This window comes from Streptomyces sp. NPDC005374 (assembly GCF_042872225.1).
Classification (GTDB): domain Bacteria; phylum Actinomycetota; class Actinomycetes; order Streptomycetales; family Streptomycetaceae; genus Streptomyces.
Genome location: NZ_JBIAKA010000014.1, coordinates 1 through 226948, shown reverse-complemented (window position 1 = coordinate 226948; position 226948 = coordinate 1). Strand labels below are relative to the sequence as shown.

The window sequence follows — 226948 nt, the reverse complement described above, 5'->3', positions numbered from 1 at the left end:
CCACTACCGCAACGACGCCTGGGGCGAGATGCGCACCCGCTGGGACTTCACCGTCGGCGAGGACGGCAGGATCTCCCGCTTCGAGACCGGGCAGGCCTGAGACCCGAGACCGGGCGCGTGAAATCCCCAGAAACCCCTTGCCCTGAAGCGCACTCCAACTCCTAGCGTTCTCAGGCATGGAGATCACACGCACTCTCGGCCGCTCCGGCATCGAGGTCAGCGCAGTCGGCTTCGGCTGCTGGGCGATCGGCGGGGAATGGCAGGACGCCGACGGACAACCCCTCGGCTGGGGCAGGGTCGACGACGAGGAGTCCGTACGGGCGGTCCGGCGCGCCCTCGACCTGGGCGTCACCTTCTTCGACACGGCGGACACCTACGGCGCCGGGCACAGCGAGCGGGTGCTGGGACGGGCCCTGGGCAAGCGGCGGGACGACGTCGTCCTGGCCACCAAGTGGGGCAACGTCTTCGACGAGGACACCCGCACCCTCACCGGCAGCGACGACACCCCCGCCTACGCCCGCCGCGCGCTCACCGCGTCCCTCGCCCGTCTCGGCACCGATCACATCGACCTCTACCAGCTGCACCTGTCCGACCTGGACCCGGTACGCGCCGCCGAACTCCGGGACGCCTGCGAGGAGTTCGTGGGCGAGGGGCTCATCCGGGCGTACGCCTGGAGCACCGACGACCCGGCCCGCGCCGCGGTGTTCGCCGAGGGGGAGCACTGTGCGGCCGTACAGCACGCGCTGAACGTGCTCCAGGATGCGCCCGACATGCTGTCCCTGGCGGAGGAACTGGACCTCGCCAGCATCAACCGCAGCCCGCTCGCGATGGGGTTGCTGGCCGGGAAGCGCCAAGGGCCGCGGGACGCCGGCGACATCCGCAGCAAACCCCCGGCCTGGCTCCAGGGTTTCGGGGACGGCTCCCGGGCCGACCCGGAGTGGCTGGCCAGGATCGACGCGCTCAAGGAGATCCTCACGAGCAACGGCCGTACCCTCGCCCAGGGTTCACTCGCCTGGCTGTGGGCCCGCAGCCCCCGCACGGTCCCGATCCCGGGCTTCCGGTCGGTGGCCCAGGCCGAGCAGAACGCGGGCGCGATTGCGAAAGGGCCGCTCACCGCCGAGCAGTTGACCGAGATCAACGTGCTTCTGGAACGGTGAGCGGCCCGACTCGGACTCAGCCTGGACGAACGACCGCTAACCCTGCGCGAGCGGCTGCCGAGGCTGCTGCGGCTCCTGTTCGGTCAAGGTGATCTGCCCCGCCTTGATCGTCGCGAGCCGCGGTGCCCGGCGGGCGATCGACGAGTCGTGGGTGACCAGGATGAAGGTCAGCCCGTACTCGTGCCACAGCCCTTCCAGCAGTGCCATGATCTCGTCGCGCATCGACTCGTCGAGGTTGCCGGTCGGCTCGTCGGCGAGCAGTACCTTCGGCTTCTTGACCAGCGCACGGGCGATGGCCACCCGCTGCTGCTGCCCGCCGGACAGCTCGGCGGGCGCGTGGGTGAGCCGTTCACCGAGGCCGACCGAGCGCAGCGCCTCGGCGGCCCGCTCACGCCGTTCCGTCCCCTTCACCCCCAGCGGGACCAGTGCCGTCTCGACGTTCTCCTGCGCGGTCAGCGTCGGGATCAGGTTGAACGACTGGAAGATGATGCCGATCTTCTCGGCGCGCAGCCGGGTCAGCTTGGCCTCGCTGATCTTCGCGAGGTCGACGCCGTCCAGCTCGACGCTGCCCTCGGTCGGCCGGTCCAGGCCGCCGATCATCTGGAGGAGCGTCGACTTGCCGCCGCCCGTCGGGCCCTGGATGACGAGCTGGTCGCCGTCCTCGATGGTGAGGTCGACACCGCGCAGTGCCTCCACCGTCTCCTTGCCGCGCGTGTAGCGCTTGGTGACGCCGGTGAGTCTGTACATGAGAGCTCCGTAGAAGAGTCCGTAGAAGGATCCGTAGAAGAAGAGGGGTGCTACGAGACGCTGCGGAGCGCGTCGGCGGGCCGCATCCGGGAGGCGCGCCAGCCGCCCATCGCGCCGGCGATCAGACCGCCGGTCACCGCGAGGCCGACCGCGAGCGCGATGGTGGTCATCGAGACCGGCGCGGTCAGCGCGATCTCCATGGTGCTCTGGGTGGACTGCCGGCCGGGGCCGCCACCGCCCGGGCCGCCCGCACCGCCGCCGCCGGTGTTGCCGAGCTGAGCGGTCAGCTTGGGGCTGACCATGGTCACGGCGTACGCGGCCGCGAGGCCCAGGCCGATGCCGAGGGCGCCGCCGAGCAGGCCGTTCACCATGGACTCGCCGACGACCTGCCGGGTCACCCGGCGGCTGGGCCAGCCGAGCGCCTTCAGGGTGCCGAACTCACGCACCCGGCGGGAGACCGCCGAGGAGGTCAGCAGCGCGGCCACCAGGAAGGCGGCGACGAGCACGGCGACGGAGAGCCACTTGCCGACGCTGGTCGCCAGGTTGGAGGCGGTGGACAGGGAGCCGGACACGGTCTCCGCGAGGTCGGCGGAGGTCGTGACGGTCGTACCGGAGATGTTCTTCTGGATCGCCGTCTTGACCGCGTCGATCTGCTGGGAGTCGGTCGCCTTGACGTAGATCGTGGTGACCTGGTTCTTGGCGTCGGCCAGCGTCTGAGCCTGCTTCAGCGGCAGGTAGACGTCGGTCGTGGACTCGCTGCTGTCGGGTGTCGCGATGCCGATGACCGTGTACTTGGTGCCGGAGATCGTCAGGGTCTTGCCGACCTTGAGGGAGTTCTCCTTGGCGTACGCCTTGCTGACGACCGCGACCTTCGCGTCGGTCTGCGCGGCCGTGAAGGTCTTGCCGGTGGTGATCTTGGAGCCGGCCAGCGGGCCGAGCGTCTGGTCGGAGACGTCCACGCCGGCGACCGAGTAGGAGTTGACGTCGAAGTTGGCGCCGCCGCCCTCGACCCTGGGCGCGGCGGTGCTGCCGCTGTTGCCGCCGGGACCGCCCTGGCCGCTGTTCCCGGTGTTTCCGCCGGAACTCTGCGCCTTGCCCTGGGTGAAGGAGCCGTCGACCTTGGTGACGTTCAGGGTCAGCGCGCCCACCGCGCTCGCCACGCCGCTCTGCTTGGCGACCTTGGTGACCACGCTGGACGCCAGGGCCTGACCGCCCTGGGTCATCACGCGGTCGGAGCTCTGTGTGTCGTCGCTGTCGTTGGAGCCGGCGTCGAACTGGAAGTTCGGTCTGCCCGAACTCCCGGACGTGGGGGCCGTCCTGGTCTTGGTCACGGTCATGTCGGTGCCGAGGCCGTAGAGCGACTTCAGGACCTTGTCCTGAGCCTGTGTCATACCGGCCGACACCGAGTTGACGGTGATGACCAGCGCGATACCGAGCGCCAGACCCAGAGCGATGACGAGGGCCGCCTTCTTGCGTCGGCCCAGCTCGCGCTTGAGATAGATGCCAAACATCCCGTTCCTCGAAGGTTCTTGGCGCCCGCTGTGGGCGCGCCCTCAAGGTAGGGACGAAGGATTGCGTAGCCGTGAGTAAGGCTTGTGCGCCGACTGAGAAGGGTTGTGTGTGAGCTGAGAATGTGCGGCGGCCGTCCACGGACCGGTGTGCATCCCGGGGTCCCACCCGAGATCCACCCCCACCCGGTCCATGGACGGCCGCCGCCTCCCCCCTCGGGCGGTAGGCGGAATGCGATCCCTCCATATGTGTAGCTCTTATGGAGAAGATGCGATGAGCATAGGCCTCCGACCGGCCTCGGAGGGGCCGGAGGGACAGATTCCGCTTGTGGAAATTGGCTATCCGGCCGCGTTCCCCCGGTTCAGCCCCGCCCGACGTACGGCATCGCCGTCGCCAGTACGGTCGCGAACTGCACGTTCGCCTCCAGCGGCAGCTCCGCCATGTGCCGCACGGTGCGTGCCACGTCGGCCACGTCCATGACCGGTTCCGGTACGACCTCCCCGTTGGCCTGGAGCGCCCCGGCCCCCATGCCCGCGGTCATGTCGGTCGCCGCGTTGCCGATGTCGATCTGCCCGACCGCGATGCCGTACGGCCGCCCGTCCAGCGACAGCGCCTTGGTGAGGCCGGTCAGCGCGTGCTTGGTCGCGGTGTAGGCGACGGAGTGCGGCCGGGGCGTGTGTGCCGAGATCGACCCGTTGTTGATGATCCGGCCGCCCCGCGGGTCCTGTTCCTTCATCTGCCGGTAGGCGGCCTGCGCGCACAGGAACGCCCCGTTGAGGTTGGTGTCCACCACGTGCCGCCAGGCGTCGTACGGCAGCTCCTCCACCGGCACCCCGCCGGGACCGAACGTCCCCGCGTTGTTGAACAGCAGGTCCACCCGCCCGAACCGTTCCACGGTGGCGGCGAACAGCGCGGCCACCTCGTCGGACCGCGAGACGTCCGTGCGGACGGCGAGGCAGGCGCCCTCGGGGACCAGTGCCGCCGTCTCCTCCAGCGTCCCGGTCCGCCGCCCGGCCAGCGCCACCGACCAGCCCGTGCGCAGCAGCTCCACGGCCACCGCGCGGCCGATCCCGGAGCCCGCGCCGGTCACGACGGCGGTCTTCGCGTTCTTGGCGTCCAGGGGCTTCTCGTTGGGCTTCTCGTTGGTCATGGGCCCGCAGCGTAGTGAGTCTTCACAATTCGGAAGTCCCTGTCCGCCATCCGGGTGCTCACACCCCCGTGAGCGTGTGTCGTCGCCGGGTCCGCGCCCCTCTCCTCCCTCAACTGTGACGGGAGGAAAAGAATGACCATCACATCAGGCTGGTCGCAGGGGCACACCCGTGAACTGCGCGCCGCCGCCCGCTCCATCGGCCGCCGCCGTTTTCTGGGCCTCACCACCGCGGCCGCCGCGCTCGCCTTCGCCGTCGACCTGCCCGCGACCGGCACGGCCGCCGCGGCCGAACTCGACGCGGCACGCATCGACGACTTCCCCTTCACCCTCGGCGTCGCCTCCGGAGACCCGCAGCCCACCTCGGTGGTCCTGTGGACCCGGCTCGCCCCCGCCCCCTACCAGCCCGACGGCGGACTGCCCGCCGAACGCGTCGACGTCGACTGGGAGGTGGCCGAGGACGAGACGTTCGCGACGGTCGTCGCCAAGGGCACCGCCGTCGCGCACCCGGAGTTCCACCACACCGTGCACGTCGAGGCCGAGGGCCTGGACCCCGGCCGCGTCTTCTTCTACCGCTTCCGCGCGGGCACCTGGCTCAGCGAGACCGGCCGCACCCGCACCGCGCCCGCCGCCGACAGCCCCGTCCCCTCGATGACCCTGGCCGCCGTCTCCTGCCAGGCCTACCACGACGGCTACTTCACCGCGTACCGCCACCTCGCCGAGGACGACGTCGACCTGGTCCTGCACCTCGGCGACTACCTCTACGAGTACGCCGTCGACGCGGTGGGCGGCGCCCGCCAGTACACCGACCGCGTCCTGCCCAGGCTGTTCGACCACGAGACCGGCACGCTGGAGGACTACCGGCTGCGCTACGCCCTCTACAAGACCGACCCCGACCTGAGGGCCGCGCACGCCAGGCACCCCTTCGTGGTCACCTTCGACGACCACGAGACCGAGAACAACTACGCCGGTTCGATCCCCGAGAACGCGGTCCCGCCGGAGCAGTTCCTGCTGCGCCGTGCCGCCGCCTACCGCGCCTACTGGGAGAACCAGCCACTGCGCCCGCCGCAGCTGCCCGTCGGCCCCGACATGCAGCTCTACCGGCGCCTCCAATGGGGCTCACTGGCCCAGTTCGACATCCTCGACACCCGCCAGTACCGCTCCGACCAGGCCTACGCCGGCGCGCAGCACGTGCCAGGACCCGACTCCGAGGACCCGGCACGGACCCTGACCGGCGCGGACCAGGAGCGCTGGCTGCTGGACGGCTGGAGCGACTCCCGGGCCCTGTGGAACGTGCTGGCCCAGCAGGTCTGCTTCTCCGGCCGCAAACTCGACCTCGAACCCGTCGCCAAGGTCTCGATGGACGCCTGGGACGGCTACCCCGCCTCCCGCCGCCGCGTCCTCGACGGCGTCAAGGCCGCCGGGATCGAGAACCTGATGGTGCTCACCGGCGACCTCCACCGCGGGTACGCCTTCGACATCAAGGACGACTTCGACGACCCGGCCTCCCGCACCCTCGGCACCGAGATCGTCGCCACGTCCGTCACCAGCGGCAAGGACGGCAGTGAGCGGCCCTCGAACTGGACCACCTACATGACCGCCAACCCCCACCTGAAGTTCTACGACGGCAGACGCGGTTACACGACGGTCGCCCTCGGCCGGACCGAGGCCCGCGCCGACTTCAGGACCCTGCCGTACGTCACCACTCCCGGGGCGCCCGTCACCACGGCCGCCTCCTTCGTCACGGAGGTGGGAAACCAGGGGCTCACGCGCGCGTGAGCGCCTCCCCAACGGCCTCCCCACCGGCCTCTCCCGGGTAGCGGACGCCGATCCGGTCCCGTACCGCGTCCAGCGTCCGCATCACCGCGAGGGTGCCCTCCAACGGCACCAGCGGCGACTGCCTCTCACCGGCCCGCAGCGCCCGCATCACCTCACGGGCCTCGTGCCTGAGGCTGTTGCGGGGCCCGTCGGCCGGGTCGGCGACGAACTCCTCGGGGTCGCGCCCGTCGCGGTGCAGGACGAAACGGTCCGGGTGGAAGAAGCCGTTCGGGATGTCGATCCGGCCCAGCGAGCCGGTGACCGAGGCGGTCGTGCCCGTACCGCCGGTCAGGGAACAGTGCAGCGACGCGAGCGCCCCGTCGTCCCAGGACAGCAGGGCACCCGTCTGCAGGTCGACGCCCTCCTCGGACAGCACCGCCTTCGCCGTGACGTCGGAGGGCTCCCCGAGCAGCAGGTGCGCGAACGACACCGGGTACACCCCGAGGTCGAGGAGCGCGCCGCCGCCCTGCGCCGGGTCCCGCAGCCGGTGCGAGGCCGGGAAGGGCCCGGCGAGCCCGAAGTCGGCCTGCACGGTGCGTACTTCACCGATCGCACCGTCGTCGACGAGGGCCTTGAGCCGCCGGATCAGCGGGTTGCAGTACATCCACATGGCCTCCATGAGGAAGCGGTCGTGGTCCTTCGCCAGCGTGACGAGTTCCCCGGCCTCCCGGGCGTTGAGCGTGAACGCCTTCTCGCACAGGACGTTCCGTCCGGCTTCGAGGCACAGCCCCGCGGCCGCGCGATGTGCCGAGTGCGGGGTGGCGACGTACACGACATCGATGTCCGCGTCCTCGGCGAGGGCACCCCAGTCGCCGTACGCCCGCTCGATCCCGAACCGCTCCGCGAACGCCTTCGCGGAGACCTCGGAGCGCGAGGCCACCGCGACCACCTCCGCGTCCGGAAGGTCCACCAGGTCCGCGGTGAAGGCGGCCGCTATCCCGCCCGTCGCCAGAATCCCCCAGCGCACGCTCTGTTCCGTCATGCCCTGCTCCACCCTCGCTCACGTGACCCTCGCCACCTTGTACGAGCTGAGAGCATAGGTGGCGGATCCGACGAAGAGGGAGGGCACATGCCCGAGCAGGGCGCACCGACACCGCACCTGGAACAGCAGACGGACGCGAGACCGGACCCGGGCCCGGAGACGTCCGCCGTCGCCGTACGCCGCACCGGCCTGTTCGTCACCCTGCTCCTCGGCGGTCTCACCGCCACGCCACCGCTGGCGATGGACATGTACCTCCCCTCGCTCCCGGAGGTCACCGGCGCCCTGCACGCGCCCGCCGCCACCGTCCAGCTCACCCTCACCGCCTGTCTGCTCGGCATGGCGCTCGGACAGCTGGTGGTCGGCCCGATGAGCGACCGCTGGGGCCGCCGCCGCCCGCTGCTGGCCGGTCTCGTCGTGTACGTCGTCGCCACCGCACTGTGCGCGGTCGCGCCGACGGTGGAGTTCCTGGTCGGCTTCCGGCTGGCGCAGGGTCTCGCGGGCGCTGCGGGCATAGTCATCGCCCGGGCCGTGGTCCGAGACCTGTACGACGGCGTGGCGATGGCCCGCTTCTTCTCCACCCTCATGCTGATCGGCGGGGTCGCGCCGGTCGTGGCGCCGCTGATCGGCGGGCAGATCCTGCGGGTGACGGACTGGCGGGGCGTGTTCGTCGTGCTGACGGCCATCGGCGCGCTCCTGGCCGTACTGGTCTGGGTACGGCTGCCGGAGACCCTGCCCCCGGCCGAGCGCCACACGGGCGGCGTCGGCGAGGCCCTGCACTCGATGCGCCGACTCCTCTCCGACCTGCCCTTCACCGGCTACCTGCTCACCGGCGGCTTCGCCTTCGCCGCGCTCTTCGCCTACATCTCGGCGTCGCCGTTCGTGATCCAGGAGATCTACGGCGCCTCCCCGCAGACGTTCAGCCTGCTGTTCGGCGTGAACTCGGTCGGGCTCGTCGTGGTCGGTCAGATCAACGGCAAGGTGCTGGTGGGGCGGGTCGGCCTGGACCGGGTCCTGGGCGTGGGCCTGCTGATCGTGACCGCCGCGGCCACCGCTCTGCTGCTGATGTCGACCGGAGTGTTCGGCGAGGTGGGCCTGGTCCCCGTCGCCGCCGCGCTGTTCGTCCTCATGTCCGCGATGGGTGTCGCCCTGCCCAACGCCCAGACCCTCGCCCTGATGCGCACCAAGCACTCCGCCGGCTCCGCGTCCGCCCTGCTCGGCACGTCCTCCTTCCTCATCGGCGCGATCGCCTCCCCGCTGGTCGGGATGGCCGGAGAGGACACGGCGGTCCCGATGGCGGTCGTCCAACTGGCGGCGGCACTGGTGGCACTCACCTGTTTCATGGCAATGTGCCGTCCTTGGAACAAGCGTGCGACCGCGGAGGATGGGGGTCTCCCCGTTCGAGCGGATTCGAGAATGGGGGAGGAGAGCTGAGCGCACCGAGACTGCGCACCGACACACCGGAACGGGCCGGGCTGGACCCCGGCGAACTCCGGCGACTCGTCCAGGAGTTCCACACCCTCACCACCGGTGAACGCCCCTGGGCCGCGGGCGCCGTCCTGGCCGCCGGGCGCGGCCCGGTGATCGCCGTGGAGGAGGCATCGGGCTGGGCCGTCCGCTACTCGTCGTACGACCCCGGGACCGACGCGGGCGTGGAACTGCCCCCGGAGGCACGCGTCCCGGTGCGGGTGGACACGCCCTTCGACCTGGCGTCCCTCACCAAACTGTTCACGGCCGTGGCGGCGGTGCAGCAGATCGAGCGGGGCACCCTGGGCATAGACGCCCGGGTGGGCGCCTACCTGCCGGACTTCACGGCGGCGGTCACCCACGGAATCACCGTCCGCGAACTGCTCACCCACACCTCGGGCCTGCGCCCCGAACTCCCCTTCCACGACTGCGCCGACGACGAGGAACGCCTGAACCTCCTCCGCGCCGAGCCGCCCATCGGAGTCCCCGGCACCTACACCTACTCCGACCTCAACCCGCTCCTCCTCCAGCACGTCCTCGAACGCATCACCGCCCGGCCCCTCGACGTCCTCGTCCACGAGGGCATCACCCGGCCCCTCGGCATGACGTCCACCCGTTTCGGCCCGTGCCCCGGGGCGGCGGCCACGGAGGACCAGCGCCGGCCGTGGGCCAAGGCGGACCGCGGGATGCTGCGGGGCGTGGTCCACGATGAGAACGCCTGGTCCCTGGGCGGGGTGGCAGGCCACGCGGGCCTCTTCTCGACGGCCCGGGATCTGGCGATCTTCGCCCGGACCCTGCTGGCGGGCGGCGCGTACGGCCCCGCCCGCATCCTCGGCCCCGACTTCGTGGAACTCCTCCTCACCTCGCCGGGCCTGGGCTTCGCGATCGACCAGAAGTGGTTCATGGGCGACCTCGCAGGCAAGGGAGCGGCAGGCCACACGGGCTTCACCGGCACGTCCCTGGTCCTGGACCCGGCCACGGACACGTTCGTCGTGCTCCTCGCCAACACGGTCCACCCGAGAAGACGCCCCCCGGACAACCGACCGAGGGCGGAGGCGGCGACGAGGATGGCGAGAGCGGTGAGGGGGGCGTGAGCCTCTCAGCCCGTCCGGCGTTTGAGGACGAGGCCCTTCGGGCCGAAAGGGGGGTCTGGGGGCACAGCCCCCAGGAACGGGACGGGAAGGGGCGGCGGGGGCGAGAAAAACCCCTCAGTGCCCGCCCATAGAATCACCGGGTGACCGCCCCCGCACCCCAGGCCGAAACCCTCCGCACCACCCTCGCCACCCTCCTCGACGGCCTCCCCCCGAAGCAGGCGGCCCAGGCGGTGGACCGCCTGATCGCGACCTACCGCGGAGCCACCCCCACCGACGCCCCGATCCTCCGCGATCGCGCCGACGTGGCCGCCTACGCCGCCTACCGCATGCCCGCGACCTTCGAGGCGGTGCACGCGGCGCTGGAAGCGTTCGCCGACGCCACCGAGGGCTGGACTCCCACCGGTCACACCGACGTCGGCGGCGGCACCGGCGCCGCCACCTGGGCCGTCACCGCCACCTGGGAGGGCGAGCGCACGGTCACCGTCCTCGACTGGTCCGACCCCGCCCTCGCCCTCGGCCGGGAGATCGCCGCCGCCAACCCGGCCCTGAAGGACGCCCGTTGGCAACGCGCCAGGATCGGCAAGGACCTCACCCTGGCCCCCACCGACCTGGTCACCGTCTCCTACGTCCTCAACGAACTCACCCCGGCCGACCGCACCGCCCTCGTGGACACCGCGGCGGCCTCGGCACAGGCGGTCGTGATCGTCGAGGCCGGTACGCCGGCCGGCTACGCCCGTGTCATCGAGGCCCGCGACCGCCTGCTCGCCGCCGGTTTCCGCATCGCCGCCCCCTGCCCGCACAGCGCCGCCTGTCCGATCGCCCCCGGCGAGGACTGGTGCCACTTCTCGGCGAGGGTCAGCCGCTCCTCCCTGCACCGCAAGGTCAAGGGCGGCTCACTGCCGTACGAGGACGAGAAGTTCAGCTACGTGGCGGCCACCCGCCTCCCGGTCACCCCGGCCACCGCCCGGGTGATCCGACGCCCCCAGATCCGCAAGGGCCAGGTCCTCCTCGACCTCTGCGAACCCGACGAACACCTGACCCGCCGCACGGTCACCAAACGCCACGGCGAGCTGTACAAGGCGGCGAGGGACGCGGCCTGGGGCGACCCCTGGCCCCTGCCGTGACGGCGCTCCCTCCCCGGCACATGACGAGACGTCCCGTCTCATCCCCCTGCTACCGTCGCCCCATGGTCAAGCAGCCCGCCCCCGACACCGCCCGCCGCAGCGAGAGGTCCCGCCGCGCGATCTACGACGCCGCCCTCGCCCTCGTCGGCGAGCTCGGCTACCCGAGGACCACGATCGAGGGCATCGCGGCCCGCGCCGGCGTCGGCAAGCAGACGATCTACCGCTGGTGGTCCTCGAAGGCGGAGGTGCTCCTTGAGGCCTTCCTCGACCTGAGCGAACAGGCGGCACGGGAGGCCGGCCCCGACGACGCGTACACCATCCCGGACACCGGCGACCTCGCCGCGGACCTCAAGGCCGTACTGCGGCTCACCGTCGACCAGCTCAAGGACCCCCGCTTCGAAGCACCGTCCCGCGCCCTGGCGGCCGAGGGCGTCGTCGACGAACAGCTCGGCCGGGTCTTCGTCGCCAAGCTGCTCGCCCCGTCGCTGCAGCTGTACGTCGACCGGATCCGCTCCGCACAGGAGGCCGGCCAGGTCCGCCCCGAGATCGACCCGCGTATCGCCCTCGAACTCTGGGTCTCCCCCCTCGCCCAGCGCTGGCTCCAGCACACCGGCCCGATCACCTACGACTACACCGACACCCTCGTCGACTACGCCCTGCACGGCCTCGCGCCCCGTTGAGGCGTCCCGGCGCGTCCCCTTGATGCCGGTTCCGTACCCCCGGAGCAGAGGAAGGTGGGACCATAGGGCATGCTGTTCCGCACGACAGCTAGGCGAGGGTGGTATATGAGCGCGGAGTCGGGGGGCCGGACCGGCCTGCGGGGCAAACTCTCCCACTGGCTGCGCGGAAGCGGGCCGAGAGAGGCCGCCGGGGACGCCGGTGGCCGTGAGGCCCTGCTGCTGGCCGCCGCCGCAGCGGGCCTGCCGCTCGCACCCGCCGCGCATCCCGCCGCCGGATACCGGTGTTCCTGTGACCGCGTGGGCTGTCCCACTCCGGCCCGCCACCCCGTGTCGTTCGCCTGGCAGACCCAGTCGACCACCGACCGCGCGCAGATCGAGCGCTGGGCCCGGCACCAGCCGCAGGCCAACTTCATCACCGCGACCGGCATGGTCCACGACGTCCTGGACGTCCCCCTGGAGGTCGGCCGGGAGGCACTGCAGCGGCTGCTCGCCGACGGCATCGAGGTCGGCCCGGTCGCCGAGAGCGACGACGGCCGCCTCCTCTTCTTCACCCTCACCCGCGGGACCCCCGAGGACGAGGACGAGTGGTGGCCGTGCGAGCTGGACTGCCACCCCGAGACGGCGGACGAACACCCCGGCCTGCGCTGGCACTGCCGCGGCTCCTACGTCCTCATACCGCCCGCCCGGCTGCCCGGTGACCAGGCCGTGTACTGGGTACGCGGCCTCGAACACCCGCTGCCCGACCCGCTGAGCCTCCTGGAAGTCCTCACCGACGCCGGCGCCCGCCACGCAGGCGAGGAGCCGGACCACACGAGCGAGGCCTGGCCCCTGCGCCGGTAGCTCCGGTTCCTACGAACCCTCCGCGGACGTCAGCCCCTGGATCCGCCCGAGCACGTCGACCCGCTGGTCGCCCGCGCCCTTCGCCGGGTCGAGGGCCGCCTCGTTGGAGACGAACTCCATCGTGAGCGACTGCTTGATCTCGCCGGTCGTCAGCGCGAGCACCGCGGCACCGGGAGCGGGGATCGACGCACCGGAGTGAGCGGTCTGCTTCTCGTAGTGGTGCGTGGCGAAGAACACCAGCGCCCCGCCGTCCTTCGTGCGCAGCGCCAGCGGCGTGTAACTGCCGTTGGCCATCGGTTCGTCGATGTACTGGGTGGCCAGGCCCGGCCTGATGGCGTCCTTCGCCCGCTCCGAACGCCACACGCTGGTGTGCGTGCCGTCCGCGAAGACGTCCCCGCCGCTCTTCAGATAGCCCGCGTAGTCCTTGCTCAGGTCCCCGGGCACGGCGGCCAGATCGGTCGTGTTCGCCGGGACCGCCTCGGCCCAGCCGTCCGCGTCCTTCTTGAACTCCGGCACCTTGCCCTGGGTCACCAGGGTCAGATAGGCCACCTGGAACGGCTCGTTCAGACCGTTGCGGGTGAACACGAGGAGCCAGCGCGCGGTGCCGCCCTTGTTGCCGGCGGCGTCGGCGACGAACCAGCGCGGCCAGCCCGCCTTCTTCGGGATGGTGTACGTCACGTCCGACAGCTTCAACGGGGTGTGCGAGGCGTTGCCGCCCGGGCTGTTCGCCTTGCCTGCCTTCAGCCGCGCCGCGTCGATGGCGGCGAGCGCGCCGGTGACATGGGCGGCGTCCAGCGAGCTGTCGTACGCCTTGTCCGCCGCGTTGTACGCGGTGGTGAACTGCTCGAGTGCCTTGGCGGCCTCCGCCCTGGTCGTCGCGGGCAGTACCTCCCGCTCGCCGTGCACGACCATGCAACCGCTCGCCGTCAACGACAAAGCGGTCACAGAGGCTGCTGTCAGTGCGCTCCGGTCAAGCCTGCGGAGCCTTCGAGGGCCGCGATCCCTGCTCATCAGGTGCCTTCACCTTCCCCTTCCCGGAGGCGAACCCTACCGGGGCGAGGAACAGCGCGAGCGCCGGGATCAAGTACAGCAGCCACACCGTGACCTGAAGGACCGTCGGGTCGGGCTGGAAGTTGAACACGCCCTTGAGGAGGGTGCCGTACCAGCTGTCCGGGGGGATGGTGTCGCTGATGTCGAAGGCCTTGTTGTTCAGGCCCGGCAGCCAGTCCGCCTCCTGGAGATCGTGGAAGCCGTACGCCAGCACGCCCGCCGCGACGACGACCAGCATGCCGCCGGTCCAGGTGAAGAACTTGGCGAGGTTGATGCGCAGGGCGCCGCGGTAGAACAGCCAGCCCAGGACGACCGCCGTCAGGATGCCGAGAGCCACCCCGACCAGCGGGCGCGGGGTGCCGTCACCGGCCGCGCGGACCGACGCCCACACGAACAGGGCGGTCTCCAGGCCCTCCCGGCCGACCGCGAGGAACGCGGTGGCGACCAGGGCGCCCGTGCCCATCGCGAGGGCCGCGTCCAGCTTGCCGTGCAGTTCGGACTTCAGATGCCGGGCGGTGCGCCGCATCCAGAACACCATCCACGTCACCAGGCCGACCGCGAGGACCGACAGGGAGCCGCCGAGGGCCTCCTGCGCCTCGAACGTCAGCTCCTGGGAGCCGAATTCGAGCGCGCACCCGAAACCGAGGGCGAGCGCGACCGCGACGCCGATGCCGATCCAGATGGGCTTCAGCGCGTCCCGGCGGTCCGTCTTGACCAGGTAGGCGATGAGGATGCAGACGACGAGGCTGGCCTCGAGACCCTCGCGCAGACCGATCAGGTAGTTGGAGAACACGGGCTACGCCTCCTTGGAGAACAGCGTGCTGCCCCACCAGTCGTCCTTGTCGCGGACGCCGGGCGGAACGGCGAAGACCGCCGAACCCACGTGCTGGATGTACTCGTTGAGCGCGTCCGTGGCCAGATGGCGCTGGATCCGGATGAAGCCCTCGCGGACGTCCTTCTGGTACGCCAGGAAGAACAGGCCCGCCTCCAGCCGGCCGAGGCCGTCCGTGCCGTCGGTGAAGGAGTAGCCGCGGCGCAGGATCGTCGCCCCGTGGTTGGAGTCGGGGTGCGCGAGCCGGACGTGCGCGTCGGGCTTCATCGCCGGCAGGAACGGCTTGTCGCGCTCCTTGGCCCGGCCGACCGGGGCGCCCTCGCCCTTGTCCCGGCCGATGATGTCCTCCTGCTCCTGCAGGGAGGTGCGGTCCCAGGGCTCGATGTGCATACGGATCCGGCGGGCGACGAGATACGAGCCGCCGGTCATCCAGCCCGAGTTCTTGGCGTCCGCCCACACGAACTTCTCCAGGCGGTCTGTCTCCGTCCCCGCGATGTTGCGGGTGCCGTCCTTGAAGCCCAGCAGGTTGCGCGGGGTCTGCGCGTCGGGCGTCGTCGACGACGTCTTGCCGAAGCCGAGCTGCGACCAGCGGATGACGACCTTGCCGAAGCCGATCCGCGCGAGGTTGCGGATCGCGTGCACGGCGACCTGCGGGTCGTCCGCGCAGGCCTGGACGCACAGGTCGCCACCGCTGCGGTTCTTGTCGAGGTTGTCCCCGGCGAACTGCGGGAGGTCGACGAGCGCCTCGGGCCGCTGGTCGGCCAGGTCGAACTTCTCGAAGAGGGACGGCCCGAAGCCGATCGTCAGCGTCAGCCGCGACGGCTTGAGCCCCAGCGCCTCACCGGTGTCGTCCGGCGGGGCCTCGGCGAGACCGCCGTAGGCCCCCTCGCCGACCGCCTTGCCCGCGGTCATCCGCCGGGCCGCGGCCGTCCAGTCCTTCAGCATCTGCACGAACTCGGCGCGGTCCTCGGTCGTCACGTCGAACGCGGCGAAGTGCAGCCGGTCCTGCACGGGCGTGGCGATGCCCGCCTGGTGGGCGCCGTGGAACTCGACCGCGGCACCGGCCTCGGCGGCGGTCGGTTCGATGTCGTCGCCGGTGCGGGTCATCGCGACCGCGCCCCCGGCCGCGGCGGCGCCGAGCGCGAGCCCGGCCCCGCCCCAGCCGATCAGCGCACGGCGTGAGGGAGTCGTGTCCGTCATGGCCCCTGCCTCAGGAAGACTTGGTGACGACGGCGGCGGCGAGCTTGGACAGCGGCTCCGCGAGCGCGTTCACACCGTCCGACAGCTTCTTGCGACCGTCCTCGTCGACCGTGTCGTACGAGACGAAACCGTCGGACGTCTTGTCGGTCCGGTACGTGTCGAGCAGCGTGTTCAGCGCGGCGAACTGCTTGTCGAGCTCGGTGACCAGGGGTGCGTCGTTCTCCTTGGCGACCGGCTTAAGGAGCTCGTACGCCTTCTGCGCGCCCTCGACGTTGGCCTTGAAGTCGCTCAGGTCGGTGTGCGAGTAGCGGTCCTCCTCACCGGTGACCTTGCCGGTGGCGACCTCGTCGAGGAGCTCCTTGGCGCCGTTGGCCATGGACGTCGGGGTGATGTCGGCCTTGCCGACCCGCTGCTGCCAGCCCTTCAGGTCGGTGACCAGCTGGGCCGCGAGGGTCTTCTGCTCGGCGCCGATCTTCTTGTCCTGCCAGAGGGCCTTCTCCAGCACGTGCCAGCCGGTCCACTTCTGGCCCTTCTCCAGGCCGTCGGCGCGCGTGTCCGTCTTGGGGTCGATGTTCCCGAAGGACTCGGCGATCGGCTCGGTGCGCTCCCAGCCGACACGGGAGGGGGCGTAGGCCTTCTTGGCCGCGTCGAGGTCACCGGCCTTGATGGCCGCGGCGAACGTCTCCACCCTCGGGATCGTCTCGTCGGCCTGCTCCTGCGCGTACTTGCGGTACGCGGCGACGGCCGCGTCGAGCCGCGGATCGCGCTTGGCGACGGTCCCGCCCGTGGCCTTCACGTCCTGGCGGATGCCGTCGCCCTTCATGCCGGGCTTGCACGCGATCGTGTAGTCGCCGGCCTTCACCTCGGCGGTGACCCGCTGCTTGGTGCCGGGGCCGATGTTCTCCCGCTCGCTGACGATCCGGTCGTCCGGGAAGAGGAGGTAGACCTCGGTGACCTTGGAGCCCTTGTTCTCGATGGCGAGCTCCACGTGACCGGCCGGGAACTCCTTCTTCGAGATCTCGCACTTGCTGTCGGTGGCGGTCACGTCGATCACGCGGCCGCTGTCGCCGGAGCTTCCCTTCTCCGTGCACCCCGTGACGGCGGTGAGAGCCGCCAGGGCGGTGACGGTGACGAGAGGCAGTCTGACGGCGTGCATACGAGCTCCTGAGGGTTGGTGAGGCTCGCCTAACTTATCTGAGCCTTACCTGAAAATGGCTCAAAATAACCGTCAAGTAAAGGTCAAAGGAGATTCAAAGGTTCCGCCTCGGAGTCACGAGAAGCGACCCGTCCCGAGGATGTGGAAGTACCTCTACGGCCTGGTCACAGGCCTGCGACAGCAGCCGCTCGTCGAACACCTCGGCCAGCGGTCCGTCGGCCGCGACATGACCGGCGCACAGGATCGCGACCCGGTGCGCGTAGGCGGCGGCCGAGCCCCGGATCGTGCAACACCACGACCACCGCGTCACCGGCGTGCGCCCTTTCATCAGCCACCGTTCTCGTAGGTGCTGCCCTCTGCCGCATCCGTCGGGCCCGGTCACGGGAAGCGCCGGTCGACCGCACCCGCCGGGCATCCGGGCCGGGCACTCCCGCCGCAGTGCTTCAATCTCCCCGTGACTGATTACGACGTGCTGCGCGTCTTCTGCGCGCCGAACGGCGGCTACGGCAATGAGCTGGGCGTCGTCCGCGAGGGGTCCGTGATGCCGGACCGGGACGAGCGGCAGACGTTCGCCGCGAAACTCGGGTTCAGCGAGACCGTGTTCGTGGACGACCCCGAGCGCGGTGTCATCGACATCTACACACCTTCCGTGCGGCTGGCGTTCGCCGGGTATCCGTGCGTCGGGGCGGCCTGGCTGCTCGACGTGCCCGAACTCGTCACGCTCGCCGGAGTCGTCGGCACCCGGCTGGACGGCGAGTTCAGCTGGATCGAGGCCCGGGCGGAGTGGCCCGCGCCGCGGACCTTCCGGCAGTACGGCACCGCCGCCGAGGTCGACGACCTGACCGTCCCGCCGCCGGGCGAGTGGATCTACGCCTGGGCGTGGGAGGACGAGGCCGCCGGACGGGTCCGCGCCCGGGGATTCCCCGGCCGGGGCGACGGGGTCGAGGAGGACGAGGCCACGGGCGCCGCCGCCCTCCAGCTCACCGCCGAACTGGGCCGCGCCCTGAACATCGTCCAGGGAGCTGGTTCCCAGATCCTCACCGCCCCGCAGCCGGGCGGATGGGTGGAAGTCGGAGGGCGGGTCTTCCTGGAGCGCTGACGCTCACGCCGACAGCGGGAACTCCTCGCCCAGCGCCCGGAAGACGTTCGTGTTCAGCGCGAACGCCCGCTTGCACTCGGCCACGACCCGCTGCTTCTCCAGGTCGTCCGCCCGCACCGCGTCCAGGAGTTCGCGGTAACCCCGCTTGAAGGCGGCGGGGTTGGAGATCTCCTCGAAGACGTAGAAGCGGACGCCGTCGCCCTTCTTCTCGAAGCCCCAGGTCTGCTCCGCCCGGGCGCGGATGATCTGGCCGCCGGAGAGATCGCCGAGGTAGCGCGTGTAGTGGTGCGCGACGTAACCGGCGGGCCAGGACTCCGCGCACTCGCGCACCCCGTCCGCGTACGCGCGCGTGGCCGGGAGCGCCGTCACCTCGGCGCGCCACCGCGGGCCCCGCAGATGCGCCAGGTCCCGCTCCAGCGCCCGCAGCCGGAACAGCTCAGGCCGGATGAAGCCGCCCGCCACCGGGTCCGACGCCAGCTTCCCGGCACCGGCCTCCAACGCCTCGTAGACGAACCACAGTTGCTCGGTGTAGCGCGCGTACGCGTCGACGCCGAGCCTGCCGCCCAGCAGGTCGCTCATGAACGTCGAGGTCTCCGCCTCCACGTGCTGCTCGTGGGACGCGGTGCGGATGAGTGTCGAGAACGAGTCCATGGGCAGATTTTCTATGGTTAGGCTTACCTAAGTCAATGCGTTTACCGACGGGTTGTCGGTAAAAACGCACAGGAAAAGACCCGCCCCTCGGGGGACGGGTCCAGGACCTGCTGACCTGCTGATCCACCGACCTGCTACGGCAGCGTCAGGATCTCCGCCCCCGTCTCCGTCACCACCAGCGTGTGCTCGAACTGCGCCGTACGCCTGCGGTCCTTCGTGACGACCGTCCAGCCGTCGTCCCACATGTCGTACTCGTGCGTCCCCAGCGTCAGCATCGGCTCGATCGTGAACGTCATACCGGGCTGCATGACCGTCGTCGCGTGCGGGCTGTCGTAGTGCGGGATGATCAGGCCCGAGTGGAAGGACGAGTTGATGCCGTGACCGGTGAAGTCACGCACCACGCCGTAGCCGAAGCGCTTGGCGTACGACTCGATGACCCGGCCGATGATGTTGATCTGGCGGCCGGGCCTGACCGCCTTGATCGCGCGGTTCAGGGACTCCCTGGTGCGCTCCACCAGCAGCCGGCTCTCCTCGTCGACCTCGCCCACCAGGTACGTCGCGTTGTTGTCGCCGTGCACCCCGCCGATGTACGCCGTCACGTCCAGGTTGACGATGTCGCCGTCCCGGAGCACGGTCGAGTCCGGAATGCCGTGGCAGATCACCTCGTTGAGGCTGGTGCACAGGGACTTCGGGTAGCCCCGGTAACCGAGCGTCGACGGGTAGGCGCCGTGGTCGCACATGTACTCGTGCGCCACCTTGTCCAGTTCGTCGGTGGTCACCCCGGGGGCGATGATCTTCGCCGCCTCCTCCATCGCCCGCGCGGCGATGCGCCCGGCGACCCGCATCGCCTCGACGGTCGCCGGAGTCTGCACCTCCGGTCCGGTGTACGGCGTCGGCGCGGGCTTGCCGACGTACTCGGGGCGACGGATGTTTCCGGGCACGGAACGGATGGGAGACAGCTCCCCGGGCACGAGCAACGACTGGCCAGACATGCCGACGAGTCTATCCAGCGCCGATGGGGGAACATGTCGGTGGCGAGAGGAGCAGGTCATGCCCTTGTTCAAGAAGCGCACGGTCGGCAAACCGGGCGAGTGGTACTACTGCCTGCAGCACAAGAAGGTCGAGGAAGGGCCGGACTGTCCGGCCAAGGACCGCTTCGGGCCGTACGCGAGCCGCAAGGAGGCCGAGCAGGCCATGGCGACGGCCCGCGAGCGCAACGTGGAGTGGGAGAACGACCCCAAGTGGCACGACGCCCCCACCAGCGCCGAGGACAGCTGAGCGTGCCGCGGTGGGACCCGGCGTGACTGCTTCGCGGCTGATCACGCCTGCGTGGGCGTCGGCGCGGCTGCCTGGCGCTGCTTCCGCAGCCGCGTCGCGTGCTCGTTCGTACGGACGTCGTACGACATCAGCTTCGGCAGGCAGAGGGCCAGCAGGCCCACCGCTCCCGCACACAGCAAACCGCCCGACCAGACCGACGTCCGCACACCCCACCACGCGGCGAAACCGCCCGACCTGACCTGGCCGACGGTCGGCCCGACGGAGTACGACAGCAACTCGATCCCGGCGAGCCGCCCGCGCAGCTCGTCCGGGATCGTCTGGTTCCACATGGCCCCGCGGAAGATCCCGCTGACCATGTCGCAGCCCCCGGCCACGGTCAGGAACAGCAGCACCAGCCATACGTCGCCCACACTGCCTGCGGCCGCGATCGCCAGGCCCCACAGCGCGGCCGAGAGCACCACCATCCGGCCGTGGCGGTGGACCCGCGAGGTCCAGCCGCTGGTCAGGCTCACCAGCAGGGATCCCAAGGGGACGCTCGCGTACATCAGACCCAGCGACCACTCGGCGTTCAGCTCGTCCGCGAGGAACGGCAGCAGGGCCAGCGGCATCGCCAGGAACATCGCGGCCAGGTCGACGGCGTAGGTGCCGAGGAGTTCCTTGCGGCTCCAGGCGTACCTCGCTCCCTGCGCGATGGCCTGGAGCGACGGTTTCGCCGCCTCGTGGGAGGCGGGGGAGGCCGCGATACGGACGACGAGGACGACCGAGACGACGAACGTCAGCAGATCGGCGCCGTACGCCCAGCCGAGGCCCGCGTAGGCCACCACCACGCCCGCCAGCGCCGGACCCGCGACCCCGCCGACCGTCCAGCGCAAGGAGTTCAAGGAGGCCGCCGCCGGGAGGTGGTCGTGCGCCACGATCCGGGGCCAGAGGGAGTCGAGCGCGGGGCGCTGCACGGAGACCAGGGCGGAGGAGAGGGCGGCGACGACGTACAGCGGCCAGACGGTGGGGTGCGGGAGGAGGGCGTTGACCAGCAGGCCGACGCTCAGGATGCCCTGTCCGGCCTCCGTCCACACGATCAGCTTCCGCTTGTCCCACGCGTCCGCGAGCGCGCCGCCGTACAGCCCGAAGACGAGGAGGGGCACGAGTTCCACGGCCCCGATCGCACCCACCGCCGCGGCCGAGCCGGTCAGCTCCTTCAGCTGCACCGGCAGTGCGACGAACGTGAGGAAGCTCCCGAAGTTCGAGATCAGCCCCGAGTACCACAGCCGCCGGAAGTCCCGGGAGGCCCGCCAGGGGGCGAGGTCGGGGAGCATCGCGCGAAGGCCGGAAGGGCCGGAAGGGGGGTCGGGGGCGTCGTCGGTCACGAAGGGTCATGGTCGGGGAGGGGAGGGAGGCGGGCAAACGCTTTTTGGACGGGGATGTTGTTTGCGTCGCTGCGGGTTGGTGGGTTGGTGGGTTGGTGGGTGAGCCACTGTGTGGCTCACCGGTCGATTGGCTCACTGGCTGGTTGGCTCACTGGCTGATTGGCTCAGCCACCCCGCGACCGCCGCCCCCGTGTCACCAGCCGGCCGGCGGTGGCGCCGTCAGGTGGTCGGTCAGCCTCGACAGGCGGTCCCGGAACCGTCGTTGGCCCCGGGGCACCGGCACGGCGTTCTCCCCGGCCGCCGCACTCACCAGGTGCTGCACGGTGTCCAGATCGAGGTCCGTGGCCTCCGGCACGGCCAGCGACTCGTGGGCCATCGCGGCGAGTTCGCCCTCGCCCGGCCCGAGGGAGAGGATCGTCGCCCCGGCCCGACGGGCGTCGTGGACGTGTTCCAGCAGCGGAGCGCCCGGCCCGGCCGGGGACACCACCAGCAGGGTCTCCCCGCGCCGGGCCGCCGCGAGCCGGCCCGGGCCGACCGACAGGTGCGCGGGGTCGGAGGGGCGGGCGTCGTGCCGTACGAGGGTCGGGGCCAGTTCCGGAGTGCCCGACCAGGCCGCCTCGTCGACGAGGTGGGCCGCCAGGTGCCACGGTTCGTAGTCCGGTGTGCCGACCAGCAGCAGGCCGCCACCGTGTGAGACCACCGAGCCGCGCAGTACGCCCCCGAAGCGCCGGGTGGCTTCCAACCACTCGGTCCCGGCGAGCACTTCGCGCAGCAGCGCGACCCGTACGGCGTCCATGAGGTCGCATCCTGCCGCAAACAACCCTTTACGGCCCGTGGTTCACTCCGGATTCGCCCGAACCGGGCAGGGCGACGACCCGCCCCCGTGCAGCCCCGCGCCGGCCCGTGCCCGCTGGCTGCGAGCGGATCGCGCTCCGAGGTCCCCGTGACGCGGCTCACCTGAGCGGTCGGGTCCGGCGGGGCGCACGTAAAGTCGGCCCATGACCTCTACCGACAGTGCACAGAAGGCCCCCGCCAAGGACCCGTGGGACCTCCCCGACGTGTCCGGACTCGTCGTCGGCGTGCTCGGCGGGACCGGCCCGCAGGGCAAGGGCCTGGCCTACCGGCTCGCCCGCGCGGGCCAGAAGGTGATCATCGGCTCGCGGGCCGCCGACCGCGCCCAGGCCGCCGCCGACGAACTCGGCCACGGTGTCGAGGGCGCCGACAACGCCGAGACCGCGCGCCGCAGTGACATCGTGATCGTCGCCGTTCCCTGGGACGGCCACGGCAAGACCCTTGAGTCCCTGCGCGAGGAACTCACGGGCAAGCTGGTCGTCGACTGCGTCAACCCGCTCGGCTTCGACAAGAAGGGCGCCTACGCGCTGAAGCCGGAGGAGGGCAGCGCCGCCGAGCAGGCCGCCGCCCTGCTGCCGGACTCGCGGGTGGCCGCCGCCTTCCACCACCTGTCGGCCGTGCTGCTCCAGGACCCGGAGATCGAGGAGATCGACACCGACGTGATGGTGCTGGGGGAGGAGCGGGCGGACGTGGAGATCGTGCAGGCGCTCGCCGGCCGTATCCCCGGCATGCGCGGCGTGTTCGCGGGCCGGCTGCGCAACGCCCACCAGGTCGAGTCGCTGGTCGCCAACCTGATCTCGGTGAACCGCCGCTACAAGGCGCACGCGGGGCTGCGGGTCACGGACGTGTGAGCCGATGGGGGACACTGGTCGTCGTAGCGCAACAGTGTCCCCCTGACAGGAGCCCGTGGAAATGCCCCGCCTCGCCCTCTACGCCCTCGCCGTCTGCCTCCTCGCCGTCGCCGCGGCGGTCGTGTCCTTCGTGCAGGGCAGCTGGCTGGGGGTCGTGTGGGTGCTGCTGGCGGGGCTGTCGTCCAACATGTGCTGGTACTACGCGAAGCGCGAGAAGATCCGCCGGTCGGTCACTGGCTGACCTGGCAGAACTGGTTCGTGTCCTCCCAGAACCGGTACAGGTTCTGACCGCAGTACGTGTCGAGGTCGTTGATCCCGAGGCTCTTGAGGATCGCGTCGATGATGTCGAAGAAGGTGCTGTTGACCGACGGCACCCACAGCAGCGCGAACACGAACAGCAGGCCGAACGGCGCGAAGGGCTCCACCTGGCGCTTGACGCCGTACGACAGCCAGGGCTCGATGACGCCGTAGCCGTCCAGGCCCGGAACCGGCAGGAAGTTCAGCAGCGCGGCCGTGACCTGGAGCAGCGCGAGGAACGCGAGGGCGAACCGGAAGTCGCGGGGGACCCCGTCGAGGGCGTCCAACCAGAACGGCGCCGTGCACACGACGGCGAACAGGACGTTGGTCAGCGGGCCCGCCGCCGAGATCAGACTGTGCCGCCAGCGGCCCTGAATCCGGTTGCGCTCGATGAACACCGCACCGCCGGGCAGACCGATGCCGCCCATGATCACGAAGACGACGGGGAGCACGATGCTGAGCAGGGCGTGGGTGTACTTCAACGGGTTCAGGGTCAGGTAGCCCTTGGAGCCGACCGTGATGTCGCCGCTGTGCAGGGCGGTACGCGCGTGTGCGTACTCGTGCAGGCACAGTGAGACGATCCACGCGGCCGTCACGAACAGGAAGACGGCCACACCCGGCTTCTCGGCGAAGCCGCTCCACGTGGCCCAGCCCGTCACCGCCGTCACGGCGACGATCCCGATGAAGACGGGGCTGATCCGCCGTTCGCTGTGGCGGGTTGTGGCGGTGGTCATGGGGCTCCCTGGACTGAACATGCACGCGGTGGGACTGCCCGACGGTACCGGGCACAGGTGAAAACGTCTCGCGGTGGGGCGGGGGTTCCATGGAAGAGTGGACGATCCACCGGACCACAGCCGCCCGACGTCCCCGACCTCCCGACGGCCCCGACCGCCGGCAGCGCGCTGTCCGCTGCCGACACCCCACTCCCGGAACCCCGTGACCGGCCCCGGCCTCACCAGAGACAATGGATCCCGTGCGCTATCGCATCCTCGGCACCACGCAGGCACTCCGCTCCGACGGTACGTCCGTCCCGGTCGGCGGGGCACGGCTGCGTGCGCTGCTGACCGTTCTCGCGCTGCGGCCCGGCCGTACCGTCCCGGTGAGCGTTCTGGTGGGCGAGGTGTGGGACGGCGACCCGCCCGCCGACGCGACGGGCGCGGTGCAGGCGCTGGTGGGGCGGCTCAGGCGGGCGCTCGGGGCGGAGTCGGTGGCCTCGGCGGAGGGCGGGTACCGGCTGACCGCGACGCCGGACGACATCGATCTGCACCGCTTCGAGCGGCTCGCCGGTGACGGCACGCGGGCGCTGGCCGACGGTGACGCGGCGAAGGCGGCCGTGGTCCTGGACGACGCCCTCGCCCTGTGGCGCGGCCCGGCGCTCGCCGACCTGCCCGACCGTACGGCCGAGGCGGCCCGCGCCGAGGCCCGCCGGCTGGACGCCCTCCGCGCCCGCCACACCGCCGCGCTCGCCCTCGGCCAGGCCGACCACTCCCTGCCCGAACTCACCGCCCTGTGCGACACCCACCCCCTCGACGAGCCCCTCCAGTCCCTGCGTCTGCGCGCCCTGCGCGACACGGGCCGCACCGCGGAGGCGCTGGCGGCGTACGAGTCCGTACGGCAGCTCCTCGCGGACCGGCTCGGCGCCGACCCGGGGCCGGAACTGCGGTCGCTGCACGGGGAGTTGCTGCGCGCCCCGGCCGCCGCCACCGACGCCGCGACGACCTCCGTGTCCGCCGCACCGCCCGCCTCCTCGTCGAGCCGAAGCGCCCTCACCCCCGCCGAGCCCCCCGGCAACCTCCGTGCCCGTCTCACCTCCTTCGTCGGCCGGGAAGCCGACATCGAGGCGATCCGGGGTGACCTCGCGGCCGCGCGGCTCGTCACCCTGCTCGGGCCGGGCGGGGCCGGGAAGACCCGGTTGTCGCAGGAGGCCGCCGAGACCCTGGGGCACGCGACGCGGGACGGGGTGTGGCTGGCCGAGCTCGCGCCGGTCGACGACCCGGACGCGGTGCCGGAGGCCGTGCTCACCGCGGTCGGCGCCCGCGAGACCGTGCTGTACGGCGCCGGTGCCGAGGCGATGCGGGCGGCCGGCAGCGAGCGGCACGACGATCCCGTGGAGAGGCTCGCCGAGCACTGCGGCAGGCGCCGCATGCTGTTGATCCTCGACAACTGCGAGCACGTCGTCGACGCGGCCGCCCGTCTCGCCGAGACCCTCCTGGAGCGCTGCCCGGGCCTGACGGTACTGGCCACCAGTCGTGAACCCCTCGGTGTGCCGGGGGAGTTGCTGCGTCCCGTGGAGCCGCTGCCGGAGCCGGTCGCGCTACGGCTGCTCGCCGACCGGGGTGCCGCGGCCAGGGCGGGGTTCCGCGTCGACGACGACGCCGAGGCGTGCGCCGAGATCTGCCGCCGTCTCGACGGTCTGCCGCTGGGCATCGAGCTCGCCGCAGCCCGGCTGCGGATGTTGACGCCCCGTCAGATCGCCGACCGGCTCGACGACCGCTTCCGGCTGCTCACCTCCGGCAGCCGTACCGTGCTGCCCCGGCAGCAGACGCTGCGGGCCGTGGTCGACTGGTCGTGGGACCTGCTCGACGAGGAGGAGCGGGACGTGCTGCGGCGCCTGTCCGTCTTCGCCGGCGGCTGCGACCTCGCCGCCGCCGAGGCCGTGTGCGGCCCCGCCGCCCTGGAGTCGCTGGGCTCGCTCGTCGACAAGTCCCTTGTCGTGGCGGCCCCTTCGGGCGACGGCGAGATGCGCTACCGGCTCCTGGAGACCGTCGCCGAGTACGCGGGGGAGCGCCTCGACGAGTCGGCGGGCTCGCGCACCGACGCGGAGCGCGCGCATCTGACGCACTACCGCGAACTCGCCCGCACCACCGACCCGTTGCTGCGGGGCTCCCGTCAACTCGCCGCCATCCAGTGCCTGGAGCGCGAGTACGAGAACCTGCGCACCGCTCTGCGCCGGGCCGTCGCCGACCGCGACGAGCAGGAAGGGCTGTGTCTGATCCTGTCGTTGGCCTGGTACTGGCAGATGCGCGATCTGCGTATCGAGGCCCGCAACTGGTCCCGCGAGGTCCAGGCCCTCGGCCCCGACCCCTTCACCGAGCCGGTCCGCCCCGCAGCACCGGTGTGGGAGCGCTGCACGGACACCCCGCCGCCGTGGTCCGGCGAGATCCTGGAGGAGGCCCGGCGCGGCATCCACCTCGTCCATCTCGCCTGCATGGACACCGAGTTGGACGCCTGGCAGAACCAGCACGCGCAGTCGAAGCTGCGCTCCATCGCCGCCACCTACGAGCCGGGCATGGCGCAGACCTGCCGGATGCCGGGTTCCCTCTGGTTCTTCGCCATCATGCTCACCGGAAACATGGAACAGCTGCGGGACGTCATCAATGCGACCGTCGATACCTGCCGGGCCACCCCGGGCTACGAGTGGGAGCTCGCCGCCGCCCTCCAGTGGCGGGCCAACCTGCTCGCCAACCGCTCCGACTGGGCCGGTGACGCCATCCAGGACGCCGAGGAGGCGCTGGAGATCTACGAGCGGCTCGGCGAGATGTGGGGCACCGCCGAAGCGCTCTCCGCGCGCGCCGAGGCCCATGAGCGCAAGGGCGAGTGGCGCGCGGCCGCCACCGACTACGAGAGGGCGATCGAGCGGGCCGAACAGCTCGGTGCCCGCGCCCAGAGGTCCGTGCTCAACGCCCGCCTGGGCAGCACACTGCTGGAGGCAGGAGAGGCCGAGCGCGGCGAACTCCTGCTGCGCGAGGTGATCGCCGACCAGGAGGGCGCCCGCAACGAGGCGATGCCCGCCGCCCGGATGTTCCTCGCCGGTTGGCTCGGCCTGACCGGCCGCATCTCCGAGGCGCGCGAGCAACTCCGGTTGCTGCGTGAGCAGTTCGGTATCGCCCACTTCGTCATCTTCGACGCCTTCATCCTCGGTTCGGAGGCCTGGCTGGAGGCCGTGGACGGCTGCTACGAGGAGTGTCTGGCACTCACCCGCCGGGCGCTGGAGAAGTCCGAGGACCAGCTGGCCCTGAACATCGCCCCGCACATGCGCACCATGTACCTGCACACGGCCGGGCTCGCCCTCGCCGGGGCCGACGGCGGTGCCCGCGCCCGCGACGGCGCCCGCTGCCTCGGTGCCGCGGACGTGCTGCTGCCGCCCAGTCACGTCCCGACGACCATCGAGCGCTCCGTGCGGGGCACGGCCGAGCGGGAGTTGCGCGCGGTACTGGGCGACGCGGCCTACGAGTCGGCGTACGCGGAGGGCGGCGGCCTCTCCCCGAGGGAGGCCGCCGCCCTGGTGTGACGCGCACCGGACCCGAAGGTCAGTTCTTCGTACGGAACTTGTGGATCGCGTACGGTGCCGCGACCGCGGTGATGGCGGCCGACCAGCCGAGGGTCACCCACAGATCGTGCGCGACCGGGCCGCCCACCATCAGCCCGCGGGCCGCGTCCGCGAGGGTGGACAGCGGGTTGTAGTCGGTGAAGTGCTGGAGCCAGCCCGGCATGGACTTCGTCGGCGCGAAGATCGACGAGCCGAACTGCAGCGGGAACAGCACCAGGAAGCCCATCGCCTGCACGGACTGCGCGTTCTTCAGGACCACGCCCAGGGTGAGGAACACCCACATGATCGACGAGGCGAACACGGCGGACAGACCGACCGCCGCGAACAGGCCGGCCCAGTGGTGGATGTCGAAGCCGACCAGGACGGCGACGATCATCAGCACGGTGGTCGCGAACAGCATCCGCAGCAGTTCCACGGAGATCTTCGCGAACAGCACCGAGCCGCGGCCGATCGGCAGGGACCGGAAGCGGTCCATGACACCGGAGTTGAAGTCCTGGCTGAAGCCGGTGCCGACGCCCTGGGACAGCGTCATGCTCATCATCGCGATCATGCCGGGGATGACGTACTGGACGTATCCGTCCTGTCCGCCGCCCGTGGCCTGTCCGATCGAGCCGCCGAAGACGTACACGAACAGCAGGGTGAAGACGACCGGCATCAGGATCGCGTCGAACATCGACTCCGGGTCCTGCCTGATCCACAGCAGGTTGCGGCGGACGAGAGCACCGGTGTGACGCAGATGACCGCTCAGCGGGATCCGGGCGTCGGTGTCGATGGTGACCGGGGTGGCGGTTGCGGCGCTCATACGGCGACCTCCTCGCGGGTGTCGGTGGGGACGGTGTCCTGCGGGGCACTGGCGCGGTGGCCGGTGAGGGACAGGAACACCTCGTCCAGGCTGGGCAGTTCGGTGCTGATGGAGGAGAGGGTGATGCCGCGCGCGGTGACGGCGCCGACCACGGCGGTCAGCTGCTCGTCGCTGAGGATCGGGACGACAAGAGTGCCGCTCGCGGTGTCCACGGTGGAGGTCGCGAGCCCGGTGATGCCGAGCTCGTCGATCCAGCCGGCGAGCGGTTGCAGCTGCAGCGGATCCAGCGGCCGTACCCGCAGCGAGCGGCCTCCGACCTTCGCCTTGAGTTCCTCGATGGCGCCGTCGGCGATGACCTTGCCGTGGTCCACGACGGTCAGTTCGGAGGCGAGCTGCTCGGCCTCCTCCATGTACTGGGTGGTCAGCAGGACGGTGACGCCGTCCGCGACCATCCGCTTGACCTCGTCCCACACCTCGTTGCGGGTGCGCGGGTCGAGGCCGGTGGTGGGCTCGTCCAGGAAGAGCACCTGGGGCCGGCCGATCATCGAGGCGGCGAGGTCGAGCCGTCGCCGCATACCGCCGGAGTAGGTGCTCGCGGGCCGCTTCGCGGCGTCCGTCAGCGAGAACCGCTCCAGCAGCTCGTCGGCCCGGGTGCGGGCCTCCTTGCGGGGCAGGTCGAGCAGCCGCCCGATCATGTACAGGTTCTCCCAGCCGGGCAGCTTCTCGTCCACCGAGGCGTACTGCCCGGTGAGTCCGATCACCCGCCGCAGCTGCCGGGGCTGCCGTACGACGTCGTAGCCGGCGACGGTCGCCGCCCCGGAGTCGGGGGCGAGGAGAGTGGAGAGAATGCGTACGAGGGTGGTCTTCCCGGCACCGTTCGGCCCGAGCACACCCCGCACGGTGCCCTCGCGCACGTCCAGGTCGACGCCGTCCAGCGCCTTGGTCTCGCCGTAGTGCTTGACCAGCCCCCGTACGGATACGGCGGCGTTTCCGCCCTTGGGGTTCTTGTCGATTCGCGTCATACCGAGGACGGTGCCAGCCCCGGCCGACAAACCACCGACAGGTCGCCTACAGGTGCCTACAGACCGCCGACAGGCCGACAGCGGAAAGGGGCGCCCGGGTTGCCGGGCGCCCCTTCGTCGTACGACCGCTCAGTGGTGCACGGCCTGCGCGTGCTCCGGCAGATGGGCCGCGACCACGCGTTCCCGGCCGGTGGACACGGCCCCGCGGCGGCGGTCCACAGCCGTGGCGACGCCCGCGACCGCGAGGCCGAGGACGGCCAGGGCCGCGCCGGTGACCGCGGGGGACGTGACGCCGAGGCCCGCGGCCAGGGCGAGGCCGCCGATCCAGGCGCCGCCGGCGTTGGCCAGGTTGAAGGCGGCCTGGTTGGCGGAGGAGGCCAGCGAGGGGGCCGCCGACGCCTTCTCCATGACCATGAGCTGGAGCGGGGAGCCGGTGACGAAGGCCGCCGTGCCCAGGAGGATCACCGCCAGCGCGGCGCTCCACTGCGCGGACATCAGTACCGGGAACAGGGCGAGGACCACGACCAGGGAGGTCAGACCGCCGAACAGGGTGCCCCGCAGCGAGTGGTCGGCCAGCCGTCCGCCGAGCAGGTTGCCCGCCGTCGCGCCCACGCCGAACAGGGCGAGGAGCAGCGTCACGCGGGAGTCGGCGTATCCGGCGGAGTCCGTGAGCATCGGCGTGATGTAGCTGTACGCGGAGAACAGCGCGCCGAAGCCGGCGACCGTCGTGCCGAGCGCCAGCCAGACCGGCACGGACTTCAGGGCGGCCATCTCGCCGCGCAGGCCCACCCGGGGCGCGTGGGCGTGGTCGTGCGGGATCAGCAGGGCCAGCGACGCTATCGCCGCCAGGCCGATCGCGCTGACGCCGAGGAAGGTCGCCCGCCAGCCCAGGTGCTGCCCCATGAGGGTGGCGACGGGCACGCCCGCGATGTTGGCGAGGGTCAGGCCGAGGAACATCAGGGACACCGAGCGGGCCTTGCGTTCCGGCGCCACCATGCCGGTGGCGACGACCGCGCCGACACCGAAGAAGGCGCCGTGCGGCAGTCCGCTGACGAACCGCGCGGCCAGCAGCCATCCTTCGCCGGGGGCGAAGGCGGAGGCCGCGTTGCCGGCCACGAACAGTCCCATCAGACCGATGAGGACCGTACGGCGGGACATGCGGGCGGTGACCGCGGCGAGCAGCGGGGCGCCGATCACCACGCCCAGCGCGTACGCGGAGACCAGGTGGCCTGCGGTGGGGATCGAGATGTCCAGGTCGTCGGCGACGTCGGGCAGCAGGCCCATCATCACGAATTCGGTGGTGCCGAGACCAAAAGCGCCGACGGCCAGTGCGAGCAGGGCCAAGGGCATAGAAGAGCCGAGCCTTTCAGGGGAGAGCGGAGTTCCGTACAGTTTATGTTCAAGTACGGAACAAAGCCTCCCCGGCCCACTATTCCAACGGGGTCCCGGCAGGTTATGAGGACGTGGCGATGTTCACACGCGCGGCCACCGGCAGATGGTCGCTCCCCGTCCGCGGCAGCGTCCACGAGCTCACCGGCTCCACGCCCTGCACCATGATCTGGTCGATCCGCGCCATCGGGAACGACGCCGGCCAGCTGAACCCGAAGCCGCTGCCCGCCGCGCCCTGGGTGGAGCGCATCTGCGAGGTGACGGCGTTGAGCGCGCGGTCGTTCATCGTGCCGTTGAGATCGCCCAGCAGGATCTTCCGGGGAAGCTTCTCGTCCGCGATGGCCTCACCGAGCGCGTTGGCGCTCTTGTCGCGCTGGCGGGCGGTGAACCCGGCCGCCAACTTCACCCGTACGGACGGCATATGGGCGACGTACACCGCGATCCGTCCGTCCGGCGCGGTCACCGTGGCACGCATCGCCCGGGTCCATCCCAGCTTGATGTCGACGGCCTTCACACCGGTCACCGGGTACTTGCTCCACAGCCCGACGGTGCCCTCGACCGCGCGGTACTTGTACGTCGCCGCCAGCGCCTTCTCGTACACCGGTACGGCCGTCGCGGTCAGCTCCTCCAGGGCCACCACGTCCGCGCCGGAGGCGGCGACGTCCCGGGCGGTACCGGCCGGGTCGGGGTTGTCGGCGTTGACGTTGTGCGTGGCCACCGTGAGATCGCCGCCGGTGGCGGACTTGTCGGAGAGCAGCCCGCCGAAGAGGTTCAGCCACACGACCGCCGGAAGCAGCACCGCGATCAGCGCGGTGGCGGACTTCCTGACGAGGCCGAGCACCAGCAGCACCGGGACGAACACGCCCAGCCAGGGCAGGAAGGTCTCGGTGAGGCTGCCGAGGTTGCCGACCGCGTTCGGGATCTGCGCGTGCAGCAGCATCACCAGCGCCACGATCACCGCGAGTCCGGCCAGGACCAGCCCACGGCGCCAGATCCGCCGGTCACCTCGCCAGCCGGAGACCGTACGGCCGAGCAGGCGCCGGAACCGGTCTCTTTGGCGCTCGGGTCCCGAGCCGCCGTCCGCCGTCTCCGTCACGTATGCCTGCTGCGCCATACCGTCGCCTCACTACCTGCCGTGCATTCCGTTCACCCCGTTGCCGTGGGGTGTCGGGCACCCCGTACGACCCTAGGGGATGATCGGCTTTCATCTCGTCGTCCCATGACGACCGAACGGGGGCGATGACGTACAAGTCGGCTTCCCGGGTTCCGGGTTCCCGAAGGGAAAGCGCCCTCTGTGACGAAACGCGCACACTCGGGCCGCCGGGGCCGGGAGGCGACACCGGGAGCAGGAACCGGCCCTGGGGCTAGGAACTGACGGGGCGTAGCCCTTCCAGCACGGTGTCGACGATCTGCTCCGAGAGGCCCTCCGGCAGGTCGGCGTCGGGCTGCATGATCGTGCGGAACAGCATGGGGCCGACGAACATGTCGTTCATCAGCTCGACGTCCACGTCCGTGCGCAGCTCGCCGTTCTCCTGACCGCGCCGCAGGATCTCGATCTGGAGCCGGCGCCGGGGCGCGACGACGATCGCGTGGTACGCGGACCAGACCTTCGGGCTGCTCTTCATCTGGGCGTGGACGTTGTGCAGGAGGGCGGAGGAGCGCCTCAACAGCCCGCGCCGGCGCAGCTGTTCGAGAAGGGCCACGAGGTCGTCGCGCATGGACGTGCCGGGGAGTTCGACGTCCGGCGGTTCGGCCGCGCGCACGACGTCGACGAAGAGCTCCTCCTTGCCGCTCCACCGGCGGTAGATGGCGGCCTTGCCGACGCCGGCGGTACGGGCGATCCGCTCGATGGACAGCTCCGACAGCGGCATGCCGTCCTCCAGGAGCGTCACCACTCCCTCGAGGATGGCCCGCTCCACGGCCTCACTCCGGGGCCGGCCTCTGACCGACCCGGGCGCCCCGACCGGCCCGGCCGGCACGTCGGAACTCGGCGGAACACCGGCGAGGCTGCTCACGTCACTCCCGTCCTCTCACTTCTCTGGGCTGAGGTGATTCTCCCCCGCGAATGATCCCGCCGACGCCCCGCGCGCCCGCGCCCCCCGCCCCCGGGTCCGCCTCACTCCGTGACGGTCACCAACTCCTGCTCGTCCGAACCCTTCTGAGGCTCCGCCGGCCGGCCGGGCAGGAACAGCGCCACGACCAGGGCGCCGACCAGAGCCACGCCCGCTCCGCACAGCGCGGTGACGTGCATCGCGTGCAGGAAGGCGTCGTTGGCCGAACCGACCAGGGCGTCGCCCCGCGGGCCGAGCTTCTCGGCGACGCCGAGGGTGGCCTCGATGGACTCGCCCGCGGTGTGCCGTACGCCTGCCGGAACCACCCCGAGCTTGTCCTCGATGCCGTTGCGGTAGGCCGTGGAGAGCACCGAGCCGAGCACGGCGATGCCGAGCGCGCCGCCGACCTGGCGGAAGGTGTTGCTGAGCGCGGACGCGGAACCGGCCTTCTCGCGCGGCAGGGCCTGCATGATGACGACGCTGGTCGGCGTCATGATGTGCGCCATGCCGGTGCCCATCAGGAAGAAGATCACCTCGAGGAGCCAGATCGGCGTGTCCGCCTCCAGCGTGGCGAACGCCATCAGCATCGCGGCGATCAGCAGCATGCCGCCCGTGGTCGTGGCCCGGTTCCCGAAGCGGTCGACGACCAGCCGGGCCCGCGGTGCGAAGACCAGCTGTGCCACGGCCAGCGGCAGCATCAGCAGTCCGGTCTGCAGCGGCGAGTAGCCCCGCACGCTCTGGGTGTAGAAGACCGAGAAGAAGGTCACGCCCATCAGCGCGAAGAAGACGAGGCCGATGGCGCTGATCGCGGCGGAGAAGACCTTGTTCTTGAAGTACGTGACGTCGATCGACGGGTGGTCGCTGCGCTTCTCGAACACCACGAAGGCGACGAGTACGGCGAGACCGGCACCGATGGTGGCCAGGACGGTCGCGTCCGTGAAGTCGGCGAGCTGGCCGCCCTTGATGATGCCGTAGACGAGCAGGACCAGGCCGATGACCGACAGCACGACGCCGACGGGGTCGATACGGCCGGGGTTGGGGTCGCGGGAGTCGGGCACCAGCCACAGCATCAGGCCGAGGGCGAGCACCACGATCGGCACGTTGATGAGGAAGACGGAGCCCCACCAGAAGTGGTCGAGGAGCACACCGCCGGTGATCGGTCCGATGGCGATGGCGAGTCCGACACCGCCCGCCCAGATGCCGATGGCCTTGGGCTGCTCGTCGCGCTCGAAGACGTTCATGAGGACGGCGAGGGTGGCGGGCATCACGAAGGCGGCACCGAGACCCATCAGCGCGCGGAAGGTGATCAGCTCGCCCGGGGAACCCGAGGAGGCCGCGAGGGCGGAGCCGACGCCGAACACGACCAGCCCGCCGAGCAGGACCTTCTTGCGGCCGAGCCGGTCGCCGAGCAGTCCCGCGGTGAACAGGAGACCGGCGAAGACCAGGGTGTAGGCGTTGATCGCCCACTCCAGCTCGCTCTGGGTGGCGCCGAGGCCCGTCGGCGCGGGGGTCGAGATCGTCTTGATGGCGACGTTCAGGATCGAGTTGTCGAGCACCACGATCAACAGGCTCAGCATCAGCACGCCGAGGATCGCCCAGCGGCGCCGGTGCACCGCTTCCGGTATGCGGGAATCAGGGACTGCGGTAGTCATAGGGGCGAGCGTAGCCCCATTACGATACGGCACCGTCTCGTATCGTAAATCCTTTGCCGAGACCTTACGTGCCTGAACGGTCACACCGACCACCCCTGGCCCTCCCTGGCACGAGGTGCCACCATGGAGGTGATCCGGGGACGCCGTGAGGGTGCCTCGAGATGACGTAAGGAGCCGTTGCAATGACGCAGCTTTCGGCTGTCCACAGCAAGCCCTCCGACGGCAGCAAGGCGCTGTACGGGGGGAAGGGCACTCGCCGTATCACCGTCCGGGACATCGCCCTCGCCAAGGAACACGGCGAGAAGTGGCCCATGCTCACCGCCTACGACGCGATGACCGCGTCCGTCTTCGACGAGGCCGGCATCCCGGTCATGCTCGTCGGCGACTCGGCGGGCAACTGCCATCTCGGCTACGAGACCACCGTGCCCGTCACGATGGACCAGATGACCATGCTGTCGGCGGCCGTCGTACGGGGCACCTCGCGCGCCCTGATCGTCGGCGACCTGCCCTTCGGCTCCTACCAGGAGGGCCCGGTGCAGGCGCTGCGCTCGGCGACCCGGCTGGTCAAGGAGGCGGGCGTCGGCGCCGTGAAGCTGGAGGGCGGCGAGCGCTCGCACGAACAGATCCGGCTGCTGGTCGAGTCCGGCATCCCGGTCATGGCCCACATCGGCCTGACCCCCCAGTCCGTCAACTCCATGGGCTACCGCGTCCAGGGCCGCGGCGAGGAGGCGGCCCAGCAGTTGCTGCGCGACGCCAAGGCCGTCCAGGACGCGGGCGCGTTCGCCGTGGTCCTGGAGCTTGTCCCGGCGGAACTCGCCGCCGAGGTCACCCGGGTCCTGCACATCCCGACGGTCGGGATCGGCGCCGGTCCGGAGACCGACGCGCAGGTCCTCGTCTGGACCGACATGCTCGGCCTCACCGAGGGCCGGGTCCCGAAGTTCGTCAAGCAGTACGCCAACCTGCGCGAGGTCATGACCGGCGCGGTGAAGGCCTTCGCGGAGGACGTCGTCGGCGGGACGTTCCCGCTGGAGGAGCACTCCGTCCACTAGGGCCGACAGGCCCTTGGGCCGACGGCCCGTCAGAGCCACAGTGGCACCACGCGCCCCGCCGATCTTCCCCCGTCGGCGGGGCGCCCTCCATTTAGGACGGGAACCGGCCTATTGGGCGCCTAGCGTCGTCCTCGACAACCATGCATGGGAAGAGGCCGACATGTCCGAGCAGACCAGCGCCGCACCGGCGGGCTACACCTCTGTCGCCCCCTGGGTCGTCACCGACGACACGGGAGCCTTCCTCGACTTCGTCACCGAGGTGTTCGGGGGCGAGGAGCTCGGCAGGGTGGCCACCGAGTCCGGGGCGATCGGGCACGGCGAGATCCGGATCGGCGACACGGTCGTCCTCGCCTTCGACCGGGGCGCCGACTGGCCGGTGATGCCGAGCCTGCTGCGGGTGTTCGTCGAGAACGCGGACGACACGTTCGCCCGGGCCCTCGCGGCCGGCGCCCGGACCGTCACGTCCCTGTCGGACAGCGCCTTCGGACAGCGCGGCGGCCGGATCAGGGACCCCTTCGGCAACATCTGGTGGGTGGTCGCCCACGTCGAGGACGTCCCAGAGGAGGAGATGTGGAGGCGCCTGCGGATGCCGGTCTACGCGGACGCGATGCGGGTCGCCCAGGAGACGTTCGACGCGGAGATGACGGGACGGCAGAAGGGCCGCAGCAGCGCACCGGTCGCCCCGACCAGCCCGTCCGGGGGCGCAGCCCCCAGGGATGCGCGCCCACCGGCCTAGTCGAAACGCTCCAGATCCCGCAACCAAGCCCTCGCAGAGCTGTCCGACGGCGCACGCCAGTCACCGCGCGGTGAGAGCGACCCGCCCGCCGAGACCTTCGGTCCGTTCGGCATGGCCGAGCGCTTGAACTGCGCGAACGCGAAGAAGCGCTTGCAGAACACCTCCAGCCACCGCCGGATCTCCGGCAGGTCGTACGCGCCGCGCTTGGCCTCGGGGAAGCCCGGAGGCCAGGCACCGGCCTCGACGTCGTGCCAGGCGTGCCAGGCCAGGAAGGCGATCTTCGACGGCCGGAAGCCGTACCGCAGTACGTGGAAGAGCGTGAAGTCGTGCAGCGCGTACGGCCCGATCTTGGACTCGGTGGACTGCATCTCCTCGCCCGGTACGAGCTCCGGGCTGATCTCGGTGTCGAGGATCGCGGTGAGGATGTCACCGGTCTCCTCCTCGAACTGTCCGCTGCCGACGACCCAGCGGATCAGATGCTGGATGAACGTCTTCGGCACGCCCGAGTTGACGTTGTAGTGGCTCATCTGGTCGCCCACGCCGTACGTGGACCAGCCGAGCGCCAGCTCGGAGAGGTCACCGGTGCCGAGGACGATGCCGCCGCGCTGGTTGGCGAGCCGGAACAGGTAGTCGGTGCGCAGCCCGGCCTGGACGTTCTCGAAGGTGACGTCGTACACGGGCTCGCCGGCGGCGAACGGGTGGTCCATCTCCTTCAGCATCAGTCGTGCGGTCGGTGTGATGTCCAGCTCGGCCGCGGTGACGCCGAGCGCGGCCATCAGCTTGTGGGCGTTGCCCTTGGTGTGGTCGCTGGTGGCGAAGCCGGGCAGCGTCCAGGCCAGGATGTCGCTGCGGGGTCGGCCCGCGCGGTCCATCGCCCGGGCGGCGACGATCAGCGCGTGCGTGGAGTCGAGGCCGCCGGACACCCCGATGACCACCTTCGGGCCCCCGATCGCCGCGAGCCGCTGCTGCAGCCCGGCGACCTGGATGTTGTAGGCCTCGTAGCAGTCCTGGGCGAGCCGCTCGGCGTCGGCCGGCACGAACGGGTAGCGCTCCAGACGGCGCTTGAGGCCCAGGTCGCCCGACGGCGGGTCGAGCTCGAACGACACCGTCCGGAAGTCCCCGGTGCGCGCCTGGTGGGTGCGCCGGTTGTCGTCGAACGTGCCCATCCGCATCCGCTCCTGCCGCAGCAGGTCCAGGTCCACGTCGGCCACCGCGTACTCGTCACCGAGCGGGAACCGTTCCGTCTCGGCCAGCAGCACGCCGTTCTCGTAGACCATGGCCTGCCCGTCCCAGGACAGGTCGGTGGTCGACTCGCCGAGACCGGCCGCCGCGTAGACGTACGCGGCGAGACAGCGCGAGGACGCCGAGCGGCACAGCAGCTTGCGGTCCTCGGCCCGCCCCACGGTGATCGGGCTGCCGGAGAGGTTGACCAGGACGGTGGCACCGGCGAGGGCCGCCTCCGCGCTGGGCGGCACCGGCACCCACATGTCCTCGCAGATCTCCGCGTGCAGCACGAGACCGGGGACGTCGGCGGCTTCGAACAGCAGGTCCACGCCGAAGGGCACGTCCGAGCCGCCCACGCGGATCGACCCGCCGCGCTCGTCGGCGCCGTCGCCGATCTGCCGACGTTCGTAGAACTCGCGGTAGTTGGGCGGGTACGACTTCGGCACGACACCGAGAACCCGCCCGCGGTGCACGATCACCGCGCAGTTGTAGACCCGGTTGCGGTGGCGCAGCGGGGCGCCGACGACCAGCACGGGCAACAGCTCGGCCGATCCCGCCACCACCTCCGCGAGGGCCTGCTCGACCTCGTCGAGCAACGCGTCCTGGAGCAGCAGGTCCTCGATGGAGTAGCCGCACAGTCCCATCTCCGGGAAGACGGCGACCGCGACCCCCTCCTCGCCGCACCGGCGCGCGTGGCGCAGTACCGCTTCGGCGTTGGCGGGCGGGTCCGCGATGACGGTGTGACCCGTACACGCGGCGACGCGTGCGAACCCGTGCTGATAGATCGACCAGAAGTTCAAGGCAGGCACACGATCAGTGTAATCGTCAGAGCGACACGATGTGCACGGGGCCGGACGGTTACCGGGGCCATCAGTGCTTGAAGGTCGGGTAAGGATCCGCCGACACCCATTGCCGTATTGTCATGAACTTGTCTTGAATAAAGGCATGAATCATGATGATGCGGGCCGAACGGCCCGTGGCGCACGGTGGGGCTGGTTCCTGGGCTGGGCCCTCGTGGGGGCGTGCGGCGGCATCGGTCTGGCCGCGATCCTGACCGTGGGGGCGGCCCTCCTCGCACTCGCCGCGGCGGCCGCGGTGTTCCTGCTCCGCAAAGGGCCCCGCCGCGCCGTGGCGGGAGCCGTCTCAGGGGTGGCCCTGCCGCTCTTCTACCTCGCCTACCTGAACCGGGGCGGCCCGGGAGACGTGTGCCGGACGGTGTCCGGCGGGCAGACCTGCACCGAGGAGTACACCCCGGTGCCCTTCCTCGTCGCCGGGGCCCTGCTGCTGGTCGCCGGCCTCGTGATCCACGTCATGGCCGGCCGGGGCGGGGAGGGCGACCGCGTGGCGGAACGGTAAGACACCGGCACACATCAGGGGCCCGTCCCCGGAGGCTGGAACCTCCGGGGACGGGCCCCCGCGCGTGATGCCGGCTCAGTGCTTGCGGTACGACGAGACGTAGTCCGAGGCAGGCGTGCCCACGCCCGTCACGTCGTCGTAGCCCTTGACCGCGGACAGCGAGCTGTCCTTGCCGAGGGAACGGACCGAGGTGGCCAGGCCGTCGGTCGCGTCGTAGCCGTTCACGAAGTCGATGCGAGCCTCGGCGAGACCGGACCCCGTGGGGTTGTCGGTGACGTCGTGGAACGCCTTCGACCCGTACTTGGCGTAGATCGACGGGTTGGCGAAGCCGATTGCCCTGCCGCCGCGCGCCTCCTGGGCCAGCGCCTGCACGGCCGCGATCACCGGCGAGGCCAGCGAGGTGCCGCCGATCCGGTACTGGCTGTACTGCTCCGACCCGTCCGGGAACGCCTGGGTCTGACCGACCAGGAAACCGGTGTTCGGGTCGGCGACCGCGGAGATGTCCGGAACCACGCGGTTGCCGGCGGCGTTGTTGGCCGTGGCGAGCGCGTTCGGGACGACACCCTTCTGGTAGAAGGGCTCGGCGACCGTCTTGCTGGTGCCGCCGCCCGCACCCGAGGTGAAGGCGCCCGGGAAGTTCGTCCAGCTCTTGCCGTCCGTGGACAGCGTGGCCTTCTCGGTGCCCCAGCCGGTCTCCCACTGGTACTTGTCGCCCTTGCCGACGGCGAGCGAGGTACCGCCGACCGCCGTCACCCACGCCGAGTTGGCCGGGGTGTCGACCTGCTTCGTACCGGTGTTGGCGACCTCGTCGCCGTTGTCGCCGGAGGAGAAGTAGAAGCCGATGCCCTCGACCGCGCCCAGCTGGAACACCTGGTCGTAGGCGGCCGCGAGGTCCGGCGTCTGGTTGGCCTCGATGTCGCCCCAGGAGTTGGAGACGATGTCGGCCAGGTGCTTGTCGACGATCTTGCCGAGCGAGTCGAGCAGGTCGTCGTCCATGCAGGACGCGGCGCCCACGTACGTGATGTTCGCGTCCGGCGCGACCGCGTGCACGGCCTCGACGTCGAGGGTCTCCTCGCCGTACCAGCCGGACGCGTCGCACTCGTCGGCGCCGGTGTTCGTGTAGGTGTCGGGCAGGACCTGGCGCAGCTGGCCGGTCTTGTACGCCGCGTCACCGTTCTTCTTCGCGTAGGTGGCCGCGTCGAAGGCGATGGTCGGGGAGGCGAACGCGTCGGTGATGGCGACCCGCACCCCCTTGCCCGTGTACTTGCCGGCACCGTACGCGGCACGCAGCTGCTTGCCCGTGTAGCCCTGGATCGCGTACGGGATCTTCGCGCCGTACGCACTGGGCAGCGTGCTCGCGATGTTCGAGCCGTAGTACGAGGAGAACGGCCCGGAGTTCTTGAACACGGCACCCGGACCGGGCAGCTGGTCCTTGGAGCTCGCCTTGTGCGGCGCGTTGTCCAGGCCGGTCACCGTCAGGACGGCGCCGGCGAGGGCGGCCGGGGCGGAGGCGGTCTTCACCGGGGCGCGGTAGGTCTTGGAGCCCTTGGTGTAGTTGTGCAGCTGGGTCCCGAAGGCCTTCTCGACGGAGGCCACGTCACCGCTGACGGCGACGTAGTGCGCCGTCACGCCGGTGACCTTCAGGCCCGCCGACGTCAGCCAGGACTTCACCGCGGCGACCTGAGCCTTGGTCGCGCCGAAGCGGGCCTGGGTCTGCGCGGCGGTCAGGTACTTGCCGTACGACGCCGAGGCCGGGTCGGCCACGGCCTTCGCGTAGGCGGCGAGGCCGGCGGCGTCCTTGCCTGCGAGGTAGACCCGGGCGGAGACGTGGGCGCTGTCCGAGGTGGCGCCCTTGTCGGCCTTGGCCGTGGCCCATGCGGGCTTCGTCCCGGCCAGCGTGTCGCGGTTCGGGCTGTCCGCGGCGTGGGCCGCGGGTATGCCCAGCGCCAGCGCGCCCGCGAGCATCGGCAGTGTCGCTGCCAGGCTCACTCCGGCGCGCACCGTGGCGCGATTGGATCTCATGGAACCCCCTGTGCGGTTCGTCGCGAGTGATCACTCGAGGGTCGCCACTCTTTCGATGAACCGTTCATGCCAGGGGAATGCCAGTGTCAAGACAAGACCAATTAACCTAATGGCAAAGCCATTTGAGGATTAAAACGCCGCGAATACCGAGGGTTAACCCTCTGCGACCCTCTATGAAGGCGCTTTCGCCCCCCGCTCCTTCAGCATCCCCGCCATCAGGTCGATCTCCGACTGCTGCGCGTCGACCATCCCCTGCGCGAGCCGCTTCTCCACCTTGACCGTGCACTTCTCGACACAGCCCTTCGCCATGTGGATGCCGCCCTTGTGATGCTCCGTCATCAACTGCAGATAGAAGATCTCCGCCTGCTTGCCGCCCAGGGTGCCCAGCTTCTTCATCTCGCTGTTCGTCGCCATGCCCGGCATCAGCGAACCTTCCCCGGCGGAGGGCATGTCACCCATGTCCATCCACGTCATCGGCGGATCCGCCGACACCTTCGGCAGCCCCCACAGATCCAGCCAGCCCAGCAGCATGCCGCGCTGGTTGGCCTGCGTCTGCGCGATGTCGTAGGCGAGACGGCGCACCTCGACGTCCTTGGTGCGGTCGCGCACGATGTACGACATCTCGACGGCCTGCTGGTGGTGCACGGCCATGTCGCGCGCGAAGCCCGCGTCCGCCGACGCGGCGGTCGGACCGTCGGCCGAGCCGCCGTCCTCGGCCACCGCATAGGTGATCGCGCCGGCCGCGACCAGCACGCCCGCCACGGCCACGGCCACCCCCGCGGACCTCACTGCGACAGACCGCTCGTGCACGCCGCGCCCGGCTCGGGCGTCTGCTCGCCCTGCACGAACTTCTCGAAGAACTTGTCGACGTTCGGGTCCTTCGCCCCCGTCACCGTCCGCTGGTGCCCCCAGGCCGACAGCATGATCGGGTCCTTCTGGTTGTCGTCCGGGCTCATCAGCGTGTACGGCGTCTTCTTCACCTTCGCCGCCAGCGCCTCGACGTCGGCCTTCGGGGCCTTGCTCGTGTACGTCACCCAGACGGCCCCGTGCTCCAGGGAGTGCACGGCGTTCATGTTGTTGAGCGCCTTGGCGTAGACGTCGCCGTTGCAGTTCATCCACACCTGGTTGTGGTCACCGCCGACCGGGGGCTCCATCGGGTACTTCACGGTCTTGGCGACGTGGGTGCGGCCCAGCGTGCCCTTCCAGGTCTTCACCCCGTCCGAGCCCGTGACGAAGTGCCCCGCCCCCTTGGAGTCGGCCGCCGTGTCCGCGTCGTCGGACTGCGACTGCACCAGCACGACGGCGCCGGCGACCAGACCGGCCACGACCACCACACTGGCGGCGACGACGAGGATCCGGTTGCGACGCTCCCGGGACTGCTCGGCGCGCCGCATCTCCTCTATGCGCGCCTTGCGTGCCGCGCTGGTGCTCTTCTTGGCGGAACCCATGAGGTGTGTCCTTCTGGGGGAAAGGGGCTGGACGGATGGTGACGATCGGTCCGCTGATCGTAGTGGGGCGGGGGCGGCGGTTCGCAGGGAGCCCACAGGAAACCCGCAACGCGCGGTGAGACGGGGAGGGCCGGGCATTACGTATGTCAGTCCGAGCAGGCAAGATGGGCGGCGGAGCAGTACATCAGCCGGACGTGAGGCGTTCACTCCTGGGTCGCCCGGACGATCAAGGTCGGCAACGCGCATGAAATGGTGTTGTGGTGTGATGCTCAGGTGCCCGACCGCCTCCTGCGGGACACGGAGACAGGCGGCCTGACCAGCAAGGATGGGGAAGCGCAAGATGGACAAGCAGCAGGAGTTCGTGCTCCGGACGTTGGAGGAGCGCGACATCCGGTTCGTACGCCTGTGGTTCACGGACGTGCTGGGCTTCCTCAAGTCCGTCGCCGTGGCCCCGGCCGAGCTTGAGCAGGCCTTCGACGAGGGCATCGGATTCGACGGCTCCGCGATCGAGGGATTCGCTCGCGTATACGAGTCCGACATGATCGCCAAGCCGGACCCCTCGACCTTCCAGGTTCTGCCCTGGCGCGCCGAGGCCCCCGGCACGGCCCGGATGTTCTGCGACATCCTCATGCCGGACGGCTCCCCGTCCTTCGCGGACCCGAGGTACGTCCTCAAGCGGGCCCTGGCCCGCACCTCCGACCTCGGGTTCACCTTCTACACCCACCCGGAGATCGAGTTCTTCCTCCTGAAGGACCGGCCCCTGGACGGCTCGCGCCCCACCCCGGCCGACAACTCCGGCTACTTCGACCACACCCCGCAGAACATCGGCATGGACTTCCGCCGCCAGGCGATCACCATGCTTGAGTCGATGGGCATCTCGGTCGAGTTCTCCCACCACGAGGGCGCCCCGGGCCAGCAGGAGATCGACCTCCGCTACGCGGACGCGCTCTCCACCGCGGACAACATCATGACGTTCCGCCTGGTCATGAAGCAGGTGGCGCTGGAGCAGGGCGTCCAGGCGACGTTCATGCCGAAGCCGTTCTCGGAGCACCCCGGCTCGGGCATGCACACCCACCTCTCCCTCTTCGAGGGCGACCGCAACGCGTTCTACGAGTCCGGCTCGGAGTACCAGCTCTCCAAGGTCGGCCGCTCCTTCATCGCGGGCCTGCTGAAGCACGCCGCGGAGATCTCCGCGGTCACCAACCAGTGGGTCAACTCCTACAAGCGCATCTGGGGCGGCTCCGAGCGCACCGCCGGCGCCGGCGGCGAGGCCCCCTCCTACATCTGCTGGGGCCACAACAACCGCTCCGCCCTGGTCCGCGTCCCGATGTACAAGCCCGGCAAGACCGGCTCGGCCCGCATCGAGGTCCGCTCCATCGACTCCGGTGCCAACCCGTACCTGGCGTACGCCATGCTCCTGGCCGCCGGCCTCAAGGGCGTCGAGGAGGGCTACGAGCTCCCTCCGGGCGCCGAGGACGACGTCTGGGCCCTCTCCGACGCCGAGCGCCGCGCGATGGGCATCGAGCCCCTGCCCCAGAACCTGGGCGAGGCCCTGACCCTCATGGAACGCAGCGACCTGGTCGCCGAGACCCTGGGCGAGCACGTCTTCGACTTCTTCCTGCGCAACAAGCGCCAGGAGTGGGAGGAGTACCGCAGCGAGGTCACGGCCTTCGAGCTGCGGAAGAACCTGCCGGTGCTGTAGGGGTTCCTGCCGAAGGGGGCGCGGAGAGTGAAACCGCGCCCCCTTCGGCGTCTACTCCGCCGCCTGCTGTGCCAGTACCTGGTGCAGCGGCTCGGTCTCCCTGCGCTTGTACTCCTGGATCGCCCAGCCGTTGCCGTCCGGGTCCTTGAAGTACATGAAGGTGGCGCCGTCCTGCGGGGCGAACTGGACCGGTTCGCTCACGTCCAGGCCGCGGGAGGTCAGTTCCTCGTAGGCCGCCTTGGCGTCCGTGACGCAGAGTTGCATGCCGTGGTACGTGCCGGGCTGGGGGGCTCCCGTCGGGACCTGGAGACCGTCCACCAGGGCGATCGAACAGCCCGATCCGGGCGGGGTCAGCTGACAGATCCGGACGCCCTCCATCACCTCGCCGTCCAGGTCCACGTGGAAGCCGACCTTGTCGCGGTAGAACTCCTTGGCCCGGTCCACGTCCGTGACCGGCAGCAGGATCACTTCGAGGCTCATGTCCATGGCGTGACTCCCTTGTCGACGTCAGTACAGAGGGCCGTTCTCAGAAGCGCCACCGCGTCTGGCTGAACGGCTGTCCCTTACCGAAACCGAAAACGGTCCGCGGCGCCACCGCGTAGACGACCGCGTGTCCCGGGCCGTGGTGGAAATACCCCTCCCGCACCTCGAAGCGCCAGAAGTCCCCGTACTTCGCCTCCCACGCGGCGGCCAGCTCCCGCAGACGCGTGTCGTCGGACACCCGCACCGCCTCGCCCTCCACCACCAGGTCGTAGCCCTTGTCCCAGATGTTGGTGCCGGTCGTCAGCGTGACGTGCGGGTTGTGCGCGAGGTTCTTCGCCTTGCGTTCCTCGGGACCGGTGCAGAAGTGCAGCGCGCCATGGGCCCACACCCCGGGCAGCGGCGTGACGTGCGGGCGCCCGTCCGGTCGTACCGTCGAGATCCAGAACAGTTCGGCGGCGGCCAGCAGCGACTCGGCGTCCGCCCAGGAGTGTGCCGTCGCATCGGGGTCGCTGTAGCGCGGGTCGAGGTGGGTCTCGGGTTCCTTCTCGGTCATCACAGAGCCTCCGGCTCGGGGAACACCCGGGCCACCGCGGCGGTCCGGCTCGACACTCCCAGTCTGCCGAAGGCGTTCTCCAGATGCTTGCGAACGGTGCTGGGGGAGACGACGAGCTGTTCCGCGATCTGCGGGGTGCTCATGCCGAGGGCCACGCAGCGCAGGACGTCGAGTTCGCGGTGGGTGAGGCGGACGGGGCGCCTGTGGTGACGGGCGGCGTCCTTGTAGAGGTCGTACAGGTGCGGGGCCATCATGCGCAGGGTGGTCATCTCGTGCTCGGTGAAGGCCCTGCCGTCCTCGCGGAAGAACTGGAAGACCCGGGTGCGGTTGGGCGCGGTGGGCAGGGCGACGGCCGCGATGGTCGGGTGTGGGGTCAGGAACTCCGTGTAGATGGGCAGGTTCCGCAGTTCGCGGACCGAGCGGAAGTCCGCCATCTGCGTCGCCTCGGGGACGTCGTGCGGTCGGCAGACCCGGGCGCACTGGGTGTGCTGGTGGCGCCAGCGCCAGTACCCGGCCATCTCCTCCTCCACGGCCGCGTCGCCCACCGGCGGCGTGACGTCCTCGACCGCTCCGCTCTCGTCGTCGAGCTCCTGCACGTGGAGAATCCGCCTCGTCGGGATGTCCATTTCGCAGAAGCTCGCCGTGTCGCACGGGATGAGTCGCAGCAGCCCCTGCAGCAGACACTCCGGGGGCACACCGCCGCCCGCGAGACCCTGCCGGGCCTGCTCCAGTACGTCCGCCATGCTGCGCAGATGGGCCTCGGCGGTGGTGTGGGGCGGGGTCATCTCGGCCTCCCCGGGCCGGTGTTGGTGCCTGGTCTCGACGCTACGCCCCGCCCGTGCGCGTCGCCGTGGGATTCGCCAAATGACGAATGGGCCACGGCCGTCGGAGCGAGCACGCTCGTCTGCGGGCGACCGGCCCGGTCACCCGCAGACACGGAGACAGCCCATGCGTTCACATCCACGTCCACCACGTCCACCACGTCCACCCCGTCCACCCCGTCCACCCCGCCCGAAGCGTCCGCACCGGCCCGCGGCCCTGCTCGCGTGCACCGTCCCCCTGGCCCTCACCCTGCTGGCCACCGGCTGCGACACGTCGTCCGCTCCGACCGCCGCCGACGCACAGGCCGCCGACGGCACGTTCTCGTCCGTACGGTTCTCGGCGAGCCCCCGCGGTGACATCCAGGTCACCGGCGCCTCCCGTACGGCGGTCACCCCCGCCGGGGACCGCCCGGTGACCGGGGGCCGCGCCCACCCCTTCGACCGGCCCTCGGGAAAGCTGCTGGTGGTGCTGCGCCACTGGCCCAAGCAGGAGCGTGCCGCACGTGACGTGGTGCGGTTGCTGCCGCCGCCGGACGACGTGGCGATCGAGAGCGCGTACCTCGTCGACACCGGCGACTGGGCGCTGGCCGAGCTCGACGGTCACCCCGTGCAGTGGCTGCGCCGCGACACCATCCGCGTCGACGCCACGAAGGCCGGCCCCGCCGCGCGCACCCACCTCACCCTGTCCGGGCCGCGCGGGAGTCGCCCCGGACAGGTCACCCCGCCGCCGGACGACCACGCGTGCGCGGGCCTCGACCCCGCGGTGAACCGGTACGTCGTCCTCCCCGAGGTCGCGACGGGCGCCGCCGTCCCCGACGTACTCGCACGGCTGCGCGAGCGGTGTCTCGACGTCCAGTACGCCTCCGTGCCCGGAGGTGCGCCCCGCGGCACTGTCCGGCGGATCGAGATCCCGGTCGCCGGCCATATGGCGCCGGTGGCCGAACTGCCACCCACCGAGGACCCCGGCCGGGGCGACCCGGCCCAGGGCCGCCGACCGGGCGACAGCGTCCTCACGGACCCGTCCCGGCCGACGACGGTCGTGGTGATCCGCTGAGCCGCACCCACGAGCCCCGCCAGAAGGGAAACCATCCACCCGCGCCCAGGCGCTCATCCCCAGCTCTCCGGTTAGGCTCGATCGACACGACCTTGATCGGACGGGAGGCCCGGGATGACGGCGGCGCCGGGGCGCAGGAGCAGTACCTTCACGCGGCTGCTGCGGCACGGTTTCACCGACCCGTCGGCCTCCGAGCGGCTGTTGGAGAGCGCGGAACTGAGCGCCCTGCGCAACGACCCGGTGCTGCTGGAGGCGCTCGGCGCGACCGCCGATCCCGACCTCGCGCTGCTCGGTCTCGTACGGCTCCTGGAGGCGCAGCCCGACCGGGAACTGCTTGACACGGTGATAGCGGCGAAGCCGTTGCGGGACCGGCTGCTCGGGGTGCTCGGGGCGTCCGCCGCGCTGGCCGAGCATCTCGCCCGGCACCCCAGCGACTGGCACGCGCTCGTCACCTACGAGCCCCGCGACCTCCACCCCGGCGTCGAGGAGTTCGAACGCGGGCTGGCCGAGGCCACCGACCCCGTCGCCCTGCGCGTCGCCTACCGGCGCTGCCTGCTGTCCATCGCCGCCCGGGACGTGTGCGGCACCACCGACCTCGCCGAGACGGCCGCCGAACTCGCCGACCTCGCCACCGCGACCCTGCGCTCCGCGCTCGCCATGGCGCGGGCCGCCGCCCCTGACGACGCGGCCCTGTGCCGGCTCGCGGTGATCGCGATGGGCAAGTGCGGTGGGCACGAGCTGAACTACGTCTCCGACGTCGATGTGATCTTCGTGGGGGAGGCCGTCGACGGGGCCGACGAGGGCAAGGCCCTGCGGGCCGCCACCAAGCTCGCCTCGCACATGATGCGGGTGTGCTCCGAGACCACCGTCGAGGGGTCGATCTGGCCCGTCGACGCCAATCTGCGCCCCGAGGGGCGCAACGGCCCCCTCGTGCGGACCCTCGCCAGCCATCTCGCCTACTACCAGCGCTGGGCCAAGACCTGGGAGTTCCAGGCACTCCTCAAGGCCCGCCCGGTCGCCGGTGACATCGAGCTGGGCGAGCAGTACGTCGCGGCTCTCGAACCCCTCGTCTGGAAGGCCGCCGAGCGCGAGAACTTCGTCACCGACGTGCAGAAGATGCGGCGCCGGGTCGTCGAGACCATCCCCGTGGGCGAAGTGGACCGGCAGCTGAAGCTCGGTCCCGGCGGCCTGCGGGACGTCGAGTTCGCCGTACAGCTCCTCCAGTTGGTGCACGGCCGTGAGGACGGCTCGCTGCGCAGCGGCACCACCCTCGACGCGCTCCAGGCGCTCGCCGCCGGCGGTTACGTTGGCCGCGCCGACGCCGCCCAGCTCGACGACGCCTACCGCTTCCTGCGCTCCATGGAGCACCGCATCCAGCTCTACCGGCTGCGCCGCACCCACCTCGTCCCCGAGGACGAAACGGACCTGCGGCGCCTCGGCCGCTCGCTCGGTCTGCGCGCCGACCCGGTGACCGAGCTGACCCGCGAGTGGAAGCGGCACGCCTCCGTCGTGCGACGGCTGCACGAGAAGCTGTTCTACCGGCCGCTGCTGGACGCCGTGGCCCAACTCGGGCCCGGCGAGGCACGGTTGAGCCCCGTGGCGGCCCGCGAACGGCTGGTCGCGCTCGGGTACGCCGACCCGGCGTCCGCCCTGCGTCACCTGGAGGCACTCGCCTCCGGTGTCACCCGTAAGGCCGCGATCCAGCGAACTCTCCTTCCGGTGCTGCTGGGTTGGTTCGCCGACTCCGCCGACCCGGACGCCGGACTGCTCAACTTCCGCAAGGTCTCGGACGCGTTGGGCAAGACCCCCTGGTACCTGCGGCTGCTCCGGGACGAGGGTGCCGCCGCCGAGAACCTCGCCCGGGTGCTGTCCGCCGGACGCCTCGCGCCCGACCTGCTGATGCGCGCCCCGGAAGCGGTGGCACTCCTCGGGGACGGCGACGGCGGCGGCCTCGACCCGCGCGGACGGGCCGGTCTCGAACAGGAGATCCTCGCCGCGGTCGGCCGCGCCGGCGGAGCCGTCCAGGCGGTCACGGCGGCCCGCGGGGTCCGCCGCCGCGAACTCTTCCGTACGGCCGCCGCGGACATCGTCGGCTCCTACGGCACCGAGACCCAGCCCGCCGAACCGGACCAGGGCGCCCTGGTGGACCGCGTCGGCGCCGCCGTGTCCGACCTGACCGCCGCGACCCTCGCCGGCACCCTGCGCGCGGTCGTCCGGGAAGGCTGGGGCGACACCCTGCCGACCCGGTTCGCCGTGATCGGCATGGGCCGCTTCGGCGGTCACGAACTCGGCTACGGCTCCGACGCGGACGTCCTGTTCGTCCACGAGCCCCGCGACGGCGTCGACGAGCGGGAGGCCTCCCAGGCCGCCAACAAGGTGGTCTCCGAGATGCGCCGCCTGCTTCAGATCCCGAGCGCCGACCCACCGCTGCTCATCGACGCCGACCTGCGCCCGGAGGGCAAGTCCGGGCCGTTGGTACGGACGTTGACCTCGTACGCGGCCTACTACCGCCGCTGGTCGCTGAGCTGGGAGTCGCAGGCGCTGCTGCGGGCCGAACCGGTCGCGGGGGACGAAGAGTTGGGCCGCCGCTTCATCGAGCTGGTCGATCCGCTGCGGTACCCGGAGGCGGGGCTCGGCGACGACGCCGTACGCGAGATCCGGCGGCTCAAGGCACGGATGGAGTCCGAGCGGATGCCGCGCGGCGCCGACCCCAAGCTGCACACCAAGCTCGGGCCGGGCGGCCTGTCCGACGTCGAGTGGACGGTCCAGCTGCTTCAGATGCGGCACGGCTGCGGTGAGGCGGGACTGCGTACCACCCGGACGCGGGCCGCGCTCGCCGCCGCGGAGGGTGCCGGGTTCATCTCGGCGGAGGATGCCGCGATTCTCGACGAGGCCTGGGTGTTGGCCACCCGGGTGCGCAACGCCGTGATGCTGGTGCGGGGGAGGGCCGGGGACACGTTTCCGTCCGGGGTGCGCGAACTGGCCGCGGTGGGGCGGTACCTGGGGTACGGGCCGGGGCATGTGGGGGACATGCTGGACGACTACAGGCGCACGGCCCGTCGGGCCCGGGGCGTCGTGGATGAGTTGTTCTACGGGGCGTAGGGGGCGTAGGGGCGGAAGGGGCGTGGCGGCTCAGGTCCTCGGCTGCGGCGCCGTCGCGGCCGCCCCGGCCCCCGCCCCGCCGCGGAGCCGTACGTCGCTTCGGTTCCGCGCTCCCAGCTGGGTCAGCGCGACCCCCGTCAGCACGACGGCCATGCCTGCCAGCACCCTCAGCCCCACCCGTTCGTCCAGGACCACCGCTCCCAACGCCACCGACACCACCGGGAGCAGATAGCCGACCGTCGCGGCCATGACGGGGCCCTCGTCCGCTATCAGGCGGTAGTTGAGGTAGAAGGTCACACCGGTGCCCAGGATGCCCAGGGCCGTCACCGCCGCCAGCGCGGTGAGGTCGGCGTCCACGGGGCCCGCGGCCGGCAGGGACAGGGTGGTCCACGCCGTCGCCATGAGGAGTTGGGCCGCGGAGTAGGCCAACGGCGCCTGCCCGGAGGTGAGTTTGCGGGCCATGTACGCGAAGGCCACGGCATAGCTCGCGGCGGCCGCCAGCAGCGCGAGCGCGCCCCAGGTCAGCAGACCCGACCGGTGCCAGGGGGCGAAGATCAGCACGGTGCCGGCGAAGCCGAGGAGCAGGCCGGCCAGCCGCGGGGGACGCAGCGCGCGGTCGGTGCCGAGCAGCACGCCGATCAGCAGTGACCACAGCGGGGTCGTCGCGTTCAGGACGCCCGCGAGGCCGGAGTCCACGGTCTGCTCGCCCACCGCGAACAGGGCGAAGGGGATGGCGTTGCAGAACAGCGCGGCCACGGTCAGCCGACCCCAGGTCGCGCGGGAGCGGGGCAGCCGCTGGCCCGCGCCGTGGGCGAGGACGAGCAGGGTCGCCGTGCCCAGGGCGCACCGCGCGATCGTGATCTGGGCGGGGGAGAGGCCGTGGTCGAGGGCGAGCTTGATCCAGAGGAAACCCGAGCCCCAGAGGAGCGCGAGGACGGCCATGCGGACTGTGGAGGCGGGGGACATGACTCCACCGTCCCCGACCGAATGCGTAAGGACAAGTGAAAGATATTGCAGGTACCGTTAAGGTGGAGTAATGCTTGATGTGCGACGGATGCAGATGCTGGCGGCCGTGGTGAGCAGCGGTTCCGTCACCGGGGCGGCGGCCCGCCTCGGCTACACGCCCTCCGCGATCAGTCAGCAGGTGGCCGCGCTGGAGAAGGAGGCCGGTACCGAGCTCCTCGAACGCGTCGGTCGCGGAGTGCGGCCCACGGCCGCGGGACTGGTGCTCACGGAGTACGCGGACGCGATCACCCGCCAGGTCGCGGAGGCGGAGACCGCGCTCGGCGACCTGCTCGCGGGCCGCACGGGCCGGCTCTCGGTGCGTTACTTCGCCACGGCCGGGGCCCGTCTGGTGGCTCCGGCCGTGGCGCGACTCAGGGTCGAACAACCGGGCGTGCAGGTCGAGTTGAGGCTGGCCGGCCTCGACCCGATGCCGGACGTGAGGGAGGGGCGGACGGACCTGGCGCTGGTCGTCGGAGCGGGGGACCACGAGGGCGTGAGCCTGCTGCATCTGCTGGACGACCCGTATCTGGCCGTACTGCCGAAGGGGCACCCGCTCGCGACCCGCCGCACCCTGCGTCTGACCGACCTGGCCGACGAACCCTGGGTCGGCAGCGAGTGGCCCGGCCCCTGTCTCGAGGCCCAGCTCACCGCCTGTGCGGCGGCGGGCTTCCAGCCGCGATTCGTCGTCGACAGCGAGGACTACGCCACGGCCCAGGGCTTCGTGGCGGCGGGACTCGGGGTCACGATGATCCCGCGGCTGGGCCTGGGCGGACGGCATCCCGACGTCGTCGTACGCCCGCTGCGGGGCCCGGAACCGACCCGCGCGATCCACGCGGCCGTACGGGAGACGGCGTTGCCGCAACCGGCTCTGGAGGCGTTCGTCGCGGCGCTGCGGGAGGCGGCCGGGGGCCGGCCGGCGCCGTGACCGGAGTGGTTCACCGGCTCCCCTTCCGGGTCACCGCAAGGGCTCTGGCGGACAGCAGGGTGCCCCTGTCCGGTACCGCCCTCGGCAGCGCGTACGGCAGTGCCCCGTACCAGAGCCTCGCCACCGTGAAGCCGAACATCAGGCACAGGACGCCGCCCACCGCGTCGAGCCAGAAGTGGTTGGCGGTGGAGACGATCACCAGGAGGGTCGTCGCCGGGTAGAGCAGGCCCAGGACACGCACCCACGGAACCGACGCCAGCGCGAAGATCGTCAGCCCGCACCACAGGGACCAGCCGATGTGCATGGACGGCATCGCGGCGTACTGGTTGGACATGTGCTTGAGGTCGCCGGAGGCCATCGAGCCCCAGGTCTGGTGAACCGTGACGGTGTCGACGAAGTGGCCGCCGTTCATCAGCCGCGGGGGCGCCAGCGGATACAGGTAGTAGCCGACGAGGGCCACGCCCGTCGTCGCGAAGAGCACCAGACGGGCCGCCGCGTAACGGCCGGGGTGGCTGCGGAAGAGCCACACCAGGACGCTCAGCGTCACGATGAAGTGCAGCGTCGCGTAGTAGTAGTTCATCCCGACGACGAGCCAAGTCACCGAGTTCACCGTGTGGTTGACGGACTCCTCGACCGCGATGCCCAGATGGTGCTCCATCCGCCAGATCCAGTCGGCGTTGCGCAGGGCCTGCGCCCTCTGCTCCGGAACCGCGTTGCGGATCAGCGAGTACGTCCAGTAACTCACCGCGATCAACAGGATCTCGAACCAGAGGCGCGGCCGGCTCGGAGAGCGCAGCCGGCGCAGCGGACCCGGTCTGTGCGGGGCCGTGACAGAGCCGGGAACAGCCGCCTCCGCACGGTCTTCCAGACTGGTCACGGTCGAATCACCCATAGACGCAAAGTCTGCCAGAAATGCCCTACCCGACAGATCATCCTCCGGTCGGGTTCGGGTCGCATGTCCTACTGCGGGAAGACCGTCCCGTTCTCCTACCGGCGCACGGGGAGCGACCCGGTCTCTCCGTCCTACGGACGACCGCGTTCCCCAGGGGCCGACGCCGTCGAACCGCGCACCACCAGCTCCGGCATGAACACGAACTCGCTGTGCGGCGCGGGCGTTCCGCCGATCTCCTCCAGCAGCGTCCGTACCGCCGCCTGTCCCATCGCCGGGACGGGCTTGCGGATCGTCGTCAGCGGCGGGTCGGTGAAGGCGATCAGGGGGGAGTCGTCGAAGCCCACGACCGAGACGTCCCGCGGCACTTCCAGGCCCCGCTGCCGGGCCGCCCGTATCGCGCCCAGCGCCATCATGTCGCTCGCGCACACCACCGCCGTGCAGTGGCGGTCGATGAGCGCCGACGCGGCCGCCTGGCCGCCCTCCAGGGTGTAGAGGGAGTGCTGGACGAGGTCCTCCTCGACGGCCGCCGCGGCCAGGCCGAGCTGGTCCTGCATGGCCCGGATGAAGCCCTCGATCTTGCGCTGGACCGGCACGAAGCGCTTCGGCCCCAGTGCCAGGCCGATCCTCGTGTGCCCCAGCGACACCAGGTGTGTCACCGCGAGGGACATCGCCGCGCGGTCGTCGGGGGAGATGAACGGCGCCTGCACCTTGGGGGAGAACCCGTCCACCAGCACGTACGGCACGCCCTGCGCCCGCAGCTGCTCGTAGCGCTGCATGTCCGCGGTGGTGTCGGCGTGCAGGCCGGAGACGTAGATGATGCCGGCCACGCCCCGGTCGACGAGCATCTCGGTGAGTTCGTCTTCCGTGGAGCCGCCCGGGGTCTGGGTGGCGAGGACCGGTGTGTAGCCCTGCCTGGTCAGCGCCTGGCCGATCACCTGGGCCAGGGCCGGGAAGATCGGGTTCTCCAGCTCCGGGGTGATCAGGCCCACCAGGCCCTCGCTGCGCTGCCGCAGCCGGACAGGACGCTCGTAGCCCAGCACGTCGAGTGCGGCGAGCACGGACTGGCGGGTGGTGGCGGCGACGCCCGGCTTGCCGTTGAGGACGCGGCTGACGGTCGCTTCGCTCACCCCCGCCTGAGCAGCGATGTCGGCAAGCCGTGTGGTCACGGCACCGGACACTACCGGCCGTTTCGTCATCGCGGTCCCTCTGTTCTGGTCGGCGCCCCTTGTCCCGCAAGGGGATGATTCCCGTACGGAGCTGGGATGGCAAGGGCTTGCAGAGTCTTGCACAACCGCTTCTGCACAGCTCCGGCCTGGTAGAGGAGCGTCTCATGGGAGTCGCCGACAGGTCACGCCCGGATAACTTCAGTGTGCTCTTGCAGTTTTTTGCTGCAAGGTCTTTCGTACCTCTTACATCGCTGTTACGTTCGGCCACGCCCGGCGGAGACGGTGGACGGGACTTCCGCACCACACGGGCTTTCACCCTCAAGGAGAACTCATGCGGCGTGGCATAGCGGCCACCGCGCTGGTGGCGTCTTTCGCCCTCGCGGCGACGGCCTGCGGCGGAAGCGACAGCGGCGACAAGGCCGACGGTCCGGTCACCATCACCTGGTGGGACACCTCCAACGCCACCAACGAGGCGCCGACTTACCAGGCCCTGATCAAGGACTTCGAGGCCGCGAACAAGGACGTCAAGGTCAAGTACGTCAACGTGCCGTTCGACCAGGCGCAGAACAAGTTCGACACCGCGGCCGGTGCCTCCGGCGCCCCCGACGTGCTGCGCTCCGACGTCGGCTGGACCCCGGCCTTCGCCAAGAAGGGCTTCTTCCTGCCCCTCGACGGCACCGAGGCCCTCGCCGACCAGGCCAAGTTCAAGCCGAACCTGATCGAGCAGGCCAAGTACGACGGCAAGATCTACGGCGTGCCCTTCGTCACCGACACCCTCGCCCTGGTCTACAACAAGCAGCTCTTCGCGAAGGCCGGCGTCGAGGCCCCCAGGACCTGGGACGACCTGAAGACCGCCGCCGCCACCATCAAGGCGAAGACCGGCGTCGACGGCTACTGGGGCTCCACCGCGGCCTACTACGCCCAGCCGTTCCTCTTCGGCGAGGGCACCGACACCGTCGACGCCTCCGCCAAGAAGATCACCGTCGCCTCGGCCCCCGCCAAGAAGGGCTACGGCACCTGGCTGAGCCTCTTCTCCGGCAAGGGCCTGCACAAGGCCGACACCACCGCCGACGCCTACGCCCACATCCAGGACGCGTTCGTCAACGGCAAGGTCGCCGCGATCATCCAGGGCCCGTGGGAGATCACCAACTTCTACAAGGGCTCCGCGTTCACGGACAAGGCCAACCTCGGCATCGCCACCGTCCCGGCCGGCGGAGCCGGCAAGGCGGGCGCCCCGACCGGCGGCCACAACCTCTCCGTCTACGCAGGCTCGGACTCCGCCCACCAGAAGGCGGCCGAGAAGTTCGTGGGCTTCATGACCTCCGCGAAGTCCCAGACGCAGATCGCGCTGAAGAACTCCACGCTGCCCACCCGCGACGACGCCTACACCGCCGAGGTCAAGGCCGACCCGGGCATCGCCGGCTACCAGACGGTCCTCGCCTCCGCCCGGCCGCGGCTGGCCCTGCCCGAGTACAGCTCCCTGCTGACCCCGCTCGACACCGAGCTGAACAGCATCGCCGGCGGCAAGGAGTCCCTCGACAAGGGTCTGAGCAACGCCGAGATCGCCATCGCCAAGCTGGTGCCCGACTTCAGCAAGTGAGCCCGCGTGGCCGCCGGATCCCCCGAGCACCCGGGGGAGGGATCCGGCGGCCACCGGCCTGTGCCCGGCCGGCCGTTTCGCCCAGCCACTTCTCAGAGCCGTAGAACTTCCAGAAGGTGTCGAACATGACAGTCGCCATCGACCGCGCCACCGGCAAACGCCACGGTGACCGCGCGCCGCGGCCCGGGCTGGGCCAACGCCTCAGACACGGCTACCAGAAACACTGGTACGCCTACGCCATGATCGCCCCCGTGGCGGTCGTCCTCGGCGCTCTCGTCCTCTACCCCCTGGTGTACGGCGTCTACCTCACCCTCACCGACGCCAACAGCCTCAACACGGCCCGCACGATCGGCGTCAACCACATCGACGCCACCTACAAGTTCATCGGCCTCGACAACTACGCCGACATCCTGTGGGGCCCGACGGCCTACGACCGCTTCTGGTCGCACTTCATCTGGACGATCGCCTGGACGGCCCTGTGCGTCGCCCTGCACTACTGCATCGGGCTCGGCCTCGCGCTGCTGCTCAACCAGAAGCTGCGCGGCCGCACCCTGTACCGGCTGATCCTGGTGCTGCCCTGGGCCGTGCCGACCTTCGTCACCGTCTTCGGCTGGCGTTTCATGCTCGCCGACGGCGGCGTCATCAACCTCGCCCTGGACGCACTCCATCTGCCCTCGCCGTCCTGGCTGGAGGACACCTTCTGGCAGCGGACCGCCGCGATCATGGTCAACACCTGGTGCGGTGTGCCGTTCATGATGGTCTCGCTCCTCGGCGGCCTGCAGTCCATCGACGCCTCCCTGTACGAGGCCGCCGAGATGGACGGCGCGAGCGCCTGGCAGCGCTTCAGGTACGTCACCCTGCCGGGGCTCAGAAGCGTCAGCTCCACCGTCGTACTCCTCGGCATCATCTGGACGTTCAACCAGTTCGCCGTGATCTTCCTGCTGTTCGGCAACACCGCGCCGGACGCGCAGATCCTCGTCACCTGGGCCTACTACCTGGGCTTCGGACAGCAACCGCGTGACTTCGCCCAGTCGGCCGCGTACGGCATCCTGCTGCTGGCCATCCTGATCGTCTTCACCTCCTTCTACCGCCGCTGGCTGAACCGCAATGACCAGCAGCTCGCGATCTGAGGCAGGAGTCCCCATGAGTACGACCGCAGTCGAGACCCCCGCCCAGGCCGCCGAGCCGGGCCCCGAGGCCCCGCGCCGGGTGCGCCGCCGCGGCGAGAACAGCCCGGCCGGCTCCCTCGTCTCGCACGGCATCCTGATCGTCGCGAGCCTGATCGCGCTGTTCCCGATCGTCTGGCTGGTCTTCCTGTCCCTCGGCCCGGACAAGGACGACTACCTTCACCCGGGCGGCATCTGGAAGAAGATGACGTTCGACAACTACTCGTTCGTCCTCCAGCACACGGCCTTCTTCGACTGGCTGAAGAGCTCCCTGATCGTCTCGCTCGGCACCACCGTGATCGGTGTGCTGATCGCCGCGACCACGGGGTACGCCGTCTCCCGTATGCGCTTTCCGGGCTACCGCAAGTTCATGTGGGTGCTCCTGGTCACACAGATGTTCCCGGTAGCCGTACTCATGGTGCCCATGTACCAGATGCTGTCGGACCTCCGGCTCATCGACAGCTACCTTGGACTCGTCCTCGTCTACTGCTCGACCGCGGTGCCGTACTGCGCCTGGCTGTTGAAGGGGTACTTCGACACCATCCCGTTCGAGATCGACGAGGCCGGACGCGTCGACGGGCTGACCCCCTTCGGCACGTTCGCGCGGCTGATCCTGCCGCTCGCCAAGCCGGGGCTCGCCGTCGCCGCGTTCTACAGCTTCCTCACGGCGTTCGGCGAGGTCGCGTTCGCTTCGACGTTCATGCTGTCCGACACCAAGTACACGTTCGCGGTGGGACTGCAGAGCTTCGTGAGCGAGCACGACGCCCAGCGGAACCTGATGGCGGCTACGGCGGTGCTGATCGCGATACCGGTGTCCGTGTTCTTCTACCTGGTGCAGAAGAACCTGGTGACCGGGCTTACCGCGGGCGGCACGAAGGGCTGACGCAGGTTCCCGGCAACGCCCTTTCTTTCAAGGGGCGCGGGGAACTGCGCGACCAGCCACGACGGCGCCGCACGATACTCACGACCCCCACCACCCCAAACCCGAGGTGGCCGCTGTGGCCATCCGACCCCGCTGTCACCGCGGCCGCCTCGTCACCCTCAGACCTTTGACCCGATGACTCCGTTACGTATCAAGGACGCCATGAGCCAGCAGCACTCCGCCACTGACCCGGCATCGACCTCCCCCCTCGCCACCGCCCCGCGCAGGGACTGGTGGCGGGACGCGGTGATCTACCAGGTCTATCCGCGCAGTTTCGCCGACAGCAACGGTGACGGCATGGGTGACCTGGAGGGCATCCGTTCCCGTCTGCCGTATCTGCGCGACCTCGGCGTGGACGCCGTGTGGCTCAGCCCCTTCTACGCCTCCCCGCAGGCCGACGCCGGCTACGACGTCGCCGACTACCGGGCCGTGGACCCCATGTTCGGCACCCTCCTGGACGCCGACGCAATGATCCGCGAAGCCCGCGCGCTGGGTCTCAGGACCATCGTCGACCTGGTGCCCAACCACTCCTCCGACCAGCACGAGTGGTTCAAGCGGGCCATCGCCGAGGGTCCCGGGTCGCCGCTCAGGGACCGCTACCACTTCCGCCCCGGCAAGGGCGAGAACGGTGAACTGCCGCCCAACGACTGGGAGTCGATCTTCGGCGGCCCGGCGTGGACGCGGGTCGCGGACGGGGAGTGGTACCTCCACCTCTTCGCCCCCGAGCAGCCCGACTTCAACTGGGACCACCCGGCCGTCGGCGACGAGTTCCGCTCCATCCTGCGCTTCTGGCTGGACATGGGCGTGGACGGCTTCCGCATCGACGTGGCCCACGGCCTGGTCAAGGCGGAGGGTCTGCCCGATCTCGGCTCCCACGATCAGGTCAAGCTGCTGGGCAACGATGTCATGCCGTTCTTCGACCAGGACGGCGTGCACGAGATCTACCGCCAGTGGCGTCTGATCCTCGACGAGTACTCCGGCGAGCGCATCTTCGTCGCCGAAGCGTGGACCCCGACCATCGAGCGCACGGCGAACTACGTCCGTCCCGACGAACTCCACCAGGCCTTCAACTTCCAGTACCTGAGCACCGAATGGGACGCCGGGCAGCTGCGCGGGGTCATCGACCGCACCCTGGAGGCGATGCGTCCGGTGGGCGCCCCGGCCACCTGGGTCCTGTCGAACCACGACGTCACCCGCCACGCCACCCGCTTCGCCAACCCGCCCGGCCTCGGCACCCAGATCCGCACGGCCGGCGACCGGGAACTGGGACTCAGGAGGGCCCGCGCGGCCACCCTGCTGATGCTCGCCCTGCCCGGCTCGGCCTACGTCTACCAGGGCGAGGAGCTCGGCCTCCCGGACGTCGTCGACCTCCCCGACGAGGTCCGCCAGGACCCGGCGTACTTCCGGGGCGCCGGCCAGGACGGCTTCCGCGACGGCTGCCGGGTGCCGATCCCGTGGACGCGCACGGGATCGTCGTACGGCTTCGGCGCGGGCGGCAGCTGGCTGCCCCAGCCGTCGGCCTGGGGCGAGCTGAGCGTGGAGGCGCAGACCGGCGATCCCGACTCCACCCTGGAGCTGTACCGCTCGGCCCTGGCCGTGCGCCGCGCCCAGCCCGACCTGGGCGCGGGCAACGCGGTGGAGTGGCTCCGGGCGCCCGAGGGCGTTCTCGCCTTCCGGCGCGGCGAGTTCGTCTGCGTCGCGAACACCAGCGGTGAATCGGTGACGACTCCCGCGTACGGCCGCCTGCTCCTCGCGAGCGGGGACGTGGCCGAGGCCGACGGGGACGCGAAGGTGCAGGCCGACACCACCGTGTGGTGGACGACGGCCTGAGCGCGGACGCGGATCACCGGGTTCCTGCGGGGGCCCGGTGATTTCTTCGTCCGGCGTGTCGATCGGCGGGGCCCGCGTTCGACGCTTGGGTGGAAGGGCGAACAGCGCCCGACACCCCGAGGAGAGATCATGCAGATCCGCGCCCGACTGAGCATGAGTGCCGACGGCTATGTGACCACGCCCAGCGGCTGGCCCGCGCTGACCGCCGATCCCGCTTTCGTCTCCGGGCAGAGCCACGGCATCCGGGAGTTCCTGGCCGACTGCGAGGCCGCGCTCATGGGCCGTACGACCTTCGAGCCCGCGCTGACCAACAGCCGCTGGCCGTGGCCCGACCTGGACGTGTTCGTGCTCGGCTCGCACCGCCCGGAGGGCACCCCGGACCACGTCACCACCGACAGCGACCCGGTGCGGCTGCTGGAGAAGCTCCGCGCGGCCAACCGGGGCGGCGACGTCCACCTCATCGGCGGCCCGCGCACGATCGGCACCTTCCATGCCCTCGGCGCACTGGACCGCCTCGAACTGGTCGTCCTGCCCCTGCTGTTCGGCGGCGGGACACAGCTGACCCCCGCGCTGAGCCCCGAGGCCGGACTGGTGTTCCAGAGCCAGCGGGCGCTGCCCGGAGGGGCGGTGGAGATCGTCTACTCCTGTGAGGGCAGCCGCAGCGACCTTCCGGGCAAGCCGGCCAGTCAGCGCTGAGGCCCTCGCGTGTGAAAATTCTTGCTCGGTCTTTCAGAGCCCTTGCTGTAAACATTTCAACAGCGGTACGTTCTCGCCGGCGCCAGGCAAAGACGCCTGGCCGTCAGGCAAGGAGAACCCCCACGTGATATCGAGATGGTCCACCGCCGCGTCCGCCGCCGCCCTCGCCGCCTCGGTCGCCGTCCTGACCCCCACCACGGCCCAGGCCTCCCCGCCCGGCACCAAGGACGTCACCGCCGTCCTCTTCGAGTGGAACTTCGCCTCTGTCGCCAAGGAGTGCACCAACACCCTCGGCCCCGCCGGATACGGGTACGTCCAGGTCTCACCGCCCGCCGAGCACATCCAGGGCTCGCAGTGGTGGACGTCGTACCAGCCGGTCAGCTACCGGATCGCCGGCCGGCTCGGGGACGCCACCGCCTTCCGGAACATGGTGAACACCTGCCACGCGGCGGGCGTCAAGGTCGTCGTCGACACCGTCATCAACCACATGTCCGCGGGCAGCGGCACCGGTACCGGCGGCTCGTCGTACTCGAAGTACAACTACCCCGGCCTCTACTCGTCGTACGACATGGACGACTGCACGTCCGCGATCACCGACTACACCAACCGCGCCAACGTCCAGAACTGCGAACTCGTCAACCTCGCCGACCTGGACACCGGCGAGGAGTACGTCCGCGCCACCATCGCCGGGTACATGAACTCCCTGCTCGGGTACGGCGTCGACGGTTTCCGCATCGACGCGGCCAAGCACATCCCGGCGACCGACCTCGCTGCCATCAAGTCCCGGCTGAGCAACCCGTCGGCGTACTGGAAGCAGGAGGTCATCTACGGCAGCGGAGAGGCCGTCCAGCCCACCGAGTACACGGGCAACGGGGACGTCCAGGAGTTCCGCTACGCCTTCGACCTCAAGCGCGTCTTCAACAACGAGAACCTCGCCTACCTGAAGAACTACGGCGAGGGCTGGGGCTACCTGAACGACTCGGTCGCCGCCGTCTTCGTCGACAACCACGACACCGAGCGCAACGGCTCCACGCTCAGCTACAAGGACAACGCCACCTACACCCTCGCCAACGTCTTCATGCTGGCCTACCCGTACGGTGCCCCGGACATCAACTCCGGCTACGAGTGGTCGGACAAGGACGCGGGCCCGCCCAACAACGGTTCGGTGAGCGCCTGTTGGCAGGACGGCTGGAAGTGCCAGCACGCCTGGCCGGAGATCCTCCGCATGGTCGCCTTCCGCAACGCGACCCGCGGCGAGTCGCTGACCAACTGGTGGGACAACGGCGGTGACGCGATCGCCTTCGGGCGGGGCGCCAAGGGGTACGTCGCCATCAACCACGAGTCGGGCAGCCTGAGTCGGACCTACCAGACGTCCCTCGCGGCGGGCACGTACTGTGACGTGCAGAACAACACGAGCGTGACGGTGGACTTCAGCGGCCGGTTCACGGCCACCCTCGGCTCCAACACGGCGCTCGCGATCTACGCGGGCAAGTCGAGCTGCTGAGCCGGCCGACGCATGGGTGGCCTGCCGAGGACCTCGATGTACACGATCCGGCCGGCCACCACGTCGAGGATCAGATCGCCAGTCGAGGGCAGCAGCGGTACACAGCGGTGGTCCGGGCCGTACGGCTGCCCGTCCGGGTGATCCGCCGTCCGGATGCTCTGGCAGAAGTCGTCACCGCAGCCGCACTCGCCCACCATCCGGACATCCCGCACGGTGATGGACAGATCGCGTTCCCCTTCAGCTTCCAGGAGGGCGACCAGTTCGTCGATCAGCTCCGGGAAGACCTCGCGCACGAGGGGAGGTTCCTGCTCCATGCGGGCACGGTAGCCGCGTGACCGCGGGTGCGGCGACCGATTATGCGCGATACGCGACGATCCGGTACTGCAAGTTCTTTCCTGATGTTTCACGACTCTTGCTGTAAGGCTTACGGCGGCGATACGGTCGCGCGGGGTCGGACCCACAGAGCCGTCATCGCAAGGAGTCCACGCAGTGATACCGAGATGGCCGGTGCCGTCGAGGCGCCGCACCGCGCACGCCGGACGGGTCGCCGCGGTCACCGTGACCGCGCTGGCCGCAGCGCTCGTCCAGCCGCTGTCCGCCCGGGCGGACACCCCGCCCCCGCCGCCCTCCGACGCGAAGCTCGCCGCGGAACCGGCCCGGCACGACGACACCCGTGAGCAGTTCTACTTCGTCCTGCCGGACCGTTTCGCCAACGGCGACAGCTCCAACGACCGGGGCAGGCTCACCGGTTCACGGCTGAGCACCGGCTACGACCCCACCGACAAGGGCTTCTACCAGGGCGGGGATCTGAAGGGCCTGACGAAGAAGCTCGACTACATCAAGGGCCTCGGCACCACCTCCATCTGGATGGCCCCGATCTTCAAGAACCGGCCCGTGCAGGGCACGGGAGCCAACGCCTCGGCCGGATACCACGGCTACTGGATAACGGACTTCACCCAGGTCGACCCGCACTTCGGTACCAACAAGGACCTGGAGACCCTCATCGCCAAGGCACACGCCAAGGGCATGAAGGTCTTCTTCGACGTCATCACCAACCACACGGCCGACGTCGTCGACTACGAGGAGAAGTCCTACGACTACCTCTCCAAGGGCGCCTTCCCGTACCTGACGAAGGACGGTGAGCCGTTCGACGACGCGGACTACGCGGCCAAGGGGGACTTCCCCGCGGTGGACGCCGACTCCTTCCCGCGTACACCGACGGTCACCAGCAGCAGCGCCAAGGTCCCCTCCTGGCTCAACGACCCCACGATGTACCACAACCGCGGCGACTCGACCTACGCCGGTGAGTCCACGACCTACGGCGACTTCTCCGGCCTCGACGACCTGTGGACCGAGCGTCCCGAGGTCGTCAGCGGCATGGAGAGGATCTACCAGCGCTGGGTCAGGGACTTCGACATCGACGGCTTCCGGATCGACACCGTGAAGCACGTGAACATGGAGTTCTGGACCCAGTGGGCCACGGCCCTCGACGCCTACGCGGCAAAGCAGGGCCGCAAGGACTTCTTCATGTTCGGCGAGGTCTACTCCGCCGACACGGCGGTCACGTCGCCGTACGTCACCCAGGGCCGTCTCGACGCCACGCTCGACTTCCCCTTCCAGGAGGCCGCACGGCAGTACGCCTCCCAGAGCGGCAGTGCGCAGTCCCTTGCGAAGGTCTTCGGCGACGACTACAAGTACACGACCGACAAGGCCAACGCCTACGAGCAGGTCACCTTCCTCGGCAACCACGACATGGGCCGCATCGGGTACTTCCTGAACCAGGACAACCCGAGGGCCGACGACGCCGAACTCCTCGCCAAGGACCGGCTCGCCAACGAGCTGATGTTCCTCAGCCGAGGCAACCCCGTCGTCTACTACGGCGACGAACAGGGCTTCACCGGCTCCGGCGGCGACAAGGACGCCCGCCAGACGATGTTCGCGTCGAAGACCGCCGACTACCTCGACGACGACGAGATCGGCACCGACCGCACCCACGCCAGCGACGCCTACGACCGCAACGCGCCGCTGTACCGGCAGATCAGTGCGCTGTCCAAGCTCCGCAAAGCCAATCCGGCGCTGACGGACGGCGTCCAGCAGGAGCGGTACGCGGCGGACGGGTCCGGGATCTACGCCTTCTCCCGCACCGACGCGAAGACGGGCCAGGAGTACGTCGTCGCCTTCAACAACGCGGGCGAGGCCAAGTCGGCCTCCTTCGCGACCGGTTCGGCGAACATGTCCTTCAAGGGGATCTACGGCACCGACGTCACGACGAAGACGGACGCCGACAAGAAGATCACCGTCACCGTCCCGACCGGTTCCGCGATCGTCCTCAAGGCGGCCGGCAGGCTCGCCGAGCCCGCCACCAAGCCCACGATCACCCTCAAGGCCCCGGCCACCGGCGCAACCGGCACGGTCGAGCTCACCGCCGACGTGGACGGGGGACAGCTCAACCGGGTCGTCTTCGCCGCACAGGTGGGCGACGGGAAATGGCGGACCCTCGGCTCGGCCGACCACGCCCCGTACAGGGTCACCCAGACCGTCGGCAAGGACGTACCGGCCGGAACAGCCCTGCGCTACAAGGCGGTTGTCGTCGACTCGACCGGGCGCACGGCCTCGGCCACGGCCGCGTCCGTGACCGGCACCCCGCCCGCCGAGGAGCCACCCACCGCCTCCTCCCGCGACTACGCCGTCGTCCACTACAAGCGCGCCGACGGCGACTACACCGACTGGGGCCTGTACGCCTGGGGCGACCTCGCCGACGGCGAGTCCACCACCTGGCCCGCCAGCCATCCCTTCGCCGGCCGGGACGCCTACGGCGCCTTCGCCTACGTCAAGCTGAAGCCCGGCGCCTCGAACGTCGGGTTCCTCGTCATCGACAAGGACGGCGACAAGGACGTCTCCGCCGACCGCACGATCGACGTGACGCAGACCGGCGAGGTGTGGATCGAGCAGGGCAAGGACGCCGTACGGACCGAACGGCCCGACTATCCGGCACAGGACAAGTCCAAGGCGGTCCTCCACTACCACCGTGCCGACGGGAACTACGACGGCTGGGGCCTGCATGTCTGGACGGGCGCCGCGAACCCCACCGACTGGTCGAAGCCGCTGGAGCCGGTGCGGACCGACACCTATGGCGCGGTCTTCGAAGTACCGCTGAACACCGGGGCCACGAACCTGAGTTACATCCTCCACAAGGGCGACGAGAAGGATCTGCCCACCGACCAGTCCCTGGACCTCACGGCGAACAGCCATGAGGTGTGGCTGTTGAACGGCCAGGAGAAGTACCTGCTCCCGCAGCCCGCCGGGTCCGCCGCCGCGCTCGACCCGACCACCTCCAAGGCGGTCTGGATCGACCGGAACACGGTCGCCTGGAACGGTTCCGAGGCCGCCGCCTCCACCCAGCTGCTGTACTCCCACGACGGTTCCATCGCTGTCGACGGCGGTGCGCTGACCAGTGACGACGAGCGGTGGCTACGGCTCGCCAAGACCACGCTCACCGACGCCCAGAAGGCGAAGTTCCCGCATCTGAAGGACTACACGGCCTGGTCGGTCGACCCGCGTGACCGGGACCGCGTCAAGGGAGCCCTCAGCGGACAGCTCGTCGCATCCCAACGAGCCGCGAACGGTGCCGTGTTGACGGCAACAGGAGTCCAGATCGCGGGCGTTCTCGACGACCTGTACCCGAAGGCGACGAAAGCCGGACTCGGACCGACGTTCAGCAAGGGACGTCCGACGCTCGCCGTCTGGGCGCCGACCGCGCAGTCGGTGAAGCTCGAACTCGACGGTTCCACGGTCGCCATGAAGCGTGACGCCACCACCGGCGTCTGGTCCGTCACCGGCCCCAAGTCCTGGAAGGGCAAGGCCTATCGGTACGTGGTGAAGGTCTGGGCGCCCAGTGTCCGCAAGGTCGTCACCAACACGGTCACCGACCCCTACTCGGTCGCCCTCACCACCGACTCCGAGCGCAGCCTCGTCGTCGACCTGGACGACAGGTCCCTGGCCCCGGGCGGCTGGTCGACGTACCGGAAGCCGGCCGCCGTACCGCTGCGGGACGCCGAGATCCAGGAGCTGCACATCCGGGACTTCTCGGTGGCGGACAAGACCGTGCCCGCCAAGGATCAGGGCACCTACCTCGCCTTCACCGACAAGAACAGCGACGGCTCCAGGCACCTGCGCGAGCTCGCGAAGGCGGGCACGTCGTACGTGCACCTGCTGCCCGCCTTCGACATCGCGACCATCCCCGAACGCCGGAAGGACCAGGCGACCCCCGACTGCGACCTCGCCTCCTACCCGGCCGACTCCGACGCACAGCAGGAGTGCGTCGCGAAGACCGCCGCGAAGGACGCCTACAACTGGGGCTACGACCCGTACCACTACACGGTTCCCGAGGGCTCGTACGCCACCGACCCGGACGGCACCGGCCGCACGGTCGAGTTCCGGAAGATGGTCAAGTCCCTGAACGAGGACGGCCTGCGGGTCGTCATGGACGTCGTCTACAACCACACCGCGGCGAGCGGACAGGCCCCCACGAGCGTGCTCGACCGGATCGTGCCCGGCTACTACCAGCGGCTCCTCGCCGACGGCTCGGTCGCGAACAGCACCTGCTGCGCCAACACCGCGACCGAAAACGCCATGATGGGCAAACTGGTCGTCGACTCGGTCGTCACCTGGGCCAGGGAGTACAAGGTCGACGGTTTCCGCTTCGACCTCATGGGCCATCACCCCAAGGCCAACATCCTGGCCGTCAGGAAGGCCCTGGACGCGCTGACCCTCGCAAAGGACGGCGTCGACGGCAGGAAGATCATCCTCTACGGCGAGGGCTGGAACTTCGGTGAGGTCGCCGACGACGCCCGCTTCGTGCAGGCCACGCAGAAGAACATGGCCGGCACGGGCATCGCGACCTTCTCCGACCGCGCCCGTGACGCCGTCCGCGGCGGCGGCCCCTTCGACGAGGACCCCGGCGTCCAGGGCTTCGCGTCCGGGCTGTACACCGACCCCAACACCTCGACGGCCAACGGAACTTCGCAGGAGCAGAAGGCCCGCCTGCTGCACTACCAGGACCTGATCAAGGTGGGTCTCTCCGGCAGCCTCGCCCGGTACCGGTTCACCGGCACCGACGGCAAGGAGGTCACCGGCGCCCAGGTCGACTACAACGGGCAGCCCGCCGGCTACGCGGACGCGCCCGGCGACGCCCTCGCCTACGCCGACGCCCACGACAACGAGTCACTGTTCGACGCGCTCGCGTACAAGCTGCCCGTCGGCACCGGTGCCGACGACCGGGCCCGGATGCAGGTCCTCGCCATGGCCACGGCCGCCCTCTCGCAGGGCCCGGCGCTCTCCCAGGCGGGCACCGACCTGCTGCGCTCCAAGTCCCTGGACCGCAACTCCTTCGACAGCGGCGACTGGTTCAACGCCGTCCACTGGAACTGCGAGGACGGCAACGGTTTCGGCCGCGGACTGCCCATGGCGGCCGACAACGCCTCCAAGTGGCCGTACGCCAAGCCCCTGTTGGGCTCGGTGACGGTGGGCTGCGCGCAGATCGAGGGGGCCTCGGCCGCCTACCGGGACCTGCTGAGGATCCGTACGACAGAGAAGGCGTTCTCGCTCGGCACGGCGGACCGGGTGCAGTCGCAGCTGTCCTTCCCGCTGTCCGGGAAGGACGAGACGCCCGGGGTGATCACGATGGAACTCGGCGACCTGGTCGTCGTGTTCAACGCGACGCCGAAGGCGCAGACACAGCGCGTCGGCACCCTTGCCGGAAGCACTTACCGGCTGCATCCCGTGCAGATAGCAGGGGCGGACTCTACCGTCAAGGGAGCGTCGTACGAGAGGAAATCGGGCAGCTTCGCCGTTCCGGGGAGAACTGTGGCCGTTTTTCTTCGTCATCCCTAGCTCAACGCATTACCTTGGTGGAGCAGGCCCCGAACCCCGGTCTGCTCCACCGGTGTTGCCCGAGGGGTGACAGATGGAAGCAAAAGGCAAGCTGACAGGCACGACCGTGATGGTCGTGGACGACGTGGAGGCCAGCCGGTACGCCATGGGCACCGTGCTGAGCCGAGCCGGTCACCGGGTCGTCCCGGTGGCGACCGGCGGCGAGGCCCTCGCCGAACTCGACGTACGGCTGCGCAAGGGCACCCTTCCCGACGTGGCGCTCCTCGACGTGGGGCTGCCCGACATGAGCGGCTTCGACCTGTGCCGCATGTTCAAGGAGCGGCCGCACACCGCGGGCATCCCCGTGGTGCACTTCTCGGCCGCCGCCGTACCCCCGGCCGTGCACTGCGCGGGCATGGACACGGGCGTCGAGGCCTATCTGAAGGTGCCCGCCGAGCCGCTGGAGATCGAGGCGGTGGTCCGGGCCGCCGTACGCAACGCCCAACTGCGGGCCGGGGACCAGGCGTTGGTGCGACGGCTCACCCTGCTGTCGGAGACGATCGTCACCATCCAGGCGGCCCGCACCCTCCAGGAACTCTCCGACGCGGCCGCCGAGGGCGTCTCACGGCTCACCGGCACCCCCGCGGCCGTCTTCGTCCTCGACCAGGACGACCAGCTCTACCGCGGCCTGTCCCGGGACCGCATCCGCGTGGCCCTGCCGGACGAGAACGCCGACCGTGCCGTGGCCGGCCTGCTGCGCCGGCTCACCCGGGGGCAGGCCGGAGTGCAGCTCACCACCGTGCCCGCGCCGCTGTGGCCCGCCGGGTTCTTCCGGCCCGGCGTCGAGCACGACGCCCGCCTCGCGCTCGTCGCCACCGAGGACGGCCGGACACCGGTGTGCCTGGCCGCGCCCGCGCGCGGAATGCGCCGGATGGGACTGGAGGGCGAGACCCTGCTCGCCCAGCTGGCCCAGGCCACCGCGCTCGCCGCCCAGCCACTGCTCATGTACAAGGTCGAGCGGCATGTCGCGCTCACCCTCCAGCACAGCTTCCTGCCCCAGCCGCACAAGCTGCCCGAGCTGCCCGGCCTCGACGTCGTGGTCCGTTACGTCCCCGCCTCCCGGCAGACCGAGATCGGCGGCGACTTCTACGCGGCGCTCCGCGTGGACGAGGGCGTGCTCACCGCGGTCGGTGACGTCGTCGGGCACTCGCTGGACGCGGCGACCGTCATGGTCGAGCTCCGGCACGCGCTGCGCGCCTACGCCGTGGACGAGAGCGACCCGGCCGTCCTCGCCGAGCGCCTCGACCGGACGCTCCAGCGCTACCACCCCGACACCACGGCCACCGTCTGTCTGGCCCTGGTCGACCCGGAGACCGGGCGCACCCGGATCGCCAACGCCGGTCACATCCCGCCACTGATCGTCCGCGACACCGGCACCGCCGACTACGCGAAGGCGGCCGGGCCGCTGCTCGGCGTGGGCCTGCACCATCCGCCGGCCACCGAGCTGTTCCTCGAGCCCACCGACCGGCTCCTCATGGTCACCGACGGCCTCATCGAGACCCGCGGAACCGACCTCACGGCCTCCCTGGAACACCTGCGCGCGGCCGCCTCCGGTGCCCTGCCCGGTCTGGACGCCCTGTGCGACACCCTGCTGGGCACCTTCGGTCACGACCGGGAGGACGACATCGCGATGCTGGCACTGCGGCTACGCTGACCAGTGTCGTCGTAGAACAGGAGTGCCCATGCCGCAGATCACCGTCGACCACTCGCGCTTCGTCCCGCTCGACCGGGAGGCCTTCGCGCGGGACCTGCACACCGCCGTCGTCGAGATCGCGGCCGCCAAGCCGGAGGCGTGCAAGACACAGTTCCGGGTGAGCGAGGTCACCGCGTTCGGGTACGAGGACCCGGGGGAGCACGGACACGCCGTCGTGCACGTCACGCTGGGCCTGCTCGCCGGGCGCACCGAGGAGACCAAGGCCAGGCTCACCGAGGCCGTCCTGGAACTGCTGAAGAAGCACGTGGAGGACGACAGCTCAGCGGTGCTGCACGCCTCGGCGGAGGTCCGGGACCTCGACGCCTCGTACCGGAAGTTCGAGCGCTAGGTCCCGTCAGGACGCCAGCGAGATCAGCCGCGCGGCCAGGTCGGTGAACGGGCCGTCGTTCGGCTCGTCCTTCAGCATGTGGCGCAGCAGCGCGGTCATCTCCTCGTCGAAGGCCGCGCTCACCGCGGCCAGCGCCGCGAAGTCGTGCACGAGCTTCAACTCCAGCTCGGCGCGCGGGATGCGGCGGCCGTCCAGCCAGATCAGGGCCGTCGACTCGACGAGCGAGATCCAGGAGCGGACGACCAGTTCCAGTCGCGCGGGCGGGGCGTCCACACGCAGATGCGACAGGATCTGTTCGTACGCGATCTGCCGGACCGAGTCGACGAGGGCGTTGGTCGTCGAGGAGCCCACCGCGGGGCCGCCCCGCATCAACGCCGAGAAGCCGGGCCCGTGTTGGTCGACGAAGTCGAAGAACCGGCGCATCACCCGCAGCAGCCGCCCACCCAGCGAGCCCTCGTGCGGCTCGTCGAAGCGGCTCGCCAGATCCTCCGCCGCCCGCTTCAACGCGGCTTCGTACAGGCTGAGTTTGCCGGGGAAGTAGTGGTAGACCAACGGCCGCGAGATACCGGCCGCCGACGCTATCTCGTCGATGGAGACCTCGTCGGGCGAGCGACGGGCGAACAGTTCGAGGGCGACGCCGATCAACTGCTGACGCCGTTCCTCGACTCCCATTCTTCGACGGACCCCGGTAGTCATACGAACACCTTACCGATCGAATCCGGCCCCGAACGGGCCGGTCCGGCCAGGGGTGTTCACATTTCTACCGGAGCCCACTGACCACCCGCCCGTCCTCCAGGGCCCCCTTCAGCTCCGCCTGCGCCCCCTGCTTCACGCGCGCGGCCAGCAGCGGTCCGTTCGCCGTCGCCCGGACCCCGCCCGTCGCACTGATCGACGACGTCCCCCGGCTGCCCGCCGCCAGCAGGTACCAGGAACCCGCCGCCGACTTCCACAGCACCCCGGCCAGCACCTGCGGGTCCTTCGCCCCGCACGACGGCACGTTCTGGGCCTTCGCCGCGACCGCCCCGTACATCCCGCCCGGCGTGTGGAACTGGGCCAGCACCAGTTCGCCGCCGCCCTGCCAGGTCTCGGCCCGGGTGCACACCCAGTTCGCCGTCCCGGTCGCGTCGGGCAGCCGCTGGGCCGCGTACGCCCAGGCGTTCACACTGTTCACGCCCGCGGAACGCATCGCACCGAGCGAGCAGGCGTACGGCGCCCAGGCGCGCAGCGCCCCCGCTCCGGAGGCGTCCTTCACGGACCCGGGGCGGCCGGTGGTGAGGCGGGCCGGCACCAGCTCACCGAGGTCGGTGAAGAGCCGGGTGCCGGAGGCGTCCGTCAGCTGGAGCACGTTCCAGGAGGTGCAGGCGCCGCTCTGCGCGGGACCGGCCATGGGTGCGGCGGTGCCGCCGGACAGCGTGAGGTCCATGGCACCGGAGCCCGGCTTCAGCAGGTCACGCTCGGCGGCCTTCGTCACCCAAGGAGCCGTCAGATAACGGATGTTGCCGTCGGACCGGCCCAGGACGACCGCGCTCGCCCCGGCCCGGTCCGCGCCGTCGACCCGGGCGAAGTCGAGGGCGGCACCCTTGGTGCTGTCCCTCAACTCGGCGTAGCGGACGATGCGCAGACCGTCGTAGAGGATCACCACGCGCGCGTTGTCGACGGTCCCGGCATACAGGAGCTGCGGCGGACCGGACGGGCCGCCCGACGGGGTGCCGGGGGTCGCGGAGACCTGGACGGTCTCGCCGGGACGGGCCCAGACGGCGAGGGCGCGGCGCAGCAGGGACGAATCGCCGGTGAGGTCGCCGCGCGCGGGCCACACAGAGAAGTCGGTGCGGGCCGAGGACTCCCAGGCGGCGGCCGGGACCCTGAGCAGCAGGGCCGGGTCCAGGGCGGCCTGGGCGGCCGGGTTCTGCGCGTAGGCGGGCGCGGCGGCGCCGTCGGGGCCCCAGCCGTCGCCGGGCATGCCGAGCAGCGCCCCGCACACGGCGACGGCCGCGGCGGCGGCGAGCGCGGCCTTCGTGTGCTGCCGGCGCCGCATCAGGTCGGTGGGCCGGGCCTGGAGCGAGCACGGATCGAACTCGGGGGAGTCCAGCAGGGCGTACTGCGCGGTGACCTCGTCGGCCTCGTCGAGCGCCGCGTCCACGTCCACGACGCTCGCCGCCGTCAGGACCTGCCGTACGTCGCCGTCGGGGAGCTTCTCCAGGCCGCGCAGCACATACGCGGCGCGGGCCGGGCCGGACAGGGCCGACAGGCTCTGGTCCAGGGCGAGTTCGTCGGCGCCGCCGGAGCGCGGGAAGAGCCGCAGACCCCAGACCTGGGGGAGCAGCGGCGGCAGCTGGGAGCGCTTGGGCCACGCCCTGCGCTTCAGCGGCAGGCCCGCCTCCAGCGCCGTACGCACCACCTGGAGGCGGACGAAGGTGTAGCCGGCATCGCCCTCGCGGCCGGCCGGCTGGGCGGGGATGACGGGCGTGGCGGTCCGGCCCCGGGGCAGGGCACGCTGGGTGAGGGCGTGCGCGGTCAGGACCCGCCGGTTGCGGCCCAGGCCCGGCGGCAGCACCAGATAGGCGAGCCGGACCAGCCGGGGATAGTGCTCGACGAGCGCCGCCTCGGCCTGTTCGACGTCGACGACGGGGTCGGAGGCGGAGCCTGAGGCGGGTGCGGGGCGCGGGGCGACATCCTGTGACTGCACGTTCAGCAGAACGAGCGAATCGTCGGATGGTCACCGCCACCCCGGCGGATCAGCCCTCCGGCTCGACCAATGCGCGCGCGTAGTTGGCCATCGAGCGCTGGTAGCGCGGCAGATGGGGTGCGAGGGCGCCCAGGACCAGCGAAAGCCCCTCGCGGTCACGGCCGAGGCTGGACAGGCACAGCGCGAGACAGGCCCGTACGGCATCGTCCAACTCGTCGGAGGGGCCGTCCAGTTCGGGCGTGAGCAGCTTGACGCCCTCCGCCGCCTGGCCGATGTTCCGCAGCGAACTCGACAGTTGGATCCTGGCCCGCCGCCCCTTGTAACCGCTCAGCCCCTTCGCGAGCGCCTCCCGGTACAGCGGGGCCGCCTTGTCCGAGTGCCCCGTCGAGTCCCAGGCACAGGCCCGCTCGAAGGGGCCGTCCGGGCTGCCGTCCGGCAGCTCGGCCACGAGCACCTCGATCACGGCCCGGAAATCGCCCGCCCGCTCCTCCGGAAAGTCGTCGAAGGTGTCCCACGCGGCGGTCACTCGCTTTTCCCAGTCCTCGTTCACCGGCCCACTTTCGCACAGCCGTACCATCGGCGACACCCGGATTTGAGCGTCCCGCGCCTCCCAGCCGTATGGGAGGAGACGGGCCCCCGCCGGGGTCCGTCGGACGTGACCGGACCGGAGGAACAGATGAGGTTGACCCGACCGATGCTCGCGCTGACCGGCGCGGCCGCCGCGCTGGCGCTGGCGGGCTGCGGAACCGGCGGTGACGCGAAGGCCGCCGCGGTACCCTCCGCGGCCACCGGCAGCCTGGAGCACCTGGCCGCAGAGGTGAAGTGCACGCCCAACATCCAGATCGACGCCGACGAGCTGCGCCAGGCCGTGTGCAAGAAGGCGGCGAACTCCCCCGGCAAGTTCATCCTCGCCACCTTCGCCACCGACCGCGGACAGCGCGAGTGGATCAACGGGGCCAAGGACTACGGCGGTCACTACCTCGTCGGCCGCAAGTGGGTCGCGGTGGGCGAGACCACCAAGACGGTGACCACGCTGCGCGCCACGCTCGGCGGGGACATCGAGGAGGGCACGGACCACTCGGCCCACACCGGGTAGCACCGAATCCATCCGGAGACGGACACGGACATCCGGACACGGACACAAGGAAGCCGGCGGTGGGAATCCCACCGCCGGCTTCCTCATGGGCTAGCCCTGGGTCACTGGCACTTCTTGCCGGTGTTGATGCAGTTGACCATCTGGTTCATCGTGTTCTGGGAGAAGAAGTTGATGAAGTCGTTGTGGTCGGTGATCGGCTTGTGCAGGTTCTCCGGGAAGGTGTCCACCGCGTAGGGGTTGACGACCGTGCCGTTCTGCAGCTTCGGGGCCGGGACGTTGTAGACGAGCCGGACCTGGAGCTGCGGGATCGCCTTGAAGCCGTTGGCGCAGCTGCCGTCCGCCGCGGCGAACGCCACGTGGGTGCGGTGGTTGGCGCTGTCGATGTTCTGACCGTCCCAGCAGCTCTGGAAGTCGGTCGTGCGCACCACCTGGCTGCCCTGCGGGCAGATCGGGTACTTGTCGTGCAGCTGCACCTTGTTCTCGAAGCCGGTGCAGGACCAGTTCACGTTGGCGTTGGCGTTGCCGTTGACGAAGGCCTTGGCGTCACCGGTGATGATGCGAAGGGCGGTCGGCATCGCGACGACGTTGCCCTTCTTGTTGCCGACGAACTTGATCTGCGCCTGGGAGGCCTGCAGGATCTTGCCGACGTTGCCTTCCTTGCCACCGCCGTCCGCGTTCTGGTCGAAGTCCTGCGTGCCGTTCTGCAGGCGCAGCACCGGCCAGAAGTACGAGGACTTGTCGCCCTGGTTCTGGCAGGTGGTCTGGGCCGCCGCCAGTTCCTGGTCGCTCGCGAACGCGTCGTTGCTCTGGTTGCCGACGTAGTCGTGCAGGTGGTGGGCACCGTTGGCGACACCGGGAGCCACGATCACGTTGTCCGTGTTGTGGTTCTTGTTCGCGTTGGTGCCGCACTTGGTGGTGAAGCTGCCTCGCGAACCCGAGTTGCCGTTCGCGGGGAGGCCGTTCGCGCCCACACCGAGCTGGGCGCTGCCGCCCTGGACCTTGGTGATGTCCACGAAGTCGGCCGCGACCGGGCCGTTGCCGCCCTGTCCGCCGTTGCCCTGCTGCTGGCCGCCGTTGTTCTGGCCGCCGTTCTGCTGACCACCTTGCTGCTGGCCGCCGTTCTGCTGCTGGCCACCGTTCTGCTGGCCGCCCTGCTGCTGACCGCCGTTCTGCTGCTGGCCGCCGTTGTTCTGCTGACCGCCCGCGTTACCGGCGTTGGTCTGCGCGTTCTGCGTGGTGCAGGCCGCCAACTGGCTCAGCGAGCTGTTGAACTGGCCGCCGACACGCTGGATGTCGATGCGGATCCGGTCGATCGTGGCCGCCCGCTTCTCCTTCAGGGGGCCGACGATGGCGTTCTGGACGAAGCCCGGGTCACCCGCCTGGGCCTGTCGCGTCGACGCGAGCCTGGCGTAGGCCTCGGTGATCTGCTTGTCCAGGTTGGCCACTTCGGTGGCCACCCCCTGACGCGCGTTCTGAGGCACGTTCGTCAGCTTCTGGCCGACATCGGGGCACGAGATGGTCGCCACCTGCGCGGCGGCGGCCTTGGTCTGGTTCTGGGACCAGCCGTTGCTGTTGGACTCGTGCGCCGAAGCGTAGAAGTTCGCCCAGATCAGCCCGCCCCCGCCGAGCGCTAGGGCCGCCGACGCGGCTATGGCCTTGCCGGCCATCGACGAGCGGCGTTTACGTGTATTGCGTCCCATGGAACTCCTCTGACTTCCTTTTTCGGGGCTATCGAGGCGCCCGACAGGAGTGAAGCGGCGCCATCCCATACGCAGGGCGTCCCATGGGTGTTCAGCCGCCCCACAAACAAATCAGAGGTTTGCCGGGCCCTCGGGCGGCAACAGCTCCCTGAGCAGCAGGAGTTACAGAGAATGAAGGTCTGCTCACCGGCCTCGGTCGAGAAACGCGAGCACCGCCAGAACGCGGCGATTGTCGTCGTCCGACACCTCAAGTCCCAGTTTGGCGAAGATGTTGGCGGTGTGCTTGGCGATCGCCCGTTCCGTCACCACGAGCTTGCCCGCGATCGCCGCGTTCGTCCGCCCCTGCGCCATGAGTTCCAGTACCTCCCGCTCCCGGGGCGTGATGCGGGCGAGCGGCTGGTCGTCGGCCGCCCGTCGGCTCAGCAGCTGCTGGATCACCTGCGGGTCCATCGCCGTACCGCCCGCCGCCACCCGCCGTACCGCCTCCACGAACTGCTCCGCGTCGAACACCCGGTCCTTGAGCAGGTAGCCCACCCCGCCGCTGCCGTCGGCGAGCAGCTCGCGCGCGTACAGCTGCTCCACGTGCTGCGAGAGCACCAGGACGGGCAGCCCGGGTCTGTCCCGGCGGGCGTTCAGCGCGCACTGGAGGCCCTCGTCGGTGTGCGTCGGCGGCAGCCGTACGTCGACGACGGCGACGTCCGGCTCCAGCTCGGCCAGCGCCCGGGCCAGTTCGGGCCCGCTCTCGACGGCCGCGGCGATCTCGAAGTCGTGGGCCTCCAGGAGGCGTACGAGACCGTCGCGCAGCAGGAAGAGGTCTTCGGCCAGGACTACGCGCAAGGGATCTCCAGGGTGACCATGGTGGGGCCGCCCGCGGGTGAGCTGACGGCCAGGACGCCGTCGAATGTACCCAGCCGGCGCTCCACCCCGGCCAGCCCCGAACCGGCCTCGATCACCGCGCCGCCCCGGCCGTTGTCGGTGACGGAGATCCGCAGCATCCCCTCCGAGTGATGCAGGTCGATCCAGATCCGGTCGGCGCCGGAGTGCTTGACGGCGTTGGTGAGGACCTCGCTGACGGCGAAGTAGGCGGCCGACTCCACGGGCGCGTCCGGTCGGCCGTCGAGCTCCACCGTCACCTCGGTCGCCACCGGCAGCCGCAGCGCCAACGCCCGTACCGCGTCGCCCAGTCCGCGCTCGGCCAGCACCGGCGGATGGATGCCGCGCACCAGGTCGCGCAGCTCGGTGAGCGCTTCCACGGAGGACTGACGGGCCTGCGCGAGGAGCCGCTTGGCCTGCGCGGGATCCTTGTCGAGGAGCGTCTCGATGGTGCCGAGGTCCATGCCCATGGCGACCAGACGGGCCTGCGCGCCGTCGTGCAGATCCCGTTCGATGCGGCGCAGTTCGGCCGCGGAGGTGTCCACGGCGTCCCGCCGCGTCTCGGTCAACACCTTCACCCGCTCGGCCAGTTCGGTCTGGCTCGGGGCGAGGACGGCCCGGGTGAGCGCGAAGTGGGCGTGCAGCAGGCGGGTGGTGAAGAAGTGCGCGGGGACGAGGAGGACGAGGGCCAGGGCGCCGGCGGCCAGCGCGGAGGTCTGGTCGGCGACGCGCACGAAGCCGTACCAGTAGCCGCCCGTCTCCGCGAGGGGCCGCCACAGCCCGGCCGCGACCGCGAACCCCTCCAACGGGTAGAAGACCAGCACCGCGGGCAGCAGTGCCGTCACGAACCCCGCCGTCATGTCCACCTGGAGCCACCGCAGGTCCCGCCAGGTCGCCGGGTCCCGGAGCATCGCGTAGGTCCGCGTCCAGGGGTTGGCGTCCTCGGGCACCGGCCGGTACGCGGACGGGATCCGCACCCCGCCCCACTCGGCCGCCAGGACTCGCCGCCAGTTCGCGAAGGCCCGCACGCCCGTCAGTACCCAGGGGGTCGTGAACACCCCGATCCCGACCGGCACGAGCACGATGGACACCAGGCTGAGCGTGAAACCGAGCACCGCCCCCGGCAGCGACACCAGCGCCAGCGCGAGCCCCCGCACGGCCGCGAGTCCGATGCCCCGCGCCCTCGTACCCATGCCGCTGTTCCGCGTCTCGATGGTCATGCCGTCAGTCTGGTCGAGGGGGAGGCGGGGGTCACTGGGCCTGGCCGCCCGGTCCGGGAGTGGTGCCAGGTACACCCTTTGCATACGAGGCACCCGTACCGGCCGCGCACCGGCCGCCGATGCCGTGTCTCCGTATCGACTTTCCGGGCCGCCGCCCACCCTCACACCGTGAATCGCACCACAGCACCACCAGGTAACACGGGGTTCACATTCGAGCAATGACCGGGAAATCGCCTGTTGACAGGCTCGCGGGCATACGAGAAGCGGCGTTTCAGTGCCGCAGCGCCGCCGCACCCGCAAGTGCGCCCAGACATACCCCCGAAGGATGTGGCCCGTGAGCTTCAAGGCTGAGTACATCTGGATCGACGGCACCGAGCCGACGGCCAAGCTGCGTTCGAAGACCAAGATCCTGGCCGACGACGCCAAGGGTGCTGAGCTGGGAATCTGGGGCTTCGACGGGTCGTCCACGAACCAGGCCGAGGGGCACTCCTCGGACCGCGTGCTCAAGCCGGTCTTCTCCTGTCCTGACCCGATCCGCGGCGGCGACGACATCCTCGTCCTGTGCGAGGTCCTCAACATCGACATGACGCCGCACGAGTCCAACACCCGTGCCGCGCTGACCGAGGTCGCGGAGAAGTTCGCCTCCCAGGAGCCGATCTTCGGCATCGAGCAGGAGTACACGTTCTTCAAGGACGGCTACCCGCTCGGCTTTCCCAAGGGCGGCTTCCCGGCCCCGCAGGGCGGCTACTACTGCGGTGTCGGCGCCGACGAGATCTTCGGCCGTGACGTCGTCGAGGCGCACCTGGACAACTGCCTGAAGGCGGGCCTCGCGATCTCCGGCATCAACGCCGAGGTCATGCCCGGCCAGTGGGAGTTCCAGGTCGGCCCGGTCTCCCCGCTGGAGGTCTCCGACCACCTGTGGATCGCCCGCTGGCTGCTCTACCGCACCGCCGAGGACTTCGGCGTCTCCGCGACCCTCGACCCCAAGCCGGTCAAGGGCGACTGGAACGGCGCCGGCGCGCACACCAACTTCTCCACCAAGGCGATGCGCGAGGGCTACGAGGCCATCATCACCGCGTGCGAGTCCCTCGGTGAGGGCTCCAAGCCCCTCGACCACGTCAAGCACTACGGCGCCGGCATCGACGACCGCCTGACCGGTCTGCACGAGACCGCCCCGTGGAACGAGTACTCCTACGGCGTCTCCAACCGCGGCGCCTCGGTCCGTATCCCGTGGCAGGTCGAGAAGGACGGCAAGGGCTACATCGAGGACCGCCGTCCCAACGCCAACGTCGACCCGTACCTGGTGACGCGGCTGATCGTCGACACCTGCTGCACCGCGCTGGAGAAGGCCGGCCAGATCTGATCCCCGCTGCTTCAGGAGGGGCGTCCACCGGTCACGGTGGGCGCCCCTCGGCGCGTTGTCAGTGGCGTCTGTCATCGTGAGAGGTATGGAGATCAACGGGGGCCTGGCCGTCAAGGCCTGGACGGAACACGGACAGAAGTACACCGGCCTGTCGGCCGAGGAGCTGCGGGAGGCGGTGACCGGCCTCGGCCGCGCGGGCAACCGCTTCCTCGTCGCCCAGCGCATCCCGGACCTGCCGGACGTGTTCGCGCAGGTGTGGCACGAGGAGGGCGGCGACTACCAGCTGGAACACCGCCTGAGCCGCGACGACTTCTTCGGCACGCGCCTGACCGACCCTGGCCGGGTGGCCGACCTGCTGACCGGCTGGGCCCGGCAGGAGGACGGCTGGGACGCGGGCGTGGCGTGGGACCCGGTGGACCTCGGCCCGGCCGAGGAGATCCCCGCCCTGCCGGACGGAATCCGCGAACAGGTCGAGGAACGCATACGACTGCTGCTGCGGTGCGGGTACGACGACCGGGCCCGGCTCACCGAGGCCGCCGAGGACCTGCTCGTCGACGGTGAGCTGAGGCCGGTGTCGCGGGCGCAGGCCGGGGACCTGGTGGACCGGCTCTGGATGGAGCGGCTGGCCGAGCAGAGGCGCTGGGAGGGCGTCACCGACCCCGAACTGCTGGGCAGGGCCTTCGAGGCGCTCAACGCGAGCGGCATCACCGCCCGGGAGAACTTCGCCTGCTGCCGCAACTGCGGCACGACGGAGATCGGCGCGGAGCGCGCGGAGGGCGACCGGGGCTTCGTCTACTTCCACACGCAGTGCACCGAGAGCGCCGCCGCCGGACAGGGACTGACGTTGCTCTACGGCGGTTTCGACGGCACAGCCGACACCACCACCGCCGTGGGCCGCGAGGTCGTGGCCGCTCTGGCGAGTGCCGGCCTGTCCGCACAGTGGGACGGTATTCCGGACAAGGCGATCGAGGTCACCCCCCTGACCTGGCGCAAACGCCTGGTGGGGTGAGGCACACCAGGTCGGTTTCACGTCAAAGAAGCGTCCAAGCAGTGAGAGGAGGCTCCTGTTGCGGGCCTGTGTCTGCTTCAATGAGCGCATGGCCAGCTTCCAGAAGTACACCGCGACGGGTCGCCACGACCTCGAGCCCTTCTGGCCCTCCCGTCAGCACCACGACTTCGACCGGGTGTGTTGCCGCGCGATGAACGCGCCGGCCCTCTAAAGCCGTACACCCGGCCTTCGGCCAGCGCGCAGTCGACGTACGTCTCCTGACGACCTTCTCGCGCGAAAGAGCTGACTTCTCATGGCGACCACCCGTTCTCTCTCCACCGCCCCCCTCACCGACGCGTCCGGCAGCGGCGCACGACACCGGCTCCGGTCCGTCGGCCCGGACGAAGTGCTGCACGTCGCGGACTTCCTGCCGCCAGGCGCCACCTGGCTGCCCGCTCCCCAGCACACCGTGCCCGCCCTCCCCGGCCAGCCGCCGATGATCGGGTACCTGGTGCTGGTCCCGGCCGACCAGCGTCCCCCATTCCTGCCGGAGCTGCCGCAGTCGCTGCCGGAACCGCGGGTCGACGGCACCGGCGCCCCGCTCGTCCGCATCGACACCGTGCAGCGCACCGCCGAGGTGAACGGCGCGGAACTCGACCTCACCTACCTGGAGTTCGAGCTCCTCGCCCACCTGGTCCAGCACCCGCACCGGGTGCACACCCGGGACCAGTTGGTCACCACGGTCTGGGGCTACGGCCACGTGGGCGACGGCCGCACCGTCGACGTCCACATCGCCCGCCTCCGCCGCAAGCTGGGCGCCGACTTCCGGGGCGCGATCCAGACCGTGCGGCGGGTCGGCTACAAGTACACCCCGCCGACCGGCCACTGATCCTCTGCCGAGAGCAGATGCGGGTTCCCCCGCCGGTCTCCGGCGGGCACAGTCACCGGCATGAGACTTCTCCTGCTGGGTGGCACCGAGTTCGTCGGCCGGGCCGTCGCCGAGACGGCCCTCGGGCACGGCTGGGACGTGACCGTCTTCCACCGGGGTCGGCACGCACCCGTGGCCGGGGTGCGGTCGCTGCACGGTGACCGCACCGCCCCCGACGGACTCACCGCCCTGGCCGAAGGGGGCACGTGGGACCTGGTCGTCGACACCTGGTCGGCGGCGCCCCGCGCGGTCCGGGACGCGGCACGACTGCTGCGGGGCCGCGCCGAGCGGTACACGTATGTGTCGAGCTCCTCGGTGTACGTCTGGCCCCAGCCCGCCGGGTACACCGAGGACGCCCCCGTGGTCGAGGGTGCTGCCGCCGACGCGGAGCAGACCGACTACGCCCGGGACAAGCGGGGCGGTGAACTCGCCGCACTCGACGCCTTCGGCGCGGACCGTTCCCTGTTCGTACGGGCCGGCCTGATCCTCGGCCCGTACGAGAACATCGGCCGGCTGCCCTGGTGGCTGGGCCGCATCGCCCGCGGCGGGCCGGTCCTCGCGCCCGGACCACGGGACCTTCCTCTCCAGTACATCGACGTCCGCGATCTGGCGGAATGGGTGCTGGGGGCGGCCGTGGCCGGTCTGAACGGGCCCTACAACCTGGTCAGCCCGCGCGGTCATACGACGACGGGTGAACTCCTCGACGCCTGCGTGGCCGTGACCGGCTCCACCGCCGAACTCCGTTGGACCGACCCGGACATCGTCCTCGACGCGGGCATCGGCCCATGGACCGAGCTCCCGATCTGGGTTCCGCCCGCCACGGACCTCCACGACACCCTCCACGGGGCGGACACCTCCCGGGCCGCTGCGGCCGGCCTGCGGTGCCGCCCGGTCACCGAGACCGTGACCGACACCTGGCACTGGCTCCTGGGTCTCGGCGGGGTGGCTCCGCAGCGGCCGGACCGTCCGGTGCTGGGTGTCCGTCCGGACAAGGAGGCGAGTGTGCTGGAGCTGAGGGAGCGGCGGGTTCCGTAGGGCGTCGGGCGGTCGCGGGTCGGGCGGCTGCGGGTCGGTGGGGGCTGGTCGCGCAGTTCCCCGCGCCCCTGGGGGGTTGGGGGCGACGCTGGTCACCATGCGCCGCCAGCCGCCAGCCGCCAGCCGCCAGCCGCCAGCCGCCAGCCGGCGGTCCTGCTGTTCGTGGTTGCGAACAGCAGGGCCGTCAGCCGCCGAGCGTGGCCGTTGTCAGCCCACCTTCTCGATCACGGCCCGGCGGATCAGGAACTTGCCGGGCTCCCGTACCTGTTCGAAGGCCGCGTTGTTGAGCAGGGCGCAGCTGCCGGAGACCGAAGTGACCTCCACCGTCGTGGACTTGTTGTTGTCCAGGTTGGTCACCTTCAGCTTGGTGCCGGCCGGGAACTGGTTGCTGGACGCGGCGGGCGCACCGCCTTCCCCGGACAGCGTGACGGTCGAGCCGTTGCACACCTGCTGCCCGGAGGCGGCGTTCCCGGTGGAGGGGGCCGCCTGGGACGCGGGCGCCGAGGCGGAGGCCGCCTGCGAGGGCTGCTGCTGCGTGGCCTGGGAGCCCTGAGCCGACTCCCCGACCACGCAACCTGACGCCTTCTGCTGGACCTCGATCTGGGCGATCACCGCTTCCCGGTTGGTGATCCGGGCCGCCGACTGCGCGTCGGGAGTGGCCCGTTGCCCCTCGATGAACCGCTCGTTGTTGCCGAGCGCGGTGGCGAGCCCCTGGCAGACCGTCGACTCCGCGGCCGTCTGCGGACTCTGCGCGGCGTTCGAGGTACTGGCCATCACGAAGGCCCCACCGCCCGCCACCGCCGCCGCGCTCACCAGCAGCGCGACCTTCTTCTTCGTACCGAGTGTTCTCCTGCGCGACATCCGCGCCTCCTGAGAGATAGGGGAGCGTACGCCGCTATGTACGAGATACCGAACGAGGTGACTCAGTGGTCACAGGAGCCGTGTGACGTAACCTGCGTCACACTCCGCTATTTCCTGGCCAGGGCGTCCCGTACGGCGTCGTCGGTGCGGGCGACCAGTGCCGAGCCGTCGTCCGCGGTGATGATCGGGCGCTGGATGAGCTTGGGGTGTGCGGCGAGCGCCTCGATCCAGCGGTCGCGCGAACCGTCGTCCCGGGCCCACTCCTTGAGGCCGAGCTCCTTGGCGGCGGCCTCCTGGGTGCGGGTGATGTCCCACGGTTCGAGGCCGAGCCGGTCGAGCACCTCACGGATCTCGTCCTGGCTCGGGACGTCCTCCAGGTAACGGCGGACGGTGTACTCGGCACCTTCCGCATCGAGCACACCGATCGCGCTGCGGCACTTCGAACAGGCCGGATTGATCCAGATCTCCATGCCCCTCACGGTACGCGAAAACCCGTCCTCCACCTGCGTCACAGCACCCCCGAAAGCCCTTGTGGCCAGGGGCTTTTGTCAGTGGCGGACGGTAGAATAGAAGCAGTGTTCGAGGGTGTCGCCGGATCCCCGGCGGTCGCCCTTACCGCGACAGGAGGATGCCTGTGCCCGCTGCCGCACTGAAGCAGAAGCCGTTTCCGACCCAGTCCACCGCGAAGCACCCCGTGCTGCTCGACCTTCCGTACACCCCCGTGGAGAAGCGCCCGTTGCCGCCGGGCCGGCCCCGCGAGTGGTACGTCACCCACAACCGCCGCCTCAAGGCGATGCGGCTCGCGATCGCCCTGCTCGACTCCGGTGTCTTCGTGCCGAACCAGGCACGCAACGAGACGATCCGGGACACGGCCGAGACGATCGGCGTCCACCCGCCGTCGGACACCACGTGCCACATGGTGCGGGCGCTGATGCGTTACTCACGGTGAGCCATGGCGCCGGGCGCCCCACTGTCGTGGGGCGCCCGGTGTTCCGGTCAGCCGGCGGATTCGGCCAGTTCCTTGTCCAGGGGGTTCCGGAAGCGCGGTGTCACCCGGGTCGAACCGACCCACCCGCGCAGCCGGTCCGCCTCCACCGCGATGGCCGCCTTCTCCTCACGCCCCATTCCCTCCGGATCCAGCAGACGCCAGACGATCTCCCCGTCGGGCCGCTGGGCCCAACCTCCCACCACCCGCCCGTTCCACCACACCGTCGGTCCCACGTTGCCGCTCCGGTCGAACAGGGCGGGCCGCATGGACGGGGCCAGATACCAGTCGCGCTGCTGCCAGCCCATCGCCGTCGGGTCGAGGCCGGGCAGCAGCGCGACCCAGGGCTCGGCGGGGTCCGCGACCGGACCCGCATCGCCCTCGACGACGTAGGCCGGACCCTCGTCGACGGACACCGGCACCGCGCGGATCGCCGTGAGGGCGCGGCGGACGTCGGTCACCTTCCAGCCCGTCCACCACTTCAGGTCGGCCTCGGTGGCGGGGCCGCACACGCTGAGCCAGCGCCGCAGCAACTCCGCCTGCGCCTCGGCCACGTCCAGTTCGGGATGCGGCGGTGCCACCGCCCAGCGGAACTGTGTGGACGTCCAGGAGCCGAGCGGGCGGCCGCGGACCACCTTGCCCTCCACGCCGAGCACCTTCAGCAGCCGGGTCGAGACACTGTGGACGCCCTCGTAGCTCTTCCCGGCCGCGTACACGAACTGCTCCCGCAGCCGCGGCTCGTCCACGGTGAGCTCCGAGGCCGTCGCCTGCCCGCGCCGGGCGAGCGCGGCCAGCAACGACTCCTCGACCTCCTTCAGCCAGGTCGCGTCCGGGGCACCCGCCTTCGCCATGTCCTTGAGGAGCCCGGCCCGTTCGCGGGCGGCCACCGTGAGACCGGTGGAGGCGTGCACGACCGCGGTCAGCTCGGTGGGGAACGCGAACACCGTGTGCCGCATGCCGTGCATCCGTACCAGCGACCGGTCCTCGTACAGCGCCCGCTCGGTCTCGGCGACGGTCCCGGCGGGTTCCGTGAGCCGCGCGCCGATCGCCAGGTACACGGTCGCGGGGTCCGACCCGTGCAACGCGACGAGGGCCCCGGCCACCTCCTCGGGACTCCCCACGCGAGCCGTCCCGGCCAGCTGCTGTCGCAGCGCCAGACGCCCCCGCCGCTCATCCACCCCGATGTACCGCACTCCCTCACTCACACCCATACGGCCCATCTTGGCCCAGGGCACTGACAACGCACCTCTCCGCCACCGTCACCCGATCGCCGTACCCGGCATGCGTACCTCCCCGGACCGGCCCTTCACTGCGATCAGGAGGTGCAGGCCACACCGGGTCCAGGAGGCGGGCGTGACGCAGAGGCAGGGCGCATGAACACACCCGGCACCCCCGCCGCCCGAGCGGAGCGCGGACGCACGGCCCGCAAACGCGTGAGCCGTTCCGCGCACGCGCTGTGGATCCCGTCCGTCGACCGCCGGGACCCCGTCGCCGTACTCGAACGACAGGGCCGCGACCGCCTGCCGGAACTGCTGCCGATCCGGTACGGCAGGATGTCGGCCTCACCGTTCGCCTTCCTGCGCGGCGCCGCCGCGGTGATGGCCGCCGACCTCGCCGCCCAGCCGCACACCGGCCTCACCGTGCAGCTCTGCGGCGACGCCCACCTGCTCAACTTCGGCCTGTACGCCTCCCCGGAACGCGCCCGCCCCCTCTTGTTCGACCTCAACGACTTCGACGAGACGTTCCCCGGCCCCTTCGAGTGGGACGTCAAGCGGCTCGCCGCGAGCATCGCCGTGGCCGCCCGGGAGAACGGGCACAGCGAGGCCAAGGCCCACCGGGCCGCCCGGGAGGCGACCGCCGCGTACCGCACGGCCATGCGCCGACTGGCCCGTATGGGAGAGCTGGCGGTCTGGTACGAGAGCGTCGACGCCGACAGCCTGCTGCCCCTCGTCCGCTCCGACCGGCACCGCAGGCGCGTCGAGTCCAGCCTCACCCGGGCCCGCCGCCGCACCAGCCTCCAGGCCCTCGGCAAGCTGACCGAGATCGTCGACGGCCGCCACCGCATCATCACCGACCCGCCGCTCCTCGAACCCGCCGGCGCCCCCGACACGGCCGGCCTGCGCAAGATCTTCAGCGACTACCGCTCCACGCTCTCCGAGGAACGCCGGCTGCTCCTGGACCGCTACCGCTTCGTCGACGCGGCCCGCAAGGTCGTCGGTGTCGGCAGCGTCGGCACCCGCTGCTTCATCGTGCTGCTGGCCGGACGGGACGCCGACGACCCGCTGTTCCTCCAGATCAAGGAGGCGCGGGCGTCCGTACTGGAGGAACACCTCCCGCACGGCCCGTACGTCCATCCCGGGCGCCGTGTGGTCGCGGGGCAGCGCCTGCTCCAGGCGGCGAGCGACATCTTCCTGGGCTGGATGAGCGGGCCCCAGGGGCGCGCCTTCTACTGGCGTCAGCTGCGCGACATGAAGGGCTCCGCGGACGTGGCCGGCATGCCCGCGGCCGACCTCACGGCCTACGCCCGCCTGTGCGGCACCACCCTGGCCCGCGCCCACGCCCGTTCCGGTGACCGCATCGCCATCGCCGCGTACCTGGGCAGCGCCGAGACCTTCGACCACGCGATCGCCGACTTCGCCCTCACCTACGCCACCCAGACGACCGTGGACCACACGGCCCTGGCCGCGGCCATCGCGGCGGGAGTCGTCAGGGCGGCACCGGGCGAATAGGCACGCAGGGGGCGGCCCGTCGGGTGCGGCCGCGCACTCCGCAGCCATGATCCCAACCGGTGCTCCGCTTCGGGTAGTTCGAAGCGCGTGAACCGGGACCGGAAGGCCCGCGCCTTCTGCACGGCCCCGGTCACCTCCGCTTGCCGTAGTACCAGCGGCCCGTCCGCCGCGGCATGCGCGTCGATCGCGGCGACCGCCTGTCCGAACCTCCTGCGCGGGCTCAACTCCTCGCCGTACAGGCACTCGTCGGCGTGTTCCTGTGTGAAGGGCTCGGGCATTCCGGGCACTCCAGGGTGCTGGGAAAGAGCTCGCGCAGGGCGGGCATCACGTTGCCGCTCCGGGGCTACTCTTCTACACCACACCCACGTACACGAAAGGCCCGTCATGGGCACCATGGTCATTTCCGGGACCGTCGTCCTGGTCGTCCTGGGCTTCGGGAACCACACCTGGTGGCTCGTCGCCGTAGCCGTGCTCTTCCTTTACACGCAGTACGGCCGTGGCGGCCGCGGCGCCTCCGCGTCCTCGCCTGGCGGTTCGGCCGGGGCCGCCTCGGGCACGACGCCCGGCAGTTACCGCGCCTACCGCGACCGCCGGGACAAGCAGGCCAGGTGGGAACGCCGTTACCGCCGCGAGCACCCCCTGGAGGCCCGCCGACAGGCGCGCGAGAGAAAGGGCTAGGAGCTCAGAGACCGGGGGCGCCCCACACCGGGAACCAGCGGTTCAGGTCCTGCTCGATCCGCAGGTCGTTCGTGAGCGCGGCCTTCACCCGCAGTTCCAGCGGGTTGTCGCGGCGCTGTCCGTCACCGGGCAGCGGGGCGAAGGGGAAGAACGTACCGCGCTTGTAGAGGTAGACGAGCGCTAGCGACCTGCCCTCGGCGTCGTGGAACCCGGCGAGCGAGCACAGCAGTTGCGGCCCGAAGCCGTTGACCTCCATCGAACTGTTCACCGCGTGCAGGTCGTTGACCAACTGCGGCAGCTGGTCCGGGGCGCGCTCGGAGACCAGCCAGGAGTAGCCGAAGTCGTCCCGCCGCAGCTCCACCGGCGGGCCGTCGCGGTCGGCGTCCGCGTCGAGCAGGGCCTGGACCTCCCGGTGCGTCTGCTCGAAGGCGGCCCCCTCGACCGTGGCGAAGCACACCGCTCCGCGCCCGGTCGGCGTGAGGGAGACCGCCGCCTCCAGCGTCACGGCCGCCGACGGCAGCGCGAAGAGCTGGTCGAGATCGGGCGCGACGGGCTTCGTGCGCCCGAGCAGGATGTCCAGCAGCCCCATCCTCAGCCCGCCTTCCCGGGCTCCGCAGCCTCGCCCAACTCCGTGGAGATCCGCCCCAGTTGGTCCAGTCGCTGTTCCAGGGACGGGTGGGTCGAGAAGTACCGCTCGATGCCGGGCTCCTTGCCGGTGGCCGGGGTGAAGTAGAAGGCGTTGAAGGCCTGGGCCGTACGCAGGTCCTTGGTGGGGATCCGGGCCAGCTCCCCGGAGACCTTGGTGAGCGCGGAGGCCAGCGCCGAGGGCCGGCCGGTGAGGTGGGCCGCGGCCCGGTCCGCCGCCAGTTCCCGGTACCGGGACAGCGCCCTGATGAGCAGGAAGCTGAGGGCGTACACGGCCGCCGAGACGCCCATCACGGCAGCGAAGATCACGGCGGTGTTCTGGTCCTTCCGCCCGCCGAACACCTGGCTGTAGAAGGCGAACCGGACGATCAGCCCGGCGATCACCCCGAGGAAGGACGCGATGGTGATCACAGCGACGTCCTTGTGCGCCACATGCGACAGCTCGTGTGCCAGGACGCCCTCCAGCTCGGCCGGGTCCAGCCGCCTGAGCAGCCCGGTGGTCACGCAGACCACGGCGTTGTCGGGATTGCGGCCGGTGGCGAAGGCGTTGGGCATGTCCATCGTGGACACCGCGATCACGGGCTTGGGCATGTCGGCGATGGCACACAACCGGTCGACGACGGCGTGCAGTTCGGGATACTCCTCCCGCTCCACGACCCGCCCGCGCATGGCGAACATCGCGATCCTGTCGGAGAACCAGAACTGCGCCACGAACATCACGGCGATCAGTCCCACGACCAGCAGCCAGGACTTCAGCAACACGATCAACGCGGCGAAGAAGGCCACGTACAGCAGTCCGAGCAGGAACATCGTGACCGTCATCCGCACGGTCAGCCGCCGGTCGCTCCGGAAACGGCTCTGCATCTGCATCACCCCGCAGTCAGGCACTCGTCCCAAGCTCCAGTGTGCACCCGGCCCCGCCCATGAAGCGGTCGCGATCAGCCCTGGGGCGGGCAAAGGCTCAGGCCCTGAGACCGGCTTCCCACATACGCCTCTTGAGCACGTGGTCACTGAACAGATGCCGCGCCCGCTCGAACAGCTCACCCACCTCGACCGTCCCGGGCGTCACATCCGCCGTCGGGTGCCAGCGCTGCACGGACTGCCGGGCCCAGTGCCGCAGCTTGTCGTCCGGATCGTCGACCAGTGCGACGGCGGCCCGCAGCCGTACGATCCCGCCCTGTGCGGTGAGCAGCCGGAACGCGGAGACCCGCGTCTCCCGGGCCCGTTCCACCGCCAGCCGCTCGAGCAGCCACCCGTCGTCCACCATCCGCGCGGACGGCACCAGCGCCAGGGTCGCCTCCCGCACCACAGCGGGCGCCGGATCGTCGAGCAGCGCCCGCAGCCGCCGTACGTCCAGCACGTCCAGCGTCCGCAACCCGCTTACGGCGCGCGCCCTGACCACCGGATCAGGATGCGAGGTCAACGCCCACAGCACCGCCGCGTCAGTCCGGTCCCCGCACTCCGCCAGCCCGCTCACCACCCCCGCCGACACCGCGACGGCGTCGGCACAGCGCCCCCGGTACCACTCCACCGGGTCGCCCCCCAACTGCCGTACGACATACCGCGCACAGGCCCGCACCACCCCGGCCCGGTCCCCGAGGAACCCGACGGCCCGCTCGCCCTGCCCGTCCCGCCGCAGCGCGGTCACCCCGGCCGACCGCACCCGCGGATTGCGGGCGCCGAGCAGGGTTTCCCGTACGGTCTCGTCCGCGGCGCCTTTCGCCAGGGCGGCCAGGGCTGCCTCCGCGCAGAGGCCCTGGACGACCGTGTCGGAGTCCTGGGCGGCGCTGCGGGCCAGCTCGGCGGGGGAGAGGAAGCCCTCCTCGACGGCGAGCCGGTGGGCGAAGCGGCGCACGGTGCGGTCCGCGTGGGTGAGCAGCGGCAGCAGTGCCTCGCGGTCCGCGGAGCGCAGCGCCCGGTCGACCAGGCCGACGGCGAAGTCCCCTCGGTGTCGGACGCCGATCCGCAGGGCGAGCGGCGCCAGCGCGACCGCGGTCTCCACGGTGACCGCCTCCGCCCACCGCAGCCGGGCCCGGTCCCGCACCGGTTCGGCCCAGTCCGCGCAGCGCAGCACGACCAGCGGCAGCAGTTCCGGACGCCCCTCGGTCCTGGCCAGCGCCCGCTTGCGGATCCGCCCGTCCTGGTGGCACAGGGCGAGCGCGAGCTGCGGGTCGGTGAGCGCATCGCCCCGTCGCACGGCGTCGGCCAGGGTCCGCCCGCGCTCGGTCCGCTGCCAGGCCGGCAGCCAGGTACCGTCGGCCGAGGACCGGACACTGCGCCGTATGCCGGTGTCCAGCTCGAGCCAGCAGGCGGGGTCGGCCGCGTCGAACACGGACTCCCGCAGTGCGGCCCCTTCAGCGAGGCGTTCCGCCGCCCGCGGTCCGTTCCAGATGCTGCTGCGCACGCTCACTCACTCCAAGCCTCGGCATGTCCGGCGATCCTAGGCGGCCGGATTCCGTCGAGGCGCGGGATTTACCTGCTCAGCCCGCTAGTACGGCTGGGAGCCCGTGTAACCCAGCACCAGGATGAGCAGCGCCACGCTCCCGAGGACGATCGCCGTCGACCGCCAGGACGAACGGCGCGGTGTCCTCGGCCCGGGGTCGGCGCGGAAGGGCTGGGGCTTCGGCGGGTTCTCCTTCCAGCGGGCGGCGAGCATCCGGGCCCGCGCGGAGGGCTCCTTGAGCTCGGCCCCGTCGGCCCACCTGATGTCGAACTCCCGCTCGCCGTCGTCGTCCTGTGCCGACATCGCCGTATCCCCCGTAGTCCCCTGTCGAACAGCTGTGCAGGAAACGATACGACGGCGCCCCCGTCCCGGGAAACCGGAACGGGGGCGCCGTAGGACTACGTGCCGATCACGCGTCGAAGAAGTGATGATGCGACGGCGCCACCTTGGAGTCTTGCTCACGGAGCCGCTCTGACCAGCAGGAGCATCGTCGTTGTCTGTCGTTGTCGGTGGTTGTCGACCACCCTCGGACGGCCCAGAGACGGCCCGGCCATTGCTCACCCCCGGCAAATTATGCGGGGCCCAACTCCTCGTATGGTCTGTGGTGTTCCATGTATCCGCCTCCCGCTGCCGATGGACGCCCTTGAGAATGGATGTTAGGAAAACCTGCCTGCGCACAATTCTGTAACGCTCGGGCGAGCACCGCTCCGGTAGAAGGCTGGGTTTCACGCCTTTGAACTGGCGTCGCTGTCCGGGATTGGAATGCTCAGTAGAGAAATAGGAGAAACCCCGAGAAACATAGACAGTGCATAAGTTAGTTGCGCCGAGGTGTTGACTAGGCCGGACACGAGTGGCGTTATGTCTGCATCGTCGGCGATGATGCGATTGATTAGTTTGCCTACATGATCGGGTTCCTGCGGATTGATAAAAGCGGAAAGCACTGCGTTAGCGCGCTTATTGGCTTGCAGGGTCTCCGATGTGACGACGGGCGGCTGAACCTTCCTTGAAAAGATCTCGGAAACTGGGTCGTCTGACTGCACAGCTGCTTCGATGGTCGTGAGAGCTTGCAGTGTAGGGAGCGGCTGGAGACTGAAATTTCCCCCGTTGTCGCCAGCTGGCATTATGAATGCTGCCAGATTTTCTCCGTTCTTTATATTCTTGTAATCCTCGCCTTGGATTTCGCCGATTACCGCCGCGCAATCTTCGATTAGCATTCCAAGGATATTTTGCTCCACATCCGCGTATCCAGCCATCGCGTCATCCATGAGGGGGATTATCTCGATCTTCTCGGGCCAGCTTTCAAGTAGCGATTTGGCGTGTCGACTCCATTTGAATCTCGCCGACAGCAATTCTGATCGGTTTAGGTGTAGCTGCGTGACCCTCTCCTTCTCTTGGTTCAAGGATACGGTGACCCCTGACGAAGGGATGCCGCAATGTTGTGTGTAGTCCCGTAGATTGTAAAGGAAGCGATACCCCTCTCGCGTGTCGAATGCGGTGGAAGTTGATTCCTTGAAGCTTTGATATTGCGAACTTTCTTCACCGAATCTGGACATCATGAAATCGCGTTCACTCTCTAGGTAAAGGCGACTGGCGGCAAGCCAGGTGGCGAAGCGTTCCATGAGAAATCCACCAGCCTGCCGCCAGTTGATTGTCCGAAAGCTTCCGCCGATATTCTCGATGTTTACGTAAGCTGAGAAGGTGGATTTCAGCTCGCCAGACGACCGCTCGAGGAATTGGAAAGTCTTCCTCTCTTGAAGGATTACGAATTTACTACTTACGATCTTGTATCGCTCGTACTCTGCCTTCGAAATATCTCGCAAGACGGAGACGGTCATACCCTTTTGTCCTGGTGCTTGCGCCCAGGTGCCTACGGCGTAGTTCTCTTCCATTAACGATCCCTCTCAAGCAATGTCACGTACTGGCTGAGTGGTTGAAGGTGTAGGAGACGGCCGGCGTATGGGATGAGGTCGCTCGGTCTCTGACCTCAAGGCGGATTAGATGCGCTAGGACTGCACGAAGTAGGGCGAACGGCAGAGGTTTCGAAGGGGAGGTGCGGCCGATAAGACCTACGGCTTCCTGGGTAAGGGTTGTAGCTTTCTTCCCTTGGTGCACGAAACCCGAACGAGCGTCGTATGTTTTCCTTAGTGAGGCTCGCAGTGTTTCTCGCGTATCGGGTAGGAAATACCGAATCTTCTTGGCCTCTGCCCACTGTCCGCCGGTCGCTATTCCGTCAGGCATCGATATCGAGGGAACGTAGTCTGTCCATGTTTCGTCGAAGAATTTCTCTTCCACGCGTGTGGAGGCGTAGTCTGTGAACTTTGCCTTCAAGCGAATGTGCGCCCCATCGAGTAGCTTATACTTCAAGGATTTCGCTTGAGATTCATTGAGGCCGTGCACTCTGATGAACTTTTCCCACCGTGGGGCCTGGTCCCAATCGTCCCAAGAGGTCGAGGCATCATAAAAGCACTGCGATAGTGTTTCCACTCCAGCTACCAGCAACGTGTAAGCTGCTGTAAGATCTCGCCCGAAAAGTAGGCAAGCGCCGTAATGCAGATCTACCGCTGAACTGATGGCGGCATACTCGGTTTGTTGTAGACTGCGCGCTTTGCCTAGAAAATCTCGAATTTCATCGTCGACTGCAAGGCTGGGCTCAATAGGGCCTATCAGGCTCCTATCTGGTAGATCGCCCACCGGCAAGTAGGTGATGCGGTTAGGGCGATCCTGCATGCTGATCGGCTGTTCGTTAAATGCCTCGATGCGGCGGCCGGTGATTAGGGTAAGGACTGCTGCCAGTTCTCTGGATATATCACCAAAAGAGGGTGTGGTCACCTGGTGGTCGCCGTCTTCTATCCAACCCACACTCGCGAGAAATCCAGGAGTGGAGCCAAGCTGATTAACCGGACCCACGGGCTCGAATCTGAAGAGGCCTTCGGCTTTCAGGGGTGTGGAACCTGGCAGAAGGATGCGGTGATGAACGTAACTGATGGTGCCGGTGCCGCGTTCTACGAGCTGATCGAGGCGTTGCATCCAGGAATACAAATTCTGCATCTCAACATGATGCCTCGTGCACTGATGGAACGCCATCGGTTTAGAGTTGGAACTTCAACTCGAGGGGTGGCACGGTCGGTGGCCTGTCCATTCTGCTCGTGAAGGCCTGGAGGCTCCAGAGCTGGACAGCGGTCTTACAGGGGTCACTGCCGCTCTGCGGTGTCTGTCACAAGTCGGCTCGTGAATCCGGCGTCGCGCAGGCGCTCGTACGCTGCGGCTACGTCATCGGGAATGTGCTGCTCGATCATGAATCCGTGCTTCGGGTAGATCATGAGCCGCTGTTGCGAGCCAGCCAACATGTCGATCACCAGGCGTGCGTCTCCGATCGAGTCGACGTAGTCAGCCAGGGTCATGGGTGTGGACGCGCTGACCCACTTGGCTTCGGGCCACAGCTTGCGTGCAGTCGCGTAGGCCCGTCGTTCCTCGTATGGCTTGCTGACCAGCAGGACGGACGACACGACGACCCCGTAGTCGTCGAGCAGTGTCCGAGAGAAGCGGATGTTCTCTCCTGTGTTCCGAGCCCGCGGCTCAACGAGGATGGCATCGCCCGGCACACCCAGTTCCATCGCTCGCTCGCGGTAGTGCTCAGCCTCGCCGCGCGGCATACGGTCACGTGTGGTGCGGCTGGTGGCCCCGGTGAAGACGATCAGAGGCATCATGCCCCGGTGGTAGAGATCAGCGGTTGCGTCCGCGACTCCGAGGTCATGACTTCCGAGTCCAATCGCGACAGAGCATGGACGCGGGTGATGGCCCATCTGCTGAAAGTCCCAGAGTCGTTGAGCGTCGGCCCAGGCCTGCGCTGAGATCACTTGTTCTCGCCCTCCGCTTTCGCCGAGTCAGGGACCTTGAAGTCATACGTCCAGGCGAAGCGCGTCGCTGCGTGAACGCCGATCGCGAACTCCACCACGGTGCCGTCGGCCGTGTAGGTCGTCCGGTGCAGCTCTACCACCCATTCCCCAGGGGCGAGCTGGAGGAGCTGAACTTCGTCCGCCGTGGGAATACGCGCGAACAGCGTCTCCTGCATGTGGTCAATCTCGTATCCGGCGTCGTACAGAACACGGAAGCCACCGCCCCGGCCGGCGGGCCCCGGCGTCGGGTCGACGATGCGCGTCCCTTCCACGTGTTCAGGACGGTAGTAGCTCGTCAGTGTGTGCGTCGGCTGTGAGCCCTCCTTGACCACACGCGCACGTGCGTAGACCTCCGCACCTTCGAGCAGGCCGTGCGCCTGCGCGACAGCGGCCGGTGCCGTCACACGGCTGACGGTCTGAGTCTGTTCGTTGCGCTTGTAGGTGCGTCCGGACGCCACACGGTCCGCGATGAACGCCACTTCATCGCCGTCCCGCCACTTGGCTTTGTCGTACCGCGCAATGCCGAGTCGTTTGAGCGGGGCCCGCTCGCGGACGACCGTGCCGTGCCCGCGCGACGACGTGACCAGCCCTTCGGCTTCCAACGCCTTGTAGGCCGCATGGACCGTGGACTTCGAGCCCTCGCCTGCTTCCACCAGGTCCCTGATCTGCGGCAACTGGGCACCAGGCACGTAATCGCCGTTCCTGATCTGTTCGGCCAGTCGGTCCGCTAGCTCCCGCCACTTGGGCGCCATATAGCACTCCTCTCGACACCGACCAGTGAAGCACAGTCCCAGGACTGTTGATAGTCCTGGGACTGTGCGGCATGGTCTTACTTGACGGCGCGCAGTCCTAGGACAGCGGGTCCGGAGCGTCCCTATGTGGCTGCTCCTATGTCGCCCGGAGGGCTCCGTGAAACGGGCTCGAAGGAAGCGCAGGCACCTTGACAACTACACACAGGGAACTGCCGGTAACCCGTGGTCCGCCTGCCCGAAGGGGTTGGAAACAAGGCGGAGAAGACCGGCGTGCCTCGTACGGCAACCTGATCGGTTCGAGACCGGTCCGGGGCACTTCGGCCACTGCTCAGTGGCCGCGCCGCGTGTGATGCGCGGCTTTCTCTAGCAACGGCGCGCACCCCCGGAGGGGCTACTCCGGGGGTGCTTTTCGGGCCGTTCCACCTGCGAGGGAGAACACGACCCAATGGACCACATCGTTACTGTTCAGGAAGCTGTTACCGCCTTCGCCGACGACATCGAGCCGACGGATGCGGAGCTGGACGCGATCGAGCGGGAGATGCCGCTGATTCTGGCGCGCGTCGACCTGCTCGACGCGCAGATCATCACCCTCGACCGGACCCCGACCGAACTGGACACCCGCCGTATCCGCCGCGCGCGGCGCCGGGTGCTGGTCGAGGGTCTGGCCCTGGTCAACCGCACCGCCGGCATCACGCTGTCCGGGGGTGCCGCATGAGCGCCCCGACCCAGAACTTGACGGCCGCGCACGCTGAGGTGAAGGCGGAGATCGCGCGGACCGACAACAAGACGGCGCTGTTGCTGGCGTTCATCGGCGCGGTGCTGGCGGGAGCCTGGACGATCGCTGCCGACCTGCCCCGGACCTGGCCCGCCATCGTCACGGGCGGACTCGGTATGACGCTGCTGATCGCGGCGGTCGGCCTGCTGCTGCGCTCCGTGCGCCCCAACCTATCCGGCCGGCACGGCTTCCCGCTGTGGGCCACCCTCACCCCCGAGCAGATCACCGACGCTGTCGCCGGCGACCTGGCCGCCGACATCGCGGGTCTGTCCCGGCTCGCGGTGGTCAAGTTCACCGGCCTGCGCCGCGCTGTCGACCTGACCCTGACCGGCGGCGCCCTGCTCGTTCTGGCCCTCCTGCTCACCGCCGGAGGTGCCCTGTGAACCGCACCGAGCTGACGAAGGTGCAGATCGGCGTGCTGACCGCCGCGTTCGTGCCGATGCTCGCCACCGGCGTCATCGGCGGTATCGGCACCTACAGCAACATCGGCCACGCCTACGGCCGCGGCACTGCCCTCGGAGCGCTCGGAGCCGGTGAGGGCGCCACCGCCGTGCTCGCCCTGGTCCTGCTCGGCTTGACCATGCTGGGCCAGTCCTCGCCGCGCGTTGTACGAGCCGGACTGTGGGCGCTGCCCGCTGCCGCGTCCGTGATGGGCGCCATGGCCGCACCCGACCCCGCCCGCACCGTCATCTACGCCCTGACCCCGATGGGCATGTCCGTCTCGGCCGAGGGCATGGCGTTCCTCGCCCGGCGGATCGTGGTGCACACCGACGGCCGCGACGCTGAACACGAGCGGCACACCGCCGATCTCGTGCAGGCCCTCGCCTACCACCGCGCCCGCGCCGCTCAACACCCGAGCAACCGGGTGCAGTGGTGGTCGGAGCGAAAGTCGTGGCGCCTGGCCCGCAAGATCGGGGTCGGCGACACGGCGCTCGGGTCGAGGCTGCTCGACGTCCAGCGCGATCGAGTCACTGAAGGTGCCGATGCCGCCCTCGCGTCGATGTTCGCCACCCCGGCCCCGGCCCTCACCGCATCCACGAATGCGGAGGAATCTACCGAGACCATCAGGAAACGGTCTATGGCTGAGCTGGGGAAATCGACCCCTGCCCCGGCCGTGACACTGCCCCGGCTGTCGATGCCGGAACCGGTCGCGGTCGATGCGGGCAAGTCGATTCTTCCGCTCAAGTCGATGCCCGCCATCCCTGCCCCGACCGTGCGGAGCGTGGCAGCGGGATCGACTCCGCCGCGTGGGGTGACCGGTCGGGTTCCCGACGCGGCCCGATCGCCCCGCCCCAAGCGCACCCCGGATCAGTTGCTCGCTGAGGCACGGTCGGCGACGTCCGGTCTCGCCGACGCGAAGGTGACTGCTGAGGGCATCCGTCGCGCGATCCACACCTCACCGGCCAACGCCCGCAAGCTGCGTGATGCCCTGCTCGCCGAACGCGCCGCTACCGCTGTTGGAACGCCGTGATGTCCGGCGTCTACGGCAAGTGCTTCGACCCCACCGGGGCCCGCCACGGGATACCGACCTACCCGTGGCGCCTGGCCCCGGACGGGTTGGCCACCCGCCGGCAGTTACGCGCTCAGGGATTGCGTCCGGGCGGTCAGCCGATCGCCGCGCAGGCCATGCACATCAACCGCCGTGCTGGCACGCCGCGCGTCGCTTACCTCTACCGCGTCGACTGCGCGTTGCCGGTTCGGCCGATGACGTCGCGCAAGTGGGGCGCCCTCGCGCTGGCGATGCTCGCCCGCCAGACCTGCCCGTCCTGCCGGATCACCTACAGCTACTGCATTTCCCGCCGGCACGGCATGTGCGGGATCTGCATCGACGACAACCAGACCTCCCGGAAGGGGAGTTGACATGAGTAGGCCCAACACCCGTCACCTGGACCGTGAGATCGCCCTGACGGAGCGCAAGTTGGAGGCGGTCCGCAACGAGGAGCTGTGGCCGCTGACCGGCTCCGAGCGCCGCCAGGTCCTGGGGGCGCTGGCTTCCGGCTCCTACCGCACGCTGCGCAGCAAGAGCACCGGACGGGCGGAGCGGACCCTGGACAGGGTGCGGGAGTCGGTGCTGAACCGGCTGAACGCCGAACTGGCCGCGTTCCAGAAGGAGCGGGGCCGGCTCGTCGCCGAGGCCGCCACCGCCAAGGCCGTCAAGAAGTCGTCGAGCTGGTGGTGACCATGGCTGCGACGCAGACGCCTCCGGGTGAGTGCCCGCAGTGCTGGGAGCACGCCTACAACAAGCGCATCCACCGCCCGCTCCGGCCGCGCCAGGACTGCCCGCAGTGCGTGGACCACATGGCCCACGGCTGCCCCTACCTCACACCCAAGAAGGAATCCCGCTGGTGGTGACCACGCCCACCACGCCCCTGCATCCTCCTGTCTTTTCCAACTCCCGCCCTGCTCGGGGCAGTTCGGAGTCATCCCGTCATGTCTGAACCCGCCACCAACGACACCCCCGTGGGCACCGTCCACAACCTCGACGACCATCGCACCGCCCGCACGACCCCGGTCGTCGACCTCGCCAAGGCACCCACCGCCCCCGCTCCTGCCCCCGCGGCGGACGTGGACGAGACGCCGGCCGGTGAGGCGGTCGACCGGCCCGACAACCCCCTGGTCGACTGGCTCGCCCTCCCGGACGCCGACGTTCTGCCGGCGTGGGCACGCTCGCGTGCCTCGGTCGTCGCCAACGTGCAGGCGTTCGCCCGGCTCACCTGGTGGCACACCCGCTATCACGGCCTGCGCACCCCCAAGTACCTGGTCAAAACCGTCCTGCTGGCCGCCCGCGGCTTCTTCCGTGCCGCGGCCGGTCTGTGGCCGACGCTCTCGGCACAGGACCACACGGCGGCGGTCAAGGCGCTGCGGGCGCAGGTCAAGGCCCGGCCCGAGGACGTCGAGCTGGCGGTCCGGTTGCAGATGGCCCACTACACCCGCACGCAGTCCCGGCGTTGGCGTTTCGGGGCCGCCGCCGCGGCGGTCACCGCCGCCGCCATCGGCATCATCCTCGCCCCGCCGCTCCTGCAACTCGGCATAGCGGGCGCCGTCACCACCCCCCTCGCCTACCTCGGTCGGGGCAAGGAGACCCGGCTGTTGGACCAGGCGGCGCCGCCGCTGCGGGTGGACATGTCCGCCCAGCAGCTCAACGAGGCACTGCGGGCCGCCGGCCTCCTCAAAAGCGGCAGCGTCAAGGACGAAAGCGACCTTCCGAAGGTGTCATGCACCATGGGCCCGGTCCGCGACGGTCGCGGCTGGGCCGTGATCTTCGACATGCCGCGCGGTGGCGGCAAGACCGCCTCCGACGTCCTGGCCAAGCGGGAGGTGATCGCGCAGGAACTCGGGGTCGATGAGATCCAGGTCATCATGTCCCGGGTCCGCGCGGCCAAGGGCGGCAACGCCGGCCGCGTCTCGATGTGGGTCGCCGACGACGACCCCTACCTGGGCCCGCTCAACCCCTCCCCGCTGGAGAAGGTGGAGAAGTTCTCCATCTGGGACGCGGTCCCCTTCGGGCAGGACGCGCGCGGCAACCGCGTGGCGATCCCGGTCATGTGGCAGTCGATGTTCTTCGGCGGCCTGCCGCGGCGGGGCAAGACGTTCTCCCAGCGGCTGCTCACCGCGGCCGGTCTGCTCGATGCCTACGTGCGCCACTACGTCGCCGACGGCAAGGGCGGCGCCGACTGGAAGGGCATGAAAGCCGTCGCCCACCGCCTCATCATGGGCGCCGAGGACGACGCCATCGAAGCCCTGAAAGCGATGTTGCAGGAGCTGCTGGCGGAGATGGAGCGCCGTTTCGCGCTGCTGCGGGACCTTCCCACCTCCGTGTGCCCGGAAGGCAAGCTGACCCCGGAGATCATGGTCAAGTACAACCTGCCGGTCATCTTCGTCACCATCGACGAGCTGCAGGAGTACTTCACCGCGATGGAGCGCGAGGACCGCGAGCAGGTCATCAACGACCTGTGCCGCGTCGCCCGCCGAGGACCTGCCGCGGGGTTCGTGTCCAACTTCGCCTCGCAGCGGCCGGATGCGGAGTCGGTGCCGCCGAAGCTGCGGGAGATCATCACCATCCGCTACTCGACGCAGGTCGTCGACCGCACCAGCTCCGACATGGTCCTGGGTAAGGGCAAGGCCGCCCAGGGCGCCGACGCTTCCGTGCTGTCCGAGGACCACCGGGGTGTGGGGGTGCTGGTGACCGGTCCGGCGTCGTTCGTGACCGTGCGGGCCGACTACCTTGACGGCACCGGCTTCGCCGCCCTGTGCGCCAAGGGCCGCGCCCTGCGCGAGGCTGCCGGACAGCTCACCGGGGATGCCGCGGGCGACGTCACCGCCGCCGCGGATGCGGCCGGCCTGACCGTGACCGCGATCGTCTCCGACGCCCTGGAGGTCATGCGGCACTCCCCGCGCATGTTCACCACCGACCTCCTCGCCGGCCTCGCCAACCTCGACGAGGACGAGTACGGCGACCTCAACGCCGAACGCCTCGCCGCCGACCTGGAAGCAGCCGGCGTCAAGCGCACCAGCAAGCAGGTCAAGATCTCGGGCGCCAACGGGGCCGGCTACCAGCGCCGCGACATCGAGGCCGCCGTGCCTGCCGAGATCCTCCTCAGCACCGGCAGGTAAAGCCCCCCGGCTCTACCCGGGCCCCTACCGAGACCCCCTCTGCGCCGCCGTTCGCGGTCATCGGTGAGCGGCCCGGAGTAGAGGGGGCTCTTTACCCCGGTAGCGGGGCCGGTAGAGGCCCCTGACCTGCAAGGTAAGGCCGGTAAAGGGGGCTGAAGGGCCCCCGCCGCAACCCCTCCACAGCCCTCTTTCGAGGGTGTGCCCTGCCCGCTCCGCCGAGTCCCGGAAGGGAACCCGCATGCACTCCGAGACCACCCCGTCCGACGTCGTGATGACCGACGAGCAGGCATCCGCCGAGGCCGCCCGGATCATCGCTGACGCCTATCGGCCCACCGCCTACCGCGACGACACCCCGCCGCCCGCCTACGGCTCCACCCCGCCTGTCGCCCAGCCCGGACGGCCGCCGATGAGTCAGGGCGCCACCGACGCGAGCGCGCTCATGCTCGCCGGGGGCCTCACCACCGCCATGGTCGGTGGCACGGCCGCGGTGCTCATGTACGTGTCCCAGTTCGCCGACCCGCTCGTGTGCGGCCTCGTCTTCAGCGCCCCCACCGCCCTCGTGCTCGCTCTCGCCCGCCTCGTCGCCAGGGCCAAGCCCGCCCCGGACGTCCACCACCACTACGAGGGCCCCGTCTACCAGGACCGGCGCAACATCCACACCCGCACCACCGGCGTATGGGCCAAAACCAACAACAACCAGTAGCGACGCCAAGGGCGACCCCCGCATCTCGCCAAAGAACCGGGGCCGCCCTTGTCACCCAGCACCCTCAACAGGACTGGAGACATCCAGCATGACCGAACCGACCGACATCCGGCGAGCACCGGTCGTGTCCCGGCCCCTCAGGGTCGTGGACGCGTCCTCGACCCTGAGGGTGACCGGAGCAGGTAGCCGCGTGATCCCCGACGACATCGTCGAACTGTTCCGTGGACCTGGTGGCTGGGCCGAGGGCCTGCGCATGCTCGGCCTGACCGACATCGGCTTGGAGTGGGACACGGCGGCGTGCAAGACCGCGCACGCCGCCGGCCACGCCACCATCCAGTCCGACGTGGCCGCCTACCCGACCGACCCCTTCGAGCGCGTCACCGGGCTCATCGCGTCGCCGCCGTGCCAGGCCTGGTCCCGCGCCGGCAAGCGCGGCGGGCTCGCCGATCAGGCGCTCGTGCACCAGGCCGTCGACGACCTCGCCCACGGCCGCGACACCCGCGCCCACCTCCTCGCCCGATGCAAGGACGCGCGGTCCCTGCTCGCCGCGGAGCCGATGCGCTGGCTGTACGACCTGCGCCCCGAGTGGGCGTGCCTGGAGGAAGTCCCCGACGTCCTGCCGCTGTTCCAGCAGTACGCCGGCATCCTGCGCGGCTGGGGCTACAGCGTGTGGGTCGGCGTCCTCAACGCTGCCGACTACGGCGTGCCGCAGACCCGGAAGCGGGCGATTCTCCTGGCCTCCCGCATCCGTCGTGTGAGCGCGCCCGATCCGACGCACGCCAAGAGCCCGGCGATCGATCTGTTCGGCGGGCGCCTGGCGCCCTGGGTGTCCATGGCCGACGCGTTGGGTCTGCCGTGCGGTGTCACCGTCAACACGCGCGGCGACCGTCCCACGAACAGGCGAGGGCGGGCGGCCGGTGGCAACGAGTTCTCGGCCGACGGCCCGAGCAACGCGCTGACCGGCCGGGCGCGCTCCTGGAAGCTGCGCAGCGGGCAGGGCTGGAAGTTGCCCTCCGGCGACGTCGAACGCTACGAGCGCGCGCTGAGCGAACCCTCCTTCACCATCACCAGCACCGCGAACCGCTGCAAGTGGGTGGGAGACGGCGTCGAGGAACGCAACCTGACGCTCGCGGAAGCGGCGATCCTCCAATCGTTCCCCGCCGATCACCCCTTCCACGGGACCCGAACCAAGCAGTTCGAGCAGGTCGGCAACGCCGTGCCCCCACTGCTCGCCGCCCACATCGCCTCCGTGGCCACCGGCATCCCGGTCCGATCCACCGTGGAGGCGGCCGCATGAGCGAGCATCTGCGTACAGCCCTCGCCCTCGCAGCGGCCGGCGTGCCGCCGCTGCCGCTGCGGGCTGGGAAGGTGCCGTTCGGCAACTGCCGCACCTGCGCCCGGAACACGTGCGGCGGCCGGCCGAACATGAAGACCCCGGGCCCCTGCACCTGCCCGCGTCCGTGCCACGCCTGGGCCGCCGCCACCACCGACCCCGCCATCCTGCGCTCCCGAGAATGGGCGAGGGCGTGGCGCGAAGCGGCAGCGGTTGCTTACCACCCTGGCGGCGCCGGGCTGACCGTCCTCGACCTCGACAACACAGAAGCCCTCATCTGGGCCCGCGCGACCCTGCCCGCGACCCGCACTGTGAAGACGACGCGCGGTGAGCACTGGATCTACCAGGACGTCATGCAGTCTGCCAACGCGGTCCGGCCCGGCGTCGACGTCAAGTCCCTTATGGGATACGCCCGTTGGCTCGGTCCCGGCACCGGGGTCATGGCCGCTCTCCCGGACGCTGTACGCGCACTGGCGGTAAGGGAGCCGTCCCCTGCCCGCAGGGCGCCACAGACGCCCACAGTGCCTCTCAGGAGCGGACAGGGGGCGTGCCGCCACCGCACGCCCACATATCTGGATCGTGGGATCGCCATGGCGGAGCAGCGCATCACCGAGGTTCGCAGCGGCGTGCACGCCACCGTCTATCGCACGTTCCTCGCCGTGCTGTCCGCCCACGGCGGGTGCGGCTGCCTCACCGACACCCACGTCGCGCGGCTGTTCACCGCCGCGCAGGCCAAGGGCGAGTCAGCGAGGCACTGCACCGATGCGTGGACCAACGCCCTGACCAGGTTGGGACTGTGAGCATGTCCGACGACGAGAAGAACCCGGCACGCCAGGTCATCACCGACTACGCGCAATCCCATTTCCGGTACTTCCGCACCGCTGACGGCACCGTGTACGCGCAGAAGAACGGCCACCCCGTGGCACGTCCGATCCGCTCCCAGGGCACCACCGGCAGCCACCGCCAGGAACTCATGGTCGGCCTGTTCCGGGACGGGGTTGGGGTGTTCAACGGGACCGCGCTCAAGGAGGCGTTGGACTTGATCGAAGCCCTCGCGCTGGTCGAGGACGTACAGCCCGTGCACATCCGCGTCGCCCCCGGATACGACGGAGCGACGTGGCTGGACCTCGGGCGTAACGACGGACAGTCCGTCCGTATCCACCCCACCGGCTGGGACATCACCGTCCCCGACCCGCGGGAAGTCTGCTGGCGGCGCACCCAGCTCACCGGCGAACTGCCCCTGCCCGCCAAGGACACCGACGGCAAGGGCATCGATCTCCTGATGCGGCTGTGCAACTTCGCCAACGCGGAAACCGAATGCCTGGCCATCGCCTGGCTGATCGGCTGCCTCGGACCGTCCGTGCCCGTCCCCGCACCGTTCCTCACCGGTCCCCAGGGCGCGGGGAAATCCACCGGAGGGCGGATGCTCGTACGCATCATCGAGGGCATGAGCGGCGACCTGCGCCGCGCCCCGAAGGATGAGGAGAACCTGATCGCGGCGGTTGCGGCCGGCTGGGTCACCGCCCTGGACAACCTCTCCCACATGACACCGGACCTGTCCGACGCCATGTGCTGCATCGTCACCGGCGCCGAAAGCGTCAAACGGGCCCTGTTCACCGACGGGGACGTGTTCCGCGTCGGCTACCGCCGCCCCCTGCTGTTGACCGGTATCGACGTGGGCGTCATCCGGCCCGACCTCGCCGAACGGCTCCTGCCGTTGCGTTTGGAGCGGCCTCGGGTGCGACGCACCGAGGCGGAACTGTGGGCGGACTACGCGGAAGTCTTGCCCGTGGTGCTGGGATCGCTCCTGGACCTCACGGTCAAGGTCCGCGCGGTCGACACGGAGACCCCCACGGACCTGCGGATGGCGGACTTCGCGCACCTGTGCGCGCAGCTCGACGCGGCGACCGGCCTCGGGGCGCTCACCGCCTACCGGGCCAGTCTCGACGACCTCAACGACGACGTCATTGAGGGCGATCTCCTCGCGCAGACCGTTCTCAGGCACGCCGCGGACGTCGAGCCGGGCATTGAGCAGCGGATGACGTCCACGGAGTGGCTGCACTGCCTCACCCGCCTCTACGCCGGCGAGGACTTCCGTCCCCTGCCCAAGGGGTGGCCGACCACAGGCAAAGTCCTCTCCGACCGGCTCAAGCGACTTCAACCCACCCTTGCCGCCCGGGGCGTGCTCATCGACTCGGGCCGCACCAGGGAGGGCCGCTACATCGAGTTGACCCGCTCGCCCGTCCAGCCTCCGCACGAGCAGCAGGCGTTCTGACCGGCATCGCTTCCGACCGTACGAGCAAGAGGAGCACCACCGGCCAGGCGTGCTCCTCTTGCTGTTCGGCGGCGCCGCCGCCCTGCTCAGGACGTGCCGCGTAGCGGGCTCCTTCTTCACGTCCTGAGGCGCACCGCACCACCACAGACACCCCCTCTTTTTTCCTAAGTAGGAAGCGCTGCGTCACCTGCGTCACGGCCACCCTGAAAACAGCTGGTGACCTGCGCATACAGGCGTGACGCAGACGGCCGCTCGCTGCGTCACGCCGCGTCACCCGCGTCACGCGCGACGGAGAGCCTGCGTCACAGGTGACGCACCCCCACCCCGCTGCGTCACCCCAAACCCGCAGGTCAGAAGCCTGAATGACGCACGTGACGCTGTGACGCAGAAATCCGCACCTCGGACAGACGCGCCAAGTCCCCCTGGAGTCCATATGGCAAAGCCGACGGCCCCCGGCCCCCTCGCCTCTCTCCGAGGCGGCCTCCCCGACCGGTACCTCACCCCCGACGACGTCGCCGAGATGTTCGGTGTACCGCTCGAAACCGTCTACCAGTGGCGCAGGAAGCGCACCGGCCCCCTCGGCTTCCGTATCGGTAAGCACCTCCGCTACGACCCCGCCGACGTGCGCGCCTACGTCGTTCAGCGCAAGAGCGCCTGCCAGGGCGCTGCGTAGCCAACCACCCCCAGACAGCAGGGAGAGCCGCCGCGAGCGGCTCTCCCTGCTGCATGTCGAGAGGACCGCCGCCGTATGGCCGGCCACATCCAAGACCGTTGGTACAAGACCGAGACGGCACTCAATGGCAAGACGGTCAGGTCAAAGACCGACCGATACGGGACGGGCATGCGCTACCGGGCCCGCTACGTTGCCCCAGATGGGAGCGAACGCAGCAAGTCCTTCCCGGACAAGCAGAAGCGACTCGCAGAGGCGTGGCTGACGCAGATCGCGGCTGACATGACCCGCGGCCAGTACGTCGACCCGTCGGCCGGCAAGGAGACGTTCAGGGAGTTCGCCACTCGGTGGTTGGCATCCCAGACCACGGACCCTTCCACCATCGTGAACATGGAGCTGAGGTTCCGGCTGCACGCCTTCCCCTACATCGGCTCTCGCTCCCTGAGCGCATTCCAGCCCGCCCATATCCGTACGTGGGCACGCGCCCTTGCGGATTCCGGGATGGCAGCGTCGTATCAGCGGACCGTCTTCGCCAACGTCTCCGCCGTGTTCGGTGCCGCCGTGGACGACGGAATTCTGACCCGGAACCCCTGCCGTGCAGGTTCCGTGCGGGCCCCCAAGCTGGATCGGCGGACACTCAAGCCGTGGACACGGGATCGGGTGGTCGCGGTCCGAGGCGGACTTCCGAGTCAGTACGCGACGGTCGTCGACCTCGGTGCCGGATGCGGCTTGCGGCAAGGGGAGATCTTCGGGCTCGCGGTCGACGAGGTCGACTTCGTCGGGGGAGCGGTGCACGTCATGCGGCAGGTCAAGCTGATCGGGCCGCAGATGGTGTTTGCCCCGCCCAAGGGCGGCAAGCTGCGGGACGTGCCGCTGCCCGACGTGGTGTCGGATGCGCTGGCCGCGCATGTCACCCACCGGCCGCCTATCGACGTCACTCTGCCGTGGAAGACCCCGGACGGCCCGCCGGTCACAGCGAAGCTGCTGTTCTACTCGCGGGAGCGTAAGGCGCTGAACAGGAACTACTTCAACATGTACCTGTGGAAGCCCGCGCTGATTGCTGCCGGCGTCATCCCGGAACGGGTGCCGGGGGAGCGGTTCAAACCGTCACGTGAGCACGGCATGCACGCATTGCGGCACTACTACGCGTCGGTGCTGCTGGATTCGGGGGAGAACATCAAGGCCCTGGCCGAGTACCTCGGTCACTCCGACCCGGGATTCACGCTCCGGACGTACACACACCTCATGCCGAACAGTCGTGACCGTGCCCGTAGGGCCATCGACGTCGCGTTCGGCGTACCGGATGCGGTCACCGGCCCCGGCGAAGCCGATGCGCTGACCTGAGCGGTAGCGGGCCGTAGCGCTCGACCTTCGGTCGCGCTGCTGAGTCCCAAAACGACCCGTCGGCCGTGCCCTTCCGGCGAGGAAGAACACGGCCGACGGCCCACACACGGCCCAGGGGAGCGGAAACCCGCTCTGACCTGGGGCGATATCACACGTCGAAGTACAGCTCGAACTCGTGCGGGTGCGGACGCAGCTGGAGCGGGGCGATCTCGTTGGTGCGCTTGAAGTCGATCCACGTCTCGATCAGGTCCGGCGTGAAGACGTCGCCCTGGAGGAGGAACTCGTGGTCGGCCTCGAGGGAGTTGAGGACGGCCGGGAGGGAGGTCGGGACCTGCGCCACGTTCGCGTGCTCCTCGGGAGCCAGCTCGTAGAGGTCCTTGTCGATCGGCTCGGCCGGCTCGATCTTGTTCTTGATGCCGTCGAGGCCCGCGAGGAGGAGGGCCGAGAAGGCGAGGTACGGGTTGCCGGAGGAGTCGGGCGCGCGGAACTCGACGCGCTTGGCCTTCGGGTTGGAGCCCGTGATCGGGATACGCATGGCCGCGGAGCGGTTGCGCTGCGAGTACACCAGGTTGATCGGCGCCTCGAAGCCCGGCACCAGTCGGTGGTACGAGTTCACCGTCGGGTTGGTGAAGGCCAGCAGCGACGGGGCGTGCTTGAGGATGCCGCCGATGTAGTAGCGGGCGATGTCCGACAGGCCCGCGTAACCGGCCTCGTCGTAGAAGAGCGGGGAGCCGCCGGTCCACAGGGACTGGTGGACGTGCATGCCCGAGCCGTTGTCACCGAAGATCGGCTTCGGCATGAAGGTCGCGGTCTTGCCGTTGCGCCAGGCCACGTTCTTCACGATGTACTTGAAGAGCTGGAGGTCGTCGGCCGCGGCGAGCAGCGTGTTGAACTTGTAGTTGATCTCGGCCTGGCCGGCGGTGCCCACCTCGTGGTGCTGGCGCTCGACCTGGAGGCCCGACTTGGCCAGCTCCAGGGAGATCTCGGCACGCAGGTCGGCGAAGTGGTCGACCGGCGGGGTCGGGAAGTAACCGCCCTTGTAGCGGACCTTGTAGCCGCGGTTGTTGTCGACCGCACCGGTGTTCCAGGCGCCCGCCTCGGAGTCGATGTGGTAGAAGGACTCGTTCGCGCTGGTGGCGAAGCGCACGCTGTCGAACACGTAGAACTCGGCCTCGGGGCCGAAGTACGCGGTGTCGGCGATGCCGGTGGAGGCGAGGTAGGCCTCGGCCTTCTTCGCCACGTTCCGCGGGTCACGGCTGTACTGCTCGCCGGTGATCGGGTCGTGGATGAAGAAGTTGATGTTCAGCGTCTTGTCACGGCGGAAGGAGTCGACCCGGGCGGTCGACAGGTCCGCGCGCAGCGCCATGTCGGACTCGTGGATGGCCTGGAAGCCGCGGATCGACGAACCGTCGAACGCGAGCTCCTCGTCCGGGTCGAACGCCTCGACGGGCAGCGTGAAGTGCTGCATCACGCCCGGCAGGTCGCAGAAACGGACGTCGACGAACTTGACGTCCTCGTCCGCGATGAACTTCTTGGCCTCGTCGGCGTTCTGGAACATCCAGCTCCTCCTACTCCCGACCGTTCCTGGACCGGGGTGGTAGTTCGTTCGTGCGGCCAGTGCGGTGGCACACGCTGTCCACGACCCTAGGGACGGGTGGTTTCTCGGGCGTGACCCATTTGTTTCGCACAAGTTAACCGGACATCGTCGGCCCCGCCCCACCTGTCCGTATCCCGAAACGCGCGCAGTACCGTGGACGCGTGGACAACAGGGATGCAATCGGATCGTGGCTCTCCGGGCCTCGCGCGGCCGCGGAGGAAGCCGGTGTCGACTTCGGATACCGCGGACAGCAGCTCGGCCTGCCGGAGCAGGGGCCGGGTTCGATCGCCCGACCCGGCCGGCGCCTGGGCGCACTCGCCGTGGACTGGGCGATGGGCGTCCTGATTGCATCCCGCCTGATCACGCAGAGCTACAGCGGCCAGGCGACCTCCAACTGGGCGCTGCTGGTCTTCTTCGTGATGGGCGTCCTCACGGTCGGCACCATCGGTTTCACCCCGGGCAAGCGCCTCTTCGGCCTGCGTGTGGTCGCCCTCGACACCGGCCGGGTCAACCCCCTGCGCGCCCTGCTGCGCACGCTCCTGCTCTGCCTCGCCCTCCCGGCCCTGATCTGGGACCGCGACGGCAGGGGCCTGCACGACCGGCTGGCGAAGACCGTCGAAGTGCGGATCTGACGACATCCGGCGCGTTACGACGATGGGGGCGCCCGGAGTGATCCGGGCGCCCCCATCGTCGTACGGGAAGACTCAGCGGGCCTTGCCGCCGCCCTTCGGAAGCTTCATGCCCTTGGGCATCGGGCCCTTCGGCAACGGCATGTTGCTCATCAGGTCGCCCATCGCCCGCAGCCGGTCGTTGGTGGCGGTCACCTGGGGGCCGGTCAGCACGCGCGGCAGCTTGAGCATCGTGGTGCGGACCTTCTTGAGCTCGACCCTGCCCTCGCCCGTGCCGACGAGGATGTCGTGCACCGGCACGTCCGCCACGATGCGGTTCATCTTCTTCTTCTCGGCGGCCAGCAGGCTCTTGACGCGGTTCGGGTTGCCCTCGGCGACCAGCACGATGCCGGCCTTGCCGACGGCCCGGTGCACCACGTCCTGGCTGCGGTTCATCGCCACCGCGGGGGTTGTCGTCCAGCCCCGGCCGATGTTGTCCAGCACGGCGGCCGCCGCTCCCGGCTGGCCCTCCATCTGCCCGAACGCCGCTCGCTCGGCCCGGCGCCCGAAGATGACCGCCGTCCCGAGGAAGGCGAGCAGGACGCCCAGGATGCCGAGATAGACCGGGTGGCCGATCAGGAAACCGATCGCGAGAAAGACACCGAGGATGAGGATGAAGACGCCCGCGAGAACCAGGCCGATCTTCTTGTCGGCCTTCCGGGTCATCTTGTACGTCAGGGCGATCTGCTTCAGTCGCCCGGGGTTCGCGGCATCCGCCGCACTGTCACTTCTCGCCATGCCCCGAAGTCTACGTGGCCCCGGAGGCGCCGACGACGGCAGTGCCCGCCCTCCTGGGGGGAGGGATCAGGAGCGGGCGCTGTACGTGTCGGTGAGCGTCTTGGTGAGCGTCTGCTCCAGGATGTGCTGCGCCTCGACCCTGTCCTTGGCGCGGCGGCGGTCCTCCAGGACGGACGTCCAGGCGTTGCGGCGGGCGGTGCGCTGACCGCTGCTCAGGAGCAGCGACTCGACGGCACGGAGTGCATCGGTGAACGACGGGATGGCGGTGGCGCGAACCGGCGCGGCCTGCATGATGGAGGTCCCCCCTCGGGATGGCGGCTCTGGTGAGTGGTGCACGGGGTGTACAGACAGGGTCACTGAATGGTGTTACCAGGGCGTGACCGACCGGTCAAACGCCGATGAAGCCTGGATGCGCTGCCCGAAAACACCGACGCGGCCCTGTAGGCCCCCTATCTGCGGGGACGTCCAGAACCGCGCCAATCAACCGCTACCGTGCGGTAGTTGCTTGTGCTGGGATTCACACGTGCAGGGTGGCACTCCGTGCCATCAGACGGCCTGCGAGGCGACGTACGACCCCCGCTTTTCGACGGCCATCTGGTAGAGCCGACCCGCCCGATAGGAGGACCGGACCAGCGGCCCGGACATCACGCCGGAGAAGCCGATCTGGTCGGCCTCGTCCTTCAGCTCCACGAACTCGTGCGGCTTCACCCAGCGCTCCACCGGGTGGTGGCGCACGCTCGGCCGCAGGTACTGCGTGATGGTGACGAGCTCGCAGCCGGCGTCGTGCAGCTGCTTGAGCGCCTCGCTGACCTCCTCGCGGGTCTCGCCCATGCCGAGGATCAGGTTGGACTTGGTCACCAGGCCGAAGTCGCGGGCCTCGGTGATGACCTGCAGGGAGCGCTCGTAGCGGAAACCGGGGCGGATGCGCTTGAAGATCCGGGGCACCGTCTCGACGTTGTGCGCGAAGACCTCGGGGCGGGACTCGAAGACCTGCTGGAGCAGCTCCGGCACCGCGTTGAAGTCGGGGGCGAGCAGCTCGACCTTGGTGCGGCCGGCCTCGCGGCCCGCGGTCTGCTCGTGGATCTGGCGGACCGTCTCGGCGTACAGCCAGGCGCCGCCGTCCTCCAGATCGTCGCGTGCGACGCCGGTGATGGTGGCGTAGTTCAGGTCCATGGTGACCACGGACTCGCCGACGCGCCGGGGCTCGTCGCGGTCCAGTGCCTCGGGCTTGCCGGTGTCGATCTGGCAGAAGTCGCAGCGCCGGGTGCACTGGTCGCCGCCGATGAGGAAGGTCGCCTCGCGGTCCTCCCAGCACTCGTAGATGTTGGGACAGCCGGCTTCCTGGCAGACCGTGTGCAGACCCTCGCTCTTCACGAGCTTCTGCATCGCGGTGTACTCGGGACCCATTTTCGCCCGGGTCTTGATCCACTCGGGCTTGCGCTCGATGGGGGTCTGGCTGTTGCGGACCTCCAGGCGCAGCATCTTGCGTCCGTCGGGGGCGACTGCGGACACGACCGGCTCCCTAGCGTTTGATTCTTCGGCGTTGTTCAGGGTACGCCCGTAGATTTGAAAGTCTGCGGCGGTGTTCAGGCTGCCGGTGTCTTCTCGATCACCCTCGGCTTGAGCTCCGCGTTCTCCAGTACGTCCCTCAGGTGCCGTTCGGCGACGGGCAGCACCTCGTCGATCGTCACGTCCCGGCCGAGCTCGCCGGCCAGGGAGGCGACGCCCGCGTCACGGATGCCGCAGGGGATGATCCGGTCGAACCACTTGTTGTCCGGGTTCACGTTCAGTGAGAAGCCGTGCATCGTCACGCCCTTGGCGACGCGGATGCCGATCGCCGCGATCTTGCGGTCCTCGCGGCGCTGCCCGGCGTTGGAGGGGGCGTACTCCGGACCGTTCATCCGCGGGTCGAACTCGTCGTCCGTGAGCCGGGGATCGAGGTCCAGGGAGAGCCCGCCGATCGCCGGACGCGTCCCGACCGGATCGCCGAGCACCCACACGCCGCTGCGGCCCTCGACCCGGGTGGTCTCCAGGCCGAACTCCGCGCAGGTGCGGATCATGGCCTCCTCCAGGCGTCGTACGTGCGCCACCACGTCCACCGGGCGCGGCAGCTTCTGGATCGGGTAGCCCACCAGCTGGCCCGGGCCGTGCCAGGTGATCTTGCCGCCGCGGTCCACGTCGATCACCGGGGTGCCGTCGAGGGGGCGCTCGCTGTCCGCGGTGCGCCGGCCCGCCGTGTACACGGGAGGGTGTTCGAGCAGCAGGACCGTGTCGGCGACCTCGTCCTCGAACCGCGCCGCGTGCACCCGGCGCTGCTCGTCCCACGCCACCTGGTACTCGACCGCGTCCGCACCGAACCCCATGCGGACGAACCGCAACCCACTCACGGCAAGCGCCTCCCTAGAAGGTCGTAAGGCACGAAAGGTGCCTACGCCACTGTACGTCCGGCCTGCGGGCGTCAGCCCCGGGGGCAATCCTCACACGATCGGATGAACGAACGTCGAAGTGTGCGATCGTCTGCTCACTCTCCGCTACATTCGCGCCGTTCACAGAGGGCAATAAGGGCTGCTCACAGGCAATCCGGGCACCACGTGACCACGTGACGGCCCGAAAGGCAGGAGACCGCACCGCAGATGACGGAACGACCCGCGCAGCGCACACCCAACCGACAGCTCGCCGCGCTCATCGCAGAAGCGGGGTTCTCCAACGCGGGTCTCGCCCGGCGCGTGGACCAGCTCGGACTCGAACACGGGCTGGATCTCAGATACGACAAGACATCGGTGACCCGGTGGCTGCGCGGTCAGCAGCCCCGGGGCACCACGCCCGCCCTCATCGCCGAGGTCTTCACCCGCAGACTCGGGCGCCGGCTCTCCGCGCAGGACATGGGCCTCGACGCCTGCGCCCCCGTCTACGCGGGGCTGGAGTTCGCCGCGGGCCCCGAGGAGGCCGTCGACATCGTCAGCGGGCTGTGGCGCAAGGACTCCGGCAGCCACGTCGAACTGCGCAAGATCGCCTTCACCCCGGCCGGCCTGGTCGTCCCGAGCCGCGACTGGCTGATCGGCCGCCCCGACGACAGGGTCGCCCGCGGGGAGCCCGCGATCCGGGTCCCGGCCCAGGGGCGTCCGGTGGTCCCCCGGCAGCGCGGCCAGGCCGAGCGCGGGCCCGGCCAGAAGGTCACCGGGGGCGACATCGCCGCGCTCGGCTCGGTCGGCGACCTCTTCCGCACCCTCGACGACCAGTACGGCGGCGGGCACGCCCGGCAGGCCCTGGTGCGCTACCTGGAGCACGAGTGCGAGCCGATGCTGCGCGGCACCTACGGCGAGACGACCGGCCGCAGACTCTTCGCCGCGGCGGCGGACCTGACCCGGCTCGCGGGCTGGACGTCGTACGACATCGCCGCGCACGGTCTCGCGCAGCGGTACTTCGTGCAGGCGCTGCGGCTCGCGCAGGCGGCCGGGGACCGGGCGTACGGGGCGTATGTGCTGGTCACGATGAGCAGGCAGGCCGTGTATCTGGGGCACGGCCGGGAGGCGATTCAGCTGGCGCGGGTGGCCCAGCAGGGAGTCGGCACGAACGCGCCGCCGGTCGTGCAGGCGCTGCTGCACTCGGCCGAGGCGCGGGGCCACGGGGTGCTGGGGGAGGTGCGGGCCTGCACGGGGTCGCTGGTCCGCGCCGAACGGGCCCTGGAGGCGGCGCGTCCGGCCGACGAGGTCCCGCACTGGGCGCGGTTCTTCGACGAGGCGCAGCTGGCGGACGAGTTCGGCCACTGCCACCGGGATCTGCAGCAGTTCCGGGCGGCGGCGCAACACGCTGAGCGCTCGCTGCAGTTGAGGGCGCCGGCGTATGCGCGGAGCCGGCTGTTCTGCCGGGTGGTGCTGGCCTCTGCGAGGCTGGGGCTGGGGGAGTTGGACCAGGCCTGTGCGTTGGCGGCGGAGGCGGCGGGGCAGGCGGCGGAGATGCGGTCCGTTCGGGCTGTGGAGTATGTGCGGGACTTCGAACGGCGGTTGGAGCCCTATAAGGATGCGGCGCCGGTTCGGAGTTATCGGGACAAGGTGGCTGCGCTGGGGTGAGGGCCGCCTCGTCGTGACTCCGCACCGTTGTATGCCGACCGCGACTGCGTCGTGGCTTGTCGCGCAGTTCCCCGCGCCCCTGAGGGGCGCGGGTGAACCGTCAGGCTGCCTGAGCTGTTGGGGTCGGGTCTGCTCGGTGCATCGAGCCCGCCGCGCCGAGGTCCGTCAGGATCGCCTGCGAAGCCCTGTGTGCCGAATGCAGCGCCCCCTGGACCGTGCTGGTGTCGCGGTGGTCGCCGCAGACGTACAGGCCGGCCAGCAGGCGTACCGGGCGGCGCAGGTCGTGCGGGGGGCGCATCGCCGGGACCGCCTCGGCGGTGTGATGGACCGCCAACGTCTCCCAGCGGTGCGTCGCGGTGCCGTAGAGGCGGGCCAGGTGGGTGCGCACGGCCGTCTCCAGGTCCGGGGGAGGGGTGCCCAGGACCGTCGAGGAGATCAGGGCCCGGCCCGCGGGGGCCCGGCTCGGGTCGACCTCGCTGATCACCGACGTGTGCGCGACGGGTCCGCCCCGGTCGGCGTCGAGCAGCAGCGCGGAGCCCGTGCGGGGCGGTTCGTCCGTCGTGTGGTGGAGGACCGTCACCGGGTGGAACTCCGGCACCCGCAACCCCGGCAGCAACCCCGCCGCGGCCCGTGCGTCCGTCGCCAACAGCACCGCCCGGCACCGGATCTCTCCGTGTCCGGCCGTGGTCACCGCGGTCGTCGCGACGGACGTGACCCGCACGCCCGTGTGCACGGTCCCCGCGGGCAAGGTCTGCGCGAGCAGCTCCGGAAGCGTCTCGGCGCCCCCCTCCGGCACGCACAACCGGCCGGCCGCGAAGGCCCGCAGCGCGAGGTCCGCGCACCGGCTGGACGTCGTCAGGGCGGGGTCGCAGAGCAGCGCGGCGAGCAGCGGACGCAGGAAGCCGTCGATCGTACGGGCGGGCAGCCCGCGCGCCGCGAGCGCCTGTCCTGCGCGCTGTTCGGGACGGGCCAGGAGCCGTTCCACGGGCGTGTTCGCGAGCCGGCTCAGCGCGGCCCCGAGCCGTGCCTGATCGACCGCGCCACCGAGCGGCGCGACCCCACGGGTGCCCCTGACCACGAGCCCGGCCGCCGAGGCCGGTCCCGGCACCCCGACCGCCCCCCGAGGGGCGCTCGCCAGGGCGCGCACCGCGTGCAGTGCGCCCCTCGCGCTCCCGGCGCCCGCCGGAGCGTCCACGCGGTGGTGACGCCCGTCGCAGTGCAGCAGGACCCCGGGTGCGAAGGGGCGCAGCACGAGCCCATCGAGCCCGGGTGTCAGCCGTAGTTCGGGATACGCGGTGGACAGCAGCTGCCCGATCCGGTCGAGCCGGAAGCCGTCGACCTTCTCGGTCGACATGCGGCCGCCCGCCCACGGGGCGGCCTCCAACACCGCGACGGTCACTCCTGCGCTGGTCAGCCGATGCGCCGCGGAGAGTCCGGCGACCCCGGCTCCCACGATCACGACGTCTGCCTGGTACGCGGGCTCAAGCACGTGCCCCTCCTCGAGGTTGCGCGGCCGGTGGGGGCGTGATGCCCACAACAGGCTCCGGGGATACCCGAGTTCGGGTTGAGGGTAGGGCCGGGAACGGTCAGGAACAGTCGCGCATCAGCAGAGCACGGTCGCACACCGGTCGCATGTCGTCACAGACGGTCGCCGACGTCGTACGGCACCACGCGCGGCCTTCGCCGGCCTGAAGCCGCGCTCGCATGCCGGGCTCTCATGCCGCGCACTTAAGTCGCGCACTCAAGTCGCGCTTTCGTACAGTGCTCTCAAGCCGCCGCCCGGATCGCCGCGTCGATCTCCGGGAACGCGAACGTGAACCCCGACTCCAGCAGCCGCGTCGGCCGTACCCGCGCGCTGCCCAGCACGTCCCCGGCCATCTCGCCGAGCACGGTCCGCAGTACCGGCGCGGGTACGGTGAAGAGCGTCGGCCGGTGCAGGACACGGCCCATCGCCTCGGTGATCTCACGGTTCGTCAGGGGCTGCGGCGCGGTGAGGTTGAACGGCCCGGACAGCCCGTCGGTCTCCAGGAGATGGCGGATCGCGGCCACCTCGTCGTGCAGCGCGATGAACGACCAGTACTGCCGGCCGTCGCCCATCCGTCCGCCGAGCCCCGCTTGGAACAGCGGGAACAGCCTGCCCCAGGCCCCGCCCCCGCGGCCCACCACCAGGCCGGTGCGGGTGAACACGGTCCGTACACCGGCCTGTTGGGCGGGCGCCGCCGCCGCCTCCCACTCCACGCACAGTTCGGGCAGGAAGCCCTCCCCGGCGGGCGAGTCCTCGTCCACGATCCGGTCGCCCGTCTCGCCGTAGTACCCCATCGCGCTGCCGTTCACGAAGACCCGCGGCGGCTCGTCCAGCGAGGCGACGGCCTTCGCGAGGGCGCTCGTGCCGTTCACCCGGCTGTCGTGGATCCGGGTCTTGTACGCCTCGGTCCAGCGTCGTGAACCGACACCCGCGCCGGCGAGGTTGACCACGGCGTCGCACCCGGCGAGCCCCGCCGTGTCCACCCGCCCCGCCTCGGCGTCCCACCGCACCTCGTCCTCGCCCCGGGGCTCCCGGCGCACCAGCCGCACCACCTCGTGCCCGTCCGCGGTCAGGGACCGCACCAGGGCCGAGCCGATCAGACCGGACGCCCCGGCCACCGCGATTCTTGAAAGTTGCATGATTTCATCCTGCCTGGTGGGTGCGTAAAAGCGATGTCTGGCTCCGGTACCTCCGTCATAGGGTGGCGCTCATGTCCCAGCTGTCCATACGCCTCGCCCTGCCCGACGACGACGAGGAACTGGCCCGCCTCGACCAGGCCGAATGGTCGCCCCTGCACTCGGTCCAGCCCCGACCGAAGCCGCCCTACCGGCCGTTCTTCGACGAACGCCACCTCCCCGGCGACTGCATGGTCGCCGAGGCCGACCGCCGCATCCTGGGATACGTCCGCCTCGGCCTGCCGACCGGGCTCGACGCCAACGCCCATGTGCGCCAGATCCAGGGCTTCGCCGTCAGCTCCGCCGCCCGCGGCCGTGGCGTCGGCCGGGCCCTGATCCGCGCGATCACGGAGGAGGCCCGCCGTCGCGGCGCCCGACGCCTCACCCTGCGGGTCCTCGGCCACAACGCGCCCGCCCGCGCGCTCTACGAGTCCGAGGGCTTCGCGGTCGAGGGAATCCTGCCCGAGGAGTTCCTGCTGGCGGGGGAGTACGTCGACGACGTGTTCATGGGGCGCCGTCTCTGACCACCTGGTCGGCCGCGGCGGTCGTACGGCGTCTGCGCACCACCAGGCAGAGCGCGAGCCCCGCCACGAGCAGCGAGATCAGGAAGAACACGGGCACAGGAGCCTCCGGGGTGCCATGCGGGACCGTGGCCCCATCATCCGGGAGGCGACCGCGCTAGGACGTGACCAGTTCGCCCGTGTCCACCGCTGACGTGGCGTCCGCCGCGCGCTCGGCGTCGGTGGCGACCTCGTCGGCCGTCAGGACGTAGCCCGTCTCGTCGTCGGAGGTCGAGCGGGCGAACACCACGCCGAACACCTTGCCGGACGTGGTCAGCAGCGGGCCGCCCGAGTTGCCGGGGCGGACGGTCGAGCGGATCGCGTAGATCTCCCGGGTGACCAGGGAATTGCTGTAGATGTTCTGCCCGTTCGCCTTCACCCGGTTGGCCACCGTGGCCGCCTGGAGGTTCAGGTCGCCGTCCTGCGGATAGCCCGCGACCACCGCGGAGTCGCCCCGCGAGGCGGTGTTGTCGAAGCGCAGGACCGGCGCCCGCAGATCCGGGACGTACAGCACGGCCACGTCCTTGTCCGGGTCGAACATCACCACCCGTGCCTCGTACGGCTGCCCGACCCCGCCGATCCGCACGCTCGGCCGGTCGATGCCGGCCACCACGTGGGCGTTGGTCATCACGTGCCGCGGCGCGTACACGAACCCGCTGCCCTCGCGGCCCTGGGTGCCCGAGGAGCCCTCGATCTTGACGGTGCTGAGCTTGGCGGCGTTCGTGGCGGCGGCCGTGACGCTGTCGCCGGTCGGCTTGGCGACCTCGGCCGTCGACTCGTTCTCGAACGGGTTGAAGACCTGCGGGAAGCCCGCCTCGGTGAGCGCGGAGGTGGCCCGGGAGAACCAGGAGGGAGTGGTGTCCGGCATGGAATCCTGGACGGCACCGAGCAGGGCGGAGTCCCGGATGGCCGTGGTGACCAGCGGGGACGAGGACGCGCCCAGGACACTCGCGGCGACCCACGCCACGAGCAGCACCGCCACCGAGTTGGCGGCGGCCCCGCCCACTCCGTCGGCCACCCGCAGCGGCCCCTGGTCCAGCTCCCGGCGCAGCCTGAGCGCCAGCCGGCCCGCCAGCTCGTGACCCACCGCGGCCGGGACCAGCACGGTCAGCACCGCGGTCACCGTCGCCGCCGTGCTCCCCGGCGTCACCAGGTCCATCATCCACGGCAGCACCCACACGCCCACGACCGCGCCGCCCACGAAGCCGGCGAGCGAGACGCAGCCGGCCACGAGGCCGCGCCGGTAGCCGGAGGCCGCGTAGGCGGTGATCACCAGCAACAGCAGGATGTCGAGCAGGTCCACGTGGCCGCCTTTCTCTCAGATCCTTTAGTACGCGGGCGAAGGGCTCAGTGATCAGTCACGGGCGCGCGTGACGCGCGGAACCGGCCAAGTGTGCGTGCACCTGGGGAAACGTCCCGGACCAGGACGATGGTTCCACCGGGTGGCACAGCACACATCGCGGACGGAGGGGATCCGGCCGAGAGTGGGACCATGCGTGTCCGAAGACCGCGGGGGATGCGAAGACGCCGGGCGACCCGAATACGCCACGCGGCGCGAATACGTCACGCGGTCCGCATAAGGCTCACGCGACGACACCGCTCCGCGCCCCCTGCAGAACCCACGCCCCCTCCCGGCCCGCCGGCCTCCGCCGAGCGCCCGGCTTCGGTTCGCACCGAGCTCCCGACGTGTGCCGAGCAGGCGGCTTGCGCCGAGCTGCCGGTTTCGGCTTGCGCCGGGTCTTCGGCGTGTGATGAGCACGCGGCTTGTGCCGGGCGGCCGGTTTCGGCCTGCGCCGAGCTCCCGGCTTCCGCGAGCCCCGCCCACCCCGCGAGCCCCGCCCGACCCGCGGTCTCCCACCGGCCCGCCGTCTTCCGCAGACTCGCTGCTCGGTGGCCGTGGCCGTGGCCGTGGCCGTGGCCGGGGCCGGGACCGGGGTTCCGGGTGTCTCGTCGGGTTCTCCTGTTGTTCGCCTGCGTGCCCGCGCTCACCGCCGCTCTCGTTCTGCTGTGCGCCGACGGCGTCGAGCGGGCGGCCCCCGCACGGCCCGCGGGGACGGTCGCGGGGGCCCGGCACGGGCTCGTCGCGCACACCGCGGCCAGGCCGCACATCGTGCCGAGGTCGGTGTGGGCGGACGGCACGGGCGAGGCGAACACCGTCGCCCGCACTCCGCCGGTCCCGCACTACGACGACAAGGTGCTCGCGGTCTTCGTGCACCACACGGACTCGCCCAACGACTACGACTGTTCCGACGCGCCCCGCATCATTCGCTACCTCGCCGCAGGCCAGACCGGCGCCCGGGACTGGGACGACATCGGCTACAACTTCCTCGTCGACCGCTGCGGCACCATCTACGAGGGCCGTGCCGGCGGCGTGGACCGTCCTGTCACCGGCGCCCACACCCTGGGCTTCAACCACCGCACGGCGGGCATCGCCGCCCTCGGCACCTTCACGGCCGGTGCCCCTGTCCCGCGGGCGATGACCGACGCGATCGCCGCCCTGATCGCCTGGAAACTCGGCCTGACCGGAACGGACCCCCGCGCCACCGTCCGACTGACCTCCAGCAACAGCCTCAGCCGGTACGCCGCCGGTACCACCGCCGAGCTGCCCGCCCTCGCAGGCCACAACGACGGTTACATGACGAGCTGCCCGGGCGCCGCCCTCAGGGCCCGGTTGCCGGAGATCAGGGAACGGGCCGCCCGGCTCCAGGGCAGGACATGACGCACCGAGCAGACCCGAGCCGCGCACCGGTCCGCCGGGCCCCCTCACCTGCGCCCGAGATAGACCCGCAGCGCCCGCTGCAGCACCCGGCCCTGGATGCCCACCGGACGTTCCCACTCCCCGAAGTACTCCACGACCCGGCCGCCCGCCCCCGTCTTGAAGCTGAGCCGGCCCAGCAGGCGGTCCCCGGTGAGGGAGGGGGTGACGGACCGCAGGTCGTAGGTCTCGGCGCCCGCCGCCCGCGCGTCGCACAGCATGCGCCACAACAGCGCGCTGCTGGGCCGTACTTCCCGTCCCCGACGGCCGGACGCGGCGTAGGAGTGCCAGACCCGGGAGCCGACGTTGATCATCAGCGCGGCGGACAGCACCTCGCCGTCGTACTCGGCGAGATAGAGCCGCAGCCGGTCGGAGTCCTCGGCGTTCAGCGCCTCCCACATGCGCCGGAAGTACTCCGGAGGCCGGGCCCGGAAGCCGTCGCGGGCAGCGGTCGCGGCGTACAGGCGGTAGAAGTCGGGCAGGTCGGCGGCGGTGCCCCAGGAGACGCGGACGCCCGCCGACTCGGCCGTGCGCAGGGACTGCTCGAAGTGGGGTGCGAGAGCCTCCCGCAAGTCGTCCACAGAGCGGCCCGTGAGCGGTATGTGACAGCCGTAACGGGGCTGGCCGGGACCGAGGCCGCTGTCCTCGTTCTCCGCGCACCGCCGCCAGCCGAGCCGCCGCAGCCGTTCCCCGGCGTCCAGCGCGAAGCCGTCGACACCGGCCGTCGGCAGTTCGCGCAGGTGACGGACGCCGGGGTCGGCGATGCCCGCCGTCACGGTGTCGGCGTCCCAGTGGCGGACGACGACCGGCGGCCCGATCCGGACCGAGAACGCCCCGCGCTTCTCCAGATGGGCGATCAGAGGGTCCAGCAGGCGTTCCGGACGCGGGTCGCGCCAGTCGATCGCGGGTCCGTCGGGGAGGTAGGCGAGACAGCGCCGGGTGCCCGGCAGCGGCCGGTACAGCACGAGTGCCGTCGCGACCAGTGCCTCGGCGTCGAACCAGCCGACGCTCTCCGCCAGCCAGTCGGGCTTCACGTCGGCCCACTCGGGGATCTGGAGATGGCTCGCTTCGGGATGCAGCCGCAGGTGGGCGAGATGGTCCTCGCGCGTGATCTCGCGCACGTACGGGCTGGTCATGGGCGGGGTGCTCCTGTTCGGGGCGGCCACGGTAAGCCGGGAGTCACGGCGGTGGTCAAGAGCCCGAGGTCTCACAGGTTCCTCGCAGGCGACTCAGGGTTCACGCCGAAACAGCCGCCCTATCGTCATGCACACGCACTGACTGGAGGTGGGGAAGAAATGAACAGCAGTCACGAGACCACGGAGAAGACCGGCAGTTGGACCGGGAGCGCCCGCGGCCCCTGGGCGGTCGTCTGCGCCGTGGCGGCCGTGCTCCTGGGCCCGGCGGCCGTCACCGCGAACGCGCTCGACCAGGCCAACGCGGCCCCGATGCACCACGCGGTGAAGGTCGAGCAGGCGCAGGCGTACATCCCCGCGGACACGACCCGGCGCCGGGCGACGGCGGGAGCCTGAGCACCGGAATCCGGGGCGGCCCGGCCGGGGTTCAGGCCCTGAACCGCTCCCACAGCTTGGGATACCGCTCCGCCAGCACCTGGTCGTTCTCCAGGTCCACGGGCGTGCCGAGCGGCTCGGGGGCCGCGGGCGGGATACCGAGGTCGGGAGCGACGGTCCCGGTGAGCTGTTCGTACGCCTCGTCGGCCGCGTAGCCCAGTTCCTCGCCGTCGCCGTCGATCTCCTCGTCGAAGTCGTCCAGGAACCCGGCGAGCGAGTCGGGGTCGTGCACGGCACCCTCGTACACCTCGCGCCCCTGGCCGATCAGCCAGCAGCGGAAGAAGTCGAAGGCGTCGTCGCTCGCCCCGTCCAGCAGGATCCAGGCGGCGCCCCAGAGATCCCAGGTGTACGCGCGGTTGTAGCGGGCCTCGAAGTGACGGGCGAAGTCGAGGACCATCTCGGGGTCCAGGGTCAGAAGCCGGTCCACGAGCAGGTCGGCCTGCTCCTCGGGGTCGCCCTCGGCGGCCTCGCGGGTGCCGTCCACCAGCTCCCAGAACTCCGTCTCGTCCATCACGGGTCCAGCATCGGTCCTGAAGGGGTGGGGCGCACGTGGAGTGCGGCGGATTGTTATGTCCCGAACAGAGACCTTCACGTCCCGTACAGCCCCGCCAGGCGTACGGCGTCACTCGCGAACCGTGCCCGCAGGCTCTCAGGCGCCAGCACCTCGGCCTCCGGCCCCAGCGAGGCGAGCTGCGAGTGGGCCACCTCCTCGGACTCCACCGGGAGGGTCACCGTCACCCACCCGTCGTCGTCCGGCGCCCCGGCGGCGGCCGCCAGTGCCTCCCGGGCCGTGCCGGGACCGACGGCGTGGGGCAGCCGGCGCGCCCCGTCCGCGGACAGCCGTACGACGACCTCGGCGCGCAGGATCGACCGCGCGAACTGCTGCGCCCGCTCCTCCCAGAAGCCGGGCAGGTCGAACTCCTCGTCCCGCCCGAACCGCTCCCCGCCCGCGGTCACCGCGGTGAACCGGTCGATCCGGTACACCCGGAAGTCGCCGTCCCCCGGGATCCGCGCGCACAGGTACCAGACCCCGGCCTTGAGCACGAGCCCGTACGGCTCCAGCTCCCGCTCCACCTCGGCCGCCCGGCTCCGGTAGCGCGCGGTGACCCGCCGGTCGTCCCACACCGCGTCCGCGACGGCGGGCAGCAGCTCAGGCGACTTGGGCTCGGCGAACCAGTTGGGCGCGTCGAGATGGAACCGCTGGGCGGCCGTACGGGAGGCGTCGCCGAGGGAGGGCAGGAGGGCGGCGGACACCTTCAGCCGGGCGGCGGAGGCGGCGTCCTCCAGGCCCATCTCGCGCAGTGCCCCCGGCACACCGGAGAGGAACAGCGCCTCGGCCTCGCCGCGGGCCAGCCCGGTCAGCCGGGTCCGGTACCCGCCGATCAGCCGGTACCCGCCGGCCCGCCCCCGGTCGGCGTACACCGGGACACCCGCCTCCGACAACGCCTGCGCGTCCCGTGTCACGGTCCGCTCCGACACCTCCAGCTCCCGCGCGAGCTCTGCGGCGGTCATGGAGGACCGGGACTGGAGAAGGAGCACCATCTTGATGAGCCGGGCAGCACGCATGCCGCCATGATGCCGGTGGTGCGTCGTCGGGTGCGGGTCCGATGTGGCTGGTCGCGCAGTTCCCCGCGCCCCCAAAAAGACAGGTCCGCCGTAGCCGGCCTGCTTTCATGACGTTCCCCGCGCCCCTGAAAGCAACAGGCCCGCCGTAGCCGGCCTGCTTTTAAGGGGCGCGGGGAACTGCGCGACCAGCCCCCACGCACCCGCGGCCGAATTACAACCCGTACCGCTCCCGCGCTTCCTTCACAGCCGTCGCCTTGACCTCGCCGCGCCGCGCCAGCTGGGCCAGCGCCGCCACGACCACGGACTCGGCGTCGACGCCGAAGTGCCGCCGCGCGCCCTCACGGGTGTCCGACAGACCGAAGCCGTCCGCACCGAGCGAGGACCAGTCCTGCTCGACCCACTGCGCGATCTGGTCGGGAACCTGGCGCATGTAGTCGGAGACCGCGAGGACGGGTCCCTCCGCGCCGTTCAGCGCCTGCCGGACATACGGCACCCGCTCCTCGCCGCGCAGCAGGGCCGCGTCGGCGTCCAGGGCGTCGCGGCGGAGTTCCGTCCAGGAGGTGGCGGACCAGACGTCGGCCGCGACACCCCACTCCTCGGCGAGCAGCCGCTGCGCCTCGAGGACCCAGTGGATCGCCGTACCGGAGCCGAGGAGCTGGATGCGCGGGGCGTTGGCCGCGGCCACGCTGATGCCCGCCGACTCGGCCGTGTTGAAGCGGTACAGGCCCTTGACGATGCCCTCGTCGATGCCGGGCGCGGACGGCTTGGCCGGCTGCGGGATCGGCTCGTTGTAGACCGTCAGGTAGTAGAAGACGTTCTGGTCCTCGCCCGGGGCGGCCTCGCCGTACATGCGGCGCAGACCGTCCTTGACGATCGTGGCGACCTCGTACGCGAACGCCGGGTCGTACGACAGCGCCGCCGGGTTCGTCGCCGCGATCACCGGCGAGTGACCGTCCGCGTGCTGCAGGCCCTCGCCCGTCAGCGTCGTACGGCCCGCCGTGGCGCCGACCAGGAAGCCGCGGCCCAGCTGGTCGCCGAGCTGCCACATCTGGTCGGCCGTGCGCTGCCAGCCGAACATCGAGTAGAAGATGTAGAACGGGATCATCGTCTCGCCGTGCGTGGAGTACGCGGTGGACGCGGCGATGAAGTCGGCCATCGAACCGGCCTCGGTGATCCCCTCGTTGAGGATCTGGCCGTTCTTGGCCTCCTTGTAGTACATCAGCTGGTCGCGGTCGACCGGCTCGTACGTCTGGCCCTTGGGGGAGTAGATGCCCAGGGACGGGAAGAGGCTCTCCATACCGAAGGTGCGCGCCTCGTCGGGGACGATCGGCACCCAGCGCTTGCCGGTCTCCTTGTCGCGGACCAGGTCCTTGACGAGGCGGACGAAGGCCATGGTGGTGGCGACGTTCTGCGTGCCCGAGCCCTTGTCGAAGGAGGTGAAGGCCTTCTCCGCCGGGGCGGGCAGCGGGGCGAGCGGGTGCGTACGGCGGGCCGGGGCCGGGCCGCCGAGGGCCGCGCGGCGCTCCTGGAGGTAGCGGACCTCGGGGGAGTCGGCGCCCGGGTGGCCGTAGGGCACCACACCGTCGACGAAGTCGCTGTCCTTGATGGGGAGTTCGAGCAGGTCACGCATCGTCTTGAACTCGTCCACCGAGAGCTTCTTCATCTGGTGGTTGGCGTTCTTCGACGCGAAGCCCTCGCCGAGGGTGTGACCCTTGACGGTCTGGGCCAGGATCACGGTCGGCGCGCCCTTGAACTCGACGGCTGCCTTGTAGGCGGCGTACACCTTGCGGGCCTCGTGGCCACCGCGGGAGAGGTGGAAACACTCCAGGATCTTGTCGTCGGTCAGCAGCTTCGCCATCTCGACGAGCGCCGGGTCCTTGCCGAAGAAGTCCTGGCGGATGTAGGCGGCGTCGCGCGTCTGGTACGTCTGCACCTGCGCGTCGGGTACCTCGCGCAGCCGCCGTACGAGCGCGCCCGTGGTGTCGAGCTGGAACAGCTCGTCCCAGGCGTTGCCCCACAGCGACTTGACGACGTTCCAGCCGGCGCCGCGGAACTGGGCCTCCAGCTCCTGCACGATCTTGAAGTTCGCGCGGACCGGGCCGTCGAGGCGCTGCAGGTTGCAGTTGATGACGAAGGTCAGGTTGTCGAGACCCTCGCGGGAGGCGAGCGCGAGAGCCGCCGTCGACTCGGGCTCGTCCATCTCGCCGTCACCGAGGAACGCCCACACGTGGGACGCAGAGACGTCCTTGATGTCGCGGTTGGTGAGGTAGCGGTTGAAGCGCGCCTGGTAGATCGCGGAGAGCGGGCCGAGGCCCATCGACACCGTCGGGAACTCCCACAGCCAGGGCAGGCGGCGGGGGTGCGGGTACGACGGGAGGCCGTCGCCGCCCGACTCGCGGCGGAAGTGGTCGAGCTGCTGCTCGTTCAGCCGGCCGTCGAGGAAGGCGCGGGCGTAGATGCCGGGGGAGGCGTGGCCCTGGATGTAGAGCTGGTCGCCGGACCCGTCGGCCTCCTTGCCCTTGAAGAAGTGGTTGAACCCGGTCTCGTAGAGCCAGGCCGCGGAGGCGAAGGTGGCGATGTGGCCGCCGACGCCGTACTTGGAGCCGCGGGTGACCATCGCGGCCGCGTTCCAGCGGTTCCACGCGGTGATGCGGGCCTCCATCTGCGGGTCACCGGGCAGGCCCGGCTCCGCGGAGGTGGGGATGGTGTTGACGTAGTCCGTCTCGAGGAGCTTCGGCAGCGCGATGCCGTTGCCCTCCGCCCTCTCCAGCGTGCGGCGCATCAGGTACGCGGCACGGTGCGGGCCGGCCGCCTTGGCGACCGCGTCCAGGGAGGCCTGCCATTCGGCGGTCTCCTCGGGGTCCCGGTCGGGGAGCTGGTCGAGCTCGCTCGGCTGGATGGCGTTGGGGTCGGTCATGTCGCCGCCTTCCTCAGTCGAAGGGGGGTTGCCCTTGGTCTTTGGCAGGACAGGGCAGTGGGGCTCCGGTAGAAGCCCGTCGGCGACTCTAACTCCCTGATCGATGATCGATCAAAGGGTTGAGGGTAAAACTTCTCGATAACGAGAAAGTCGGCACGGGGTGCCTTCGGCGATGGCACCGGGTGACTGTCGGAACCCGGGTTTTTGCAGGTCGGGGGCCGTTTGAGCGAGGGGATGCTCGGGTGTTCGGCTTGTTCGGCGACCTCTCAAAGGCGCCGGTCCCGTCTTCTCCGCCGCGACGGTGCTCAGTCGCGACGGCGCTGTCCGGCGGTGCCGGACCTCCTTCGCCCGCGGCCGTCAAGGCCTCGGCGCGCACCCCAGCACATGGGCCTTCACGATGTCGGCGATCCGCGGGTCCCGGCGCTTGAACGCGGCCACCAGCTCCTCGTGTTCCTCCGCGTACGACTGCTGGACCGTGCCCAGCCAGCGGATCGACAGGGCGGTGAACACCTCGATGCCCAGGCCCTCCCAGGTGTGCAGCAGCACCGAGTTGCCGGCCGCGCGCACCAGTTCCCGGTGGAAACCCACCGTGTGCCGCACCTGCCCGGTGCCGTCCGCCTCCCGGTCGGCCTCGTACAGGGCGGCGACATGCGGTTCCAGCGCCGAGCAGTCCTCCGCCAGCCCGGCGGCCGCCAGTTCCGCGGCGATCGCCTCCAGACCGGCCCGGACCGGGTAACTCTCCTCCAGGTCCGCCGCCGTCAGGTTCCGCACCCGTACGCCCTTGTTCGGCGCGGACTCGATCAGCCGCAGCGACTCCAGCTCGCGCAGCGCCTCGCGCACCGGCGTCTGGCTGACCTCCAGCTCGGTCGCGATACGGCGCTCCACGATCCGCTCGCCCGGCTGCCAGCGCCCGCTGACGATCCCCTCCACGATGTGCTCGCGGATCTGTTCGCGCAGCGAGTGGACGACGGGCGCGGTCATGAGAGCTCCTTAAGGGCGTTTGACGTTTAGACAATAAGGCCGGGCAGCCGTTCCTGAGGGGCGCGCGGGGGCGCTCCCCCGCAGGTGAGACGAGGCTTACACGCTCCCAGCCGCACGGCTTCTGTCAAGTCACGGAACCTTCCGTCCTCCAGGAGTGTCGGGTTCGGCAGGGGTTCCCACACGGGGCACCCCTTCGCACCACAGGGGGACGGTATGGGCATCGGGGGACGGCGGGGGATGGCGGTCGTGGCCGTGATCGGAGCGCTCGTCGGCGTGGCGGGCTGCGGACAGTCGGCCGCACAGGCGACCGCGGAGACCACGCCGAGCAGCACGGAAGCGATCACGGGGATGGCGGGCGCGGCCCCGAGCAGGGGCGCCGCCTGCGTGTTCATCAAGCCCGACGGGGCACAGAAGTTCGGCCACGTCGGCTGGGGCTTCAAGGTCCCGGGCACCGGCCGCTGGGTCTACGGCGCCGTCGAGAACCCCAGCGCGAAGCTGTACACCCCGCCGGGCGGCGACATCGGAGCCTGGCACGCGGAGGGGTCGTACGACCGCATGCTCAGCGAGATGTCCACGGACGCGCACTATCCCGGGAGGTCGGAACACCCGTACAGCCGCTACCGCTGCACGAAGTCGTCCGCCCACGCCGTGAACCGTGCCCGGGCCATGATCCGTACGGTCGAGGCGCGCGGCTTCCTCGTCGGCGTCGACCCGAGGACCGGCAGGCTCACCTCCCGGGACTGCCTCGACGCCACCTACGACGTGCTGAAGGCGTACCGCACGCAGCACCTCACGCGCGCGCCGAAGCTCTCGATCCCGAACGTGTGGGTGGAGGAGCTGTGGGGCTGGTCGGACAAGCCGCTGACACCCCGGTGAGACGACGGTGCCCCCGTCCGGGAATCCGGACGGGGGCACCGCGACGCACAGCGGGCGGCCTACAGACCGAGCTCGACCTCGAACTCGCCGGCCTCCAGGATCGCCTTGACCGCGGTCAGGTAACGGGCCGCGTCGGCGCCGTCCACCAGACGGTGGTCGTAGGAGAGGGTCAGGTAGGTCATGTCGCGGATGCCGATGACCGTGCCCTCCTCGGTCTCGATGACCGCCGGGCGCTTGACCGTGGCACCGATACCGAGGATCGCGACCTGGCCCGGCGGCACGATGATCGTGTCGAAGAGCGCACCGCGCGAACCGGTGTTGGAGATGGTGAAGGTCGCGCCGGACAGCTCGTCCGGGGTGATCTTGTTCGCCCGGACCTTGCCCGCGAGCTCGGCGGTGGCCTTGGCGATACCGGCGATGTTGAGGTCGCCCGCGTGCTTGATGACCGGGGTCATCAGGCCCTTCTCGGAGTCCACCGCGATACCGATGCTCTCGGTGTCGAAGTAGGTGATCGTGCCCTCGTCCACGTTGATCCGGGCGTTGACGGGCGCGTGCGCCTTCAGTGCCTGGGCCGCGGCCTTCACGAAGAACGGCATCGGGGAGAGCTTGACGCCCTCACGGGCCGCGAAGGAGTCCTTCGCCCGGGCACGCAGCTTCATCAGACGCGTGACGTCGACCTCGACGACCGACGACAGCTGCGCCTGCTCGTGCAGCGCCTTGACCATGTTGTCGCCGATGACCTTGCGGATGCGCGGCATCTTGACGGTCTGGCCACGGAGCGGGGAGGCCTCCAGGCTCGGCGCCTTCTTGGCGGCGGCGGCCGGGGCGGCGGCCGGAGCCGGAGCCGGAGCGGCGGCCTTCGCGGCCTCGGCGGCGGCCATGACGTCCTGCTTGCGGATACGACCGCCGACGCCGGAGCCCTTGACGGAGCCGAGGTCGACGCCGTGCTCGGCGGCGAGCTTGCGCACCAGCGGGGTCACGTAGGCGCCGTCGTCACCGGAGGTCGCGGCGGGCGCCGCGGCCGGGGTGACCGGGGCGGGAGCGACCGGCGCGGGCGCCGGTGCGGCCGGAGCCGGGGCAGCGGCCTGGACCGGAGCCGGGGCGGGCGCGGGGGCCGGAGCGGGTGCCGGAGCCGGGGCCGCGGGGGCGGGTGCCGGTGCGGCAGCCGGGGCCGGTGCGGCGGGGGCCGGGGCAGCGGCCGGAGCCGCACCCGGGGCGCCGATGACGGCGAGCTTCGCGCCGACCTCGGCGGTCTCGTCCTCGCCGACCACGATCTCCAGCAGGACACCGGCGACCGGCGCCGGGATCTCGGTGTCGACCTTGTCCGTGGAGACCTCGAGCAGGGGCTCGTCCTCCGCGACCTCCTCGCCGACCTCCTTCAGCCAGCGGGTGACGGTGCCCTCGGTGACGGACTCGCCCAGCGCGGGCAGGACGACGTCCGTGCCCTCGGCGGAGCCGCCGCCGGACGCGGCCTCGGCGGTGGGAGCGGGCGCCGGAGCGGCCTGCTCGGTGGACGGCGCGGCCGCGGCCGGCTCGGGAGCGGGCTCGGCGACCGGCTCAGCGGCCGGCGCCGGGGCAGCGGCGGGAGCACCGGTGCCGTCGTCGATGACGGCCAGCTCGGCGCCGACCTCGACCGTCTCGTCCTCGGCGACCTTGATGGACGCCAGGACACCGGCTGCGGGGGAGGGGATCTCGGTGTCGACCTTGTCGGTCGACACCTCGAGCAGCGGCTCGTCGGCCTCTACGCGCTCACCCTCGGCCTTCAGCCAGCGGGTGACAGTGCCCTCGGTGACGCTCTCGCCGAGCGCCGGAAGGGTTACGGAAACCGCCATGGTTTCGGTTGCTCCTTACGAATTGCGGAAGTCTGGGTTCGAAGCGCAGTCGCTTCGTCGACCGAGGGATCAGTCGTGCGAGTGCAGGGGCTTGCCCGCGAGGGCCAGGTGGGCCTCGCCGAGCGCCTCGCTCTGCGTCGGGTGGGCGTGGATGAGCTGCGCGACCTCGGCGGGCAGCGCCTCCCAGTTGTAGATCAGCTGGGCTTCGCCGACCTGCTCGCCCATACGGTCGCCGACCATGTGGACGCCGACCACGGCACCGTCCTTGACCTGGACGAGCTTGATCTCGCCCGAGGTGTTCAGGATCTTGCTCTTGCCGTTGCCCGCGAGGTTGTACTTCAGAGCGACGACCTTGTCCGCGCCGTAGATCTCCTTGGCCTTGGCCTCGGTGATACCCACGGAGGCGACTTCCGGGTGGCAGTACGTCACCCGCGGAACGCCGTCGTAGTCGATCGGAACGGTCTTCAGACCGGCCAGACGCTCCGCCACCAGGATGCCCTCGGCGAAGCCGACGTGCGCGAGCTGGAGCGTGGGGACCAGGTCACCGACCGCGGAGATGGTCGGGACGTTGGTGCGCATGTACTCGTCGACCAGGACGTAACCGCGGTCCATCGCGACGCCCTGCTCCTCGTAACCGAGACCGGCGGAGACCGGGCCGCGGCCCACGGCGACCAGCAGGAGCTCGGCCTCGAACTCCTTGCCGTCGGCGAGGGTGACCTTGACACCGTCCTGGGTGTACTCGGCCTTCGAGAAGAAGGTGCCCAGGTTGAACTTGATGCCGCGCTTGCGGAACGCGCGCTCAAGAAGCTTGGAGGAGTTCTCGTCCTCGAGAGGGGCGAGGTGCTTCAGCCCCTCGATGATCGTGATGTCCGTACCGAAGGACTTCCACGCGGAGGCGAACTCGACGCCGATGACACCGCCGCCGAGGACGATCGCCGACTTCGGCACGCGGTCCAGGACGAGGGCGTGGTCCGAGGAGATGATCCGGTTGCCGTCGATCTCCAGGCCCGGCAGCGACTTCGGCACGGAGCCGGTCGCCAGCAGGACGTGACGGCCCTCGACGCGGCGGCCGTTCACATCGACGGAGGTCGGGGAGGAGAGCCGCCCCTCGCCCTCGATGTACGTCACCTTCCGGGAGGCGACGAGTCCCTGGAGGCCCTTGTACAGACCGGCGATCACGCCGTCCTTGTACTTGTGGACCCCGGCGATGTCGATGCCCTCGAAGGTGGTCTTCACACCGAACTGCTCGCTCTCGCGGGCCTGGTCGGCGATCTCACCCGCGTGCAGCAGGGCCTTGGTGGGGATGCACCCTCGGTGCAGGCAGGTACCGCCGACCTTGTCCTTCTCGATCAGGGCGACGTCAAGCCCCAGCTGCGCCCCGCGCAGGGCCGCGGCGTAACCGCCACTACCACCGCCGAGGATCACTAGGTCGAAAACGGTGCTGGCGTCGTTCGCCACGTCACGTCCTCCATGCATGTGCGCCGTACGCCGGTCTCCAGTGACCGCGCGGCGGCTGGTGTCCGGCCGCTCTTTCTCGGCCCTGTGGTGGGGGCCCTGTCCTGCCGAGCCCCATCTTCGCACTTGTCGGCACTGAACGAGACGCCGGGCCGGGGTGTGAGACACCACACGCTCACATGTGAAAGCAAGACTTTCGATCAGCGCAGCGGCGACCCACCCGGGCGCACGGCCGCCCGCCGCGTCCACAGGCGGGCACGCCAGCTAGGGCCGCGACGACCCACCCAGGGGCGCGGGGCTGTATCGATACGCGGGCTCCGCCGCGCGGGCGCGACCGCCCACCTCGTTCACCGGCGAACAAGGGCCGCCGTAACCCACTCAGGGGCGCGGGGAACTGCGCGACAAGCCACAACCGGCCCGCAGCCGCCCACGCCCCTCGGGGACCGAGCTAATAGGCGAACGTCACCCCAGGTCACCCGCGCCGACGAGCTCCGCCAGCCGCACCAGCGTGCGCACGGCGGACCCCGTCCCACCCTTCGGCGTGTACCCGAACGGCCCGCCGTCGTTGAACGCGGGCCCCGCGATGTCGAGGTGCGCCCAGGTGATCCCCTCGCCGACGAACTCCCGCAGGAAGAGCCCGGCGACAAGGCCGCCACCCATCCGCTCACCCATGTTCGCGATGTCGGCGGTGGGAGAGTCCATCCCCTTGCGCAGGTGCTCCGGCAGCGGCATCGGCCACGCCGGCTCCCCGACCTCCTCCGCGGCTTCGTGCACCGCCGTACGGAACGCGTCGTCGTTGGACATGATCCCGAACGTCCGGCTGCCCAGCGCCAGCATCATCGCGCCGGTCAGCGTCGCCACGTCCACGATCGCGTCCGGCTTCTCCGCCGACGCGGCCCACAGGGCGTCCGCCAGCACGAGACGGCCCTCGGCGTCGGTGTTGAGCACCTCGACCGTCTTGCCGCTGTACATCCGCAGCACGTCACCGGGCCGCGTGGCGGATCCCGACGGCATGTTCTCGGCCAGCGCCAGCCACCCGGTCACGTTGACCTCGAGGCCCAGACGCGCGGCGGAGACGACGGCCGCGAACACCGCCGCCGCCCCGCTCATGTCGCACTTCATCGTCTCGTTGTGGCCCGCCGGCTTCAGCGAGATGCCGCCCGAGTCGTACGTGATCCCCTTGCCGACCAGCGCGAGGTGCTTCTGCGCCTTGGACGAGGTGTACGACAGCTTCACCAGCCGCGGCCCCGACGCCGAACCCGCGCCGACGCCGAGGATGCCGCCGTAGCCGCCCTTCTCCAGGGCCTTCACGTCGAGCACCTGCACCTTGAGGCCGTGCTCCTTGCCCGCGGCCTGCACGATCGAGGCGAAGACCTCGGGGTTCAGGTCGTTGGGCGGCATGTTGATCAGGTCGCGCGCGCGGTTGAGCTCCTCCGCGACGGCGGTGGCCCGGGCGAGCGCCGCCTTGTACGCGGCGTCCCGCGGCTTGCCGCCCAGCAGCGCGGCCTCGGCGAGCGGGCCCTTGCCGTTCCTGGCCTTGGCACCGCTCGCGTTGTTCTCCTTGTAGGTGTCGAAGGAGTACGCCCCGAGCAGCACGCCCTCGGCGACCGCGCCGACATCGCCGGCATCGCCCAGCGGCAGCACGAACGCGGCCTTCTTCGCGCCGGTCAGGGCGCGGGCGGCGACGCCGGCGGCCTTGCGCAGCGTCTCCGGGGCGAAGGAGGAGTCCTTCTCGGGCTCCGCGCCCAGGCCCACCGCCACCACGAGCGGGGCCTTGAGGCCGGCGGGCGCCGGCAGCTTCGTCACCTCGCCCTCGGCGCCCGAGGCACCGAGGGTTTCCAGGACGCCGGCGAGGCGGCCGTCGTAGGCCTTGTCCACGGCCTCGGCGCCCGGGGCGGGGACCGGGCCCTTCGCGCCCTTGGCGACACCGATCACGATCGCGTCGGCCCGCAGGCCGGCCGCCGCGGCGGTGCTGAGAGTGAGAGCAGTCACGGTGGTGAATTCTCGCTTCCGATGTGAAGTTGCTGTGGTCGAACGGGTGGGTCGACCGGGCCCGACAGCCGACCCTAGTTCTCGTCCGAAAATCGTCGGAGCGCGGGTCCCGATCGGGGCCTTCACCCCTGTCGGCGACCACCCGGGACGAGCCTACGCTCGGGACGGCGGCCGATCGTTCCTGCGGTCCGGCTCCCCGCCCCAGGTGAGGTGGGTCACACTCGCCTGATTCCGGCGAGCGTACCGCTCACCGCCCGCATCATTTCCACGGTCCTGGAGCACCCCCTTTGAAACGCCCTCTCCTGTTCGTCGCCCTGCTCCTCCTGGTGGCGGGATGCTCGGCCGCCCCCGACTCCGAGCCCGGTGCGTCCCACTGGCGGCCCCGCCCCGGCACCGCCTGGCAGTGGCAGCTGACCGGCCGGGTCGACACCTCCGTCGACGTGCCGGTCTACGACATCGACGGCTTCGACCAGTCCGCGGCCGTGGTGTCCGCCCTGCACCGCAAGGACCGCAAGGTCATCTGCTACCTCTCCACCGGCGCGTGGGAGGACTGGCGGCCCGACGCGAAGAGGTTCCCCGAGGCGGTGATCGGCCGCGGCAACGGCTGGGAGGGCGAGCGCTGGCTCGACATCCGCCGCACGGACGTGCTGGAGCCCTTGATGGCCGCCCGCTTCGACATGTGCCGGAAGAAGGGCTTCGACGCGATCGAGCCCGACAACATGGACGGCTACAAGAACCGCACGGGCTTCGGGCTGAAGGCGGCGGATCAGCTCCGCTACAACCGGCTGATCTCGAAACTGGCCCACGACCGTGGCATGTCGGTCGGCCTGAAGAACGACCTCGACCAGATCCCGGACCTGGTCGACGACTTCGACTTCGCCGTCAACGAACAGTGCGCGCAGTACGGCGAGTGCGGGGACATGAAGCCGTTCATCGCGTCGGACAAGGCGGTCTTCCACGTCGAGTACGAACTCCCGACGACCCGCTTCTGCGCGGACTCCCGCCGTCTGAAGCTCAGCTCGATGCTGAAGAAGTACGAGCTGGGGGCGTGGCGCAAACCCTGCTAGAGGCCTGCTGGAGGGCTGTCAGAGGCTCATCGACAGGATCACCAGCGCCGTCGTCGCCGCCGTCTCCGCCAGCCCCCCGAACACGTCCCCGGTCACCCCGCCGAAACGGCGCGTGCAGTGACGCAGGAGGAGCTCGGCCACCCCCAGCGCGGCGGCGACCGCCACAACCGTACGGACGAGGTCGTACGGTCCGAAGAGCGCCCCCGCTCCGGCCGCCCCCAGCGTCACCGCGGCGGCCACCGGCACCGCGGCCCGGAGCGGGACGACCCCCGCCACCGCCGCCCCGAGCCCCTCCGGACGCGCCGCCGGCACCCCGGCACGCGCCGCCAGGGTCAGCGCCAGGCGCGCGGTCGTCGCCGAGACCACCGCCGCCACCGCACCCCGGACCCACGAGTCGCCGTACGACTGCGACAGCGCGGCCACCTGGGCGAACAGTACGAAGACGAGGGTGATCACACCGAACGGGCCGATGTCCGACTGCTTCATGATCCGCAGCGCGTCCTCGGCGGGCTTGCCGCTGCCCAGACCGTCCGCCGTGTCCGCGAGGCCGTCGAGGTGCAGGCCCCGGGTGAGGACCGCGGGTACGGCCACCGTGGCGACCGCGGCGAGCAGCGCCGAGGCGCCCAGGAACAGGAGCACGAGACCCACCGCGGCCGACAGAGCGCCCAGCACCACCCCGACCAGCGGAGCGCACAGCATGCCGCCGCGTGCCGCCTCCCGGTCCCAGCGGGTCACCTTCACGGGGAGCACGCTGAGCGTGCCGAAGGCGAAGCGGAGACCGTCGAGCGGAAGAGGGGGCATGGACACGTCCGCAGGGTAGCCCGGACGCCGGATCCGCCGGGCGGCCCACCCCCGGCCCCGGGAGACTGGGGGCCATGGGCCACTGGCTGCACCGCAACATCGTCGAACCCGGCAAGCTGCCGCTCCTGCTCGCCCTGACCGCGTTCGTGCTCACCTTCCTGATCACCCGGGTCATCACCCGCCTCATCCGCGCAGGCAAGGGGCCCTTCGGCAACGTCAGCAGCGGCGGAGTACACATCCACCACGTGGTGCCCGGTGTCGTGCTCACTGTCGTCGGCGGCTTCGGCGCGGTCGCCAGCGGACGGCACGGCTTCGGGGCCGCGGTGTGCGCGGTCGTGTTCGGGATGGGCGCGGGCCTGGTACTGGACGAGTTCGCGCTGATCCTGCACCTCGACGACGTCTACTGGAGCGAGGAGGGCCGCAAGAGCGTCGAGGTCGTCGTCCTCACCGCGGCCCTGGTCGGCCTGGTGCTCGCGGGCTTCTCGCCGTTCGGCGTCAACGACGTGACGCAGGCGGAGGCGCAGGACCGCGGCGGCGTCATCACCAGCGTGGTGGTCAACTTCCTCTTCGCGATGCTCGTCCTGCTCAAGGGCAAGACCCGGATGGCGATCTTCAGCGTGATCGTCCCGCTGGTCGGACTCATCGGCCTGGTCCGGCTGGCCCGCCCCGGCTCGCCCTGGGCCCGCCGCTTCTACGGCCGCCGGCCGCGCGCCCGTGCCCGGGCCACCCTGCGCGCCTACCACCGAGACAGGCGCTGGTCCGGCCCCCGCAGAAGATTCCAGGACCTGATCGGCGGCAAACCGAACCCGGTGCCGGCCCCGCCTCTGGAACACCGCTGACTGTCCCCGCCCTGGTCGCCGTCGGCGCGCTCGGGAGAGGCTGTCGGTCTCCGATGGTGCCGGGGCCCGTCCCGGCCGCTGTCGTTGCCGTCGACGGAGTACGAGGCGCGGGCGCCGGGTCTTGATCGGTGACGGCTGCTGTGATCAGGCCCCTCTCCGGGGCGGGGCGCCACTCACGCGGTGCCGGTGTCCGGCCGCCGTCCTCAGCGCCGTCGGCCGGGTCCGGGCCGTAGGCGTCGGTCCCTGACCGGCGACGGACCGGACCCGGCGCCCTTACGGTCCCCCGACCTGCCCTCGGACCCGTCCTCGGACCCGTCCCTGAAGCCGCCGTTGGACTCGTCCTGCGAACCGCTTCCGGACCTGTCCCTGGAACCGGCCCCGGACGCGCCCCCGCACCCGTCTCTGGAACCGGCCCCGGGCCTGTCCTCGGAACCGTCGCGGAAGCCGCCGCTGGACTCGTCCCGGGAACCGCCCCTGGACCCGTCCCTGGAACCGGCCCCGGGCCTGTCCTCGGACTCGTCCCGGGAATCGTCCTCGGACCTGTCCCCGGACCCGGCCCGGAAGCCGCCGCTGGACTCGTCCCCGGACCCGTCCCCGGACCCGTCCCCAGACCGCCTCCGGCGTCCCGCCGAGATCCCGCACAGTACGAACATCGCCGCGATCGCCGCCAGGTGTTCCTTGCCGGCGAGGTTTCCCTTGACCAGGACCTCGACCACCATGGCGCCGACCACGACACCCGTGGTGACCCGGGCGCCGTAGCGCCGGCCCAGGAAGACGGCGAGGCCCACCACGGCCGCCGACGGGCCGGTGTCGACGACGTGCGCGTCCGAGGCGTGCAGGCCGAACGGGCTGTCGGGGCCCAGCCAGATGCCCACGCGCGCGTACAGCGTTCCGGCGAGCGTGGCCGCGTAGGCCAGCGTGAGCGTCCGCCACCGGCCCAGACAGATCTCGGCGATCCCGAACACGAACAGGATCTGCGCCAGCGCACCCCACACCGGCAGGTCCAGGGCGGGCACGAACAGGGAGAGGGGAGTGCGGAGCAGGGCCAGCCACAGCGGGTCCGCGGCGCGCACGGCACCCACGTCCTGGACGAAGCCGTAGCCCCACGACTGGTTGTGCACGACGTGCAGGCCCGCCGTCAGACACACCGCGGCCAGAGCCAGGGGGACCGCCCGCCACCTCCGCCGGAGCAGGGCCTCGCGCACGGTGACGTACAGCGACCCCCACTCCGCGCGTGCCCAGCGGGCGAGCCTCTTCATCCCATGGTCCTCATCTGTGCGTACTCAGGTGCTCCCGACGCCGTAGCCACCGCGGCAGCCCCGGCACCTCCAGGAACCCCTCCGCGCGGGCCGAGGCGAGGCCGATGCGGGGCAGGTCCGCGCTCTTCTCGAAGAGCAGGAAGCGCGGCTCCCAGATGGGCCGGTACTTGGCGTTGGCCCGGTACAGCGACTCGATCTGCCACCAGCGGGAGAAGAAGCTGAGCAGCGACCGCCACAGCCGCAGCACCGGTCCGGCGCCAAGACGTGCGCCACGTTCGAAGACCGAACGGAACATGGCGAAGTTGAGTGAGACCTGGGTGATCTCAATCTCCCGGGCCCGGTTCAGGAGCTCGATGACCATGAACTCCATGAGCCCGTTGTCCGAGTCCCGGTCCCGGCGCATCAGGTCGAGGGACAGCCCGTGCGGCCCCCACGGCACGAAGGAGAGCACCGCCTTCAGCTCACCCTCCGCGTCGCTGCACTCCAGCGCCACGCACCGCCCGTCCTCCGGGTCCCCGAGCCGCCCCAGCGCCATGCTGAACCCGCGTTCGGTGGCCCCGTCCCGCCAGTCGTCGGCCCGTCGTACGAGAGCCTCCATCTCGTCGGCGGGGATGTCCTCGTGGCGCCGGATCCGTACCGTGTACCCGGCCCGCCTGACCCGGTTGTAGGCCTGTCGGACGGTCCGCATCGCCCGTCCCTCCAGGGTGAACTCGGCGACCTCGACGATCGCCTCGTCGCCCAGCTCCAGGGCGTCCAGGCCGTGCCGCGCGTACACCGTCCCGGCGTCCTCGCCCGCGCCCATCACCGCCGGCAGCCACCCGTGCGCCCGCGCCTCGGCCAGCCACGGTTCGATCGCGCCCGGCCAGGCCTCCGGGTCGCCGATCGGATCGCCGGAGGCCAGCGAGACCCCGCCGACGACCCGGTAGGTGACGGCCGCCTTGCCCGTCGGCGACCACACCACGCTCTTCTCCCTGCGCAGCGCGAAGTACCCGAGCGAGTCCCGCTCGCCGTGCCTCTCCAGCAGCCCCCGCAGGCGCCGCTCGTCGTCCTCGGTGAGCGGGTCGACGGCACGCCGGGAGCGGAAGGCGGCGTAGAAGACGGCCAGCACGAGGACCGTGCTGAGCACGTTGATGACGACGTTGACCCAGTTCGGCGTGAGGATCCCGTCGAAGCGGGAGTCGTCGGCGGCGACGGAGACCAGCCGCAGCGTGCCGTACCACCAGCGTTCGGTGAAGCTCGACGACCTGGACGCCTGGTTGGTGACGGTCACCAGCAGCGCGGCGAGCAGCGAGGACACCAGCAGTCCGCCGACGGCGACCGCGGCGGCGAGCCGCGGGTTGGACCGGTCACCCTTGGCGTAGAACTCCCGCCGCCCCACCAGCAGCGCGACGACGAACGCGGCGGTGAGGCCCAGCGAGATCCAGTTCTGCGCGTACCGCCGGATCTCCGGGAACGCCATCGCGAGCACGAACAGCGCGAGGAACGCCCCGGACAGCACCAGGTTCAGGATCCACGCCGCACGCTTGCGCCGCCGCATGGTGATGGCGAGGAAGGCCGTGAAGACCCCGGAGGCGAAGCCCGCCGTCAGCAGATACGGCGTGAAGTAGTCCTCCTGGTTGTGCCGCCGCACGTCCTGTCCCAGCGAAACCCACACCGCGCTGAGGAAGTTGACGAACGCGACGACCCGCAGGTACCAGACGGCGAACCCGGCCGCCCGCCGAGAGGCCGTGGTGGAGGGCCGTCGGACACCGGGAGGCCGTGACGGTTCGGCCGGCGGTTCGGCGGGCTGGTCCTGGTTCGCGGCATTTCGGGCGTCTCCCATAATGGGCGATCATGCCCGGTGTGCCCGCTCTGGCGTAGCCGCGGCACTCGCCTGCCGCGCTTTTCCGCCGCGAGGGCGCCCGGCCGGGACGCCTGCCCCCTACTCGTCCTTCTTCTCCTCCACGGCCTCTACGGCCTCTACGGCCTCTACGGCCTCTACGGCCTCTACGGCATCCACGTCGTCCCCGGCTTCCAGCCCGGCTTCCAGGGATTCCGCCGCATCGTCCGTCTCCGGCTGGTCCTCGGCGGGCGAGGGCTTCTCGGGCAGCTCGGCGGCCAGCGCCGCGGCGGCCTGCACCAGGGGCAGCGCCAACAGCGCGCCCGCGCCCTCGCCGACCGTCACGCCGTGGTCGAGCAGCGGCTCCAGGGCCATCCGGTCCAGTGCCTTCGACTGTCCCGGTTCCCCGCTGTTCTGCCCGGCCAGCCACCAGTCCGGTGCCCGGAACGCGATCCGCTGCGCCACCAGCGCACAGGCGGCCACGACCACCCCGTCCAGCACCACGGGCAGTTTCCGCACCGCGCTCTGGAGCAGGAAGCCCGTGATGGCGGCGAGGTCGGCCCCGCCCACCGTCGCCAGCAGCTGCAGCTGCTCCCCGAGCACCGGCCGCGCCCGCCGCAGCGCGTCCCGGATCGCCGCGCACTTGCGCATCCAGGCCAGGTCGTCGATCCCGGTCCCGCCCCGCCCGGTCACGACGGACGCGTCGGTCCCGCACAGCGCGGCGACCAGTACCCCGGCCGCCGTGGTGCCGCCCACGCTCACATCGCCGAGCACCACGAGATCGGTCCCGGAGTCGGCCTCCTCGTCGGCCACCGCGACCCCGGCCCGGAAGGCGGCCTCCGCCTCCTCGGGGGTCAGCGCGTCCTCGACGTCGATACGGCCGCTCCCGCGCCGCACCCGATGCCGTACGACATCCTCGGGCAGCTCGGCCGGATCGCAGTCCAGCGCCATGTCGACGACCCGCACCGGCACGCCCAGCCGGCGCGCGAGGACCGACACCGGGCGGCCGCCCTCCAGGACCTCCCGTACCAGCTCCGAGGCGCTGCCCGCGGGCCGCCCGGAGACGCCCTGGCCGGCGATCCCGTGGTCACCGGCGAACAGGACGACCCGCGGCCGTTCGATCGGCCGTACCGGAACGGCCGACTGTGCCGCGGCCAGCCACTCACCCAGTTCGTCGAGGCGGCCCAGCGCCCCGGGCGGCACGATCTGACGCTCCCGGCGCGCCTCGGCGTCGCGACGCACCCCGCCGTCGGGGCGCTCGATCAGATCGGAGAAGTCGTCGAGATTAAGCGAGCTCATTCGCCGAACAGTACCGGCCCTGATCGAACACGGGGGCGCCACGTGGACATGGCGTCGTTGCACCCGGGATCGTGATCCCATACGTTCCGTTTTGTAGGGAATTGCCGTACGTCTCCGGGAGGCCTCATGCCGGCATCAACCGCCCCTTCCGTACGGCGTCTTCGCTCCACCGCCCGCGCGATGCTGCCGTTCCCCGAACCGGAGAGCTGGCTGGACGTGGGGACGGGGGACGCGGACTTCCCCGAGGCGGCGAGAACGTTCTTCCCCTACACGGCCTTCGACGGCCTGGACCCCGCACCCCGCGTGGTGCACGCCCAGGTCGTCGAGCGCCTCGAGGAGGCCCACCTGGGCGGGCTGACGGACGCGCACATCACCACCCGGCTCCGGGCCCGTTATGACGTGGTCAGCCTGCTGGACCAGAGCCCGGGGCCCGATGAACTGCGAGCCGCCCTCTTCGTCCTGCGCCCCGGCGGTCACCTCCTCGTGGAGTCCCCGGACGACCCCCGCGCCGAACTGGAGTCCCAGGGCTGCACGATCGTCACCACCGCCCGCAGATCCGCGCACGTCCCGGACCGCGTGACGACCCGTCTGGCCCGGATCCTGCCCCCGTGGGCGACCGGACCGCTGATCCCGGCCGCGAGGGTGCTGGACCACACCCTGGCCCTCCTCCTCGCCGGCACCCGTTACGCGAGGACGTACCGGGTGATCGCCCGCAAGAACGCGGACGCCGCGACAAGGGAGGCCCGCAGCCCGGACGCAGGACCCGCCGAGGCGCACAGCGCGGACGCCTCAGCCCCGTAGCACCAGCGCCTGTCCCGCCACCACCAGCACCACCTGCTCGCACTCGCCCGCGAACGCCGCGTTCAGCCGCCCCAGCTCGTCCCGGTACCGGCGCCCGGACGCGGTGGCCGGCACGATCCCCGAGCCCACTTCGTTCGACACGGCGACCACGGTCCGTTGGGTGCCCCGCACGGCCTCCGTCAACTCCCGTACCCGCGCTCGCAGTTCCCGCTCCCCGCCGTCGGCCCACTCGGCGTCGTCCCACGCCCCCACGGCGTCCATGGCGTCCGTCAGCCACAGCGACAGACAGTCGATCAGCAGCGCCGCCCCGTCGTCCTTCAGCAGCGGCACCAGGTCGCAGGTCTCGGTCGTACGCCACGACCCCGGCCGCCGCTCCCGGTGGGCGGAGACCCGGGACGCCCACTCGGTGTCCCCGTTCCGGGACCCGCCGGTCGCGACATACAGCACATCGGGAAAGGCCTCGAGCCGCCGCTCGGCCTCCACCGACTTCCCGGACCGCGCCCCGCCCAGCACCAGCGTCCGCCGCGGCACATCCGGTACGTCCTCGTAGACCCCGACCGCCAGCGTCGTCCCGTCGGGCACGGCCCGCGCCCCGGCGGCGGCCAGCCTCCGCCGCGCCTCGGCACCGGGAGGCACGTCGTGATCGAGGTGGACGGCGACGACGTCGGTCGTGGGCCCGACCGCCCCCACGGCCCGCAGCCGGGCCAGCGCGTCCGGCCGCCGTACGACGTCGGCGAGCACCGTGTCGTACGCCTCGACGGCCCTCTCCTGCAGCCCGGCGGGCGCACCCCCGGGCGGCAGATACAGCACCCGCTGCCCGTCGGGCCCGGTGACGGCGTACCCGGTCCCCGGCGCGTCCATGGCGACGGCCCGCACCCGGTGCCCCGTCAGCAACGCCAACTCCCGTCCGTCCGGCACCCGCCCCGGCTGCGGAAGTCCGGCGGGCACCTCGACGGCGGGCCCGTCGTGGGGGTGCGACAGCAGCACCTGCCGTACTCCCGCGAGTGAATGCCCCGCGCGGGCTGCGGCGAAGACGGCACCGGGGGTCAGATCGAGCAGCAGGGCTCCGTCGACGAGCACGGAGGTGGCGGCCCGCGCGTCGTCACCGAGAGCGCCGGCGCAGGCGGCGCAGGGGCAGAAGGGCCGGGGGAGACCGGCGGGGGCACCGGTCCCGAGCAGAGTCAGTTCCACGGAACCGATTCTCGCCGGTCCCTGTTGATCTTGCGCGCCCAGTGGTGCCCCTCACGAACTGTGGCGATCTTGTTCCGCCCACCCCAGCGGAACGCATAGGCTCGACCACGGAACGTGCCCATACGAGGGAGGCCTGCATGGCGACATGGATCTGGCGATTCGAGAAGGCCGACGGCGCGGAGACCCAGCCCGCGGTGGAGCCCGAGGAGTTCACCACCCAGGGAGACGCGGAGTCCTGGCTCGGTGAGTACTGGAAGGACCTGCTCGCGGGCGGCGCCGAACAGGTGCGGCTGTTCGAGGACGCCACGGAGATCTACGGCCCGATGAGCCTGCGCGCGGCCGAGGAGGCGTGACACGGACGGGCGAGGGCTGCCGCACGCCCTCGCCCGCCTCCGCCGCCTCCGCTCGCCCGGCGTCACGTCCACGGTCCTGGCGCCGCCGTCGCGCGTGAAGGCCACGGCTGTTCGATCCCGGTGACGCCGCCGACCGCCCCGCCGGTGACCCGAAGCGCTGCCCTTGCCGTTCCCGGCGATGTGACCGGCGACCGTCACACCGGACGACCACCCGAGCGGCGATCCCACGGTGAGGCCGATCCGCCTGACCCGGCCTCGACCTCGGTGAAGTCCCCGAAGGCCGCCCTCGGCTCGGTCGGCAACCCGTCCAGCCGGCCATCGTGGGCGAACCTCCGGGCCCGCGCGGTTCGCCCGAACCGGTTCAGCCCCGCACGCCGCACAGGTGCAGCAACGCGGCGACCCCCCGATACGGATCCGTCCGCCCCGCCCGCTCCTCGCAGGCCAGCAGTGTCTCCACCTCGGCCGGCACCTCCGCGTCGTCCGTGGCGGTGTCCGTGAACACCCGCACGCCGTACCAGGCCTGGAGCGGCGCCCCGATGCCCGCGAGCGTCGCCGTCAGCGTGCTCAGCCGGTCGGCGCGTACGTCGAGACCCAGCCGGTTCCGGTACGCCACCGAGTCGAAGGCGCCCCACGTGCCGGCCCAGTCCCCGGCCAGTCCCGGCCGCATCGCCAGCGCGTCCGCGTTCCGCACGAGCAGCGACAGCAGGCCGCCCGGCGCCAGCATCCGCGCCAGCCCCGCCAGCAGCGGATCCGGCTCCTCGACGTACATGAGCACACCGTGGCAGAGCACGACGTCGAAGCTGCCCGGCAGGAAGTGCACACCGGTGTCCCGGCCGTCGCCCTCGATGATCCGCATCCGGTCCTGGATGCCCTCGGGCTCGGCGGACAGGCACTGCCGGGCCGCGGCGACCATCGTGGCGTCCTTCTCGAGCCCGGTCACCTGATGCCCGGCCCGGGCCAGCCGCAGCGCCTGCGTGCCCTGGCCCATCCCGACGTCGAGCACCCGCAGCCGCTGTCCGACCGGGTACCGCCCGACTATCTGCTCGTCGAGCTGCCGGGCCATCAGCTCCTGTCGTACGACATTCCGCAGCCCGCCCAGCTTGTCCAGCCAGGCATCCGCCGCGCCCCCGGAGAAAGACGTCGTACTCAGGGCCGCTCTCCGCGCTTGACCTGAGGCTTCGGCAGCCGGAGGCGACGCATCTGGAGGGAGCGCATGAGGGCGTAGGCGACTGCGCCCTTCCGGTTCTGGTCCGGGAAGCGCTCGGCGAGCCGCTTCTTCAGACGGAAACCGTTGAGGATGGCGTCGAGCACGATGAGCACGATCACGACGAGCCACAGCAGCAGCGCGATGCTCTGCAGCGAGCCCACCTGCACCAGGCTCAGCACGAGGATGACCACGGCCATGGGGAGGAAGAACTCCGCCACGTTGAACCGGGAGTCGATGAAGTCGCGGGCGTACTTGCGCACCGGGCCCTTGTCCCGCGCGGGCAGGTACCGCTCGTCGCCGCCGGCCAGCGCCTGGCGCTGCCTCTCCAGCGCGGCACGCCGGTCGTCACGCTGGCGCTTGGAGGCCTCCTTGCGCGTCGACGGCGTGTTGGCGACGCTGCGGCGCTGGGACTGGGCCTCACTCCGCTTGGGCGTGGGCCTGCCCTTGGGGGCCTGCGGGTCACGGATCTGCTTGGAGTCGGTCAGCTGCGCCTTGTCGGCGACGGCGGCCTTCTCTTCCTTGGTGGCACGGCTACGGAACACAAAACCCAAGGGTAAGGGGTGTCCGGGGTTGGACCCCAGTCCGGTGGGGAACGATCCGGCAACGCCAGTCGTCATCCAGGGGGACGGAGGGGACGCCCGGTGACCGGAACGCAGAGCCGTGCGGGCCCGTGCGGATCCGTGCGGACCCTGAAGGTCACCTACTCCTCACGCCGGAGCAGGGGGTCGGTCAGTCGTCCTTGGGGATGACCGCATCCGTCCCGGAACAGTGCGTCAATGGATGCAGGGCCCGTACTGTGGGTTCTGTCGCAGAGCTGGTGCTGGAAGTCCGTCAGAAGGGGGCGCGCGAAGCCCATGAGCGGTGTCATGAAGCGTATGGGGATGATCTTCCGCGCGAAGGCGAACAAGGCCCTTGACCGGGCCGAGGATCCGCGCGAGACCCTCGACTACTCGTACCAGAAGCAGCTGGAGCTGCTTCAGAAGGTGCGCCGGGGCGTGGCCGACGTGGCCACCTCCCGCAAGCGTCTGGAGCTCCAGCTCAACCAGCTGCAGTCGCAGTCCTCGAAGCTGGAGGACCAGGGCCGCAAGGCCCTCGCGCTCGGCCGGGAGGACCTCGCCCGCGAGGCACTGTCCCGTCGTGCCGCGCTCCAGCAGCAGGTGACGGACCTCGAGACGCAGCACTCCACGCTCCAGGGCGAGGAGGAGAAGCTCACTCTTGCGGCCCAGCGCCTCCAGGCCAAGGTGGACGCCTTCCGTACGAAGAAGGAGACCATCAAGGCCACGTACACGGCGGCCCAGGCGCAGACCCGGATCGGCGAGGCCTTCTCGGGCATCTCCGAGGAGATGGGCGACGTGGGCCTGGCCATCCAGCGGGCCGAGGACAAGACGGCCCAGCTGCAGGCCCGGGCCGGCGCGATCGACGAACTGCTGGCCTCCGGTGTCCTGGACGACCAGTCCGGCATGCACAAGGACGACATCCAGGCCGAGCTGGACCGGCTCTCCGGTGGTACGGATGTAGAGCTGGAACTCCAGCGCATGAAGGCGGAGCTGGCGGGAGGTTCCTCCTCGTCGCAGCAGGCGATCGAGGGCGGCACCGGACAGGCGCAGTCCCAGCAGCAGCCGCAGGACACCCCCCGCTTCGACAAGCAGTAGGGGCCACGCCGAGGAGGGCGACATGATCGTACGGATCATGGGGGAGGGTCAGGTGAGGCTGGCCGACAGCCACCTCGCCGACCTGAACAAGCTGGACGACGACCTGTTGGCCGAGATGGAGAACGGCGACGGTCCGGGCTTCCGCCGCACCCTGAAAGCCCTCCTCGCCAAGGTCCGCGAACTGGGCGAGCCCCTCCCGGACGACTCCCTGGAGCCCTCGGAGCTGATCCTCCCCTCCGAGGACGCGACCCTGGAAGAGGTCCGGGACCTCCTGAGCGACGACGGCCTGATCCCGGGGTGACCGCAGCCGCCCCGGGCCACGGCCACCACCGGTTCCGGGGTGGACAGGCGCCCTCCACCGTTCAGACGTGAGCAGCACACTCGACCGCGTCCACAAGCAGCTCAAGGCCCACCCCTTGGCACTGGACGCGATACTCGCGGCGGGCGTCCTCGCCTGCATGGTGGCCGGCTCCTTCGTCGCGCCCCATCAGAACGACGCCGTCAGCTGGAGCATCCGCACCCCGGCCCCGCTCAGCCTCGTCCTCATGGCCCTCGGCGCCGCCGCCCTGGTCTTCCGCCGCCGCGCCCCCCTCACGGTCCTCGCCCTCACCGGCACCGTCTCCCTGGTCGAGTCCGTCACCGGTGACCCCCGCGCTCCCGTCGCCATGTCCGCGGTCATCGCCCTGTTCACCGTCGCCTCCCGCACCGACCGCCCCACCACCTGGCGGGTCGGCCTGCTCACCATGACCGTGCTCACCGGCGCCGCGATGCTCGCGGGCCCGCTGCCCTGGTACGCCCAGGAGAACCTCGGCATCTTCGCCTGGACCGGCATCGGCGCCACCGCGGGCGACGCCGTCCGCAGCCGCCGTGCCTTCGTCCAGGCCATCAGGGAGCGCGCCGAGAAGGCCGAACGCACCCGCGAGGAAGAGGCACGGCGAAGGGTCGCCGAGGAACGCCTGCGCATCGCCCGCGACCTGCACGACGTCGTCGCCCACCACATCGCCCTGGTCAACGTCCAGGCCGGAGTCGCCGCCCATGTGATGGACAAGCGCCCCGACCAGGCCAAGGAAGCCCTCGCCCACGTACGCGAGGCCAGCCGCTCCGCCCTCAACGAACTGCGCGCCACCGTCGGCCTGTTGAGACAGTCCGGTGACCCCGAGGCGCCCACCGAACCCGCCCCCGGGCTCGCCCGCCTCGACGAACTCGTCGGCACCTTCCGCAACGCGGGGCTGCGTGTCGAGGTCGCCCGCACCGACCACGGCACCGCGCTCCCCGCCGCCGTCGACCTGGCCGCCTACCGGGTCATCCAGGAAGCCCTCACCAACGTCCAGAAGCACGCCGGTACGGAGGCGAAGGCCGAGGTCAGCGTCGTACGCGTCGGCCCGAACGTGGAGATCACGGTCCTCGACAACGGCCCCGGCGAGGAGGACCACCCCGAGGACGGCGGCGGCCACGGCCTCCTCGGCATGCGCGAGCGGGTGACCGCCCTGCGCGGCACCCTCACCACCGGCCCCCGCTACGGGGGCGGTTTCCGCGTCCACGCGATCCTGCCGGTCAAGACCCGAACCGCAGCCAGGCACCAACCGGGAGAACCCGTATGACGATCCGCGTCCTGCTCGCCGACGACCAGGCGCTGCTGCGCAGTGCCTTCCGGGTGCTCGTCGACTCGGAGCCGGACATGGAGGTGGTCGGCGAGGCGTCCGACGGCGCCGAGGCCGTACGGCTGGCCGGGCAGGAGCGCGCCGACGTCGTCCTCATGGACATCCGGATGCCCGGCACGGACGGTCTCGCGGCCACCCGCATGATCAGTGCCGACCCGTCCCTCGCGCATGTCCGGGTGGTCATCCTGACGACCTTCGAGGTCGACGACTACGTCGTGCAGTCCCTGCGCGCCGGCGCCTCCGGCTTCCTCGGCAAGGGCAGTGAACCCGAGGAACTCCTGGCCGCCATCCGTGTCGCGGCCGGCGGGGAGGCCCTGCTGTCGCCGGCCGCGACCAAGGGCCTGATCGCCCGCTTCCTCGCCCAGCGCGACGTGGACGACGAGCACGACCCCGTCCGCTCCGAACGCCTCGCCGCCCTCACCCACCGAGAGCGCGAGGTCCTCGTCCAGGTCGCCGGCGGCCATCCCAACGACGAGATCGCCGAGCGCCTGGAGGTCAGCCCGCTCACCGTGAAGACCCACGTCAACCGGACTATGGCCAAGCTCGGCGCCCGGGACCGGGCCCAGCTCGTGGTGATCGCGTACGAATCAGGGCTGGTACGTCCGAGGGCGGAGTGAGCCCAGGGCCGCACCGACCGACCCGAGGGGCCGAAAAAAAGAATTCTCGTGACGATGTCGAGAACCCGTGACCCGCTCCGTCCCCGTGGTGAAGGCGACCACAACGGGTCGCACCGGTACCAAGGAGAGACACCATGGCCAAGTACCTGCTGCTGAAGCACTACCGTGGCGCCCCGGCCCCGGCCAACGACGTGCCCATGGAGAAGTGGACGCCGGAGGAGATCTCGGCGCACGTGCAGTACATGCGTGACTTCGCGACCCGGCTGGAGGGTACCGGGGAGTACGTCGACGGGCAGGCGCTCGCCCCCGAGGGGGAGTGGGTCCGGTACGACGGTGAGGGGCGCCCTCCGGTCACCGACGGGCCGTTCGCCGAGACCAAGGACCTCATCGCCGGCTGGATGATCATCGACGTCGACAGCCACGAGCGGGCCGTGGAACTGGCCGGGGAACTGTCGGCCGCCCCCGGAGCGGGCGGGAAGCCGATCCACGAGTGGCTGGAGCTGCGTCCGTTCCTCGCCGCGGAGCCCAACGTCGCGGACTGCCACGCCGGTGGATGAGGCCCTTCTCAGGAGCCTCACACCGAGTGTCCTCACCGTCCTCGTCCGCCGTGGAGCCGACTTCGCGGCGGCCGAGGACGCCGTGCAGGACGCGCTCGTCGAGGCGGTCCGCGTCTGGCCCGCCGACCCGCCGCGGGACGCCAAGGGCTGGCTGGTCACCGTGGCCTGGCGGAAGTTCCTCGACGCGACCCGGTCGGACTCCGCCCGCCGCCGCCGTGAGGACCGTATCGACGAGGAACCGGCACCCGGGCCCGCCCCCGACGTGGACGACACGCTCCAGCTCTACTTCCTGTGCGCCCACCCGTCGCTGACCCCGTCCTCCGCCGTCGCCCTCACCCTGCGCGCCGTCGGTGGGCTCACCACCCGCCAGATCGCCCAGGCCTACCTGGTGCCCGAGGCCACCATGGCGCAGCGGATCAGCCGGGCCAAGCGCACCGTCTCCGAGGTGCGCTTCGACCGGCCCGGTGACGTGGCCACCGTGCTGCGCGTCCTCTACCTGGTCTTCAACGAGGGGTACTCCGGCGACGTCGACCTCGCCGCCGAGGCCATCCGCCTCACCCGGCAGCTCGCCGTCGCCATCGACCATCCCGAGGTCGCGGGACTGCTCGCCCTCATGCTGCTCCACCACGCCCGGCGCGCCTCCCGCACCGCCGCCGACGGCAGCCTGGTGGCGCTCGCCGAGCAGGACCGCACCCGGTGGGACACCTCGGCGATCGCCGAGGGCGTCGCGATCCTCCAGGGGGCCCTGGCCCGCGACCGGCTGGGCGAGTTCCAGGCCCAGGCCGCCGTCGCCGCCCTCCACGCCGACGCGCCCACCGCCGAGGAGACCGACTGGGTGCAGATCGTCGAGTGGTACGACGAGCTCGCCCGACTGACCGACAACCCCGTCGTCCGCCTCAACCGCGCGGTCGCCGTCGGCGAGGCCGACGGACCCCGGGCGGGCCTCGCCGCCCTCGCCGCGCTGGACGACACCCTGCCCCGCCACACGGCGGTCGCCGCCTACCTCCACGAACGCGACGGCGACCTGACGACGGCGGCACGGCTGTACGCCGAGGCGGCCCACAAGGCGCCGAACCTGGCCGAACGCGACTATCTGACCCGCCGGGCCGCCCGGCTCAACACCCGCGGCAGCCACTGAGGGCACCCTCCGCTCCCGTTACATATGCTGTGCCCTCGAACGACCGTACGCGGAAGGGGATTCGGGCGTGCCGCTGCACAAGGACGACCCGAGATCGGTCGGCGGATACAAACTGGTCGACCGGCTCGGCGCCGGCGGCATGGGCATCGTCTACCGCGGCCGGGCGCGATCCGGGCGCGAGGTCGCCGTGAAGGTCGTGCACGCCCAGCACGCCGCGGACAGGGTCTTCCGCGCCCGTTTCCGCCAGGAGATCGAGGCCGTCCGCAAGGTGAGCGGCGCCTTCACCGCCCCGGTCGTGGACGCCGACCCCGAGGCGGCACGGCCCTGGATGGCCACCCAGTACGTACCCGGCCGCTCCCTCGCCGACCGGATACGCGAGCGGGGCGCGCTGAGGGACGGCGAACTGCGGCAGCTGGCCCTCGGGTTGGTGGAGGCGCTGCGGGACATCCACCGGGCCGGGGTCGTGCACCGGGACCTCAAGCCCGCCAACGTGATGCTGGCCGAGGACGGTCCCCGGGTCATCGACTTCGGCATCTCCCGCGCCGCCGAGGGCCACAACACCCTCACCGAGACCGGGCAGATGATCGGCACCCCGCCCTTCATGTCCCCGGAACAGTTCACCGACGCCCGCACGGTCGGCCCCGCCTCCGACGTCTTCTCGCTCGGCGCCCTGCTGGTGTTCTCCGCCACCGGGCGCGGGCCGTTCGACGCCGACAGCCCCTATCTGACCGCCTTCCGGGTCGTCCACGAGTCACCCGTCCTCGACGGCGTGGCAGAGCCACTGCGCGCGATCCTGGAACGCTGTCTGACCAAGGAGCCCGCCGGGCGGCCCGAACTCGACGAACTCGCCAAGGAGTTCGTGGCCGTCCTGCCCGAAGCCGACTCCGGTGAACCGGACACCACGGCGCCGGGCGGGGATGTCCTGCGGGCCGCGGGGGAGACGGAAGCCGGGGCCGATCCCCAGGCGCCCACCCGGAGCACACAGCGGCGACGACCGGGCCGGCCCGTGCGGGTGCGTGACGGGCGCCGTCGTCTCCGTCGCCCGCTGCTGGTCGCCGCGGCCACCGCCGGCGCGCTGGCCCTGGGTCTGCTGGGGTACATCCGCTTCGGACCGGGGTTCGAGCCCAGCCCTCAGGCGCCGGCCCCCGCCCCGTCCGCGAGCTCCCGCTGGGCGGCCGTGCCCTCCGGCTGGCAGCCCTGGCAGACGACGGTGTACAAGTCGGCGCCGCGCGGCGAGGTCGGACCGCTGGACAACGAGAGCTCAGAGTCGCCCGACGTCGCCTGCGCGAGGTACGAGGGGGCGGTCTATTGCGGGGGCAGCAGCGTCCTCCCGGTGCGTCTGGACGGCCGTACCGGGGACACCGTCTGGCGCGCCTCCTTCGCGTCCGCCGGCTTGACGCTGAACGACTTCACGATCCTCGGCGTGCGGGACGACGCGGTGCTCGTCCGGCACTCGACCTACGCGGACGGCGCCACGAGCGGCTCGGTCAGCGTCGTCGCCCTCGACACCAGGAGCGGGAAGCAGCTCTGGGCCCGCACCGTGAACGACACAAGCGTCGACCTGGCCCTGTCCGGTGACCTCGTCCTGACCACCGACACCAGCGGCACGGAGGTGACCGCCCGCGCCCCGCGCACCGGCGCCGACCGCTGGACCATACGGCTGCCCACCGGCGCGTACTGCCAGTTCCCGACGGTCGGCTCCGTCCTGTACGCACACTGCTTCCCGTCGGACGAGTCCGGGCCCGCCACGCTCCTGGAACTGAACCGGACCGACGGATCGGTGGTCCGGCGTCTGGAGACCCCGTACAAGACCGGCATGCTCGGCGAGGTCGACGGCCGTCTGGCCCTCGTCGTCGGGAACGGCACCGGCCCGGCGCGCCCCGAGGACCTGTTGTTCGGCGAGATCTGGCTGGCCGACCCCAAGACCGGCGCCGGCACCACGACGAAGCTGACGAGGACCTACAAGGGCTCGGTGACGCTGGCCGCGGGCACCCTGTGGATCACCCAGGCCAACGGCCAGGTGACCGCCGTGTCCCCGCTGACCGGCAGAGAGCTGTGGCAGACCCGCACCAGCGTCGAGGGCTCGGGCAGACCGACGTACGACGCCCGCACCCGCACCCTGTACCTGGCCAGCCCGAGCGGCCGGGTCGCGGCCCTCGACGCGCGCGCGGGCACGCTGTTGTGGGAGACGGGCACGCACGCCGAGCGCCTGGCGAACAGCTACACGATCAAGTCCGAGGTGCTGCCGTACGAAGGCGCGCTGATCGTGAGCACCCCGGACGGCACCGCTTTCGGCCTCGACCCCGCTCACCCCGGGACGTCGGGGTGAGCGCGGGCCGCGGCGGCCGGGCTACGGCAGGGCCAGCATCCGCTCCAGCGCCAGCTTCGCGAACGCCTCCGTCTCCTTGTCGACCTCGATCCGGTTGACGAGCTTGCCCTCGGCCAGCGACTCCAGGGTCCAGACCAGGTGGGGCAGGTCGATGCGGTTCATGGTCGAGCAGAAGCAGACGGTCTTGTCGAGGAAGACGATCTCCTTGCCCTCCGGCGCGAAACGGTTCGCGAGCCGTCGTACGAGATTCAGTTCCGTGCCGATGGCCCACTTCGAGCCGGCCGGGGCCGCCTCCAGGGCCTTGATGATGTACTCGGTCGAGCCGACGTAGTCCGCGGCGGCGACGACCTCGTGCGTGCACTCGGGGTGCACGAGGACGTTCACCCCGGGGATCCGGGCGCGTACGTCCTCCACGGACTCCAGCGAGAAACGGCCGTGCACCGAGCAGTGCCCGCGCCACAGGATCACCTTCGCGTCCCGCAGCTGCTCGGCGGTCAGACCGCCGTTGGGCCGGTGCGGGTTGTAGACGACACAGTCCTCCAGGGACAGGCCCAGGTCCCGCACCGCGGTGTTGCGGCCGAGGTGCTGGTCGGGCAGGAAGAGGACCTTCTCACCCTGCTCGAAGGCCCAGTTCAGGGCGCGCTCGGCGTTCGACGAGGTGCAGATGAGCCCCCCGTGCTTGCCCGTGAACGCCTTGATGTCCGCCGAGGAGTTCATGTACGACACCGGCACGACCTGCTCGGCTATGCCGGCCTCGGTGAGGACGTCCCAGCACTCGGCGACCTGCTCGGCCGTCGCCATGTCGGCCATGGAGCAGCCGGCGGCGAGGTCCGGGAGGACGACCTTCTGGTCGTCGCCGGTCAGGATGTCCGCGGACTCGGCCATGAAGTGCACACCGCAGAACACGATGTACTCGGCCTCGGGGCGCGCGGCCGCGTCCCTGGCCAGCTTGAAGGAGTCGCCCGTGACGTCGGCGAACTGGATGACCTCGTCACGCTGGTAGTGGTGGCCGAGGACGAACACCTTGTCGCCGAGCTTCTCCTTGGCCGCGCGGGCGCGCTCGACCAGGTCGGGGTCGGACGGCGAGGGCAGGTCGCCGGGACATTCGACGCCCCGCTCGCTCCTCGGGTCGGCCTCACGGCCGAGCAGCAACAGGGCGAGCGGAGTCGGCTGTACGTCGAGCTCCGTGGTCTGGGCGGTGGTCACGACACGCACCCTTTCTACTTTTCGTCGAACTGACGTTATCTATCATAACCCGGTTCACGTCACTTTGACGATCGTCATAACGTCGATGTGACGTGAATCCCCATCGGGAGTCGATCGCCAGCCGTTCGCGAGCCGTTCGGGAGCTGATCGGAAGCCGATCGGACATTTTCCGACCGCCAACGCATGTGCGAGCATGAAGAGGGCGCCGGAAAAACCGGCGTCCGGCCCGGAATGAATCCGCGGCCTTGCCGGTTGCACCAGTCGGCAAGCAGTCTCCGTACAACCCGGGAGAGATGTAGATGTCCGTATCGGACGAGACCGGCACCGTCACCGACGGCATCATCCTGTCCGACGCCGCCGCGGCGAAGGTCAAGGCCCTGCTCGACCAGGAAGGCCGTGACGACCTGGCCCTGCGCGTCGCCGTTCAGCCCGGCGGCTGCTCCGGCCTGCGTTACCAGCTCTTCTTCGACGAGCGTTCGCTCGACGGCGACGTCGTCAAGGACTTCGACGGCGTCAAGGTCGTCACCGACCGCATGAGCGCCCCGTACCTGGGCGGCGCGTCCGTCGACTTCGTGGACACCATCGAGAAGCAGGGCTTCACGATCGACAACCCGAACGCGACCGGCTCCTGCGCCTGCGGCGACTCGTTCAGCTAAGCCGGCACAGACCGGCAAAGAAGGCGGCGGCCCCCTCTCACAGGGGGCCGCCGCCTTCGTGCGTCTTCCATGACTACCGGGCCCCGGAGGTCTCCGGCAGCCGTGCGCCTGCCTTCTGCAGCGGGATCGCCTTGCCGTCCGAGCCCACGACCTCACGGTCGCCCAGCGGCTCGTCCAGGATCACGGTCTTCTGGATCTCCTTGGCGATCATGATGCAGACCTTGCCCTGCCACGGCGTCTCGGTCACGGTGACCGTCACCTTGCCCGAGCTCTCGCTCGCCGACGCCGCGTAGTCCCCGCACACCCCGCCCGTGAAGTTCACGGTCAGCTGGTCGCCGTCGGCCGTGTAGCCGTCCACCTTGACGTCCCGCGTCTTCGGTGCGGAGGTCGGCTCGCCGGAGGGCGCCGTGGGAGTGGCGGGCGCGGACGGCGTCACGGTGGCCGGGGAGGCGATGTACGTCGGGTCGACCGCCGGATACGTCACCGTGAACGCGTCCTGCGCGCCCGCTGCCCGCACCTCGAACAGCCAGGAGGGCACGAGCGCCTGCCGGCCGTCCACGAGCTGCGAGGCCAGTCCGAACACCGCCTTCTCGACGGTGAGCGAGCTGCCCGCGGCGGGGCTCGCCGTCGACTCCCCGCAGGGCGCCTCCAGCCGGTCCTTCAGCGGTACGGGACTGGCGCAGCCGCCGATGCCCATGCGGGGGTCGGCGGAGGGCACCTTGTTCAGCAGGCCGAGCGTCTTCTCCGCACTCAGCACGGGATACGTGTCGCTCTTCGCGGGCGCCGCCAACTGACCGGTGCCGCCGACCACTTCACCCTGCGCGTTCACGGTGACGCCGGTCGACCAGCCGTACGTGGGCAGGCCGCCCACCACCGGATCGGCGTTCACGACCCGCTGGGCACCCATGACCTGGCTCGCGTCGAGCTTCGCGTCGGCCTGACCCACCGCCTTCAGCACCGGCGCGGCGGCCTTCTCCGCGGCCGCCTCGCTCACCGGATCGCCGGCGGCGGTGTCGGGCTGCGCCCCGCACACGGTGGTGCTCTTGCAGTTGTCGATGACGGGGGAGTAGCGCTGGAAGGTCCACGCGCCCGGCGCCTGCCGGTTCACCGTGAGAACCGGCCCCGAACCGTCCGTGACCCCGACCCGCCAGACCTGCCCCCGCACCGCCGGCGTCCCGTCGACCCCGAGCGCCTCGGCGAGCCGGGACACGTCGTCCTTGCCGATCTGCCCCCCGGCCCGGTAGACGGGCGCCGAAGCGGGTCCCTTCGGGAGGCTGCCGTCGACGCGGTACGTCACGCCGTACGGGTTCGGCTCCCCGGGCGCGATGCCGTTGCCGGTCCCGCCGCCCGCGCTGTAGCCGTCGAGTGCGAGAGGCGGGGGAGTGTCGTCGCCGGACGCACCGGACGTGGTGTCCTTGCCGGAACCTCCGGAGGTGTCGGCGGCGAGATACGCCCCACCGCCTCCGACCAGCAGTACGGCAGCGGCGACAGCGGCGACGGCGAGGGGTGACCGCCGTCGGGCGGACCGGAGATCGTCGGCCCCCTCGTCCCGGCGGACCTCGGAGTCGGGGACCAGGAGCTCGTCGGAGTCGGCGGCGGCAGCGGCGGCCGTGGTCCCGGAGGCGCCGGAGGGCGGGGAGTCGTCCGTGTCGGCGTCGGCGATTCCCTCGTCGTCCGTCGCCGAGTCCCCGGAACCACCGGAGGCTTCCGCGGCACCGTCCCCATCCTGGTCGGCCTCGGCAGGGCTCTCCGTCTCCGCGGCGCCGACTTCCTCCGCGGGAGGAGTCTCGGCGCGGCCGGGCTCCTCGTCGCCGGGGCCCTCCGCGCTCGTCCCTTCCGCACCGGAAACCTCGGCGCCCCGCTCTTCCTCGGCGCCCGCGCCAAGAGCTTCCGCAGCGCTCCCGTCCCCGCCGCCGGAGGCCTCGGCGGAGGCGCCGGTGTCGTCGTTGTCGGGTCGCTCGGTGTTCACCGCATCGCTCCTTCTGCTGCGCAACTGTCCCTCGACCCTGACCCGACCCTGTCAAAAAGGGCGGCAAAAGGGTCGTATCCCGCATCCCCTTTCCGGGGGACGCCGATGGGACGCAGCGGGGGAGCGCGCGGTTCCCTTCTACGCGCCGATCTACGCGCCGACTCGCGCGTCGTGCTTCAGTCGCCGTACTCCGACATGGACTCCAGCAGCCGGGCGGAGCCCTCGGGAACCGTCACGCCGTGAATGAGTGACGGAGAAACCGGAAGAGAAACGACTCGGTCGGGAACCGCCCAGTGGGGAGCCATCCGGGCACAGTCGCCACGCAGCGAGGCGAGGTCCCCGTCCAGGTCGGCCGGGGCGGAGGCGTACAGCTCGAGGTTCGTCATAGCGGCACCGTATGCACGCCGGAGCCCGCGAAGAAAGATCTACTATCGGGTAGTTTTTCCCGCTTGACCGGCCGTCGACCGCCTCGCAGTCCCCTATACGGACCCGGTAGCGTTAAACGTCAATTCACCCTCCCTCAGGAGAGTCCACGCCGTGCGCATCGCAGTCACCGGCTCCATCGCCACCGACCACCTCATGACCTTCCCCGGCCGTTTCGCCGACCAGTTCGTCGCGGACCAGCTGCACACGGTCTCGCTCTCCTTCCTGGTCGACAACCTCGACGTACGCAGGGGCGGCGTCGGGGCGAACATCGCCTTCGGTATGGGACAGCTCGGCACGAACCCGATCCTCGTCGGAGCCGCGGGCTTCGACTTCGACGAGTACCGCGCCTGGCTCGACCGGCACGGCGTCGACACCGCGTCCGTCCGGATCTCCGAGACGCTGCACACCGCCCGCTTCGTGTGCACCACCGACGCCGACCACAACCAGATCGGCTCCTTCTACACGGGCGCGATGAGCGAGGCCCGCCAGATCGAGCTCAAGACCGTCGCCGACCGGGTGGAGGGCCTCGACCTCGTCCTCATCGGCGCCGACGACCCCGAGGCGATGCTCCGGCACACCGAGGAGTGCCGTTCGCGCGGCATCCCGTTCGCCGCGGACTTCTCCCAGCAGATCGCCCGTATGAACGGCGACGAGATCCGGATCCTGCTGGACGGCGCCACGTACCTCTTCTCGAACGAGTACGAGAAGGGACTCATCGAGTCCAAGACCGGCTGGTCCGACGCGGAGATCCTGGCGAAGGTCGGGCACCGGGTCACCACGCTGGGCGCGCAGGGCGTGCGGATCGAGAAGACCGGCGAGGAGCCGATCGTCGTCGGCTGCGCGGAGGAGGAGCGCAAGGCGGACCCCACGGGCGTCGGCGACGCGTTCCGCGCGGGGTTCCTGTCGGGACTCTCCTGGGGCGTCTCGCTGGAGCGCGCGGCGCAGGTCGGGTGCATGCTCGCGACCCTCGTCATCGAGACGGTGGGGACGCAGGAGTACCGGCTGCGGCGGGAGAACTTCATGGAGCGGTTCACCAAGGCGTACGGGGATTCGGCGGCCGAGGAGGTTCAGGGGCACCTGGGCTGAGTTTGCCGTCTGCGGGCGCGTGGGGGCTGGTCGCGCAGTTCCCCGCGCCCCCAAAAAAAGGAGCGTTCAGCTGGTCCGGCGTACTACATACGCCGTTCCTCCGTCGGCCTGCTCCTCTCCTACGTACTCCTGCTCCCGCATCTCGCACCACGCCGGGATGTCCAGGCGGGCCGCCTCGTCGTCCGAGAGGACGCGGACGGTCCCGCCCACCGGCACGTCTCCGATGACCTTCGCCAGTTCGATGACCGGGATCGGGCAGCGCTTGCCCAGGGCGTCCACGACCAGTGAGCCCTCGTGCGTGGCGGTCGAGGGTGTCGGCGCGCCCAGCTTGGCCCGCACCCTCGCCACCGCCCCCGGCAGCACCTCCAGGAAACGGTCGACATCCTCGGAAGTCGCTCCCGTCGGCAGCGAAACCCGCACATTTCCCTCACTCAGCACCCCCATCGCCTTCAGCACATGGCTCGGCGTCAGCGTGCTGCTGGTGCAGGACGATCCGGAGGAAACGGAGAATCCCTCCCGGTCCAGCTCGTGCAGCAGTGTCTCCCCGTCGACATAGAGACAGGAGAAGGTGACGATCCCGGGCAGCCGGTGTTCCGGATCCCCGACCACGTCCACATCGGCGACCAGCTGCGGCACCCGTGCCCGGATCCGTGCCGTCAGCTCCCGCAGCCGTACGGCCTCTTGCGCCGCCTCGGCCCGCACCGCCCGCAGGGAGGCCGCCGCCGCGACGATCGCGGGCAGGTTCTCGAACCCGGGCGCACGCCCCGACTCCCGCTCGTCCAAGGGCCCTTGCGCCGAGAACCGGACGCCCTTCCGCACGGCGAGCAGACCGACCCCCGACGGCCCACCCCACTTGTGCGCACTGGCCGCCAACAGGGACCACGCGCCCTCGACCGGCCCCCACCCGAGCGACTGCGCCGCGTCCACCAGCAACGGCACCCCGGCCTCCCGGCACACGGCGGCCACCTCGGCCACCGGCTGCACGGTTCCCACTTCGTGGTTGGCCGACTGGAGACACGCCAGCGCGGTGTCAGGGCGCAGAGCGTCGACGTACGCCTGCGGACTCACGGCTCCCGTACGGCCCACCGGAACCTCGGTCACCTCGAACGGCTCCGCCGAATGGAGCACCGAGGAGTGTTCGACAGCTGACACGATCAGGTGACGTCCGATGCGACGACGACCGGCGAGTGCCCCCGCGACACCGGTGTGAACGGCGCGAGTGCCAGAAGAGGTGAACGTCAGCTCGTCAGGTCGGCATCCCACGGCGTCGGCAGCGGCTTCCCGAGCAGCATCCAGCAGCAACCGGGCCCGCCGCCCTTCCCGATAGAGCCGGGACGGATCGGCCCACCCTTCATCCAGAGAGGCCAACAGCGCCTGACGGGCAATGGGGTGAAGGGGAGCACCGGAAGCGGCGTCGAAATATGACACACGGCAAAGCTAACCTCCCCAGGGGCGCGGGGCTGTGTCGATTGGCGGCTCCGCCGCGGGGCGCGACCAGCCACAACGCACCCGCACCCGCCAATCCAGCGAACCCCCCACCCAGTAGGCACCCCTCCTCGCGACCCCCCGGAGGGCGTCGGCTAGGGTTTGGTCCGCATAAACATCCAAACCCCTGCCCGACGCAGGGCGGCGACCGACCACCGAAGCAGGCAGGCCGCAGCCAACACGCGCGGGCGAGACTCTCGGGAAGGCGCTACGTGAGTCCCAACGGCTCCGACCTCCCCCGCTGCCTGAAGGGCGCGGGTGGTTCCCCCACGTCGCGGCGCCCGATGCGGCGGAAGCTGCTGCAGGCAATGACCGCGGGCCTGGTCCTGGCGACCGCCACCGGTTGCACATACAAGGACTTCCCCCGCCTTGGTATGCCCACCCCCACCACCGAAGAGGCTCCGCGGATCCTCTCCCTCTGGCAGGGTTCCTGGGCAGCCGCGCTGGCCACCGGCGTGCTGGTGTGGGGCCTGATCCTGTGGAGCACGATCTACCACCGGCGCAGCCGCACCAAGGTCGAAGTTCCTCCGCAGACCCGGTACAACATGCCCATCGAGGCGCTGTACACGGTGGTTCCGCTCGTCATCGTCTCGGTCCTGTTCTACTTCACGGCCCGTGACGAGTCGAAGATCCTCAGCCTCAAGAAGAACCCCGACGTCACCGTCAACGTCGTCGGGTACCAATGGAGCTGGGCCTTCAACTACATCGAGCCCGTCGCGGGCTCCACGGGCGACGCGAAGACCGACAAGAACCTGGACGCGATTCCGACCCGGTTCAAGGACGCCTTCCCGGCGAACGCCGGCGGCGTCTACGACTTCGGGACGCCCGCGACGAAGAACCCGCAGACCGGCAACCCCGGCCCGACCCTCTGGCTCCCCAAGGGCAAGACGGTCCGCTTCGTCCTCACCTCGCGTGACGTCATCCACTCCTTCTGGGTGGTGCCGTTCCTGATGAAGATGGACGTCATCCCGGGCCACACCAACTCCTTCGAGGTGACTCCCAACAAGGAGGGCACCTTCATGGGCAAGTGCGCCGAGCTCTGCGGCGTCGACCACTCCCGGATGCTGTTCAACGTGAAGGTCGTCTCCCCCGAGCGCTACGAGCAGCACCTCAAGGACCTCGCGAAGAAGGGGCAGACCGGTTACGTTCCCGCGGGCATCGAGCAGACCGCCCACGAGAAGGACCGGGAGACGACGAACCTGTGAGCATCCTCAACGAACCTCAGGGTGCCGCCGAAGCAGGGTCCCACTACGCGGACGAACTGCCGGTCCGGCGCCAGAACCGCGGCAGCGTGGTCATCAAGTGGCTCACCACCACTGACCACAAGACGATCGGCACGATGTACCTGGCCACGTCGTTCGCGTTCTTCCTCATCGGCGGCGTGATGGCGCTCTTCATGCGCGCCGAGCTGGCCCGGCCGGGTCTGCAGATCATGTCGAACGAGCAGTTCAACCAGGCGTTCACGATGCACGGCACGATCATGCTGCTGATGTTCGCGACGCCGCTGTTCGCCGGTTTCACCAACTGGATCATGCCGCTGCAGATCGGCGCGCCCGACGTGGCGTTCCCGCGGCTGAACATGTTCGCCTACTGGCTCTACCTGTTCGGCTCGACGATCGCGGTCGGCGGCTTCCTCACCCCCTCGGGTGCGGCCGACTTCGGCTGGTTCGCCTACTCCCCGCTCTCCGACGCCGTCCGCTCCCCGGGCATCGGCGCCGACCTGTGGATCATGGGGCTGGCCTTCTCCGGGTTCGGCACGATCCTCGGTGCGGTCAACTTCATCACCACGATCATCTGCATGCGCGCGCCCGGCATGACCATGTTCCGCATGCCGATCTTCGTGTGGAACGTGCTGCTGACCGCGGTGCTGGTCCTGCTCGCCTTCCCCGTGCTCGCCGCCGCGCTCTTCGCGCTGGAGGCGGATCGGAAATTCGGGGCACACGTCTTCGATGCCGCGAACGGCGGAGCGTTGCTGTGGCAACACCTCTTCTGGTTCTTCGGCCATCCAGAGGTGTACATCATCGCCCTGCCGTTCTTCGGCATCATCTCCGAGGTCATCCCGGTCTTCTCCCGCAAGCCGATGTTCGGCTACATGGGTCTGATCGCGGCGACCATCGCGATCGCGGGTCTGTCCGTGACGGTGTGGGCGCACCACATGTACGTCACCGGCGGTGTGCTGCTGCCGTTCTTCTCCTTCATGACGTTCCTCATCGCCGTACCGACGGGCGTGAAGTTCTTCAACTGGATCGGAACGATGTGGAAGGGGTCACTGAGTTTCGAGACCCCGATGCTCTGGGCCACCGGCTTCCTGATCACCTTCACCTTCGGTGGTCTGACCGGTGTCATCCTGGCCTCGCCCCCGCTGGACTTCCACGTCTCGGACTCGTACTTCGTGGTGGCGCACTTCCACTACGTCGTCTTCGGCACCGTCGTCTTCGCGATGTTCTCCGGCTTCCACTTCTGGTGGCCGAAGTTCACCGGCAAGATGCTCGACGAGCGCCTCGGCAAGATCACGTTCTGGACGCTGTTCATCGGCTTCCACGGCACCTTCCTGGTCCAGCACTGGCTGGGCGCCGAGGGCATGCCGCGTCGTTACGCCGACTACCTGGCGGCCGACGGCTTCACCGCCCTGAACACGATCTCGACGATCAGCTCGTTCGTGCTCGGCCTGTCGATCCTGCCGTTCCTCTACAACGTGTGGAAGACGGCGAAGTACGGCAAGCCGGTCGGCGTCGACGACCCGTGGGGCTACGGCCGCTCGCTCGAGTGGGCGACCTCCTGCCCGCCGCCGCGCCACAACTTCCTCACCCTGCCGCGGATCCGCAGCGAGTCCCCGGCGTTCGACCTTCACCACCCGGAGATCGCCGCTCTCGACCAGCTCGAGAACGCGGGTCACGGTGAGAAGGCCCTCTCCGGTGGCAAGGAGGCCGGCAAGTGAAGATCCAAGGACGGATGTTCGTCTGGCTGAGCTTCTTCATCCTCGTCATGGCGATCGTCTATGGCGTGTGGTCGAAGGAGCCGGCCGGTACCACGGCGCTCTTCCTGGCCTTCGGGCTGTCCATCATGATCGGCTTCTACCTGGGCTTCACGGCCAAGCGGGTGGACGCCGGCGCGCAGGACAACAAGGAGGCCGACGTCGCGGACGACGCCGGCGAGGTCGGGTTCTTCAGCCCGCACAGCTGGCAGCCGCTCGCGCTCGGCTTCGGCGGTGCCCTCGCCTTCCTGTCGGTCGCGATCGGCTGGTGGCTGCTGTACTTCTCGGTGCCGGTGATCCTGGTCGGCCTGTACGGCTGGGTCTTCGAGTACTACCGCGGTGAGAACCGCACGCAGTAGCACGAGCGGAGCTCATCAGGAGCCCGGACACTCCGTCAGGAGCGTCCGGGCTCCTGCGTTTGCCGCAATCCGCGTCCCTCGTACGAGTCACCCGGCGTGCCGTTCTTGACGGGGCTTCCTAGCGTGAAGTCATGAACCACGCACCGCGTACCCGCACCGTCGTCGGCTGCACCCTGCTGGTGATCGCCCTCGGCGCGAGCGCCTCCGCCTGCGGGTCCGACGGGAACCCGCTGGCGGCCACGCCGTACGACGCGGCGGACCAGATCGCCTTCAACGCGCCCACGGGCCACGGGAAGAAGGCCGACCCGGACAAGCCCCTGGAGGTCACCGCCGAGGACGACGACGGGCGCATCACCGACGTCACCGCCACGGACGCCACTGGCCGCCACGTGGCGGGCGAACTCTCCGCCGACGGCACCCGATGGCACAGCACCTCCCCGCTGGCCGCGAACGCCCACTACACGGTCCGGGTGAGCACCGAGGACGACGACGGGGCGCCCGGCCGCAAGGTCCTCGACGTCGACACCAGCAAGCCCGTCGGCAAGAAGCGCCTGAAGGTCACCTTCGGTCCCAAGTCGGGCACGTACGGAGTGGGCCAGCCCATCACCGCCGAACTGGACCAGGCCGTCAAGGACAAGGCGCAGCGGGCTGTCATCGAGCGCGCCCTCAGGGTCGACTCCACACCCGCCGTGCCGGGCGCCTGGTACTGGGTGAACGACAAGGAACTGCACTACCGGCCCAAGGAGTACTGGCCCAGCCACGCCACGATCCAGGTCCGCAGCGACCTGGAGGGCGTCAAGATCGGCGACCGGCTCTGGGGCGGAACGGCCAAGCCCCTCAAGCTGACCACCGGCGACCGCATCATCGCCGTGACGGACGCCTCGTCACACTCGATGAAGGTCTACAAGAACGGCGAGGTCATCAACGAACTCCCGGTCACCACCGGCAAGCCCGGCTTCGAGACCCGCAACGGCGTCAAGGTCGTACTGGGCAAGGAGTACTTCGTACGTATGCGCGGAACCAGTATCGGCATCGCCGAGGGTTCCTCGGACTCGTACGACCTGCCGGTCTACTACGCCACCCGCGTCACCTGGAGCGGCGAGTACGTGCACGCCGCCCCCTGGTCCACCGGCTCCCAGGGCTACGAGAACGTCAGCCACGGCTGCACCGGCATGAGCACCTCGAACGCCGAGTGGTTCTTCGACACCGTCCACGAGGGCGACGTGGTGAAGGTCGTCAACTCGAACGGCGACACCATGGAGACCTTCGGCAACGGCTTCGGCGACTGGAACCTCGCCTGGAAGAAGTGGCGCGACGGCAGCGCCCTGGCCGCCGGCACCCCGGACGCCCCCAGCCCGGACCAGACGGCACGATTGAGGCCGGAGAGCGTCTAGACAGGGGCTCGGTGGACTCCTCAGGGGCGCGGGGAACTGCGCGACCAGCCACAACGGACCCGCAGCCGCCCGCACACCGCGGAACCCGTGCTCCTAGGCGCTCAACGCCTTGCGATCCCGCAACAATGAGGCGAGCGCGGAGGCGAACTCCACCGGATCCACCGGATGCGTCACCGCGGCCTCCGCCCGACTCCACGTCGCCAGCCACGCATCCTGCGGCCGCCCGATCAGCAACAGCACCGGCGGGCAGTCGAACACCTCGTCCTTGATCTGCCGACAGACCCCCATGCCACCCATCGGCACGGCCTCGCCGTCAAGGACGCAGACGTCGATCCCGCCCCTGTCCAGCTCCTTCAGCACCGCCGCAGGCGTGGCGCACTCCAGGAACTCGACCAACGGGACGTCGGGAGCCGGTCGTCGGCCGGCGGCGAGCCGTACCTGCTCGCGGGTGTTGGAATCGTCGCTGTAGACCAGCACCGTGGCGGTCGGCTGCATTGTTCCTCCGTGACGTCAGCGTCGTAAGGACAGGCCCGTTGGGCCGGATGCTACTCCCTTGAACACCACGTCAACACCGGTCCGGAGCAGGGAGACACTCCGAACGGCACCCCCCGGGGTGAGGGCGGGATAAGCGACCGACATAATGTCGGTCGTGGCGACAGCAACGACAGTAGAAACCGGGCACGCGCACCCGTCGGTCAACCGGCCGAACCTCACCAGCGTCGGAACCATCATCTGGCTGAGTTCCGAGCTGATGTTCTTCGCGGCCCTCTTCGCGATGTACTTCACCCTGCGATCGGTGACGGGTCCCGACCACTGGAAGGAAATGGCGTCCAGCCTGAACTTCCCGTTCTCGGCGACGAACACCACGATCCTGGTGCTCTCCTCCCTCACCTGCCAGCTCGGCGTCTTCGCCGCTGAGCGCGGTGACGTGAAGAAGCTCCGGGGCTGGTTCATCATCACCTTCATCATGGGCGCGATCTTCATCGGCGGTCAGATCTTCGAGTACACGGAGCTGGTGAAGAAGGACGGGCTCTCGCTCTCCTCCGATCCGTACGGCTCGGTGTTCTACCTGACCACCGGCTTCCATGGCATGCACGTGACGGGAGGCCTCATCGCGTTCCTGTTCGTCCTCGGGCGTACCTACGCGGCCAAGAGGTTCACCCACGAACAGGCGACCGCGGCCATCGTCGTGTCCTACTACTGGCACTTCGTCGACGTCGTCTGGATCGGCCTCTTCGCCACGATCTACATGATCAAGTAGCCCGGGCCCGCTCCCGACATCGCAAGCATCGACGCAGAAGATCCTGACACCGGGGTAATCCGTGAAAAAGCTCTCCGCACGACGACGCCACCCGCTGGCCGCGCTCGTCGTCCTACTCCTCGCGCTGGCATGCACCGGGGGGCTGTACGCCGTGTTCGCACCCGCGAGCAAGGCGCAGGCAGATGAAACCGCCCAGTCCCTCGCCATTGACGAGGGCAAGAAGCTCTTCGCCGTAGGCTGCGCCAGCTGCCACGGCGCCGGCGGTCAGGGCAGTTCCGACGGTCCCAGCCTCGTGGGCGTGGGCGCCGCGGCCGTCGACTTCCAGGTCGGCACCGGCCGTATGCCGGCCCAGCAGCCGGGCGCGCAGGTTCCGCGCAAGAAGGTCATCTACTCGCAGGCCGAGATCGACCAGCTGGCCGCGTACATCTCCTCGCTGGGCGCGGGTCCGACGATCCCGACCGCGGCGCAGTACGGCCCCGACGGCGCCGACATCGCCAAGGGTGGCGAGCTGTTCCGTGACAACTGCACGCAGTGCCACAACTTCACCGGCAAGGGTGGAGCGCTGACGCACGGCAAGTTCGCGCCGAGCCTTGACGGCGTCGACCCGAAGCACATCTACGAGGCCATGCAGACCGGCCCGCAGAACATGCCGTCGTTCCCCGACACCACGCTGTCGGAGCAGAACAAGAAGGACATCATCGCGTACCTGAACGCGGTCAACGGCGACGACACCGTGAGCCCCGGCGGTCTTGAGCTGGGCGGTCTCGGCCCGGTCTCCGAAGGCCTGTTCGGCTGGATCTTCGGCCTCGGCGCGCTGATCGCGGTCGCCATCTGGGTCGCCGCTCGGACCGCAAAGGCCAAGAAGTCATGAGTAGCCAAGACATTCCAGAAGAGAACCTGCCCGCTGAGCAGGACGCGCACGGCGCGGTAGGCGTCGCGGACGACAAGAACCCGTTCGCGGACCCAGGGCTGCCGCCCCACGAGCACCGGGTGCAGGACATCGACGAGCTGGCCGCCAAGCGGTCCGAGCGCACGGTGGCCATGCTCTTCACGGTCTCGATGCTCGCCACGGTCGGGTTCATCGCCTCCTACGTGGGCATCCCCCACGACAAGGCGATCTTCGTCTTCCCGATCGGGCACATCAACGCGCTGAACTTCGCGCTGGGCCTGACCCTCGGTCTCGCCCTGTTCTCGATCGGCGCGGGGGCGGTCCACTGGGCCCGCACCCTGATGTCCGACGAGGAGATCGCCGACGAGCGTCACCCGATCGAGGCGTCGCCCGAGGTCCGCGCGAAGGTCCACGCGGACTTCAAGCAGGGCGCCAAGGAGTCGGCGCTCGGCCGTCGCAAGCTGATCCGCAACACGATGTTCGGCGCGCTGGCCCTGTTCCCGCTCTCCGGCGTCATGCTGCTGCGCGACCTCGGCCCGCTGCCCGGCACCAAGCTCCGCCACACCCTGTGGTCCAAGGGCAAGCTGCTGGTCAACGTGAACACCGACCAGCCGCTGCGTGCCTCCGACATCGCGGTCGGCTCGCTGACCTTCGCCAGGCCCGAGGGCCTGGAGGAGCACGACGAGGACTTCCAGACCGAGATCGCCAAGGCCGCCCTGATGATCGTCCGCATCCAGCCGGACAACATCAAGGACAAGCGCGAGCTCGAGTGGTCGCACGAGGGAATCGTCGCGTACTCGAAGATCTGCACCCACGTCGGTTGCCCGATCTCCCTGTACGAGCAGCAGACGCACCACGTGCTCTGCCCCTGCCACCAGTCCACCTTCGACCTCTCCGACGGCGCCCGGGTGATCTTCGGCCCCGCCGGTCACGCCCTGCCGCAGCTGCGGATCGGCGTGAACGAGGAGGGCTACCTTCAAGCGCTCGGCGACTTCGAAGAGCCCGTCGGCCCTGCATTCTGGGAGCGCGGATGAGCACTACGACCTCCACCGACTCGCGCTCGCGCGAGAAGGCCCCGGCCGGCGAGCGCGTCGCCGACTGGGCCGACGGACGGCTCGGGATCTACTCCCTCGCCAAGTCCAACATGCGCAAGATCTTCCCCGACCACTGGTCGTTCATGCTGGGCGAGATCTGCATGTACAGCTTCATCATCATCATCCTCACGGGTGTGTACCTGACGCTGTTCTTCCACCCGTCGATGAACGAGGTGGAGTACCACGGCAGCTACGTCCCGCTGCAGGGACAGCTGATGTCCGAGGCGTTCAACTCGACCATGCACATCTCCTTCGATGTGCGCGGTGGTCTGCTGATCCGGCAGATCCACCACTGGGCGGCGCTGATCTTCCTCGCCGGCATGTTCGTGCACATGATGCGGGTGTTCTTCACGGGCGCGTTCCGCAAGCCGCGTGAGGTCAACTGGCTGTTCGGCTTCCTGCTGTTCGTCCTCGGCATGTTCACCGGCTTCACCGGTTACTCGCTCCCGGACGACCTGCTCTCCGGCACCGGTGTCCGCTTCATGGAGGGCGCGGTCCTGTCCGTGCCGATCGTCGGCACGTACCTGTCGTTCTTCCTGTTCGGCGGCGAGTTCCCGGGCGGCGACTTCGTGGCCCGCTTCTACTCGATCCACGTCCTGCTGCTGCCGGGCATCATGCTCGGCCTGATGGTGGCGCACCTGATCCTGGTCTTCTACCACAAGCACACGCAGTTCGCGGGCCCCGGCAAGACCAACAACAACGTGGTCGGCATGCCGCTGCTGCCGGTCTACATGGCCAAGGCCGGAGGCTTCTTCTTCCTGGTCTTCGGTGTCATCGCGGCCATCGCGGCGATCGCCTCCATCAACCCGATCTGGGCGATGGGCCCCTACCGTCCCGACCAGGTGTCCACGGGCGCCCAGCCGGACTGGTACATGGGCTTCTCCGAGGGCCTGATCCGTGTCATGCCGGGCTGGGAGATCAACTTCTGGGGTCACACGCTGGTCCTGGGCGTGTTCATCCCGCTGGTCATCTTCCCGCTGGTCCTGGTCGCGATCGCGGTCTACCCGTTCATCGAGTCCTGGGTCACCGGCGACAAGCGCGAGCACCACATCCTGGACCGCCCGCGCAACGCCCCGACGCGTACGGCCTTCGGTGTCGCGTGGATCACCTGGTACCTGGTGCTGCTGATCGGTGGTGGAAACGACCTCTGGGCCACCCACTTCCACCTGTCGATCAACGCCATCACCTGGTTCGTCCGGGTCGCGTTCTTCGTCGCCCCGGTCCTCGCGTTCATCGCCACCAAGCGGATCTGCCTCGGCCTCCAGCGCCGCGACAAGGACAAGGTGCTGCACGGCCGCGAGTCCGGCATCATCAAGCGCCTGCCGCACGGTGAGTTCGTCGAGGTCCACGAGCCGCTCAGCCAGGAGCAGCTGCACACGCTCACGGCGCACGAGCAGTACGAGCCGGCCGCGATCGGCGCCACGGTCGACGAGAACGGCGTCGAGCGCAAGGTGAAGGGTTCCGAGAAGCTGCGCGCCAAGCTGAGCGAGGCGTACTACGGCGAGGAAGCCCAGATCGCCAAGCCGACCGTCGAGGAGTACAAGGAGATCACGAGCGGCCACGGCCACCACTGATCGCTGCCCTCGCCACACGAGGCAGAAGGGCCCCGTCCGAACACCGGACGGGGCCCTTCGCCGTGCACCGGGCTGGATAGGGTGGGGGCAGACTTCCCCACGACATCTGGAGCGGCCCCATGAGCGCTGTGACCCCCGCTGGAGGCGACACCGCGGCGGGCCGTTCCTGGCCCGCCCTCCTCAACGGCCTGCTGGACGGCCGTGATCTGTCCGCCGACGACACCGCCTGGGCGATGGACCTGATCATGCGTGGCGAGGCGACGGACGCGCAGATCGCCGGGTTCGCCGTGGCGCTGCGCGCCAAGGGCGAGACCGTCGAGGAGATCACCGGGCTGGTCCGGACGATGTACGAGCACGCGAACGTCATCGAGGTGCCGGGCCGGACGGTCGACATCGTCGGCACCGGCGGCGACGGCGCGAAGACGGTGAACATCTCCACGATGTCGTCGATCGTCATCGCCGGCACCGGCGCGAAGGTCGTCAAGCACGGCAACCGGGCCGCCTCCTCGGCGTCCGGCGCCTCGGACGTCCTGGAGAAGCTCGGCGTCAATCTGGAGCTGACGCCGAAGCGGGTGGCCGAGGTGGCGGAAGAGGCCGGGATCACTTTCTGCTTCGCGATCAAGTTCCATCCGGCGTTGCGTCATGTGGCCGCCGCACGCGGGCAGTTGGGGATCCGGACCACCTTCAACGCGCTGGGTCCGCTGACCAACCCGGCCAGGGTGAAGGCTCAGGCCGTGGGAGTCGCCGACCCCCGTCTGGCACCGCTCATCGCCGGTGTCCTGGCCGAGCGTGGCAACTCCTCCCTCGTCTTCCGCGGCGACGACGGCTTCGACGAGCTGACCACCACGTCCACGTCCCGGGTGTGGATCGTGCGCGACGGCAAGGTCACCGAGGAGAGCTTCGACCCGCGGGACGTCGGCCTCGAACTGGTCCCGGTGGAGGCGCTGCGGGGCGCGGACCCCTCCTACAACGCCGACGTGGCGCTGCGGCTGCTGGACGGCGAGACGGGGCCCGTGCGGGACGCCGTACTCCTGAACTCGGCGGCCGCGCTGGTGGCTCTGGATCCCGGTACCGGGACGCTGGCCGAGCAGTTGCGGGCCGGGATGGACAGGGCCGCGGAGTCGATCGACTCGGGTGCGGCCAAGCGGACGCTGGAGCGTTGGGTGGCCGCGAGCAACGCGTAGCAGGGCGTCGCGGTCCCGTAGTCCGGACACGGGTTGCGGGACCGCGATCAGTTCCCGTACGTTTCTGTACCAGGTCATGAGTGACAGTCATGAGGCCCCGGCCGACTGTCCGGCAACCCTCCGTCCGTGGCGGGGTGCCCCGGGTGAAGACCAGGCCGTAGGCAGTGAGGTCTACGGCAAGCGCGGGCCCCTCTCGACACCAGGGGTCCTGGTCGTTCGAGGGAGTCTTCCGTGAGCAATCGAATGCGATAGGGCCGCGAGCCCCGCTTCCGCGCACCCATCTCACCTTTCTCTTGTCACGGGAGTTCCCCATGTCCGTCTCCACCGCTGCCTCCGTCCAGACCATTTGTGCCCAGCTGCCCGTTCTGGGTCGGGATGTCACCGTCCCGCTCGTCACGGGCGGCGTGGTCACCTACGCGGCGCTCGACTACGCGGCCAGCGCCCCGGCCCTCCAGCGCGTCTGGGACGACGTGGCGGCCTACGCGCCCTACTACGGCAGCGTCCACCGCGGTGCCGGCTACCTCTCCCAGCTGTCGACCGACCTCTTCGAGAACGCCCGTAAGACCGTCGCCGAGTTCCTCGACTGCCGCGACGACGACCAGCTGGTCTTCACCCGGTCGACCACCGACTCGCTCAACCTCCTCGCCGCCGCCCTGCCCGCTGACTGCCAGGTCTTCGTCTTCGAGACCGAGCACCACGCGAGCCTGCTGCCCTGGCAGGACGCCCGCGTCAGCTACCTCGACGCCCCGCGCACCCCGCGACAGGCCGTCGAGACCCTGCAGAAGGCCCTCGCCGCCCGTGACCCCCAAGGCCCGGCCCTGGTCTGCGTCACCGGCGCCTCCAACGTCACCGGCGAGCTGTGGCCGGTCCGCGAACTGGCCGCCGCCGCCCACGCGCACGGCGCCCGGATCGTCCTCGACGCCGCCCAGCTCGCCCCGCACCACCCCGTGAGCGTCCGTGACCTCGACGTCGACTGGATCGCCTTCTCCGGCCACAAGCTCTACGCCCCCTTCGGCTCCGGAGTCCTCGCCGGCCGCGCCGACTGGTTGAAGGCCGCCGACCCCTACCTCGCGGGCGGCGGCGCCAGCCGCAAGGTCACCCGGCGCGAGGACGGGGGAGTGGACGTGGAGTGGCACGAGAGCGCCGCCCGCCACGAGGCCGGGTCCCCGAACGTCATCGGCGCCTACTCCATCGCGTCGGCCTGCAAGGCGCTCACCGAGGCCGGCTTCGACAGCCTGGTGGCCCGCGAGCAGTACCTGATCTCCAAGGTTCGTGAAGGACTGGAAGAGGTCCCCGAGGTCCGCGTGCTGTCCCTCTTCGGCGACGACGCCCCCCGCGTCGGCGTGATCTCCTTCGTCGTCGAGGGCTGGAACAGCTCCCACTTCGCCGCCGCCCTGTCCGCCGAGTACGGCATCGGCGTCCGCGACGGCCTCTTCTGCGCCCACCCCCTCCTGCGCACCCTCCTCGGCAGCGACCCGCAGGCCCAGGGTGAGTGCGGGGCCCCCGAGGCGGCGCCCGGCGAGAAGTCCCTCAACGCGATCCGGGTGAGCTTCGGCGCGGGCACGCCCGACGAGCACGTGGAGCGGTTCGTGCAGGCCGTGAAGGAACTGGTCGCGGACGGTGCGAAGTGGACGTACCGCACCGAGGACGGCCGCTGCGTCCCGGCCGTCTGACGTACTGACGTCCGGCGCGCGTATACGCTCCCCCTCGGCAGCCGTACGGAATGCAGGGGGAGCCTGGGGTGCAGGAGCTGCGCGAGACGGACCCGCGGACCATCGGGCCCTACGAGGTCCTGGGCAGACTCGGGTCCGGCGGCATGGGCGAGGTGTATCTCGCCGAGGCGCGGGGCGGGCTGCGGCTGGCCGTGAAGGTCGTACGGGCCGAGCACGCCGAGGACCGCACCTTCCGCGCCCGGTTCCGGCACGAGGTGCGGGCCGCGCAGACCGTCGGCGGGGCGGGCACGTACACCGCGCGGGTCGTGGACGCGGACACCGAGGCCGCGCGGCCGTGGATGGCCACCGAGTTCGTGCAGGGCCCCAACCTGCGGGACGCGGTGCTCGACCGGGGACCGCTGCCCGCGGACGCGGTACGGCTGCTGGCGGCCGCGCTCGCCGAGGCGCTCGCCGCGATCCACGCCAAGGGGCTGGTCCACCGGGACCTCAAGCCCTCCAACATCCTGCTCTCGCCGGACGGGCCGCGGGTCATCGACTTCGGGATCGTGCGGGCCCTGGAGGGCACCGCGCTGACCCGGACCGGCGTGGTCGTCGGCTCGGTCGGCTATCTCTCGCCCGAGCAGATCCGCAACGGCGCCCAGGTGGTGCCGGCCAGTGACGTCTTCTCCCTGGGCGCGGTCCTCGCGTACGCGTCCGGCGGGAAGGAACCGTTCGGCGAGGGGCAGGACTCGGTCGTTCTGCTGCGGATCCTGACCGGCGACGTCGACCTGTCCGCCGTACCGGAGGAACAGCTGCAGTTGGTGGAGTCCTGCCTGCGGGACGATCCCGGCGCGCGGCCGACGACCACGGAACTGGTCGCGGCCGCGGGGCACACCGCGGGATCCCTGCGCGAGGAACTGCGGGCGGGGTGGTGGTACGCCCCCGGTGCCGTGAAGGAGCCCGAGGCCGCTCAGGGCGGTGCGCGCTGGGTTCCCGGGCACGACTCGGGGGAGCGGGAGAGCCGGGTCGAGTACGTGGCGCCCGTGACCGTCACGGACGTTCCCGCGGTCACCCACGTCTCGCCGACGCCCGTCCCGCCGTCCCGGCGCCGGCTGCTGCGGGCCGTGGCGGGCGGTGCCGGGGTCGTGGCGGCCGGTGGCGTGGGCGGGTGGCTGTGGCTGCGGGACTCGTCGGACTCCGTCGAGGGCGGGGCGGGCGCGGCCGGTGCGGGGATCTCGAAGGGCACGCCCGCGACGGGCTGGCAGTACAAGGTCCAGGGGCTCGGCGGGCGGCGCGGCCCCTGCGCCGCGCTCTCGCCGGACGGCACGCGGGTGTACGTCGGCGGCGCGGACCGCTCACTGCACGCGCTGGACCTGGACGGGCGGACCGTGTGGCACACCGCGCTGGGCACCGAGACCATGTCCCCGCTCGCCACCACCCAGGGCGTGTACTGCCTGCTGGAGGACGACCAGGAGGGCGCCTCCAAGTTGTGCGCGCTCGGCAGGGGCGGCAAGGTCCGCTGGACCAGGGCGTTCGCTGCGAACAGCCAGTACCTGGTCACCGCCGGGCAACTCATCCTGGTGTCCTACGGCAACGGTTCGGACGCGGGCGGGGTGCGGGCCTACGCCCCCGACGGCAGCGTGCGCTGGTCCACGCCGACCGGCCCGGCGCCCACCAGCGAGCCCATGGTGGCGGACGGGGTGGTGTACGTCGGCACGTTCGGGGACCAGGTGCAGGCGCTGGACGCGAAGACCGGTGAGCGACTGTGGGCCACGAAGGCCGGACTCGACACGGGGCGGCCCGCACTGGTCGGCGGCACCCTGATGGTCGGATCCGGCGGCGAGCAGATGCTGCACGGCCTCAGCCGCACGGGCAAGCTGCTGTGGGACTCGAACAACAACAAGGTGTACGGCAGCCGCTACTTCACCTGCGTGCCCTTCGGCAGCCTGGGCGTCACCGCGTCCGACTACGAACTGGTCGCCCTGGACCCCGCCGACGGATCGACGGCGTGGTCCTTCCAGTTCACCGACGAGGGCAGCCAGTACTGCAACCCGACGGTCGCCGGCGACACCGTCTACGTACGCCGCGGCTCGACGCTCTACGGGATCGACCGCAAGGGCAGGCAGACCTGGCACAGGCGCGTCGAGGGCGGGGCGTCCGTCGGGACCCAGAGCCCGGTCGTCCGGGGCGGCCGCGTGTACGTCGCGACCGCCGACGGCATCACCGTGCTCGCGCTCGACTCCTAGTCAGCCGTCGAGGCCGATCGCGAACGCGGCCTCCAGGTCGTGCTGGGAGTACGTGCGGAACGCCACGTGGGTGTCCGTGCCCTCCACGCCCGGGATCTTGCTGATGCTGCCGGGGATGACCTCCGCGAGGTCCTCGTGCTGCTTCACCCGGACCATCGCGATCAGGTCATAGGTGCCCGTGACGGAGAAGACCTCGCTCACGGAGTCCAGTGCGGCGATCCGCTCCGCGATCTCGGGGATCCGGTCCACGCTGGTCTTGATGAGGACGATCGCGGTGATCACGGCTGGTTCTCTCCCTCGGGGGGCTGGTGGCAGGGCCCTCACCCTACTCGCGGTCCAGCCGGCCCTGTTTTTCTGCCGGGGGTCCGGCCCGCCGCGAAGCGGCCGACGCGTGCCGCGTCCCCCGGGAAGACACAGCAGTGGTACGGCCGAATCGCACCCAGGCGAAGACCAGGCCCAGGCCGAAGCCCACCAGGTGGGCCAGATAGGCCACCCCGGGGCCGTCGGAGGCCCGGCCCGCCGCCAGCCATTGCAGGGTCACCCAGAAGGGCAGGACGACCCAGGCGGGGAAGCGCAGCGGGAGGAAGAAGAGGAACGGCAGGAGACTGGTCACCCGGGCCCCGGGGAACAGGTACAGGAACGCTCCGAGGATCGCGGAGATCGCCCCGGAGGCGCCGACCAGGGACTGCTCGGAGCCGGCGTTGGCGGCCGCGTAGCCGACGAGCGCGAGATAGCCGCAGCCGAGGTAGAAGAGGAGGAACTGCGCCCGGCCCATCCGTTCCTCGGTCATCACCCCGAAGACGTACAGGAAGAGCATGTTGCCCAGCAGGTGCACCCAGCTGCCGTGGATGAACAGGGCGGTGGCCGGGGTGAGGGCGGCGCCGGGGGAGCCCTGGAAGAGCTCGGCGGGGACCACGCCCCAGCGGTGGAAGTAGGCCTGCTGGGCGGCCAGGAGCGCGTCGCCGGAGCCGTACGACGGATTGAGGCCCGAGGCGGGGCCGGCCAGGAAGATCAGGCAGCACAGGGCGATCAGGCCGTAGGTGACCGGTGCCGGCCCCCACAGCGACCCGCTTGCTCCACCGACTGTCACCCTCCGGTTGCTGATCATGAACACAGAGCATGACGTAACGGGACGCAACCGAACAGACCGCCTCGCCGCCGTGGACGCCCGAGCGGCGAGTACCCGCCAGGCCTTAGGGTTACGAGCCACACACCGGGGACCCCGGTGTGGCGCGGACAATAGAAGGCCTAGAAGGAAAGAGCACAGCCACGATGACGGTTCCTCTCCCGACCGCCTCGACGCGGTGGCGCTGCACCCTCTGCGGCAACCTCACGCGCTTCGACGTGACCCGCTCGTCGAAGATGGTCGAGTACGTCCACCTCGACCTGGCCGGAGAACCGAAGGTCGAGGAGCGCGAGGTGGTCAGTGAGACCATCGAGTCGGTGCGGTGCCGCTGGTGCAACGCCGTGGATCAGGTCGAACTCGTGGACAGGCCGGGCGCCGACTCCTGAGCGGAGCGGCCCCGCGGGCATTGGGGTGTGAAGGATGGTGGAGACCACAGGCGGGGAGCCGGGCGACGGCGCCGCCGCCGAGGTGCTCGACCGTCCGCTGCCCGACGGTGTGCGGCGCAGGGTCGTGCACATCGTCTCGGAGGGTTTCGGCGGGCTGACCGTCGGTGAACTGCCCGCGCAGCTGCGGCAGTACGCCCGCTTCACGCCGAACCGGCGGGCCAAGTTCGCGGGCAACGCGATGGCGGCCGCGCTGGAGACCGATCCGCTGTTCCGTCAGCGCATCGGGGAGAAGCTCAGAGAGGTCCAGCCGGAACTGGCCGGAGCTCTCGACTCCGGTGCGCCGCCCCCGGCCGCGGATCCGCTCGACGTGGCGGCCGCGGCCTATGTTCTCCGGCCGGCCGGCTGGGTCAAGCTGGTAGCCGCGGCCGGCGAGGAGGCCCAGCGGGCGGATGCCGAGCGGGCCGACGAGGAGAGCCGCGCCGAGCTGGAGCGGCTGCGCGAGGAGCTCACGGCCGCCCGCGGCCAGACGCGGGCCGAGACCGAGCGGCTGCGCACCGAGCTGGAGTCCGCCAAGAAGGAAGCCGAATCGCTTCACCGCAAGCTCCGCGCGGCACTCAGTGACGTCAAGCGGGGCGAGGCGGCCCTGCGCAAGCTGCAGGCCGAGACGGAGGCCGCCCGCACCGAGGCGCAGGTCCAGGTGTCCGCCGCCGAGAGCGAGAGCCGGCGTCTCAAGAGCCGCCTCGGGGAGGCGGAGACCGCGCTGGAGGCCACGCGCCGGGCGGCACGGGAGGGGCGCAGCGTCGAGGACATGCGTGTGCGGCTGCTGCTCGACACCGTCCTGGACGCGGCCCAGGGGCTGCGGCGGGAACTGGCGTTGCCGCCCGTCTCCGTACGGCCCGCCGAGACCGTCGACGCGGTCGAACCGGGCCGTATGACCCCGAAGGACATCGCCGCGCGGGCGCTGTCCGAGAACGACCCCGCGATCCTGGACCAGCTGCTCGCCCTGCCTCAGGCGCACTTGGTGGTCGACGGCTACAACGTCACCAAGACCGGCTATCCGCAGATGCCGCTGGAGAAGCAGCGCCTCAGGCTCCTCGGTCAGCTCTCGCAGCTCGCGGCGCAGACCGGGGCGGAGGTGACCTGTGTCTTCGACGGGGCCGAGCTGGTCGCGCCGGTGCTGCTCGCGCCGCCGCGCGGGGTGCGGGTGCTGTTCTCCAAGCCGGGTGTCACCGCCGACGAGTTGATCCGTCAGCTGGTGCGCGCCGAGCCGCCGGGGCGGCCGGTGATCGTCGCCTCGACCGACCGCGAGGTCGCCGACGGCATCGCCAAGGTGGGCGCGCGGCCGGTCGCTTCCGCGGTGCTGTTGAAGCGCCTTTCCTGACACGGGAGTTCCGGGGGGTTTCGCCCTGGTCTGCCGCTCCGCGTCCGTGCCGGTCGCGTGGACTGACCTGTCTTTCTGCTGGGGGTCCGGGGGTTATCCCCCGGGAAAACGCAGCTTGCCCGAATTGACCCTATCGTCACGCAACGTAGTGTCAATCGGGCATCACTGCATGTGAGTTATGTGCAAAGAATGCATGGCGTGACGAGATTTTGCTCCTGAGGATTTGAACTGATCACGGGAAGGTCACTAGGGTTGCGGCTCGAACCTCCGAGCGGGTGATCACTCAAAAGAAGGAGTTCACCTCCGTGGCGTCCCACCGTCGACCCAAGCAGCCGAGCCGTACGCGCGTGACCGTGCTCACGACCGCAGCGGCTGCCGCCGTGGCCCTCAGTGCCAATGCCGCCAATGCCGCGCCGAGCGAGAAGCCGAGCAAGGACGAGGTCAAGGCGAAGGTCGACGCGCTCTACGAGCAGGCCGAGCAGGCCACCGAGAAGCTCAACGGCGCCAAGGAGAAGCAGGAGAGCCTCCAGAAGGAGATCTCCACCATCCAGGACAACGTGGCCCGCGGCCAGGACGACCTGAACGAACTCCGGGACTCCATGGGCCTCGCGGCCGCGGCGCAGTACCGCACCGGCTCCATAGACCCCTCGCTCCAGCTGTTCCTGTCGTCGAACCCGAACGACTACCTGGACAAGGCCTCCACCGCGGACCAGCTCAGCTCCCAGCAGGTCGAGGCGCTGAAGAAGATCCAGGAGAAGCAGCGCGAGCTGGCCCAGGACCGCGCCGAGGCCTCCGAGAAGCTCCAGGACCTCGCGAGCACCCGCACCGAACTGGCCAAGCAGAAGAAGGCCGTTCAGGGCAAGCTCGCCGAGGCGCAGAAGCTCCTCAACACGCTGACCGCCGCCGAGAAGGCCGCCCTGGCCGCCGCCGACTCGCGCGCCAGCCGCTCCGCCACCGAGCGCGTGGACCTCGGTGACGCCCCCGCGTCCTCCGCCCGGGCCCAGGCCGCCTTCAACGCCGCCCAGACCCAGCTCGGCAAGCCGTACGTGTACGGCGCCACCGGCACCGCCTCCTACGACTGCTCGGGTCTGACCTCCTGGGCCTACGCCCAGGCCGGCATCACCATCCCGCGCACCTCGCAGGCCCAGGCCAACGCCGGCACCCGCATCTACAGCATGAGCGACCTCAAGGTCGGCGACCTGGTCATCTTCTACGGCGACCAGCACCACGTCGCCCTGTACGCGGGCAACGGCCAGGTCATCCACGCCCCGCGCACCGGCACCGTCGTGCGCTACGAGTCGATCAACAACATGCCGTTCCAGTTCGGCGTGCGGATCTGACACTCGGCGACCCCCCGTTCGGGCGAATCGCGACAACTTCATCTGACTCCACGCCCCGCCCATGACCTGCGTCTGAGGCGGGGCGTCCCGTTGTGCACCCTTTGAGGTCTTTGGCCGAGCCCCGTTCCCGGGGCTACTGTCTGCCGCGTTCTCGTCCGCCAGTGGAAGGAGCGCGGCCTCCGTGGGGTCCCATCGCCGCCTTGTCCAGACGTCCGGGTTCAACCGGGGCGCCGGTGTCGCCCTGTGCGCGCTGTCCGCGGCGGCCGCCGCGCTCGGCGCCGTACCGGCGCACGCCGCCCCGTCCGAAGGCACCCGGGCCGAGGTGGACCGCCTCTACGAGCAGGCCGAGCAGGCCACCGACGCGTACAACAAGGCCGACGAGCGCGCCGACTCGCTGCGCGAGGAGGTCGGCACCGCACAGGACACGATCGCCCGGCAGCAGGAGCGCATCAACTCCATGCGGGAGTCGCTCGGTTCGCTGGCCGGCGCGCAGTACCGCTCCGGCGGACTCGACCCGTCCCTCGCGCTGCTGTTCTCCGACGACCCGGACGACTACCTCGACAAGGCCGCCGTCCTGGACCGGATCAACGCCCGCCAGGCGGGTGAGCTCAAGGACCTCCAGGAGGCCATGCGCGAACTCACCCAGGAGCGCGCCGACGCGGCCCGCAAGCTCGTCGAACTGGAGCAGAGCCGCAAGGCCGTCGCCTCCCACAAACGGACCGTGGAGCGGAAGCTCGCCAGGGCGCGCGAACTGCTCAACTCCCTGCCGACCGACGAGCGCGCCGCCTACGACCGTGCCTCCCGCTCCGGCCGCGCCGAACTGCCGGACCTCACCGGTGCCGTCGCGCCCTCGGGCCGGGCGGCCGCCGCCGTGGCCGCAGCCCAGTCCGCGATCGGAAAGCCGTACGTGTGGGGCGCCAACGGGCCCAACGGCTTCGACTGTTCGGGCCTGATGCAGTGGTCGTACGCCCAGGCCGGTGTCTCCCTGCCCCGCACCTCGCAGGCCCAGCGCTACGCGGGCCGCCAGGTCCCGCTCGCCCAGGCCCAGCCCGGCGACCTGGTCACCTACCGGGGCGACGCCAGCCACGTCGGCATGTACGTCGGCAACGGCCAGGTCGTCCACGCCCCCTACCCCGGCGCCCCGGTCCGCTACGACCCGGTCGGCATGATGCCGGGCGCGACGGTCACGCGCCCCTGACCGGGAACCCCTGAGCCCGTACGATCGGGAAACATGGCTGGTCGAAGGCGGGCGTCGGGACACGGTGCCGTGGTGGTGTGCCTGCTGCTCGTCTCCCTCGTGGCGTGCGGGGGCAGGCCGACGGCCGCCGACACCGCGAGGGCCGACGTGCAGCACGTGCTCGACCGGCGGGCGGCCGCGGTCCTCGACCGGGACAGGGCGGAGATAGCCGAGACCGGTGCGGCGGGCTGGTTCCAGGACGTCAGCGCGGTGCCGCTCGCCACCTGGTCCTACAAGGTCACGGCAGTGCACCGCGACGGCTCCACCGCCACCGCCGACGCCGAACTGCGCTACCAGGTCCAGGGTTACGACCAGGCCCCCGTCACCGTCGCCCGCATCCTTGACCTCTCCCTGGACGCGTCAGGGCAGTGGTACGTCGTCAGTGAGAAGCCCGCCGAGAAGGCTCCGCAGCAGTTGTGGGACCAGGGCGAGGTGACCGTCGTCCGAGGGAAGCACAGCATGGTCCTCGGCGTCGGGCAGTCCGGCGAGAAGCTGCACTCCTTCGCGGATCTGGCCGACCGGGCGGTGCCGGCCGTGTCGGACGCCTGGGGGACCAAGTGGTCCCGGCACGTCGTCGTGCTCGTACCGAAGTCCCTGGAGGGCATGGCGGGCCTGCTGGGCTCGCCCGCCTCCTCCTATCGCGGGATCGCCGCCGTGACCACCGGCGAGACGGGCGCCCCGGCCCGGGCGCCGGCGGACCGGATCATCGTCAACCCCGACGCGTACGCGCTCCTCGGCATCCTGGGCAGGCAGGTCGTGCTCACCCACGAGACCACCCATGTCGCCACCCGCGCCGACACCACCGCCGCGACCCCGCTGTGGCTGTCCGAGGGCTACGCGGACTGGGTCGGCTACCGCGGCACCGGGCGCACCCCGGCCGAGGCCGCGCCGGAGCTGTCGGAGGCCGTCACCGGGCACCGGGAGCCGAGGGCCCTGCCGTCCGACGCGGACTTCGGCTTCGGCGGCACCGCGACCGGGCTCGCGCTCTCCTACGAGGGCGGCTGGATGGCCTGCCGGATGATCGCGGACCGGTGGGGCGAGGCGAAGCTGGGCGCGTTCTACCGGGCCGTGGGGGCCCACAGGAAGCGGCCGGGCGCGGTCGAGGAGGCCATGGCGAAGGTGCTCGACACCGATCCGGCGGACTTCACCGCCGAGTGGCGGCAGTACCTGCGCGCTCAGCTCGGCTGACCCGCGCCCCCTGGGGTCGGGCGGCTCGTTTCAGGACGAGGCGGAGGCCTCCTGGGCCGGGGCCTCGGCCTCATCCGACACCGGAGCCTCCGGGGCCGGATCGGGGACCGTCGACTTCCACAGCTCACGCATGCCGATGACGGTGGCGAGGACGAGCAGGCCGTTGCGGACGACCAGGAGGCCGATACCGCGCGGGGTGCTGCCCACGACGTCCGCGAACCAGATCGGGAACTCCAGGACCGTCACGAAGCACGCCGTCAGCACCAGCGCGGCCGGCAGGCCCATCCGGCTGCCACGGAAGCACAGGCACACCGCGGCGAGACCGACCAGCCACACCATGTACTGCGGGCTGATCACCCGGCTGGTCGTGGTGAACATCAGCACCGCCACCAGCGCCGCGTCGGCCGCCGTGTGCGCCTCGAACCGGGTGGCTGTCAGCCGCCACAGCAGGAGCAGCCCGAAGGCCATGCCGGTCAGCGCGAGCGCGGCCGTGCTGACGAGGGTCACCCAGGGTCCGAGGAACTCGACCGAGCCGTAGTTCAGCAGCACCTCGCCGCCCCAGCCGTAGTGGCGGGCGATGTGGAAGACCAGGGAGCCCAGCGACTCCACCTCGGTGCCCCGCTCCCGCTGGAAGGTGAGGAAGGCGAAGGCCCCGGGCATCGCGAGGGAGAACAGTCCGGCCACCACCACGACCGTCACCGCGGCCGAGGCCCAGACGCTGCGCCTGCGGATCCCGACGAGGACCAGCGCGGGCCACACCTTCAGCAGGGCCCCGAAGCCCACCAGCGCCCCCGCCACCCGTGGATGCCGGGCGGCCGCGAGCACCGCGGCGACCGCCACCGCGGTCACCATCACGTCGTAGCGGGAGTAGACGGTCGGGCCGAGCAGAGGTACGCCCGCCACCCACACCCAGGCCCCCCGCAACCGCCGCCCGGGACGCCGGCCCGCGTACAGCAGCAGGAGCAGGACGACCAGGTCGGCGGCGAAGGCGAGGACGAAGAAGGCCTGCGTGTACTCCAGGAAGGGCAGCAGCGCGGGGGAGAGGATCGCGAGGGCCGCCGCGGGCGGATACTGCCAGGTCACATCGGACTGCGGGAACGTTCCGGTGCGCAGGACGTCGTACCAGCCCTGGTAGATGACCGACACGTCACTGGTGACGTCGGGGCCCGGGAAGACGTACACCTTGTAGACCCACAGCAGGAGCAGCAGCCTGGTCACGCCCCAGGTCAGCAGCAGTCCGGTCAGGGACCGCCGCCCGGCCTTCGTCTCCACGTGATCCCCTGCCGTTCTCATCCGCGCATTGAGGGGAACATGATGTCCCGCTCTCCTGTGAGGGTGCCATAAACGCGGACGTGCCCGGCTGTGAGCAGCCGGTTCGGTAGGGTCTGCGGCGATGCACAAGACCCTGATCGTGACGAACGACTTCCCGCCGCGCCCCGGTGGCATCCAGGCCTTCCTGCACAACATGGCGCTGCGGCTCGACCCCGAGCGACTCGTCGTCCTCGCCTCCACCTGGAAGCGCGGCCGGGAGGGTGCCGAGGCCACCGCCGCCTTCGACGCCGAGCAGCCCTTCACCGTCGTACGGGACTCGACGACGATGCTGCTGCCGACGCCCGGGGCCACCCGCAAGGCCGTCGGGCTGCTGAGGGAACACGGCTGTACGTCGGTGTGGTTCGGGGCGGCCGCGCCGCTCGGGCTGATGGCGCCCGCGCTGCGGAGGGCCGGTGCCGAGCGGCTGGTGGCGACGACCCACGGGCACGAGGCGGGGTGGGCCCAACTGCCCGCCGCGCGGCAGTTGTTGGGGCGGATCGGGGAGTCCACCGACACCATCACCTACCTCGGCGAGTACACGCGGTCGCGGATCGCCTCGGCTCTGACTCCGCAGGCCGCCCGGCGGATGGTGCAGCTGCCGCCCGGGGTCGACGAGAAGACCTTCCACCCCGGGTCCGGCGGCGACGCCGTGCGGGCCCGGCTGGGGCTGAGCGACCGGCCGGTGGTCGTGTGTGTCTCGCGACTGGTGCCGCGCAAGGGGCAGGACACGCTGATCCTCGCCATGCCGCGGATCCTCATGAAGGAGCCCGACGCCGTTCTGCTGATCGTCGGCGGCGGGCCGTACGAGAAGGAACTGCGCAGGCTCGCCCGCGAGACGGGGGTCGCCGGTTCCGTGCGCTTCACCGGAGCCGTGCCCTGGGCCGAACTGCCCGCGCACTACGGCGCCGGGGACGTGTTCGCCATGCCGTGCCGGACCCGGCGGGGCGGACTCGACGTCGAGGGGCTCGGGATCGTCTACCTGGAGGCCTCCGCGACCGGACTGCCCGTCGTCGCCGGGGACTCCGGAGGCGCCCCGGACGCCGTGCTCGACGGTGAGACCGGGTGGGTCGCGCGGGGCGGTTCGGTCGAGGAGGCCGCCGAGCGGATCGTCGTCCTCCTCGGCGACGCGGAACTGCGGAGGCGGATGGGGGAGCGGGGACGGGAGTGGGTCGAAGAGAAGTGGCGCTGGGATTTGTTGGCGGAAAAGTTGAAGACGTTGCTATAGCCGGAGGCGGATAATCCGCCGATGCTGCGCGCATGACAGGAAAACTGATACAGCGTCAGCTGAGTAGACGTCAGATCCTTGGTATGGCCGCCCTCCAGACGGCGGCCACTCTCGGTTTCACCCGCGTCGGGCTCCAGTCGGCCCAGGCGGCCGAGCCCGCCGCGGTCGAGTCCGCACCCGCCATCGTCGTCGGCTCCGGCTACGGCGCCTCGGTCGCCGCCCTCCGCCTCGGCCAGGCCGGCATCCGCACCCTCGTCCTGGAGATGGGCCGGCTCTGGAACACCGCAGGACCCGACGGCAAGGTCTTCTGCAACACCGCCAACCCCGACCAGCGTTCCATGTGGTTCCGCACCCGCACCGAGGCGCCACTGGCCAGCTTTCTGTGGCTGGACGTCGTCAACAAGGACATCAACCCCTACCCCGGCGTCCTGGACCGGGTGCACTTCGCCAACATGTCCGTCTTCGTGGGCCGCGGAGTCGGGGGCGGCTCCCTCGTCAACGGCTCGATGGCGGTCACCCCGCTCCAGTCCTACTTCGCCGAGCAGTTCCCGACCGTCGACACCGCGGAGATGTACAGCACGTACTTCCCGCGCGCCCGCGCCATGCTCGGCGTCAACACCATCGACCCGGCCTGGTTCGAGTCGACCGAGTGGTACCAGTTCACCCGGGTCTCCCGGAAGCACGCCACCAACACGGGCCTGAAGACCACCTTCGTGCCCAGCGTCTACGACTTCGGCTACATGCAGCGCGAGGCCGCCGGCACCGCCACCAAGTCCGCCCTCGGCCAGGAGGTCATCTACGGCAACAACTACGGCAAGAAGAGCCTCGACAAGACCTATCTGGCGTCCGCGCTCGGCACCGGCAAGGTCACCATCCACACCATGGAGAAGGTCACCGGCATCAGCCGGGCGAGCGACGGCAGTTGGCTGCTGAGCGCCGACCGCATCGACGACACCGGTGCGGTCGTCGAGACCAAGCAGTACGCCTGCACCTACCTGTTCCTCGGCGGCGGCAGCCTCGGGACGAGTGAACTCCTGCTCCGGTCACGGCAGTCGGGGACGCTCCCGGCACTGGACACGAGCGTCGGGGCCGGCTGGGGACCCAACGGCAACACGATGCTCGGGCGCGCCAACCACCTGTGGGACACCGTCGGCGCCAACCAGTCGACCATGCCGGTCATGGGCATCGACGACTGGGCCAACACCGACAACCCCGTCTTCGCCGAGATCGCCCCGCTGCCCACGGGACTGGAGACCTGGGTCAGCCTCTATCTGGCGATCACCAAGAACCCGCAGCGCGCCAAGTTCTCCTACGGCAGCGGCGGGTTGGGCCTCGACTGGAGCGCGGCGCAGAGCGCTGTCTCCTCCGGCATGGCCAAGAAGCTCTTCGACCGGATCAACTCCGCCAACTCGACCATCTACCGGTACGACCTCTTCGGCTCCGGCAACAAGGTCTTCGCCGACGACTTCACCTACCACCCGCTGGGCGGCTGCGTGTTGGGCAAGGCCACCGACAACTACGGCCGGGTGAAGGGATATTCGAAGCTGTACGTCACCGACGGCTCGCTGATCCCCGGCAACATCGGGGTCAACCCGTTCGTCACCATCACCGCGCTCGCCGAACGCACGATGGCGCGGGTCCTCGCCGAGGACACCGCGCCATGACGTACCGCGAGAGGGCGTACTACTTCGCGTAGATCGCCTCGATCTCGTCCGCGTAGTCCTTCGCCACCACGTTCCGCTTGAGCTTCAGAGACGGAGTGAGGTGGCCCGTCTCCTCCGTGAACTGGGAGGACAGAATGCGGAACTTCCGCACCGATTCCGCCTTCGACACCGCGGCGTTGCCGTCGTCGATCGCGGCCTGGATCGCCGCGTTCAGGTCCGCGTCCCCGGCCAGCGACGCCGCGGTGGAACCCGCCGGCTTGCCGTGCTCGTCGGCCCAACGGCCCAGGAACTCGTCGTCGATGGTGATCAGCGCGCCGACGAACGGCCGCCCGTCGCCCACCACCATGCACTCCGCGACCAGCGCGTGCGCCCGGATACGGTCCTCGATCACGGCCGGGGCGACGTTCTTGCCGCCCGCGGTGACGATGATCTCCTTCTTGCGCCCGGTGATGCGCAGGTAGCCGTCCTCGTCGAGGGTGCCGATGTCACCGGTGTGGAACCAGCCGTCCATCAGCGCCTCGGCCGTGGCGGCCTCGTTGTTCCAGTAGCCCTTGAACAGGTGCTCGCCGTGCAGCAGCACCTCGCCGTCGTCTGCGATCCGGATCACCGAACCCGGCAGCGGCTGCCCGACCGTGCCGATCTTCGTGCGGTCCCAGGGGTTGAACGCGGTCGCGGCACAGGACTCGGTCAGGCCGTAGCCCTCCAGGACCGTGAAGCCGATACCGCGGAAGAAGTGCCCGAGCCGCTCGCCCAGCGGGGCGCCGCCGGAGATGGCGTACTCGCCGCGACCGCCCAGGACGGCCCGCAGCTTGCTGTAGACCAGCTTGTCGAAGGTCTTGTACTTGATCTTCAGCCCGAGGGACGGACCCGACGGGGTGTCCAGGGCCTTGCTGTACGCGATCGCCGTGTCGGCGGCCTTGTCGAAGATCTTGCCCTTGCCGTCCGCCTGCGCCTTGGCACGCGCCGAGTTGTAGACCTTCTCGAAGACGCGCGGGACGCCCAGGATCAGCGTCGGCCGGAAGGACGCCAGCTCGTCGGTGAGGTTCTTGATGTCCGGGACCATGCCCAGCTTGATCGGCGCCATCATCGGCGCGATCTGCACCAGCCTGCCGAAGACGTGCGCGAGCGGCAGGAAGAGCAGCACCGAGCACTCGCCCGTGCGGAACAGCGGGCGCAGCCGCTCCACGATGTTGCCGCACTCGGCGAAGAAGCTGCGGTGGGTGAGCACACAGCCCTTGGGGCGGCCGGTGGTGCCACTCGTGTACACGATGGTCGCCGGGTCGTCGGCCTTCGCCAGCGAGCTGCGCTCCTCGACGGCCGCGTCGCTGATGTCCTTGCCCGCGCGGTCCAGCTCCTCGACCCCGCCGCCCTCGATCTGCCAGACGTGCTTGAGCGCGGGCAGACCCTCGCGCACCGACTCGACGGCCGCGGCGTGGGAGTCCAGCTCCACGACACAGGCGGTCGCGCCTGAGTCGGAGAGGATCCACTGGATCTGCTCGGGCGAGCTGGTCTCGTACACCGGCACGGTGACCGCGCCCGCGCTCCAGATCGCGAAGTCGAGCAGCGTCCACTCGTAGCGGGTACGGGACATCAGAGCGACCCGGTCGCCCGGCTGGACGCCGGAGGCGATCAGCCCCTTGGCGGCGGCGTGCACCTCGGCCAGGAAGACCGTGGCGGTCACGTCCTGCCACTGGCCGCCGACCTTGCGGGCGATGACGGCGACGTCGGGATGCTGCGCGGCGTTTCTCCGGACGATGTCGGTGAGATTGCCGTCCGCAGGGACCTCGTACAAAGCCGGAAGGCTGAACTCGCGCAAGACTGCTGCTCCTCATAGGGCGCCGGCGCCACGACGTTGTGCGATGCGACGGTGCGGTCCACGGCTCGGGCAGGTGCTCGGGTCTCCCAGCGGTTTCAGCCACTGGTTGAAATCCTGAGCACGACTGGACTGCCCGGACGTTACCCGCCGGTATGGCTTCTTCGACAGGGGGGTCCGGTGAGATGTTCGCCGCGTCACACGGATGGGGCTTCTCTGGCGCAGAGTAGTCCACCTACTTACTGACTGGCCAGTAACCGCAGGTCCCGCCGCCACTGTTCACGTTTGCCGCACACGCTTACCCTTGATCGTCATGGCACCCACACCCGCCGCAAACAGCCGAACTCGTGTCCATGTGGTCAGCGACGTCCACGGCAACGCCCGTGACCTGGCCAGAGCCGGCGAGGGCGCCGACGCCCTGATCTGCCTGGGTGACCTCGTCCTTTTCCTCGACTACGCCGACCACTCGCGCGGGATCTTCCCCGACCTGTTCGGCGTGGAGAACGCCGACCTGATCGTGGAACTGCGCACCGCCCGCCGCTTCGAGGAGGCGCGGGAACTCGGGGCCCGGCTCTGGGGCGGCATCGGCGCCGACCGCGCCTCCGTGATCGAGAAGGCGGTACGTAAGCAGTACGCCGAGATGTTCGCGGCCTTCCCGACGCCGACGTACGCGACGTACGGCAATGTCGATATGCCGCAGCTCTGGCCGGAGTACGCCGGACCCGGCACGACCGTGCTCGACGGCGAGCGGGTGGAGATCGGGGGCCGGGTCTTCGGCTTCGTCGGCGGCGGGCTGCGGACGCCGATGCGCACGCCCTACGAGATCAGCGACGAGGAGTACGCGGCGAAGATCGAGGCGGTCGGCGAGGTGGACGTGCTGTGCACGCACATCCCGCCGGAGGTGCCGGAGCTGGTCTACGACACGGTGGCCCGCCGGTTCGAACGGGGAAGCCGGGCGCTGCTGGCCGCGATCCACCGCACCCGCCCCCGGTACGCACTGTTCGGCCATGTCCACCAGCCGCTCGCCCGCCGGATGCGGATCGGGGCGACCGAGTGCGTGAACGTGGGGCACTTCGCGGGGAGCGGGAAGCCATGGGCGCTGGAATGGTGAGGCCGCGCTCGCGGTAGCCTTCACGCTGCACAGACGTGCGTACCACCCCTTCCTCACCGGATTATCTGGAGGAGCCACGGCGATGGCGGAACACACCAGTTCGAGCATCACGATCGAAGCTGTGCCGGCCGACGTCATGGACGTGATCGCCGACTTCGCCCGCTATCCGGACTGGACGGGCGAGGTGAAGCAGGCGGAGGTCCTCTCGACGGACGCGTCCGGCCGGGCCGAGCAGGTCCGGCTCGTCATGGACGCGGGCGCCATCAAGGACGACCAGGTTCTCGGCTACACGTGGACCGGTGAGAACGAGGTCTCCTGGACGCTGGTGAAGTCGCAGATGCTGCGGCAGCTGGACGGTTCGTACGTGCTGAAGCCGACGGGTGCGGGGGCGACGGAGGTCACGTACCTGTTGACGGTCGACGTCAAGATCCCGATGCTCGGCATGATCAAGCGCAAGGCGGAGAAGGTCATCATCGACCGGGCGCTCGCGGGTCTGAAGAAGCGGGTCGAAGCGGGGCGGTAGGGGTCGCGTCTCGGGTGCGGCTGCGTCGTGGCCGGTCGCGCAGTTCCCCGCGCCCCTAGGTGGGTACAGCCGGGCATGCTCTGACTGCGCGACCAGCCCCCACCGGCCGTCCGTTACGGTTCACCCCTATGCGCACCATCCTGATCACCGGGCCCGGCGGCAGTGGCCGTACGACTGTCGCCGCCGCCACCGGGCTCGCCGCCGCCCGTGAGGGAACCCGCACGCTGGTGCTCAGTGCCGACCGCACCGACACCCTGGGCACCGTCCTCGGCGTACCCACCGGCTCGACCCCCGTCAAGGTCACCCCGAACCTCACCGCCTGGCGTCCCGACGCCACCGCCGGTTTCCGGGACGATCTCGCCGGGTTCCAGGACCGTGCCTCCAACGTGCTCAACCTGCTCGGCGCTTCCCGCCTGGACCCCGAAGAGGTCACCCCGCTCCCCGGCGCCGAGGAACTCACCCTCCTGCGCGCGCTGCGGGACGCGGCCCTCGCCGAGGCGCACGAACTGCTCGTCGTCGATCTTCCGCCCACCTCGCAGGCCCTGGCCCTTCTCTCCCTGCCCGGGGAGCTCCGCCGGTACCTGCGCCGCCTGCTCCCGGCCGAGCGCCAGGCGGCCGCGGGCCTGCGCCCCGTGCTCGGGCGGCTCGCCGGTATCCCCATGCCCTCGGAGTGGCTGTACGAGACCGCCGCCCGCTGGGACACCGAACTCGGCGCGGTCGAGGCCGTCCTCGCCGACGGACAGGCCGTGGTGCGGCTCGTCGCAGAACCCGGCCCCGCCGGCTCCGACGCCGTACGGTCCGCGGGCCTCGCCCTCGCCCTGCGCGGCCTGCGCCCCGACGCCCTGGTCGCCAACCGTGTCGTACCGCAGGAGTGGCCCGCCGGACTCGTGGCCCAGCAGCGCAAAGCGCTGGAGGAGTGGCAGGAGTCGTACGACGTCCGGGCCGTCCCGCACCTCGGCCACGACCCGCGAGGCGCCGACGACCTCACCGCCCTGGCCGTGCCCGAGGTCAACGGCACGACCTCCACCGTCGAGTGGCCGATCACCGACCGGCTCGCCGAGGACGGTGTGCTGGTGTGGCACATCCCGCTGCCCGGCGCCGTACGCGAGGAACTGGACCTGGTCCGGCGCGGCGACGAACTCGTCGTCAGCGCCGGGCAGTTCCGCCGGATCGTCCCGCTGCCGTCCGCCCTGCGCCGCTGTACCGTCGCCGGCGCCGCCCTGCGCGAGGACGAGCTGCGGATCAGGTTCGCGCCGGACCCGGAACTGTGGCCCCGGACGCCGTGAACCGCATACGCCCGTTCGGGTAACGTCGTAGGGACGAACCGTAGTCAGGAGTCCGTCATGAGCGAAGAGCTCCCCACGTCCGACGCCGACGATCACGAGACCGTGGACGCCGTGGACGAGGTACGGGCGACCGACGCCGACGCGTGGTCGACGGCGTGCGCCGAGGACCTCGCGGCGGAGAAGGCCCGCCGCCGCACCCAGTACGGCCCGCCCCCGGGCTCGGCCGCCGAAGAACTGCGCAAGCTCGTGGACAACGTCGCCGAGAAGCTGTCCGGCCTCCAGTCCCCGCTCCTCGGTGGCATCGCCGGACCCGCCGCCCAGCAGGTGGTCAAGCAGGTCGTCCAGCAGGCCAGGGCCGCCGTCGAGCCGGTCATCGAGCGCAACCCGGACGTCTTCGACCACCTCGCCGCCGCGGGAGGCGAACTCCTCGCCGCGTACCGCTCCGCGGTCCAGGCGCAGGAGCAGCGCTGGAGCCGGCCTGACGACACCCTGCGCGACAAGGGCGAGGACCCCGGTCCCGAGCGCATCGACTTGGACTGAAACCCCCTGACGGCAGGGCCTCGGGTACGGTTGGCCGTAGCGGGGCTCGACCGAAACTGAGGGATTCATGGGACTCACCATCGGCGTCGATATCGGCGGTACGAAGATCGCGGCCGGTGTGGTCGACGAGGAAGGCAACATCCTCTCGACCCACAAGGTGCCGACCCCGGGCACGCCGGAGGGCATCGTGGACGCCATCGCCTCGGCGGTGGAGGGCGCGCGCGCCGGGCACGAGATCGTCGGCGTGGGCATCGGTGCCGCCGGTTACGTCAACCGTCAGCGCTCGGAGGTCTATTTCGCGCCCAACATCCACTGGCGCAACGAGCCGCTGAAGGAGAAGGTCGAGACCCGCGTCGGCCTCCCGGTCGTCGTGGAGAACGACGCCAACGCGGCCGCGTGGGGCGAGTACAAGTTCGGCGCCGGCAAGGGCCACCGCAACGTCATCTGCATCACCCTCGGCACCGGCCTCGGCGGCGGCATCATCATCGGCAACAAGCTGCGCCGCGGTCACTTCGGTGTGGCGGCGGAGTTCGGCCACATCCGCATGGTCCCGGACGGCCTCCTGTGCGGCTGCGGCTCACAGGGCTGCTGGGAGCAGTACGCGTCGGGGCGGGCGCTGGTGAGGTACGCCAAGCAGCGCGCCAACGCCACCCCCGAGAACGCCGAGATCCTGCTCGGTCTGGGCGACGGCAGTCCCGACGGCATCGAGGGCAAGCACATCTCCATGGCCGCCCGTCAGGGCGACCCGGTCGCCGTCGACTCCTACCGCGAGCTCGCCCGCTGGGCCGGCGCCGGTCTCGCTGACCTCGCCTCCCTGTTCGACCCGTCCGCGTTCATCGTCGGCGGTGGCCTCTCGGACGAGGGCGAACTGGTCCTCGACCCGATCCGCAAGTCCTACAAGCGCTGGCTGGTGGGCGGCAACTGGCGTCCGGTCGCCGACGTCATCGCGGCCCAACTGGGCAACGAGGCGGGCCTGGTGGGTGCTGCGGACCTGGCGAGAGAGCCGGACCCGGTCATGTAGGGCCGCTTCTCGGAACGCGGCAACCATGCGTGCTCAGGGGCGCGGGGAACTGCGCGACAAGCCACCACGAACCGGCAGTCGCAGACGATCCTCGCGCCCCGACCCTTTGGGCGTACATTGATCCACATGGTTGTCGTCAGAGTCCTGAGCTACAACATCCGCTCGATGCGAGACGACACGGACGCCCTGGCCCGAGTCATCCGTGCCTGCGAGCCGGACCTCGTCCTGATCCAGGAAGCCCCCCGTTTCTTCCGCTGGCGCAAGAAGCTGGCAAGGCTGGCGTCCGCATCGGGGCTGGTCATCCTCACCGGCGGCGGCAGCGCGGCCGGACCGGCCATCCTGTGCAACCTGCGGGCCACGGTCGAACGCACGGAAGACGTCCTCCTTCCCCTCACCCCGGGCCGGCACCGCCGCGGTTTCGCCACAGCCGTCATCGGCATCGCCGGCGCCCGGCTGGGCGTGCTCAGCTGTCACCTCTCGCTCGACGAGGGTGAGCGCCACGACCAGGCAGGCATGCTCCTCGACCGTCTCGCCGGCCTGGGCGTGGACCACGCCATCGCGGGCGGCGACCTCAACGACCGTCCCGGCAGCCGCACTTTCACCCGCCTGGCGACGAACCTCCAGGACTGCTGGGCGACCAGCCCCAGCGGCGGCGAACACACCTGGACCCGCAGCGGACCGCCCCGGCGCATCGACGCGATCTTCGCCACGAAGGGCATCGAGGTGGTCGGCTGCGGAGTCCCCACGAACCTCCCCGGAGTCACCGGGAAAGACCTGAGGGCGGCCACCGACCATCTGCCGGTCCTGGCCACCCTCGAAATCCCCGCGAACTGAGCGGAACTACCCCCGCGACCTGAGCAGAACTAGACGACGGCTCCTCGCCCGGGGCCGTCCTCGTCCTCGTCGTCGACCCGCATCCGCGTCACCAGCGTGACGAAACCGCCGAGGAAGCCACCGATCCCCACCGTGGCCAGCCACCACGTCATCTCCCAGCCGAGCAGCACCGCGACCAGCAGGATGAGCGGCCCGCCCAGCACCCCCAGCCACGCGAACTTCGCGGTGGTGTCGGCGGCCGGCAGCGGGGGCGGCTCCGGCGGGACGAAGTGCCCTTCGTCGTCCTCCTCGAAGTCGTCCTCGGACGCGTCCGGGGCGCTGTAGTCGCGGGGCCCGACGCCGGGCGCGAAGGAGACGGAACCGCCCAGCGGCTTCGCCGGCTTCTCGTCGTTCTTCGGCCCGTCCTTCTTGGGGCTGTCCTTCTTCGGCGTCGCCGCCGTCTCCGCCGCCGTCTGCTCGTCGTTCGTCTCGGTCTCCAGCAGCGCGAGATCCTCGACCGACTTGAAGGGCTTGGTGCCCGGCGGGTCCGGCGGCTCGTCGCCGTACCCGGCGACGATGGCCGCCCACGCGGCCTGCTCGTCGAACGGAACGCCCTGCTCGTCCGGCTCGTGGCCCTCGCGGTCCTCGCGCTCGGAGTCGTGCTCAGCCACGGGCGGCCGTCCCTTCACTGCCGATGCCGGTGGTGTGCCGGCCGATGAACGCGAGGCTCTCGTCGAAAATCCGCTCCGCATCATGGTCCAACGTCGCCACGTGGTAGCTCTGTTCCAGCACGACCTCAGTTACGTCCGTCGATGACACCCGGCTCAGCACGCGCGCGGAATCGGCCGCCGGTACCACATGGTCCTGGGCGCTGCGCAGCACCAGCAGCGGCTGGGTGACCTGCGGCAGCTCGCCGTCGACCTGCCGGAAGAAGGTCCGCAGGGAGTGCGCCGCGTGCAGCGGCACCTTGTCGTACCCCAGTTCGACACTGCCCTCCTTGGCGATGTCGCTGGCGATCCCGGGCGCCGTACGGACGAAGTGCCGGGCCACCGGAAGGGCGTACGGTGCGAGGCCGTGCATGCGGTTGGCCGGGTTGACGACCACGACACCGCTCACCGCGTCGCCGTGCTTGGCGGCCAGGCGCAGGGCCAGGGTGCCGCCCATCGAAAGGCCCGCCACGAACACAGAGGTGCAGCGCTCGCTGAGGGCGCGCAGCTCACGGTCCACCTCGGCGTACCAGTCCTGCCAGCCGGTGAGTGCCATGTCCTGCCAGCGGGTGCCGTGTCCGGGCAGCAGCGGCAGCGAGACCGTCAGGCCGTGCTCGGCGAGGTGCTGGGCCCAGGGCCGCAGCGACTGGGGGGAACCGGTGAAGCCGTGACAGAGAAGGACACCGGCCTCCCCGCCCTCATGGCGGAACGGCTCGGCTCCGGGGAGGACCGGCACCTAGGTCTCCTGTTCATGAAAGAAGCGTGAGCAAGTCCAGGTGTGGTTCACCGTACGCGACCGCACTGACACCGACCAGGGCCGTCGGGCTGTTTGCCAGGTCCCCGGGTTAAGGTCTGATCCACGAAAACAGGAGGCACTCGGTTGTTGTACGGCACGATGAAGGTCGCCATCGGCGGGCCGCTGAAGGTCGCCTTCAGGCCCTGGGTGGAAGGCCTCGAGAACATTCCCGCCGAGGGCCCCGCCATCCTGGCGAGCAACCACCTCTCGTTCTCCGACTCCTTCTTCCTGCCCGCGGTCCTCGACCGCAAGGTCACCTTCATCGCGAAGGCCGAGTACTTCACCACACCCGGAGTGAAGGGCCGTCTCACGGCCGCCTTCTTCAAGGGCGTCGGCCAGCTCCCGGTGGACCGCTCCGGCGCGCGCGGCGCGGGCGAGGCGGCCGTCAAGAGCGGTGTCGACGTCCTGGAGCGCGGCGAGCTCTTCGGCATCTACCCCGAGGGCACGCGCTCGCCCGACGGCCGCCTCTACCGCGGCAAGCCCGGCGGCCTCGCGCGCGTGGCACTCGCCAGCCGTGCCCCGGTGATCCCGGTAGCCATGATCGACACCGAGAAGATCCAGCCGCCCGGCAAGGTGATGCCCAAGCTGATGCGCCCGGGCATCCGCATCGGTGAGCCGCTGGACTTCAGCCGCTACCAGGGCATGGAGCACGACCGTTTCGTCCTGCGCGCGCTGACCGACGAGGTCATGTACGAGATCATGAAGCTCTCCGGCCAGGAGTACGTCGACATCTACGCGACCGCCGCCAAGCGGCGGATCTCGGAAGCGGCCAAGGCCGAGAAGGCAGCCAAGGCGGCTGTCGTGAAGGCCGAGAAGGACAAGCCCGGTACTTCCGCGTCCTAGGATCCTGGGACACGGCGGTCCGGGCCGGGGGTGGGGGAGATGGCCAGAGAAGTACGCGTCATGCGCATGTCGGTCGAGCAGCCCCTATGGCGTGCGCTGACCGGGTACCGGGTGCTCACCATGCTGTACGCGGTCGGCCTCTTCGCCACCGCCTACGACGAGTTCGACCGGCCCGGCATCGCCATCGCCTACTACGTCGTCCTGTTCGTCTGGACGCTCGCCACGCTGCCCCGCGTCCAGAACGCGGCCGCGTGCACCAAGCGCTTCCTCGCCGTGGACCTCGCCATCGCGGTCACCGGGATCGTGCTGACCCCGATGGTCGTCAACGACCACCACATCGACAGCGGCGGTCCCACCCTGCCGTCGATATGGACCGCCGGTTCCGTCCTCGCGTTCGCCATCAAGGGCGGCTGGCGCTGGGCCGCGCTCGCCTCCACGCCGGTCGCCGCCGCCAACCTGATCGAGCGCGGCCACCCGGCCCGCGACACCGTCCACAACGTGATCCTGGTCTGGGTCGCCTCCATCGCCATCGGCTACGTCGTCGAGGTCGCCCGCGCCTCCGAGCGCACCCTCGCCCGCGCCCTGGAGATCGAGGCGGCGACCCGGGAACGGGAGCGGCTGGCCCGGGACATCCACGACAGCGTCCTCCAGGTGCTGGCCATGGTGCAGCGCCGGGGAGCGGTCATGGGCGGCGAGGCCGCCGAGCTGGGCCGGATGGCCGGTGAGCAGGAGGTGGCGCTGCGCACCCTGGTCTCCGGCGGCCTGACGTCGGTCTCCCGGGTCTCGCGGGACGCTGCGCAGGGCGCGGTCGTCCATGTCGTCGACGAGGAGCCGGACGATGACGGCCCGCTCGACCTGCGCGCGCTGCTCGCCCCGTACGCCTCGGCCAAGGTCTCCCTCGTCGAGCCCGGCGCCGCGGTTCCGCTGCCCCCGCCCGCCGCGCGCGAGCTGGCCGCGGCCGTCGGGGCCGCCCTGGACAACGTGCACCGGCACGCCGGTGAGCACGCGCGCGCGTGGATCCTCGTCGAGGACGAGCCCGACGAGGTGATCGTGACCGTGCGGGACGACGGCCCCGGCATCCCCGAGGGGCGGCTCGACCAGGCCGAGGGCGAGGGACGGCTCGGGGTGGCCCAGTCGATCCGGGGCCGGCTGCGTGACCTCGGCGGCAGCGCCGAGCTGATCTCGCCTCCGGGGCAGGGCACGGAGGTCGAACTGAAGATACCGAAGGTCTCACGGGGGAAGGCAGGGCAGCGATGAGCGACCAGGGTCCGATCAAGGTGATGGTGGTCGACGACCACCCCATGTGGCGCGACGCGGTCGCCCGGGACCTGGCGGAGTCCGGCTTCGAGGTGGTCGCCACGGCGAGCGACGGCGAACAGGCCGTGCGCCGGGCCAGGGCCGCGGGCCCGGACGTGCTGGTGCTCGACCTGAACCTGCCCGTGAAGCCGGGCGTCCAGGTCTGCAAGGAACTCGTCGGCCACAACCCGGCGTTGCGCGTCCTCGTGCTGTCGGCGAGCGGCGAGCACGCCGACGTGCTGGAGGCCGTGAAGTCGGGCGCGACCGGCTATCTGCTGAAGTCGGCGTCGACCGAGGAACTCCTGGACGCGGTCCGCCGCACGGCGGTCGGCGACGCGGTCTTCACGCCCGGCCTCGCCGGTCTGGTCCTCGGTGAGTACCGCCGCCTCGCCTCCGACCCGGCGCCCGCCTCCGACCCCGACCGGCCGAAGGCCCCGCAGCTCACCGAGCGTGAGACCGAGGTGCTGCGCCTGGTCGCCAAGGGCCTGAGCTACAAGCAGATCGCCGAGCGCCTGGTCATCTCCCACCGCACGGTCCAGAACCACGTCCAGAACACCCTCGGCAAGCTGCAACTCCACAACAGGGTCGAGCTCGTCCGGTACGCCATCGAACGAGGCCTCGACGACGAGTGAGACGCACGTCACACTGATCCTTCGTCAGGCATCTGCGGCGAAGGGAACTGTCCATGCGCGTCGGAGTACTGACCGGAGGCGGCGACTGCCCCGGCCTCAACGCCGTCATCCGGGCCATAGTCCGCAAGGGCGTTCAGGAGTACGGCTATGACTTCACCGGCTTCCGGGACGGCTGGCGGGGTCCACTGGAAGACCGCACCGTGCGTCTCGACATCCCGGCCGTCCGCGGCATCCTGCCCCGCGGCGGCACCATCCTCGGCTCCTCCCGCACCAATCCGCTGAAGCAGGAGGACGGCATCCGCCGGATCCAGGACAACCTGGCCGCGCGGGAGGTCGAGGCGCTCATAGTGATCGGCGGCGAGGACACGCTCGGTGTCGCCGCGGAGCTTTCCGAACGGCACGGCGTGCCCTGTGTCGGCGTACCGAAGACCATCGACAACGACCTCTCCGCCACCGACTACACCTTCGGCTTCGACACCGCGGTCGGCATCGCGACGGAGGCCATCGACCGCCTGCACACCACCGCCGAGTCCCATATGCGGGTCCTGGTCTGTGAGGTGATGGGCCGCCACGCCGGCTGGATCGCCCTGCACTCCGGCCTCGCGGGCGGCGCCAACGTCATCCTCATCCCCGAGCAGCGCTTCGACGTCGACCAGGTGTGCTCCTGGATCACCTCCCGCTTCAAGTCGTCGTACGCCCCGATCGTGGTTGTCGCCGAGGGCGCCATGCCGAAGGACGGGGACGTCGTCCTCAAGGACGAGTCGCTCGACTCCTTCGGACATGTGCGCCTGTCGGGGGTCGGCGAGTGGCTGGCCAAGCAGATCGAGAAGCGCACCGGCAAGGAGGCCCGCACGACCGTGCTCGGGCACATCCAGCGCGGCGGCACCCCCAGTGCCTTCGACCGCTGGCTCGCCACCCGCTTCGGCCTGCACGCCATCGACGCCGTCCGCGACGGGGACTTCGGAACGATGGTCGCCCTGCGCGGCACGGACATCGTCCGCGTCCCCATCGCGGAGGCGACGGCGCGGCTGAAGACGGTGGACCCCGAACTGTACGAGGAGGTGGGGGTGTTCTTCGGCTGACGCGAACGGGCGCCTACACGGTCGTGTTCCGCAGCTGACCGATCAGCTCCCGTACGACCGTGGCGCCGTCCAGCGTCAGGACCGACTCGGGGTGGAACTGCACGCCGGCGAACCCGGGCCCGCGTACGGCATGCACCTCGCCGTTGCCGGCCCGGCTCAACTCGACACCGTGTGCGGCGAGTTCGGTGAGCGCCTCGTCGTCGCAGCGCGCCACGAAGCTGTTGTAGAAGCCGACCGTCTCCGGCCGCCCGAACAGGTCGACCGTCACCTGCGCGCCCTGGTAGGGCACTTCCTTCCGTACGATCTCCAGGCCCAGCTCGGCCGCGATCAGCTCGTGGCCCAGGCAGACGCCCAGCACCCCGTGCCGGTGCCCCCGGAGCACCTCGGCGGTCAGCTCCCGCAGGAACCGCATCTTCGGGTCGTCCAGGTCGGACGGATCGCCGGGACCGGGGCCCAGCACCAGCGGCCCCTCGTGGGCGAGGACGGTCTCCCTGAGGCCCGGCTCGTCATAGCGCCGTACGGTCACCTCAAGGCCGCTGGACCGCAGCACATGCGCGAGCATCGCCGTGAAGGTGTCCTCGCCGTCGACCACGAGGGCATGCCCTTCGAGCTCGTCGGACCGCTCCTGCATCCGCAGCCAGAACGGCGCGAGGGAAGTGCGGCGCCCGTCCAGGGCAGCACGCACGCGAGGGTCGTCGGCGAGAGCCACGCGCGCGTGTTCCCCACGCGGCCGGGACGGTCGTACACCGAGAGCCGCCAGCACCCCCGCCGCCTTCGCGTGGGTCTCCGCGACCTCGCTCGCCGGGTCCGAGCCGCGCACCAGGGTCGCGCCGACCGGGACCTTCAGGTGTCCCTCGGCGGAGATGTCCGCCGTGCGGATGAGGATGGGGGAGTCCAGGGTCTGCGCCCCACCGGAGTCCCGGCCGAGCAGGGCCAGCGCGCCCGCGTAGTAGCCGCGGCCGCCGACCTCGTGCCGCTCGATGACCCGGCAGGCGTTCTGCACGGGCGAACCGGTGACGGTGGCCGCGAACATGGTCTCCTTCAAAACCTCCCGCACGTCCAGTGAGGACTTCCCGCGCAGCTCGTACTCGGTGTGCGCGAGGTGCGCCATTTCCTTCAGCCGGGGTCCGATCACGACCCCGCCCATGTCGCCGACGGTGCACATCATCTTGAGCTCCTCGTCGACGACCATCGACAGCTCCTCGATCTCCTTGCCGTCGGTGAGGAAGTCGAGCAGATGCTCGGGGGTCGGGCCCCCGTCGGGATAGCGGTACGTCCCGCTGATCGGGTTCATGACGACGGTCCCGCCGGTCATCCGCACATGCACCTCGGGGCTCGCGCCGACGAGCGTGCGGTCACCGGTGTGGACGACGAAGGTCCAGTACGCGCCCCGCTCGCCTTCGAGGAGCCGCCGGAACAGGGCGAGGGCGTCGGCGCGGGAGAACCCCGGGATCTCGCCCTCGTACGTCCGCCTGATCACGAAGTTGGCGCCCTCGCCGCGCCCGATCTCCTCGTGCAGGACACGCCCGACGATCCCGGCGTACTCCTCGTCGGCCACGTCGAAGCCGCCGTTCACGACACGGACGTCATGCGTGGGGAGCTGGTCGAGGGCTTCCCGGAGGGACAGCGTGTGTGTCTCCTCGGGCGTCAGCACCGCGAGCGGCGTCCCGTCGTCCCGCACGTCGAAGCCGCGCTCGCGGATCTGGCGGAAGGGGACGAGCGCCAGGCCCTCGTCGGGGAGGTCGGCGAGACGGTCGTAGGTGGTGACGGGGCCGAGCAGCAGCTCCACGGTGCTGTCGTCGTGGCCGGGCGTGCGGCGGCGGAGCAGGGCGAACGGGCGATGGTCGTGCAGAAGCTGTGTCAGGTCCATGGTTCCTCAACCTCGATGTCGGTATCGGTGAGGAACGGCCCCGGAAACGCCGAAGGCCGCCCCTCGGGCGGCCTTCGCGAAGTCTTGCGTACGCGCAGTCAGTGGGCCGCCGGATGAGCGGTCCACCACCAGGTCTGGGTCGAATGCGCGAACATGCGACGCACCCTATCCCATGCGCACTTGAGCGGGGTCGTGTCTCACCTGTCGAGCCGTGCGAAAACGACTCGACACGACCCCGTAATGTGGAGTGCGTGACCGTGAACGCTAAGACCAGCGCGAGCGCTGGCAACACCTGGCGAGACCTGCCCGCGGCGCAGCAGCCCGAGTACCCCGACACCGAGGCTCTGCGCGCAGTGATCGCGGACCTCGAGTCGTATCCGCCGCTCGTCTTCGCAGGCGAGTGCGACCAGCTGCGCGCCCGGTTGGCGGCCGTCGCCAAGGGAGAGGCGTTCCTCCTCCAGGGCGGCGACTGCGCCGAGGCCTTCGACGCCGTGTCCGCGGACCACATCCGCAACAAGCTCAAGACCCTGCTCCAGATGGGCGCCGTGCTGACGTACGCGGCGTCGGTGCCGGTCGTGAAGGTCGGCCGGATCGCCGGCCAGTACTCCAAGCCGCGCTCCAAGGGCACCGAGACCCGCGACGGCGTGACCCTGCCGACCTACCGCGGCGACTCGGTCAACGGCTTCGCTTTCGACGAGAAGTCCCGTATCCCGGACCCCGAGCGCCTGAAGCGGATGTACAACGCGTCCGCCTCCACGCTCAACCTGGTCCGCGCCTTCACCACCGGCGGCTACGCCGACCTGCGCCAGGTGCACGCCTGGAACCAGGACTTCGTGAAGTCGTCCCCCTCCGGCCAGCGCTACGAGCAGCTGGCCAGGGAGATCGACCAGGCGCTGAACTTCATGCGGGCCTGCGGGACCGACCCGGAGGAGTTCAAGACCGTCGAGTTCTACTCCTCGCACGAGGCGCTGCTGCTCGACTACGAGTCGGCGCTCACCCGCGTGGACTCGCGCTCGGGACAGCTGTACGACGTCTCGGCGCACATGGTGTGGATCGGTGAGCGGACCCGGCAGCTGGACCACGCGCACATCGAGTTCGCCTCGCAGATCCGCAACCCGATCGGCATCAAGCTCGGCCCGACGACCACGGCCGAGGAGGCGCTCCAGTACATCGAGCGCCTGGACCCCGACCGCGAGCCCGGCCGGCTGACCTTCATCGTCCGCATGGGCGCCGACAAGGTCCGCGACAAGCTGCCCGAGCTGGTCGAGAAGGTCTCTGCCTCCGGCGCGACCGTGGCCTGGATCACCGACCCGATGCACGGCAACACCTACGAGGCGGCCTCCGGTCACAAGACCCGCCGCTTCGACGACGTGCTCGACGAGGTCAAGGGCTTCTTCGAGGTCCACAAGGGCCTCGGCACCCACCCGGGCGGCATCCACGTCGAGCTCACCGGTGACGACGTCACCGAGTGCGTGGGCGGCGGCGACGAGATCTTCGTCGACGATCTGCACCAGCGCTACGAGACGGCCTGCGACCCGCGTCTCAACCGCAGCCAGTCCCTCGACCTGGCCTTCCTCGTCGCGGAGATGTACAGGGACCAGTGACCGGGGCACCTGTTACAGGAGCGTGAAGTGGGGCGTGGATCACATGCGATCCACGCCCCACAGCACTTTTGCGGCTCCTGAGTGCCGGGTAAGGTTAGGTTAGCCTCACCGATTATTCGGGACGGGCGCGACTTATCGGATCCGGCGGGAGGTGGACCGCGTGTACATCTGCAGTTGCTTCGGCGTCACCGAGCAGCAGGTCAAGAAGCACGCGGCGGACGGTGCCTGCACCCCTCGCCAGATAGCGTCCGCCTGCAAGGCGGGCACCGACTGCGGATCGTGCGTACGCCGGATCCAGGCCATCCTGGGCAGGGGCGCGTGCCCCCGGCCCGAACTGGCCGACCAGGGCCGGCCGGTCCTCGCCGACCTCGCCGGCGTCACCGGACTCGAAGAAGCCGCCTAGCTCTCCGGCTGCTCGATCAGCTGCGCGATGTACAGCGCCTCGCCGAGCTTCTCCAAGAGCTCCAGCTGCGTGTCGAGGTAGTCGATGTGGTGCTCCTCGTCCGCGAGGATCGACTCGAAGATGTTCGCCGACGTGATGTCGCCCTTGGCGCGCATGACCTCGATACCGCGCTTGAGGCGGTCGATGGCCTCGACCTCGACCTGCCGGTCCGCCTCGAACATCTCCTTGACGGTCTGGCCCACGCGCACATGGAACAGCCGCTGGTAGTTCGGCAGTCCCTCCAGGAAGAGGATGCGGTCGGTGAGCACCTCGGCGTGCTTCATCTCGTCGAACGACTCGTGCCGCGTGTACTTCGCGAGCTTCGTCCAGCCGAAGTTCTCCTGCATCTTCGCGTGCAGGAAGTACTGGTTGATCGCGGTGAGCTCGCCCGTGAGCTGCTCGTTGAGGAATTCGATGACCTCGGGGTCGCCCTGCATCGCAGAGGCTCCTTCCGACCGTGGGGAAGTGGCAGATTGCGCCGCATCCTTGCACCGGCGAAGAAGATCGTCCAGTAAGTCTTCACTTAGTAAGTAAGGGCATGCTTAGTCCATTTTGAGGTGGAATGGTGGGCGGCTGGTCGGGTGCATCGCCTCGGGTCTGTCAGGATGGAAGGCATGGGGCAGCCGGTGGAGGGTGAGAGTGGAGCAGCGGCGCACTCCGAGCTTCCGCCGGGTCAGCGGATCCAGCGCGGCTGGCCGGTCACGCACTACGGCCCGGTTCCCAGGTTCCGCCCCGAGCGCTGGGACTTCCGGGTCTTCGGTGCCACCGCGGACGGCGAGAAGCACTGCTGGAACCACGAGGAGTTCGCGGCCCTGCCGTACACCACCGTCGTCGGTGATCTGCACTGCGTGACGAAGTTCAGCATGCTCGGCTCCGAGTGGGGCGGCGTCCCGGCGCGGACGATCCTGGACATCGCCCCGCCCGCGCCGGCGGTCACCCATGTGATGGTCTGGGCGGAGTACGGCTTCAGCTCCAACCTCCGCCTCGCGGACTTCTCGTCCGGGCGCGCGATCTTCGCCACCCACAAGGACGGGGAGCTGCTGACCGCGGAACACGGCTTTCCGCTCCGTTTCGTCGTCCCCCATCTGTACGCCTGGAAGGGCCCCAAATGGGTCCGTGGCGTGGAGTACATGACCGCCGACCGCCGGGGCTTCTGGGAGGAGCGCGGCTATCACAACGTCGGCGACCCCTGGAAGGAACAGCGGTACTCGTACCAGGAGGAGCCCGGGGACGGGCCCGAGCTCTGACTCCCGGTTCCTGACTGTCGGTTCCTGACGGTCGTCAGTGGTGGTACTGGTGCACCACCGCGTGGCCCTTGCCCCGGCCGATCGTCCACTTGTTCACCGGTGTGGTGATCGCGAAGGCCACGGCCAGGGAGATCGCCAGCGCGGCCCAGAACAGCAGGTCGCCCAGTTCGGCGTCCATCGCGCCCGGCCACAGCACGATCACTCCGTTGTCGACCAGCTCCATCACGGCGATGGACAGCGTGTCCGCCGCCAGCGCCACCCGGACCGCCGTCCGCAGGCCGACGCCCGCCTTCAGGACGCCGCGCAGGGTGAGCGAGTACCCGAAGAGGAACGCGAGCACGATCGCCAGGACGGTGGTGGGCAGGTTGCCCCAGCCCAGAGCGGTGCCGATGACCATGCCGAGCACCTCGCCGATGGCGCAGCCGGTGAGGCAGTGCAGGGTGGCCTGGACGGCGATGGCCCAGGTGGCGCCCGTGTGGCCGGCGTGATCGGTGTGACCGGCGCGGGTGTGTGCGGTGTGTGCGGTGTGCTCATGGTCCATGACTGACCCCCGGAGGCGGGTGCGGAGCGTTCGGCAGGGCTCAACCATATACCCCCTGGGGGTATTCCCGTGAAGGTTCGGACCTCGTTCCGGTAACGGACGGCACATTCCGTGCCCAGAGCGCTACGCTGAGATCCTTGCCTGGCGGGAAACGCCCAGGCGAAGACGGATTCATGGGGCGCCTGAGGTTCCGCTTGCGGTTCGGTTCGGGGGAGAGCGGCACGGGGGGCGACGGTGGGGCTGTTCGGGGAGCGGCATACCTTTTTGGGTGGCCTGGGTCCGGCCGACCGGGAGACGTTGTCGAACCTCGGTACCCGGCACGAGTACCCGCCGAACGACACGCTCCTCAGTGAGGGCGACCGCACCACGTTCGTGATCGTCCTGCTCAGCGGCTGGTGCACGGTGTGGACGCCAACCGACCGCGGCGGCCGGCTGATGCTGGCCCTGCGGCGGGCCGGCGAGGCCGTGGGCGACATGGCCGCACTCGACGGCCGCCCCCGCAGCGCCTCGGTGAGCGCCCTCGGCCCGGTGACCGGTCTGGTGGTGCCCGGTGAGCGCTTCCGGTGGTTTCTCGCCTCCCGGCCGCACGCCAACGCGCTGATGACGATCCAGCTCACCGAGCGGCTGCGCAGCGCGGACCACGAGCGCCGGGCCCTCGCCTCCATGACGGTGCTGCGGCGGCTCGCGGAACGCCTGGTCGAACTCGCCGACCGCACCGGCCGGCTGGAGGACGAGGCCGTGACCATACGGCTGCCCCTCGCGCAGCACGAACTGGCCGCGTCCGTGGGCTCCACTCGCGAGGCCGTAGCCAAGGCCCTGCGCCTGTTACGCGAACAGGGCCTGGTCCGCACCGGCCCCGGCACCCTCGCCGTGGCCGACCTGGACCCGCTCCGCCTGCTGGCAGCCGGGCACCCCCATGGCACGGAGACCTAGAAACACCGAGCACCGCGCTGTGTAAACGGCTACAGCGGTGACGGTCCGGCTCCGCGACCATGCAAGGAGCCGTTGGTTCGACGGGACGGCAGGGAGGAGAAAGCGATGGAGGGGGAAGCCGCGTACGGCTTCATCGTCAACGTGGACGCACAGGGCTCGGGTCTGTTGTCCGACACCGAGAAACCGGACATGCGGCGCAGACTCTACGACGTCACGGGCGCCGCCTTCCAGCAGGCCGGCATCCGGGCGCCCCGGCTCTACCAGGAGGACCGCGGCGACGGCATTCTCAGCGTCCTGACCCCCGATGTGCCGCCCGGGCGGGTGGTGGGGGAGTGGCTGGAGTACCTCCACCAGAACCTGCGGCAGACCAACCGCGACCTCAGGACACCCCTGCGGCTGCGCGCGGGCCTGCACATCGGTCCGGTGACGGCCGACGAGCACGGCCGGTCCGGGCGGGCCGTCGACCTGGCCTGCCGGCTGGGCGACTGCGACACCGCGAAGGCGATCCTCAAGGCCGCGGACGGTTCGCCCCTGGTGGTGGTCGCCTCCGACCGGCTGTACGAGGAGGTCGTCCTCGCCGGCGGACGCTGGGTGGAACCGGAGCGCTACCGCCGGCACGAGGTGGAGCTGAAAGAGGGCCGGAGGGCCGCCTGGTTCATGGTTCCGGGGCTGCCTCAGCCGCCCGCCCCGGCGACCCCGGCCAAGGAAACCCCGCCCGAGCCACCGACTCCCACGGGAACCGGGGACAGCTTCGTCCAGAACAACCACAACCACGGCAGCGGCCAGTTCATCGCCAACGGCAACGTCGACACGTTGCACATCAACCAGTACGGCGGTGACCGGTGAACGCGCAGAACCCCCAACCTCCCCAGGGCAACCCGAAACCCCAGCAGCAACAGCCGCAGCAGAAGGCCGAGCCGGACAAGGCCGCGGGCCCGGACCAGGGGACCGGCCCCGAGCCGCCCCAGTCCGACGTCATCGGCGGTGCCGCCGCCGACCCGCTCGGCGAGGAGGGCCTGCCCGGCGCGGCGGCCGCCGCCTCCCGGATCTACCGGTCGACCGTGACCTCGCACGGATCCGGCGCCCTCATCAGCTCCGGGTCCGTCCAGACCATGAACTTCTACGGCGGCCAGGCGGCGGCCGAGCGACTGCTCGCCGGCCCGCTCCCCGAGGACGAACTGCGCAAGCTGCGCCGGGTCTTCCAGGAGCCGAAGGACTACGACGAGTACCGCGAGCAACTGCGCGGCGGACAGCTCCTGGTGCTGCTCGGCCGGCCCGGCACCGGCCGCGCCTACACCGCCCTGTCCCTGCTCGACGACCTGACCCGCGGTCAGGTCTCCCGGCTCGGCCCGCGCACCGACCTTGACCAGCTCGACGACGGACAGATCAGCGAGGGCCACGGCTACGCGCTGGAACCCAGCGCCACCGGACTGCCCGACGAGACCGGCCTCGACCGGCTCTGCGAACTGCTCCGCAAGAAGCAGGCGTACGCGGTCCTGCTGGCCACCCCCGAGCCCGGTGACGTGCTCGCCCGCAGCGGCCGCTACTACCGGGCCCACACCCCGGCCGCCCAGACCGCCGTACTAGAAGGCCACCTCGCGACCGAACTCGACGAGGCGGAGCCCGAGGCGTACGAGCGGGCTCGGGCCATGGCCCTGGACCCCGAGGTGGTGGAGGCGAGGGGCCTCGACGAGCTGCGGCCCGCGGAGGCGGCCCACTTCGCGACCCTGCTGGCCCGCAACACCCTGGGCTCGCTCACGCACGACGAACTCCTCGCCGAATGCCGGAGGTTCGCGGAGAGCCAGGCCGCCGAGTGGTTCGCCGGGGGCGTCCGCTCCGAGACACCCGAGCGGTTACGGGACGCCGCCTACCGGATCGCCGTCGCCGTACTGGACGGGGCCTCGCTCAGCGCCGTCGCCGAGGCCGCCGAGGTGCTCGCCTGGGAACTGGCCGTCACCGTCGACCCCGAGGCGGTCCCCGGCCGGCCGCTGTTCAGCGACGGTGTCGAGGCCCGGCTGGTCTCCGCCCGCGCGGTCGCCGAACTGGGCACGGAGGAGGTCGGCGCCGAGGAGGTGCCGGTCCGTACCGTGCGCTTCGCCGGGGAGGCGCTCGCCCCGGCCGTCCTCGGTCATCTGTGGCAGCACCGGCACAACGCGCGCGGCCCGGTGCTGCGGTGGCTGGCCGGGCTGTGCGAGGACGGCCGGCCCCAGGTCTGGGTACGGGCCGCCGTCGCGGCCGGGCGGCTGTGCCGCCTGGACCTGTCGCACACCGTGCACGAACTGGTGCAGCCCATGGCCCAGTCCGAACGGGCCCGCCGCCGGCTGTTCGCCGCGACCGTCCTCGACGTGGCCGTGCGCTCCCCGGAGGTCGGCAGCGCGATCCGCGCCCTGGTCGGCTCCTGGGCCCGGCACAGCGACGCCCAACTGCGCTGGACCGCGGGCGCCGTGCTCGGCAGGGGCCGGGCCACGCCCACCGTGCGCGAATCACTGGACCTGCTCGGTGGGATCGGCGTCCGGGACGAGGGCCGACTGCGGGCCGACGCGGCCGTCCAGGTCGCCCACTTCGCCGGCGCCCACCCCGACGGCCAGACCCCGCGCCGGATACGCGCCTGGCTGTCCGACGAACGCCGGCCCCAGCAGGACCTCGGCCTGCAGAGCACGGTGTTCCTCGCCTCGGTCTCCGTGGTCGACCTCTGGAACCAGCACGACGACCTGGAGGGCTACGGCGACTGGCCGCTGATGCTCGCCCTCGCCGCCGTCCGGCCCGACCAGGCCGCGGAACTCGCCGGGCTCCTGTGGACGGCCCTGCAGACCCCACGGTCCTACGAGGCCGCGATCGACACCCTGTCCGACTGGCTGCGCGGCTCGGCCGACCAGCCCTGGGCCGGGTGGCTGGAGCGGTTCCTGCCGCTGCTGGTGCACAGCCACGACGACCGGGACCGACTGCTGGCCCTGCTCAAGGAACTGACCGAAGACCCCGACCAACCACTGAACGAACAGCAGGTCCGCCGCCTGTGGGGGGCGGTCCAGGGAGCGAGTGCATCATGACGCACAACCAGTGGGGCCAGCCGTGGCCCCCTCAGGACCAGGAGTTCGTCCTCCCGCACGACCTCAGAGGTCCCTTCGTGCGCGAGTTCGCCCCGCAGGCCGCCTACCGGCACCGCAACAGCCAGGTGGCCTCGGTCCTCTACTACCGCAACGGCGGGCACAGCGTCATCACCGTCCGCGGCGCCGAGCACGTCAACAAGCCGCTGATGGGCAAGCCCACCTCGGTGTGCTGGATCGCCCGCGGCCGGCACCAGGTCTCCTTCCAGCTGGAACTGCCCACCTACGGCGACCGGTCGACGTTCAAGGCGGGCGCCGACGTCAACTGGGAGGTGCAGGACTTCTATCTGGCCGCCGAGAAGCGGGTGGTCGACGTGGAGCGCATGCTGCGCCCGCCGCTGGAGGCCAGGCTGCGTGGTCTCAGCCGTCGGCACAGCCTGGACTCGGCCCAGCAGGTCGACGAGGCGATCCAGGACGAGCTGGCCAGCGGCCGGTGGAACGACTTCGGTGTCGATCTCGGCCTGGTCACCCAGGTCTTCATCCGCATCGACCTCGGCCAGGCCGCCGCCGAACACCAGGCGCAGATGGTGGCGGTGGAGAAGGGCGGCAAGGTCCAGGAGGCGATGGACACCGTCCACAAGGCACGTATCGCCGCCAACCTCGACGACGCGCAGAAGCTGATCACCGCCGGCGAGACCGTCCAGTACGCCACGATGCTGGCCCAGGACCCGAGCCGCGCGCACGAGATCCTCGGCGTGCTCCAGCAGCAGGCCCGTGAACAGCGCCAGGGCGCCCTGGACTACCTGACCAACCTGATCAGCCAGGGCGTGGTCCAGCGGCACCAGATCGACGACCAGGTCCAGGCCCTCATCGACTACAGCCGCACGGTCGCCGGCGGCGCCTTCCCGAACGGGCTGCAGCAGGCCCCGACCTCGCTGCCGATACCGCCGATGCCGCCCATGGCGCCGCTGCCCCCGGCCGACGCACCGCCGGCCCCGCCCGCACCGCCGACGGACTCCGTCCCCGGGCAGGGCACGGGATTCGAGTACGACTCCGGGGCACGCGAGTGACTCCGGACGAACCGGACGCCGCGCACTACGTCGCCGAACGGCTGCTGCTGACCGTGCGTGAGGACCTGGGCAGGGCCGACGTGAAGGCGTCGATCCTGCTCTCCGGTGCCGTGGCGGTACCGGCGCTGGTGCTCGGCAGGGGGGCGCCGACCGGCGTCACCGGTGTTGCTTTGGCGCTCCTCGCGGCCGCCGGGGCGTGCTGGGGGGTCGGCACGCTGCTGCTCCTCGCGGTGGTCCTGCCCCGCACCGGCACGCTCCGCACGGTCCCGGGTCCGACGTACTACGCCGACGCCCTCGCCGAACCGGACCTGGAGGCGTTGCGCCGCGCCACCACCGAGGTCGGTGCGGACCGGGTGACCTGGCTGCTGATCCAGTTCCAGGACGTCAGCGACATCCTCTCGGCCAAGTACCGCTGGCTGCGCCGGTCGATGGCACTTCTCGGGGCGGGACTGCTGCTGGCGTTCGTGTCGGTGGTCCTGAGCTGACCCGGCCGTTCAGGGCGGTCCTCGCCGTCCTCGCCGTCTTCAGCCGTCGCGGAGTTTCTTCAGCCGCTCCACGTCCGCCGCGTGGCCCTCCCTGCCTCCAGGCGTCTCGATGACCAGGGGTACGCCCTCGGTGGCGGGGTGGGTCATCAGCGCGCGGAACGGGTCCTCGCCGATGTGGCCGGAACCGATGTTCTCGTGCCGGTCCTTGTGTGCGCCGACCACATCCTTGGAGTCGTTGGCGTGGATCAGCTTCAGCCGGCCCTCGCCCACCGTGTCCACCAGCAGGTCGAGCGTCTGGTGCATGCCACTCGGGCCGGTCAGGTCGTGCCCGGCGGCGAAGATGTGACAGGTGTCCAGGCAGACGCCCAGCTTCGGGTGGGCGTCCAGCGCCTCGAAGTACGGGCCGAAGTCCCAGGTCCGTGAGCAGAGCGAGGAGCCCTGGCCCGCGGTGGACTCCAGGAGCAGGTACGGGTCGTCGTCGTGGGTGAGTTCGTCGAGCAGCGGCAGCAGGTGTTCGCGGACCTGCTTCAGGGCCACCGAACGGTCCCGGCCGCCGGTGGCGCTGCCGGTGTGGACGACGACGCCGAGGGCCCCGATCGCCCGCCCGCGCCTGAGGGAGTGCCGCAGCGACTCCACCGACCTCTCCACCGTCGCCTCGGTGTGCGAGCCGAAGTTGATCAGGTAGGGGGCGTGGACGTACGCCGGGATCGACTCCTCGGCGCAGGCCTCACGGAACGCCTCGTCCTGGCGTGGGTTCCCGGGGGGTGTGGCCCACCCGCGCGGGTTGGCGACGAAGACCTGCACGGTCTCGGCGTCGAGGTCACGGGCGTAGGACAGACCTACGGAGTTCAGACCGCCGGCCACGGGGACGTGGCCGCCGACGGGGTTGCGCTGAGTTGTCACCGGTCAAGGGTGCCATTGCCTGCGGCGCGGGTGCGGGGCGCCTCTGGGGTTGCTCGGTTTGCCGTGTGGCGGGTGCGGCTGTCGTTGTGGCTGGTCGCGCAGTTCCCCGCGCCCCTGAAGGCCGCTGGCTCGCAGTCGTCTCTCAGCGAATCGTGATCGTGATCGTCGACCCCTTCGGCGCCGTGTCCCCGCCCTCCACGGACTGCTTCTTCACCGTGTCGCCGAACAGGCCGAGCAGACCCCGGTCCTCGTCGACCTGGAATCCCTTGGCCTCCAGCTCCGCCTTCGCGTCGTCGACGCTGTCGCCGGTGACGTCCGGGACCTCGACCATCTCGGGGCCCTTGGAGATCGTCAGGGTGACGGTGTCGCCCTCGGCCGCCTGACTGTCCGCGCGGGGGCTCTGCCCGGCGACCTGGCCCGCGTCGTCCTCGGAGTTGACCCGGGCGGGGGCGATCCTCACCTTCAGACCGGCATCCGCCAGGTCGGCCTTCGCGTCGGCCAGGTCCTCGCCGGTGACGTCCGGGACGTCGACCGGGGCGCCCTTGCTCACGGTGAACGCGATCGCGGAGCCGGCGCGCAGCGTGGTGCCGGCGTCGGGGTCCGTGGCGATCACGGAGCCCTTCGGGACGTCGTCGCTGAACTCCCGGGTGACCATGCCGGGTTGGAGCCCCTCCGTCTTCAACCGGGCTTTCGCCGCGCTCAGCGCGTCCCCCTGCACGTCGGGCACCTTCACCGTCTGCGGGCCCCTGGACACGGTGATCGACACGGAGTCGTTGTTCCGTATCCGGGCGCCCACCCCGGGGTCGGTGCTGATCACGGTGCCGCGCTTCACGGTGTCGCTGTACGCGTACGTGACCTTCCCGGTCTCGAGTCCGGCCCCGTCCAGCCGGTCCCTGGCCTGTGCCTCGGTCTTCGACAGCAGGGCCGGGACCCGGGTGAACTGGCCGGAGTTGATGTACCAGACGCCCGCCCCGAGGCCCAGGGCCAGCAGGACCGCGGCGACGATGAGGAGCGGGCCGCGCCGGGAGCCGCCGGAGGAGCGGCCGCGCCGGGACGGCGGGGGCGCGGGGCTCTCCAGGCGGGTGGTGCGGTGGTACACCGGCTCGGGCTGGTCCTCGTTGACCGGCAGCGGTCGCGGCACGGTCAGGGAGCGCGGGATCACGCTCGTACGGTTGTCGGCGCCCGAGTGCTCCGCGGAGAGTGCCTGCGGCGGCACCGCGTCCAGCTGGTCGGGGCTCAGCCTGGCGCGCGCCTCACGGGTCTGCGCGAGCAGCGCCACGGCGTCGTACGGACGCAGGTCGGGGGTGCGGGCGGTGGCCGACGCGACCAGCTCGTCCAGTTCGTACGGCAGTCCCGGGATCACGGCCGACGGGGGCGGGACGTCCTCGTGGAGATGCTTGTAGAGGACTATCGCGGGCGATTCGCCTTCGTGCGGCTGGCTGCCGGTCAGCATCTCGTACAGGACGACACCGCACGCGTACACGTCGACGCGGGCGTCGGCGGCGCCCGGCTGCTCGATCTGTTCGGGCGAGAGGTAGGAGACCGTGCCGAGGACGGCTCCGGTGGTGCTGGTCACGGTGTTCACCGACCGCACCAGCCCGAAGTCGGCGACCTTGACCCGGCCGTCGTCCCCTATCAGGACGTTCTCCGGCTTCATGTCCCGGTGCACGAACCCGGCGCGGTGGGCGGCGCCCAGGGCGGCGAGGACCGGCTCCAGGATGTCCAGGGCGGCGCGCGGCTGCAGCGCCCCGCGCTCGCGCAGCACGTCGCGCAGGGTGCAGCCGGCGATGTACTCCATGGCGAGATAGACGTACGACCCGTCGGTGCCCTGGTCGAAGACCTGCACGACGTTGGGGTGGGCGAGCCGGGCGACGGACTTGGCCTCGCGGATGAAGCGATCGACGAAGACCCCGTCCGCCGCGAGCGCGGGGTGCATCACCTTGAGGGCGAGCACGCGGTCCAGACGGGTGTCCACGGCCCGGTAGACCGTGGCCATCCCGCCGACCGCGATGCGTGCGTCCACGCGATAGCGGCCGTCGAGCACCTGCCCGACCAGCGGGTCCTGAAGGGTCGTATCCACGCAGGCGAGTGTACGAGCCGCGGCTGACAGTCCATCCGGTTCGGCCGGGATAGGGGTGGTACTGCAGCCGTCCTGTGACGCAGATCGCACACGGATCGCCTCCGGCGCTGCGGTGATCGTTCGGGTGCGGCTGGGTGGGGGCTGGTCGCGCAGTTCCCCGCGCCCCTTGGTGGGTGTTGTGGCGGCGGGTGGGGCGGTTGGGGTGGGGTTTGGCGGGCGGGTGCGGCTGGGTGGGGGCTGGTCGCGCAGTTCCCCGCGCCCCTTGGTGGGTGCTGTGGCGGCGGGTGGGGCGGTTGGGGTGGCGTTTGGCAGGCGGCTGCGGTCGGGTGGGGGCTGAGGTGGTATTCGGTCGGCGGTGGCGGGCGGGACCTGGACCCGCGGCCGGTTACCGGAACGCAGGCCGTTCGGGGTCCAGTGCGGCCAGGCCCTCGGCCGGGGACGACGCCTCCGCGAAGTGCCGCCGGGGGATCCGACCCGCCCGGTACGCGAGCCGCCCCGCCTCCACCGCGTGCCGCATCGCGTGCGCCATCAGCTCCGGCTCCTGCGCCCGCGTCACGGCTGAGGCGAGCATCACACCCGCGCACCCCAGCTCCATCGCCAGCGCCGCGTCGGACGCGGTGCCCGCCCCCGCGTCCAGGATCACCGGCACGCGCGCGTGATCGACGATCAGCTGGAAGTTGTGCGGGTTGCGGATGCCGAGCCCGGAACCGATGGGCGACCCCAGCGGCATGATCGCGGCACAGCCGACGTCCTCCAGCTTCCGGGCCAGCACCGGGTCGTCGTTCGTGTACGGCAGCACCGTGAAGCCGTCGTCGACCAGGACCTCGGCCGCGTCCAGCAGCTCGATGGGATCCGGGAGCAGCGTCCGCTCGTCGGCGATGACCTCCAGCTTGATCAGATCGGTGCCGAGCGCCTCGCGCGCGAGGCGGGCCGTCAGGACGGCCTCTCCGGCGGTGAAACAGCCGGCCGTGTTCGGGAGCACCCGGATGCCGAGCCTCTCCAGTACGGACAGCACCGAGCCGTGCACCGAGGGGTTCACGCGCCGCATCGCGACCGTCGTCAGCTCGGTGCCCGAGGCGACCAGCGCCCGTTCCAGCACGTCCGGGCTGGGTGCCCCGCCCGTGCCCATGATCAGCCGGGACGAGAAGGGCGTACCGCCGATGGCAAAGGGATCGTCGGCCATGGGTCAGCCTCCTTGGACGGCGGTGAGGACTTCCACGCGGTCTCCCTCGGAGAGGGGCGTCGAGGGCCACTGCGTGCGTGGGACGACGGTTTCGTTGAGCGCGGCGGCGACCCCGGAGGGCGCCGGGGCAAGCGCCCGTACGACGGTGTCGAGAGCCGTGCCGGGGGTGAACTCCCGCGGCTCCCCGTTGACGGAGATGTTCATGCCGGCTGCTCCACGAGCTCCAGGAACCGCCTCGGGGTGAAGGGGCGGGCCACCTCCGGCAGTTCACCGGTCGTCAGGACGTGCGCCATGGCGTCCCCGGTGATCGGCGTGAGCAGCACGCCATTGCGGTAGTGGCCGGTCGCGAGCGTCAGCCCGGGCAGTTCGGTCGGCCCGAGCAGCGGGGCGTTGTCCGGGGAGCCAGGGCGCAGCCCCGCGCGGGTCTCCGTCAGCGGCAGCTCGGTGATGCCGGGAACCAGTTCGTGAGCGTCCCGCAGCAACTCGTACACCCCGCCCGCGGTGACCGTCGTGTCCCAGCCCAGTTCCTCGCTGGTCGCGCCGACCACCAGCTCGCCGTTCTCCCGCGGCACCAGATACACCTGGCTGCCGCGCACGACGGCCCGCACGGTACGGCTCAGGAAGGGCGCGTGGCGCGGTGGCACGGTCAGGCGCAGCACCTGGCCCTTCACGGGCCGTACGGGAGGCAGGACGTCCGCGGGCACCCCTGAGAGACGGCTGCTGAGGCTTCCGGCGGCGAGCACCACCTGGCCCGCGCCCAGCTCGTCGCCGTCGGCCGTGGTGACCCCCGCGGCCCGGTTCCGCACGACACGGAGGCCCTCGGCCCACCCACGGTGGAAGAGGACACCCGCCCGCTCGCACGCGGCCAGCAACGCGCGCGTGAGGCGCCGCGGATCGATCTGGTGGTCGCCGTCCACCCGCAGCCCGCCCCGCACCCCCGGCGCGAGCATCGGTTCCAGGCGTCGGCACTCCCGCCCCGACAGCCACTCCGACTCCAGCCCCGACTGCCGCTGGAGCGTGTGCAGTTCGCGCAGATGGGCGCGGTCGTCGGCGTCCATGGCCACCGCGAGCGTGCCGCAGCGGCGGTAACCGAGGTCGTGCCCGGTCAGGTCGGTGAGTTCGGCCGCGAAGTCGGGATAGCGGCGGGCCGAGGCGAGGTTCAGGCCGAGCAGGGTCTGCTCGCCGTAGTGCAGTTCCGTGACGGCGGCCAGCATCCCGGCGGCCACCTGAGCGGCCCCGCCGCCCGGTTCCGGGTCCACCACGGTCGTGGCGAAACCGCGCTGTGCGGCCCGCCAGGCAGTGACCAGGCCGATGATGCCGCCCCCGACGACGAGGACGTCCGAGGTACGTGAGGACATGGGCGTCCAGCCCCTCCCTTCGCCGGCATGACCCGGATCAGGTTCGTACGGTCGGAGGCCGCCAGCCTCCCTCTCAGCCCGGTACGTCCGGGCTCCCGCGAGTGCTCTACGTTGGCCACCCTAGCCCTTCGCTCCACGCCTCTGTAAGGGAGCCTTCCGTCATGCTCCGCTCGCTCGACGGCCTCGTCCTGGCCCCGGTCGCCGATCAGGCTCCGGGGCAGGTGGGTACGCGGACCCGGTTCACGTATCACGAGCAGGACGGGGAGATCTGGGCCGAGTACGCGGGTGGGGACGTCGTACGCGGGCATCTGGTCGGCACGCGCGCGGGGGACCGTCTCGACTTCCGGTACGTCCAGCTGAAGAGCGACGGAACGACATCCTCAGGGCACTGCCTCTCGACGGTCGTCGAACTTCCCGACGGCCGGGTCCGGTTGGAGGAGACGTGGGAATGGGAGTCGCAGCCGGGCAGCGGGACGAGTGTGGTGGAACAGGTCGTCGAGGGTGTGCAGCAGTTCACGGCGCACGACCCCTGACTGACTGATTGTCAGTTGACTATGGTGATCAAATGAGCGAGCGGACGCAGACACAGGCGCAGCAGCGGGTGGTCGTGGTCGGCGCGGGCATGGCAGGCGTCCAGTCCGCGGTCGCTCTGCGTGAACAGGGTTTCCGGGGCACCGTGACGGTGATCGGCGCGGAGCCCCATCAGCCGTACGACCGTCCGCCGCTGTCCAAGGCGGTTCTGCTCGGCAAGGCCGAGGGCTCCGCCTTCGACGTGGACTTCGAGGCCCTCGGCATCGAACTGCTGCTCGGCCGCGAGGTCCTGGGCGTGCGCCCCGACGCGCACGAGCTGGACACCGAGGCCGGGACCGTGCCGTACGACGTCCTTGTCCTCGCCACCGGTGCCGAACCGGTCCGGCTGCCCGGCACGGACGGCGTGCCGGGCGTACATCTGCTGCGCACCCTGGACGACGCCGAGCGGCTGCGCCCCGTGCTCACCCGGCAGCACGACATCGTGGTCGTCGGCGCGGGCTGGATCGGCGCCGAGTTCGCCACCGCCGCGCGCGAGGCGGGCTGTGCGGTGACGGTCGTGGAAGCCGCCGAGCGGCCGCTGGCGGGCGCGCTGCCCGCCGAGGTCGCCGCGCCGATGGCCTCCTGGTACGCCGACGCGGGCGCCTCTCTTCGCACCCACACGCGTGTGGCACGCGTCGAGCCCGGCGCGGTCGTCCTCGACGACGGCTCCCGGGTGGCCGCGGGCGCGGTCGTGGTCGGCATCGGCGCGCGGCCCGCCACGGCCTGGCTCGCCGGTTCCGGCATCGAGCTCGGCGCACATCGTGAGGTCGTCGCCGACGAGCGGCTGCGCACCTCCGCGCCGGACGTCTACGCGGTCGGCGACTGCGCCTCCTTCCCCTCGACGAGGTACGGCGAGCGCCTGCTGGTCCACCACTGGGACAACGCCCTCCAGGGCCCGCGCACGGTTGCCGCCGACATCCTGGGCGAGACCCCCACGGTCTACGACCCGGTCCCGTACTTCTGGTCCGAGCAGTTCGGCCGCTTCGTCCAGTACGCCGGTCACCACGCGTCCGCCGACACGACCCTGTGGCGCGGTGAGCCGTCCGGCCCCGCCTGGACGGTGTGCTGGCTCCGGGAGAACCGCCTGGTCGCCCTCCTCGCGGTGGGCCGCCCCCGTGACCTGGCCCAGGGCCGCCGCCTGATCGAGGCGGGTGCGCACATGCGCCCAGAGCTGCTGACGGACCCGGCAAGGCCGCTGAAGGCGGCAACGGCGTAACCGCGGCGCCATCGCGTGGAGCCCGGCGTCGCCCGGCCCCTGTGAACCCCCGCCGGCCGGGACGCCGACCCAGCTCCCCCGCCAGAGACGGGTTTTGGTGGCACGCGCCTGCTCACGCCTCGTTCTGCCGGGGCGACCCACCTGTCGGGGAGCCGCCCGACGGCGGTGCCTGCTCGTGCCTCCCGGCCGCTGGGGGCGACCCGCGCGGCGGGGAGTCGCCCGATGGCGATACCGGGACCCGCGAGGAGCTGTCGGCTGAGGTGGCTGTGTTTGCCGGAGGTGGTCCGGAAGGGGCTGGCGGTGCCTGGCACACCCGTTCCTCTTCTGTTCTCTGCCGCGCGACGCGCGCGTCGAGGGGTCACCCAGAGGCGCTGTCGGCCGAGGCGCGGTCCTGGTCCCGGCCCGGGGCGGTCCGAAAGGTTCCGGTGGCGCCTGCTCGCACCTCCCGCCCGTCGGGGAGTCGCCCGGCGGCACGGCTCGGTGGGCCCGGTGCTGTCCGGCCGTCGCGAACCGCTGGCGGACAAGGCGGCGGTCCTCGCGGGAGGCGGCCCGGGACGGCTCGTCGGCGCCTGGCCGCGCACCCCTCGTTCGCCCGCCGGAGGCGCCCCGGCTTCCGACTGTCAGTGCGGGATGGCACGCTTAATCCCGTGACCGAGATTGACGCAAAGACCGATGCACTCGTCCCCGCCTGGCTCACCCTCCCCGACATCGCGGAGCTGCTCGACGTCGAGGTGACGCGTGTGCGGCAGCTGGTCAAGGACGGCCAGCTCATCGCCGTACGCCGTGGCGAGAACCGCGCGCTGCACGTCCCCGCCGCCTTCATCGACGGGGTCGAGCAGAAGGTCGTCAAGGGCCTGGCCGGGACCTTGACGCTCCTGAGGGACGACGGCTTCTCCGACGAAGAGATGCTGGAGTGGCTCTTCACTCCCGACGAGAGCCTGCCCGGCACCCCCGCGCAGGCCCTGAGCGAGAATCGCGGCACGGAGGTGAAGCGCCGGGCCCAGGCGCTCGCCGTCTGATCCGTACCACACCGGCGTACGGGCCGGGCCCACCGAGGCCACGGCCACGGTCCCGCACGGCCCGTACGCCACCGAACCCGGGGGAGACACACGCATGCCCGACACCGACACCGCCCGCGACCGGCTCGCCGACGCCCGCGTCTACCTGTGCACGGACGCCCGCAAGCGCCAGGGCGACCTCGCCGAGTTCCTGGACGCGGTCCTGGCCGGCGGCGTCGACATCGTGCAACTGCGGGACAAGGGCATGGAGGCGGCCGAGGAACTGGAGCACCTGAAGGTCTTCGCCGACGCCTGCGCCCGGCACGGCAAACTCCTCGCGGTCAACGACCGGGCCGACGTCGCCCACGCCGCCGGTGCCGGCGTACTCCACCTCGGCCAGGGCGATCTTCCGGTCCCCGCCGCCCGCGCGATCCTCGGCGACGACATCCTCATAGGCCGCTCCACGCACGCCGAGGAGGAGGCCGCCGCGGCCGCGGTCCAGGACGGCGTGGACTACTTCTGCACCGGCCCGTGCTGGCCGACCCCCACCAAGCCCGGCCGCCACGCCCCCGGCCTCGACCTGGTCCGGTACACCGCCGCCCTCGGCACCGACCGCCCCTGGTTCGCCATCGGCGGCATCGACCTCGGCAACCTCGACGAGGTCCTCGAGGCCGGCGCCCGCCGGATCGTGGTCGTCCGGGCGATCACCGAGGCGGACGACCCCGGCGCGGCGGCGGCCGAGTTCGCGAAGAGACTCCGGCACGCGGTGTGACCGGGCCGGTTGTCCGAGGGGTGGACAACAAGTCGACAAAACCGGCAAATTTCCCCGATTCGGTTGGGTGACCGCTGCCCGCTGACTAACCTGCCGGTATGGCCTTCGGAACCGCATCCACCAGGACTGACCGCGCACGCACCGTGCGTGACATGCTCGCCGCAGGCAAGACGACATACTCCTTCGAGTTCTCGGCGCCGAAGACCCCCAAGGGTGAGCGGAACCTGTGGAGCGCGCTCAGGAGGGTCGAGGCGGTCGCTCCGGACTTCGTCTCCGTCACCTACGGTGCCGGTGGCTCCACCCGCGCGGGCACCGTCAAGGAGACCGAGCAGATCGTCGCGGACACCACCCTGACCCCGGTCGCCCACCTCACCGCGGTCAACCACTCCATCGCGGAACTGCGCAACATCATCGGCCAGTACGCCGACGCCGGGATCCGCAACATCCTGGCCGTGCGCGGCGACCCGCCCGGCGACCCCATGGGCGACTGGGTCGCACACCCGCAGGGGCTCACCTACGCCGCCGAACTCGTCCGGCTCATCAAGGAGTCGGGCGACTTCTGCGTCGGTGTCGCGGCCTTCCCGGAGATGCACCCGCGCTCCGCCGACTGGGACGCCGACGTCACGCGATTCGTCGACAAGTGCCGCGCAGGCGCCGACTACGCCATCACCCAGATGTTCTTCCAGCCGGAGTCCTATCTGCGGCTGCGTGACCGAGTCGACGCGGCGGGCTGCGCGACCCCCGTCATCCCCGAGATCATGCCCGTGACCAGCGTGCGGATGCTGGAGCGGCTTCCGCAGCTCAGCAACGCGATCATCCCTTCCGCCCTGAAAGAGCGGATCCTCACAGCCAAGGACGATCCGGCCGCTGTACGCTCGATCGGAATCGAGTTCGCCACGGAGTTCTGCGCACGGCTGCTGTCCGAGGGAGTACCCGGACTGCACTTCATCACGCTGAACAACTCGACGGCGACCCTGGAAATCTACGAAAACCTGGGCCTGCACCATCCACCGCAGGCCTAGACCGGCCGCACGGCCATACGACACACTGCGTAGCGGTCACTGGGAGAGGGGCGTACATGGGCTGGACGGTCCTCTACATCGCGTTCGGATTCGTCGCGCTGTGGCTGCTGGGCGAGGTGCTGCTGCAGTACAAGGCACGACTGCGCTGGCGGGTGCTCGCCTTCGCCGGCTTCCTCGGCGTGGTCCTCGGCGTGCTGATCTCCCAGGTGATTGTCATCGGCCTCGGCGCGATCGCCTTCGCGGTCGGCCAGACCTACGTCACTCTCTCCTTCCGCCGCGGCTTCGAGCAGGGCTGGGCGGTCAACCCGCCGGCCGCGCTGGGCGGTCTGACGGGCGGCAAGAAGAGCCGCCGGGAGCGCGGCCGTGACGAGCCCGGCCTGGAGGTCTCCGACCTCGAGTCGGGTGACGCGGCCTACGGCGACGAGGCCGGGTACGACCAGGGCCGGCCGGACGCCGTCGGCTACGGCCAGGACGACGACTACGACCGCGACGACGTCTTCACCCCGGCGCGCTCCGCCGGCCCCACGGCCGCCGAGAGCACCGCGGTCTACGAGCCCCAGCCCCTGCCCGACGACACCGGCTCCTACGGCATATACGGCGATCAGACCTACGCGGGCGACCAGTCCTACGCGTCCGCGGACCAGGGCCAGTACGCGACGGCCGCCGCCGACCAGACGTACGGCTACGACGGTTACTCCGGCTACGACCAGCAGCAGTACGGCTACGACCAGTCCGGGCAGCAGCAGTACGCCGCCTACTCCGACCCGTACATCGGCACCCAGACCTACGGAGCGGGGTCGTACGACACCTCCTACGGCGGTCAGCAGCAGTTCGTCCAGCAGGACTACGGCCAGGACCAGTACGCCGGGTACGGCGGCGAGACCCCGGCCGGCGGGGTGTGGGTGCCGCAGCAGCGCACCGACGAGTACGGCGGCGAACTCCCGCAGGAGCAGCAGTACTACCAGGACAACGGACAGGGACAGAACCAGGGGCAGGGCCAGGGGAACGGGTACGACGAGCAGTACCGTTTCTGATCCCGCGGCTCCTCACTGAGAACCGCGGAACTCCGGCCCCTCCACGATCAGTCCGGCCACCAGCGCGCCCGACATGCCCGCGTGGGCGAGGCCGCCTCCCGGATGCGACCAGCCGCCGGCCGTGAACAGGCCAGGCATCGCCGTGCTGTTGGACGGGTGCAGGGTGCCTTCACCGCCCGCCAGCGAGGGCGGCGGAACGGCACCGCCCTCGGCCCCTGTCTCCCGCTCGGTGTGCAAGGGCGTCCGCACCTCGCGCCACAGCACCCGCTCACGCAGCCCCGGCAGCGCCCGCTCGGCGGCAGTGATCATCTTCTCCGCGAAGGCGTCGACGACTGACGGCGTGGCCCAGTCGTGCCCACGCCCGCACGGCACCGTCGCCGTCAGCACCACCGACTCGTGCTCCGCCTCGGGACGCAGAGCCGGGTCGTCCGGCCGGTCCACCCGCACGGTGGGCTCCGGCGTCCCCCCGTTCCGGAACAGGGCAAGCTCCTCTGCGGGGGCGGGGCCGTACACCACCGTGCGGTGCACGGCGTCAGGGTCCCGCGCGCCCCGCAGCGCGAGACACACCACCACGCGGCCCGGGTGCAGGTCCTCGGCGTCGGGAGGGACGTCCTTCGCGCCGTAGAGCTCGCGGCCCGGCACGAGTCCGCGCAGCCGCCAGGGCCCGGTGCCGACGACGGTGTCCGCCTCCGCGACCGTCCCGTCGGCGAACTCCACCCCCGCCGGGCGGCCGTCCTTCTCCAGGACGGCGGTCACCTCGGCGCCGAAGTGGAACTCGACCCTGCGCTGAACACACCGCTCGTACACCGCGCGTGCCAACTCCCGCATGCCGCCGCGCACATACCAGGTACCGAACGCGTGCTCCATGTACGGCAGGATCGCCGCGCTCGCCGGAGCGGTACCGGGGTCCACGCCGTACGCGAGCGCGTGGCCGTCCAGCAGGGCCGCGAGGCGCGGGTCGCGCAGCTCCCACGCACCGATCTCCCACAGGGTGCAGGCGCGTCGGGTGCGCAGCAGCCGCTTGTGGGGCACCGCCGGGTAGGGCTCGTCCATCAGCACCGGCCAGTTGGGCCACAGCGGCTCCTCCAGGAGCGGTCTGCGGGTGCGGTCCCAGGCCTCACGGGCCCGGATCAGGAAGTCGCCCCAGCGCCCGCCCGCGCCCGCGCCGAGGGCCTCGTCCAGAGCGGCGACCACGCCCGCGCGGGAGGCGTTCGGCAGGGACACCTCGGTGCCGTCCGTGAACACGTGCCGTGACGAGGGGTCGACCTGGACCAGCTCGACGGCCGACTCCAGCGCCTCCTTGCCGGTCTTGACGAACAGATCGCGGTAGACCGCGGGCAGCGTGAGCAGCCCGGGTCCGGTGTCGAAGGCGAAGCCGTCCCGCTCGAAACGGCGCACCGCCCCGCCGTACGTCTCCGTACGCTCGTACACCGCCACCCGGTGGCCCGCGACGGCCAGCCGGGCAGCGGCCGCCATCGCGCCCATCCCGGCGCCGATCACCGCAATCCTTGCCATGCCTGCGACTTTATCGACCCCCACTGACACTCCGGCCGCGCCCTGTCAGCCGGGTGGTCGTCCGGTCCGCGCCGCGAGGCGTCTCTCCTCCCGGCGCTGGGCCCTGCGGCGCCGGAACCTGCGGATGCGGGAGATCAGGAAGAAGAGCACCATCAGGCCGGCCACCAGCAGCACGCCCGCGATGACCGCGGCCGCCTCCGGGTGGAACATCGCGAACGTGACGATGCCGCCGACGCCGAGATCCTCGGCCAGGCTCAGGACGATGTTGCTGAAGGGTTCGGGGGAGGCGTTGACGGCCATCCTGGTGCCCGCCTTGACCGTGTGGCTGGCCAGCGCCGTCGAACCGCCGATCAGGCCGGCCGCCACGTCGGAGAGCGAACCGCTCTGCCCGGCGAGCAGTGCCCCGACCCACGCGCCTGCCACGGGCCGGATCACGGTGTGCACCGAGTCCCACGCGGAGTCGACGTACGGGATCTTGTCGGCCACCGCCTCGCACAGGAACAGCACGCCCGCCACGACGAGGACCTCGGGGCGCTGAAGGGTCTCGGGGACGTCGTCGCTCAGGCCGGTCGCGCCGAACACGCCGAGCAGCAGCACCACCGCGTACGCGTTGACACCGCTGGCCCAGCCGCTGGTGAACACCAAGGGGAGTACGGACACGGAGGCGATCGTAACCAGTCGGCGACAAGGAGTCCTGGGGGTGAGTGCGGATGACTGAGTATCCGTACCTAGGGGGTGAGATGAGTACGCGCGCGGATGGGTTGCGGCCTGCGCGGACGAGAGAGTGGAGCCACGGCGAAGGGGAACGGCTCCGGCACCGGCGACACGGGGCGCCGGAACGGAGCCGCCCCGGATCCGCTCCTTCCGTCGGCCGAGGCCGGCGGGAGCGAGGCACGGGGGATCCCGGAAAGCGGGGGAACGACCGAACGGGGGCCCAACGGGGGGCACGGGGGAAAACGGGGGAGCAGGAGAAGGCGCCGGTTCGAGGTGGCCCGCGGGGGACGCGGCCACAGCGGACCGGCGCTTTCGGCTGTCATCCCCGGCGCCCGCTCACCCGCCCCTGAAGCAGCCGCGACAGGGCCGCGTGCACGTCGTCCAGGGAGCGCTCGGGCTGGAACGCCTGCCAGTCCAGGGCGGCCACCAGGACCATGCCGACCAGGGCGGCGGCGGTGAGCGGGATGTCGATCTCGTCGCTGAACTCGCCGTTCTCCACGCCCTCGCGCAGCACGTCCTCCACGACCGCCACGGCCTGCTGACGAACCACCAGGAGCGTGGACTGCCAGGCCCGGTTGGTGCGCCACAGCTCCGCGACGTAGAGCTGGGTGAAGGCCGGATAGCGGTCGATGAAGACGAGGCCCGCGCGGATCATCGCGTCCAGGGCGTCCACCTTGCCGCCGCCCGCGCGTGCCGTCGCTTCCGCCGCCTCCCGCAGAGAGGCCGTGAGGAGACCCACACCGTGCCGCAGCAGTTCCTCGAAGAGGACGGACTTGCTCGCGAAGTTGTAGTAGACCGTGCCCTTCGCGACTCCGGCGCGCTCGGCGATCTCGTCGACCGTGGTGGCGGAGAAGCCCTGCTCGGCGATGAGCGTGACGGCCGCCTCGTAGAGCTTCTGCCGGGTGGCCTCGCGGCGCGTGCTGACACCCGCCGTGGCGCTGCTGCTTTCCATGCCTCTGATTCTCACAGGTGAGGCCGCCCCCGAGCTCACGGAAGGGCTCACAGGGTCAGCTCCGGGTGCAGCCGGTCCAGCGTCCACACCTGCCGTCGGCGGGCCGACAGCGCGGTCAGGGCGAGGGCACCCGCGGTGAAGGCGAGGAGCACCACGCACGCGTGCCACACCGGAGTGAGACCGCCGCCCGTGATGAGCCTCCTGAGGGCCTCGACCACGTAACTCATGGGCAGGAACGGGTGGAGCGCGTTGAAGAAACCGGGACTGGTCTGGACGGGATAGGTGCCACCCGCCGAGGTCAACTGGAGCATCAGAAGGGCGAGGACGAGGATCCTGCCCGCCGCTCCGAAGCGTGCGTTCAGCCATTGGACGATCGCCGCAAAGCACCCCGTCACCAGGAACAGGAAGCCCACGGTCCCGGCCGCCCGCTCCATCTGCAGGCCTACCGCCCAGTGCAGCACCGACATCAGGGCCACCGTCTGGAGCACCCCGATCGCCAGCACCGGCAGCCAGCCCGCCAGCGCGATCCGCCAGGCCGGGGCACCGGCGGCGAGCGCCCGCCGGTTCATCGGCGTGATCAGCATGTACGCCACCATTGCGCCCACCCACAGGGACAGCGGAATGAAGTACGGGGCGAACCCGGTGCCGTAGTTCGGTGCCTTGTGCAGGTCCCTGGAGACCAGCTGGACCGGGTCCGCCATCACGTCGGTGCGCCGGTCGCGGTCCTTCTTGCCGTAGTCGGGGATCTGCGAGGCCCCGTCGTGCAGACCGTCGGAGAGCTTCCCGGAGCCGTCGGCGAGCTTGTACATGCCGCCGCTCAGGTCGTCGGCCCCGGTCTTGAGGCGGCCGACTCCCTCGTCCAGGTCCTGCGCGCCGGTCCGCGCGGCGCCGAGGCCCGAATGGAGCGTCCTGGCTCCGGCGGCGACCTTGCCCGCACCCTCGTTCAGCTTGTTGATCTTCGATACGGCGTCGTCGAGGTCCTCGGAGAGCCGGGGAGCCCGGTCGGCGAGCGCGCGGGCCTGCCGCTGGAGCGTGGCCAGTTGCCCGTCGAGCTTCTTCAGGTCGCCGTTCTGGTCGGCGACCAGCGCGTTGACGTCGTCGGCGACCTTCGCCACGTCGTCGGCGGCCTGCCGCGCCTTCTTCAGGTCGGCGCACGCGGCGTCCGGCAGTACCGGGTCCGTGCAGCGCGCCTTGTAGACGGCGTCCAGGGTGTCGGCGGCCGTGTGCGCGCCCTTGGCGGCCGCCGGAGCGGTCCTCGCCAGGGTGCCCAGGTTGTGGCGGACGGCCCCGGCCGAGTCGGCGACGAGCCGGGCCGTGTCGCCGATGGTCTTCTCGTTGTCCTGGAGGAAGGGACCCACCTTGTCCGCGACCCCGTTGACCTTGCCGGCGAGTGTCCGGGTGCCGTCGGCGACCTGCTGCGCCCCGTCCGCCAGGTCGCCCGAGCCGGTGTCGAGCTTCGTCAGCCCGTCGGAGAGCCGGGAGCTGCCCTTCCGCGCCTCCGCCAAGCCGGTGGCGAGGTCCTCGGAGCCCTGTTCCGCCTTGCCGATGCCGCCTTCCAGGTCGTCGGCCCCGTTGGCGGCCTTCACCGTGGCGCCGTGGATGTCGGAGAAGGAGATGAAGATCCGGTCCAGGAAGGACCGCGAGGCCTTGGTGGACGCGGCTTGGCGGACCTCGGCGAAGACCGTCCGCGAGATCTGCCCGACGATGTAGTTGTTGGCGTCGTTCGTGCGGACCTGGAGCGCGCCGGTCTCGGGTGAGTCGCCCGAGCTGGAAGCGATCCGGCGGCTGAGGTCGGCCGGCATGGTGAGCGACAGGTAGTACCTGCCGTTCTCGACACCTTCCCGCGCCTCGGAGGCGCTCACCTGGTGCCACTCGAAGACCTGGCTGTCCCGCAGCCCCTCGGTGATCTGGTCGCCCGCGGCGAGCCTGCTGCCGTCGGCGGTGGCACCCTTGTCGTCGTTCACGAGGGCGACGGGGATGCGGTCCAGGCGGCCGTAGGGGTCCCAGAAGGACCACAGGTACAGGGCGCCGTACAGCAGCGGCAGCACCAGCAGAGCCACCATGGCGGCTCGCGGCAGCTTCCCCCTGCCGAATCGGCGCAGCTCAAGCGCGGCCAGTGTCGGCGAGCGCATCGGCCTTCTCCTTCCGGGTCTCCGTGTCCTCCTGGTGCCCGGGCCGTGTGGACACCGTCAGGGCGTCCTCCGGGGCCTCGCTGCACACCGCCACGACCGTCGTCCCGGCCGCGGCGAGGGACCTGAGCAGCGCCCAGGCCTCGACCCGCTCGGCGTCGGACAGCTTCAGGTCCAGGTCGTCCACGGCGAGCAGCCGCGGGTGGCCGATCAGGGCCAGGGCGATCGACAGCCGCAGGGCCTCCAGCCGCTCCAGATCGCGTACGGCGGTCCGCGCGCCCTTGGGCAGCGACTCACGGTCGAGCCCTGCGGCCGTCAGGGCGGTGTCGATCCGCAGCTTCGCCTCGGCCGTACGCTCACCGCGCGGGCGCAGCAGCGCGCGCACCGATTCGCCGAACCGGTGCTGCAGCAGCGCCCGTTCGCGCAGGTGCTCCCCGACGGTCAGTGCCGGGTCGAGGTCGGTGACCCCGGCGACATGCGCGGGCGCGCTGAGTCGGCGCACCGCCGAGAGCTGCTTCGGCAGCCGCGCCCCGCCCACGGTCGCGGTCCCTTCGGTGGCCTTCATCCGTCCGGTGAGCGCGAGCAGCAGGCTCGTACGGCCGGACCCGGAGGGCCCCTCGACAGCGATCAACGCACCGGGCTCCGCGACGAGGTCGATCCCGCGGAACGCCCAGCCGCGGGACCCCTTCAACCCGAAACCCTCGGCCGTCACAGCGACTCCGTCCACGGCCACCCCCCTGATCTCCTTGAACTCGGAACTTTTTGAACTGACTGGTCAGTGCAAAAACTAACCCGAACCTTCGATCGAAGCAAAAGCCCAGGTCAGAACGGATTGTCAGTGGCATACCTCACGATGGGCACATACGGCACTCCGTAGCGGGATGTGCCGTCAACCAGACGACAGGAGGTTCGTCATGGCCAGCTACCACGCAGCCGCCGCCCGTCGGCGCCGCGCCACCGGCCCTGCCCCCTCACTGACCGGCCCGGCGAGCGACGTACACCCCGTGCTGCGCCGGGCGACGGCCCCGCCCGCCGCCCTCGACCTGCTCGCCCAGGCCCGTGCCGGCCTTGACGAGGCCTCGGCGCTGGAGACGCCGAACGAGCGCTATGCCACGGCCCATCTCGCCGCCCTGCGCACCGCGGCCGCCGTACTCGCCGCCCGGGGACGCCCGGAGCCAACGCCGAGGCGCCGCGCCAAAATACGCAGCGCTTGGGAAGTGCTCCCGGAGATCGCGCCCGAACTCGCCGAGTGGAGCGGGCTCTTCGCCTCCGGGGCCCGGCGCCGGGCCCGCGCGGAGGCCGGCATCCAGGGCGCGGCGAGCCGCCGGGACGCCGACGACCTCATACGTGACGTGGCGATGTTCCTGCGCCTCGTCGAGCGGATGCTGGTGCTCCAGCCGGTCCTGCCACAGCCGCGCCAGGACGGGGACGGGCCGGAGGAGACCGGCCACGGCACCGGCCGCGGCGGCGACATCGGCCACGGCGGCGACCGCGATACCCACCGCGACTTCCCGGACGCGGGCTGACCGGGCGGCCATGGTCGCGGTCGGAGCAAGTCGGGCGGGCGGGGCCGCCGCGTGATCCGCCTCGTGGTCCGCCGGGTGAGACGTGCCCGGTGGCCCCGGGGTCGCGATGGCCGGCCGCGGTAGCCGAGGCAATAGGGTGGGGAGCGCATGAAGCCTTCCCCGTCCACGCCCCCGGCCGGGGAGGCGTCCCGATCCGCTCCGCCGTACAACAGGCGGTGCCGCGCCGAGGAGTCACCTGCCGTGTCGGACCCGCTGCGACCCCGCGCCTCTCTCCGTACCGCCGTGGTCTGGGAGGTCCTCCAGGACGCCCTCGACCGCAGGGTCAAGTCCACGGGACGCCAGGCACTGGACGTCCTCGACACCGGAGGCGGCAGCGGCAACTTCGCGGTGCCCGTCGCCCGCCTCGGCCACCAGGTCACCGTCGTCGACCCCAGCCCCAACGCGCTGTTCGCGCTGGAGCGCCGCGCCGCGGAGGCCGGTGTCGCCGACCGGGTGAGGGGTGTCCAGGGTGACGCCCACGGCCTCTTCGACGTGGCCGAGCGCGGCGCCTACGACGTGGTGCTGTGCCACGGCGTCCTGGAGTACGTGGACGACCCGGCCGAGGGCATGCGCAACGTCGTGGCCGCCCTGCGCCCCGAGGGGGTCCTCAGCCTGCTCGCCGCCGGCCTCGGCGGCGCCGTGCTCGCGCGGGCCCTGGCCGGCCACTTCAAGGAGGCCAGGCAGGCGCTCGACGACCCGAACGGCCGCTGGGGCGACGGCGACCCCGTGCCGCGCCGCTTCACCGCCGAACAGCTCACCGCGCTCGTCGAGGGCGCAGGCCTCACCGTGGGCGCCGTGCATGGTGTGCGGGTCTTCGCCGACCTCGTCCCCGGTGTGCTCGTGGACACCGAGCCCGGCGCCCTGGAAGCACTGCTGAAGCTGGAGGAGGCGGCGGCCGAACTCTCCGCCTTCCACTCCGTGGCGACCCAGCTCCATGTGCTCGGCGAGACGCGGGAGGCCGTCGAGGCCTGAGCAGCCTCCTGTGCCGTACTGCTGATCAGGTACTTGATGGCACATGGAGTACGCCACAGGCCCCCCGATACGGCGTTCAGCGCCGTATGATCGAGGGAGACCGCCCGGCATGACGGGACGGCTGCTGGGGAATGACAAGATTCAGCAGCCGGAGTGTTCATGGCGGATCCCGGTTGGCCATTTGGCGCAGAGGGGCGGGTTTCACGGGGGCGATTCCCTGCCTATCCTGAAGGGACCCCCGAGTCGCCCCGGCGACTGCACGATGAGGAGGACGACGTGCCGCTCTCGGAGCACGAGCAGCGAATGCTCGAGCAGATGGAGCGAGCGCTGTACGCCGAAGATCCCAAGTTCGCGACAGCGCTTGAGGGAAGCGGGCTGCGTACGTACACCCGGCGACGGGTCTACCAGGCGGTCGCCGGCTTCCTCGTGGGTATCGCGCTCCTCATGGCCGGTATGGTCGCCAAGCAGGTATGGCTCAGCGTGGTGGGCTTCCTGGTCATGCTGGGCTGTGCGGTTCTCGCCGTGACCGGCTGGCGCAAGGCCCCCAAGCCGGGCGAACAGCCTGCCGCGGGCGCCTCGCAGGCCCGTCGCCAGGGACGCCAGAAGCGCTCGATGATGGACCGGATCGAGCAGCGCTGGCAGCGTCGCCGCGACGAGCAGGGCGGCCAGTAGCAGGCCCTGCCGCTCCCACAGAACTCCTGAGGGGTGGCCCCCCCCGCCCGGGGGGGGCCCCCCCCCCTCTTCCCTCCCGGCGGGGGGCGCGGGCCCCGCCGCCCCGGGGCGCCGGGCGGCGCCGGGGCCCCGCCCCCCCCCGGACGCCGCCCCCGGG

Annotated in this window: 210 protein-coding genes, 2 pseudogenes and 2 riboswitches (1 of these 214 cut by a window edge); of the genes and pseudogenes, 115 read left to right on the top strand and 97 right to left on the bottom strand. The window is 70.6% G+C overall.

Annotated features, from left to right (window positions below):
• Together ACFYRX_RS32540 and ACFYRX_RS32535 are read left to right on the top strand one after the other, a co-directional pair.
• Positions 1-100 carry the end of a nuclear transport factor 2 family protein gene (locus ACFYRX_RS32540; RefSeq protein ID WP_389107457.1) on the top strand. 227 nt of this gene lie to the left of the window's left edge, so 100 of the gene's 327 nt are visible here — the last part of the coding sequence; the start codon falls outside the window, past its left edge; it ends in the stop codon at positions 98-100.
• 76 nt (positions 101-176) lie between these two features.
• Positions 177-1157, top strand: coding sequence for an aldo/keto reductase (locus ACFYRX_RS32535; protein WP_389107454.1), 981 nt, complete (start codon positions 177-179; stop codon positions 1155-1157).
• A gap of 36 nt (positions 1158-1193) precedes the next feature.
• On the opposite strand, the gene ACFYRX_RS32530 is transcribed toward ACFYRX_RS32535, so the two are convergent.
• The 3 genes from ACFYRX_RS32530 to ACFYRX_RS32520 form a co-directional block, all read right to left on the bottom strand.
• Positions 1194-1904 carry an ABC transporter ATP-binding protein gene (locus tag ACFYRX_RS32530; RefSeq protein WP_389107452.1) on the bottom strand — a complete coding sequence of 237 codons (711 nt, stop codon included), beginning with the start codon at positions 1902-1904 and terminating at the stop codon, positions 1194-1196.
• Positions 1905-1954: 50 nt separating this feature from the next.
• Positions 1955-3415: an ABC transporter permease gene (locus ACFYRX_RS32525; protein WP_389107449.1), complete on the bottom strand. Its 1461-nt coding sequence runs from the start codon at positions 3413-3415 to the stop codon at positions 1955-1957.
• Between the two features lie 359 nt (positions 3416-3774).
• Positions 3775-4563 (bottom strand): SDR family oxidoreductase, encoded by a 789-nt coding sequence (locus ACFYRX_RS32520; protein WP_389107447.1) that lies wholly within the window; start codon positions 4561-4563, stop codon positions 3775-3777.
• Positions 4564-4695: 132 nt separating this feature from the next.
• Between ACFYRX_RS32520 and ACFYRX_RS32515 the strand changes: the two genes are divergently transcribed.
• Positions 4696-6339 (top strand): alkaline phosphatase D family protein, encoded by a 1644-nt coding sequence (locus ACFYRX_RS32515; RefSeq protein WP_389107444.1) that lies wholly within the window; start codon positions 4696-4698, stop codon positions 6337-6339.
• Here the strand turns inward: ACFYRX_RS32515 and ACFYRX_RS32510 are convergent.
• Positions 6326-7360, bottom strand: coding sequence for a Gfo/Idh/MocA family protein (locus tag ACFYRX_RS32510; protein ID WP_389107441.1), 1035 nt, complete (start codon positions 7358-7360; stop codon positions 6326-6328). The genes ACFYRX_RS32515 and ACFYRX_RS32510 overlap by 14 nt on opposite strands.
• An 87-nt stretch (positions 7361-7447) precedes the next feature.
• Here ACFYRX_RS32510 and ACFYRX_RS32505 point away from each other — a divergent pair, with 87 nt between their 5' ends.
• From ACFYRX_RS32505 to ACFYRX_RS32485, 5 genes are all read left to right on the top strand, one after another.
• On the top strand, positions 7448-8791 hold the full coding sequence (locus ACFYRX_RS32505) for a multidrug effflux MFS transporter (RefSeq protein WP_389107439.1): 1344 nt from the start codon (positions 7448-7450) through the stop codon (positions 8789-8791).
• Positions 8707-9918, top strand: a complete 1212-nt coding sequence (locus ACFYRX_RS32500; RefSeq protein WP_389107436.1) for a serine hydrolase domain-containing protein — start codon at positions 8707-8709, stop codon at positions 9916-9918. The genes ACFYRX_RS32505 and ACFYRX_RS32500 overlap by 85 nt, the downstream gene beginning before the upstream one ends.
• 140 nt (positions 9919-10058) lie before the next feature.
• Positions 10059-11042: a small ribosomal subunit Rsm22 family protein gene (locus tag ACFYRX_RS32495; protein ID WP_389107433.1), complete on the top strand. Its 984-nt coding sequence runs from the start codon at positions 10059-10061 to the stop codon at positions 11040-11042.
• Between the two features lie 62 nt (positions 11043-11104).
• Positions 11105-11722, top strand: coding sequence for a TetR/AcrR family transcriptional regulator (locus tag ACFYRX_RS32490; RefSeq protein ID WP_389107430.1), 618 nt, complete (start codon positions 11105-11107; stop codon positions 11720-11722).
• Between the two features lie 105 nt (positions 11723-11827).
• Positions 11828-12562, top strand: coding sequence for a bifunctional DNA primase/polymerase (locus ACFYRX_RS32485; protein WP_389107427.1), 735 nt, complete (start codon positions 11828-11830; stop codon positions 12560-12562).
• Positions 12563-12571: 9 nt separating this feature from the next.
• Here the strand turns inward: ACFYRX_RS32485 and ACFYRX_RS32480 are convergent, their stop codons facing one another.
• The 5 genes and pseudogenes from ACFYRX_RS32480 to ACFYRX_RS32460 all read right to left on the bottom strand — a co-directional run.
• Positions 12572-13573: a hypothetical protein gene (locus ACFYRX_RS32480; RefSeq protein ID WP_389107424.1), complete on the bottom strand. Its 1002-nt coding sequence runs from the start codon at positions 13571-13573 to the stop codon at positions 12572-12574.
• Complete coding sequence (efeU, locus tag ACFYRX_RS32475) at positions 13533-14405, bottom strand: iron uptake transporter permease EfeU (RefSeq protein WP_389107421.1); 873 nt, start codon at positions 14403-14405, stop codon at positions 13533-13535. Before efeU ends, ACFYRX_RS32480 begins: the two co-directional genes overlap by 41 nt.
• Before the next feature lie 3 nt (positions 14406-14408).
• On the bottom strand, positions 14409-15644 hold the full coding sequence (gene efeB, locus ACFYRX_RS32470) for an iron uptake transporter deferrochelatase/peroxidase subunit (RefSeq protein ID WP_389107419.1): 1236 nt from the start codon (positions 15642-15644) through the stop codon (positions 14409-14411).
• A gap of 10 nt (positions 15645-15654) precedes the next feature.
• On the bottom strand, positions 15655-16800 hold the full coding sequence (gene efeO / locus ACFYRX_RS32465; RefSeq protein ID WP_389107416.1) for an iron uptake system protein EfeO: 1146 nt from the start codon (positions 16798-16800) through the stop codon (positions 15655-15657).
• A 94-nt stretch (positions 16801-16894) separates the two neighbouring features.
• A pseudogene (locus ACFYRX_RS32460) lies at positions 16895-17126 on the bottom strand (hemin ABC transporter ATP-binding protein); the annotation flags it as partial.
• A 128-nt stretch (positions 17127-17254) separates the two neighbouring features.
• On the opposite strand from ACFYRX_RS32460, the gene ACFYRX_RS32455 reads away from it, so the two are divergent.
• Entirely contained in the window at positions 17255-17899 is a 645-nt protein-coding gene (locus tag ACFYRX_RS32455) for a PhzF family phenazine biosynthesis protein (RefSeq protein ID WP_389107414.1), read from the top strand.
• Positions 17900-17902: 3 nt separating this feature from the next.
• On the opposite strand, the gene ACFYRX_RS32450 is transcribed toward ACFYRX_RS32455, so the two are convergent.
• Positions 17903-18550, bottom strand: coding sequence for a heme oxygenase (biliverdin-producing) (locus ACFYRX_RS32450; RefSeq protein ID WP_389107412.1), 648 nt, complete (start codon positions 18548-18550; stop codon positions 17903-17905).
• Between the two features lie 134 nt (positions 18551-18684).
• The gene (gene map, locus ACFYRX_RS32445) at positions 18685-19542 is read right to left on the bottom strand and encodes a type I methionyl aminopeptidase (RefSeq protein ID WP_389107409.1); all 858 of its coding nucleotides are present in this window, start codon (positions 19540-19542) and stop codon (positions 18685-18687) included.
• A gap of 58 nt (positions 19543-19600) precedes the next feature.
• Here map and ACFYRX_RS32440 point away from each other — a divergent pair, with 58 nt between their 5' ends.
• Positions 19601-19828, top strand: coding sequence for a hypothetical protein (locus tag ACFYRX_RS32440; RefSeq protein WP_389107406.1), 228 nt, complete (start codon positions 19601-19603; stop codon positions 19826-19828).
• Between the two features lie 41 nt (positions 19829-19869).
• On the opposite strand, the gene ACFYRX_RS32435 is transcribed toward ACFYRX_RS32440, so the two are convergent.
• Complete coding sequence (locus tag ACFYRX_RS32435) at positions 19870-21192, bottom strand: MFS transporter (RefSeq protein ID WP_389107403.1); 1323 nt, start codon at positions 21190-21192, stop codon at positions 19870-19872.
• Positions 21193-21385: 193 nt separating this feature from the next.
• Complete coding sequence (locus ACFYRX_RS32430) at positions 21386-21988, bottom strand: hypothetical protein (RefSeq protein ID WP_389107401.1); 603 nt, start codon at positions 21986-21988, stop codon at positions 21386-21388.
• Between the two features lie 202 nt (positions 21989-22190).
• Here ACFYRX_RS32430 and npdG point away from each other — a divergent pair, with 202 nt between their 5' ends.
• Positions 22191-22895 carry an NADPH-dependent F420 reductase gene (gene npdG, locus ACFYRX_RS32425; protein ID WP_389107398.1) on the top strand — a complete coding sequence of 235 codons (705 nt, stop codon included), beginning with the start codon at positions 22191-22193 and terminating at the stop codon, positions 22893-22895.
• A 61-nt stretch (positions 22896-22956) separates the two neighbouring features.
• A complete protein-coding gene (locus ACFYRX_RS32420; RefSeq protein WP_389107395.1) occupies positions 22957-23136 on the top strand; it encodes a hypothetical protein in 180 nt (59 codons plus the stop codon).
• Here the strand turns inward: ACFYRX_RS32420 and ACFYRX_RS32415 are convergent.
• Positions 23126-23926, bottom strand: coding sequence for a site-2 protease family protein (locus ACFYRX_RS32415; RefSeq protein ID WP_389107392.1), 801 nt, complete (start codon positions 23924-23926; stop codon positions 23126-23128). The two genes, ACFYRX_RS32420 and ACFYRX_RS32415, sit on opposite strands and share 11 nt — an antisense overlap.
• Before the next feature lie 230 nt (positions 23927-24156).
• Between ACFYRX_RS32415 and ACFYRX_RS32410 the strand changes: the two genes are divergently transcribed.
• A complete protein-coding gene (locus tag ACFYRX_RS32410; protein ID WP_389107390.1) occupies positions 24157-27483 on the top strand; it encodes a BTAD domain-containing putative transcriptional regulator in 3327 nt (1108 codons plus the stop codon).
• A gap of 19 nt (positions 27484-27502) precedes the next feature.
• On the opposite strand, the gene ACFYRX_RS32405 is transcribed toward ACFYRX_RS32410, so the two are convergent.
• The 6 genes from ACFYRX_RS32405 to ACFYRX_RS32380 all read right to left on the bottom strand — a co-directional run bounded on the left by ACFYRX_RS32405 (position 27503) and on the right by ACFYRX_RS32380 (position 34438).
• Positions 27503-28324 (bottom strand): ABC transporter permease, encoded by an 822-nt coding sequence (locus ACFYRX_RS32405; RefSeq protein ID WP_389107388.1) that lies wholly within the window; start codon positions 28322-28324, stop codon positions 27503-27505.
• Positions 28321-29346 (bottom strand): ATP-binding cassette domain-containing protein, encoded by a 1026-nt coding sequence (locus ACFYRX_RS32400; RefSeq protein WP_389107384.1) that lies wholly within the window; start codon positions 29344-29346, stop codon positions 28321-28323. The genes ACFYRX_RS32405 and ACFYRX_RS32400 overlap by 4 nt, the downstream gene beginning before the upstream one ends.
• 129 nt (positions 29347-29475) lie before the next feature.
• Positions 29476-30696, bottom strand: coding sequence for an MFS transporter (locus tag ACFYRX_RS32395; protein ID WP_389107382.1), 1221 nt, complete (start codon positions 30694-30696; stop codon positions 29476-29478).
• A gap of 103 nt (positions 30697-30799) precedes the next feature.
• The gene (locus ACFYRX_RS32390; protein ID WP_389107379.1) at positions 30800-31849 is read right to left on the bottom strand and encodes an endonuclease/exonuclease/phosphatase family protein; all 1050 of its coding nucleotides are present in this window, start codon (positions 31847-31849) and stop codon (positions 30800-30802) included.
• A gap of 250 nt (positions 31850-32099) precedes the next feature.
• Positions 32100-32654 carry a TetR/AcrR family transcriptional regulator gene (locus tag ACFYRX_RS32385; RefSeq protein ID WP_389107377.1) on the bottom strand — a complete coding sequence of 185 codons (555 nt, stop codon included), beginning with the start codon at positions 32652-32654 and terminating at the stop codon, positions 32100-32102.
• A 197-nt stretch (positions 32655-32851) separates the two neighbouring features.
• Positions 32852-34438: an MFS transporter gene (locus tag ACFYRX_RS32380; RefSeq protein ID WP_389107375.1), complete on the bottom strand. Its 1587-nt coding sequence runs from the start codon at positions 34436-34438 to the stop codon at positions 32852-32854.
• A 182-nt stretch (positions 34439-34620) separates the two neighbouring features.
• Here ACFYRX_RS32380 and panB point away from each other — a divergent pair, with 182 nt between their 5' ends.
• Both panB and ACFYRX_RS32370 read left to right on the top strand, forming a co-directional pair.
• Complete coding sequence (gene panB / locus ACFYRX_RS32375; protein WP_389107373.1) at positions 34621-35487, top strand: 3-methyl-2-oxobutanoate hydroxymethyltransferase; 867 nt, start codon at positions 34621-34623, stop codon at positions 35485-35487.
• A 160-nt stretch (positions 35488-35647) separates the two neighbouring features.
• Complete coding sequence (locus ACFYRX_RS32370) at positions 35648-36223, top strand: VOC family protein (protein ID WP_389107370.1); 576 nt, start codon at positions 35648-35650, stop codon at positions 36221-36223.
• Here ACFYRX_RS32370 and ACFYRX_RS32365 read toward each other — a convergent pair.
• Positions 36220-38256, bottom strand: a complete 2037-nt coding sequence (locus ACFYRX_RS32365; protein ID WP_389107367.1) for an NAD(+) synthase — start codon at positions 38254-38256, stop codon at positions 36220-36222. The genes ACFYRX_RS32370 and ACFYRX_RS32365 overlap by 4 nt on opposite strands.
• Positions 38257-38392: 136 nt before the next feature.
• On the opposite strand from ACFYRX_RS32365, the gene ACFYRX_RS32360 reads away from it, so the two are divergent.
• Positions 38393-38803 (top strand): hypothetical protein, encoded by a 411-nt coding sequence (locus ACFYRX_RS32360; protein ID WP_389107364.1) that lies wholly within the window; start codon positions 38393-38395, stop codon positions 38801-38803.
• A 75-nt stretch (positions 38804-38878) separates the two neighbouring features.
• Here ACFYRX_RS32360 and ACFYRX_RS32355 read toward each other — a convergent pair whose 3' ends face one another.
• The 3 genes from ACFYRX_RS32355 to ACFYRX_RS32345 all read right to left on the bottom strand — a co-directional run bounded on the left by ACFYRX_RS32355 (position 38879) and on the right by ACFYRX_RS32345 (position 42273).
• Positions 38879-40825, bottom strand: a complete 1947-nt coding sequence (locus ACFYRX_RS32355; RefSeq protein ID WP_389107362.1) for a protease pro-enzyme activation domain-containing protein — start codon at positions 40823-40825, stop codon at positions 38879-38881.
• Positions 40826-40996: 171 nt separating this feature from the next.
• Entirely contained in the window at positions 40997-41599 is a 603-nt protein-coding gene (locus tag ACFYRX_RS32350) for a DUF305 domain-containing protein (RefSeq protein ID WP_389107361.1), read from the bottom strand.
• 11 nt (positions 41600-41610) lie between these two features.
• Positions 41611-42273 carry a DUF3105 domain-containing protein gene (locus tag ACFYRX_RS32345; protein WP_389107358.1) on the bottom strand — a complete coding sequence of 221 codons (663 nt, stop codon included), beginning with the start codon at positions 42271-42273 and terminating at the stop codon, positions 41611-41613.
• A gap of 340 nt (positions 42274-42613) precedes the next feature.
• Between ACFYRX_RS32345 and glnA (ACFYRX_RS32340) the strand changes: the two genes are divergently transcribed.
• Positions 42614-43975 (top strand): type I glutamate--ammonia ligase, encoded by a 1362-nt coding sequence (glnA, locus tag ACFYRX_RS32340; protein WP_389107357.1) that lies wholly within the window; start codon positions 42614-42616, stop codon positions 43973-43975.
• A gap of 51 nt (positions 43976-44026) precedes the next feature.
• Here the strand turns inward: glnA (ACFYRX_RS32340) and ACFYRX_RS32335 are convergent, their stop codons facing one another.
• The 3 genes from ACFYRX_RS32335 to ACFYRX_RS32325 are packed head-to-tail and all read right to left on the bottom strand — an operon-like array spanning position 44027 to position 45796.
• A complete protein-coding gene (locus tag ACFYRX_RS32335; RefSeq protein ID WP_389107356.1) occupies positions 44027-44461 on the bottom strand; it encodes a VOC family protein in 435 nt (144 codons plus the stop codon).
• Between the two features lie 40 nt (positions 44462-44501).
• Positions 44502-45011: a pyridoxamine 5'-phosphate oxidase family protein gene (locus ACFYRX_RS32330; protein WP_389107353.1), complete on the bottom strand. Its 510-nt coding sequence runs from the start codon at positions 45009-45011 to the stop codon at positions 44502-44504.
• Positions 45011-45796, bottom strand: coding sequence for a LuxR C-terminal-related transcriptional regulator (locus ACFYRX_RS32325; protein WP_389107350.1), 786 nt, complete (start codon positions 45794-45796; stop codon positions 45011-45013). Before ACFYRX_RS32325 ends, ACFYRX_RS32330 begins: the two co-directional genes overlap by 1 nt.
• A 163-nt stretch (positions 45797-45959) precedes the next feature.
• On the opposite strand from ACFYRX_RS32325, the gene ACFYRX_RS32320 reads away from it, so the two are divergent.
• Positions 45960-46886: a hypothetical protein gene (locus tag ACFYRX_RS32320; protein ID WP_389107347.1), complete on the top strand. Its 927-nt coding sequence runs from the start codon at positions 45960-45962 to the stop codon at positions 46884-46886.
• A 114-nt stretch (positions 46887-47000) separates the two neighbouring features.
• Positions 47001-49988, top strand: coding sequence for a bifunctional [glutamine synthetase] adenylyltransferase/[glutamine synthetase]-adenylyl-L-tyrosine phosphorylase (locus tag ACFYRX_RS32315; RefSeq protein ID WP_389107345.1), 2988 nt, complete (start codon positions 47001-47003; stop codon positions 49986-49988).
• Positions 49989-50018: 30 nt separating this feature from the next.
• Here the strand turns inward: ACFYRX_RS32315 and ACFYRX_RS32310 are convergent, their stop codons facing one another.
• Positions 50019-50954 (bottom strand): DMT family transporter, encoded by a 936-nt coding sequence (locus ACFYRX_RS32310; RefSeq protein ID WP_389107342.1) that lies wholly within the window; start codon positions 50952-50954, stop codon positions 50019-50021.
• 70 nt (positions 50955-51024) lie between these two features.
• On the opposite strand from ACFYRX_RS32310, the gene ACFYRX_RS32305 reads away from it, so the two are divergent.
• Positions 51025-51918: a LysR family transcriptional regulator gene (locus ACFYRX_RS32305; RefSeq protein ID WP_389107339.1), complete on the top strand. Its 894-nt coding sequence runs from the start codon at positions 51025-51027 to the stop codon at positions 51916-51918.
• A 10-nt stretch (positions 51919-51928) separates the two neighbouring features.
• Here ACFYRX_RS32305 and ACFYRX_RS32300 read toward each other — a convergent pair whose 3' ends face one another.
• Together ACFYRX_RS32300 and ACFYRX_RS32295 are read right to left on the bottom strand one after the other, a co-directional pair.
• Positions 51929-52810 carry a phosphatase PAP2 family protein gene (locus ACFYRX_RS32300; protein WP_389107337.1) on the bottom strand — a complete coding sequence of 294 codons (882 nt, stop codon included), beginning with the start codon at positions 52808-52810 and terminating at the stop codon, positions 51929-51931.
• A gap of 131 nt (positions 52811-52941) precedes the next feature.
• Positions 52942-53976 carry a LacI family DNA-binding transcriptional regulator gene (locus ACFYRX_RS32295; protein ID WP_389107336.1) on the bottom strand — a complete coding sequence of 345 codons (1035 nt, stop codon included), beginning with the start codon at positions 53974-53976 and terminating at the stop codon, positions 52942-52944.
• A gap of 331 nt (positions 53977-54307) precedes the next feature.
• Here ACFYRX_RS32295 and ACFYRX_RS32290 point away from each other — a divergent pair, with 331 nt between their 5' ends.
• From ACFYRX_RS32290 to ACFYRX_RS32265, 6 genes are all read left to right on the top strand, one after another.
• Positions 54308-55576, top strand: a complete 1269-nt coding sequence (locus ACFYRX_RS32290; protein WP_389107334.1) for an extracellular solute-binding protein — start codon at positions 54308-54310, stop codon at positions 55574-55576.
• 125 nt (positions 55577-55701) lie between these two features.
• Complete coding sequence (locus ACFYRX_RS32285; protein ID WP_389107331.1) at positions 55702-56706, top strand: carbohydrate ABC transporter permease; 1005 nt, start codon at positions 55702-55704, stop codon at positions 56704-56706.
• Between the two features lie 13 nt (positions 56707-56719).
• The gene (locus tag ACFYRX_RS32280; RefSeq protein ID WP_389107328.1) at positions 56720-57625 is read left to right on the top strand and encodes a sugar ABC transporter permease; all 906 of its coding nucleotides are present in this window, start codon (positions 56720-56722) and stop codon (positions 57623-57625) included.
• Between the two features lie 201 nt (positions 57626-57826).
• Positions 57827-59494 carry a glycoside hydrolase family 13 protein gene (locus ACFYRX_RS32275; RefSeq protein WP_389107544.1) on the top strand — a complete coding sequence of 556 codons (1668 nt, stop codon included), beginning with the start codon at positions 57827-57829 and terminating at the stop codon, positions 59492-59494.
• A gap of 129 nt (positions 59495-59623) precedes the next feature.
• Entirely contained in the window at positions 59624-60190 is a 567-nt protein-coding gene (locus ACFYRX_RS32270; protein ID WP_389107327.1) for a dihydrofolate reductase family protein, read from the top strand.
• A 124-nt stretch (positions 60191-60314) separates the two neighbouring features.
• Positions 60315-61694 carry an alpha-amylase family protein gene (locus ACFYRX_RS32265; RefSeq protein ID WP_389107324.1) on the top strand — a complete coding sequence of 460 codons (1380 nt, stop codon included), beginning with the start codon at positions 60315-60317 and terminating at the stop codon, positions 61692-61694.
• Here ACFYRX_RS32265 and ACFYRX_RS32260 read toward each other — a convergent pair.
• Positions 61670-62008, bottom strand: a complete 339-nt coding sequence (locus tag ACFYRX_RS32260; RefSeq protein WP_389107322.1) for a hypothetical protein — start codon at positions 62006-62008, stop codon at positions 61670-61672. The genes ACFYRX_RS32265 and ACFYRX_RS32260 overlap by 25 nt on opposite strands.
• Before the next feature lie 175 nt (positions 62009-62183).
• Here ACFYRX_RS32260 and pulA point away from each other — a divergent pair, with 175 nt between their 5' ends.
• From pulA to ACFYRX_RS32245, 3 genes are all read left to right on the top strand, one after another.
• The gene (gene pulA, locus ACFYRX_RS32255; RefSeq protein WP_389107321.1) at positions 62184-67586 is read left to right on the top strand and encodes a pullulanase-type alpha-1,6-glucosidase; all 5403 of its coding nucleotides are present in this window, start codon (positions 62184-62186) and stop codon (positions 67584-67586) included.
• Positions 67587-67659: 73 nt separating this feature from the next.
• Entirely contained in the window at positions 67660-69279 is a 1620-nt protein-coding gene (locus ACFYRX_RS32250; RefSeq protein ID WP_389107319.1) for a SpoIIE family protein phosphatase, read from the top strand.
• 28 nt (positions 69280-69307) lie between these two features.
• The gene (locus ACFYRX_RS32245) at positions 69308-69667 is read left to right on the top strand and encodes a 5-carboxymethyl-2-hydroxymuconate Delta-isomerase (RefSeq protein WP_389107317.1); all 360 of its coding nucleotides are present in this window, start codon (positions 69308-69310) and stop codon (positions 69665-69667) included.
• 6 nt (positions 69668-69673) lie between these two features.
• On the opposite strand, the gene ACFYRX_RS32240 is transcribed toward ACFYRX_RS32245, so the two are convergent.
• The 3 genes from ACFYRX_RS32240 to ACFYRX_RS32230 form a co-directional block, all read right to left on the bottom strand.
• The gene (locus ACFYRX_RS32240; protein WP_389107315.1) at positions 69674-70363 is read right to left on the bottom strand and encodes a TetR/AcrR family transcriptional regulator; all 690 of its coding nucleotides are present in this window, start codon (positions 70361-70363) and stop codon (positions 69674-69676) included.
• 64 nt (positions 70364-70427) lie between these two features.
• The gene (locus ACFYRX_RS32235) at positions 70428-72353 is read right to left on the bottom strand and encodes a hypothetical protein (protein WP_389107312.1); all 1926 of its coding nucleotides are present in this window, start codon (positions 72351-72353) and stop codon (positions 70428-70430) included.
• Positions 72354-72402: 49 nt separating this feature from the next.
• Entirely contained in the window at positions 72403-72930 is a 528-nt protein-coding gene (locus ACFYRX_RS32230) for a tetratricopeptide repeat protein (protein WP_389107541.1), read from the bottom strand.
• Positions 72931-73029: 99 nt separating this feature from the next.
• Here ACFYRX_RS32230 and ACFYRX_RS32225 point away from each other — a divergent pair, with 99 nt between their 5' ends.
• Positions 73030-73449, top strand: coding sequence for a hypothetical protein (locus ACFYRX_RS32225; protein WP_389107309.1), 420 nt, complete (start codon positions 73030-73032; stop codon positions 73447-73449).
• Between the two features lie 101 nt (positions 73450-73550).
• On the opposite strand, the gene ACFYRX_RS32220 is transcribed toward ACFYRX_RS32225, so the two are convergent.
• The 3 genes from ACFYRX_RS32220 to ACFYRX_RS32210 form a co-directional block, all read right to left on the bottom strand.
• A complete protein-coding gene (locus ACFYRX_RS32220; protein WP_389107306.1) occupies positions 73551-75149 on the bottom strand; it encodes a DUF1996 domain-containing protein in 1599 nt (532 codons plus the stop codon).
• Positions 75150-75332: 183 nt separating this feature from the next.
• On the bottom strand, positions 75333-75986 hold the full coding sequence (locus ACFYRX_RS32215) for a response regulator (RefSeq protein ID WP_389107303.1): 654 nt from the start codon (positions 75984-75986) through the stop codon (positions 75333-75335).
• Positions 75977-77242, bottom strand: a complete 1266-nt coding sequence (locus ACFYRX_RS32210; RefSeq protein WP_389107301.1) for a sensor histidine kinase — start codon at positions 77240-77242, stop codon at positions 75977-75979. The genes ACFYRX_RS32215 and ACFYRX_RS32210 overlap by 10 nt, the downstream gene beginning before the upstream one ends.
• A gap of 334 nt (positions 77243-77576) precedes the next feature.
• Here ACFYRX_RS32210 and glnII point away from each other — a divergent pair, with 334 nt between their 5' ends.
• The 5 genes from glnII (at position 77577) to ACFYRX_RS32185 (ending at position 81556) form a co-directional block, all read left to right on the top strand.
• A complete protein-coding gene (gene glnII, locus ACFYRX_RS32205; RefSeq protein ID WP_389107298.1) occupies positions 77577-78605 on the top strand; it encodes a glutamine synthetase in 1029 nt (342 codons plus the stop codon).
• 85 nt (positions 78606-78690) lie between these two features.
• Complete coding sequence (locus ACFYRX_RS32200; RefSeq protein ID WP_389107295.1) at positions 78691-79614, top strand: DUF6891 domain-containing protein; 924 nt, start codon at positions 78691-78693, stop codon at positions 79612-79614.
• Positions 79615-79702: 88 nt separating this feature from the next.
• The gene (locus ACFYRX_RS32195; RefSeq protein WP_106981153.1) at positions 79703-79825 is read left to right on the top strand and encodes a hypothetical protein; all 123 of its coding nucleotides are present in this window, start codon (positions 79703-79705) and stop codon (positions 79823-79825) included.
• An 81-nt stretch (positions 79826-79906) separates the two neighbouring features.
• Positions 79907-80482: a winged helix-turn-helix domain-containing protein gene (locus tag ACFYRX_RS32190; RefSeq protein ID WP_389107292.1), complete on the top strand. Its 576-nt coding sequence runs from the start codon at positions 79907-79909 to the stop codon at positions 80480-80482.
• A 60-nt stretch (positions 80483-80542) separates the two neighbouring features.
• Positions 80543-81556, top strand: coding sequence for an SDR family oxidoreductase (locus ACFYRX_RS32185; protein ID WP_389107290.1), 1014 nt, complete (start codon positions 80543-80545; stop codon positions 81554-81556).
• 207 nt (positions 81557-81763) lie between these two features.
• Here the strand turns inward: ACFYRX_RS32185 and ACFYRX_RS32180 are convergent, their stop codons facing one another.
• Both ACFYRX_RS32180 and ACFYRX_RS32175 read right to left on the bottom strand, forming a co-directional pair.
• Positions 81764-82417 carry a hypothetical protein gene (locus tag ACFYRX_RS32180; protein ID WP_389107287.1) on the bottom strand — a complete coding sequence of 218 codons (654 nt, stop codon included), beginning with the start codon at positions 82415-82417 and terminating at the stop codon, positions 81764-81766.
• A gap of 107 nt (positions 82418-82524) precedes the next feature.
• Complete coding sequence (locus ACFYRX_RS32175; RefSeq protein ID WP_389107284.1) at positions 82525-82887, bottom strand: arsenate reductase family protein; 363 nt, start codon at positions 82885-82887, stop codon at positions 82525-82527.
• Between the two features lie 164 nt (positions 82888-83051).
• Here ACFYRX_RS32175 and ACFYRX_RS32170 point away from each other — a divergent pair, with 164 nt between their 5' ends.
• Positions 83052-83366, top strand: coding sequence for a hypothetical protein (locus ACFYRX_RS32170; protein WP_389107282.1), 315 nt, complete (start codon positions 83052-83054; stop codon positions 83364-83366).
• Between the two features lie 47 nt (positions 83367-83413).
• Here ACFYRX_RS32170 and ACFYRX_RS32165 read toward each other — a convergent pair whose 3' ends face one another.
• Positions 83414-84613, bottom strand: coding sequence for a winged helix DNA-binding domain-containing protein (locus tag ACFYRX_RS32165; RefSeq protein WP_389107279.1), 1200 nt, complete (start codon positions 84611-84613; stop codon positions 83414-83416).
• 162 nt (positions 84614-84775) lie between these two features.
• On the opposite strand from ACFYRX_RS32165, the gene ACFYRX_RS32160 reads away from it, so the two are divergent.
• Entirely contained in the window at positions 84776-86131 is a 1356-nt protein-coding gene (locus ACFYRX_RS32160) for a DUF2252 domain-containing protein (protein ID WP_389107276.1), read from the top strand.
• On the opposite strand, the gene ACFYRX_RS32155 is transcribed toward ACFYRX_RS32160, so the two are convergent.
• A complete protein-coding gene (locus ACFYRX_RS32155; RefSeq protein ID WP_389107273.1) occupies positions 86047-86409 on the bottom strand; it encodes a hypothetical protein in 363 nt (120 codons plus the stop codon). The two genes, ACFYRX_RS32160 and ACFYRX_RS32155, sit on opposite strands and share 85 nt — an antisense overlap.
• A gap of 106 nt (positions 86410-86515) precedes the next feature.
• Between ACFYRX_RS32155 and ACFYRX_RS32150 the strand changes: the two genes are divergently transcribed.
• The gene (locus tag ACFYRX_RS32150; protein ID WP_389107271.1) at positions 86516-86809 is read left to right on the top strand and encodes a hypothetical protein; all 294 of its coding nucleotides are present in this window, start codon (positions 86516-86518) and stop codon (positions 86807-86809) included.
• Between the two features lie 4 nt (positions 86810-86813).
• On the opposite strand, the gene ACFYRX_RS32145 is transcribed toward ACFYRX_RS32150, so the two are convergent.
• From ACFYRX_RS32145 to ACFYRX_RS32110, 8 genes are all read right to left on the bottom strand, one after another.
• Positions 86814-87398 carry a hypothetical protein gene (locus ACFYRX_RS32145; protein WP_389107268.1) on the bottom strand — a complete coding sequence of 195 codons (585 nt, stop codon included), beginning with the start codon at positions 87396-87398 and terminating at the stop codon, positions 86814-86816.
• A 2-nt stretch (positions 87399-87400) separates the two neighbouring features.
• Positions 87401-88318: a zinc metalloprotease HtpX gene (gene htpX / locus ACFYRX_RS32140; protein ID WP_389107266.1), complete on the bottom strand. Its 918-nt coding sequence runs from the start codon at positions 88316-88318 to the stop codon at positions 87401-87403.
• Between the two features lie 97 nt (positions 88319-88415).
• Complete coding sequence (locus tag ACFYRX_RS32135) at positions 88416-89858, bottom strand: hypothetical protein (protein ID WP_389107263.1); 1443 nt, start codon at positions 89856-89858, stop codon at positions 88416-88418.
• Between the two features lie 84 nt (positions 89859-89942).
• Positions 89943-90200, bottom strand: coding sequence for a hypothetical protein (locus ACFYRX_RS32130; protein ID WP_389107262.1), 258 nt, complete (start codon positions 90198-90200; stop codon positions 89943-89945).
• Positions 90201-90622: 422 nt separating this feature from the next.
• Positions 90623-91786 carry a hypothetical protein gene (locus ACFYRX_RS32125; RefSeq protein WP_389107260.1) on the bottom strand — a complete coding sequence of 388 codons (1164 nt, stop codon included), beginning with the start codon at positions 91784-91786 and terminating at the stop codon, positions 90623-90625.
• Between the two features lie 22 nt (positions 91787-91808).
• Positions 91809-92945, bottom strand: coding sequence for a hypothetical protein (locus ACFYRX_RS32120; RefSeq protein ID WP_389107258.1), 1137 nt, complete (start codon positions 92943-92945; stop codon positions 91809-91811).
• Between the two features lie 143 nt (positions 92946-93088).
• Positions 93089-93754: a YdcF family protein gene (locus ACFYRX_RS32115; RefSeq protein WP_389107255.1), complete on the bottom strand. Its 666-nt coding sequence runs from the start codon at positions 93752-93754 to the stop codon at positions 93089-93091.
• A complete protein-coding gene (locus ACFYRX_RS32110; protein WP_389107253.1) occupies positions 93751-94545 on the bottom strand; it encodes a GntR family transcriptional regulator in 795 nt (264 codons plus the stop codon). Before ACFYRX_RS32110 ends, ACFYRX_RS32115 begins: the two co-directional genes overlap by 4 nt.
• Before the next feature lie 445 nt (positions 94546-94990).
• On the opposite strand from ACFYRX_RS32110, the gene ACFYRX_RS32105 reads away from it, so the two are divergent.
• The 13 genes from ACFYRX_RS32105 (at position 94991) to ACFYRX_RS32045 (ending at position 106259) form a co-directional block, all read left to right on the top strand.
• A complete protein-coding gene (locus ACFYRX_RS32105) occupies positions 94991-95260 on the top strand; it encodes a DUF6284 family protein (protein WP_389107251.1) in 270 nt (89 codons plus the stop codon).
• Complete coding sequence (locus tag ACFYRX_RS32100; protein WP_389107248.1) at positions 95257-95703, top strand: Pycsar system effector family protein; 447 nt, start codon at positions 95257-95259, stop codon at positions 95701-95703. Before ACFYRX_RS32105 ends, ACFYRX_RS32100 begins: the two co-directional genes overlap by 4 nt.
• Before the next feature lie 56 nt (positions 95704-95759).
• Complete coding sequence (locus tag ACFYRX_RS32095) at positions 95760-96791, top strand: conjugal transfer protein (protein WP_389107538.1); 1032 nt, start codon at positions 95760-95762, stop codon at positions 96789-96791.
• The gene (locus ACFYRX_RS32090) at positions 96791-97180 is read left to right on the top strand and encodes an RRQRL motif-containing zinc-binding protein (RefSeq protein ID WP_389107246.1); all 390 of its coding nucleotides are present in this window, start codon (positions 96791-96793) and stop codon (positions 97178-97180) included. The genes ACFYRX_RS32095 and ACFYRX_RS32090 overlap by 1 nt, the downstream gene beginning before the upstream one ends.
• Before the next feature lies 1 nt (position 97181).
• Entirely contained in the window at positions 97182-97499 is a 318-nt protein-coding gene (locus ACFYRX_RS32085; RefSeq protein ID WP_389107243.1) for a hypothetical protein, read from the top strand.
• Between the two features lie 2 nt (positions 97500-97501).
• Entirely contained in the window at positions 97502-97672 is a 171-nt protein-coding gene (locus ACFYRX_RS32080) for a pRL2-8 (protein WP_389107241.1), read from the top strand.
• A 78-nt stretch (positions 97673-97750) separates the two neighbouring features.
• Entirely contained in the window at positions 97751-99934 is a 2184-nt protein-coding gene (locus ACFYRX_RS32075; RefSeq protein WP_389107239.1) for an FtsK/SpoIIIE domain-containing protein, read from the top strand.
• A gap of 238 nt (positions 99935-100172) precedes the next feature.
• Positions 100173-100637 carry a hypothetical protein gene (locus tag ACFYRX_RS32070; RefSeq protein ID WP_389107236.1) on the top strand — a complete coding sequence of 155 codons (465 nt, stop codon included), beginning with the start codon at positions 100173-100175 and terminating at the stop codon, positions 100635-100637.
• A gap of 253 nt (positions 100638-100890) precedes the next feature.
• Positions 100891-101934: a DNA cytosine methyltransferase gene (locus tag ACFYRX_RS32065; protein WP_389107535.1), complete on the top strand. Its 1044-nt coding sequence runs from the start codon at positions 100891-100893 to the stop codon at positions 101932-101934.
• Entirely contained in the window at positions 101931-102770 is an 840-nt protein-coding gene (locus ACFYRX_RS32060; protein WP_389107233.1) for a DNA primase, read from the top strand. The genes ACFYRX_RS32065 and ACFYRX_RS32060 overlap by 4 nt, the downstream gene beginning before the upstream one ends.
• 2 nt (positions 102771-102772) lie before the next feature.
• Entirely contained in the window at positions 102773-104245 is a 1473-nt protein-coding gene (locus ACFYRX_RS32055; RefSeq protein ID WP_389107230.1) for an ATP-binding protein, read from the top strand.
• 433 nt (positions 104246-104678) lie between these two features.
• Entirely contained in the window at positions 104679-104918 is a 240-nt protein-coding gene (locus ACFYRX_RS32050; RefSeq protein WP_389107228.1) for a helix-turn-helix domain-containing protein, read from the top strand.
• A 75-nt stretch (positions 104919-104993) separates the two neighbouring features.
• Positions 104994-106259, top strand: a complete 1266-nt coding sequence (locus ACFYRX_RS32045) for a tyrosine-type recombinase/integrase (RefSeq protein WP_389107225.1) — start codon at positions 104994-104996, stop codon at positions 106257-106259.
• Positions 106260-106407: 148 nt separating this feature from the next.
• Here ACFYRX_RS32045 and glnA (ACFYRX_RS32040) read toward each other — a convergent pair whose 3' ends face one another.
• On the bottom strand, positions 106408-107817 hold the full coding sequence (gene glnA / locus ACFYRX_RS32040; RefSeq protein WP_389107222.1) for a type I glutamate--ammonia ligase: 1410 nt from the start codon (positions 107815-107817) through the stop codon (positions 106408-106410).
• 200 nt (positions 107818-108017) lie between these two features.
• On the opposite strand from glnA (ACFYRX_RS32040), the gene ACFYRX_RS32035 reads away from it, so the two are divergent.
• Positions 108018-108488 (top strand): RDD family protein, encoded by a 471-nt coding sequence (locus ACFYRX_RS32035; RefSeq protein WP_389107219.1) that lies wholly within the window; start codon positions 108018-108020, stop codon positions 108486-108488.
• A gap of 72 nt (positions 108489-108560) precedes the next feature.
• On the opposite strand, the gene ACFYRX_RS32030 is transcribed toward ACFYRX_RS32035, so the two are convergent.
• From ACFYRX_RS32030 to lipB, 4 genes are all read right to left on the bottom strand, one after another.
• On the bottom strand, positions 108561-109262 hold the full coding sequence (locus ACFYRX_RS32030) for a DUF4191 domain-containing protein (RefSeq protein ID WP_389107216.1): 702 nt from the start codon (positions 109260-109262) through the stop codon (positions 108561-108563).
• A gap of 66 nt (positions 109263-109328) precedes the next feature.
• The gene (locus ACFYRX_RS32025; RefSeq protein ID WP_389107215.1) at positions 109329-109553 is read right to left on the bottom strand and encodes a hypothetical protein; all 225 of its coding nucleotides are present in this window, start codon (positions 109551-109553) and stop codon (positions 109329-109331) included.
• Between the two features lie 255 nt (positions 109554-109808).
• A complete protein-coding gene (lipA, locus tag ACFYRX_RS32020) occupies positions 109809-110774 on the bottom strand; it encodes a lipoyl synthase (protein WP_389107212.1) in 966 nt (321 codons plus the stop codon).
• Between the two features lie 74 nt (positions 110775-110848).
• Positions 110849-111649 (bottom strand): lipoyl(octanoyl) transferase LipB, encoded by an 801-nt coding sequence (lipB, locus tag ACFYRX_RS32015; RefSeq protein ID WP_389107210.1) that lies wholly within the window; start codon positions 111647-111649, stop codon positions 110849-110851.
• A gap of 246 nt (positions 111650-111895) precedes the next feature.
• Between lipB and ACFYRX_RS32010 the strand changes: the two genes are divergently transcribed.
• A complete protein-coding gene (locus ACFYRX_RS32010; protein ID WP_389107207.1) occupies positions 111896-113332 on the top strand; it encodes a regulator in 1437 nt (478 codons plus the stop codon).
• Positions 113333-113432: 100 nt separating this feature from the next.
• Here the strand turns inward: ACFYRX_RS32010 and ACFYRX_RS32005 are convergent, their stop codons facing one another.
• Positions 113433-114821, bottom strand: coding sequence for an NAD(P)/FAD-dependent oxidoreductase (locus tag ACFYRX_RS32005; RefSeq protein WP_389107205.1), 1389 nt, complete (start codon positions 114819-114821; stop codon positions 113433-113435).
• A 278-nt stretch (positions 114822-115099) separates the two neighbouring features.
• Positions 115100-115996, bottom strand: coding sequence for a TIGR01777 family oxidoreductase (locus ACFYRX_RS32000; protein ID WP_389107203.1), 897 nt, complete (start codon positions 115994-115996; stop codon positions 115100-115102).
• 71 nt (positions 115997-116067) lie between these two features.
• On the opposite strand from ACFYRX_RS32000, the gene ACFYRX_RS31995 reads away from it, so the two are divergent.
• Positions 116068-116556, top strand: a complete 489-nt coding sequence (locus tag ACFYRX_RS31995; RefSeq protein ID WP_389107200.1) for a GNAT family N-acetyltransferase — start codon at positions 116068-116070, stop codon at positions 116554-116556.
• 154 nt (positions 116557-116710) lie between these two features.
• Here ACFYRX_RS31995 and ACFYRX_RS31990 read toward each other — a convergent pair whose 3' ends face one another.
• Positions 116711-117895 (bottom strand): MarP family serine protease, encoded by a 1185-nt coding sequence (locus ACFYRX_RS31990; RefSeq protein ID WP_389107197.1) that lies wholly within the window; start codon positions 117893-117895, stop codon positions 116711-116713.
• A gap of 672 nt (positions 117896-118567) precedes the next feature.
• Here ACFYRX_RS31990 and ACFYRX_RS31985 point away from each other — a divergent pair.
• Positions 118568-119311 (top strand): peptidoglycan recognition protein, encoded by a 744-nt coding sequence (locus ACFYRX_RS31985; protein ID WP_389107194.1) that lies wholly within the window; start codon positions 118568-118570, stop codon positions 119309-119311.
• Between the two features lie 44 nt (positions 119312-119355).
• Here the strand turns inward: ACFYRX_RS31985 and ACFYRX_RS31980 are convergent, their stop codons facing one another.
• Positions 119356-120483, bottom strand: a complete 1128-nt coding sequence (locus tag ACFYRX_RS31980; protein WP_389107191.1) for a lipid II:glycine glycyltransferase FemX — start codon at positions 120481-120483, stop codon at positions 119356-119358.
• Positions 120484-120642: 159 nt separating this feature from the next.
• On the opposite strand from ACFYRX_RS31980, the gene ACFYRX_RS31975 reads away from it, so the two are divergent.
• Positions 120643-120876: a hypothetical protein gene (locus ACFYRX_RS31975; protein ID WP_389107188.1), complete on the top strand. Its 234-nt coding sequence runs from the start codon at positions 120643-120645 to the stop codon at positions 120874-120876.
• Between the two features lie 31 nt (positions 120877-120907).
• On the opposite strand, the gene ACFYRX_RS31970 is transcribed toward ACFYRX_RS31975, so the two are convergent.
• The 4 genes from ACFYRX_RS31970 to ACFYRX_RS31955 all read right to left on the bottom strand — a co-directional run bounded on the left by ACFYRX_RS31970 (position 120908) and on the right by ACFYRX_RS31955 (position 126379).
• Positions 120908-121426 carry a DUF4240 domain-containing protein gene (locus ACFYRX_RS31970; RefSeq protein ID WP_389107532.1) on the bottom strand — a complete coding sequence of 173 codons (519 nt, stop codon included), beginning with the start codon at positions 121424-121426 and terminating at the stop codon, positions 120908-120910.
• A 77-nt stretch (positions 121427-121503) separates the two neighbouring features.
• Positions 121504-122481 (bottom strand): helix-turn-helix transcriptional regulator, encoded by a 978-nt coding sequence (locus tag ACFYRX_RS31965; protein ID WP_389107185.1) that lies wholly within the window; start codon positions 122479-122481, stop codon positions 121504-121506.
• A 211-nt stretch (positions 122482-122692) separates the two neighbouring features.
• The gene (gene aceE, locus ACFYRX_RS31960; protein WP_389107182.1) at positions 122693-125398 is read right to left on the bottom strand and encodes a pyruvate dehydrogenase (acetyl-transferring), homodimeric type; all 2706 of its coding nucleotides are present in this window, start codon (positions 125396-125398) and stop codon (positions 122693-122695) included.
• 357 nt (positions 125399-125755) lie between these two features.
• Positions 125756-126379: a GntR family transcriptional regulator gene (locus ACFYRX_RS31955; protein ID WP_389107179.1), complete on the bottom strand. Its 624-nt coding sequence runs from the start codon at positions 126377-126379 to the stop codon at positions 125756-125758.
• 237 nt (positions 126380-126616) lie between these two features.
• On the opposite strand from ACFYRX_RS31955, the gene ACFYRX_RS31950 reads away from it, so the two are divergent.
• Positions 126617-127255 (top strand): hypothetical protein, encoded by a 639-nt coding sequence (locus ACFYRX_RS31950; protein ID WP_389107529.1) that lies wholly within the window; start codon positions 126617-126619, stop codon positions 127253-127255.
• Positions 127256-127314: 59 nt separating this feature from the next.
• Here the strand turns inward: ACFYRX_RS31950 and sucB are convergent, their stop codons facing one another.
• The 3 genes from sucB to ACFYRX_RS31935 all read right to left on the bottom strand — a co-directional run bounded on the left by sucB (position 127315) and on the right by ACFYRX_RS31935 (position 132534).
• On the bottom strand, positions 127315-129087 hold the full coding sequence (sucB, locus tag ACFYRX_RS31945) for a 2-oxoglutarate dehydrogenase, E2 component, dihydrolipoamide succinyltransferase (RefSeq protein ID WP_389107178.1): 1773 nt from the start codon (positions 129085-129087) through the stop codon (positions 127315-127317).
• Positions 129088-129156: 69 nt separating this feature from the next.
• Positions 129157-130545 (bottom strand): dihydrolipoyl dehydrogenase, encoded by a 1389-nt coding sequence (gene lpdA, locus ACFYRX_RS31940; protein ID WP_389107175.1) that lies wholly within the window; start codon positions 130543-130545, stop codon positions 129157-129159.
• Positions 130546-131004: 459 nt separating this feature from the next.
• Entirely contained in the window at positions 131005-132534 is a 1530-nt protein-coding gene (locus tag ACFYRX_RS31935) for a leucyl aminopeptidase (RefSeq protein WP_389107172.1), read from the bottom strand.
• 287 nt (positions 132535-132821) lie between these two features.
• On the opposite strand from ACFYRX_RS31935, the gene ACFYRX_RS31930 reads away from it, so the two are divergent.
• Positions 132822-133601: an endo alpha-1,4 polygalactosaminidase gene (locus ACFYRX_RS31930; protein ID WP_389107169.1), complete on the top strand. Its 780-nt coding sequence runs from the start codon at positions 132822-132824 to the stop codon at positions 133599-133601.
• Positions 133602-133619: 18 nt separating this feature from the next.
• Here ACFYRX_RS31930 and ACFYRX_RS31925 read toward each other — a convergent pair whose 3' ends face one another.
• The gene (locus tag ACFYRX_RS31925) at positions 133620-134402 is read right to left on the bottom strand and encodes an adenosylcobinamide-GDP ribazoletransferase (RefSeq protein WP_389107527.1); all 783 of its coding nucleotides are present in this window, start codon (positions 134400-134402) and stop codon (positions 133620-133622) included.
• Between the two features lie 74 nt (positions 134403-134476).
• Here ACFYRX_RS31925 and ACFYRX_RS31920 point away from each other — a divergent pair, with 74 nt between their 5' ends.
• Positions 134477-135241 (top strand): hypothetical protein, encoded by a 765-nt coding sequence (locus ACFYRX_RS31920; RefSeq protein ID WP_389107167.1) that lies wholly within the window; start codon positions 134477-134479, stop codon positions 135239-135241.
• Positions 135242-135846: 605 nt separating this feature from the next.
• Here the strand turns inward: ACFYRX_RS31920 and ACFYRX_RS31915 are convergent.
• The 3 genes and pseudogenes from ACFYRX_RS31915 to cobT all read right to left on the bottom strand — a co-directional run.
• Positions 135847-136500, bottom strand: a pseudogene (locus tag ACFYRX_RS31915) (hypothetical protein); the annotation flags it as partial.
• 10 nt (positions 136501-136510) lie between these two features.
• Positions 136511-138322: a phosphatidylglycerol lysyltransferase domain-containing protein gene (locus ACFYRX_RS31910; RefSeq protein WP_389107164.1), complete on the bottom strand. Its 1812-nt coding sequence runs from the start codon at positions 138320-138322 to the stop codon at positions 136511-136513.
• A 99-nt stretch (positions 138323-138421) separates the two neighbouring features.
• Entirely contained in the window at positions 138422-139618 is a 1197-nt protein-coding gene (gene cobT, locus ACFYRX_RS31905; RefSeq protein WP_389107161.1) for a nicotinate-nucleotide--dimethylbenzimidazole phosphoribosyltransferase, read from the bottom strand.
• A gap of 126 nt (positions 139619-139744) precedes the next feature.
• On the opposite strand from cobT, the gene ACFYRX_RS31900 reads away from it, so the two are divergent.
• Positions 139745-140419, top strand: coding sequence for a methyltransferase domain-containing protein (locus ACFYRX_RS31900; RefSeq protein WP_389107158.1), 675 nt, complete (start codon positions 139745-139747; stop codon positions 140417-140419).
• Here ACFYRX_RS31900 and ACFYRX_RS31895 read toward each other — a convergent pair.
• Positions 140408-141610 (bottom strand): bifunctional adenosylcobinamide kinase/adenosylcobinamide-phosphate guanylyltransferase, encoded by a 1203-nt coding sequence (locus ACFYRX_RS31895; RefSeq protein ID WP_389107155.1) that lies wholly within the window; start codon positions 141608-141610, stop codon positions 140408-140410. The genes ACFYRX_RS31900 and ACFYRX_RS31895 overlap by 12 nt on opposite strands.
• A 137-nt stretch (positions 141611-141747) precedes the next feature.
• Here ACFYRX_RS31895 and ACFYRX_RS31890 point away from each other — a divergent pair, with 137 nt between their 5' ends.
• On the top strand, positions 141748-141963 hold the full coding sequence (locus ACFYRX_RS31890) for a hypothetical protein (protein WP_062037728.1): 216 nt from the start codon (positions 141748-141750) through the stop codon (positions 141961-141963).
• A gap of 361 nt (positions 141964-142324) precedes the next feature.
• Here ACFYRX_RS31890 and ACFYRX_RS31885 read toward each other — a convergent pair whose 3' ends face one another.
• Both ACFYRX_RS31885 and ACFYRX_RS31880 read right to left on the bottom strand, forming a co-directional pair.
• Positions 142325-143026 (bottom strand): methyltransferase domain-containing protein, encoded by a 702-nt coding sequence (locus ACFYRX_RS31885; protein ID WP_389107152.1) that lies wholly within the window; start codon positions 143024-143026, stop codon positions 142325-142327.
• Between the two features lie 83 nt (positions 143027-143109).
• Positions 143110-143787, bottom strand: coding sequence for a DUF3043 domain-containing protein (locus ACFYRX_RS31880; RefSeq protein WP_389107149.1), 678 nt, complete (start codon positions 143785-143787; stop codon positions 143110-143112).
• Between the two features lie 249 nt (positions 143788-144036).
• On the opposite strand from ACFYRX_RS31880, the gene ACFYRX_RS31875 reads away from it, so the two are divergent.
• The 7 genes from ACFYRX_RS31875 to ACFYRX_RS31845 all read left to right on the top strand — a co-directional run bounded on the left by ACFYRX_RS31875 (position 144037) and on the right by ACFYRX_RS31845 (position 151124).
• Entirely contained in the window at positions 144037-144822 is a 786-nt protein-coding gene (locus ACFYRX_RS31875) for a PspA/IM30 family protein (protein ID WP_389107146.1), read from the top strand.
• Between the two features lie 22 nt (positions 144823-144844).
• Positions 144845-145123, top strand: a complete 279-nt coding sequence (locus ACFYRX_RS31870) for a hypothetical protein (protein ID WP_389107144.1) — start codon at positions 144845-144847, stop codon at positions 145121-145123.
• Between the two features lie 67 nt (positions 145124-145190).
• Positions 145191-146423, top strand: coding sequence for a sensor histidine kinase (locus tag ACFYRX_RS31865; RefSeq protein ID WP_389107141.1), 1233 nt, complete (start codon positions 145191-145193; stop codon positions 146421-146423).
• Positions 146420-147100, top strand: coding sequence for a response regulator (locus ACFYRX_RS31860; protein ID WP_389107138.1), 681 nt, complete (start codon positions 146420-146422; stop codon positions 147098-147100). Before ACFYRX_RS31865 ends, ACFYRX_RS31860 begins: the two co-directional genes overlap by 4 nt.
• 134 nt (positions 147101-147234) lie before the next feature.
• A complete protein-coding gene (locus ACFYRX_RS31855) occupies positions 147235-147657 on the top strand; it encodes a YciI family protein (protein ID WP_389107135.1) in 423 nt (140 codons plus the stop codon).
• Positions 147650-148795, top strand: a complete 1146-nt coding sequence (locus tag ACFYRX_RS31850) for an RNA polymerase sigma factor (RefSeq protein WP_389107132.1) — start codon at positions 147650-147652, stop codon at positions 148793-148795. The genes ACFYRX_RS31855 and ACFYRX_RS31850 overlap by 8 nt, the downstream gene beginning before the upstream one ends.
• Before the next feature lie 67 nt (positions 148796-148862).
• On the top strand, positions 148863-151124 hold the full coding sequence (locus tag ACFYRX_RS31845) for a protein kinase (protein ID WP_389107130.1): 2262 nt from the start codon (positions 148863-148865) through the stop codon (positions 151122-151124).
• A 21-nt stretch (positions 151125-151145) separates the two neighbouring features.
• On the opposite strand, the gene nadA is transcribed toward ACFYRX_RS31845, so the two are convergent.
• Positions 151146-152330, bottom strand: coding sequence for a quinolinate synthase NadA (gene nadA / locus ACFYRX_RS31840; protein WP_389107128.1), 1185 nt, complete (start codon positions 152328-152330; stop codon positions 151146-151148).
• Between the two features lie 299 nt (positions 152331-152629).
• Here nadA and ACFYRX_RS31835 point away from each other — a divergent pair, with 299 nt between their 5' ends.
• Positions 152630-152986, top strand: coding sequence for an iron-sulfur cluster assembly accessory protein (locus ACFYRX_RS31835; protein WP_389107126.1), 357 nt, complete (start codon positions 152630-152632; stop codon positions 152984-152986).
• Between the two features lie 73 nt (positions 152987-153059).
• Here ACFYRX_RS31835 and ACFYRX_RS31830 read toward each other — a convergent pair whose 3' ends face one another.
• Together ACFYRX_RS31830 and ACFYRX_RS31825 are read right to left on the bottom strand one after the other, a co-directional pair.
• The gene (locus tag ACFYRX_RS31830; RefSeq protein WP_389107124.1) at positions 153060-154955 is read right to left on the bottom strand and encodes a hypothetical protein; all 1896 of its coding nucleotides are present in this window, start codon (positions 154953-154955) and stop codon (positions 153060-153062) included.
• A 176-nt stretch (positions 154956-155131) separates the two neighbouring features.
• On the bottom strand, positions 155132-155341 hold the full coding sequence (locus tag ACFYRX_RS31825; RefSeq protein ID WP_389107121.1) for a hypothetical protein: 210 nt from the start codon (positions 155339-155341) through the stop codon (positions 155132-155134).
• 151 nt (positions 155342-155492) lie between these two features.
• Between ACFYRX_RS31825 and ACFYRX_RS31820 the strand changes: the two genes are divergently transcribed.
• The gene (locus ACFYRX_RS31820; protein WP_389107118.1) at positions 155493-156467 is read left to right on the top strand and encodes a carbohydrate kinase family protein; all 975 of its coding nucleotides are present in this window, start codon (positions 155493-155495) and stop codon (positions 156465-156467) included.
• Positions 156468-156533: 66 nt separating this feature from the next.
• On the opposite strand, the gene ACFYRX_RS31815 is transcribed toward ACFYRX_RS31820, so the two are convergent.
• Positions 156534-157895, bottom strand: a complete 1362-nt coding sequence (locus ACFYRX_RS31815) for a cysteine desulfurase/sulfurtransferase TusA family protein (protein WP_389107115.1) — start codon at positions 157893-157895, stop codon at positions 156534-156536.
• Between the two features lie 269 nt (positions 157896-158164).
• Here ACFYRX_RS31815 and coxB point away from each other — a divergent pair, with 269 nt between their 5' ends.
• The 4 genes from coxB (at position 158165) to ACFYRX_RS31795 (ending at position 162679) form a co-directional block, all read left to right on the top strand.
• Complete coding sequence (gene coxB, locus ACFYRX_RS31810; RefSeq protein WP_389107112.1) at positions 158165-159157, top strand: cytochrome c oxidase subunit II; 993 nt, start codon at positions 158165-158167, stop codon at positions 159155-159157.
• Positions 159154-160890 carry a cytochrome c oxidase subunit I gene (gene ctaD / locus ACFYRX_RS31805; protein ID WP_389107110.1) on the top strand — a complete coding sequence of 579 codons (1737 nt, stop codon included), beginning with the start codon at positions 159154-159156 and terminating at the stop codon, positions 160888-160890. Before coxB ends, ctaD begins: the two co-directional genes overlap by 4 nt.
• Positions 160887-161285, top strand: a complete 399-nt coding sequence (locus ACFYRX_RS31800; RefSeq protein WP_389107107.1) for a cytochrome c oxidase subunit 4 — start codon at positions 160887-160889, stop codon at positions 161283-161285. The genes ctaD and ACFYRX_RS31800 overlap by 4 nt, the downstream gene beginning before the upstream one ends.
• Positions 161286-161416: 131 nt before the next feature.
• Positions 161417-162679 (top strand): Ig-like domain-containing protein, encoded by a 1263-nt coding sequence (locus ACFYRX_RS31795; protein ID WP_389107104.1) that lies wholly within the window; start codon positions 161417-161419, stop codon positions 162677-162679.
• Between the two features lie 93 nt (positions 162680-162772).
• Here the strand turns inward: ACFYRX_RS31795 and ACFYRX_RS31790 are convergent, their stop codons facing one another.
• Positions 162773-163174 carry a hypothetical protein gene (locus ACFYRX_RS31790; RefSeq protein WP_389107101.1) on the bottom strand — a complete coding sequence of 134 codons (402 nt, stop codon included), beginning with the start codon at positions 163172-163174 and terminating at the stop codon, positions 162773-162775.
• A 145-nt stretch (positions 163175-163319) separates the two neighbouring features.
• Here ACFYRX_RS31790 and ACFYRX_RS31785 point away from each other — a divergent pair, with 145 nt between their 5' ends.
• The 7 genes from ACFYRX_RS31785 (at position 163320) to ACFYRX_RS31755 (ending at position 172579) form a co-directional block, all read left to right on the top strand.
• The gene (locus ACFYRX_RS31785; RefSeq protein WP_266565888.1) at positions 163320-163940 is read left to right on the top strand and encodes a heme-copper oxidase subunit III; all 621 of its coding nucleotides are present in this window, start codon (positions 163320-163322) and stop codon (positions 163938-163940) included.
• Between the two features lie 61 nt (positions 163941-164001).
• Positions 164002-164811: a c-type cytochrome gene (locus ACFYRX_RS31780; protein WP_389107098.1), complete on the top strand. Its 810-nt coding sequence runs from the start codon at positions 164002-164004 to the stop codon at positions 164809-164811.
• Positions 164808-165863, top strand: a complete 1056-nt coding sequence (locus tag ACFYRX_RS31775) for a Rieske 2Fe-2S domain-containing protein (RefSeq protein ID WP_389107095.1) — start codon at positions 164808-164810, stop codon at positions 165861-165863. The genes ACFYRX_RS31780 and ACFYRX_RS31775 overlap by 4 nt, the downstream gene beginning before the upstream one ends.
• Entirely contained in the window at positions 165860-167497 is a 1638-nt protein-coding gene (locus ACFYRX_RS31770; protein WP_389107092.1) for a cytochrome bc complex cytochrome b subunit, read from the top strand. Before ACFYRX_RS31775 ends, ACFYRX_RS31770 begins: the two co-directional genes overlap by 4 nt.
• A gap of 119 nt (positions 167498-167616) precedes the next feature.
• The gene (gene trpD, locus ACFYRX_RS31765; RefSeq protein WP_389107089.1) at positions 167617-168681 is read left to right on the top strand and encodes an anthranilate phosphoribosyltransferase; all 1065 of its coding nucleotides are present in this window, start codon (positions 167617-167619) and stop codon (positions 168679-168681) included.
• Between the two features lie 72 nt (positions 168682-168753).
• Positions 168754-168870, top strand: a riboswitch (SAM riboswitch).
• A 122-nt stretch (positions 168871-168992) separates the two neighbouring features.
• Positions 168993-170354, top strand: a complete 1362-nt coding sequence (locus tag ACFYRX_RS31760) for an aminotransferase class V-fold PLP-dependent enzyme (RefSeq protein ID WP_389107087.1) — start codon at positions 168993-168995, stop codon at positions 170352-170354.
• A 68-nt stretch (positions 170355-170422) separates the two neighbouring features.
• Positions 170423-172579 carry a PQQ-binding-like beta-propeller repeat protein gene (locus ACFYRX_RS31755; RefSeq protein WP_389107085.1) on the top strand — a complete coding sequence of 719 codons (2157 nt, stop codon included), beginning with the start codon at positions 170423-170425 and terminating at the stop codon, positions 172577-172579.
• On the opposite strand, the gene ACFYRX_RS31750 is transcribed toward ACFYRX_RS31755, so the two are convergent.
• Both ACFYRX_RS31750 and ACFYRX_RS31745 read right to left on the bottom strand, forming a co-directional pair.
• Entirely contained in the window at positions 172580-172861 is a 282-nt protein-coding gene (locus ACFYRX_RS31750) for an Lrp/AsnC family transcriptional regulator (RefSeq protein WP_306982661.1), read from the bottom strand. It lies immediately after the preceding gene.
• A 43-nt stretch (positions 172862-172904) separates the two neighbouring features.
• Positions 172905-173687 carry a rhomboid family intramembrane serine protease gene (locus ACFYRX_RS31745; protein ID WP_389107082.1) on the bottom strand — a complete coding sequence of 261 codons (783 nt, stop codon included), beginning with the start codon at positions 173685-173687 and terminating at the stop codon, positions 172905-172907.
• Between the two features lie 164 nt (positions 173688-173851).
• On the opposite strand from ACFYRX_RS31745, the gene ACFYRX_RS31740 reads away from it, so the two are divergent.
• The 5 genes from ACFYRX_RS31740 (at position 173852) to ACFYRX_RS31720 (ending at position 179237) form a co-directional block, all read left to right on the top strand.
• On the top strand, positions 173852-174091 hold the full coding sequence (locus tag ACFYRX_RS31740; RefSeq protein ID WP_389107080.1) for a hypothetical protein: 240 nt from the start codon (positions 173852-173854) through the stop codon (positions 174089-174091).
• A 34-nt stretch (positions 174092-174125) separates the two neighbouring features.
• Positions 174126-175472, top strand: a complete 1347-nt coding sequence (locus ACFYRX_RS31735) for an NYN domain-containing protein (protein ID WP_389107077.1) — start codon at positions 174126-174128, stop codon at positions 175470-175472.
• 305 nt (positions 175473-175777) lie between these two features.
• A complete protein-coding gene (locus ACFYRX_RS31730) occupies positions 175778-176812 on the top strand; it encodes an NlpC/P60 family protein (protein ID WP_389107074.1) in 1035 nt (344 codons plus the stop codon).
• A gap of 181 nt (positions 176813-176993) precedes the next feature.
• Positions 176994-178010, top strand: a complete 1017-nt coding sequence (locus ACFYRX_RS31725; RefSeq protein WP_389107072.1) for an NlpC/P60 family protein — start codon at positions 176994-176996, stop codon at positions 178008-178010.
• A 33-nt stretch (positions 178011-178043) separates the two neighbouring features.
• Positions 178044-179237, top strand: coding sequence for a hypothetical protein (locus tag ACFYRX_RS31720; RefSeq protein ID WP_389107069.1), 1194 nt, complete (start codon positions 178044-178046; stop codon positions 179235-179237).
• A gap of 30 nt (positions 179238-179267) precedes the next feature.
• On the opposite strand, the gene ACFYRX_RS31715 is transcribed toward ACFYRX_RS31720, so the two are convergent.
• The gene (locus ACFYRX_RS31715) at positions 179268-180509 is read right to left on the bottom strand and encodes a glycosyltransferase 87 family protein (protein ID WP_389107066.1); all 1242 of its coding nucleotides are present in this window, start codon (positions 180507-180509) and stop codon (positions 179268-179270) included.
• A gap of 121 nt (positions 180510-180630) precedes the next feature.
• Here ACFYRX_RS31715 and ACFYRX_RS31710 point away from each other — a divergent pair, with 121 nt between their 5' ends.
• Entirely contained in the window at positions 180631-181773 is a 1143-nt protein-coding gene (locus tag ACFYRX_RS31710) for a glycosyltransferase family 4 protein (RefSeq protein WP_389107064.1), read from the top strand.
• A gap of 83 nt (positions 181774-181856) precedes the next feature.
• Positions 181857-183437: a GMC oxidoreductase gene (locus ACFYRX_RS31705; protein ID WP_389107061.1), complete on the top strand. Its 1581-nt coding sequence runs from the start codon at positions 181857-181859 to the stop codon at positions 183435-183437.
• 19 nt (positions 183438-183456) lie between these two features.
• Here ACFYRX_RS31705 and ACFYRX_RS31700 read toward each other — a convergent pair whose 3' ends face one another.
• Positions 183457-185253 (bottom strand): AMP-dependent synthetase/ligase, encoded by a 1797-nt coding sequence (locus tag ACFYRX_RS31700; protein ID WP_389107058.1) that lies wholly within the window; start codon positions 185251-185253, stop codon positions 183457-183459.
• A 352-nt stretch (positions 185254-185605) separates the two neighbouring features.
• On the opposite strand from ACFYRX_RS31700, the gene ACFYRX_RS31695 reads away from it, so the two are divergent.
• The 6 genes from ACFYRX_RS31695 (at position 185606) to ACFYRX_RS31670 (ending at position 190565) form a co-directional block, all read left to right on the top strand.
• Positions 185606-186361 carry a metallophosphoesterase gene (locus tag ACFYRX_RS31695; protein ID WP_389107524.1) on the top strand — a complete coding sequence of 252 codons (756 nt, stop codon included), beginning with the start codon at positions 185606-185608 and terminating at the stop codon, positions 186359-186361.
• 82 nt (positions 186362-186443) lie between these two features.
• A complete protein-coding gene (locus ACFYRX_RS31690; RefSeq protein ID WP_389107055.1) occupies positions 186444-186884 on the top strand; it encodes an SRPBCC family protein in 441 nt (146 codons plus the stop codon).
• A gap of 128 nt (positions 186885-187012) precedes the next feature.
• On the top strand, positions 187013-188170 hold the full coding sequence (locus tag ACFYRX_RS31685) for an ArsA family ATPase (protein ID WP_389107052.1): 1158 nt from the start codon (positions 187013-187015) through the stop codon (positions 188168-188170).
• Positions 188171-188227: 57 nt separating this feature from the next.
• The gene (locus ACFYRX_RS31680) at positions 188228-188710 is read left to right on the top strand and encodes a DUF5304 domain-containing protein (protein ID WP_389107050.1); all 483 of its coding nucleotides are present in this window, start codon (positions 188228-188230) and stop codon (positions 188708-188710) included.
• 67 nt (positions 188711-188777) lie between these two features.
• The gene (locus tag ACFYRX_RS31675; RefSeq protein WP_389107047.1) at positions 188778-189731 is read left to right on the top strand and encodes an ROK family glucokinase; all 954 of its coding nucleotides are present in this window, start codon (positions 188778-188780) and stop codon (positions 189729-189731) included.
• A gap of 126 nt (positions 189732-189857) precedes the next feature.
• Positions 189858-190565, top strand: coding sequence for an endonuclease/exonuclease/phosphatase family protein (locus tag ACFYRX_RS31670; protein ID WP_389107045.1), 708 nt, complete (start codon positions 189858-189860; stop codon positions 190563-190565).
• 29 nt (positions 190566-190594) lie between these two features.
• Here the strand turns inward: ACFYRX_RS31670 and ACFYRX_RS31665 are convergent, their stop codons facing one another.
• Entirely contained in the window at positions 190595-191215 is a 621-nt protein-coding gene (locus ACFYRX_RS31665; RefSeq protein ID WP_389107043.1) for a hypothetical protein, read from the bottom strand.
• Positions 191208-191987 (bottom strand): alpha/beta hydrolase, encoded by a 780-nt coding sequence (locus tag ACFYRX_RS31660; RefSeq protein ID WP_389107042.1) that lies wholly within the window; start codon positions 191985-191987, stop codon positions 191208-191210. The genes ACFYRX_RS31665 and ACFYRX_RS31660 overlap by 8 nt, the downstream gene beginning before the upstream one ends.
• A gap of 144 nt (positions 191988-192131) precedes the next feature.
• On the opposite strand from ACFYRX_RS31660, the gene ACFYRX_RS31655 reads away from it, so the two are divergent.
• Genes ACFYRX_RS31655 through ACFYRX_RS31640 form a run of 4 tightly spaced genes read left to right on the top strand, consistent with a single transcriptional unit; the run spans position 192132 to position 195900 of the window.
• Complete coding sequence (locus ACFYRX_RS31655) at positions 192132-192890, top strand: lysophospholipid acyltransferase family protein (RefSeq protein ID WP_389107039.1); 759 nt, start codon at positions 192132-192134, stop codon at positions 192888-192890.
• A gap of 39 nt (positions 192891-192929) precedes the next feature.
• Positions 192930-194147, top strand: coding sequence for a MacS family sensor histidine kinase (gene macS, locus ACFYRX_RS31650; protein WP_389107036.1), 1218 nt, complete (start codon positions 192930-192932; stop codon positions 194145-194147).
• Positions 194144-194818 carry a response regulator gene (locus tag ACFYRX_RS31645; protein ID WP_389107034.1) on the top strand — a complete coding sequence of 225 codons (675 nt, stop codon included), beginning with the start codon at positions 194144-194146 and terminating at the stop codon, positions 194816-194818. The genes macS and ACFYRX_RS31645 overlap by 4 nt, the downstream gene beginning before the upstream one ends.
• A 53-nt stretch (positions 194819-194871) precedes the next feature.
• Positions 194872-195900 (top strand): 6-phosphofructokinase, encoded by a 1029-nt coding sequence (locus tag ACFYRX_RS31640; RefSeq protein ID WP_389107031.1) that lies wholly within the window; start codon positions 194872-194874, stop codon positions 195898-195900.
• 13 nt (positions 195901-195913) lie between these two features.
• On the opposite strand, the gene ACFYRX_RS31635 is transcribed toward ACFYRX_RS31640, so the two are convergent.
• Positions 195914-197770, bottom strand: coding sequence for an anthranilate synthase family protein (locus ACFYRX_RS31635; protein WP_389107028.1), 1857 nt, complete (start codon positions 197768-197770; stop codon positions 195914-195916).
• Between the two features lie 98 nt (positions 197771-197868).
• The gene (locus ACFYRX_RS31630; RefSeq protein ID WP_073723848.1) at positions 197869-197925 is read right to left on the bottom strand and encodes a trp operon leader peptide; all 57 of its coding nucleotides are present in this window, start codon (positions 197923-197925) and stop codon (positions 197869-197871) included.
• Between the two features lie 96 nt (positions 197926-198021).
• Between ACFYRX_RS31630 and ACFYRX_RS31625 the strand changes: the two genes are divergently transcribed.
• Together ACFYRX_RS31625 and ACFYRX_RS31620 are read left to right on the top strand one after the other, a co-directional pair.
• A complete protein-coding gene (locus ACFYRX_RS31625) occupies positions 198022-199374 on the top strand; it encodes a class II 3-deoxy-7-phosphoheptulonate synthase (protein WP_389107025.1) in 1353 nt (450 codons plus the stop codon).
• 151 nt (positions 199375-199525) lie between these two features.
• Entirely contained in the window at positions 199526-199777 is a 252-nt protein-coding gene (locus tag ACFYRX_RS31620) for a bacterioferritin-associated ferredoxin (protein WP_389107022.1), read from the top strand.
• Here ACFYRX_RS31620 and bfr read toward each other — a convergent pair.
• Complete coding sequence (gene bfr / locus ACFYRX_RS31615) at positions 199774-200253, bottom strand: bacterioferritin (protein WP_007381448.1); 480 nt, start codon at positions 200251-200253, stop codon at positions 199774-199776. The genes ACFYRX_RS31620 and bfr overlap by 4 nt on opposite strands.
• A gap of 177 nt (positions 200254-200430) precedes the next feature.
• Between bfr and ACFYRX_RS31610 the strand changes: the two genes are divergently transcribed.
• Positions 200431-201063, top strand: a complete 633-nt coding sequence (locus tag ACFYRX_RS31610; RefSeq protein ID WP_389107019.1) for a sulfite oxidase-like oxidoreductase — start codon at positions 200431-200433, stop codon at positions 201061-201063.
• 34 nt (positions 201064-201097) lie between these two features.
• On the opposite strand, the gene ACFYRX_RS31605 is transcribed toward ACFYRX_RS31610, so the two are convergent.
• A complete protein-coding gene (locus ACFYRX_RS31605; protein ID WP_389107017.1) occupies positions 201098-201604 on the bottom strand; it encodes a DUF4396 domain-containing protein in 507 nt (168 codons plus the stop codon).
• 264 nt (positions 201605-201868) lie between these two features.
• Between ACFYRX_RS31605 and ACFYRX_RS31600 the strand changes: the two genes are divergently transcribed.
• From ACFYRX_RS31600 to ACFYRX_RS31580, 5 genes are all read left to right on the top strand, one after another.
• A complete protein-coding gene (locus ACFYRX_RS31600; protein WP_389107014.1) occupies positions 201869-202537 on the top strand; it encodes a Crp/Fnr family transcriptional regulator in 669 nt (222 codons plus the stop codon).
• A gap of 105 nt (positions 202538-202642) precedes the next feature.
• Entirely contained in the window at positions 202643-203383 is a 741-nt protein-coding gene (locus tag ACFYRX_RS31595) for a hypothetical protein (RefSeq protein WP_389107012.1), read from the top strand.
• Positions 203380-205584, top strand: coding sequence for a hypothetical protein (locus tag ACFYRX_RS31590; protein WP_389107009.1), 2205 nt, complete (start codon positions 203380-203382; stop codon positions 205582-205584). Before ACFYRX_RS31595 ends, ACFYRX_RS31590 begins: the two co-directional genes overlap by 4 nt.
• Positions 205581-206651, top strand: a complete 1071-nt coding sequence (locus ACFYRX_RS31585) for a hypothetical protein (protein ID WP_389107007.1) — start codon at positions 205581-205583, stop codon at positions 206649-206651. Before ACFYRX_RS31590 ends, ACFYRX_RS31585 begins: the two co-directional genes overlap by 4 nt.
• Positions 206648-207136: a Pycsar system effector family protein gene (locus ACFYRX_RS31580; RefSeq protein WP_389107004.1), complete on the top strand. Its 489-nt coding sequence runs from the start codon at positions 206648-206650 to the stop codon at positions 207134-207136. Before ACFYRX_RS31585 ends, ACFYRX_RS31580 begins: the two co-directional genes overlap by 4 nt.
• A gap of 39 nt (positions 207137-207175) precedes the next feature.
• On the opposite strand, the gene ACFYRX_RS31575 is transcribed toward ACFYRX_RS31580, so the two are convergent.
• From ACFYRX_RS31575 to thiO, 5 genes are all read right to left on the bottom strand, one after another.
• Entirely contained in the window at positions 207176-208039 is an 864-nt protein-coding gene (locus tag ACFYRX_RS31575) for a deoxyribonuclease IV (protein ID WP_389107003.1), read from the bottom strand.
• A gap of 142 nt (positions 208040-208181) precedes the next feature.
• Complete coding sequence (pknB, locus tag ACFYRX_RS31570; protein WP_389107000.1) at positions 208182-210119, bottom strand: Stk1 family PASTA domain-containing Ser/Thr kinase; 1938 nt, start codon at positions 210117-210119, stop codon at positions 208182-208184.
• Positions 210120-210504: 385 nt separating this feature from the next.
• Complete coding sequence (locus ACFYRX_RS31565) at positions 210505-211302, bottom strand: thiazole synthase (RefSeq protein ID WP_389106997.1); 798 nt, start codon at positions 211300-211302, stop codon at positions 210505-210507.
• Between the two features lie 3 nt (positions 211303-211305).
• Positions 211306-211506 (bottom strand): sulfur carrier protein ThiS, encoded by a 201-nt coding sequence (gene thiS / locus ACFYRX_RS31560; RefSeq protein WP_389106995.1) that lies wholly within the window; start codon positions 211504-211506, stop codon positions 211306-211308.
• Positions 211503-212660: a glycine oxidase ThiO gene (thiO, locus tag ACFYRX_RS31555; protein WP_389106992.1), complete on the bottom strand. Its 1158-nt coding sequence runs from the start codon at positions 212658-212660 to the stop codon at positions 211503-211505. The genes thiS and thiO overlap by 4 nt, the downstream gene beginning before the upstream one ends.
• A riboswitch (TPP riboswitch) is annotated at positions 212658-212769 on the bottom strand. Its footprint overlaps the gene before it by 3 nt.
• Before the next feature lie 52 nt (positions 212770-212821).
• Between thiO and ACFYRX_RS31550 the strand changes: the two genes are divergently transcribed.
• The 6 genes from ACFYRX_RS31550 (at position 212822) to ACFYRX_RS31525 (ending at position 218272) form a co-directional block, all read left to right on the top strand.
• The gene (locus ACFYRX_RS31550; RefSeq protein WP_389106989.1) at positions 212822-213193 is read left to right on the top strand and encodes a hypothetical protein; all 372 of its coding nucleotides are present in this window, start codon (positions 212822-212824) and stop codon (positions 213191-213193) included.
• A 32-nt stretch (positions 213194-213225) separates the two neighbouring features.
• Positions 213226-214446 (top strand): NAD(P)/FAD-dependent oxidoreductase, encoded by a 1221-nt coding sequence (locus ACFYRX_RS31545; protein ID WP_389106986.1) that lies wholly within the window; start codon positions 213226-213228, stop codon positions 214444-214446.
• A 647-nt stretch (positions 214447-215093) separates the two neighbouring features.
• Positions 215094-215465 carry an Rv2175c family DNA-binding protein gene (locus tag ACFYRX_RS31540; RefSeq protein ID WP_389106983.1) on the top strand — a complete coding sequence of 124 codons (372 nt, stop codon included), beginning with the start codon at positions 215094-215096 and terminating at the stop codon, positions 215463-215465.
• A gap of 94 nt (positions 215466-215559) precedes the next feature.
• Positions 215560-216216: a thiamine phosphate synthase gene (gene thiE / locus ACFYRX_RS31535; protein WP_389106980.1), complete on the top strand. Its 657-nt coding sequence runs from the start codon at positions 215560-215562 to the stop codon at positions 216214-216216.
• A 98-nt stretch (positions 216217-216314) separates the two neighbouring features.
• Positions 216315-217238, top strand: coding sequence for a methylenetetrahydrofolate reductase [NAD(P)H] (gene metF, locus ACFYRX_RS31530; RefSeq protein WP_389106977.1), 924 nt, complete (start codon positions 216315-216317; stop codon positions 217236-217238).
• Between the two features lie 56 nt (positions 217239-217294).
• The gene (locus ACFYRX_RS31525) at positions 217295-218272 is read left to right on the top strand and encodes a hypothetical protein (protein WP_389106974.1); all 978 of its coding nucleotides are present in this window, start codon (positions 217295-217297) and stop codon (positions 218270-218272) included.
• 12 nt (positions 218273-218284) lie between these two features.
• Here the strand turns inward: ACFYRX_RS31525 and ACFYRX_RS31520 are convergent, their stop codons facing one another.
• The 5 genes from ACFYRX_RS31520 to ACFYRX_RS31500 all read right to left on the bottom strand — a co-directional run bounded on the left by ACFYRX_RS31520 (position 218285) and on the right by ACFYRX_RS31500 (position 224315).
• Positions 218285-219787: a phytoene desaturase family protein gene (locus tag ACFYRX_RS31520; protein ID WP_389106971.1), complete on the bottom strand. Its 1503-nt coding sequence runs from the start codon at positions 219785-219787 to the stop codon at positions 218285-218287.
• Between the two features lie 45 nt (positions 219788-219832).
• Positions 219833-220447 (bottom strand): DUF4126 domain-containing protein, encoded by a 615-nt coding sequence (locus ACFYRX_RS31515; RefSeq protein ID WP_389106968.1) that lies wholly within the window; start codon positions 220445-220447, stop codon positions 219833-219835.
• A gap of 373 nt (positions 220448-220820) precedes the next feature.
• Positions 220821-221453 carry a TetR/AcrR family transcriptional regulator gene (locus ACFYRX_RS31510; protein ID WP_389106966.1) on the bottom strand — a complete coding sequence of 211 codons (633 nt, stop codon included), beginning with the start codon at positions 221451-221453 and terminating at the stop codon, positions 220821-220823.
• A 47-nt stretch (positions 221454-221500) separates the two neighbouring features.
• Entirely contained in the window at positions 221501-223585 is a 2085-nt protein-coding gene (locus tag ACFYRX_RS31505) for a YhgE/Pip family protein (RefSeq protein WP_389106965.1), read from the bottom strand.
• On the bottom strand, positions 223557-224315 hold the full coding sequence (locus ACFYRX_RS31500; protein ID WP_389106962.1) for an ATP-binding cassette domain-containing protein: 759 nt from the start codon (positions 224313-224315) through the stop codon (positions 223557-223559). Before ACFYRX_RS31500 ends, ACFYRX_RS31505 begins: the two co-directional genes overlap by 29 nt.
• Before the next feature lie 181 nt (positions 224316-224496).
• Between ACFYRX_RS31500 and ACFYRX_RS31495 the strand changes: the two genes are divergently transcribed.
• From ACFYRX_RS31495 to ACFYRX_RS31485, 3 genes are all read left to right on the top strand, one after another.
• A complete protein-coding gene (locus ACFYRX_RS31495) occupies positions 224497-225108 on the top strand; it encodes an SAV_6107 family HEPN domain-containing protein (protein WP_389106959.1) in 612 nt (203 codons plus the stop codon).
• Between the two features lie 240 nt (positions 225109-225348).
• The gene (locus tag ACFYRX_RS31490) at positions 225349-226119 is read left to right on the top strand and encodes a methyltransferase (protein WP_389106957.1); all 771 of its coding nucleotides are present in this window, start codon (positions 225349-225351) and stop codon (positions 226117-226119) included.
• A 276-nt stretch (positions 226120-226395) separates the two neighbouring features.
• A complete protein-coding gene (locus tag ACFYRX_RS31485) occupies positions 226396-226791 on the top strand; it encodes a DUF3040 domain-containing protein (RefSeq protein WP_389106954.1) in 396 nt (131 codons plus the stop codon).
• Positions 226792-226948 lie beyond the last annotated feature (157 nt).

Coding starts and splice junctions, on each gene's coding strand:
- ACFYRX_RS32535 (WP_389107454.1), top strand. CDS start 177: ATGGAGATCACACGCACTCTCGGCCGCTCCGGCATCGAGGTCAGCGCA.
- ACFYRX_RS32530 (WP_389107452.1), bottom strand. CDS start 1,904: ATGTACAGACTCACCGGCGTCACCAAGCGCTACACGCGCGGCAAGGAG.
- ACFYRX_RS32525 (WP_389107449.1), bottom strand. CDS start 3,415: ATGTTTGGCATCTATCTCAAGCGCGAGCTGGGCCGACGCAAGAAGGCG.
- ACFYRX_RS32520 (WP_389107447.1), bottom strand. CDS start 4,563: ATGACCAACGAGAAGCCCAACGAGAAGCCCCTGGACGCCAAGAACGCG.
- ACFYRX_RS32515 (WP_389107444.1), top strand. CDS start 4,696: ATGACCATCACATCAGGCTGGTCGCAGGGGCACACCCGTGAACTGCGC.
- ACFYRX_RS32510 (WP_389107441.1), bottom strand. CDS start 7,360: ATGACGGAACAGAGCGTGCGCTGGGGGATTCTGGCGACGGGCGGGATA.
- ACFYRX_RS32505 (WP_389107439.1), top strand. CDS start 7,448: ATGCCCGAGCAGGGCGCACCGACACCGCACCTGGAACAGCAGACGGAC.
- ACFYRX_RS32490 (WP_389107430.1), top strand. CDS start 11,105: ATGGTCAAGCAGCCCGCCCCCGACACCGCCCGCCGCAGCGAGAGGTCC.
- ACFYRX_RS32485 (WP_389107427.1), top strand. CDS start 11,828: ATGAGCGCGGAGTCGGGGGGCCGGACCGGCCTGCGGGGCAAACTCTCC.
- ACFYRX_RS32480 (WP_389107424.1), bottom strand. CDS start 13,573: ATGAGCAGGGATCGCGGCCCTCGAAGGCTCCGCAGGCTTGACCGGAGC.
- efeB (WP_389107419.1), bottom strand. CDS start 15,644: ATGACGGACACGACTCCCTCACGCCGTGCGCTGATCGGCTGGGGCGGG.
- efeO (WP_389107416.1), bottom strand. CDS start 16,800: ATGCACGCCGTCAGACTGCCTCTCGTCACCGTCACCGCCCTGGCGGCT.
- ACFYRX_RS32450 (WP_389107412.1), bottom strand. CDS start 18,550: ATGGACTCGTTCTCGACACTCATCCGCACCGCGTCCCACGAGCAGCAC.
- map (WP_389107409.1), bottom strand. CDS start 19,542: ATGTCTGGCCAGTCGTTGCTCGTGCCCGGGGAGCTGTCTCCCATCCGT.
- ACFYRX_RS32440 (WP_389107406.1), top strand. CDS start 19,601: ATGCCCTTGTTCAAGAAGCGCACGGTCGGCAAACCGGGCGAGTGGTAC.
- ACFYRX_RS32430 (WP_389107401.1), bottom strand. CDS start 21,988: ATGGACGCCGTACGGGTCGCGCTGCTGCGCGAAGTGCTCGCCGGGACC.
- npdG (WP_389107398.1), top strand. CDS start 22,191: ATGACCTCTACCGACAGTGCACAGAAGGCCCCCGCCAAGGACCCGTGG.
- ACFYRX_RS32420 (WP_389107395.1), top strand. CDS start 22,957: ATGCCCCGCCTCGCCCTCTACGCCCTCGCCGTCTGCCTCCTCGCCGTC.
- ACFYRX_RS32415 (WP_389107392.1), bottom strand. CDS start 23,926: ATGACCACCGCCACAACCCGCCACAGCGAACGGCGGATCAGCCCCGTC.
- ACFYRX_RS32410 (WP_389107390.1), top strand. CDS start 24,157: ATGGATCCCGTGCGCTATCGCATCCTCGGCACCACGCAGGCACTCCGC.
- ACFYRX_RS32405 (WP_389107388.1), bottom strand. CDS start 28,324: ATGAGCGCCGCAACCGCCACCCCGGTCACCATCGACACCGACGCCCGG.
- ACFYRX_RS32400 (WP_389107384.1), bottom strand. CDS start 29,346: ATGACGCGAATCGACAAGAACCCCAAGGGCGGAAACGCCGCCGTATCC.
- ACFYRX_RS32395 (WP_389107382.1), bottom strand. CDS start 30,696: ATGCCCTTGGCCCTGCTCGCACTGGCCGTCGGCGCTTTTGGTCTCGGC.
- ACFYRX_RS32390 (WP_389107379.1), bottom strand. CDS start 31,849: ATGGCGCAGCAGGCATACGTGACGGAGACGGCGGACGGCGGCTCGGGA.
- ACFYRX_RS32380 (WP_389107375.1), bottom strand. CDS start 34,438: ATGACTACCGCAGTCCCTGATTCCCGCATACCGGAAGCGGTGCACCGG.
- panB (WP_389107373.1), top strand. CDS start 34,621: ATGACGCAGCTTTCGGCTGTCCACAGCAAGCCCTCCGACGGCAGCAAG.
- ACFYRX_RS32370 (WP_389107370.1), top strand. CDS start 35,648: ATGTCCGAGCAGACCAGCGCCGCACCGGCGGGCTACACCTCTGTCGCC.
- ACFYRX_RS32360 (WP_389107364.1), top strand. CDS start 38,393: ATGAATCATGATGATGCGGGCCGAACGGCCCGTGGCGCACGGTGGGGC.
- ACFYRX_RS32355 (WP_389107362.1), bottom strand. CDS start 40,825: ATGAGATCCAATCGCGCCACGGTGCGCGCCGGAGTGAGCCTGGCAGCG.
- ACFYRX_RS32345 (WP_389107358.1), bottom strand. CDS start 42,273: ATGGGTTCCGCCAAGAAGAGCACCAGCGCGGCACGCAAGGCGCGCATA.
- glnA (WP_389107357.1), top strand. CDS start 42,614: ATGGACAAGCAGCAGGAGTTCGTGCTCCGGACGTTGGAGGAGCGCGAC.
- ACFYRX_RS32335 (WP_389107356.1), bottom strand. CDS start 44,461: ATGGACATGAGCCTCGAAGTGATCCTGCTGCCGGTCACGGACGTGGAC.
- ACFYRX_RS32330 (WP_389107353.1), bottom strand. CDS start 45,011: ATGACCGAGAAGGAACCCGAGACCCACCTCGACCCGCGCTACAGCGAC.
- ACFYRX_RS32325 (WP_389107350.1), bottom strand. CDS start 45,796: ATGACCCCGCCCCACACCACCGCCGAGGCCCATCTGCGCAGCATGGCG.
- ACFYRX_RS32320 (WP_389107347.1), top strand. CDS start 45,960: ATGCGTTCACATCCACGTCCACCACGTCCACCACGTCCACCCCGTCCA.
- ACFYRX_RS32315 (WP_389107345.1), top strand. CDS start 47,001: ATGACGGCGGCGCCGGGGCGCAGGAGCAGTACCTTCACGCGGCTGCTG.
- ACFYRX_RS32310 (WP_389107342.1), bottom strand. CDS start 50,954: ATGTCCCCCGCCTCCACAGTCCGCATGGCCGTCCTCGCGCTCCTCTGG.
- ACFYRX_RS32305 (WP_389107339.1), top strand. CDS start 51,025: ATGCTTGATGTGCGACGGATGCAGATGCTGGCGGCCGTGGTGAGCAGC.
- ACFYRX_RS32300 (WP_389107337.1), bottom strand. CDS start 52,810: ATGGGTGATTCGACCGTGACCAGTCTGGAAGACCGTGCGGAGGCGGCT.
- ACFYRX_RS32290 (WP_389107334.1), top strand. CDS start 54,308: ATGCGGCGTGGCATAGCGGCCACCGCGCTGGTGGCGTCTTTCGCCCTC.
- ACFYRX_RS32285 (WP_389107331.1), top strand. CDS start 55,702: ATGACAGTCGCCATCGACCGCGCCACCGGCAAACGCCACGGTGACCGC.
- ACFYRX_RS32280 (WP_389107328.1), top strand. CDS start 56,720: ATGAGTACGACCGCAGTCGAGACCCCCGCCCAGGCCGCCGAGCCGGGC.
- ACFYRX_RS32275 (WP_389107544.1), top strand. CDS start 57,827: ATGAGCCAGCAGCACTCCGCCACTGACCCGGCATCGACCTCCCCCCTC.
- ACFYRX_RS32270 (WP_389107327.1), top strand. CDS start 59,624: ATGCAGATCCGCGCCCGACTGAGCATGAGTGCCGACGGCTATGTGACC.
- ACFYRX_RS32260 (WP_389107322.1), bottom strand. CDS start 62,008: ATGGAGCAGGAACCTCCCCTCGTGCGCGAGGTCTTCCCGGAGCTGATC.
- ACFYRX_RS32250 (WP_389107319.1), top strand. CDS start 67,660: ATGGAAGCAAAAGGCAAGCTGACAGGCACGACCGTGATGGTCGTGGAC.
- ACFYRX_RS32245 (WP_389107317.1), top strand. CDS start 69,308: ATGCCGCAGATCACCGTCGACCACTCGCGCTTCGTCCCGCTCGACCGG.
- ACFYRX_RS32240 (WP_389107315.1), bottom strand. CDS start 70,363: ATGACTACCGGGGTCCGTCGAAGAATGGGAGTCGAGGAACGGCGTCAG.
- ACFYRX_RS32230 (WP_389107541.1), bottom strand. CDS start 72,930: ATGGTACGGCTGTGCGAAAGTGGGCCGGTGAACGAGGACTGGGAAAAG.
- ACFYRX_RS32225 (WP_389107309.1), top strand. CDS start 73,030: ATGAGGTTGACCCGACCGATGCTCGCGCTGACCGGCGCGGCCGCCGCG.
- ACFYRX_RS32220 (WP_389107306.1), bottom strand. CDS start 75,149: ATGGGACGCAATACACGTAAACGCCGCTCGTCGATGGCCGGCAAGGCC.
- ACFYRX_RS32210 (WP_389107301.1), bottom strand. CDS start 77,242: ATGACCATCGAGACGCGGAACAGCGGCATGGGTACGAGGGCGCGGGGC.
- ACFYRX_RS32200 (WP_389107295.1), top strand. CDS start 78,691: ATGGAGATCAACGGGGGCCTGGCCGTCAAGGCCTGGACGGAACACGGA.
- ACFYRX_RS32195 (WP_106981153.1), top strand. CDS start 79,703: ATGGCCAGCTTCCAGAAGTACACCGCGACGGGTCGCCACGACCTCGAG.
- ACFYRX_RS32190 (WP_389107292.1), top strand. CDS start 79,907: ATGGCGACCACCCGTTCTCTCTCCACCGCCCCCCTCACCGACGCGTCC.
- ACFYRX_RS32185 (WP_389107290.1), top strand. CDS start 80,543: ATGAGACTTCTCCTGCTGGGTGGCACCGAGTTCGTCGGCCGGGCCGTC.
- ACFYRX_RS32180 (WP_389107287.1), bottom strand. CDS start 82,417: ATGTCGCGCAGGAGAACACTCGGTACGAAGAAGAAGGTCGCGCTGCTG.
- ACFYRX_RS32175 (WP_389107284.1), bottom strand. CDS start 82,887: ATGGAGATCTGGATCAATCCGGCCTGTTCGAAGTGCCGCAGCGCGATC.
- ACFYRX_RS32165 (WP_389107279.1), bottom strand. CDS start 84,613: ATGGGTGTGAGTGAGGGAGTGCGGTACATCGGGGTGGATGAGCGGCGG.
- ACFYRX_RS32160 (WP_389107276.1), top strand. CDS start 84,776: ATGAACACACCCGGCACCCCCGCCGCCCGAGCGGAGCGCGGACGCACG.
- ACFYRX_RS32155 (WP_389107273.1), bottom strand. CDS start 86,409: ATGCCCGAGCCCTTCACACAGGAACACGCCGACGAGTGCCTGTACGGC.
- ACFYRX_RS32150 (WP_389107271.1), top strand. CDS start 86,516: ATGGGCACCATGGTCATTTCCGGGACCGTCGTCCTGGTCGTCCTGGGC.
- ACFYRX_RS32145 (WP_389107268.1), bottom strand. CDS start 87,398: ATGGGGCTGCTGGACATCCTGCTCGGGCGCACGAAGCCCGTCGCGCCC.
- htpX (WP_389107266.1), bottom strand. CDS start 88,318: ATGCAGAGCCGTTTCCGGAGCGACCGGCGGCTGACCGTGCGGATGACG.
- ACFYRX_RS32130 (WP_389107262.1), bottom strand. CDS start 90,200: ATGTCGGCACAGGACGACGACGGCGAGCGGGAGTTCGACATCAGGTGG.
- ACFYRX_RS32125 (WP_389107260.1), bottom strand. CDS start 91,786: ATGGAAGAGAACTACGCCGTAGGCACCTGGGCGCAAGCACCAGGACAA.
- ACFYRX_RS32120 (WP_389107258.1), bottom strand. CDS start 92,945: ATGCAGAATTTGTATTCCTGGATGCAACGCCTCGATCAGCTCGTAGAA.
- ACFYRX_RS32110 (WP_389107253.1), bottom strand. CDS start 94,545: ATGGCGCCCAAGTGGCGGGAGCTAGCGGACCGACTGGCCGAACAGATC.
- ACFYRX_RS32105 (WP_389107251.1), top strand. CDS start 94,991: ATGGACCACATCGTTACTGTTCAGGAAGCTGTTACCGCCTTCGCCGAC.
- ACFYRX_RS32100 (WP_389107248.1), top strand. CDS start 95,257: ATGAGCGCCCCGACCCAGAACTTGACGGCCGCGCACGCTGAGGTGAAG.
- ACFYRX_RS32095 (WP_389107538.1), top strand. CDS start 95,760: ATGCTCGCCACCGGCGTCATCGGCGGTATCGGCACCTACAGCAACATC.
- ACFYRX_RS32090 (WP_389107246.1), top strand. CDS start 96,791: ATGTCCGGCGTCTACGGCAAGTGCTTCGACCCCACCGGGGCCCGCCAC.
- ACFYRX_RS32085 (WP_389107243.1), top strand. CDS start 97,182: ATGAGTAGGCCCAACACCCGTCACCTGGACCGTGAGATCGCCCTGACG.
- ACFYRX_RS32080 (WP_389107241.1), top strand. CDS start 97,502: ATGGCTGCGACGCAGACGCCTCCGGGTGAGTGCCCGCAGTGCTGGGAG.
- ACFYRX_RS32075 (WP_389107239.1), top strand. CDS start 97,751: ATGTCTGAACCCGCCACCAACGACACCCCCGTGGGCACCGTCCACAAC.
- ACFYRX_RS32070 (WP_389107236.1), top strand. CDS start 100,173: ATGCACTCCGAGACCACCCCGTCCGACGTCGTGATGACCGACGAGCAG.
- ACFYRX_RS32065 (WP_389107535.1), top strand. CDS start 100,891: ATGCTCGGCCTGACCGACATCGGCTTGGAGTGGGACACGGCGGCGTGC.
- ACFYRX_RS32060 (WP_389107233.1), top strand. CDS start 101,931: ATGAGCGAGCATCTGCGTACAGCCCTCGCCCTCGCAGCGGCCGGCGTG.
- ACFYRX_RS32055 (WP_389107230.1), top strand. CDS start 102,773: ATGTCCGACGACGAGAAGAACCCGGCACGCCAGGTCATCACCGACTAC.
- ACFYRX_RS32050 (WP_389107228.1), top strand. CDS start 104,679: ATGGCAAAGCCGACGGCCCCCGGCCCCCTCGCCTCTCTCCGAGGCGGC.
- ACFYRX_RS32045 (WP_389107225.1), top strand. CDS start 104,994: ATGGCCGGCCACATCCAAGACCGTTGGTACAAGACCGAGACGGCACTC.
- glnA (WP_389107222.1), bottom strand. CDS start 107,817: ATGTTCCAGAACGCCGACGAGGCCAAGAAGTTCATCGCGGACGAGGAC.
- ACFYRX_RS32030 (WP_389107216.1), bottom strand. CDS start 109,262: ATGGCGAGAAGTGACAGTGCGGCGGATGCCGCGAACCCCGGGCGACTG.
- ACFYRX_RS32025 (WP_389107215.1), bottom strand. CDS start 109,553: ATGCAGGCCGCGCCGGTTCGCGCCACCGCCATCCCGTCGTTCACCGAT.
- ACFYRX_RS32010 (WP_389107207.1), top strand. CDS start 111,896: ATGACGGAACGACCCGCGCAGCGCACACCCAACCGACAGCTCGCCGCG.
- ACFYRX_RS32000 (WP_389107203.1), bottom strand. CDS start 115,996: ATGCAACTTTCAAGAATCGCGGTGGCCGGGGCGTCCGGTCTGATCGGC.
- ACFYRX_RS31995 (WP_389107200.1), top strand. CDS start 116,068: ATGTCCCAGCTGTCCATACGCCTCGCCCTGCCCGACGACGACGAGGAA.
- ACFYRX_RS31980 (WP_389107191.1), bottom strand. CDS start 120,483: ATGACCAGCCCGTACGTGCGCGAGATCACGCGCGAGGACCATCTCGCC.
- ACFYRX_RS31975 (WP_389107188.1), top strand. CDS start 120,643: ATGAACAGCAGTCACGAGACCACGGAGAAGACCGGCAGTTGGACCGGG.
- ACFYRX_RS31970 (WP_389107532.1), bottom strand. CDS start 121,426: ATGGACGAGACGGAGTTCTGGGAGCTGGTGGACGGCACCCGCGAGGCC.
- ACFYRX_RS31965 (WP_389107185.1), bottom strand. CDS start 122,481: ATGCGTGCTGCCCGGCTCATCAAGATGGTGCTCCTTCTCCAGTCCCGG.
- aceE (WP_389107182.1), bottom strand. CDS start 125,398: ATGACCGACCCCAACGCCATCCAGCCGAGCGAGCTCGACCAGCTCCCC.
- ACFYRX_RS31955 (WP_389107179.1), bottom strand. CDS start 126,379: ATGACCGCGCCCGTCGTCCACTCGCTGCGCGAACAGATCCGCGAGCAC.
- ACFYRX_RS31950 (WP_389107529.1), top strand. CDS start 126,617: ATGGCGGTCGTGGCCGTGATCGGAGCGCTCGTCGGCGTGGCGGGCTGC.
- sucB (WP_389107178.1), bottom strand. CDS start 129,087: ATGGCGGTTTCCGTAACCCTTCCGGCGCTCGGCGAGAGCGTCACCGAG.
- ACFYRX_RS31925 (WP_389107527.1), bottom strand. CDS start 134,402: ATGCCCCCTCTTCCGCTCGACGGTCTCCGCTTCGCCTTCGGCACGCTC.
- ACFYRX_RS31920 (WP_389107167.1), top strand. CDS start 134,477: ATGGGCCACTGGCTGCACCGCAACATCGTCGAACCCGGCAAGCTGCCG.
- ACFYRX_RS31910 (WP_389107164.1), bottom strand. CDS start 138,322: ATGGGAGACGCCCGAAATGCCGCGAACCAGGACCAGCCCGCCGAACCG.
- cobT (WP_389107161.1), bottom strand. CDS start 139,618: ATGAGCTCGCTTAATCTCGACGACTTCTCCGATCTGATCGAGCGCCCC.
- ACFYRX_RS31900 (WP_389107158.1), top strand. CDS start 139,745: ATGCCGGCATCAACCGCCCCTTCCGTACGGCGTCTTCGCTCCACCGCC.
- ACFYRX_RS31890 (WP_062037728.1), top strand. CDS start 141,748: ATGGCGACATGGATCTGGCGATTCGAGAAGGCCGACGGCGCGGAGACC.
- ACFYRX_RS31885 (WP_389107152.1), bottom strand. CDS start 143,026: ATGGCCCGGCAGCTCGACGAGCAGATAGTCGGGCGGTACCCGGTCGGA.
- ACFYRX_RS31880 (WP_389107149.1), bottom strand. CDS start 143,787: ATGACGACTGGCGTTGCCGGATCGTTCCCCACCGGACTGGGGTCCAAC.
- ACFYRX_RS31875 (WP_389107146.1), top strand. CDS start 144,037: ATGAAGCGTATGGGGATGATCTTCCGCGCGAAGGCGAACAAGGCCCTT.
- ACFYRX_RS31870 (WP_389107144.1), top strand. CDS start 144,845: ATGATCGTACGGATCATGGGGGAGGGTCAGGTGAGGCTGGCCGACAGC.
- ACFYRX_RS31860 (WP_389107138.1), top strand. CDS start 146,420: ATGACGATCCGCGTCCTGCTCGCCGACGACCAGGCGCTGCTGCGCAGT.
- ACFYRX_RS31855 (WP_389107135.1), top strand. CDS start 147,235: ATGGCCAAGTACCTGCTGCTGAAGCACTACCGTGGCGCCCCGGCCCCG.
- ACFYRX_RS31835 (WP_389107126.1), top strand. CDS start 152,630: ATGTCCGTATCGGACGAGACCGGCACCGTCACCGACGGCATCATCCTG.
- ACFYRX_RS31825 (WP_389107121.1), bottom strand. CDS start 155,341: ATGACGAACCTCGAGCTGTACGCCTCCGCCCCGGCCGACCTGGACGGG.
- ACFYRX_RS31795 (WP_389107104.1), top strand. CDS start 161,417: ATGAACCACGCACCGCGTACCCGCACCGTCGTCGGCTGCACCCTGCTG.
- ACFYRX_RS31790 (WP_389107101.1), bottom strand. CDS start 163,174: ATGCAGCCGACCGCCACGGTGCTGGTCTACAGCGACGATTCCAACACC.
- ACFYRX_RS31785 (WP_266565888.1), top strand. CDS start 163,320: ATGTCGGTCGTGGCGACAGCAACGACAGTAGAAACCGGGCACGCGCAC.
- ACFYRX_RS31775 (WP_389107095.1), top strand. CDS start 164,808: ATGAGTAGCCAAGACATTCCAGAAGAGAACCTGCCCGCTGAGCAGGAC.
- ACFYRX_RS31770 (WP_389107092.1), top strand. CDS start 165,860: ATGAGCACTACGACCTCCACCGACTCGCGCTCGCGCGAGAAGGCCCCG.
- trpD (WP_389107089.1), top strand. CDS start 167,617: ATGAGCGCTGTGACCCCCGCTGGAGGCGACACCGCGGCGGGCCGTTCC.
- ACFYRX_RS31760 (WP_389107087.1), top strand. CDS start 168,993: ATGTCCGTCTCCACCGCTGCCTCCGTCCAGACCATTTGTGCCCAGCTG.
- ACFYRX_RS31745 (WP_389107082.1), bottom strand. CDS start 173,687: ATGATCAGCAACCGGAGGGTGACAGTCGGTGGAGCAAGCGGGTCGCTG.
- ACFYRX_RS31740 (WP_389107080.1), top strand. CDS start 173,852: ATGACGGTTCCTCTCCCGACCGCCTCGACGCGGTGGCGCTGCACCCTC.
- ACFYRX_RS31735 (WP_389107077.1), top strand. CDS start 174,126: ATGGTGGAGACCACAGGCGGGGAGCCGGGCGACGGCGCCGCCGCCGAG.
- ACFYRX_RS31720 (WP_389107069.1), top strand. CDS start 178,044: ATGGCTGGTCGAAGGCGGGCGTCGGGACACGGTGCCGTGGTGGTGTGC.
- ACFYRX_RS31710 (WP_389107064.1), top strand. CDS start 180,631: ATGCACAAGACCCTGATCGTGACGAACGACTTCCCGCCGCGCCCCGGT.
- ACFYRX_RS31705 (WP_389107061.1), top strand. CDS start 181,857: ATGGCCGCCCTCCAGACGGCGGCCACTCTCGGTTTCACCCGCGTCGGG.
- ACFYRX_RS31690 (WP_389107055.1), top strand. CDS start 186,444: ATGGCGGAACACACCAGTTCGAGCATCACGATCGAAGCTGTGCCGGCC.
- ACFYRX_RS31685 (WP_389107052.1), top strand. CDS start 187,013: ATGCGCACCATCCTGATCACCGGGCCCGGCGGCAGTGGCCGTACGACT.
- ACFYRX_RS31680 (WP_389107050.1), top strand. CDS start 188,228: ATGAGCGAAGAGCTCCCCACGTCCGACGCCGACGATCACGAGACCGTG.
- ACFYRX_RS31675 (WP_389107047.1), top strand. CDS start 188,778: ATGGGACTCACCATCGGCGTCGATATCGGCGGTACGAAGATCGCGGCC.
- ACFYRX_RS31670 (WP_389107045.1), top strand. CDS start 189,858: ATGGTTGTCGTCAGAGTCCTGAGCTACAACATCCGCTCGATGCGAGAC.
- macS (WP_389107036.1), top strand. CDS start 192,930: ATGGCCAGAGAAGTACGCGTCATGCGCATGTCGGTCGAGCAGCCCCTA.
- ACFYRX_RS31645 (WP_389107034.1), top strand. CDS start 194,144: ATGAGCGACCAGGGTCCGATCAAGGTGATGGTGGTCGACGACCACCCC.
- ACFYRX_RS31640 (WP_389107031.1), top strand. CDS start 194,872: ATGCGCGTCGGAGTACTGACCGGAGGCGGCGACTGCCCCGGCCTCAAC.
- ACFYRX_RS31635 (WP_389107028.1), bottom strand. CDS start 197,770: ATGGACCTGACACAGCTTCTGCACGACCATCGCCCGTTCGCCCTGCTC.
- bfr (WP_007381448.1), bottom strand. CDS start 200,253: ATGCAGGGCGACCCCGAGGTCATCGAATTCCTCAACGAGCAGCTCACG.
- ACFYRX_RS31610 (WP_389107019.1), top strand. CDS start 200,431: ATGGGGCAGCCGGTGGAGGGTGAGAGTGGAGCAGCGGCGCACTCCGAG.
- ACFYRX_RS31605 (WP_389107017.1), bottom strand. CDS start 201,604: ATGGACCATGAGCACACCGCACACACCGCACACACCCGCGCCGGTCAC.
- ACFYRX_RS31595 (WP_389107012.1), top strand. CDS start 202,643: ATGGAGGGGGAAGCCGCGTACGGCTTCATCGTCAACGTGGACGCACAG.
- ACFYRX_RS31585 (WP_389107007.1), top strand. CDS start 205,581: ATGACGCACAACCAGTGGGGCCAGCCGTGGCCCCCTCAGGACCAGGAG.
- ACFYRX_RS31565 (WP_389106997.1), bottom strand. CDS start 211,302: ATGGCCGACGATCCCTTTGCCATCGGCGGTACGCCCTTCTCGTCCCGG.
- thiS (WP_389106995.1), bottom strand. CDS start 211,506: ATGAACATCTCCGTCAACGGGGAGCCGCGGGAGTTCACCCCCGGCACG.
- thiO (WP_389106992.1), bottom strand. CDS start 212,660: ATGTCCTCACGTACCTCGGACGTCCTCGTCGTCGGGGGCGGCATCATC.
- ACFYRX_RS31550 (WP_389106989.1), top strand. CDS start 212,822: ATGCTCCGCTCGCTCGACGGCCTCGTCCTGGCCCCGGTCGCCGATCAG.
- ACFYRX_RS31545 (WP_389106986.1), top strand. CDS start 213,226: ATGAGCGAGCGGACGCAGACACAGGCGCAGCAGCGGGTGGTCGTGGTC.
- thiE (WP_389106980.1), top strand. CDS start 215,560: ATGCCCGACACCGACACCGCCCGCGACCGGCTCGCCGACGCCCGCGTC.
- metF (WP_389106977.1), top strand. CDS start 216,315: ATGGCCTTCGGAACCGCATCCACCAGGACTGACCGCGCACGCACCGTG.
- ACFYRX_RS31525 (WP_389106974.1), top strand. CDS start 217,295: ATGGGCTGGACGGTCCTCTACATCGCGTTCGGATTCGTCGCGCTGTGG.
- ACFYRX_RS31520 (WP_389106971.1), bottom strand. CDS start 219,787: ATGGCAAGGATTGCGGTGATCGGCGCCGGGATGGGCGCGATGGCGGCC.
- ACFYRX_RS31510 (WP_389106966.1), bottom strand. CDS start 221,453: ATGGAAAGCAGCAGCGCCACGGCGGGTGTCAGCACGCGCCGCGAGGCC.
- ACFYRX_RS31505 (WP_389106965.1), bottom strand. CDS start 223,585: ATGCGCTCGCCGACACTGGCCGCGCTTGAGCTGCGCCGATTCGGCAGG.
- ACFYRX_RS31495 (WP_389106959.1), top strand. CDS start 224,497: ATGGCCAGCTACCACGCAGCCGCCGCCCGTCGGCGCCGCGCCACCGGC.